The organism is Sphingobacterium sp. UBA3519 (assembly GCF_002377215.1).
Classification (GTDB): domain Bacteria; phylum Bacteroidota; class Bacteroidia; order Sphingobacteriales; family Sphingobacteriaceae; genus Sphingobacterium; species Sphingobacterium multivorum.
The window spans coordinates 97607-328292 of sequence record NZ_DFPI01000037.1 but is presented as its reverse complement, the minus strand read 5'-3'; the positions used below and the strand labels follow the sequence as shown (position 1 = coordinate 328292).

At 41.1% G+C, this 230686-nt stretch carries 191 protein-coding genes and 4 pseudogenes (1 of these 195 only partly in view); 71 read left to right on the top strand and 124 right to left on the bottom strand.

Annotated features, from left to right (window positions below):
- On the bottom strand, positions 1 to 875 hold the 5' end (the start) of the coding sequence (katG, locus tag B3297_RS24190; RefSeq protein WP_112376560.1) for a catalase/peroxidase HPI. It extends 1405 nt beyond the left edge of the window; the window shows 875 of its 2280 coding nt (coding positions 1-875); its start codon is at positions 873 to 875; its stop codon lies beyond the left edge, outside the window.
- Positions 876 to 1141: 266 nt separating this feature from the next.
- Between katG and B3297_RS24185 the strand changes: the two genes are divergently transcribed.
- Positions 1142 to 1726, top strand: coding sequence for a DUF4126 domain-containing protein (locus tag B3297_RS24185; protein WP_112376080.1), 585 nt, complete (start codon positions 1142 to 1144; stop codon positions 1724 to 1726).
- A gap of 647 nt (positions 1727 to 2373) precedes the next feature.
- On the opposite strand, the gene B3297_RS24180 is transcribed toward B3297_RS24185, so the two are convergent.
- The 8 genes from B3297_RS24180 to B3297_RS24145 all read right to left on the bottom strand — a co-directional run bounded on the left by B3297_RS24180 (position 2374) and on the right by B3297_RS24145 (position 10059).
- On the bottom strand, positions 2374 to 2829 hold the full coding sequence (locus B3297_RS24180; RefSeq protein ID WP_286779644.1) for an Hsp20/alpha crystallin family protein: 456 nt from the start codon (positions 2827 to 2829) through the stop codon (positions 2374 to 2376).
- Positions 2830 to 2904: 75 nt separating this feature from the next.
- Complete coding sequence (locus tag B3297_RS24175) at positions 2905 to 3198, bottom strand: hypothetical protein (protein ID WP_070567901.1); 294 nt, start codon at positions 3196 to 3198, stop codon at positions 2905 to 2907.
- A 238-nt stretch (positions 3199 to 3436) separates the two neighbouring features.
- Positions 3437 to 3775, bottom strand: a complete 339-nt coding sequence (locus tag B3297_RS24170; protein ID WP_046675405.1) for a hypothetical protein — start codon at positions 3773 to 3775, stop codon at positions 3437 to 3439.
- 12 nt (positions 3776 to 3787) lie between these two features.
- Positions 3788 to 4345: an RNA polymerase sigma factor gene (locus tag B3297_RS24165; RefSeq protein ID WP_201303555.1), complete on the bottom strand. Its 558-nt coding sequence runs from the start codon at positions 4343 to 4345 to the stop codon at positions 3788 to 3790.
- Positions 4346 to 4671: 326 nt separating this feature from the next.
- Positions 4672 to 5652 (bottom strand): FAD:protein FMN transferase, encoded by a 981-nt coding sequence (locus B3297_RS24160; protein ID WP_286779643.1) that lies wholly within the window; start codon positions 5650 to 5652, stop codon positions 4672 to 4674.
- Positions 5653 to 5737: 85 nt separating this feature from the next.
- Positions 5738 to 7936: a PepSY domain-containing protein gene (locus tag B3297_RS24155; RefSeq protein WP_286779642.1), complete on the bottom strand. Its 2199-nt coding sequence runs from the start codon at positions 7934 to 7936 to the stop codon at positions 5738 to 5740.
- A 13-nt stretch (positions 7937 to 7949) separates the two neighbouring features.
- Positions 7950 to 8435, bottom strand: a complete 486-nt coding sequence (locus B3297_RS24150) for a DUF2271 domain-containing protein (RefSeq protein WP_070567915.1) — start codon at positions 8433 to 8435, stop codon at positions 7950 to 7952.
- A gap of 118 nt (positions 8436 to 8553) precedes the next feature.
- Positions 8554 to 10059 (bottom strand): ankyrin repeat domain-containing protein, encoded by a 1506-nt coding sequence (locus B3297_RS24145; RefSeq protein WP_070568301.1) that lies wholly within the window; start codon positions 10057 to 10059, stop codon positions 8554 to 8556.
- Between the two features lie 424 nt (positions 10060 to 10483).
- Between B3297_RS24145 and B3297_RS24140 the strand changes: the two genes are divergently transcribed.
- The gene (locus B3297_RS24140) at positions 10484 to 11428 is read left to right on the top strand and encodes an alpha/beta fold hydrolase (RefSeq protein ID WP_070567917.1); all 945 of its coding nucleotides are present in this window, start codon (positions 10484 to 10486) and stop codon (positions 11426 to 11428) included.
- On the opposite strand, the gene B3297_RS24135 is transcribed toward B3297_RS24140, so the two are convergent.
- The 9 genes from B3297_RS24135 to B3297_RS24095 all read right to left on the bottom strand — a co-directional run bounded on the left by B3297_RS24135 (position 11420) and on the right by B3297_RS24095 (position 27220).
- Positions 11420 to 12481, bottom strand: coding sequence for an acyltransferase family protein (locus tag B3297_RS24135; RefSeq protein WP_070567918.1), 1062 nt, complete (start codon positions 12479 to 12481; stop codon positions 11420 to 11422). The genes B3297_RS24140 and B3297_RS24135 overlap by 9 nt on opposite strands.
- A 67-nt stretch (positions 12482 to 12548) precedes the next feature.
- On the bottom strand, positions 12549 to 13649 hold the full coding sequence (locus tag B3297_RS24130) for a family 43 glycosylhydrolase (RefSeq protein ID WP_286779641.1): 1101 nt from the start codon (positions 13647 to 13649) through the stop codon (positions 12549 to 12551).
- A 42-nt stretch (positions 13650 to 13691) separates the two neighbouring features.
- Complete coding sequence (locus tag B3297_RS24125; RefSeq protein WP_286753715.1) at positions 13692 to 16166, bottom strand: glutaminase family protein; 2475 nt, start codon at positions 16164 to 16166, stop codon at positions 13692 to 13694.
- 90 nt (positions 16167 to 16256) lie between these two features.
- Positions 16257 to 18101, bottom strand: coding sequence for a glycoside hydrolase family 2 protein (locus B3297_RS24120; protein WP_239468833.1), 1845 nt, complete (start codon positions 18099 to 18101; stop codon positions 16257 to 16259).
- Between the two features lie 38 nt (positions 18102 to 18139).
- Positions 18140 to 20185: a beta-L-arabinofuranosidase domain-containing protein gene (locus B3297_RS24115; protein WP_286779640.1), complete on the bottom strand. Its 2046-nt coding sequence runs from the start codon at positions 20183 to 20185 to the stop codon at positions 18140 to 18142.
- A 2-nt stretch (positions 20186 to 20187) separates the two neighbouring features.
- A complete protein-coding gene (locus B3297_RS24110) occupies positions 20188 to 20862 on the bottom strand; it encodes a DUF3823 domain-containing protein (protein ID WP_286774706.1) in 675 nt (224 codons plus the stop codon).
- A 10-nt stretch (positions 20863 to 20872) separates the two neighbouring features.
- On the bottom strand, positions 20873 to 22693 hold the full coding sequence (locus tag B3297_RS24105) for a RagB/SusD family nutrient uptake outer membrane protein (RefSeq protein WP_286779639.1): 1821 nt from the start codon (positions 22691 to 22693) through the stop codon (positions 20873 to 20875).
- 4 nt (positions 22694 to 22697) lie between these two features.
- Positions 22698 to 25859, bottom strand: coding sequence for a SusC/RagA family TonB-linked outer membrane protein (locus tag B3297_RS24100; RefSeq protein WP_286779638.1), 3162 nt, complete (start codon positions 25857 to 25859; stop codon positions 22698 to 22700).
- A 200-nt stretch (positions 25860 to 26059) separates the two neighbouring features.
- Entirely contained in the window at positions 26060 to 27220 is a 1161-nt protein-coding gene (locus B3297_RS24095; protein WP_286779637.1) for an aldose epimerase family protein, read from the bottom strand.
- Positions 27221 to 27396: 176 nt separating this feature from the next.
- Between B3297_RS24095 and B3297_RS24090 the strand changes: the two genes are divergently transcribed.
- Positions 27397 to 30552: a sensor histidine kinase gene (locus tag B3297_RS24090; RefSeq protein ID WP_204991036.1), complete on the top strand. Its 3156-nt coding sequence runs from the start codon at positions 27397 to 27399 to the stop codon at positions 30550 to 30552.
- A gap of 2 nt (positions 30553 to 30554) precedes the next feature.
- Positions 30555 to 31334 carry a response regulator transcription factor gene (locus tag B3297_RS24085; protein ID WP_112376066.1) on the top strand — a complete coding sequence of 260 codons (780 nt, stop codon included), beginning with the start codon at positions 30555 to 30557 and terminating at the stop codon, positions 31332 to 31334.
- 52 nt (positions 31335 to 31386) lie between these two features.
- Here B3297_RS24085 and B3297_RS24080 read toward each other — a convergent pair whose 3' ends face one another.
- From B3297_RS24080 to B3297_RS24005, 16 genes are all read right to left on the bottom strand, one after another.
- Complete coding sequence (locus B3297_RS24080; RefSeq protein WP_286779636.1) at positions 31387 to 32850, bottom strand: glycoside hydrolase family 76 protein; 1464 nt, start codon at positions 32848 to 32850, stop codon at positions 31387 to 31389.
- A 162-nt stretch (positions 32851 to 33012) separates the two neighbouring features.
- On the bottom strand, positions 33013 to 33762 hold the full coding sequence (locus tag B3297_RS24075; RefSeq protein WP_046675390.1) for a YoaK family protein: 750 nt from the start codon (positions 33760 to 33762) through the stop codon (positions 33013 to 33015).
- The gene (locus B3297_RS24070) at positions 33746 to 34246 is read right to left on the bottom strand and encodes a hypothetical protein (RefSeq protein ID WP_046675389.1); all 501 of its coding nucleotides are present in this window, start codon (positions 34244 to 34246) and stop codon (positions 33746 to 33748) included. The genes B3297_RS24075 and B3297_RS24070 overlap by 17 nt, the downstream gene beginning before the upstream one ends.
- The gene (locus tag B3297_RS24065) at positions 34233 to 34751 is read right to left on the bottom strand and encodes a hypothetical protein (protein WP_112376064.1); all 519 of its coding nucleotides are present in this window, start codon (positions 34749 to 34751) and stop codon (positions 34233 to 34235) included. Before B3297_RS24065 ends, B3297_RS24070 begins: the two co-directional genes overlap by 14 nt.
- A 129-nt stretch (positions 34752 to 34880) precedes the next feature.
- Complete coding sequence (locus B3297_RS24060) at positions 34881 to 36311, bottom strand: TolC family protein (protein WP_046675387.1); 1431 nt, start codon at positions 36309 to 36311, stop codon at positions 34881 to 34883.
- Between the two features lie 7 nt (positions 36312 to 36318).
- On the bottom strand, positions 36319 to 37680 hold the full coding sequence (locus B3297_RS24055; RefSeq protein WP_286779635.1) for an HlyD family secretion protein: 1362 nt from the start codon (positions 37678 to 37680) through the stop codon (positions 36319 to 36321).
- Complete coding sequence (locus tag B3297_RS24050; RefSeq protein WP_286709888.1) at positions 37670 to 38671, bottom strand: ABC transporter transmembrane domain-containing protein; 1002 nt, start codon at positions 38669 to 38671, stop codon at positions 37670 to 37672. Before B3297_RS24050 ends, B3297_RS24055 begins: the two co-directional genes overlap by 11 nt.
- A 68-nt stretch (positions 38672 to 38739) precedes the next feature.
- Positions 38740 to 39222 (bottom strand): hypothetical protein, encoded by a 483-nt coding sequence (locus B3297_RS24045; RefSeq protein ID WP_286709889.1) that lies wholly within the window; start codon positions 39220 to 39222, stop codon positions 38740 to 38742.
- A 124-nt stretch (positions 39223 to 39346) separates the two neighbouring features.
- Positions 39347 to 40705: a HAMP domain-containing sensor histidine kinase gene (locus B3297_RS24040; protein WP_286709890.1), complete on the bottom strand. Its 1359-nt coding sequence runs from the start codon at positions 40703 to 40705 to the stop codon at positions 39347 to 39349.
- 10 nt (positions 40706 to 40715) lie between these two features.
- Positions 40716 to 41432, bottom strand: a complete 717-nt coding sequence (locus B3297_RS24035; protein WP_286709891.1) for a response regulator transcription factor — start codon at positions 41430 to 41432, stop codon at positions 40716 to 40718.
- Positions 41433 to 41604: 172 nt separating this feature from the next.
- Positions 41605 to 42444 carry a glycine betaine ABC transporter substrate-binding protein gene (locus B3297_RS24030; RefSeq protein WP_159333095.1) on the bottom strand — a complete coding sequence of 280 codons (840 nt, stop codon included), beginning with the start codon at positions 42442 to 42444 and terminating at the stop codon, positions 41605 to 41607.
- 1 nt (position 42445) lies between these two features.
- Positions 42446 to 43273 (bottom strand): ABC transporter permease, encoded by an 828-nt coding sequence (locus B3297_RS24025; protein WP_159333096.1) that lies wholly within the window; start codon positions 43271 to 43273, stop codon positions 42446 to 42448.
- A gap of 2 nt (positions 43274 to 43275) precedes the next feature.
- Positions 43276 to 44517: a quaternary amine ABC transporter ATP-binding protein gene (locus B3297_RS24020; protein WP_046675375.1), complete on the bottom strand. Its 1242-nt coding sequence runs from the start codon at positions 44515 to 44517 to the stop codon at positions 43276 to 43278.
- Between the two features lie 481 nt (positions 44518 to 44998).
- Positions 44999 to 46741, bottom strand: coding sequence for a RagB/SusD family nutrient uptake outer membrane protein (locus tag B3297_RS24015; RefSeq protein ID WP_286779634.1), 1743 nt, complete (start codon positions 46739 to 46741; stop codon positions 44999 to 45001).
- A gap of 4 nt (positions 46742 to 46745) precedes the next feature.
- Positions 46746 to 50012 carry a SusC/RagA family TonB-linked outer membrane protein gene (locus B3297_RS24010; RefSeq protein ID WP_286779633.1) on the bottom strand — a complete coding sequence of 1089 codons (3267 nt, stop codon included), beginning with the start codon at positions 50010 to 50012 and terminating at the stop codon, positions 46746 to 46748.
- Between the two features lie 662 nt (positions 50013 to 50674).
- Positions 50675 to 51574, bottom strand: coding sequence for an SPL family radical SAM protein (locus tag B3297_RS24005; RefSeq protein ID WP_286779632.1), 900 nt, complete (start codon positions 51572 to 51574; stop codon positions 50675 to 50677).
- A 321-nt stretch (positions 51575 to 51895) separates the two neighbouring features.
- On the opposite strand from B3297_RS24005, the gene B3297_RS24000 reads away from it, so the two are divergent.
- A complete protein-coding gene (locus B3297_RS24000; RefSeq protein WP_286779631.1) occupies positions 51896 to 52741 on the top strand; it encodes a cold-shock protein in 846 nt (281 codons plus the stop codon).
- A gap of 115 nt (positions 52742 to 52856) precedes the next feature.
- Here the strand turns inward: B3297_RS24000 and B3297_RS23995 are convergent, their stop codons facing one another.
- Both B3297_RS23995 and B3297_RS23990 read right to left on the bottom strand, forming a co-directional pair.
- On the bottom strand, positions 52857 to 54617 hold the full coding sequence (locus B3297_RS23995) for an alpha-L-fucosidase (protein WP_286779630.1): 1761 nt from the start codon (positions 54615 to 54617) through the stop codon (positions 52857 to 52859).
- 12 nt (positions 54618 to 54629) lie between these two features.
- Complete coding sequence (locus B3297_RS23990) at positions 54630 to 55913, bottom strand: Gfo/Idh/MocA family protein (RefSeq protein WP_201638954.1); 1284 nt, start codon at positions 55911 to 55913, stop codon at positions 54630 to 54632.
- Between the two features lie 348 nt (positions 55914 to 56261).
- On the opposite strand from B3297_RS23990, the gene B3297_RS23985 reads away from it, so the two are divergent.
- Positions 56262 to 57131 carry a DMT family transporter gene (locus tag B3297_RS23985; protein WP_070567973.1) on the top strand — a complete coding sequence of 290 codons (870 nt, stop codon included), beginning with the start codon at positions 56262 to 56264 and terminating at the stop codon, positions 57129 to 57131.
- 162 nt (positions 57132 to 57293) lie between these two features.
- Here B3297_RS23985 and B3297_RS23980 read toward each other — a convergent pair whose 3' ends face one another.
- Positions 57294 to 58976 carry an FAD-binding dehydrogenase gene (locus B3297_RS23980; RefSeq protein ID WP_083296043.1) on the bottom strand — a complete coding sequence of 561 codons (1683 nt, stop codon included), beginning with the start codon at positions 58974 to 58976 and terminating at the stop codon, positions 57294 to 57296.
- Between the two features lie 332 nt (positions 58977 to 59308).
- On the opposite strand from B3297_RS23980, the gene B3297_RS23975 reads away from it, so the two are divergent.
- From B3297_RS23975 to B3297_RS23965, 3 genes are read left to right on the top strand one after another with little or no spacing between them, the layout of a single operon-like run.
- Positions 59309 to 59575, top strand: coding sequence for an aldo/keto reductase (locus tag B3297_RS23975; protein ID WP_286779629.1), 267 nt, complete (start codon positions 59309 to 59311; stop codon positions 59573 to 59575).
- On the top strand, positions 59559 to 60287 hold the full coding sequence (locus B3297_RS23970; RefSeq protein ID WP_254667743.1) for an aldo/keto reductase: 729 nt from the start codon (positions 59559 to 59561) through the stop codon (positions 60285 to 60287). Before B3297_RS23975 ends, B3297_RS23970 begins: the two co-directional genes overlap by 17 nt.
- Before the next feature lie 9 nt (positions 60288 to 60296).
- Positions 60297 to 61274: a cyclase family protein gene (locus B3297_RS23965; RefSeq protein ID WP_083296044.1), complete on the top strand. Its 978-nt coding sequence runs from the start codon at positions 60297 to 60299 to the stop codon at positions 61272 to 61274.
- Positions 61275 to 61558: 284 nt separating this feature from the next.
- Here B3297_RS23965 and B3297_RS23960 read toward each other — a convergent pair whose 3' ends face one another.
- From B3297_RS23960 to B3297_RS23950, 3 genes are all read right to left on the bottom strand, one after another.
- Positions 61559 to 62545, bottom strand: a complete 987-nt coding sequence (locus tag B3297_RS23960) for a Gfo/Idh/MocA family protein (protein WP_070567977.1) — start codon at positions 62543 to 62545, stop codon at positions 61559 to 61561.
- A gap of 92 nt (positions 62546 to 62637) precedes the next feature.
- Positions 62638 to 63120 carry a YdeI/OmpD-associated family protein gene (locus B3297_RS23955; protein ID WP_070567979.1) on the bottom strand — a complete coding sequence of 161 codons (483 nt, stop codon included), beginning with the start codon at positions 63118 to 63120 and terminating at the stop codon, positions 62638 to 62640.
- A 19-nt stretch (positions 63121 to 63139) separates the two neighbouring features.
- Positions 63140 to 64096 carry an aldo/keto reductase gene (locus B3297_RS23950; RefSeq protein WP_070567982.1) on the bottom strand — a complete coding sequence of 319 codons (957 nt, stop codon included), beginning with the start codon at positions 64094 to 64096 and terminating at the stop codon, positions 63140 to 63142.
- A gap of 308 nt (positions 64097 to 64404) precedes the next feature.
- On the opposite strand from B3297_RS23950, the gene B3297_RS23945 reads away from it, so the two are divergent.
- From B3297_RS23945 to B3297_RS23935, 3 genes are all read left to right on the top strand, one after another.
- Positions 64405 to 65445 carry a sensor histidine kinase gene (locus B3297_RS23945; protein WP_070567984.1) on the top strand — a complete coding sequence of 347 codons (1041 nt, stop codon included), beginning with the start codon at positions 64405 to 64407 and terminating at the stop codon, positions 65443 to 65445.
- The gene (locus tag B3297_RS23940; protein WP_046675364.1) at positions 65435 to 66124 is read left to right on the top strand and encodes a LytR/AlgR family response regulator transcription factor; all 690 of its coding nucleotides are present in this window, start codon (positions 65435 to 65437) and stop codon (positions 66122 to 66124) included. Before B3297_RS23945 ends, B3297_RS23940 begins: the two co-directional genes overlap by 11 nt.
- 154 nt (positions 66125 to 66278) lie before the next feature.
- The gene (locus tag B3297_RS23935; protein ID WP_286779628.1) at positions 66279 to 68807 is read left to right on the top strand and encodes a TonB-dependent receptor domain-containing protein; all 2529 of its coding nucleotides are present in this window, start codon (positions 66279 to 66281) and stop codon (positions 68805 to 68807) included.
- A gap of 78 nt (positions 68808 to 68885) precedes the next feature.
- Here the strand turns inward: B3297_RS23935 and B3297_RS23930 are convergent, their stop codons facing one another.
- The 3 genes from B3297_RS23930 to B3297_RS23920 all read right to left on the bottom strand — a co-directional run bounded on the left by B3297_RS23930 (position 68886) and on the right by B3297_RS23920 (position 70764).
- Entirely contained in the window at positions 68886 to 69596 is a 711-nt protein-coding gene (locus tag B3297_RS23930; protein WP_070567988.1) for an HAD family hydrolase, read from the bottom strand.
- Between the two features lie 99 nt (positions 69597 to 69695).
- Positions 69696 to 70145 carry a DoxX family protein gene (locus tag B3297_RS23925; protein ID WP_070567990.1) on the bottom strand — a complete coding sequence of 150 codons (450 nt, stop codon included), beginning with the start codon at positions 70143 to 70145 and terminating at the stop codon, positions 69696 to 69698.
- Between the two features lie 52 nt (positions 70146 to 70197).
- Complete coding sequence (locus tag B3297_RS23920; RefSeq protein ID WP_070567992.1) at positions 70198 to 70764, bottom strand: Crp/Fnr family transcriptional regulator; 567 nt, start codon at positions 70762 to 70764, stop codon at positions 70198 to 70200.
- A gap of 144 nt (positions 70765 to 70908) precedes the next feature.
- On the opposite strand from B3297_RS23920, the gene B3297_RS23915 reads away from it, so the two are divergent.
- Both B3297_RS23915 and B3297_RS23910 read left to right on the top strand, forming a co-directional pair.
- A complete protein-coding gene (locus tag B3297_RS23915; RefSeq protein ID WP_070567995.1) occupies positions 70909 to 72165 on the top strand; it encodes a hypothetical protein in 1257 nt (418 codons plus the stop codon).
- A gap of 62 nt (positions 72166 to 72227) precedes the next feature.
- Positions 72228 to 73079 carry a helix-turn-helix domain-containing protein gene (locus B3297_RS23910; protein WP_083296045.1) on the top strand — a complete coding sequence of 284 codons (852 nt, stop codon included), beginning with the start codon at positions 72228 to 72230 and terminating at the stop codon, positions 73077 to 73079.
- Between the two features lie 58 nt (positions 73080 to 73137).
- On the opposite strand, the gene B3297_RS23905 is transcribed toward B3297_RS23910, so the two are convergent.
- Positions 73138 to 74724: a glycoside hydrolase family 16 protein gene (locus B3297_RS23905; RefSeq protein WP_286779627.1), complete on the bottom strand. Its 1587-nt coding sequence runs from the start codon at positions 74722 to 74724 to the stop codon at positions 73138 to 73140.
- A 263-nt stretch (positions 74725 to 74987) separates the two neighbouring features.
- Here B3297_RS23905 and B3297_RS23900 point away from each other — a divergent pair, with 263 nt between their 5' ends.
- A complete protein-coding gene (locus tag B3297_RS23900; protein ID WP_070568001.1) occupies positions 74988 to 75359 on the top strand; it encodes a nuclear transport factor 2 family protein in 372 nt (123 codons plus the stop codon).
- A 181-nt stretch (positions 75360 to 75540) separates the two neighbouring features.
- Here the strand turns inward: B3297_RS23900 and B3297_RS23895 are convergent, their stop codons facing one another.
- Together B3297_RS23895 and B3297_RS23890 are read right to left on the bottom strand one after the other, a co-directional pair.
- Positions 75541 to 76374 carry a universal stress protein gene (locus B3297_RS23895; RefSeq protein ID WP_046675350.1) on the bottom strand — a complete coding sequence of 278 codons (834 nt, stop codon included), beginning with the start codon at positions 76372 to 76374 and terminating at the stop codon, positions 75541 to 75543.
- Between the two features lie 80 nt (positions 76375 to 76454).
- Positions 76455 to 77855, bottom strand: a complete 1401-nt coding sequence (locus B3297_RS23890) for an inorganic phosphate transporter (RefSeq protein WP_286726658.1) — start codon at positions 77853 to 77855, stop codon at positions 76455 to 76457.
- 677 nt (positions 77856 to 78532) lie between these two features.
- Here B3297_RS23890 and B3297_RS23885 point away from each other — a divergent pair.
- Positions 78533 to 79480 (top strand): alpha/beta hydrolase family protein, encoded by a 948-nt coding sequence (locus B3297_RS23885; RefSeq protein ID WP_083296047.1) that lies wholly within the window; start codon positions 78533 to 78535, stop codon positions 79478 to 79480.
- Positions 79481 to 79574: 94 nt separating this feature from the next.
- Here the strand turns inward: B3297_RS23885 and B3297_RS23880 are convergent, their stop codons facing one another.
- From B3297_RS23880 to B3297_RS24965, 6 genes are all read right to left on the bottom strand, one after another.
- Positions 79575 to 80240, bottom strand: coding sequence for a hypothetical protein (locus B3297_RS23880; protein WP_201638943.1), 666 nt, complete (start codon positions 80238 to 80240; stop codon positions 79575 to 79577).
- A gap of 170 nt (positions 80241 to 80410) precedes the next feature.
- Entirely contained in the window at positions 80411 to 81403 is a 993-nt protein-coding gene (locus B3297_RS23875; RefSeq protein ID WP_070568012.1) for a hypothetical protein, read from the bottom strand.
- An 18-nt stretch (positions 81404 to 81421) separates the two neighbouring features.
- Positions 81422 to 82096: a hypothetical protein gene (locus B3297_RS23870; RefSeq protein ID WP_070568014.1), complete on the bottom strand. Its 675-nt coding sequence runs from the start codon at positions 82094 to 82096 to the stop codon at positions 81422 to 81424.
- Positions 82093 to 82431, bottom strand: a complete 339-nt coding sequence (locus tag B3297_RS23865) for a PadR family transcriptional regulator (protein WP_046675346.1) — start codon at positions 82429 to 82431, stop codon at positions 82093 to 82095. The genes B3297_RS23870 and B3297_RS23865 overlap by 4 nt, the downstream gene beginning before the upstream one ends.
- Positions 82432 to 82808: 377 nt before the next feature.
- On the bottom strand, positions 82809 to 83306 hold the full coding sequence (locus B3297_RS23860) for a hypothetical protein (protein WP_070568016.1): 498 nt from the start codon (positions 83304 to 83306) through the stop codon (positions 82809 to 82811).
- Positions 83278 to 83571, bottom strand: a complete 294-nt coding sequence (locus B3297_RS24965; RefSeq protein WP_070568018.1) for a pentapeptide repeat-containing protein — start codon at positions 83569 to 83571, stop codon at positions 83278 to 83280. The genes B3297_RS23860 and B3297_RS24965 overlap by 29 nt, the downstream gene beginning before the upstream one ends.
- Before the next feature lie 706 nt (positions 83572 to 84277).
- Here B3297_RS24965 and B3297_RS23855 point away from each other — a divergent pair.
- Positions 84278 to 84826: a hypothetical protein gene (locus B3297_RS23855; RefSeq protein WP_159333120.1), complete on the top strand. Its 549-nt coding sequence runs from the start codon at positions 84278 to 84280 to the stop codon at positions 84824 to 84826.
- Positions 84827 to 85047: 221 nt separating this feature from the next.
- Here B3297_RS23855 and B3297_RS23850 read toward each other — a convergent pair whose 3' ends face one another.
- The 3 genes from B3297_RS23850 to B3297_RS23840 all read right to left on the bottom strand — a co-directional run bounded on the left by B3297_RS23850 (position 85048) and on the right by B3297_RS23840 (position 89500).
- Entirely contained in the window at positions 85048 to 87486 is a 2439-nt protein-coding gene (locus tag B3297_RS23850) for a hypothetical protein (RefSeq protein ID WP_286779626.1), read from the bottom strand.
- A gap of 54 nt (positions 87487 to 87540) precedes the next feature.
- Entirely contained in the window at positions 87541 to 87891 is a 351-nt protein-coding gene (locus B3297_RS23845) for a hypothetical protein (protein ID WP_139145042.1), read from the bottom strand.
- A gap of 256 nt (positions 87892 to 88147) precedes the next feature.
- Positions 88148 to 89500, bottom strand: a complete 1353-nt coding sequence (locus B3297_RS23840; protein ID WP_159333122.1) for a MutS-related protein — start codon at positions 89498 to 89500, stop codon at positions 88148 to 88150.
- A 663-nt stretch (positions 89501 to 90163) separates the two neighbouring features.
- Here B3297_RS23840 and B3297_RS23835 point away from each other — a divergent pair.
- Together B3297_RS23835 and B3297_RS23830 are read left to right on the top strand one after the other, a co-directional pair.
- Positions 90164 to 90739, top strand: a complete 576-nt coding sequence (locus tag B3297_RS23835) for a Crp/Fnr family transcriptional regulator (RefSeq protein ID WP_075993518.1) — start codon at positions 90164 to 90166, stop codon at positions 90737 to 90739.
- A gap of 132 nt (positions 90740 to 90871) precedes the next feature.
- Positions 90872 to 91570 carry a type 1 glutamine amidotransferase domain-containing protein gene (locus B3297_RS23830; protein WP_286734725.1) on the top strand — a complete coding sequence of 233 codons (699 nt, stop codon included), beginning with the start codon at positions 90872 to 90874 and terminating at the stop codon, positions 91568 to 91570.
- Between the two features lie 241 nt (positions 91571 to 91811).
- On the opposite strand, the gene B3297_RS23825 is transcribed toward B3297_RS23830, so the two are convergent.
- The 6 genes from B3297_RS23825 to B3297_RS23800 form a co-directional block, all read right to left on the bottom strand.
- The gene (locus tag B3297_RS23825) at positions 91812 to 94310 is read right to left on the bottom strand and encodes a sugar-binding domain-containing protein (protein WP_286766632.1); all 2499 of its coding nucleotides are present in this window, start codon (positions 94308 to 94310) and stop codon (positions 91812 to 91814) included.
- 28 nt (positions 94311 to 94338) lie between these two features.
- Entirely contained in the window at positions 94339 to 96252 is a 1914-nt protein-coding gene (locus tag B3297_RS23820) for a family 43 glycosylhydrolase (RefSeq protein ID WP_286779625.1), read from the bottom strand.
- Positions 96253 to 96375: 123 nt separating this feature from the next.
- Positions 96376 to 97053 (bottom strand): DUF3823 domain-containing protein, encoded by a 678-nt coding sequence (locus B3297_RS23815; protein WP_286779624.1) that lies wholly within the window; start codon positions 97051 to 97053, stop codon positions 96376 to 96378.
- Positions 97054 to 97065: 12 nt separating this feature from the next.
- Entirely contained in the window at positions 97066 to 98916 is a 1851-nt protein-coding gene (locus B3297_RS23810; protein ID WP_286779623.1) for a RagB/SusD family nutrient uptake outer membrane protein, read from the bottom strand.
- Position 98917: 1 nt separating this feature from the next.
- Positions 98918 to 102040, bottom strand: coding sequence for a SusC/RagA family TonB-linked outer membrane protein (locus B3297_RS23805; protein ID WP_286779622.1), 3123 nt, complete (start codon positions 102038 to 102040; stop codon positions 98918 to 98920).
- Positions 102041 to 102400: 360 nt separating this feature from the next.
- Entirely contained in the window at positions 102401 to 106396 is a 3996-nt protein-coding gene (locus B3297_RS23800; protein ID WP_286779621.1) for a hybrid sensor histidine kinase/response regulator transcription factor, read from the bottom strand.
- Positions 106397 to 106765: 369 nt separating this feature from the next.
- Between B3297_RS23800 and B3297_RS23795 the strand changes: the two genes are divergently transcribed.
- Positions 106766 to 109057: a family 20 glycosylhydrolase gene (locus tag B3297_RS23795; RefSeq protein WP_286779620.1), complete on the top strand. Its 2292-nt coding sequence runs from the start codon at positions 106766 to 106768 to the stop codon at positions 109055 to 109057.
- 134 nt (positions 109058 to 109191) lie between these two features.
- The gene (locus tag B3297_RS23790) at positions 109192 to 109959 is read left to right on the top strand and encodes a DUF4382 domain-containing protein (RefSeq protein ID WP_286779619.1); all 768 of its coding nucleotides are present in this window, start codon (positions 109192 to 109194) and stop codon (positions 109957 to 109959) included.
- Between the two features lie 164 nt (positions 109960 to 110123).
- Here the strand turns inward: B3297_RS23790 and B3297_RS23785 are convergent, their stop codons facing one another.
- Together B3297_RS23785 and B3297_RS23780 are read right to left on the bottom strand one after the other, a co-directional pair.
- Positions 110124 to 112580 (bottom strand): PIG-L family deacetylase, encoded by a 2457-nt coding sequence (locus B3297_RS23785; protein ID WP_286779618.1) that lies wholly within the window; start codon positions 112578 to 112580, stop codon positions 110124 to 110126.
- A gap of 136 nt (positions 112581 to 112716) precedes the next feature.
- Positions 112717 to 113745, bottom strand: a complete 1029-nt coding sequence (locus tag B3297_RS23780) for a sulfite exporter TauE/SafE family protein (RefSeq protein WP_159333130.1) — start codon at positions 113743 to 113745, stop codon at positions 112717 to 112719.
- Positions 113746 to 114006: 261 nt separating this feature from the next.
- On the opposite strand from B3297_RS23780, the gene B3297_RS23775 reads away from it, so the two are divergent.
- A complete protein-coding gene (locus B3297_RS23775; protein WP_286753615.1) occupies positions 114007 to 114246 on the top strand; it encodes a hypothetical protein in 240 nt (79 codons plus the stop codon).
- A gap of 12 nt (positions 114247 to 114258) precedes the next feature.
- Here the strand turns inward: B3297_RS23775 and B3297_RS23770 are convergent, their stop codons facing one another.
- Together B3297_RS23770 and B3297_RS23765 are read right to left on the bottom strand one after the other, a co-directional pair.
- On the bottom strand, positions 114259 to 114972 hold the full coding sequence (locus B3297_RS23770; RefSeq protein ID WP_286779617.1) for a LytR/AlgR family response regulator transcription factor: 714 nt from the start codon (positions 114970 to 114972) through the stop codon (positions 114259 to 114261).
- A complete protein-coding gene (locus tag B3297_RS23765) occupies positions 114969 to 116024 on the bottom strand; it encodes a sensor histidine kinase (RefSeq protein ID WP_286779616.1) in 1056 nt (351 codons plus the stop codon). The genes B3297_RS23770 and B3297_RS23765 overlap by 4 nt, the downstream gene beginning before the upstream one ends.
- A 234-nt stretch (positions 116025 to 116258) precedes the next feature.
- Here B3297_RS23765 and B3297_RS23760 point away from each other — a divergent pair, with 234 nt between their 5' ends.
- On the top strand, positions 116259 to 117236 hold the full coding sequence (locus B3297_RS23760) for a hypothetical protein (protein ID WP_286779615.1): 978 nt from the start codon (positions 116259 to 116261) through the stop codon (positions 117234 to 117236).
- Here B3297_RS23760 and B3297_RS23755 read toward each other — a convergent pair.
- The 5 genes from B3297_RS23755 to B3297_RS23735 all read right to left on the bottom strand — a co-directional run bounded on the left by B3297_RS23755 (position 117220) and on the right by B3297_RS23735 (position 121710).
- Positions 117220 to 117906 carry a class I SAM-dependent methyltransferase gene (locus B3297_RS23755; RefSeq protein ID WP_112376012.1) on the bottom strand — a complete coding sequence of 229 codons (687 nt, stop codon included), beginning with the start codon at positions 117904 to 117906 and terminating at the stop codon, positions 117220 to 117222. The genes B3297_RS23760 and B3297_RS23755 overlap by 17 nt on opposite strands.
- A 689-nt stretch (positions 117907 to 118595) precedes the next feature.
- Positions 118596 to 119807: a GTP-binding protein gene (locus B3297_RS23750; protein WP_286753611.1), complete on the bottom strand. Its 1212-nt coding sequence runs from the start codon at positions 119805 to 119807 to the stop codon at positions 118596 to 118598.
- 444 nt (positions 119808 to 120251) lie between these two features.
- Positions 120252 to 120848, bottom strand: coding sequence for an outer membrane beta-barrel protein (locus B3297_RS23745; RefSeq protein ID WP_286779614.1), 597 nt, complete (start codon positions 120846 to 120848; stop codon positions 120252 to 120254).
- Positions 120849 to 120873: 25 nt separating this feature from the next.
- Entirely contained in the window at positions 120874 to 121065 is a 192-nt protein-coding gene (locus B3297_RS23740; protein ID WP_201638914.1) for a hypothetical protein, read from the bottom strand.
- 195 nt (positions 121066 to 121260) lie between these two features.
- Positions 121261 to 121710, bottom strand: a complete 450-nt coding sequence (locus tag B3297_RS23735) for a protein-disulfide reductase DsbD domain-containing protein (RefSeq protein ID WP_286710075.1) — start codon at positions 121708 to 121710, stop codon at positions 121261 to 121263.
- Between the two features lie 366 nt (positions 121711 to 122076).
- Between B3297_RS23735 and B3297_RS23730 the strand changes: the two genes are divergently transcribed.
- Together B3297_RS23730 and B3297_RS23725 are read left to right on the top strand one after the other, a co-directional pair.
- The gene (locus B3297_RS23730; protein WP_201638913.1) at positions 122077 to 122586 is read left to right on the top strand and encodes a ClbS/DfsB family four-helix bundle protein; all 510 of its coding nucleotides are present in this window, start codon (positions 122077 to 122079) and stop codon (positions 122584 to 122586) included.
- A gap of 52 nt (positions 122587 to 122638) precedes the next feature.
- Positions 122639 to 122791 (top strand): lmo0937 family membrane protein, encoded by a 153-nt coding sequence (locus B3297_RS23725; protein WP_112376008.1) that lies wholly within the window; start codon positions 122639 to 122641, stop codon positions 122789 to 122791.
- Between the two features lie 106 nt (positions 122792 to 122897).
- Here the strand turns inward: B3297_RS23725 and B3297_RS23720 are convergent, their stop codons facing one another.
- A complete protein-coding gene (locus tag B3297_RS23720) occupies positions 122898 to 123404 on the bottom strand; it encodes a pyridoxamine 5'-phosphate oxidase family protein (protein ID WP_201638912.1) in 507 nt (168 codons plus the stop codon).
- Between the two features lie 182 nt (positions 123405 to 123586).
- On the opposite strand from B3297_RS23720, the gene B3297_RS23715 reads away from it, so the two are divergent.
- Positions 123587 to 124840, top strand: coding sequence for a putative DNA modification/repair radical SAM protein (locus B3297_RS23715; protein WP_115050405.1), 1254 nt, complete (start codon positions 123587 to 123589; stop codon positions 124838 to 124840).
- Positions 124840 to 125598, top strand: a complete 759-nt coding sequence (locus B3297_RS23710; RefSeq protein ID WP_201638911.1) for a TIGR03915 family putative DNA repair protein — start codon at positions 124840 to 124842, stop codon at positions 125596 to 125598. The genes B3297_RS23715 and B3297_RS23710 overlap by 1 nt, the downstream gene beginning before the upstream one ends.
- A gap of 49 nt (positions 125599 to 125647) precedes the next feature.
- On the opposite strand, the gene B3297_RS23705 is transcribed toward B3297_RS23710, so the two are convergent.
- From B3297_RS23705 to B3297_RS23680, 6 genes are all read right to left on the bottom strand, one after another.
- Complete coding sequence (locus B3297_RS23705) at positions 125648 to 125821, bottom strand: hypothetical protein (protein WP_167450493.1); 174 nt, start codon at positions 125819 to 125821, stop codon at positions 125648 to 125650.
- A gap of 487 nt (positions 125822 to 126308) precedes the next feature.
- Positions 126309 to 127175, bottom strand: a complete 867-nt coding sequence (locus B3297_RS23700) for a helix-turn-helix domain-containing protein (RefSeq protein WP_286779613.1) — start codon at positions 127173 to 127175, stop codon at positions 126309 to 126311.
- A gap of 40 nt (positions 127176 to 127215) precedes the next feature.
- Entirely contained in the window at positions 127216 to 127563 is a 348-nt protein-coding gene (locus B3297_RS23695; protein ID WP_286779612.1) for a hypothetical protein, read from the bottom strand.
- Positions 127564 to 127611: 48 nt separating this feature from the next.
- Positions 127612 to 128103, bottom strand: coding sequence for a c-type cytochrome (locus tag B3297_RS23690; protein ID WP_286779611.1), 492 nt, complete (start codon positions 128101 to 128103; stop codon positions 127612 to 127614).
- A gap of 42 nt (positions 128104 to 128145) precedes the next feature.
- On the bottom strand, positions 128146 to 129000 hold the full coding sequence (locus B3297_RS23685) for a FixH family protein (protein WP_286779610.1): 855 nt from the start codon (positions 128998 to 129000) through the stop codon (positions 128146 to 128148).
- Between the two features lie 83 nt (positions 129001 to 129083).
- Positions 129084 to 129461, bottom strand: coding sequence for a hypothetical protein (locus B3297_RS23680; RefSeq protein ID WP_115050395.1), 378 nt, complete (start codon positions 129459 to 129461; stop codon positions 129084 to 129086).
- Positions 129462 to 129595: 134 nt separating this feature from the next.
- Between B3297_RS23680 and B3297_RS23675 the strand changes: the two genes are divergently transcribed.
- Positions 129596 to 130300 carry a hypothetical protein gene (locus B3297_RS23675; protein ID WP_286779609.1) on the top strand — a complete coding sequence of 235 codons (705 nt, stop codon included), beginning with the start codon at positions 129596 to 129598 and terminating at the stop codon, positions 130298 to 130300.
- A gap of 221 nt (positions 130301 to 130521) precedes the next feature.
- The gene (locus B3297_RS23670) at positions 130522 to 131208 is read left to right on the top strand and encodes a class I SAM-dependent methyltransferase (RefSeq protein ID WP_167450492.1); all 687 of its coding nucleotides are present in this window, start codon (positions 130522 to 130524) and stop codon (positions 131206 to 131208) included.
- 167 nt (positions 131209 to 131375) lie between these two features.
- Here B3297_RS23670 and B3297_RS23665 read toward each other — a convergent pair whose 3' ends face one another.
- Complete coding sequence (locus tag B3297_RS23665; RefSeq protein WP_070568121.1) at positions 131376 to 132269, bottom strand: sensor histidine kinase; 894 nt, start codon at positions 132267 to 132269, stop codon at positions 131376 to 131378.
- A 202-nt stretch (positions 132270 to 132471) separates the two neighbouring features.
- Between B3297_RS23665 and B3297_RS23660 the strand changes: the two genes are divergently transcribed.
- The 3 genes from B3297_RS23660 to B3297_RS23650 are packed head-to-tail and all read left to right on the top strand — an operon-like array spanning position 132472 to position 134848.
- The gene (locus tag B3297_RS23660; protein WP_286779608.1) at positions 132472 to 133566 is read left to right on the top strand and encodes a zinc-binding dehydrogenase; all 1095 of its coding nucleotides are present in this window, start codon (positions 132472 to 132474) and stop codon (positions 133564 to 133566) included.
- On the top strand, positions 133566 to 134279 hold the full coding sequence (locus B3297_RS23655; protein ID WP_115050389.1) for an MFS transporter: 714 nt from the start codon (positions 133566 to 133568) through the stop codon (positions 134277 to 134279). The genes B3297_RS23660 and B3297_RS23655 overlap by 1 nt, the downstream gene beginning before the upstream one ends.
- Positions 134276 to 134848, top strand: a complete 573-nt coding sequence (locus B3297_RS23650) for an MFS transporter (RefSeq protein ID WP_376745385.1) — start codon at positions 134276 to 134278, stop codon at positions 134846 to 134848. Before B3297_RS23655 ends, B3297_RS23650 begins: the two co-directional genes overlap by 4 nt.
- 344 nt (positions 134849 to 135192) lie before the next feature.
- Here B3297_RS23650 and B3297_RS23645 read toward each other — a convergent pair whose 3' ends face one another.
- Complete coding sequence (locus tag B3297_RS23645) at positions 135193 to 135537, bottom strand: mechanosensitive ion channel (protein ID WP_172462489.1); 345 nt, start codon at positions 135535 to 135537, stop codon at positions 135193 to 135195.
- A gap of 525 nt (positions 135538 to 136062) precedes the next feature.
- Here B3297_RS23645 and B3297_RS23640 point away from each other — a divergent pair.
- Positions 136063 to 136278: a hypothetical protein gene (locus B3297_RS23640; RefSeq protein WP_115050329.1), complete on the top strand. Its 216-nt coding sequence runs from the start codon at positions 136063 to 136065 to the stop codon at positions 136276 to 136278.
- A gap of 44 nt (positions 136279 to 136322) precedes the next feature.
- Here the strand turns inward: B3297_RS23640 and B3297_RS23635 are convergent, their stop codons facing one another.
- Positions 136323 to 136820 (bottom strand): transposase, encoded by a 498-nt coding sequence (locus B3297_RS23635; RefSeq protein WP_286766644.1) that lies wholly within the window; start codon positions 136818 to 136820, stop codon positions 136323 to 136325.
- 95 nt (positions 136821 to 136915) lie between these two features.
- Here B3297_RS23635 and B3297_RS23630 point away from each other — a divergent pair, with 95 nt between their 5' ends.
- On the top strand, positions 136916 to 137887 hold the full coding sequence (locus B3297_RS23630) for a helix-turn-helix domain-containing protein (RefSeq protein WP_286779607.1): 972 nt from the start codon (positions 136916 to 136918) through the stop codon (positions 137885 to 137887).
- Between the two features lie 190 nt (positions 137888 to 138077).
- Positions 138078 to 139538: a tagaturonate reductase gene (locus tag B3297_RS23625; RefSeq protein ID WP_286779606.1), complete on the top strand. Its 1461-nt coding sequence runs from the start codon at positions 138078 to 138080 to the stop codon at positions 139536 to 139538.
- 51 nt (positions 139539 to 139589) lie between these two features.
- Here B3297_RS23625 and B3297_RS23620 read toward each other — a convergent pair whose 3' ends face one another.
- Positions 139590 to 140513: a hypothetical protein gene (locus B3297_RS23620; RefSeq protein ID WP_286766647.1), complete on the bottom strand. Its 924-nt coding sequence runs from the start codon at positions 140511 to 140513 to the stop codon at positions 139590 to 139592.
- A 189-nt stretch (positions 140514 to 140702) separates the two neighbouring features.
- Here B3297_RS23620 and B3297_RS23615 point away from each other — a divergent pair, with 189 nt between their 5' ends.
- Complete coding sequence (locus B3297_RS23615; protein ID WP_286766648.1) at positions 140703 to 141182, top strand: hypothetical protein; 480 nt, start codon at positions 140703 to 140705, stop codon at positions 141180 to 141182.
- A 77-nt stretch (positions 141183 to 141259) separates the two neighbouring features.
- On the opposite strand, the gene B3297_RS23610 is transcribed toward B3297_RS23615, so the two are convergent.
- On the bottom strand, positions 141260 to 144661 hold the full coding sequence (locus tag B3297_RS23610; RefSeq protein WP_286779605.1) for a family 43 glycosylhydrolase: 3402 nt from the start codon (positions 144659 to 144661) through the stop codon (positions 141260 to 141262).
- A 273-nt stretch (positions 144662 to 144934) separates the two neighbouring features.
- Between B3297_RS23610 and B3297_RS23605 the strand changes: the two genes are divergently transcribed.
- Positions 144935 to 147664 carry a DUF5695 domain-containing protein gene (locus B3297_RS23605; RefSeq protein ID WP_286779604.1) on the top strand — a complete coding sequence of 910 codons (2730 nt, stop codon included), beginning with the start codon at positions 144935 to 144937 and terminating at the stop codon, positions 147662 to 147664.
- A gap of 194 nt (positions 147665 to 147858) precedes the next feature.
- On the opposite strand, the gene B3297_RS23600 is transcribed toward B3297_RS23605, so the two are convergent.
- The 5 genes from B3297_RS23600 to B3297_RS23580 form a co-directional block, all read right to left on the bottom strand.
- The gene (locus tag B3297_RS23600) at positions 147859 to 148515 is read right to left on the bottom strand and encodes a response regulator transcription factor (RefSeq protein WP_286766651.1); all 657 of its coding nucleotides are present in this window, start codon (positions 148513 to 148515) and stop codon (positions 147859 to 147861) included.
- 84 nt (positions 148516 to 148599) lie between these two features.
- Positions 148600 to 149427, bottom strand: coding sequence for a CheR family methyltransferase (locus B3297_RS23595; protein ID WP_286779603.1), 828 nt, complete (start codon positions 149425 to 149427; stop codon positions 148600 to 148602).
- Positions 149424 to 149798, bottom strand: coding sequence for a response regulator (locus tag B3297_RS23590; RefSeq protein ID WP_159333172.1), 375 nt, complete (start codon positions 149796 to 149798; stop codon positions 149424 to 149426). Before B3297_RS23590 ends, B3297_RS23595 begins: the two co-directional genes overlap by 4 nt.
- 73 nt (positions 149799 to 149871) lie before the next feature.
- On the bottom strand, positions 149872 to 153486 hold the full coding sequence (locus B3297_RS23585; RefSeq protein WP_286779602.1) for a response regulator: 3615 nt from the start codon (positions 153484 to 153486) through the stop codon (positions 149872 to 149874).
- A 138-nt stretch (positions 153487 to 153624) separates the two neighbouring features.
- Positions 153625 to 155340, bottom strand: a complete 1716-nt coding sequence (locus B3297_RS23580) for an FAD/NAD(P)-binding protein (RefSeq protein WP_286779601.1) — start codon at positions 155338 to 155340, stop codon at positions 153625 to 153627.
- 206 nt (positions 155341 to 155546) lie between these two features.
- Here B3297_RS23580 and B3297_RS23575 point away from each other — a divergent pair, with 206 nt between their 5' ends.
- Positions 155547 to 156014 carry a PA2169 family four-helix-bundle protein gene (locus B3297_RS23575; protein ID WP_075994905.1) on the top strand — a complete coding sequence of 156 codons (468 nt, stop codon included), beginning with the start codon at positions 155547 to 155549 and terminating at the stop codon, positions 156012 to 156014.
- Between the two features lie 70 nt (positions 156015 to 156084).
- On the opposite strand, the gene B3297_RS24960 is transcribed toward B3297_RS23575, so the two are convergent.
- From B3297_RS24960 to B3297_RS23560, 3 genes and pseudogenes are all read right to left on the bottom strand, one after another.
- Positions 156085 to 156330: a glycoside hydrolase family 95-like protein gene (locus B3297_RS24960; protein ID WP_376778160.1), complete on the bottom strand. Its 246-nt coding sequence runs from the start codon at positions 156328 to 156330 to the stop codon at positions 156085 to 156087.
- Positions 156331 to 156384: 54 nt separating this feature from the next.
- Positions 156385 to 158511, bottom strand: a pseudogene (locus B3297_RS23565) (glycosyl hydrolase family 95 catalytic domain-containing protein); the annotation flags it as partial.
- A 206-nt stretch (positions 158512 to 158717) separates the two neighbouring features.
- Positions 158718 to 159320, bottom strand: coding sequence for a Crp/Fnr family transcriptional regulator (locus B3297_RS23560; RefSeq protein WP_070568150.1), 603 nt, complete (start codon positions 159318 to 159320; stop codon positions 158718 to 158720).
- A 290-nt stretch (positions 159321 to 159610) separates the two neighbouring features.
- On the opposite strand from B3297_RS23560, the gene B3297_RS23555 reads away from it, so the two are divergent.
- From B3297_RS23555 to B3297_RS23545, 3 genes are all read left to right on the top strand, one after another.
- A complete protein-coding gene (locus B3297_RS23555) occupies positions 159611 to 160483 on the top strand; it encodes an AraC family transcriptional regulator (protein ID WP_286779600.1) in 873 nt (290 codons plus the stop codon).
- 219 nt (positions 160484 to 160702) lie between these two features.
- Positions 160703 to 160978 carry a helix-turn-helix domain-containing protein gene (locus B3297_RS23550; RefSeq protein WP_083296057.1) on the top strand — a complete coding sequence of 92 codons (276 nt, stop codon included), beginning with the start codon at positions 160703 to 160705 and terminating at the stop codon, positions 160976 to 160978.
- A gap of 169 nt (positions 160979 to 161147) precedes the next feature.
- Complete coding sequence (locus tag B3297_RS23545) at positions 161148 to 161498, top strand: lipocalin-like domain-containing protein (protein WP_070568159.1); 351 nt, start codon at positions 161148 to 161150, stop codon at positions 161496 to 161498.
- Between the two features lie 126 nt (positions 161499 to 161624).
- Here B3297_RS23545 and B3297_RS23540 read toward each other — a convergent pair whose 3' ends face one another.
- Positions 161625 to 162179, bottom strand: a complete 555-nt coding sequence (locus tag B3297_RS23540; RefSeq protein WP_070568161.1) for a TlpA family protein disulfide reductase — start codon at positions 162177 to 162179, stop codon at positions 161625 to 161627.
- Positions 162172 to 163047 carry a hypothetical protein gene (locus B3297_RS23535; RefSeq protein WP_070568164.1) on the bottom strand — a complete coding sequence of 292 codons (876 nt, stop codon included), beginning with the start codon at positions 163045 to 163047 and terminating at the stop codon, positions 162172 to 162174. Before B3297_RS23535 ends, B3297_RS23540 begins: the two co-directional genes overlap by 8 nt.
- A 590-nt stretch (positions 163048 to 163637) precedes the next feature.
- Between B3297_RS23535 and B3297_RS23530 the strand changes: the two genes are divergently transcribed.
- From B3297_RS23530 to B3297_RS23505, 6 genes are all read left to right on the top strand, one after another.
- The gene (locus tag B3297_RS23530; RefSeq protein ID WP_139145048.1) at positions 163638 to 163820 is read left to right on the top strand and encodes a hypothetical protein; all 183 of its coding nucleotides are present in this window, start codon (positions 163638 to 163640) and stop codon (positions 163818 to 163820) included.
- A 45-nt stretch (positions 163821 to 163865) separates the two neighbouring features.
- Positions 163866 to 164594, top strand: a complete 729-nt coding sequence (locus B3297_RS23525) for a PRC-barrel domain-containing protein (protein ID WP_070568170.1) — start codon at positions 163866 to 163868, stop codon at positions 164592 to 164594.
- Positions 164595 to 164895: 301 nt separating this feature from the next.
- A complete protein-coding gene (locus tag B3297_RS23520) occupies positions 164896 to 165054 on the top strand; it encodes a hypothetical protein (RefSeq protein ID WP_156167705.1) in 159 nt (52 codons plus the stop codon).
- 93 nt (positions 165055 to 165147) lie between these two features.
- Complete coding sequence (locus B3297_RS23515; protein WP_070568174.1) at positions 165148 to 170547, top strand: translocation/assembly module TamB domain-containing protein; 5400 nt, start codon at positions 165148 to 165150, stop codon at positions 170545 to 170547.
- Positions 170513 to 172843: a BamA/TamA family outer membrane protein gene (locus B3297_RS23510; RefSeq protein WP_070568177.1), complete on the top strand. Its 2331-nt coding sequence runs from the start codon at positions 170513 to 170515 to the stop codon at positions 172841 to 172843. Before B3297_RS23515 ends, B3297_RS23510 begins: the two co-directional genes overlap by 35 nt.
- A gap of 43 nt (positions 172844 to 172886) precedes the next feature.
- Positions 172887 to 173150 (top strand): SemiSWEET transporter, encoded by a 264-nt coding sequence (locus B3297_RS23505; RefSeq protein ID WP_070568180.1) that lies wholly within the window; start codon positions 172887 to 172889, stop codon positions 173148 to 173150.
- A gap of 52 nt (positions 173151 to 173202) precedes the next feature.
- Here B3297_RS23505 and B3297_RS23500 read toward each other — a convergent pair whose 3' ends face one another.
- Both B3297_RS23500 and B3297_RS23495 read right to left on the bottom strand, forming a co-directional pair.
- Positions 173203 to 173388, bottom strand: a complete 186-nt coding sequence (locus B3297_RS23500) for a CsbD family protein (protein ID WP_046675215.1) — start codon at positions 173386 to 173388, stop codon at positions 173203 to 173205.
- Between the two features lie 96 nt (positions 173389 to 173484).
- Positions 173485 to 174468 carry a YihY/virulence factor BrkB family protein gene (locus tag B3297_RS23495; RefSeq protein WP_070568183.1) on the bottom strand — a complete coding sequence of 328 codons (984 nt, stop codon included), beginning with the start codon at positions 174466 to 174468 and terminating at the stop codon, positions 173485 to 173487.
- 273 nt (positions 174469 to 174741) lie between these two features.
- Between B3297_RS23495 and B3297_RS23490 the strand changes: the two genes are divergently transcribed.
- From B3297_RS23490 to B3297_RS23460, 7 genes are all read left to right on the top strand, one after another.
- Entirely contained in the window at positions 174742 to 175197 is a 456-nt protein-coding gene (locus B3297_RS23490) for a PA2169 family four-helix-bundle protein (RefSeq protein WP_070568185.1), read from the top strand.
- Between the two features lie 139 nt (positions 175198 to 175336).
- Positions 175337 to 175951: an RNA polymerase sigma factor gene (locus B3297_RS23485; RefSeq protein WP_286779599.1), complete on the top strand. Its 615-nt coding sequence runs from the start codon at positions 175337 to 175339 to the stop codon at positions 175949 to 175951.
- A 73-nt stretch (positions 175952 to 176024) separates the two neighbouring features.
- Positions 176025 to 177122: a FecR family protein gene (locus B3297_RS23480; RefSeq protein WP_286779598.1), complete on the top strand. Its 1098-nt coding sequence runs from the start codon at positions 176025 to 176027 to the stop codon at positions 177120 to 177122.
- 53 nt (positions 177123 to 177175) lie between these two features.
- Complete coding sequence (locus B3297_RS23475) at positions 177176 to 180385, top strand: SusC/RagA family TonB-linked outer membrane protein (protein ID WP_286779597.1); 3210 nt, start codon at positions 177176 to 177178, stop codon at positions 180383 to 180385.
- 18 nt (positions 180386 to 180403) lie between these two features.
- The gene (locus tag B3297_RS23470; protein ID WP_286779596.1) at positions 180404 to 181783 is read left to right on the top strand and encodes a RagB/SusD family nutrient uptake outer membrane protein; all 1380 of its coding nucleotides are present in this window, start codon (positions 180404 to 180406) and stop codon (positions 181781 to 181783) included.
- A gap of 12 nt (positions 181784 to 181795) precedes the next feature.
- Positions 181796 to 182929, top strand: coding sequence for a TlpA disulfide reductase family protein (locus B3297_RS23465; protein ID WP_286779595.1), 1134 nt, complete (start codon positions 181796 to 181798; stop codon positions 182927 to 182929).
- A gap of 22 nt (positions 182930 to 182951) precedes the next feature.
- Positions 182952 to 185798, top strand: coding sequence for a M16 family metallopeptidase (locus tag B3297_RS23460; protein ID WP_286779594.1), 2847 nt, complete (start codon positions 182952 to 182954; stop codon positions 185796 to 185798).
- Positions 185799 to 185980: 182 nt separating this feature from the next.
- Here the strand turns inward: B3297_RS23460 and B3297_RS23455 are convergent, their stop codons facing one another.
- The 9 genes from B3297_RS23455 to B3297_RS23415 form a co-directional block, all read right to left on the bottom strand.
- Positions 185981 to 186376: a hypothetical protein gene (locus tag B3297_RS23455; RefSeq protein ID WP_286779593.1), complete on the bottom strand. Its 396-nt coding sequence runs from the start codon at positions 186374 to 186376 to the stop codon at positions 185981 to 185983.
- A 56-nt stretch (positions 186377 to 186432) separates the two neighbouring features.
- On the bottom strand, positions 186433 to 187047 hold the full coding sequence (locus B3297_RS23450) for a CHAP domain-containing protein (protein WP_286779592.1): 615 nt from the start codon (positions 187045 to 187047) through the stop codon (positions 186433 to 186435).
- Positions 186966 to 187352 carry a hypothetical protein gene (locus B3297_RS23445; protein ID WP_286779591.1) on the bottom strand — a complete coding sequence of 129 codons (387 nt, stop codon included), beginning with the start codon at positions 187350 to 187352 and terminating at the stop codon, positions 186966 to 186968. The genes B3297_RS23450 and B3297_RS23445 overlap by 82 nt, the downstream gene beginning before the upstream one ends.
- A gap of 90 nt (positions 187353 to 187442) precedes the next feature.
- Positions 187443 to 188084 carry a DUF6266 family protein gene (locus B3297_RS23440; RefSeq protein WP_286779590.1) on the bottom strand — a complete coding sequence of 214 codons (642 nt, stop codon included), beginning with the start codon at positions 188082 to 188084 and terminating at the stop codon, positions 187443 to 187445.
- Between the two features lie 544 nt (positions 188085 to 188628).
- Positions 188629 to 188910, bottom strand: coding sequence for a helix-turn-helix transcriptional regulator (locus B3297_RS23435; RefSeq protein WP_286779589.1), 282 nt, complete (start codon positions 188908 to 188910; stop codon positions 188629 to 188631).
- Positions 188911 to 188956: 46 nt separating this feature from the next.
- Positions 188957 to 189700, bottom strand: coding sequence for a LytR/AlgR family response regulator transcription factor (locus B3297_RS23430; RefSeq protein WP_286779588.1), 744 nt, complete (start codon positions 189698 to 189700; stop codon positions 188957 to 188959).
- Complete coding sequence (locus tag B3297_RS23425; RefSeq protein ID WP_286779587.1) at positions 189697 to 190728, bottom strand: hypothetical protein; 1032 nt, start codon at positions 190726 to 190728, stop codon at positions 189697 to 189699. The genes B3297_RS23430 and B3297_RS23425 overlap by 4 nt, the downstream gene beginning before the upstream one ends.
- Before the next feature lie 46 nt (positions 190729 to 190774).
- Entirely contained in the window at positions 190775 to 191659 is an 885-nt protein-coding gene (locus tag B3297_RS23420; RefSeq protein WP_286779586.1) for a hypothetical protein, read from the bottom strand.
- A 76-nt stretch (positions 191660 to 191735) separates the two neighbouring features.
- Positions 191736 to 191876, bottom strand: a complete 141-nt coding sequence (locus B3297_RS23415) for a hypothetical protein (RefSeq protein ID WP_153847820.1) — start codon at positions 191874 to 191876, stop codon at positions 191736 to 191738.
- A gap of 316 nt (positions 191877 to 192192) precedes the next feature.
- Between B3297_RS23415 and B3297_RS23410 the strand changes: the two genes are divergently transcribed.
- From B3297_RS23410 to B3297_RS23395, 4 genes are all read left to right on the top strand, one after another.
- Positions 192193 to 193185: a helix-turn-helix domain-containing protein gene (locus B3297_RS23410; RefSeq protein WP_286779585.1), complete on the top strand. Its 993-nt coding sequence runs from the start codon at positions 192193 to 192195 to the stop codon at positions 193183 to 193185.
- A 20-nt stretch (positions 193186 to 193205) separates the two neighbouring features.
- A complete protein-coding gene (locus B3297_RS23405; RefSeq protein WP_286779584.1) occupies positions 193206 to 194078 on the top strand; it encodes a hypothetical protein in 873 nt (290 codons plus the stop codon).
- Positions 194079 to 194174: 96 nt separating this feature from the next.
- Positions 194175 to 194684: a MauE/DoxX family redox-associated membrane protein gene (locus B3297_RS23400; protein WP_286779583.1), complete on the top strand. Its 510-nt coding sequence runs from the start codon at positions 194175 to 194177 to the stop codon at positions 194682 to 194684.
- Between the two features lie 141 nt (positions 194685 to 194825).
- Positions 194826 to 195098, top strand: a complete 273-nt coding sequence (locus B3297_RS23395; protein ID WP_286779582.1) for a DUF6520 family protein — start codon at positions 194826 to 194828, stop codon at positions 195096 to 195098.
- Positions 195099 to 195152: 54 nt separating this feature from the next.
- Here the strand turns inward: B3297_RS23395 and B3297_RS23390 are convergent, their stop codons facing one another.
- From B3297_RS23390 to B3297_RS23375, 4 genes are read right to left on the bottom strand one after another with little or no spacing between them, the layout of a single operon-like run.
- A complete protein-coding gene (locus tag B3297_RS23390; RefSeq protein ID WP_286779581.1) occupies positions 195153 to 196517 on the bottom strand; it encodes a RagB/SusD family nutrient uptake outer membrane protein in 1365 nt (454 codons plus the stop codon).
- Between the two features lie 16 nt (positions 196518 to 196533).
- Positions 196534 to 199695, bottom strand: coding sequence for a SusC/RagA family TonB-linked outer membrane protein (locus tag B3297_RS23385; RefSeq protein WP_286779580.1), 3162 nt, complete (start codon positions 199693 to 199695; stop codon positions 196534 to 196536).
- A gap of 35 nt (positions 199696 to 199730) precedes the next feature.
- Positions 199731 to 201119, bottom strand: a complete 1389-nt coding sequence (locus B3297_RS23380; RefSeq protein ID WP_286779579.1) for a TlpA family protein disulfide reductase — start codon at positions 201117 to 201119, stop codon at positions 199731 to 199733.
- Position 201120: 1 nt separating this feature from the next.
- Positions 201121 to 201474, bottom strand: a complete 354-nt coding sequence (locus B3297_RS23375; protein ID WP_286779578.1) for a hypothetical protein — start codon at positions 201472 to 201474, stop codon at positions 201121 to 201123.
- 617 nt (positions 201475 to 202091) lie between these two features.
- On the opposite strand from B3297_RS23375, the gene B3297_RS23370 reads away from it, so the two are divergent.
- Positions 202092 to 202538: a hypothetical protein gene (locus tag B3297_RS23370; protein WP_286779577.1), complete on the top strand. Its 447-nt coding sequence runs from the start codon at positions 202092 to 202094 to the stop codon at positions 202536 to 202538.
- Positions 202539 to 202850: 312 nt separating this feature from the next.
- Positions 202851 to 203141, top strand: a complete 291-nt coding sequence (locus B3297_RS23365; protein WP_286779576.1) for a helix-turn-helix domain-containing protein — start codon at positions 202851 to 202853, stop codon at positions 203139 to 203141.
- A gap of 493 nt (positions 203142 to 203634) precedes the next feature.
- On the opposite strand, the gene B3297_RS23360 is transcribed toward B3297_RS23365, so the two are convergent.
- Positions 203635 to 204354, bottom strand: coding sequence for an IS4 family transposase (locus B3297_RS23360; RefSeq protein ID WP_286779575.1), 720 nt, complete (start codon positions 204352 to 204354; stop codon positions 203635 to 203637).
- The gene (locus B3297_RS23355) at positions 204303 to 204809 is read right to left on the bottom strand and encodes a DUF4372 domain-containing protein (protein WP_286779574.1); all 507 of its coding nucleotides are present in this window, start codon (positions 204807 to 204809) and stop codon (positions 204303 to 204305) included. Before B3297_RS23355 ends, B3297_RS23360 begins: the two co-directional genes overlap by 52 nt.
- A gap of 116 nt (positions 204810 to 204925) precedes the next feature.
- Here B3297_RS23355 and B3297_RS23350 point away from each other — a divergent pair, with 116 nt between their 5' ends.
- The 4 genes and pseudogenes from B3297_RS23350 to B3297_RS23340 all read left to right on the top strand — a co-directional run.
- On the top strand, positions 204926 to 206356 hold the full coding sequence (locus B3297_RS23350; protein ID WP_286779573.1) for an AAA family ATPase: 1431 nt from the start codon (positions 204926 to 204928) through the stop codon (positions 206354 to 206356).
- 12 nt (positions 206357 to 206368) lie between these two features.
- Positions 206369 to 207298 carry a DUF4435 domain-containing protein gene (locus tag B3297_RS23345; RefSeq protein WP_286779572.1) on the top strand — a complete coding sequence of 310 codons (930 nt, stop codon included), beginning with the start codon at positions 206369 to 206371 and terminating at the stop codon, positions 207296 to 207298.
- Between the two features lie 805 nt (positions 207299 to 208103).
- Positions 208104 to 208463 (top strand): IS66 family insertion sequence element accessory protein TnpB, encoded by a 360-nt coding sequence (gene tnpB / locus B3297_RS24955; RefSeq protein ID WP_369012147.1) that lies wholly within the window; start codon positions 208104 to 208106, stop codon positions 208461 to 208463.
- Between the two features lie 57 nt (positions 208464 to 208520).
- Positions 208521 to 208688 (top strand): annotated as a pseudogene (locus tag B3297_RS23340) (IS66 family transposase); the annotation flags it as partial.
- 333 nt (positions 208689 to 209021) lie between these two features.
- On the opposite strand, the gene B3297_RS24950 reads toward B3297_RS23340, so the two are convergent.
- The 12 genes from B3297_RS24950 to B3297_RS23280 all read right to left on the bottom strand — a co-directional run bounded on the left by B3297_RS24950 (position 209022) and on the right by B3297_RS23280 (position 222417).
- The gene (locus tag B3297_RS24950; RefSeq protein ID WP_376778159.1) at positions 209022 to 209354 is read right to left on the bottom strand and encodes a hypothetical protein; all 333 of its coding nucleotides are present in this window, start codon (positions 209352 to 209354) and stop codon (positions 209022 to 209024) included.
- 110 nt (positions 209355 to 209464) lie between these two features.
- Positions 209465 to 210424: a bifunctional helix-turn-helix transcriptional regulator/GNAT family N-acetyltransferase gene (locus tag B3297_RS23330; protein ID WP_286779570.1), complete on the bottom strand. Its 960-nt coding sequence runs from the start codon at positions 210422 to 210424 to the stop codon at positions 209465 to 209467.
- Positions 210425 to 210438: 14 nt separating this feature from the next.
- On the bottom strand, positions 210439 to 210858 hold the full coding sequence (locus tag B3297_RS23325) for a hypothetical protein (RefSeq protein ID WP_286779569.1): 420 nt from the start codon (positions 210856 to 210858) through the stop codon (positions 210439 to 210441).
- 41 nt (positions 210859 to 210899) lie between these two features.
- On the bottom strand, positions 210900 to 211664 hold the full coding sequence (panB, locus tag B3297_RS23320; RefSeq protein WP_376778158.1) for a 3-methyl-2-oxobutanoate hydroxymethyltransferase: 765 nt from the start codon (positions 211662 to 211664) through the stop codon (positions 210900 to 210902).
- A gap of 61 nt (positions 211665 to 211725) precedes the next feature.
- Positions 211726 to 212235, bottom strand: a complete 510-nt coding sequence (locus tag B3297_RS23315) for a DinB family protein (RefSeq protein WP_286779567.1) — start codon at positions 212233 to 212235, stop codon at positions 211726 to 211728.
- A gap of 1 nt (position 212236) precedes the next feature.
- The gene (locus B3297_RS23310) at positions 212237 to 212548 is read right to left on the bottom strand and encodes a PaaI family thioesterase (protein WP_286779566.1); all 312 of its coding nucleotides are present in this window, start codon (positions 212546 to 212548) and stop codon (positions 212237 to 212239) included.
- Positions 212549 to 213123: 575 nt separating this feature from the next.
- On the bottom strand, positions 213124 to 214917 hold the full coding sequence (locus B3297_RS23305; protein ID WP_286779565.1) for a heavy metal translocating P-type ATPase: 1794 nt from the start codon (positions 214915 to 214917) through the stop codon (positions 213124 to 213126).
- 10 nt (positions 214918 to 214927) lie between these two features.
- Entirely contained in the window at positions 214928 to 215689 is a 762-nt protein-coding gene (locus tag B3297_RS23300; RefSeq protein ID WP_093099842.1) for a phosphatase PAP2 family protein, read from the bottom strand.
- Between the two features lie 11 nt (positions 215690 to 215700).
- On the bottom strand, positions 215701 to 216270 hold the full coding sequence (locus tag B3297_RS23295; protein WP_045754281.1) for a cytochrome b/b6 domain-containing protein: 570 nt from the start codon (positions 216268 to 216270) through the stop codon (positions 215701 to 215703).
- A 35-nt stretch (positions 216271 to 216305) separates the two neighbouring features.
- Positions 216306 to 217463, bottom strand: coding sequence for an efflux RND transporter periplasmic adaptor subunit (locus tag B3297_RS23290; RefSeq protein WP_286779564.1), 1158 nt, complete (start codon positions 217461 to 217463; stop codon positions 216306 to 216308).
- Positions 217464 to 217529: 66 nt separating this feature from the next.
- Positions 217530 to 221870: a CusA/CzcA family heavy metal efflux RND transporter gene (locus tag B3297_RS23285; protein ID WP_286779563.1), complete on the bottom strand. Its 4341-nt coding sequence runs from the start codon at positions 221868 to 221870 to the stop codon at positions 217530 to 217532.
- 160 nt (positions 221871 to 222030) lie between these two features.
- Positions 222031 to 222417 carry a hypothetical protein gene (locus B3297_RS23280; RefSeq protein ID WP_045754278.1) on the bottom strand — a complete coding sequence of 129 codons (387 nt, stop codon included), beginning with the start codon at positions 222415 to 222417 and terminating at the stop codon, positions 222031 to 222033.
- Between the two features lie 319 nt (positions 222418 to 222736).
- Here B3297_RS23280 and B3297_RS23275 point away from each other — a divergent pair, with 319 nt between their 5' ends.
- The 3 genes from B3297_RS23275 to B3297_RS23265 all read left to right on the top strand — a co-directional run bounded on the left by B3297_RS23275 (position 222737) and on the right by B3297_RS23265 (position 224109).
- Entirely contained in the window at positions 222737 to 223078 is a 342-nt protein-coding gene (locus B3297_RS23275; protein ID WP_286779562.1) for a cupin domain-containing protein, read from the top strand.
- Positions 223056 to 223595, top strand: a complete 540-nt coding sequence (locus tag B3297_RS23270; protein WP_286779561.1) for a hypothetical protein — start codon at positions 223056 to 223058, stop codon at positions 223593 to 223595. Before B3297_RS23275 ends, B3297_RS23270 begins: the two co-directional genes overlap by 23 nt.
- Before the next feature lie 103 nt (positions 223596 to 223698).
- The gene (locus B3297_RS23265; protein ID WP_286779560.1) at positions 223699 to 224109 is read left to right on the top strand and encodes a hypothetical protein; all 411 of its coding nucleotides are present in this window, start codon (positions 223699 to 223701) and stop codon (positions 224107 to 224109) included.
- A 63-nt stretch (positions 224110 to 224172) separates the two neighbouring features.
- Here B3297_RS23265 and B3297_RS24945 read toward each other — a convergent pair.
- The 3 genes and pseudogenes from B3297_RS24945 to B3297_RS23255 form a co-directional block, all read right to left on the bottom strand.
- Positions 224173 to 224352, bottom strand: a pseudogene (locus B3297_RS24945) (colicin immunity domain-containing protein); the annotation flags it as partial.
- Positions 224353 to 224420: 68 nt separating this feature from the next.
- Positions 224421 to 224777: a hypothetical protein gene (locus B3297_RS23260; RefSeq protein ID WP_286779559.1), complete on the bottom strand. Its 357-nt coding sequence runs from the start codon at positions 224775 to 224777 to the stop codon at positions 224421 to 224423.
- 48 nt (positions 224778 to 224825) lie between these two features.
- Positions 224826 to 225209, bottom strand: coding sequence for a DUF7674 family protein (locus tag B3297_RS23255; RefSeq protein ID WP_286779558.1), 384 nt, complete (start codon positions 225207 to 225209; stop codon positions 224826 to 224828).
- A gap of 271 nt (positions 225210 to 225480) precedes the next feature.
- Between B3297_RS23255 and B3297_RS23250 the strand changes: the two genes are divergently transcribed.
- The 4 genes and pseudogenes from B3297_RS23250 to B3297_RS23235 all read left to right on the top strand — a co-directional run bounded on the left by B3297_RS23250 (position 225481) and on the right by B3297_RS23235 (position 229815).
- Positions 225481 to 226008 (top strand): hypothetical protein, encoded by a 528-nt coding sequence (locus B3297_RS23250; protein WP_286779557.1) that lies wholly within the window; start codon positions 225481 to 225483, stop codon positions 226006 to 226008.
- 510 nt (positions 226009 to 226518) lie between these two features.
- Positions 226519 to 227082, top strand: coding sequence for a helix-turn-helix domain-containing protein (locus B3297_RS23245; protein WP_286710011.1), 564 nt, complete (start codon positions 226519 to 226521; stop codon positions 227080 to 227082).
- Positions 227083 to 227170: 88 nt separating this feature from the next.
- Positions 227171 to 229494 (top strand): annotated as a pseudogene (locus tag B3297_RS23240) (heavy metal translocating P-type ATPase).
- A 99-nt stretch (positions 229495 to 229593) separates the two neighbouring features.
- On the top strand, positions 229594 to 229815 hold the full coding sequence (locus tag B3297_RS23235) for a heavy-metal-associated domain-containing protein (protein WP_002981097.1): 222 nt from the start codon (positions 229594 to 229596) through the stop codon (positions 229813 to 229815).
- The last annotated feature ends 871 nt before the right edge of the window (positions 229816 to 230686 follow it).

The following is a 230686-nucleotide window of genomic DNA, read 5'->3' as shown; positions in this document are numbered from 1 at the left end:
CCAAACGTATGCCCTCCAGCAATCAAAGCGACAGTTTCCTCATCGTCCATCGCCATCCGACCAAAAGTATCCCGTATATCTTTTGCAGCCGCGATAGGATCTGGATTTCCATCTGGTCCTTCCGGATTAACATAAATTAATCCCATCTGTACCGCTGCCAACGGTTTTTCAAGATTGCGCGAATGTTGTTTACCATCTGCATCATCATCGGCAGATAATACACCGTGTGATTCCACTACGCCTTCTGAACCATGAGCATAGCGTACATCACCGCCCAACCATGTTTTTTCAGAACCCCAATAGACATCCAATTCAGGTTCAAAAGCATCCACACGTCCACCAGAATAACCAAAAGTCTTGAAGCCCATAGACTCTAAAGCAACATTCCCTGTTAAAATCAATAAATCTGCCCAGGAGATATTTTTACCATATTTTTGTTTGATAGGCCACAACAGGCGACGTGCTTTATCCAAACTCACATTATCAGGCCAGCTATTCAGTGGTGCAAAACGTTGTTGCCCAGACCCAGCTCCGCCTCGACCATCGCTTACCCGATAGGTTCCTGCACTATGCCAAGCCATCCGGATGAATAATGGTCCATAATGTCCAAAGTCAGCAGGCCACCAGTCCTGCGAATCGGTCATCAAGGCATGCAAATCTCTTTTTACGGCTTCTAAATCCAATTGTTTAAATGCTTCCGCATAATCAAAGCCCTCGTCCATCGGATTTGACTTGCTCGCGTGTTGTCTCAACAGATCTACACGAAGTCTATTTGGCCACCAGTCCTGATTTTGAGTTCCCCCTCCCGCAACGGCGTTGCGCATCGTACCATTATGAAATGGGCATTTGCTAATGTCTTTTTCGTTGTTGTCCATAAGAAAAGAAAGTTTATTTATATAATATCTTAAGTGATCAAATTGTTTGACTCCCACTTTCATAAAATTACACAAATGAGATCCCACTTGTACATCGAATGATTCGATACACTATAATCAAAATCTATATACACAATATATAATTATATAAAATGCTAAAAATCATCTTTTAATGAGCAGCTAGAATATGACGATTTTTGGAAGTCTGAAAAACAAAAGCGATTCTTTTACTATTCTATAATTAGGTTGTATCAAAAATATTGACCATGAGTGAGCTATCCACATTTTTGGTAAGTGCTTTTATAGGCTTGAGTCTGGCTGCAGCTACCGGCTTCCGGGTTTTCATGCCGCTATTCTTATTGAGCCTTGGCTGTCGGCTTGAATTGTTCCAGGTTGGCAATGAATTGGCCTGGGCGGGCTCACCTATTGTTTTGGCAGCTACAAGCCTAGCCATGATCCTGGAAATAGCAGGATATTACATTCCTTTTATTGACAATATATTGGACAGCCTTTCAATTCCTCTCGCGACGATAGCCGGCACCTTACTTTTTGCCATACAGTTTACAGATATTTCACCCTTTTTCCGCTGGGCTATGGCAATCATCGCTGGTGGCGGTACCGCGGCGACCATCAGCACAGCGCTAGCTGGTACCCGTGCAGTCTCGTCTGTTGGGACGGCAGGTTTTGGCAATTTTATGATCTCGACCATGGAAACCATCGGTTCAACCATTTTGACCATACTCGCCATATTTGTGCCCTTTATGGCAATTATAGTTGTTATAGGCTTATTCTATTTCTTTTGGCGATTTGGCAAAGAGCAACTCAATAAAAAACTTAAAAGAACGGAGTAGCTTTCACAACATAACATCTAAATAAACTTCACACAGTGCCATACGAGCTACAATAAAGCCAAGCCTCACCAGCACAGATAGAAGCCAGTTTAGCATGCACAAACCAACTAGGGATATTGTAACCATCTTATAGCCCTAGCTGATCTATAGCTGCGTAAACTCCAAATCCCTAACCTTTATACCTTTCAATCAAGCGAATATCTGGCAGGTATCATGTTATGCCTTTTGACAGTGCTCGCTCAGTTCTTGTTCAGTGATCGCTCAGTGCATACTGAATAAACAATGATTGAATACTGTTTAAAAATTGATTAAAAATTGTTGTTACCTATAATCTGGTGTTAGTACATTTCCGTTTTGAGATTATCTTGATCTAAGACCAAATAGGTTATTATGGCAATGATCAACAATCGAGACAAATTCTGGGAATACTTAGAAAAACAGTACGGATATAAGGACCATAGTGCCAAACAGCTATTCGAAATTCGTTTACTGTTCACTGCTTTTGGGCACCGGTTGGCGGTAAATTAAGAGACAGAAAAAGGACAGCAAAATTCGATGCTGTCCTTTTTCAACATCAGCTCTTACGCTGATTTAAGGCTACGCACATCAGCAGCCTTGATGTGCGCCCAGATCAAAACTGGTTTTTACTAATCAATAACAACCTCTTGTGGCCGTTTTACTTTTTCAAGATCTTTTGGAAGAATAACCGTCAATACCCCATCCTCGAAACTTGCATGCACATTATCTGTAAGTACTTGTTCATTTAATTGGAATTCACGTTCAAATGCCAATCCATCCTGCTCTTTATAGATATAATCTATGGCATTGTCCTGGGTGTTTTCTGTACATGAAATCTTCAGTATCCCGTCATTTATGCTGACTTGGAATTGTTCTTTCTTACGTCCAGCGGCAAAAAGCTGCACTTCATAGAATTCTTGATTTTCGGCAATATTTACAGGAACAGCTTGCTGTACGCCAGCATTGTGCCCGGCTTCACCATCAAAAAACTGTTGTTGGAATTTTTGAAAGCGGTCTTTGAAATGTTGTCCGCAAAATTTATTATGATTTGAATATCCGTTGGTATAATGATTTCTTTTAAACATGTCTTTAATTTTTAATATTGAATAATACGTGTAAACTGATGTGGGATGAATTTCCTCGTCTTGCAATTTTTAACCTTAGTAAACTGGAACTATTGTTGCTTTCTTAGCACGTTTTTGCCCTTGTAATGGAACAATTGCAACCACAGTGTTATAATGACGGTGAACGTTCGGATATACCGGAGCCCTATCCATTTTGAATGCTTGTCTATCTCTTCTACGCATTCTTGCCGCGGCAAAGCTTCCTATACCAAAGAGAATTGTCCCAAACAACAAGAGCTTAAAGATCGTCCCAATAATCAATGTTGCTAATCCTGCTATTGCCGTAAGCACAATAAGGCGTGGCAATATAAATCGAAGTTTATTTTTCATTTGAATACATTTTTTTAAAAATGATTGCGGATTATATCTATTTTCAGCACATTGCACATAGAATTTTCCTAGATCATTTGTATGTTTTAATTAACTATTTGTTTTATCCAACATCCCTGCTGACAGATCCTCGCGTTCTGTTACTTGTTTACCATTAGGATATCGGCATAAAAAAAGGCGCCTTTATAGAAGAAGACGCCCAACAACAGTTTTTACTTTAAAATTTTTATTCTTTTTTTCAGAACCCGCATCGTCCTCCAAAACGACGCTTCCATTCTTCGCGCAAACGTTCCCTTTCCTCATCGGAAAGATCTTCTCCTTTTTCCATCTGAGGCGGAAAATCCCGTCGGAATCGGCCACCTCCCGGTTTACCGAAGCCCCTGCCGAACAAGATTTTCGACAAGACAAAGAGTCCCAGCGCCTGCCAATAGGTAATTGCTTTCAGATTGAAAATATCAACCATTAATGTATTCCACAAATATTGTAGTAATGCTACCAACAAAAAAACACCAACGATGATAGCGACAACCATAAAAGCGAATTTACCCTTCCGCTGTCTTTTCATTCTTCCATTCATAGCTTAATCCTTTTAAAATTTTAATTCTTCATACAAACTTCGCAAACGTATTCTCAGGTGCTTCACTGCATACCCTTTTCGGCTGATAATCGTCTTTAGGTTCTCATTTTCCATGACTGCAATTTCCTGAAGAGTTTTCTCTTCCAGTTCATTGAGCACAAAAACCCGACGTTGTTTTTCCGGCAATTCCTCCAATGCTTTCATCAGCTCATCCCAAAAAATATCCTTAAATAATTTTAGCTCAGGATTATTGGAGTCGTCAGCTAAAAGGAGCTGACGAATAGGAAACGTACTTTCGCTATCCTCGTCACCCGCTATAAGCTCATCAAGCGATTCACTTTTCTTTTTCCGGTAGCTGTCTGTAATCTTATTTCGTGTGACAGCATAGAGCCATGCTCCCGCATTCTCCAATTCGTCCATATTGGTCAAACGGCTAAATTGATACCAGACTTCCTGTAAGATATCTTCTGCATCCTCCGTTTTCTTTACCCTTCCCTTAACAAAACGTAGCAGCTGACTTCCATAAGTCTTAACGATATCCGTAAATGATCTGGAATTTTTTTCTGCCATATGATTTTGGTATGCAATGTCCATAGCAGCATAGACGAACTAGTCAAACTTTTACTTTAAATTATTTTCATGAATCTTTCTTCTTGCTGACTTCAACTTTCTGACCAATAAGCACACGTTCTCTACCGTCTTCTTTCGTATACGCTTTGTTAGGATAAAGATACGAGATAATCAGCTAATAGCTGATGCATTCAACCTACTTTATCGGGAATAAAACAAAACCTTCATGACTTCGCAGACACCAACAGCAATGAAAGCAAACTGAAGGTTCTTTCTGGCCAATAAGATCAGACACTTTCAGAAAAAAAATGATGCTGTGTGGTCTATTACTTCCACCGCTGCTGAATGACTTTACCTTTATCGGTAATAAAAATATAACGGTATGCAGGGAAACGCTGAATTAATTTTTTTCCTTCTTTCTCACCAAGTACCATAATTGAGGTACTGAGGGCATTTGCAATCTCGGCGGAAGGTCCATAAATCGTCACTGAAGTTAATCCCGTAGCTGGATAACCTGTCACTGGATTTATAATATGTGAATACCGTTTCCCATTGATCTCCGCGTATTTCTCATAGCTGCCTGAAGTTGCTACGGCCATTTCATTCAAATGAAGAACTTTGACCATTTGATGGGGTTTGAACGGATTGTTTACACCCACTTTCCAGGCGTCCCCCCGGGGTGGGTTTCCCCAAGCCGAAAGATCTCCGGAAGCATTAACTATACCTGCTTCAATTCCCTTTGCCTTCATTATGTCCCTGCCACGATCAGCAGCATAGCCCTTCCCGATCGAGCCGAAACCGATCTTCATACCGGGCAATTCCAGAAAAATTGTCGAAGATGCACTGTCGAGACGGATGTGTTGATAGCCCACCTTGGCGACAGACCTTTTAACCAGATCTTCCGTAGGCATCGTGGTCATACTACCATCAAATACCCAAACTTTATCCAAGGCAACAATACTAATATCAAAGGCTCCGCCTGAATTTTGAGCATACTGGATCGCTCGCTTTGTTAATTCAAAAACTTCCCGATCCACCTTAACGGGCTTAATCCCTGCATTGCGGTTCACCGCTGCTATTTGGGTTTGCGGACGCCATTCTGAAATCAGGTTTTCTATTCGATCTATTTCGGAGATGACTTCATCGATATGCTGATTTGCAATCGCGCTATCCCGATCTACCAAGCTGATTTCAAAAACAGAGCCCATAAGGGTAACCTGCCGCTTGACCAAGACCTGCGCAATCCCCGAAGTAATGGACACAAAGCAGAGCATTAAAAGCAGGACACATTGTTTATTGTTCTTCATGAGATTGATCCAAAAAGGAATTATAAAGTCGATCTATACCAAAAGTAGTCTTCGTGACGGGATTTACCATTGTACCATCAATTTACTAATAACAATCCGTTAAGATTTGTCCACTTTCTTTGTAGTCGGCAATAGTTTTGCCGACATGCGCCAGGAGAAGTTCATTTAAAGTATGTTCAACATCATGCTGCATACGCAATGCACCACAAAGCAATACACAACCTCCTTTTTCAAGCAATTCGACAAAATATAGCGCATCCCGACGGATCAGGTCCATGACATATTGTGGATTTTCCTCGCGCGAAAAAGCCAGTTCAAGCTGCTTCAGATGTCCCAGCTTTATCTGCTCATCAGCAAAATCCACATAGTGCGCAGTCATTTCATTTCGATGGCGAAAACCAGCATACAGACGCAAAGGCGTCCTACTTTCATTTTCTGAAATCATGCCAAGAAAGGGTGCTACCCCTGTACCATTCGCAATTAAAGCGACTGCATTTGCTGCTTTCGGGAAATGAAAACTTGGATTAACCATGACACGTGCCTGGAGGGTTTGATTAGTTTCCAATCGATAGAGGAAGCTAGAACCAAATCCATCAGGAAACAATTTCACCACGAGCTGCACCATTCCATCTTTGTAGCCGATCGAATAAAAACGTTCACGTTGATCTTGCGCGGGATAGATTGCCAATAAATCGCCCGATTGCATGTTAATTTTACTTGCAGGCTTCAGCACTAAAGTAAAGGTCGTGTTAGTCGCTGAAACAGCAGACTTCGCTACCACCTTAAATTTCGTCAGTCCGACAACTTTAGCACTATAAATAGCTGGTGCAGAAGCGAGTGCAATAGTGGCCTGCGAAGACCAGTCATGTATCCATGAAATAAGTTCATCAACATCCTTATCATTAACGGTATGTAAGTCTGTTAAACGCGAAGCCCAACCTTGTTTTTCTAGTAAACAATCAATTTCGCGCGCATAAGCACAAAAATCGGGATAGGCTTTTGAACCAAAGCCGAGAACCGAAAATTGTACATCTTGTTTTTGTGGATGGCTATTGAGCTTTTGTTCAAATTGAAGTGCATTGGAGGGTGCTGTTCCTAGCCCGTATGTCGAAGTAAACACAAGCAAGTGTTTTGCCTTTGGAAAGCATTGATATTGATTCATTCCGAGCAGCAACGATTTTTGCCCATCCGCCAAGAGCTGTTTATGGATCTGATTGGCGAAAAACAGCGTACTTCCATTTTCCGTTCCGAAAAGAATAACAATCTCCGCTTCTTCAGGTTTATATTTATTCTTGATTTTTGTACGCGTGCGCTTGAATGTAATGACGAACCCTGTATAAATAAAGAACACAATATTCAACGATGCGAGCCCCAGTACAATAGCCCATATAATATTGGTCTTACCCGTATGAAGGTCCAAAGACAACTCTTCGGCCAATGCAGTAAAGGGGTACTTGACTTCTTTATGCAAGCTTCCATTCAACTGGTTGATGGTCAATTCCCGATCGCGAAGCTTCAATACAAAATATTCGTCAGGATCGCCTTCCATAAACGGAAACTCCAAGGTCTTCAAATCAACAAGTTTTGTATTTTGGAATATTGAAAATTTTGCCACCTCCAATTCGATATCTTCCTTCATCTTATTGGGATATTCGATGGTTTGATTCGGCTTCTTTAAGATTTCAATACGTACCAGGAATAAATAGGTACCAGTTAGGGCCAATATCAAAATTGGTATCAAAAATAAACGTCCTGAAACAACGTGGAAATACTGAGCAAAAAAGTCCCGATTGATTTTGGCAAAGAAGTGTCGAACGCCCTGTTGACGCTTAACAATCAGAACAATTCCTGAAATAGTAATAAGAAACAACAGAAATGAAACCACACCAATAATCACCCGGCCGGTCACTTTCAGAAAGAGCGAGCGGTGTAAAGCTGTAACCCATTGAATAAATTGGGACTTATTCAATTGGGGACCAAGCAGACGCCCGGTATTCGGATCAATATAACCCTTCACGCTATTGCCATCAGCGTCTATGGCATCAATACTCACAAATTGATTGTGATCTATCGAAATCGCTATGATTTCGGGATAAACCTTGCGCAAGGCTGTTACGGACTGCGCAAGGTTTAAAGTTTCAATATGTTCAACCCGATAAGGTGGAATTTTTTCGTTGACAGCGTCAACGGCCAATATTACGCCAGTTATCGATAATAAAAGTAAAAAGACAGAAGAAACAATAGCTAAGGCTAAATGTGCATACCTCCAAATAGATACCAGCATTTTTACCCCTCTTTTATTGTATTTTATTTAACTTGACAAGTTTGATGTATCCCTTGCCGTTCGCTTTTTCGGTAATGGCTTCTTTTGTTAAAGGGATTTCAACATCGGCAGTATGATATTTTTGTTCCTCTACAGCAGATTCAAAACGGAGTTTATACCCTTTGTTGAACTTCGATTCGTCAATATCCAATGTACGCATGGCACGGTCACCGCCACCAACTGACGCACCCGTCACCGCATTTAGCTTCTCTTTGGTCTTATTTTGAAACTTGTACCATTCCTTGATCGTATTATACCATTGCTTATCAGATCCCAATACGGCGAGTGTTTTTTCGTAAGCTCCACTAGGATTAATCAGTGAAATCACGACGTAGGCTTTCTCACCTTCGTAGGCATTCATTTGGATCATGCACTTATATTTAGCTGCCTGTGCGAAAGAGCTTAGGGCTGCCATTGAAAATAAAAGAGTGGCTATCGTTGTTTTAAATATGTTATTCATCTTCAATTGTATCTAATTTTAAGGTATCCGTAGTCCGTTCAGCGTTACCAATATTTCTATTATTTATCGGGATATTTCATCGATATGATTAGAAATACCACTGAAATACGATGTTGTCTTATTTCAAAAAGTCAAGCTGCACATTGGACTTAGCTAAGAAATCGTTCTCTTTCGCCAGGTCATAAGCTGTTTCATCGAATTCTGTTTTCAATTCCTTTTTTGCACCAAGCGAAACCAATGTTTTTAATATGGAATCGTCTTTAGCTAGGAGAGCTGCCTTATGTAGTGCCGTCGTTCCTTCTTTATCTTGTGCGTTAATGTCTACTCCAAGTTCGCTAGCTTTCTGGATAAGCTTCACATTCTCTTTGGCTACTGCCAAATGATACAATGTACTACCATTTTTTTGCGGAGCATTAACGTCCAATCCGTTCGTCTTAAGGATCGCTAATTTTTCTTTAAACTCATCCCCTTGTGACACATTTCCCTGACCACCTGGTCTTCCCCCCTGTGGCAATTCCTTGTAAGAATTAAACCAATAGAACGCTAAGTTATTGCCCTCCTTATCCAATACCTTGGTATCGGCTCCATTTTTAACCAATGCCGCAGCTACTTCAGGAGTTCCATTTGCTATTGCTTTAGTCAATGCAGATTCTCCTTTTTCATTTACAGCATTCACATTTTTCGCTTTAGTAAGCAGCAACTCGACCAATTTAGCATCTTTACCACTAGCAGCCACCATAAGTGCCGTATTTCCTTCGTTGTCAGCTTTTGCGACATCTACACCTTTATCCAAAAAATAATTGATCACATCCATATCTGGCCTACGAACCAAAGCATGCAGTACCGTAGCACCTTCCTTATTTACCGCCTTAGGATCCAATTTGAACTTTTCAACCAAATAGGTATAAACCGCCAAACCGTTAGAAGCTTGTCTAGAACCTTGAGTCGCAAAAAACAACGCATTGTTGGTTGGCTTTACACCACGGGCGATGAATTTCTCCATAAGCGCGGTATTTCCAAGTTTAGCAGCATAATCCGTTACCGTACGGCCCGACTCATCTTTATCTTGAATAGATAATCCTTTTTTTATGAAATAATCCGTCAATGCCAGGTCCTTGTCTGCAGACGCTGCAAGCATCATCAAAGTTGCACCACCTTCATATTTCTGTTTGGGATTCACACCTGCTTTAAACAAGGCATCATACACAGCAGTATTTGTATTTCCTGTTGAAGCTGCATAAGCGACAATTGGGTAACCATGGCTATCTTGGTAATTGACATCAGATCCCTTCGCTATTAAAAAATCGACCAATTCAGCATTTCCACTTGACGCTGCCCAGTGTAAATAACTACGGCTGTGATGTGTCTTCTTGGTTACACTATTCCCTTCTTGTTCGATCATGAATTTGACGACATCAGTCGGAGCACCATTTAATATAGCCATAGTGACCGGATCAAAGGATGCCGCATTCGGCTGAGAAGGGCTATTTCCTTTGCTGATTTCTGCTTTAACAACGGTCAATGTAGGTTTGCCCTTCCAGAACTCGCCGTTCATCAACGAGTTTGTCTGCGCCTGTGCATAAGATGCAGCGAATAATAAAGCTGCCAAAAGTGTCTTTTTCATTCTTTTATTTGTCTTTTGAAGGTGATGGAGCAACATAACCTATTCATTCCCTACTCAATTATTCTGCAAATTGAGCTTTAATTATTCGATAACACGGGTCGGAATATATCGTGTTGGTTTCATCAGAATATGTGTAAACGCGTATATTTTTAGAACATGGATGCTTTCCGAATTCGATGTTTGCAACAATTTCTGCATACAGCCAAGCCCATGTTTAAAATAGATCAACTACTTTATTTAAATTAATTCTAAATTAATGCAAATCTAAAAAATATTCCCAAACCACAAAAATTAATCGTGCTAATTTTTATTGATCAATTGCCCTGAAAGGCTTTCGGCTTCATCCGAACAACATCTGAAAGAAGATTGTTAAACTTGCAAATGCACTAAAATTATCTTACTTTACTTAAAATAAAGTGGTATAATGAGCAAGGTAGTTTCCAATTTTTATACAATCAGCGCAACGACTGAACCTGAGCATAAAATTTTCTATCGTCTGTATGTACCCGACGATAATCAAATAGTGGCAACATTACTCTTGGTTCATGGCATGCAGGAACATAGTGGTCGGTACGAAGAATTGGCCAGTTATCTGACTACAAAGAATTTTGCGGTTTTAAGCTACGATCAATTAGGCCATGGAAAAACGGCGCTACAGGTCGATCAATTGGGTTATTTTAAAAAGCATGGGGCTAAAGAACAACTTATTGATGACGCCATTACAATGAGTAACTTCTTACGTGAAACCTATCCGCAACTGCCTCAATTTATTTTAGGGCATTCCATGGGATCCTTTGTCACACGCTGTGTTTTGCAAAAAATTGGCTGGCAATTTAAGGGGGCCATTATCGTGGGGACAGGCCAACGTCAAAAAGGATCCATGGCCTTTCGCCTTTTACTCACTCTTCTCAATAGTATTGCCCCTAAAGGAAGAAGTAAATTGATCAATCGCATTTTTGACAGACGTAATAATGCTCGATTTAAGAACGAGCCTAACCAAAATAACAGCAATTGGTTAAGCGTAAGCAAGACAAACCGTATTTCATTTTTGGAAGATCCACTTTGTGGGGGATTGTTTACCAACAATGGGTTTCATACCGTATTAGACCTTTCTTTGCAAGCGACAGCTATCGAGGCTACCAAGAATATCCCAAAAAACCTACCAATTGTATTTATCAGCGGACAGGATGATCCAATTGGAGATTTTGGAATAGGCGTTGAAAAAAGTGCGGCACAGTTAAGGGCACAGGGACAGACCGATATAACCCTTAAATTATATGCAGGCATGCGGCATGAAATTCTTAATGAAGACTGCAAAATGGAGGTATTCCAGTTCATCAGTAGCTGGCTTCATCGCCATTTACTTTAATTTCCGACTGTAATATTTCCGAATAGGCTCATCTAAATAGTTAAAGACTAATAAAGATAAAAAAATCAACAACAGCATTCCAATAACAATAATCACAGCCATTTGCTTATTCGATGGGTGATTAAGTTCTACATAGCTCATAAAAATCCAGATAAATGGATAATGAATGATATAGAGCGGATAGGAGATATCACCTAAAAACTTGCATAACTTCTTGACCCCTCCAAACACAGGCTGCCCTCCTATCCCCAGTAAGAGTAATAAAGGAAAATAGAAGATAACGACAATAGGATCAATGTATTTACCATAAGCTTCAGAAAATGGAATAAAAAATACGGCGGCAAGTAGACCTAGAACACCGAAAAAAGGAAGCTTGTTGGAAATGGTCCAGTTCGATCTAAAAATAAGTAGTCCCATTGAAAATGAAAACCATAAACGAATTCCACCAGCCCAAAAGTTGTCTGCTCCAAAACCGACAGCTAAATAGCCCGAACGAAATGATTCGGCACATAGCGCTGCTGCACCAAGGAGCACTATCCCCCAAAGAAACTTTTTTGGAATCCGTACCAGTACCAAAGCATAGGCTATATTGGCGATATACTCCCAAAATAGCGACCATGTAGGTGGGTTTAAATGAAAAAGATTAAAATAGCGTTCTGGTACAACCGGGTATGGAATCAACGTTATCCCACTAATAAACATCCCCATCTTTTGCAAAACAGAAAATGAGCCAGCCAAACTGCTGAATGGATCGTAAATAAATGCGAATAAACCAATCAACGTACCGATGATAACCAATGGGTGCAATCGCAGCAAACGCAAGAGAAAGAATCGTTTTAGACCGATTGTGGCCAGCTTCTGATCGTAGGCATAGGCAATGACAAAACCCGATAAACAAAAGAAAAAATCAACGGCTAAATAGCTATGTGGAATAAAACTATTGCGATAATCCGGTTGTGCAATTTCCATAAAGTGAAACAGGACGACTGCGATTGCGGCTACCCCACGCATGGCGTCAAGAAGTTCAAAATGTTTCTTCGTTTGATGTACCATATTTTTTATCGGCAGCGAAAATTAAGACCGACGAAGATCGAAGATCCGCTGCTAGCTATTGCAAATGCTATTTAAAATTAAACGTTGGTGCTGGTTGTGGCGCAACACTGCTGGTTGTCCCTTCAATTTTTGGCCAGTCCTTATCCCAGACGATCTGATCCAACAATAGCATCCGGCGATTTCCCCCCGTAGCAACACGAGGCTGTTTTGGATCGATACCATGATAGAGTATCCAATCTTTTCCCTTGTCGTCTGTAATAATGCGCGAAGTATGGCCCGTCCCCACAAATTGATCATTTCCTTTTAACAACAGTGTTCCACTCCCCCGCTGTGTAAGGTTGCGGCCTTCTTGATCCACATAGGGTCCTTTCAGATGGCGAGAGCGCCCCACAAGAACATGATAACTGCTTTTTTCTCCTTCACAACAGGAGCCTTTGGACCCGACAAAGTAATAGTACCCTTTCCGTTTATGAATCACAACGGCTTCAAAATCTCCTGCGGCAACTTTAAATTTTTTATTTAAATCGAGTACCACTGTCCCATTTTTATCCAGTTCAACACCATATGTACCCTGCGTGCTCGCATCGCTAAAACTGCCCCAGAATAGATAGTTCTGCCCATTTTCCGTAAAAAAATAAGGGTCTATTGAATTCGGCACATCGATCTCCTTGCTATCAAAAAGTTTACCTTGATCGATAAAGGGGCCTTCCGGTCTAGCTGCTAGGGCTACACCGATGCCGGGATTGGGATCACCCCATGTGGAATAGGCATAATATAAGAGATACTTATCACTTAACCTCACCACATCGGGGGCCCAGATTCCGCCTTCTGCTTTCCAACCCGGTTTAGTTGGGAAGGCGGTTCCGATCCATGTCCAGTTTACAAGATCGGTGGATTGTAGAATAGACACCAGACGTTGTCCCTTTCCGTCGCCCCAATTGTCGGCTGTCCCATATGCATAGAACATTTTGCGCTGTGGATCTCTAACGACTGTAGGATCAGCAAGTATGGGCTCAAAAACCGGATTGCTATAGGTTTTATGCTGAGCCGTGGCATTTGCTATTTGTTCCGACGGCTTCACTGAACCTGTAGCGCTTCCACAGGAGCTCAACAGGTTCAGTACGACAACTCCGCCAATCCAATATCTGAACAACATTGCATTCAACATCTTATTATTCTATTTATATTATTTTCTATATCATAGGAAAAGCTATTTTGCTTTTCCCAATTTCTCTTCCAACATTTTGATAAAATACCCGCCAACAACAGATCGTGCTTTAAATCCTGCTCTTTTAGGACGGTCTGTATAAGTCCAATCCGACATGGGAACGCGATCGGTTGTTTCGTTCATAAAACGGTAGACTGGCTTCAAAAATGCCTCAAAGGTAGGCTTATCATCTGCCATAGTCGCCGTCCAAATAATCCAATCGGTTTTGGTATAAGGCTGACGGTTGTCCAGGGGAAGTCCGTATTTATTTTGTTTGCCGAGATAGTATTTAATTTCAGTTTCACGGATAGAAGGGTCGAAAATATCCATCTTAAGCAATTTATCCCAGACCATATTATACTTTTGACTCCAGGTTCCACTTTTATCAAAAGTTAACTTGTAGTGATCCCCATCTTCGGCCATCTTTTTCCATTTCATCGCCATTGCTTTTGCTTCGGTCAAATACTTTTTCGCCGTAGCCTCTTCACCAAGCATTTGGGCCAGATAACCGTAAGATGCAATACCCAAAATAGCTTTAATGGATAAATTGGCATTATGCGCAAAATGGCCTGCAAAATCATCTGTACACAACTGATTTTCGGGGTCAAGACCTTTATCGACTAGATAATCTACCCAGGTAGACAACACTTTCCAATGTTTTTTGGCATAAGCGGCATTGCCTTCCACCTTCGCTAAAGCATAAGTTAATAGCAGCATATTTCCCGATTCTTCGACAGGCATATCTCCACCGTAAGTTTGGCCATTCGCTAAAGGATAGGTCCCAACATCATGCGCAGCAAAAGGTTTTGTCCACTTATTGCTTTCACTATAATAAAAAATGGCGTTCATTAGTGCTTTTGCCAGTTCTGGATTATAGTAAAGGAAAATCGGAGCCGAAGGATAGGTTACATCAACAGTTCCTATTGACCCATTGCTATCATTTTCCTTGGACAGTAAAAGCAGATCGCCATTGGGTGCTTTTACAAGTTTATGCGCGGCGATTGCCTGTCTATAGGCCAAGGCACATAATGCAGCATAGTCCTCACCGCCGTTGCGCAAAGCTGTACCCCATAATTCGGCATCAAATTTATCAGCAGCCTTTTTGAGAACAGTATACTCTTTGTCGGCCAGTTCAAATTGTTTCTCAATGGAACTATTTCCATTGGTATTCCAATAAGGTCGTAAATTTTGTCCAAAATATTGGATCGAGTACAGGTCATCATAGCCCAACAAGATCTTATCCTGGTAGCTTGATGAGACATCAAAAGTTTGCATCAGTGCCAATTGTTGCCCTCCATTTGGAGAAGAGCTATTTTCACTCTTCAGAAAATTAGAGCGTAATTGATGGCTACTTCCGACCGCTGACTTTGTCTTTGATTTTGCACCTGCCATATAGAAATACCCCCAATCTATCCGTAGGTCGTCACCTTTCTTTCCTAGAACCTGCTGGCTTTTGCTTCCTGTCTTTACAAATTGGAGATTTCCGGAAATAAAGGAACTGCTTGTCGCATCTTGAAGAGGAGAATTCAGTGCCCAATTTGGTGCCGCCTCCAAATAAAGTTGTACCTGGTGTTTCTTGCCATCCTTCGCATGGACTGTATAGGAAAGATAATTTACGGGTCTAGCCATTAAGTCCAATTTATCCAAAAACATCGGCGCAGTAAATGTAATATTTAAGTCCACGGGCCCGCAGTTAAACGAATAATGTGTTTGTGTTGCCTGCACATTGGAAGTGATCTGATTCGCTTCATTGTCGAATTGAATACTACCTTCTTTTTCTGTAAAGAGTCCAAAATCAAAATATCCATTCGCTACCCTATTATAGCAATAACCCGCGAGTATATTTTTTCCTTTCTTCAATGTTTTTACGACATGTTCGGGCAGCTTGACCCGACTATTTTTACCTGTCGAATTGCCTGTATTAGCAACCTCAATACCGTTGACGTACAAAATAGCGTCATCGTCATGTGTAAATTCGATATATACGGATTTGCCCGTAAGATCCTCAGTCAGTTCAACTTCCCTTCTAACCCAAATTTTAGGTTCCTGCCAATCAGTCTCCACATTGGGTTCTTTGTCCTTGGTACCGAATGGCGCTGCCCCCATTTTCCATTGCCGTGCATCAAATGAAGGTTTCATCCAGTCTGAGGCAGGTTCGCTGACAACGTAACTTCCCGTCCAAGCCGCATGTTCGCCCATCCGGGCCAAAGGCAAGAGTTCAGCCTCTTCTTTGCCCAGGAAGCGATAGGGTTTTCCATCCACTTTAAGGACGCCCAATAAGGGAAAGGATTTTCCGGTCCAATGGCGTACAACATCTGCATTCAATTCGTTGCTATAGGACCAGGCACTTGTATTCGGGTCAATTGTTACTAAAGGATAGGCAGGCGCGCGAAGATCATTCTTAAGGACTTGTTTTTGTGCAAACGACGATACCGATTGACATACAATAGCCGTTGCAATTAGTAATTTTAATTTCATTGATTTCGTATAAAATAGGTTTAGGTTGACAGGTATACTTTCAGCTATAAATTTAGGCCGCAACCCGTGTTGCGGCCATATCGCTATCAATTATTTGGTAGGTGCATTATAAAGCGCCTGATGTGCAGCCTTCAATTCTGCTTCAGGCATTTTTACAACTTTACGATCATAAGTCATCAAACCATTTGTTTCTACTTCCACATCTGTTGTCTGTGTATAAACAGCGGCCGACAATCCCATCGGAATTAGACGTGTCAAATCATGGATAAGACGTTTGTAACGCTCCAATAATTCCGTTTTATTCTTGAAACTTTGGTATCCCCAGTTGTCTTTCTGTTGCCAAGAATGTCCGTCTATCGGTAATCCCAGACCACCGAATTCACCCAATGCAAGCACTTGTTTAGCACCAAACAAATTTGGATCAGGCATGGCTGCATCCGGATAATTATGGATATCCAAGATATGTCCAGTTTCCATAAAGTTACCACCACTGGCGCTATTTACGAGTCTTGACGGGTCATTAGCCACGGTCCATTCCGTAATTTCCTTCGTTTTGAATTGCCCCCAAGCCTCATTGAAAGGCACCCAGATGACAATACTTGGATAGTTGTGCAACACCTCCATAATGGTTTTCCACTCTTTCCGGTAGTAATTCTCAGATTCCTGTGAACGTACTTTATCCCGATTGCCACCTGAAATCTTTCCCGGTTGCATATCCCAATGATTTCCACCAAGATCGCCGCTAGGCATATCTTGCCAGACAAGCATACCTATACTATCACAGTACCGATACCAACGTGCCGGTTCTACCTTGATATGCTTACGGATCATATTGAATCCCATTTCCTTTGTTTTGACGACATCAAACTTCAGCGCTTCATCCGTTGGCGCGGTATGTAGACCATCCGGCCACCAGCCTTGATCCAATGGACCATATTGGAAAGTAAACTTATTGTTTAACATTAAACGTTGAACGCCGTTTTCATCTTTCTGCATGGCTATCTTCCGCATGGCGAAGTAGCTTTTCGCCTGGTCTACGATTTTTCCTTTTCGAATCAGCTGAATTTCCAGATCATAGAGTTTAGGGTTACTCGGCGACCAGGGCTCCAGATTGGGTACCGAAAGATCAAAAGATGTATTGGGTTGTCCTATTTGTTCTTTAATAAGCTTTCCGCCATCCAATGCACGCACCTTTATTTCGTCACCGGCTTGGCTTCCCTCTACGGAAGCTTGAAAGGCCAAGACAGCATCGTCCAATCGCGGTGTCTGTTTGGTACTTACAATGTAAGTTTGTGGAACACTTTCTAACCAAACGGTCTGCCAAATTCCCGTCACTGGTGTATACCATATACCATTCGGCTTGTTCACCTGTTTACCCCGTGGTTGTGGACCATCATCAGTCGGATCCCATACCCGAATGGCTATTTCCTGTTTCGCTCCTTTCTTTAGGAAGCTTGTCACATCCATCGAAAATGGATCAAAACCACCTTCATGTCTTCCCACCAATTGATTATTTACATACACATCACATTGCCAATCTACGGCACCGAAATGCAACAGGACCTTATTTTTATGGACAGACTTGTCCAATGTTATGGTATTGTTATACCATAAGGCTTTATCTTTTCCAACCTCTTTACCAACACCGGACAATGCCGATTCAATAGCAAAAGGAACAAGGATGTTGCCGTCCCATTGCCGAGGAATCTCTTTAGTACCTACCGGAGTGACAGCATATTTCCATAGTCCATTTAAATTCTGCCAGTTATTGGTTCTGATTAATTGTGGCCTAGGGTATTCAGGATGTGGCTTTTGGGCCGTTACTTTCTCGCCCCAGGGGGTTAATATATGTGATCCGGCGGGTTTCCAATCCTGAGCAAAGTTCAATTGTGCTGCCATCATCAAACTGGCAAAAAATAAGGTTTTCTTCATCATAAAAAATCGTTAAGTCATTTATTTATATCGTATTTATATTATTTCACCGTGGGAAAAGCAGCAATGCGCAAACGTGCTGCTCCCATTGGAATTAGTTCAACTTCCTGTACCTCGCTTTTGCTTTCCACGGGGCTCAGAGGCAATACCCCCGTTAATCCGTTTTCATCAATTTTCCACCCATCGATACGTTTCGCTTTCACAAGAATCGAAATAGGTACTGCTTCTGCGTCGAAAGGAAATGCATCTTTAGGCCATGGTCGTTTGACCACTTTTAGGTGGTTAACAGCTTGCAATTGATTTTGTACAAGTCCGTAATTCCAATCACTTGCAGGAAGGATTTCATAGGATGGCCACTTGGATGGATCTGCAGTCTCCTGCCATTTGGAATCTCCTATTGCCGAAGCCTTACTATCTTTTTTCACATAATTCTCTTTGATTTTAAGGGCATAGGTCAATGGTCCACGCTGGATACTCACTGAATTTTTATTGGCTGTCCATGTTTTCAGATCTATGGTCATTGGTAAGGAAAGTTCGACCTTGTCGCCGTCTTTCCACTGCCGTTGAATCCGAATATATTTTGCACCAGCTTCCACAGCTTGGCTTTTACCATTAACCGTTACTTTCGCTTGTTTCGCCCAGGCTGGAATACGGAGATAAAAGGGAAAATCAACCGTTTTACCATGTGTTCCTATTTCAAATCGTAGCGATTCTTCAAAAGGATAATTGGACTCTTGCCGGATCTGAATAGCCTGCTTGTTTCCGACGTTGATTTCAGCCTTTGATGCGGCATATAGTACTGCCGCAACACCGTTATCATTCGTTGCCATATACAAATGCTCAGCATAATATGGCCAGCCCTGACTGTGATTATGCTGACAACAGCGTGAACTGAAGGGATTCATCATTAAAAATGGCCCGTTATTATCAATTCCAGGAGCATGATTATGGCTGTCGCTGATGGTCATATTTGGACTTGTAATATACCTTAAGGCCTTGAAATCTGCTGTTACGGCTGCTGGATAGGTATTGAAAGCGACTTCCTCCGCATGATCTGCCCAAAATGGGTCGCCTGTTATCCCAAGAAGGATTTCATTGGACGCCATCTGTTCGACCATACCACAGGTTTCCACCCCTTGACGGGGATCGGTATATCCTGGACGTGCATTTTCATCGGCACCGAACATACCGCCTGGAACCTGACCAAATACCTGCCTGACAAAATGAAAATTAGCGTAGGTCGCATTCAGGTCTTCACTCGATTGGCTTTTCAGATAATAGGTTGCCGGCTCTCTGAAACACTGCGCTACATTAACATTATGCCAATTCGGCAAATCATCTTTCTGGCGCCAATTGGCGGTATTCCGATGGATTTTATCTGCTAAATCCATCAGCCATTCATTCCCCTGTGTTCTATTATAGAGCCAATAAACCGAGAGCAGATTGTCACCACCCCGACTATTTTCCCAATAGTCTTTAAGAAAAAAACTATCCGGCAAATTGGCCTGCCATTTAAAATAATTGGTCATCAAGGTTAAGACACGTTGGTCACCGCTATATTCATAATAAGATTGCAGGCACCACAACATCAACATATTCCCCCAAAGATCTGGTTTGTTGTTACGCAGAATCAATGGCCCAAAGTATCCATCAGGACGCTGGCTTTTTAGTGCGGCTTCCAACCATATCTTTGACTCCGCTAGGATTGTAGGATCTTTTAAGATGTAGCCCAGATTAGCATAACCTTTTAGCCAATAAGGAACTTCTTCCCAGCCATAATCTCCTTTCCCATCCGTACTTAACCAAGCATTATTTTTTTTGGATAGCCAAGCGCTAATTTCGCCCAAATGACCTGTGAGACCATCTTTTTGCAACGCTAGGTACTTCCCTAACCAGCCTTCAGGCACTATACTGCCTACCGGCAATTTCAGCAAGGCATTTTGTCTCAGTGGAGCCCTATTGTTCACGTATTGTGTATTCTTACCTGTCAACGGCAATTGGTTTACGGAAGTTGCTATTCTTGATTGAGCCGACGTAGCTAAGCCAAACCCCAACAATAAGCTTAAAAAGCCAATTCTTTTAATCATTTTTATTTTAGTTTCTTTGGTTCACTATCGTACAGCGCCTCGGTAATCCCATTTACCCGTAACCCTACGCGCACATACACCGCTGCGCTCTTGGTCAAAATATCTTTGATATCCAGTTCCAATTCGACATGGCCGGCATTTAATCCAGTTTTTTCCATCTTATATGTATATTGGCCCAAATCCACAAATTTTGTATCATTGACCAATAAGGTGACTAAATCAATCGTTCTTGAAGCATCTATCGTTTCGATATCAAAAGATGCTTTAAGGATATTTCCTTGTGTGTTATAGGTTATATTACTCATCATGTAGTAGGGTTTCACCTGATAATCCACTGTGGTATTGCCCTTCACATCAACTAGCAACGTATCGGCGCTGCTCACCCATGGTCCATTTCCACTGGTTGTCACCAATTTGTACTTTCCATCGAAAAGTTTCGTAGAAAACGAACCATCTTGAGTTAAATAAACATTAATAGGAGACCGAAATTGATAACCATCCTGCCAGAGTTGAAGATAGACCGATTGATTGGATCCTCTCAGCCCCAAAGGTTTGGAATTATAGGTTACATGTCCGCTTAATGTGCTTTGTGGTGCATCATAATTATCTTTGCCACAAGCAAAAACACCCAAGAGTAAACACAAACCGACTATTAATTTACAAAAAAAAGTTTTCATAAGAATAATGCTATTGATAAGGATTTCGGACTAGCTTCGGATTGTTGTTAATCCAATTTTGGTCAATGAAATTATAATAGTTCTGATATTTAAAATTTCGCGGATAGAGCGTATGGCTAGATTTCTGTTTCTCGAAAACCCACTTGCCATTGTTAGGATCCCCAGGAGCATATATTTTATACGGAAATAGGGCATAGTGCACCGCATTGTAATTATCAGCACTTCCGTTCCAAATTTCGTGTGCAATGCGTAAACGCTTGAGATCCCAGTAGCGATGATCTTCGAATGCAAATTCAACGCGACGTTCCTGAATGATATCATTTAAAGAAATAGTCGTCAATGCTTGTATTCCCGCGCGCTCCCTGATCTTATTGATATATCCAGTCAACTCAGCTTGCGGTTTACCAAGTTCAAGCCCCGACTCTGCAGCGATCAACAGAAATTCAGCATAACGAAAACGGACAAACCAAATATCCGAACCGCGCCCGCGTGTAGAGGCATCTTTATTTTCGTCAATAAACTTCCGGATATTAAATCCAGTTTTATTGACATACATATCGTTGGAAGTCGTAGGGCCATCCTCACTCGTAACAAGTCCGCCAAATTTATCATTTGAGGAACCAGGCGAACCTGTTACTGTCTTCCATGTATCATTTTCTTTATACCGAACCCCCGCCTGATAAGTTATTTTCGTTCCAGCAAAATCTGCTCCGGAGTAAATTACCGTACCATACAAGCGTGCATCCTTATTGGCAAAAAGATCTTCGGGATTTGTATAATAAACATAGTCACCAGCAGCAGTCTTCGTTTTCAGATCCCCTTTTCGATCATTTGTATATTCAAATGCTTCCACCAAATTGAGTACTGGAGTTACGAAATTGGCATCAATATCACCGCGGACAGATGAGGCTATATTATTATTGGTAAAAGAATGGGTCTCACCAGGATAAGCATAGTCTTTTGCCCAAATTACTTCATTGCTTGATTTTGAGGTTACGGCAAGATAAAAGTTCTTGCCCTTATCCGGATTTGCATTATACAGCGCATAAGGACTATTATTTATAATATCCAAAGCAGTTTCATAAGCTGTCTGATAATATTTAATTGCTTCAGATGCAGGGATGCCCACCTCATTTCCTGCAGTCTTCACGTCTGGAGTTTTATAGTTATACTTGGCTATGGAAGCAGCATATAAACTTGCGCGGGCTTTTAACGCCAAAGCTGTCCATTTATTGGCTCTCGCCGAATTGATGGTTTTCTCTGTACCGAGCATTTTAGCCGCTTCAGTACATTCACTGATGACATAATTATAACTTTCAGCCTCGGTTGCACGCGACAACTGTAATTCTGCTGGATCCATTCCACTTGTATAATCATATACTTTATCACCCACCATTGGCACTCCCCCCAAACGCTTGATCATATTAAAATAAGTCCAGGCACGGATAAAGCGGGCCTCACCTTCAATGCTCTTTTTATTGTTGTCATCTAATGTTGATTGTCGGACACCTACAATAAATTGGTTTAGATTTCGGATCAATTCATAATCATACATCCGCCAAAAATCATTTGGAAACTCCTGCATATTGTTGGGAGAACCACTGGAAAATCCTGCTTCATCTAGCATCGCAAAGGAGCCGTTGTCGCCAAATTGCTGGCCCCAGCTGACTCTTCCGTAATAATTGGCCAACACTGACTTCACCATATTTTGATCTGAAAATATCTGATCATCGGTAAAAATTGCCTGTGATTCCCGGTCCAAGAACTTATTACAGCTTGAAAATGTACATACTAGACATACACTCCATAAAATAACCTTCCTCTTTATCATGTTATTAAAAAGTTAAATTAACACCCACATTTATAACCCGGTTTGTTGGGTATTGAACACCTGAATCACTTGTGATTTCCGGATCGATCTTCATATCACCCAAATTATCTATACTGAAGAGATTCTGCATCATCGTATATATTCGTAATTTTTGGATTCCACGAGCTTTCATCCACTTATCTGGCAAGGTATATCCAATCTGAAGATTTCTTAGTTTTATATAATTGACATTGGTGAGCCAAAAATCGCTATGCCAATAATTACTATGGTTTTGATTTCCGCGAATCAATGTTGGATACTTGCCGGGAATCAATGTACTATTCGGGTTGGTAATATCACTGAGCATCCATTGATTCTCCATGTAATATTGCGGATTATTTCCACCATCGTGGAAAGGGTTCATCGCTTCGTAATTGGGACGATAGGATGCAAATGCTGCTCCTGTCAAATCCATGGCCAGATCAAATCCCTTGAATTGTCCGCCCAGATTAATTCCAAAATTGAAATATGGAAGTCCGCCTTGCCGATATCCTATTGGCCGCTGATCCAGCTCATTGATCACTTTATCCCCATTGATGTCTTCATATTTTATATCTCCTGGTCTCAAGGTAGAATTACCTTGACGGTCATTGTCTACATCGTAATTGGCAATTTCTTCCCAGGACTGAAACTGTCCAGTAGCATGTAAGCCCCAATTTAGATAGGCGTAGCGGTCAAAAATGGAGTTCCGATATTGATCCCAGGAATTCCCAAACCGGGGTTTATATTGTTCACCATCAATCTGACGGGCAAATGTAAAATTACCACCGACAAAGTAATTGAAATCGCCAGCCTTACTCCGCCACATAATTGAGCCATCGATACCCTTATGCATATCGGAGTTTAGGTTTTCATAAGGCAGACTAAAACCAACCTCATTTGGTATCAATACATCATTTCTGGAGGCCGGTAGACCGCTTCTTTTCCGTCGAAAGAAATCCAAGCTACCAGTCAATCTTCCCTTTAATGTGCTAAAATCAAGCCCCACATTCAACATGTGCGCCTCAATCCAGGAAAGCGTTTTGACAGGAAGTCCACGGGGTTGGGTGCCAATAACATATTTTCCGTCAATCGTCGAACCTTTGGAATTATAGGTATATCCGCTCAGGTAACCAAAAGCATAATATTTCCAATCATCCAAATTGTCATCCCCCAATATCCCGTAAGATCCCCGAAGCTTAACATCATCAAGTACCTTCCGCATGCCATCTGTCCAAAACTTTTCAGAAGAGATCCGCCATCCCGCGGATGCTGAAGGAAAAAATCCCCATCGACTTCCAGGAGCAAACTTCCAGGATCCATCATAACGCGATGAAAGTTCTAAAAGATATTTTTGATCGTAGTCATAATTGACCCGACCTGCAAAGCCGGCTCTTGCTTGCGTATTTACTCCAGTATCATTATAGGTATCCATCGTTTGAAAATAGATCAAACTCAATGCATTTGATGCTGGTCTGTCGTGGACATAAATATCGGGGTTATCTCGTTTTATTGACTCCGCGGCTAATACAGCATTCACACCATGCTTTCCAAAACGTTTGTTATAATTTAAAGTGAATTGTGTTGAAATTTCTTCGATTTGAGCGATAGACCGCTCCCGCCAAGGGTTATCCATGCTAAATATAACTGGATAGGTATCCGTTTTTTCATCATAGCCATACAATTTGTAAGTGAACTCCTGATTATCCATCCATTTATTTGCCAGATAATAGCCTACTGTACCCTTAGCGATCAGATCATCCGTGATCTTATATTCTGCATTAAAATTTAGTTGCATCACCCGCCATTTTTCCTGATACGTACCAGACAGGTCATAATTCAACATCGCAAAATTCGTCTCGGTGTTGGCTGCAGTTTGTGTTGGATAGAGCGGATTGTCGTTAGCAAATGGCCGCGCAGTAGGTAAGTTGCGATAAATGGCAAATAATGCTTGCCAGGTATCATCCGCTCCTGGTACGCCGGGTTGTTTACGTTGTTCAATACGGCCGTTTAAATTGGCTCCTATCTTTAATCGTTTAGATACGCTCGCGTCAATGTTCATCTGTACATTTGTACGATTGAAACCACCATAGTTACGGATAATGGATTGTTGGTCGAGGTGCCCGGCACTTATGTAATAATTGATTTTTTCAGACCCTCCACTCACATTTCCAGAAATATAGGTTTGCGGACTAGTTTTTAAGATATAATCGTACCAATCAAAAGGACGGTAACCTTTTTCTGTCCCCTGCTGCCATTTTTCAAGGTCACTTATTGTGTATTTTGGATCCTTCACACCAAGAATGGCATCCGATTGAATGTAGCTCTTCACATAGGTACTTGCATCTGCAGGTTTAGGAAAACGAAACATACTTTGCCAGCCGTAATAGGAATTGATATTAAAGGTATTGTTATCACCCCGCTTTCCTTTCTTTGTCGTTACAACCACAACACCGTTGGCCGCACGTACACCATAAATAGCAGCCGACGCATCCTTCAAAACCGAAACAGATTCGATGTCATTGAAGTCCAAATTATTGAATTGGCCTTCATCTTTTTGAACACCGTCGATCACATACAAGGGAGTTCCCATATTCCGGATGCTGATCCCCGTCCATGCGCCAGGGCGTCCATCTGACATACGGCTATTGACCCCGGCAATCTTCCCGACCAAGGCTCCTGAGGTTGTAGTCGCAACAGATCTGGAAATATCCTGCGAAGAAATTGCCGTGATTGCACCAGTAACAGATTCCTTCTTTTGTGTACCGTACCCTACCACAACCACTTCGCCGATACGTGAATTTTCATCGTCCAATGTAATGACTAAATCAGCACTCGCTACGACTTCTTTGGAGAGGTAGCCTACAGATCTTACGGTCAAAAGTTCACCGGCATTGACACCCGTCAGATTAAAATTACCTTTCGCATCTGTTGAGACTGCGAGACTGGGTTTGGATTTCAATGCGACTGTCGCTCCCACGATCGGATTGCCCTCTTTATCCTTAACAACCCCTTTAATTGCTTTTTGCAACTCGATCCCATCAGAAGAAACTGGGAATAAATTTGCTCCCTTTGCTAAAGGAATAAAACTGCTCGCACAGCAGAGCAAAGTAGCAGAAATTGGCAGACATTTAAGACCCTTAAACATACCTAGATTGATTAGTTTGTATAATTGATTTGTCCAAAATTAAGGTATATTCAATCGGACAGGCTTTCGTTTTTTCTCAAAAAACTGCCTATTTGTATCAAATAATTAAAACAACCTAAAACGTTTTAAAGTCTTTTAAACGGAGAAAGTACACCTCTTTTCAGTGATGTACTTTCAAACCAATCATTATTAAATATGTATTATTTTACCGAAAAACGATACAGGGATTTCGTTTGATATACTTGTCCGGGGTTCAAGACTGTTGTTGGGAAAGCGGGCTGATTCGGAGCGTCTGGAAAATGCTGCGGTTCGAGGCAAAAAGCCGTACGAAAGGAGTCTTTTTTACCGTTCTTCAACTGTACCTGTTCATTCATAAAGTTGCCGCTATAAAATTGAATACCAGGTTCGGTCGTCAGAATATCCATGACCACTCCTGATTTATCACCGATCACATGTGCCGCTTTAAACCAGTCGCCATCTTTCTCTTTACTTAAGACAAAATTGTGGTCATAGCCCTTTCCAAAACTAAGCTGCTGGTCATTGGCATTAATATCTTTTCCTATCGGTTTCAAGGTTGTAAAATCAAAAGCTGTTCCCTTTACCGGTGCTAATTGCCCTGTGGGTATTAGTGTACTATCTACTGGTGTGTATTCATTGGCAAACAATTGAAGTTGATGATCCAGAATGGTACCACTTCCTTCACCGTTTAAATTAAAGTAAGCATGGTTGGTCAAATTGATCACCGTCTTTTTATCGGAAGTAGCACGATAAGCTATCATCAATTCATTATTATCGTTCAGCGTATAAGTCACCTCCATTTGGATGTTTCCTGGAAAACCCTCGTGTCCGTCAGGTAAGGTGTAAGCAAATGTAAGGGATGATTTATCTGACGATTTTAATGTCCAATTGGCAAAATGCACACCTTTAAAACCGCCATGCAGCGTATTAGGACCGTTATTTACCGCCAATGTATAGGTTTTATCATCCAACTTAAATTTGCCTTTGGCGATCCGATTACCAAAAGGCCCTACAATAGTACCAAAAAATGGTTCTTTGGGATTATTATAATCAGCCGCTTTAGAAAAACCCAAAACCACATCGCATAACTCACCCTTATTGTCAGGCACCCATAATCCCACTAAACGTGCACCAAAATTGGTAAAATAAGCTTGTACGCCATTTTTATTGCTCAGTTCATATAGATACGCCTGTTTTTGATCAATAGTTCCGCTGAACTGCGCGGTATCTATGAAGGCCGATAAAGAATCTGCTTTGGGAGTTTTAGAACCAGTCGGCTGCTGGCAAGACACACTAAAAGCAAGTATTGCAGAAAGACCCAGCAAGGTCAATTTTCCTCTCATTCGTAATATTTTAAAGGGTTTATAATCTTTGTTTAGATAGAACTTACGTCCTTTTCTAGATTTTTTATAATTTTAACGATTACAATCTATAAGCTAAAGTCTTAAATTTTTTAGAAATTTTAAGATTAAATTGTTTCATTTTAGCTCTATTTTGTATCAATAACCAAAAAATGATCATGATCAACCTGAAGCCTTTACGATTGCTATTTATCCTGTTACTCCCTTCCTTGCTATATGCGCAGCCCTACTATTTCAATCATTATCAAATCAATGAAGGTTTGTCAAACAATGCTGTCATTTGTAGCATGCAAGATAGTCAGGGTTTTCTTTGGTTCGGTACAAAGGATGGATTAAATCGCTTTGACGGTAACAATTTCAAACATTTTGATGCCACCCAATCTGGGAAAAACAGCTTGGGTGGTAATAATATCATCTCCTTGAAAGAGGACTTTCGAAAAAGAATTTGGATTGGAACAGATCAGGGAATCTATTGCTACGACCCCGTCGACGAGCAATTTAGATTACTGAGCAAACAATTTGAAAATGCGGACGTACCCGTCATTGTTACCGATCAACGCAAAAGGATCTGGTTTATATCCAATGGAATGCTCTATTGCCATGATTTGGTTAGTCACGCAATTCAACAATTTACAAAATCGGACCTCTATATTACGTCTATCAGCTGCACAAAAAATGGAACTGTATTTTTTGGAACTCCTGAAGGTAAGATCTTCCAGATAGGTTCTTCTGGAAAACCCGCACTCATGCTTGACTTTCAAGCAAAATATGGTCCTAAAGACTGGTTTAGTATTGAGAAAATAATGGAAAACCGCGATGGAGACTTATTGATTGGCACGTCGAAAACTGGGGTTTATAGCTACAATTTTAAAAACAAGTCCCTCAAGTCAATTCTTGGTCCGGACAAGCTGCATCAATTTCTCTATGTAAGAGATATTATACAGCCAAACGATCATGAATATTGGTTTGCAACCGAATCTGGCCTCTTCATTTACCAAATAGCGAGCGGAAATTACATCAACATTCAGAAAGAACAAGAAAACCCTTGGGGGATATCTGACAATGCCATTTATAATATCCTACAAGATAAGGATGAGGGTATTTGGCTGGGAACCTACTTTGGTGGGATTAACTATTATCACAAGAATAATAGTATAATCGAAAAATTCCTCCCACAAGATCGCCCCGGGAGCTTAAAAGGCTCTGTCGTTCGGATTATCAAAAAAGACATCAACCACGATATATGGATAGGCACCGAAAACGGAGGTCTATCTAAATTGGATCCTAAGTCGGGTTATATCCAGAACTTCTCCGATAAACAGGGGAATCTGGCAAATAACAATATTCACGGTATTCTCCCTATTGGCGACAAACTATTGATTGGTACTTTCGTCAATGGTCTGGACATTTTTTCGCCAAAGCTTCAAAAAGTTATCTATCACATCGATCGTAACAGCAATGTATCAACATCCGATCTCCAAAGTAATTTTCTTTTTTATCTCTATAAAACTCGAAAAGGAGAAATCATGGCTGCATCCACACGCGGCCTATACCGCTTTGATCTAGAAAAAAAATCTTTCCACCTTATTGATAATGTCCCAGAATACATGTTTTATACAAGCATTTTGGAAGATAAAAAGGGGAATATCTGGGTCGGAACGTGGCGTGATGGACTATTCTGTTATCATCCGACCACACGTTATTTCAAACACTATACGCATCATCAGAACGATCTCAATTCCTTGCCCAACAATAGGGTCAACAGTATATTTGAGGACTCAAAAAATCAAATTTGGATAGCTACCGAAGGTGGGATGGCTAAAAAGAAATCAAATCAGGATGGCTTTGAAAACATTGGCCTGGAAGAAGGAATGCCCAGTAATGTGACACTCGCCTTTTTAGAAGATAAACAAAATAACCTTTGGGTGAGTACTTCCAAGGGCCTGGTACGCTACCATCTTCCCAGTGGAAAAAAACGCATCTTCAACTTGGAGTCTGGCCTACCGACTATTCAGTTCAATTACAATTCATCCTTTAATGATGACAATGGAAACTTTTATTTCGGCACCATCAATGGACTGATACGTTTCAATCCCGAAAGGCTCAACCAAATCAACTACAAGAATCAAATTCCGATTTACATCACTAATTTTTACATCAACAATAGGGCGATCAATCAGTACACCGATACAAATATTCTGTCCAAATCAATTCTGTTCACGGATAAAATCAAACTGAAACACGACGAGTCATCCTTCAGTCTTGATTTTGCGGCATTACACTACCAAGCCCCCCATTCCATTCACTATAGCTACAAAATGGATGGTCTCGACGACAATTGGATAGACATTACAAGCAATCAACGAGCTTACTTCACCAAGCTAGCGCCCGGAAACTATGTTTTTACTGTAAAAGCAGAAGATCCAAATGGCAATACAATCCCCACTTTTGCTAGTCTTAAAATCACTATTCTTCCTCCGATCTGGGCAAGTATACCGGCCTTTGTTTGCTATGCTCTAATCCTTGTGGGGCTGATTATATTTGTTATTCATCATTTCAATGAAAAGATCAAACAACGCAATCGACAACATCTTTTAACCGTACAAAATCTACGCGAGCAAGAACTCTATCGCTCAAAAATCAATTTTTACACCGATGTTGCTCACGAGATACGCACACCATTAACATTGATCAAGGCCCCCTTAGAGAAGCTTATGGACAAAGTAGATCATAATCCTGTAACAGACAAGCTACTATTGACCATGCAAAACAACACGGAGAAGTTGATTGCCCTTAGCAATCAGCTATTGGATTTTAGACAGGTCGAAACGGAAGGATTCAAATTACACTTTGAATCAGAAAACATAAGCCAAACGGTCCAGGAAATTATCAACAATTTTACAGTCACACTGCAGGCGCAGGACAAGCAGATGGTATCGCACATTATGCCAGATATCATAGGTCAAGTCGATATCGACGCATTCGACAAGATATGTTACAACCTCTTGAATAATGCCCTGAAATATTCTTCATCCTATATTGAAGTGAATTTGAATATGGATAAACAGAAAAATATCTTTATATTGACCGTGAAAAACGACGGAGCTTTAATTCCTTCAGAAGAAAGGGAAAGAATTTTTGAACCATTCAATCGCTTAAAACAAAATAAGAATGTTCCTGGAAGCGGCCTAGGCTTGGCATTGACAAGGTCCTTAACGTTAAAACACCAAGGTACCCTGTTATACAGTACAAACGACCTCCAATTGAACGTATTTAGTTTGACATTGCCTTTGAATCACAATACAAACCCATAATTATGAATGCCAAATCCAATTTATTATTAGTAGATGATCATACTGAACTACTTGAATTCATTGCGGATGATCTCAATGAGGATTATCAGATAACAACGAGTTCCAATGGTAGGGAAGCGCTGGATGTATTAGCCACTGAATATTTTGATCTGATCGTCAGCGATGTGATGATGCCAGAAATGGATGGTTTTGAACTCTGTCAAAAAATTAAAGAAGATATCGCATATGCACACATTCCAGTTATACTCTTAACGGCAAAAAATAGTATTGAATCAAAAATTCAGGGTTTGGAGTATGGTGCCGACGCTTATATTGAAAAACCTTTTTCACCTGCCTTTTTAAGAGCACAAATCGCGAGTTTATTAAAGAATAGAGTTAAAGTCAAGGAATTTTTTATTAAAAATCCGATGTCGCAAATACAGCAAATCGGTCAAAATCAAAGTGAACAAGAGTTTTTGTTGAAGATTGAAGAAATCATCATGCAACACCTCGATGATCCACAGTTTAATGTCGATCGAATGGCCGATATTCTCTGCATGAGTAGACCTACCCTCTATCGCAAAATTAATGTGGTATCGAGCCTATCGCCCAATGAACTGATTAATTTAACGCGGCTCCGAAAAGCAGCAGAACTGCTCATCCAAAAGCAGCATAAAGTCTACGAAATTTCTAATTTACTAGGCTATAGCTCCGCGACTCATTTCTCTCGTAATTTTCAGAAGCAGTTTGGACAGAGCCCTACTGAATTTCAAGACGCCCAAACTGCTTTATCTAAATCATAACGATGCAGACAATTCTATCCCAACCAAAATAAGTGCCTCATTAGGGGAGCATCTATTTTGGTTGTTCAACTTGCGCAAGTGTAGCATACTGTGCCGCAAAAGTGAACATAAACATTCCCTCCAGATCATTCTTGCTTTTATCTTTTGCCCAACCTCCGAGCAAATCATTTGGCAAAAATCCTTCGCTCAAGAAATGCGTATAGCCATAATCCAAGTTTTCCTGAAAAGACTTCACATACCTCCCAGCCTTACTATAATTCGGTAATATAGTGGTATAGCCTCTTAACAAAACACCGTTAAACCAGTTATTAAAACCGTCTGTCGCATACGTATAATGCTCAGGAATCTGCTGCCCTAACTTTCCAAAATAAGTAAAAGTCGCATCGGCCAGTTTCTTGCCATCTTCTAAATAGCTTTTAGCTTTCGTAACACGATATAAGTCTGCTGCTCCGGAAATCATCGTTCCACTATTATAGGAAAATGCAGTTCCGACGGCTTTTCTGAGTTCGGTATTTTTTCGGTATCGCACACCGTTGACCGTTTCATAAGCTATCGAACAATCTGGATAACAATCACCCATCATATCCGCATAGACACCTTTTTCATTAAGAAGATTTGCCTTTTGCCAGTCGTAAATCCTTTTAGCAAAACGGAGATAAAAATCGGCCTTCCGCTCTTTTTTAGCAATACGGGTTAGTTTATCTTTCTGATCGATCGAATGTGCAATTATTTGGTCTCCTTTGTTTTTATAGATTTCATACAATGTAACAAGCGGACTAATGATCGGTGCATTACTACAGGCATGCTTCGTTACATATCCTGGTCCCCATGGAATTCCGCCATGCTCTTTCCCTTTCTCATCCAAAGTACAATCCCAACCATCAAGAACATAAGCCGTAAGGTACTCCGCTTCTTGCAAATAGCGATCTTGCCCGGTCAAATGATAAGCTTCCAATAATTCCCGTACCAACCACATCTGATCATCATAGACGTTCAATACGCCCGTTACATTTGCTTTTCCTTTTTCTCGAACGCGATCGACAGCATACACCGTCCATTCTTTATGCTTCGTAAACGACGTTAGCGTAAAGGTCCCTAAATAATAGGCTGCATTTGCATGAAGCTTAGCCAATAAATCTACATAGCGGGAATAATACATTTTATAAAGCTTGCCGTTATCTACCTTCTGTTGCTTTTTCAAGCCACTCAACACAGCGTTTACAGCTTCTATGGAAACAGAATACATCCATACACTAGCTGTTTCTTCGGATCGAACCTTCGTAAATGGGTTATAAAAACGATGCATTTTGAAATCTTCACCGGAAAAATAGACGTCCATTGATCGATCAATCAATTGGATTGCCCGTAAAAGATTCTGCTGGCTTTTATTTTGATCATGTACTGATCTTTGGGTGTGCAATTCTTGCGCATAAGCCTGTTTTACGCAGAGGGGTGATACTGACAGCGAAATTAGAGAAAGTGCCCAAAAAGGCCGGTTGGAAAAGAATTTGATCATGATACGGTTTTAAATTGATTAAGTAGTCTTTCATTCGCTTCGGTAGAGCGTGATAACTGTGTATGAAGATAAGCATTTTTTGGACAAAAAAAATCGCATTTTTTGAAATGCGATTAAACTATTTGCCCTTTTGCTTAGCTAACCAAGAACTTGCTCAGTCAACTAAGCTGCCACTGGTTGACGATGACGATTCACAAATTGCTTTTTCAACAGATACAATTTGTAGTGATCGTATAAACCGATGACTAAAAGAACAAAACAAACCACGTAAAATGTTTTATTTGATAGGTAAGTGAATGAAATACCGCTCACAAGTCCGCCAACGACATACGCGCTCACGATGCTCAATAGCAAATGGAATTTGTCGACCAATGCCTTATTGCTCCGGTTAGACTCCTTGGTGAACATCGAAATCAATATGGCCAAATCTGTCGTTAGCCCGGTCAAATGTGTTGTTTTCACAACAGAATTCGATATGCTCGCAGTCAAACCGTTTTGTAGCCCCATCGCAAAGAGCAATGCACCGACAAGTATCTCAGTTTCTTTCAAAGAATCCTCATAAAATACATCAAGATATATCCCAACAAATAATATACTCAATATTTCCAATACCAAGGGAATGGAATGTGTCAAATAGGAGCTAAAACGTCCTTTACCATGAATGATGATCAGATTAGAAAGCATACTCCCTACTAGAAAAAGTAAAATCCAAAAAAGCACCACAGCACCTTGGTACCAATTCCCTTTCGCTATCTCCTGTGCAAAAACAGCATAATAACCCGTTACATTCGAGGTAAACGAGAAAAAGACAATGACAGATGCGACATTGACCATTCCTGCAGAAAACGCGGTAATTCCCCCCAGCCTAATGTTATCTTGAATCGTCCTATGGTTACTATATTTTCTCAGCATACTTTTCCTTTCCTCCTTTTTTCAGCACGATACGTGCAATTCCTTTCGTCTGCATATCCAAATTAAGATGCAGCACCAACTGGTTTTTATTCAACTTTTGGATAACGAAACTCTCTATTAGCTCGTCATTCTTACGAAGCTCAAGAATATGGCCTCGTCCCTTCAAAAACCAATTGTATTGTTTGTCCTCATGATGGGCAATAAAATTTTTATCACCCATTTTTTCAAAATGCCATAATCCATCCTGCAGGGGTGGAAGGTGCGCGATTGCAGCATCTTTTATTCCTTCATGGATAACCGCCTGTTTTTTGAATGTTGGAGACTTCTCCACTTTCTCAAAGTACCAACCCTGCTCTTCCCACTCCCCTTCTAAAAGCCGCTCAGGGTTTTCATAAAACATAACCATTGAACTAGCCCCTAAAAGCAAAAAGGACAACAAGACAAAGTTGAATTGTGCCAATATTTTTCTCTTAATAATTAACATCCCATTTCTTGTTAAAAAATAAATCCGCCAAGACATTTCTGCCGGTTTTGTTTGTCCCGGGTTTTTCTACGATCGAGACATTCTTCTGCTTACTTTTACTCAAGTGAAGCAAAGCCCGTCCGACGTCAAAAAAATGCCTTGTTCTTTTTTCAAATTCATAATCTGTGGGAACCTTGACTTCATCAATCCGAGCTCCGCGCAAATAATGTTGTAAATAATTGAGATTGTCAGAGCCGATAATATCTGTATAGATATTTAGCTTACGATTTTCATAACGATGACAGATCATCTGGCAGGCTTTCAAAAAATCTTCTGATTGCAGCTTATTAAGCTGATCTTCCAGTGTAATCCCTAATAACTCACTAATCGAAGTACTGCTCTTATTGCCATAGACCAAAATAATGTCTAGCTCTTCAGCTGACGATTGTTCTATACTATGAATCACAAAAAAGAGCGAATCAATCGTAAAATCACTTGGAATCAATACACGCGTTGCCTTTGCCATATCCAATTATTTTTATACAAAATTAACAGGTCATCATGGCAACCGAATGAATCTGAAATTAACTTTCTATTAGAATTTTAGGACTTGTATTAAAATGAGATTAAAAATAAAATGTAGATTAAAATGGGATTAAAATTTAGTTCCGGCCTTGTAGTATAACTCTGCCAGTGCCTTCCGATAGTCCGTAAAAAGCTTCTCTTGCTTGATACGCATTTCAATCAGCTTGTTTTCCCTGCTATTGACAACAAACAAAGTTGATTCACCCAGCTCAAACTTATTTAATTCACCCTTAAGGAGCAATTCCTGGTTACTTATATTGATCGATTGAAGTTCAATCTGTTTACTGTAAGCATTTAAATCATTGTACTTTTTAACGACGTCATTGTAAATATTTCTTTCAGTCGCTACCTGCTCAAATCGTAGTTGATCTTGCTTAATCCGTACCTCTTTGAGCTTCCCACGTTCGGCGCGAATAAAAAGTGGAAATGCAAATTCAAAACCTAGCTTATAGTTCTGCCAATTAAAATCATACTGCGGTGGTACAAAATCATTTAAACCGCGACGGCTAGAAATGAGCGTACCCGACACATTCAATTTAGGTTTAAGCATTTCTTTTCGATAACGTTCTTCAAATAGCAGTTGCTGATTTTTACTAGCCAACTTGATCATTTCGGGATGAGCAATTTTTGCCGAATCCAGTAGTGCCTCGATCACACGATTATCCGGCAAAATAACTTGGTCTTCGAGCTTATGTGGTATGGCGTGATCGGGAAGTTCAACCGGAAATTGTTGATCATTCCACAAATGATTGGACAATACAATTTTCGCATTTTTAAGTTCTACTTCATACTTTGAAAGTTCTATCCGACGTTCTTTTACAACGACCGAGGCTTCTATGGAATCGATTACAGGTTTATCACCCAGCATAGTCTGCTCACTGATTGCGCTAAACCGCTGATCCGCTAATTTAACGCCCTCTAATAAAAGTTGGTATTGCTGGTAAGCAAAATACCAGTTCCAATAATCTGAAAGTGCCTGAAACCAAATGGCATTAATTTGCTTGATCTTTTCGCCTTCCAGATAGCTGATCATCGCCTTTGCCTGCTGTAACGTATTCCTTCGGCTATCGACGATTAAACCTTGCCCCAAAGGAATACTTAAACCGATTGCAGAGAGCCCCGCATTATTCGTTCGGGATTGTGGGTTTGTATAATCCCCTACATTTCGATCATAAGCTATTTTCAGATCTGCTCCTGCTAACCAAAGTGGGATTTTCAACTCGCTATTCCACTCATTGTAATAATCCGTATGACCGAAATGCTTATTTTTAAAGCTCGAATTTAGTGTTGGATCAAACTTCCCTAACGCTTGTGTTACTTGGGCTTTTGCAGTTTCACTCAGTAGATTTACTTGTTTAACAATGGGATGATTAGCCATTAAAAGCTCTTCCATGTCATCAACTGTAAAAGTCTTCGGTGCTCCATATTCCTTTTCCTGAGCCAAAAGATGAGAATAGAAAAAAAAGCAGAACACAATAAAAATAAAATTCAATTTATTCATATAACAATTACTTTTTCTCACTTTCTTTTGGTTCTCGTTCCAAACTCGGGGGAAAACCATTCAACTGTCGCCATATCTCATACCACAAAGGAACTTTGTTTAAAATAACCCTTCCATAAGCACCTGAACCTTGGTTTAACTGGATTGGCCAAGGCTCGTCACCCTCAGGAACCGGATCGGTCGCGCGTATTAAAATCCTAAATCGACCATTCGTACTGCTCACTTTATCGATGACTGAAACTTTTCCGGCAAAGGTACCCACCGCGACAGAAGGCCATCCGGAAAATTGGATTGATGGCCAGCCATCAAATTGCAGCCTTACATCACTCTCCGGCGCTATCAATGGTACATCCATTGCATTTACATAAAGCTCTACGGCCAGCAGTGGTTTTTTAGGTTGCAATGTCGCAACGGACTCCCCTTCCTTCATATTTTCACCGATTCCAGCTTTAAAGGTTTTTACAATAAAACCATCTTGTGGAGCCCTTACGACATATAGTCCTCGACGGACATCGATATTGGATATCTCATTTCTCAGTTTGGCGATATCCCCTTGTACAGAAGCCTTGGAGGAAAAAGCCGAACTTAAATCAGACTGCGCTTTCGCTAATGATTCATTATACTTTGCACGGATGTTGTTCAATTCGATACTGGCATTTGTTAGTGATTGTCTTGAATTTGACAATTTATTATCCGCACTGACTACTTTAGCGCGATCATTTTGTAGGTTTAAGCGCCTGGTTTCAATATCCGTCAACGAAAATAAGCCGTCACGATAGCCCTCTTCATACCGTTTAAGTCGCTTTTCACTAGTCTCAAAAAAGCTCATGATAGCGACCAATTCTGCACTATCTATTTTCACCATATTTTGTGCTTGAACCACCTTATTTTTAGCTGACGCAAGCTGAAAATCCAGCCCATTTTTCAATGCTTCAATCTGTGCTTCGGTGGCTCGCATCTTTTGATTAGCGGCATCTTCCCCACTTCTTTTGGCATGCAATTGTTCTTCTAGTCTCAAAGGTAGCATTGGATCAAAATAGGACTGTGCGGTCTCTGAAAGGACCAAAATTGTATCACCTTTCTTTACTTCCTGCCCCTCAGTAACGGCCCAATATTCAATGCGACCACCAATCTGATTTTGGATAGTCTGCGGTCTATCTTGTGGACGTAAAGCAGTAACCGTTCCTACGCCAGGAATTGTCTGCCTCCATGGGAGAAAAAGTGCTAGTACAAAAACAATCCCAGATAACACAAGGATTCGCCCCAAAACTAAGGATCCCCGCTCTTTCAATAAGCTATCAACAGCATCATGAGAAAGATCTCTCCAAGAGAGCGTTGTCCGATTCGAATGATCCTTATTAATCAACATAAACCGCAGCGTCCTCCTCCAACGCAAGATCGGTTACAGCAGCCAGTTTGACAACTCCCGTAAGCATATCAAAAATCGTATTTAAGTTAGTCATCAGTTTTTCAATGGCATAACCAATTTGAACGATCACAACTTCAGCAGCTACAAATTGACCAAAAGTCATTTGCCGCTCGACAACAAAATAGGATCCAAGCAAGAGCATCGCGCCAAACAATAGGGTGCGAAGCAGGACAGAACCAATAAAAAAACGCTTTAAAACCTTAAAATGATCGTTCCTAGCTCCTAAATATTTACTGACAATATAATCTGTTGTTTTTGTCACTTCGTTCATTTTCATCTCATCACCGCGGTAATGGTCAATTTGTCCGGCAACAGCTTCCAAATAGGCTACCGTCTCATATTTGTATTCAGACTCTTCAATACTTGTTTTCAACCCTCTTTTATAGTATAGAACAAGTATCGTAATAACCGAAAAAATGACAATAAGGCCAAAGGCAAGAAATACAGGATGATAAAAAGATAATAAGACTACACTAAAGAAAATTGTCACAACCGCGGCGATGATATCAATCAAAAGTTTGATAATTCCCTTTTGAATAATGATAACATCAAAAAATCGGTTGACCAACTCCACAAGGTTTTTTCCAAGTAACTCTTTAGGTTTAATTCTTGGCAAGCGATACGAAAATTCAATTGCCGATTTTAGAAAGATTTTCTGCTCCAAATACTCTACTAAGGTCAATTGTCCGATCAATAATACACCACCCATAATCACGCCAAATAACACAAAAGCAATTAAGATATAGGTAGAGCTATACATCGCTCCATTGCTTAAAAAATTAAATATTGCTGTTATCCCTATTGGAATAGTCAAACTAAAAATACCGATCACAATAGCATAAATAAATATATAATTGATTGTTTTTCGTTCAGTATGCAATAGGTTTGCCAAGCGTTGTAAAGGTGATGGTCCACCTGGTATATGCCCCATAAAAATAGATAGAAGATAAGTTAGAAATGATGATTTTCAGCTAAAACAATGGTAAAAATTCCGAGTGATCATTCTATTAGTCCGATTTCTCTTTTTCCAATATTTGATTGCTCTTTAAACGAGACCGTAGAACGAGTTTGGCGCTCAACTTTACGGAGTGCATTAGCGACATTAAAAAAATTGCGAGTTTTCTTTTTATAGGTATAATCTCGTGGTATTATGACCTCATTTACAGACTGTCCTCTGAGATAATGCTGCAAATAATGACTATTATCGGTACCCAAGATATCTGCAAAAATACTGAGCCTACGATTTTTATAGCGCTGATAAATTCCGCTACAGGCTTTTAAAAAAGATTCAGATTGAAGTGTTTCCAGTTGATCTTCCAATCCAATTCCGAGTAATTCACTCGCAGAAGTGCTGCTTTTGTTGCCATACACAAGGATGATATCAATAGAATCAGCCGTTGACTCTTCAATACTTTGACGCACAAAATGGAGTGAGTCAACTGTAAAATCACTAGGTATTAATATACGCGTTGTTTTAGCCATGCTTTTTTTTAGCAAAGTTAAAACGCACATATGGCAACGGAATGAATCTAAAATTAGCTTTCCATTAGAAAGCTCGCAACAGTATTAAAAGGAGATTAGAAATACGATCAAAATTAAAATTACATTAGAATCGAAGGTAAGTGGGTAATTCAATTTCTACAGTGGTGCCTTCACTCACAACAGAATTGACCTTCAATGTCCCACCATGCAACTTAATAATATTTCTGGCCAAAGGAAGTCCAATACCATAACCGTCAATGCCACTCGTATTGGACGCTCTAAAATAGGGATCGTAAATATGGTCCAATTCACGGGAAGGTATTCCGATACCCTTGTCTTTTATTAGAATAAAGACTTTATTATCCAATGCACCCAAAGCAATATAAGCGGTTCTATCGGATGAATATTTACAGGCATTGCTGATAATATTGGATAGCGCCAGCTGTAACAATATGGCATTTCCATTCACCTTGAGTCGCATACTATCATCTGGTAGTAGACTGAAATCTGTAATAATCTTAAATTTGTCATTGATGGCCTTAACAGTCAGCTCGGCATCCATCACAATCTGATCAATACGAACGGGGCTAAATGCGGTTGCATTATTAACAAAACCTGTCCGCGCCAATAGTAAAAGTGCTTTTGTTTTCTTTTCCAAATGCTCTGCCGACTCAATGATCTTAAATAATGTTCGTTGGTACTCCGCTGTTGTTCGCTCTTTGGATAAAGCAAGATCCGCCTGTCCAATGATGGATGTCAATGGCGTATTGAGTTCATGTGATGCATTGCTGATAAAGTTTTTTTGTGTCTCGAAAGAGGTTTCCAAACGCGTTAACATCCGATTAAAGGTGAGCGCCAGACCATGAAGCTCACCTTTATATTTATCCTCATCCAATCGCTTATAGAGATTTTCCGAACCAATCTCTTGCACCTCCTTCATCATGGTCAATATTGGCTTTAAGAACGAACGTTTCATAAAAACTGAAACGACGAATATAAAGAGAATTCCCAAAATCAAACTGATAATCAGCAGATTCCGAAGATAGGCCAAATGATGTGTATAAAAATAATTTTCAGCAGAGGCTCCAACAATATAGTGCCGACCATTTTGGGAGAAATATTTAGTCGAATAAAATTGATTGCCCGACTTGAAATTCGAACTGCCTTTTCTGTTAATCTTATCCCATAGCTCATTGTGGAATCCCTGACTTCTTAAAATGTTGCCTTTGCTGTCAAACTCCACTAAAAACTCATGCTGATTATTGAGGTTCTCAATAAAATCAAGGCTCCACTGATCCGTTTGGGTAGCAGATTTACTGTTCAGGAACTTTTCAGCAGCAATATTTCGCCGCAGATCCAGCCGTTTATAAAAATCTGTAAAGGCAAAATTCGTTATGGAATAAAAGATAAATCCTACAAAACAACTTACATAGACGACAAGGATCGTAATGAGATAAATAAGCTTTCGGTTATAATTATGCATTTTTAACTATTCAGTCTTCAATCTTTAAAACGTATCCCATACCAATTACCGTATGAATCGCTTTTTTATTTGTTACTTTTTCGATCTTCTTTCTTAAATAATTGACATACACATCAACCACATTTGATCCAATATCAAAATTTATCCCCCAGATCTTATCCAGCAATTCAGTTCTTTCAAACACTTTTTTGGGACTTTGGATAAACAACAAAAGCAAACGATACTCTGTACTTGTCAAATTGAGTTCCTGCCCTTCACAATAAGCCACTTTTTTATAATCATCTATACTTAGAAAACCGTAACTAAAGATATCTTTCGATGGCTGTATCTCGCGTTGAGTTGCCTGTACAATGGACTGTTGCCTGCGAATCAAGGAACGTATCCTAGCTTTCAGTTCAATCAACTTAAAGGGTTTGGAAAGATAATCGTCTGCACCATTATCGAGCCCAAGCACCACATTCTCAGGAGTACCAAGTGCGGTCAACATCATAACAGGTAAATCTGTATAGCCCCATTGCCGGATCTGCTTACAGATATCCAGCCCGTTAGTACCTGGCAAAAGAATATCCAGCAGCACAAGGGAGACATCTTGCTTCGCCAAAAGCTGCTCCAAACCTTCCGAACGGCTCATATGAATGACCCTATACCCATCCTCGCCCAAGCCTTGCACGATCAGATCAGCAACGTCCTGTTCGTCCTCTACCAAAATAATTTTTTGCTCCTCCATATTCGTTATGATGTGTAGCCTCTTTTGTGTGCTACGATCCAAACCATAAAAATAACGTTTTGACTCAAGAGACACAAATCCCATTTTTGCCAAAATCCACACGAAAAGGATCTTGCGCTATTTTGCAAAAGCAAAAGCGCTGTGTTCATCCATAACTATGAATTGCCGCAGTTTACTCTAACCAGCCCTTTACGAGATCGTTATGTTTCTTGATCCATTCTTTTGCCGTATCTGTTTTGTTTTGGCTTCCTTGCATTTGTGACAACAAATCAGCCATTGTCGATTCATCAAAGTAGACTTTGGAAAAAAATTGGGCAAGCTCCGGTTGCTCCATGCGAAAGTCTCCTCGTGCAAAAATTTTGATTTGCTCGGCATCACCCAATGTCTTTTTAGGATCCTCCAAAAACTTCAATTTCATTTTAGCAAACATCCAATGTGGTTGCCAGCCAGCTACCACAATCCATCGTTTTGCTTTAATCGCGTTTTGCAATTCCGTAATCATGGCAACCGTAGATGAATTCACATGTTTATAATCGAGTTCATATTCTTTGATCACTTGATCTACAGCACGTGTTATTCCAGCACCCTTTTCTATACCGATAATCCTTTTATCAAATTCTCGTTCATGTTTTCTCAACTCTTCAATCCGATCAATTGTTACATAATCTGGCACAACAAGTCCATTTCGCGCATGGCTATAACTCGTTCCGAGCTCTTCAATATTTGGAAATTTAGCCACTTTACTTCCATGGGTCAATGGCAGCCAAACATCCATATATAGATCTGTATCGCCATTGTTCATAGAGGCTAAGATCATATCGGGCGTAGCTCGTTGGATAACGACATGATACCCCTTTTCTTCCATAATTACTTTTGCGACCTCTGTCATTGCAACTCCTTCTGCCCAGCCATCGACCATGCCGATATGAATAATATTTTTATTCCGGCCCTTGCTGCATGCCCCAAGTAATAACACCATCAGGCACAATACCATACTTTTTATTTTCCTCATACTATGCTTTCTTTTTTACAAAGCCCTGTGTGATCCGATCCAAAATAATAGCGAGAATCACAACGGACAAACCGCTTTCAAAACCAAGACCAATATCCAAGTTGTTTATACCTTCAAGTACTTTTTCTCCCAAACCACCGGCAGCAATCATTCCGGCAATAACAACCATCGATAAAGACAGTAATATGGTTTGATTGATCCCTGCTAAAATTGTTTTGGTAGCCAAGGGCAATTCTACTTTAAATAAGATCTGGCTATTGGTTGCTCCAAATGAACGTGCAGCTTCCACGATATCTTTTGGAACCGCATCAATCCCTAGGGTCGTCAAACGTACAGCAGGTGGCATAGCAAAAATAATGGTCGCAAAAGCTCCTGGGACTTTACCAATACTAAAAAATAACACTGCCGGAATCAAATAGACAAAGGCCGGCATTGTCTGCATCAAGTCAAGCAAGGGACGAATGATCTTGGCCGCTAGCTTATTTTTTGCAGCCCACACACCCAAAGGAACTGATATAACCAAGGCTGTCAAGGTAGCGACCAATACCAGCGCCAAAGTCTCCATTGTTGCAATCCAAAATCCCATCAGATAGATCAATGTTAATCCCAACAATGTCGTCAGTGCGACCCCTTTCCCAGATTTCCACCAGGCTAATGCTGTAAATAATGCGATGATAATAAAAAAAGGTATCGTTGTTAACACCCATTCCAGTCCAATAATGGATGCATTCCCTGTATTTTTTATCAGGTTAAAAAATGGCTCTAAATGATCTGTCAGCCAATTGACGGCTACAGTGATGTATTGTCCTATATCGATTACTTTATTCATTTCTACTGATTATTTGCTTTCTCTTTTAATTCAATAATTTCCTCTTCATTATACTTTGTCGCTTCAATAATCAACGACGTCTGTGTTACGATCCCCAATAAACGATTATGTTCGTTCACCACAGCGATTGGCGACCGGATCTCCGATATCAGGGGCAACATTTCTTCAACGGTCACCTCTTTTGATACGGTTGGAACGTTGGCATGTATAATGGATTCTACGGTGGGTTCCCTACGCTTTGCCGATTGAATGACTTCACTCATATGAACAAAACCAAGGAAAGTATCATGCGCATCGACTACAGGGAGAATTTCAATTCCTGTCGCCCGCATTTTCCGCAGCGCCCCCTCAGGGCCATCTTTTTTGAAACGTACAACAGTAGGTTTCTCAAACATCAGTGAACCTGCCGAAATGATCGACTTGCGATCCACTTTTTCAACAAAGGCTTTAACATACTCACTTGCTGGATTTGTCAAGATATCTTCCGCAGTACCGATCTGTTCGATGACACCATCTTTCATAATAGCAATACGATCGCCCAATTTGATCGCTTCATCGAGATCATGGGTAATAAATACGATTGTTTTTTGTAGATTATCCTGCAACTCCAGTAACTGATCTTGCATTTCTGTTTTAATCAGGGGATCCAGAGCTGAAAATGCCTCATCCATCAGTAGTACTTCAGGATCATTTGCAAGTGCCCGAGCCAGTCCAACCCGCTGTTGCATACCACCCGATAACTGAGAAGGTAGCTGTTGTTCAAATCCACTGAGCCCGACGACATCAAGCGCTTGCTGCGCTTTAGATTCCCGTTTGTCCCGTTCTTCCCCTCGTAGTTCTAAACCGAAAGCAGCATTGCTCAACACGGTATGATGTGGCAACAGACCAAACTTTTGAAAGACCATACTCATTTCTGTTCGACGGACTTCAAGAAGATCTTTATTATTTTTCCCTGTTATATCCTCACCATTGATATAAACCTTTCCTGATGTCGGTTCGTTCAATCGATTCAGACAACGGAGCAGGGTAGATTTCCCACTTCCCGAAAGCCCCATTATAACGAAAAATTCCCCCTCGAAGATTTCAAAATTAGCTTTGTTAATCCCAATAGTACAGCCCGTTTTCGCTAAAATATCCTTCTTCGAGAAACCCTCGTTCAGTAAGTGCAGAGCTTGTTTCTTTTGCTTTCCGAAAACAAGTACCAAGTCTTCAACTTTTACTTTTACCTTGCTTGTTTTATCCATTCTTTAATTTTTTTAAACATAAATAAACCAAAAGGGCATAAGTGATCCACTAAGGCCATACGCCTACGCTATTTTCTTACAAATAAAAAATATCCCTACAGTTGAGTCCGTTTGATCGAAATCTTACTCGTACAGTTCAATCAACTTATTAACTAACATACTTTACTCTCGGTTCGGTAAGAGCAATGATGAAAAAGAAACTAATCTTTTAAAGACGAAATGCTCCATTTATAAAGCATCTCCAAAATATACTTCAACAAGTATAACGAACAACCTACGCTGTGCCAAAGGCACAAAGCCATAGCGGAATAAACTCACGCCATTCTGTCTTTTGACGATACAAAGGTACGAAAAATAAATTAAACGCATTTTTCACAACCTATATAGTTAAAATACAGCTAGTTAAAAAAATATATCGTAATATTAAAAATACGATCAGCGGGAGAAGCACTCGACCACTGATCGCATTTTTTAAGGTGTATTATTCTCCCCAGTTTGGATTTTGGGTAAGGTTAGGATTTAATTGTCGTTCTTGAATAGGAATTGGATATAAATAGTCTTTCTTTTCATCGAAAACTTTTTTGATATGCGCATTAATAATCACATTTCCTTTATTCCCATTTTCCAATAAGATTTCCGAGCCCAATTTCAATAGCTGAATTCCCGAGGCACTCGGCTTGTCACCTTCATAAATCCAAACGTCATCTTTACCATCATTATCTAAATCAAACTTGCCTGTACCCGGAAAATACATCCCTTTAAATTGTCTCGTGACCAACTGGCCGCTTTTCCATCTTAAGATATCATCCCAACGAAAAGATTCCATCACCAATTCAATACGGCGTTCTCTTCTTATTTCCAATAGTACCCCCTTCATATCACCAACTACATTCGGATAGTCTTTCGCTAAAAATGCATCTGGATTTGATTTAGCCGCCTGCAGATTTAGATTTGGCATGCCTACACGATCGCGCAATAACTTAATTGATTTGTCCAAATCGGCCTGGCTCAATGTGCCTAACTCTGCTTTCGCTTCAGCATAATTTAATAAAACCTCGGCATACCTAAAAATCGGCATATCATTTTCAGAACGATTGAAGTTATCATACTTTACATCTCCCACAAATTTGATCAATTGATATCCCGTCACTGAATTCCCAAAGTTCGGAGCAACAGCAGCGGCACCTCCAATACGCTTATAGCCCGGCGTACGAATCGTCTGGCTTAGACGTGGATCGCGATTTAGGACCTCCTCCTTAAACGTCATTGTTTGGTAATTTGATTTATCGGTAAACCTCGTTCCATCTTTCATCAGGTAAGAATCCACCAAATTTTTATCCAATCCGGGTTTTCCGTAGGAAGCTGTAATCGTATAATAATTTACATTGTGCCAGATTTGCAAAGCATCCGAGAATTTCCGCGCTAAAATAACCTCTTGTGACAAACTATTAACACTATAAAACAATGCACCATAAGAGTCTGTTCCCGCGGCATTGTATACGCTGTATTGCGCTCCCTCCATAAGCTTGCTGGCTGCATCGGCCGCCTTCTCCAACAGGCCGTTTGCATCGGGTAAATTAAATTCTGTATGATATTTACGAAATGTTCCTTCAAAAAGTGCGACCCGGGACTTTAAGGCCAATGCAGTCCATTTGGTCACTTTTTCATCACTTTTGGTAGCCGGTAGATTGGCAATCGCATAGTCCAGATCAGCGAGAATGTTTGATACAACCAAAGTTCTCGGATCCCTCGCCTTCTTAAGTTGTTCTTCGTCATTTTGATCAATGACCTTGTCATACCAGGGCACATCTCCAAAACGTTTCAGTTTATCGAAATAAAAATATGCCCTAAAAAAGCGCGCCTCGGCAGCATAGGGCGCAGCAGTCGTTTCTGAAACTGTATTAAAGCAATTCGCCAAAAAGTAATTGATATTACGAAGATTTGCCCAAGTCCATCCACCGCCACTTATCGGAACCTGTCTTTTTCCGGTCAATTCATCATCCAATGTTGTCTTAACGATATTATCGACCGATTCGTTATAAACTCCTTCGGCCGAAGGTAGTGCGGCATCGTAAAATGACTTTGTAAATAACGCCAAATCCTTTTCTGTTTTAAAGGAAGCCTCAGGAGTAACTGACGATTCAGGCAAACGTTCCAAATAATCTTTGCTACAAGCCATCATGCCACAGCTCAACAATGCATATATATATACTATCTTTTTCATACTATTAAAATGTTAAATCTAGACCAAATGAAAATGTTTTAGAGATTGGATATGATCTTCCGTTGACCTCTTGAGCCGACTGTTCGGGATCAATATATTTGGAACGGAGCTTAGTCGCAGTCCAAATATTTTCACCAGACACATAAATCCGCGCATTGGCCAATTTCACGCGCTTTAGCCAGGCCTGAGGAACCGTATAGCCTACGGTTAGATTTTTTAGTCGTATATAGGCCAAATCCTGTAAGTAACGATCCGATTTGACGTTCAAAGATCCACGATCATTCAAGGCAATATAGCCTCTTAACAATGGATAATAGGCATCTGTATTTTCAGGCGTCCAAATATCCTGTTCAAAATCCTTCGGCACAAACGAATAGTACGGTCTTGAGTATGGTCCCCAAAACTTATCTGCATTTGCTCCAGGCCACCAATGTTGTCGACCTATCCCCTGAAAGAAGGCCGAAATATCGAATCCTTGCCAATTTGCCCCCAAATTAAAACCAAATGTATAACGGGCTCTGTTGTTCCCAATGATCACTTGATCCCCAGGGTTCATCAATGTATTGTCTCCAGCATCAACCTTTCCATCCGGAACGCCATCCTTTCCACCAATATCAACAAATTTCAAATCTCCAGGATGAAGCTTGGACCAGTCTCCCGGTGCTGCCAATCGTTGTTTATCCACATAATCCTGGTTAACTTTCCAATTGTCGATTTCCGCCTGAGACTGAAAAAAACCATCAGCCTTATACCCCCAAATTTCGCCCAAAGTCTGGCCGACATAATAGTTACTTAGCAGCATTTCCTTATTGTCAAAACGTGTGATCTTCGCTTTAGAATCTGACAATCCCAGCCCAATATTATAGCCAAAAGATTTTCCATCCAAGTCAAATTGATCACGCCAAGCCACAGAAACCTCCCAGCCTTTATTTCTTAGGTCTCCAGCGTTTGTCCGAGGCGACGCCGAACCAAAAACCGCTGGCAATGTTTTGCCCGGGATCAACATATCGAGCGTATTTCGAATAAAATAGTCAGCAGATACACTCAGTCGAGTTCTAAAAAATTCGAGATCCGTTCCGAAATTTAATGTATTCGTTCTCTCCCAGGTTAAATCAGCCGAAATTGGAGTTGGTGCACTCAGATATTGTGTTTTTGTACCATTGGTTATGTAATTGGACAATCCTGCATTCAACAATTGGATGTAACCATACTCAGCAGCTTCCTGTGCGTTACCCAACGCCCCATAGGAGACTCTAAATTTAGCTTCATTCAAAACAGGTTTCAGATTAGTCATAAACGACTCTTCCGAAATCCGCCATCCGCCCGAGAAAGAGGGAAAAAAACCATATCGCTGACTGGATGGAAATTTAGACGTTCCATCGTAGCGACCATTCACCTCCAACAGGTACTTCCCTTTATAATTGTAATTCAACCTTCCAAAATAGCCTCGTAATGCCCAGGTATTTGCATTCCCGAGTAACTGCATTTGACCAGTCCCCAGCGCAAAATCATTCAAATCCTCCGACAGCAAATTAGTATGCGTACCGCCGATTCGTTTGTATCCTGTGGTTTCCTGGTTAAAGCCTACCGTGGCGGCAAACTGATGATCTCCAAATTGCTTGCTATAATTGGCGAATAGGTTGAGTGAATGTTTTGGCCTATTGATGATCGTTTCGGTATATGTATCATTTCCCAAGTAATTGATCACACCAGGAAAAACAGACCAAGGAGCGGCCGTTCTTCTATTCCAGTTATGGATCGGATTATAAGTAAAGGTATAATTACCCGTTAAGGTCAAGTTTGGCGCCAACTGAAATACAGTCTCAAACATATTGATAAACTCATATTTATCCTCGCCACCTTTTGACTTTCCATGCAACAAATCTGCATATATACCATCGCCAATATTATAATTGTTCAGTTCCGTCCTATAGGTTGCGGTACCATCGGGATTCATGGGCACATAAGATGGTAAAGCGTGTACCGTTGTTGAAATAAAATTATTGTTATTATCTGGACTTGTCGCCCATCCTGGATAGGTGTAGTTTTGGTAATTCAGCTGGGTATTTGCACTTACCTTCAACCAAGGGGTCACCTGCGCATTTATGCGCGATCGAACATTATAAGCATCGAATTTATCTTGGTTAATTTTCATTAGCCCCCCTTTTTCATAAAGTCGCCCCGACACATAGTAATCAATTTTTTCACTACCGCCAGAGAAATTTAACGAATGTTCCATTGAGGTCTGTGTTTTTCGATACATCTCATTCCACCAATCTGTATTGCCATAATATACATATTGATCTTTTCCATTTCTATTCTGAACCACTACGGAAGGCAGACTAGGATCTGTTTTTCGTTTCAATAGTTGAGCATAGTCATCTTCTGTATATCCCGTATAACTATTACCGGTGGCACGAATAAAAGCTTCATCATTTAGTTTAGCAGCATCATAACCGCTCGTCATAAAATCTGTCCGCACCGTCAGTCCAGACCAACCAAAATTATTACTATAATTAATGTTCATTTTTCCGGCCTTTCCTTTTTTAGTTGTTACGAGCATAACACCAAATGCCCCCCGAGCGCCATAAATCGCTGCTGCCGAAGCATCCTTTAAAACGGATATCGATTCAATATCACGGGGATTGATCGTATTGATATTTCCTGGAACTCCATCTATGAGAATAAGAGGTTGAGCATTAGCTGAGTTTATCGAAGCGAAACCCCGGATATTAACGTTTCCTTCCCCTCCTGGCCTGCCATTGGTAAAAGTAATATTCAAATTTGGTATTGCTCCCTGCAAAGCTTGAGTTGCATTGGCAACTGGGCGATTTTCAAGTATCTTCGCATCAATCTGAGTAACAGCACCTGTTAAGTTTACCTTTTTTTGCTTACCATACCCGACAACAATTACTTCATCAAGGGATTGATCTGTCGAAACCAGCTGAATGGTTAAAGGTATTGCCTCTACTTTTACGTGCTGTGTTTCAAAACCGATCATCGACAAGCGCAATGTATGCCCAGTTTTCCCTTCGATGACAAAAGCACCTTCTTGGTCAGTTTGCGTAGTTTTGCCAGTAGTTGAATTAAAAATTGACACACCCGAGATAGGTTCACCGCTTGCTGTTTTTACAATGCCTCGAATAGGCCCCTGAAATTTGGCGGAAATTTCAACATCCGGAATAGATGTCAGAAAGACAGGTTTACTCTTGGCCCACGCGCCGAGAGACATCCCGATCATTACAGGAAGTAATACGTGTTTCGTTTTCAAGAATTTGGTTTTGTTTTTCTTCGGTTACAAAGAAAGGTTATTTAATATTTGTAAATTATTAACAAAGCATTACTAAACAATTAAACGACAATTGGTTAAATCAATATTAAGATAATACAATTTTAACACGAAACAGAATGTCTTTTTTAATTTTTTAATAAAACAAAGAACCAATCAGTTTGACATAATGAATCAAAACACTATCAATCAACATGTTAAATAATATTAAACAAATAATATTCACAAAAACCTTATACGAAATAAAATGTAACATATTTGAAACAATACAATACAAAAAACAACAAAGCGAGGGATCACTTATTTCATAAAACACTTAAACAATTAGGTTAATTATTTTCTTCGTTTTAACGTAAAACTTCGTCATAAAAAATCCTTTATCCAATACATCTGTTTTCTATCGGTTTTAGTCAGGGCGAAAACATACAATTAAAAGCTAAAATTCAAACAGTTAGCATACCTAAAAACCTGTATTTACTACGGAATAAGATTGCTTATTAAAAAGATTAGAATCAAGACCGTCACATTCAACTTAAATGGCCTATCAATAAGGAAAAAATGCAAAAGGCTCAACTTAACACACATCACAGAGAAGGAGAAAAAGCTACTTTGGTATTGATCAACCGCCAAAAATACCCAGGAATTTATAAGGGATCATTATTCGTCAGCCGGTCCCTAAGTCCATATTGCAGACATAGTCCCTTAACCTTTTCCGCAAATGCCTGTCGATAATAGCTAGGAAGTTTGCCGTCCGCACCAAACAATCGTTGATATTTTTCCACGAGTTGTGGATAGTGTTTTTCAACCGCACGCATAACCAACGTCCGATTGTCACCAGGATCAGAACCATACAAGGCCAAGGTTGCTGGAAAAATATAATTTGCATCAATGGATCGAAAAGTCCCAAACATCTGATCAAGATGAGTTCCGGTATCCGAAATAAAGGGCAACAAAGGCATTAAACTTACGCCACTACACAATCCCATCTTACGTGCTTCACTCAATGTATTCAAACGAAGCTCAGGCGATGGTGCACCTGGTTCAAATATGCTGGCAATTTCCATATCGATGGTTGAAAAGGAAAAAGTAATAAAAGCGCGATGTGTCAATTTACCCTGCAGATCCAATGGGAGTATCGCTTCAGCATTGATCTGCTTCAACAAATCAAAATCCCGACTTACTAGATCCGATTTGGTGATAATATGCACTGGGAAGCGATAATGTACTATAATTTCCAATAATTGGCGCGTCAGTAGCTCCGTTTGCTCAAATTGCAAATAAGGATCCGTTGCAGACGACAATACAATTATTCCATATTGTTTTTTACGGGCACGGAGCGCTAAGGCTCGGTCCAACAAATCCACCGCATTGCGCTTCACACCTATCTTTTCGGCCATATTAATACCATATTTACTACCTCTGATATAACAATATAAACAATTGAACGAGCATCCGCTGTAAGGATTGACGGTGTAATCGTCAAGAAACCAAGGATCTCTTTGTTTTGTTTTATTGAGAATAGATTTGACAATTACAGACTGCATAGGGTACGTTATATTAATGAACGATTTTATAGAACAGATTTCAACAGACTAAGTTAACTCAAAATTACGCCTAGGCGACAAAAAATGCTATGAAATTATTCTCTCAATCGATTTTTCAAAACGCCTTTTGACTCCTGTCCAATTCCGTCCCACTAATTTGATTGTCGCTTTCTATTGAAATTACGAACATTTTGGCTGTTTAGAAAGCGTTCTTAACCATGTAGACTAAGAATCCATCGGATCCGTTAAAAGTCTTTCACGGCAAATAATTACAAATATTTCATTTTCAATGCATAATAAATGCATTTATTCATTACCTTTATGCTATTGAAACAAAACTCAACTCCAGCCATGTTTATCGGCGCTGTCAAATGGTTCGACAATAACAAAGGATTTGGTACTCTTGCGTTACCTTCCGGAGAAGAACTCTTTGTGCATATACGCAGGTTTAAAGTTCCTCCAGAACATGTTATTCAACCTGGAGAAGTTATTGTCGGAGACAAGAAACCTGACCCAAAAAGAAGCGGTTATCTCGCTCAGAACTGCAGGATTCTCAAAAGGCCCGAAGACTGGAAATTCGTCATCTCGCTCCTCGACAAAGAACACACCGTGCTCCTCCCCGATAGCCACGGTCGAGAACAAAAGCACAACTTAACCTCATTAACAGCAAGACAACTTCTAAGAATCCAGCCCAAAGAACATATATTGGCTATGCTTACCGCTAATTTTGATGTTCATTTCGATAGCTCGATTTTCATTCCTTATGCTGAATTGATAGACAAAAGCATTACCGGTGTTTTTGAGAAGGAGGCAGCTTGCGATCTACTTTCCAAGGTGTTCGAATACTTTGGAAAACATGTCTCGCATCAAATTCTATTTCGTGTATGGAAGGAAAGCATGTTTAGGTATATCGGCTATCCGGCAGAAGGCGACTACGAAATACCTGAACTTGTATTTAATCTGAATGCCACGGAAATCGATTGTGATGATCTTGCGAGAATCATCACGTATAGCTTTGGCAAATCTTTTTGCAGTGATTTTGTAAATGCTTTATTTGAAGACATAGAAACAATGGACAAAAAAGATATCGAACCTTTGTTACCGTATCTTGAGTTTTTGGAGAATGAGGATTCTATTGAGAAAATACAGACTCTTATGCAAGACTAGCTGAATCGAATGCCTGCCTAAAAATTCCTGTTTGATTTTTTTGGGAATATCATCAATTAAGGCAGAAAGCACAGAAATTGATGACTGAAAAACCTGTAAAATAGACAGCAACAGCCTATTCTACAGGTTTAAATCGAAGTGCACTGAGACTGACCTTGTCACCATCACCTTCAAGAAATGAAACAGTAACGCTGTATCTTCCTGGGGCTTTAAATTTCATCCATCCCCATGGGTACCAATTATACCCAGAAGCGGCGGCTTGTTGATTCTGCACGATCTCTCCAGTCGAGTTTTCAATCTTCCACACCACTCTCCCCTGCCCCGTATAATTTAGATCAACTTGATAATAGCCTGGCTTAACAATGTCTATAGCATACGTTAGTTTACTTTGACCAGTCCATTGCCCTACTTGAACGACATGTTTCCATTCACCGAATTTCTCCATCCAGGATTTCCCGGTTTTATGGCATCCTTCAACTTCGGCAAAGTCTACAGGAAGAATTGTCTCCATCGCCGGATCGACCCCCAACATTTTATCAATAACAGGTATCCCCTGCATAACGACCTCAATCACAGAAACCAGTGGATCTGGAGCTATCGATGGGATATTGATCTCCAACCATTTTCCATCGGTCGTATAATTTAACTTTTTCTTCCCATCTGCGTTTAAAAGATTGATCGACGTTATCCCCTTTGTTAGGCCCGGAACAAACAACTTTCCATTAGTTGGCCAGTGATAGACCAATAATGAAATTTTACGTCCTTGTACAGTAGCATCCCCCCAAGGCAAAGCGTGCCCCCAAGGTGAAGCTTGCGCACCATAAACGGCCGCTGGATACTTTCGGATCCACGCACCAGCACCACGCAAAGCTAAGCTCGCTGGCTCAGGAATAGTCCCATCTGGTTTAGGCCCAACATTTAACATGTAAGTCCCGCCCCGGCTAATAGTCGACAATGTACGAGACAAGATTTCACGGGCACTCTTCCAATTATTGTCGTACCAAGCATACCCCCAAGAGTCATTGGTTACATCGACTGCCTCCCAAAGACCTGGAACATTCTGCCGTGGTACTTCCATATCCCCCAAAGTAGAATAATCACCAAGTCCGTGTCCAACACGTCCCGACACGTAAGCCCCAGGTTGATTTTTATGAACCAATTCGACAAGTTTTTGGGCGTATTTCTTATCCATCCCACCAGGCGTATCGAACCAGACCAATTCTATCGGCCCATACTGCGTCGTAATCTGGTTCACCTCAGGATAGCATTTCTCCCAAAAATAATCGTCAAATGTTTTCGAATGACCGGCTGCGTCCACCTTGGGACCTCCATTTCCGCCGGGATAAGTCCAATCCTGATTTTGCGAATAATAGAAGCCAAAACCGATCCCCGCTTCCTTACAGGCTTTCGCGAGCTCAATCATCGGATCACGTTTAAAATCGGTCGCCTCAACAATATTAAACGAATTCACTTTCGAATGAAACATCGAAAATCCATCGTGATGTTTGCTTGTAATCACGATATAGCGCATCCCCGCATCTTTTGCAAGCTGTACAATCGCCTTAGCGTCAAAATGATCTGGATGAAATGACGCCGCCGCGGCCATGTAGTCAGCGACGGGGATATTGGCCATGCTCTTGTTCATGAGCCATTCCCCTATGCCATAAAACGTTTTCCCCTTCCAGGTATTTGCCAGCTGCGAATAGATTCCCCAATGGATAAACATCGCATATTTGCCGTCACGGAACAATTTCCCTCTATTTTGGGAAATGGAATTTTTTCCTCCTTGACCATCCCACATTTTTTCCATCTGTTGCGCCGAAACTTGCTTTGCAGACAATGTCGCCAGAGCGAGCCCCAATACGATACCTTTCATACCCATATTTCCTTAGACTTTGGGCAGATTATAGCCATTATGATAAACTTTCGCTAAGTACCCGTCCGCATCTTTATCATTGAAACTGCGCTTTTGTTTATCCCAAAACAATTTCTTTTTAGAACGGTACGCAATATTTCCCATCTGTGAGAATATCGCAATATGAGCCCCCGCTTCTATCGGAGCATAAAGACCTTCTACTGATTTCTTTCTAACAGCTTCAACGAAATTAACCATATGCTTGTCCAGTCCATTGTCCTGTGAACGTTGGAAAGAGACAGCGTCCATTCGTCCTTTCTCGGGAATAACTTCCCAGCCTTCACGATTAACGACCAAGGTACCATTATTACCAATGAAAGCAACGCCGTGAGTCTTCTGATAAGGGCCCAAATCTATACCTGTCGCCTGCTCCCATTGAACATTAAATCCATCAAACTCATACACCGTTGTTAGACTATCTGGTGTTTCAGCGGCGTCGTCGGGATAAGCAAATTTACCACCAGCAGCCATTACCGAAACAGGATCTGACACTTTCATTCCGATCAGCGCATAATCCAACATATGTACACCCCAATCGGTCATTAGGCCACCCGCATAATCCCAATACCACCTGAAATTGAAGTGAAAACGATTGGGATTAAATGCACGTTTTGGGGCTGGCCCCAACCATTTATCATAATGTACTCCAGTAGGAACAGGAGCGTCTGCCTGAACCGGAATACTCTTCATCCAACCTTGATAAGCCCAAGCCTTAACAAGGCGTATCTTTCCCAATTTTCCGCTATGAACAAAATCCATCGCATCTCTAAAATGTTGTTGGCTTCGTTGCCACTGCCCTACCTGTACAACACGTTTATACTTTTTAGCAGCTGCAACCATAATTTCACATTCCCGAATGGAGTTGCCAATTGGTTTTTCGACATATACATCTTTTCCTGCCGCAACAGCATCAACCATTTGCATGCAATGCCAATGATCGGGCGTAGCGACAATAACAACATCAACGTCATTTGCTTTCAGAAGATCTTTATAATCGATGTAAGTCTTCACATCAATATTGCGTTTCTTTAGTTCCTCAGCGCGATTCTTCAAAACATTTTCATCGACATCACATAATGCCGTACACTGCACGCCTGGTACTTTCAAGATAGCGTTCAGATTAGACCAACCCATACCGTTGGTACCGATCAGCCCCACACGGACCGTATCAGCTTGAAAACCGAATACTTTCGTCTGTGCAAAAAGTGCCGATGCCGCCAACAGACTCGTATTTCGAATAAATTCTTTCCTCTTCATTGTTTAGTTTGGTTTATATTGATATTGCATATTCAATACTAGGAAGACGATTATCTTGGGCATCCCCCTAGTGAGATCACTAATATAAGATTTAGTCTTTAGGATGAAGAATATTAATCCAACAAAATGGCTGAAATAAAGGACTTTGAATACCGTAGATAATTTCTATATTTGTTAAAAACTAGCATAAAACCATGGACCGAAGAACTTGTCTTTCTCCACCAGCAAAATAACATAGCGCAATGTCAAACGAATAATGATATCTGATCAGGAGCAAATTCGGATGATACAAGGATTAACTATTTATTTAGCTTTTAAATTTCCCTTTATGGGAAAGACATTTTTTTTATGAAAAAATCATATTTAGTACTTCATACCGCGGTACTGCTCGCAGGCTTCACCGGAGTTTTCGGCAAACTCATTACCCTCAATCAGATACCACTCGTGTGGTTTAGGGTTTTACTTTCAACACTTATTCTTTTCGTTGTCCTCAAATTATTCAAGATTGAGCGATTAAAATCGACAAAAGATATACTGAATATTGCAAGAGGTGGATTATTGCTCACCATCCATTGGATATTTTTCTATGGAAGTATCAAGTTTTCCAATATTTCCATTGGCGTAGTGTGCTATTGCCTGACCAGTTTTTTCACAGCCATTCTAGAACCTATCATCAACAAAAAAAGATTTAGTGCGGCGCAGCTGATGTTAAGCATGTTGACCTTGATCGGAATCAGTTTAATCTTTCATTTTGATAGCTCTTATCAAGTGGGCATTATTTTGGGTGTAATTTCAACTATTTTCGCGGCCCTATATACCATCTACAATGAGCGATTGGTCAAACAATATGATAGTAAATTACTCAACTATTATCAAATGCTTAGTGGAACCATTGTATTGGGACTTGGACTGCCTATTTTCTATTATTTATTTCCCACCGAACGTTTTATACCAAGCTTTTCTGATAGGATCTATTTAATCTTGCTGTCTTTATTTTGTACGGTTGGTCTTTATGTTCTTTTTGCCGAATCACTCAAGAAGCTATCTGCATTTACGGTCAATTTGAGTTTCAATCTTGAGCCCATCTATTCGATTATCATTGCTTTTTTATTCTTCAACGAAGGCAAACAAGTCAATGCTTCTTTCTATGTGGGGCTCGCTTTTGTACTTGTTTCTGTTCTTCTTCAAACGCTGCGCTCTATCCGGAATAAAACTTAATAATTTCTTTTTCAATAGGCAAACATCGCATTGATTGCCTACTAGAAATGTTGTTTTAACGTTAAATGTAACCACCGATGGCTTGAGCCGACGCTATCCGGCAACAACATCGGGTGGAAAAACTGGCATTATAAAGAAAAGAATCGTCTTTCATAACATTTTTTAGGTAGATGCTGCCTTTGCCAAACGCGCAATATGTTGTCCGGCTTTCATGCCTGAGAATATACAACCGCCCAAGAAAGTACCTTCTAACGCTCGATAACCATGCATGCCGCCACCACCAAATCCAGCCACCTCACCCGCTGCATACAAACCCGCTACCACCTTGTTATCCTTTGTTAGTACTTGCGAATGGAGATTCGTTTTGAGACCGCCTAAGGTTTTACGCGTCAACACATGGAGACGTACCGCAATGAGTGGTCCATTTTCCGGCGCCAGGATTTTATGGAGGGCTGCCACTCGACCTAATTTATCACCAAGGTAGTTTCGTGTATTTCGAATGTAATTTACTTGCGTGTCCTTTGAAAACTTATTATCGACCTCCCGGTCACGCGCTTCAATTTGCGTTTTAATCGTTTCATAATCCAAAAGATCTTCGCCTGTCAAACGATTCATACGAGCGACCAGATCCTTTAGATTGTCCGAAACAATAAAATCAGGTCCCTTTTCCTTAAAAGCCTCAACTGGTCCAGGTGCATTTTTCCCAAAAATGCGTTTCAAAAATAACCTATAATCCTTGTTGGTGATATCCGGATTCTGTTCTGAACCTGAAAGAGCAAACTCCTTTTTGATAATCTTCTGTGTCAGGATAAACCAGGAATAAGAAAAGCCTGTCTCTTGCAGGTGCCTGAGTGTACCCAAGGTATCAAATCCAGGTAAATAAGGAGCTGGAAGCCTATTACCGCGGGCATCAAACCACAATGAAGACGGCCCAGGTAAAATACGGATGCCGTGCATAGGCCATATTGGATTCCAATTTTCAATCCCTTCCGTATAATGCCACATGCGATCGCGGTTTATCATATGAGCCCCAACCTCTTCGGCAATTCCAATCATTTTTCCATCGACATAGGCGGGAACACCTGAAATCATTTGCACTGGTGCTTTCCCTAATCGTTCAGGCCAATTTTCGCGTACCAATTGATGATTTGCTCCAATCCCTCCCGAAGCAATAACGACCTGATCTGCATAATATTCAAACGCTGCAAGAATATTTCTGTTGGTAGCAACACCCCTTGCTTTGTTATCATCTTCCAAAACATCGCCCGCAATTCCGAAGACCGCGCCATCTTGCGTTAGCAATTTTGTCACGCGATGTCGAAAGCAAAACCGCAGCAGACCTTTTTCCTGCGCAGCAAAAGCTTTATCCACAAAAGGTTTCACAACGCCAGTTCCAGTCCCCCAACTAACATGAAATCTAGGAACGGAATTACCATGCCCCGAGGCCGATCCGTCACCGCGCTCAGCCCAACCGACCATAAACATCAGCTTAATACCGAGCTGAGCGACGTAAGCAGCCTTCTCTTCCGTCGCAAATTTCAGGTAGGCCTCTGCCCATTGTCGCGGCCAATAATCCTCCTCGCGGTCAAATCCTGCAGTTCCCATCCAGTCCTGCCGAGCCAGTTCAAAAGAATCCTTGATGCCCATACGACGTTGTTGAGATGAATTGACAAGAAAAAGCCCACCAAAGGACCAATAGGCCTGACCACCAAGATTTTCAGCTGTCTCCTGATCCACAAGAAGCACTTTCTTACCAGCATTGGTAACCTCCATTGCTGCTGTAAGCCCTGCTAAACCCGCTCCGATAATAATCACATCAGGTTTAAATTGTTCAACTGTTTGCATAGATATTCTTTTACTGAACGGTTATCCCAATAAAAATGTAAGTACTAACAAGACCTACCACACTATATAAATCTACTAGTTTGTGTAGGAATGTACAAGAAAAAGTTAACAGAAATCTGCTGGCGCTTTTCAAAAAAAGACGCTAGTGTTATATCACAAAAATAATAGAATAACCTAATTTAAATTAATTTTAATAATAAAAAATAGCGTTATAACTTTGTGCCATCAATCATTCAGATAATAGTAAGCATCCTTTCGAACAGATTTATTTAGTAAAAAAAGGTGCATCAGAACGACAAATAAAATTTAACAAGAGACATAAAAAATAAAAAATGGAATACAGAAAATTAGGAAAAACAGATTTAGAATTATCAGCAATTACGTACGGAGCTTTTGCAATTGGCGGCAACATGTGGGGCGACAATGAAAAGAAAGATTCTTTTGATTCTGTGAAAGCATCGATCGACAACGGTGTCACTACATTAGATACAGCCCCGTTTTATGGCTTTGGTTTGAGTGAAGAAATGATCGGTGCGGCAATTCAAGGTTATGATCGGACCAAAATACAAGTATTGACCAAATTTGGTATGGGACGGTAGTAACCAAGGAAAAGGTGAATTTTTCTTTGACGCAGAAGAAGCTGGTAAAACTATTCCAGTTTATAAATATGCATCAAAAGCTAGTGTAATTCAGGAAGTAGAGAATAGCCTAAAACGCTTACGCACCGACTATATCGATCTACTACAGATTCACTGGCCAGATAGTACAACTCCGATTTCCGAAACGATGGAAGCCTTGGATCTTCTTTTACAACAAGGTAAGATCCGTGCTGCCGGCGTCAGCAATTATAGCGTTGATCAAGTTTCAGAAGCACGAAAAACCCTCAATATAGCGAGTAATCAAGTTGGTTACAGCATGCTGAACCGAGGTATCGAACAGGACCTTGTTCCTTACGCAAAGGAAAATGATCTGGGTATCATTGTATATAGCCCTATGGAGCGTGGTTTGTTAACCGGTAAATATTTCAATACGGGTAAATTAAAAGAAAACGATCACCGCAATGGTTATTTCCAACAATTTGATCTGGCCAAGGTAAAGACCTTCTTGGATACCATCAGTCCAATTGCCGCAAACAAAGGTGTCACGCTTTCCCAATTGGTATTACGCTGGACTAGTTTGCAGCCGGCGATCACTGTGGTCTTGGCAGGTGCCCGAAATGCAGAGCAGGCCATCGCAAATGCGCAGGCCATCGACATCACGCTTACCGCAGAAGAACTATCCTTTATCAATCTTGCATTAGCAAAAATTTAATATTCAACGATGAAAAAATTCAATCAGTTGACAGTACTCCTCATGGGGGTACTGTCACTCACAGCATTGCAAAGCAATGCGCAAAATAAAACACTGTTGGTAGACCCAACAGATAGTACATGGCATCATGCTGCTTATGGTAAGAACGACGAGATCGGAGCTGCCAATTTAATATCACCAAAATTGGTGCTACAGTCATTAAAACTTGTCAAAAAGGGAAAAACTGTCCCTCTTGCTGTCCCTGTAAACAAACAGCTCCCAGCTTTCCGCCACCGTAGTTTTAACTTGTATAATATACAACCCGGAGAACAGGCTGGTGCAACACTTGGTCCCAATAAATTCACTTTCAACGACGAATTGGTAAATGCCTGGACCGGTGTCGGCACCCAATTGAACGGTATTGGACATATCGGAATCAACAATATCTACTACAATGGCAACAAAGCGCAGGATTTCGTTACGGTAGAAGGCGTTAAAAAACTTGGAATAGAAAAAGTCCCACCACTGGTAACCCGTGCTATTGTCTTGGATATGACAGCCTATTATGGAAAAGATATCGTTCCCGGTGGTACAGAATTTACCGTTGAAGCCATTCAATCGGTGTTAAAAAAACAAGGGATCACGATCAAAAAAGGTGACATCGTCTTATTCAACACGGGCTGGTTGGAATTGATCGGCAACAACAACCAACAGTTCCTGGAAACTGAACCAGGTATCGGCATGGATGCAGCAAAATGGCTAGCAGATCAAGGTATCGTTGCTTTTGGTGGTGACACGTGGGCATCCGAAGTATATCCAAACCCCAATACCAACGAGGAATTTCCAATCAATCAGTTTTTATTGGCCAAACGTGGCATATACAATCTTGAATTAATCGATACACGCCCCTTGGTAAAAGAAAAAGTCTGGGAATTTCTATTTGTCCTTGGACAGCCCTTATATGTAGGATCCACACAGGTCAATGTCAATCCAGTAGCGATCTATTAATTGCTTTTAAGATCAGTTCGGTGCACCTCTTTATGGCACCAACTTAGAACTCATTGCTCCAATGGGTCCATTCAAAAGAAAGAATACTTAATAAAACCTTCTTAACTTCGCCGACACCAACAGCAATGAAAGCAAACTGAAGGTTCTTTGTGGCTAATAAGATCAGACACTGTCAGAAAAATTAAGCCTATTTGGAAGACCGAAATCATACCTATCTTCCAAATAGGCTTTCCATTGTACCTGCTTCATCCTTAAAGACTACAGCTTATCAGCAAAGCAAAATATTATTGCCTTATTGTCGAAAAGTTATCGATGATCTGCATCAGGACCAAGGCTTCCTCAATCGGAGATGGATTTGGCCCAATGCCGCTGAAATACTCTACCGCACGCGAAATCATCGGCAATTGAATATTTTCGGGATGGTCAAATCTGAATTCCTGCTCTCCATCCCCTGTTTCGATAACAACTGAATTTCCAAAAATGGAAAAACAAATACGACCAAGGCTTCCAACAATTTCACAACTGTCTACCTGATTTTCTTTGGCAACATTAAAACACCAACTTCCATGAAAAACAAGCTGATTATTAAATAAAATGGTCCCTGTGGTTTGATCGGCAACAGCACTGTCCCTATCCTGAATTAAGCTAAAACCATCGTATGAAATCGGCATTCCAAAAAAGTAAAGCATCAAATCCAATTGATGAGGGGCTAAATCAAAAAAGTAGCCGCCGCCCGAAACAGCAGGATCAGTACGCCAATCTCCGCCACTTTTAGTTACCAGGTCGGGCGTTCTTCTTTGCCATAAACGGAGTTGCACCGTCCTTAGCTGGCCAATTTCACCGTTTTCAACAAGCTCTTTAACCTTTAGAAACAAAGGCAATTGTCTACGGTAATGCGCAACAACCAATTTCCCGTTACTGCTTTTTACTTCCGCCAATAATGATTCAGCCTCTATCGCATTTAACGTAACGGGCTTTTCAACGTAAACAGATTTCCCTTTACGAAGGGCTGATAGTGCATACGCGAGATGAGAGGACGGTGGCGTTGCGACATAAATCGAATTGAGATCGATATTATCAAGTAAATCGTCAGCGTCTGAATACCATAGGGGTACCTGATGTCGCTTAGCATAATCAGCAGCTTTCGCCGCATCCCTTCGCATGACAGCCATTAGCTGACTATTATTTATCCGATTAAACGCAGGTCCACTTTTTTTTTCTGTGACATCACCACAGCCGATGATACCCCATACTATTTTAGGATTGTCCATAAGTATATTCAAATTATCACTAAAATTCTAACCAATCCTCCCTATATCTGGCCGTAATTACAGGACATACATGGAAGTACTCGTCTGAGTTCTTAGGGCTTTTCACGCCCCACAAATCGATTTTTACCCAATAGAAAACCGATCGCCCTTTGGATGTTTTTTCTTCGACTATCCGCAGTTTTTAAGTTAGAAATATAACGGATAATTTCCTTTTGCTTTGATGAAGACAATCCATCAAACACCTTTAGTGCATCCTTATTTAGCGCAAATGCTGCTTCGAGTTCTGGATGAGGCAAAATAGTCCGGTCTTCCGGATCAAAAGCGATTGTTATGGTTAACGTCTCGCCGATTCGTTTCGGCGAGTTCGCCAATATAACCGTGTTAATGTACAGTCTCCACTCCCCCTGAAATCGCAGCAAGGTCTGAACATAATCTTTTTCATTAACTTTTCCCTTCACAGGAATATAACCTTTGTTCATTCCCGCATCCTTAAATAGGTTTTCCAGAATATCAGCAGGAACAAAAACAAAAGGATTGATACCGATAATTTCCAATTGTGCTTCAAAGGCAAACATGACACGATCAATTAGGTGATTAATTATACTTCAGAATAGCATCAATAAGTGCCAATTCATCCGCCGTAAAGTCCAGCCTGTCCAGGACCTTGAGTGAATCAACCAGTTGCTCACTATTTCTCGCCCCTACCAAAACGGAGCTTACACGTTCATCTTTCAACAACCATGCAATTGCCATTTGAGCCAATGTTTGGCCTCTTTGTATCGCCAGATTATTCAACCGGTCTATTTTCTCCATCAATTCAGCAGTGATCATGTCACTTTTCAAAAAATGCTCTTTCGAAGCGCGCGAATCTGCCGGAATGCCACCTAAGTATTTATTGGTCAACAGTCCCTGTGCCAAAGGAGAGAAAGCGATCGCTCCGATTCCTTCTGCCTGCAGCACATCCAAAAGCCCCTCCTCAGGTGTCCGCACCAACATCGAATATTTAGGCTGATGAATAAGGCATGGTGTCCCCATTGCACGCAATAACGCAGCAGCTTTCTGAGCAAGATCAGGAGGATAATTGGACAAACCCACATAGCAGGCCTTTCCTTGATGAACAATATCTCGCAATGCGACCATCGTCTCTTCCAACGGTGTATTCGGATCCGGTCGATGATGGTAAAATATATCCACATAATCGAGCTTCATCCGTTTTAAGCTCTGATGTAAGCTGGCCATCAAATATTTACGACTTCCCCAGTCACCATACGGACCCGGCCACATGGTATATCCCGCTTTAGTGGAAATTAAAAGTTCATCACGATAGCCCACAAAATCGCTACGCAATATATGTCCAAAGTTCTCTTCTGCACTTCCCGGAGGCGGACCATAATTATTGGCAAGGTCAAAATGGGTAATCCCGTGATCAAAAGCGGTCACCAAAGTTTTGCGGAACACCGCTTGAATATCGGTTTCACCAAAATTTTGCCAAAGCCCCAATGAAATGGCTGGCAAGAGAATGCCACTCTTCCCACAGCGTCTGTAGGGCATATGCTGATATCGGTTTGGATTGAACGTCACGTTACAAAGTTTATACCTGCAAAATACAAAACTATTTCCAACAGTCCAGCCTATTTCCCGTTTTCGTGTTCTTTCCTGAACCTCTTTTTAACATCATTTCATTTAATAGCTGCTCATGTTTATAACACCATATCGATTGACAACAGACCATGATAAGCATCGGAGAACAGCTTTGATGAAGAATTGTTTTTACCTATAAACGTATTTATATTGCATATAAAAAGCAATTTATCTAAGTTTGGTCTTATCCAAAAGTAAGGGGATTAATTAGATATAACATGATTGGCAGATTCTTCAGAAAATTCTATTTACATATTGTCATCTGGACCATATTACTGCTTTTGCCCTTTATTACGTACCTCTACCAGCCGGATAAAATCGCTGATTTCAAGCCTTATTCGGCATTATCGCATTTAGTAAATATTGTATTCCTGGCTACTCATTTCTACTTGCACTGCTACGTTGTTGCACCCACCTATTTTTTTGGTCGCAGAAAGATCTTTGTACTATTAATGGCACTTGGATTTGCCACCTATGTAGCACTGAACTACTGTATAGTCTATTTTAATCCAGATGGGGAGCTAGCTCATCTGACCAAGGAAAATATTCTTTTCGTACGATTAGTTATCGGCCCGGGCATTATTTACTCACTCTGTATGATCACCTCTTCGATGATCTTTCTCTACAATGAGCAAGCCCGACAAAAGGAGCTCAACAAACAGATTGCGCTTGAAAAAACAACGGCAGAACTAACGATGTTAAAACTTCAGATCAGCCCACATTTCCTATTCAATACGCTCAATAATATCCGTTGGCTCATTCGTAAACAATCATCAGATTCCGAAGACACTATTGTTAAGTTGTCCGAAATGCTACGCTACATACTTTACGAAGTAGACGGCCCCAAAGTCGAACTTTTTAAAGAGATCGACCATATGCGCAATTTTATCGCCTTACAGACCCTTCGTCTTCCTATTCAAGGAAATGTAGCACTGGATATCGAAGACAGAGTCAAAAACAGAATGATCCCCCCATTACTCTTCATCCATTTTGTGGAAAATGCATTCAAGTATGGTGTGGATAGCAAAACTGAACCACAGATACAGTTTCAATTTCAGGATACTCCAGGTGGCATTATCTTTATATCCCGAAATAGCATTTTACAACATACGGAACCGCGTCCAAACGAAGGGATAGGACTGACCAATGTACGCAGACGATTACAATTATTGTATCCCAACCGACATGACCTCAGGATCGGAAAAACCGATGCTGGAGATTTCGAAGTGACTTTAAAACTGATGACCGATGAAGATTAAATGTATACTAATCGATGATGAACCCTTCGCGCTCAACATTTTAGAAGACGACTTATTGAATTTTGAGCAAATCGAAGTCGCCCGTAAATTTAATGCGACGGCCGAAGCTGAAGACTATTTAAAAGATCACGCTATCGATCTGATTTTTCTGGATATTGAAATGCCCGATCAATTGGGTACGCAGTTTATTCGCGAACTCACTCCACGCCCCTTAGTTATCTTCACCACGGCCTATCACCAATATGCTGTTGAAGGTTTCGAGCTAAATGCCGTAGATTATCTGCTTAAACCCATTTCAAAAGAACGACTCGCAGCCGCAGTCCGAAAAGTGGAAGAAAGTATGCTGCTCCGTGCAAAACAGCTACCCGAACAGGATCATATTATCGTCAATGTAGAATACAAAAAGACGAAAATTTTTCTCCATGAAATCAGCTACATCGAAGGCTTGAAAGACTATGTGAAAATATACCTGGTCGACCGTGAATCGCCACTTCTTACGCGCAGCAACCTCCGAGGGATGGAAAAAATATTACCTACAGTCGATTTTCTACGCATACATAATTCCTTTATTGTCAACAAAAATCGTATTGAACAGGTCGGTCAAAGCAAACTCACCTTACCCGAAACTGCCCTTCCTATCGGTAAAAAATATATTAAAAATATCGAACAGTTTATCTAATGCTACAGGTACAAATTGAATCGATACAATTATCCGTTCGTCTACACATTCGCCGCTTCGGTCTACAGATGATTGCATAGCTAAAAAATCCTTTTCAAATTTGCGTACTATCGAACAGCCTAATCCGCGTAGCCGATAGCATAGCAAAGAAAAAATGAAAAGATTTATAGCAATAGCACTAATGGCAACTGCGGTTGCTTCTGTACACGCTCAAGCCCCTGCAGGCGGTCGTCCTACTTTCGCCATGTCCGAAGGCCAGCTCTCCGGCCAAATTGTGGACAACACCGGGAAACCGATCGCGCAAGCTTCCGTGAATTTATTGAAGGTCATCAAGGATCAAGCTACTGGTAAAGAAAGGGAAATTCTCGTAAAAAGTACCAGTTCTTCAGAAAATGGAAAATTCAATTTCGCAGCCATTTCACCAAAAGAAAAATGGAAGCTAAAAATTAGCTCTGTAGGCTATGCACCGATTGATCTAGCTGTAGACTATACCGATGGAAAAACAACCAAAGATATCGGCGCGATCAAACTGGAAAATGACAACCGTAAGCTCGATGAAGTCACCGTGACTGGCCGTAAGGCATTACTCGAAATGGACATCGACAAAAAGGTCTTCAACGTAGAGAAAAATATCGTCGCGGCTGGCGGTACAGCAATCGATGTACTCCGCAATATGCCTTCTGTACAAGTAGATATCGACGGTAATGTAAAATTGAGAAATGCAGCGCCAACGATTTTTGTTGACGGAAAACCGACCACGCTTACACCGGATCAAATTCCGGCTGATGTCATTGATAAAATCGAGATCATCACAAATCCATCTGCCAAATACGACGCTTCTGGAAGTATGGCCGGTATCCTCAATATTATTCTGAAAAAAAATAAGAAAGCTGGATACAATGGTATGGTCACCTTAGGAGCTGACCGCTTTGGCGGGACCAACTTTATGGGTAGTTTAAATCTGCGTCAGAATAAATTCAACATCTCACTGACGGGAATGAATATGCGCATGCGGACCAACACCGAGGGCGACAGCCACCGTACCAGTACAATTAATGGCATAGAATCGACAGTAGATCAAGATATCGAGGGCAAAACAAAAGGTATGATTACCTTTGGCCGGCTTGGCGTAGATTACGACTTAAGTCCCAAAACAACGCTATCTGTCGCCGGAGTGTTGGTTCAGGGTAAATTTAAGCCTAATGAAAATTCAGCAATTTCCACCACTTCAGGGGGCAATACTTCAATGAGCGATCGCATTTCCGAATCTGAAAGAAGCTTTAAACCACGTGGCCTGCAAGCTGGTCTCGTCCAAAAATTCAAAACTGAAGGCGAAGAATTGTCTGTCGATTTCAATTACTTTGGCGGTAATAACACCTCAAATGGTCTATATACGACCAATTATCGCAATGCCAGCGATGAGGTCAGCGGAACGCAGATCCAAAAAAACAACGGCTCCGGCAACAATAAATTTATGACTGTGCAGGCAGATTATGTCAAACCGTTCAAAAATGGCATGAAACTCGAGACCGGTGTGCGTGCCCAGATCAATAAACTCAAAAACCTCAACACGAATTCCTTAAAAGCAGTGGATAAGGAGGATTTTGAAAATATCACCGCAGCTTCAGCAAACTATAATAACAAAAACAGCGTCTATGCAGCTTATGCCTCACTTGGAGGAAATCTCAAAGACTGGGTATCCTATAAAGTTGGGTTGCGCGCAGAAAGCTCAACGTACGACGGCGAACTTTTGAATACAAATGAAAAGTTTCACAACAAGTACCCCCTTAGCTTATTTCCTTCTTTGTTCCTGAGCAAAAAGCTAACCGAAAAAGACCAAATACAGATGAGCGTAACCCGTCGTGTCAACCGTCCGAACTTCTTTCAGCTTATCCCTTTTGTTGACTACACAGACAGCTTAAATATTACACGTGGAAACCCCGATCTTGTACCAGAATTCACCACTTCGGGCGAACTTTCTTACAGTCGTACACATGGAAAAGGTACATTTTTGGCAACGGTATACTATAAATCTACAAACAACCTAATTACACGTTACCTGACACAGGAACTCAATCCGGTGACGAACAAAATGGACTTCATTAATACCTATATCAATGCCAATTCCAGCAAAAATTATGGGGCCGAATTCACGTATACCAATAATCTCAAAAAATGGTGGGATCTGACAGCAGACCTCAACTTCTACAATTCTAAAATTGAAGTTGATGAGAAAACACCGTCGGAAGGTATGTGGACAGTATTTGGAAAATTGAACAATACATTCAACTTACAGAAAAACTGGAACCTACAGCTTGCTTTTGAATATCAAGGCAAAACAAATATGCCAGTTACACAGGGCCAGACATTCGGCCCACCAATGAACCAGGCACAAAGCTCTTCCCAAGGCTATATCAAACCATTCTATGGTATCGACTTTGCCATCAAGAAAAGCTTCTTGAAAAATCAGGCTGCCTCCGCAACATTGGCCATCAATGATATCTTCAGAACACGTGGCAATACCATTGTTTCATCGGGTGACGGATTCTCTCAAACCTATTATCGACTTTCCAATCCGCAGTTGATCAAATTGAATCTTTCCTACCGTTTCGGAAAAATGGATATGAACATGTTTAAGAAAAACAAAAACCAGAATTCAATGGAAGGCATACAAATGCAATAGCATGTGGATCATATCGCAATCAAAAGCGGGTATTTCCTACAAGAAATACCCGCTTTTTTATTCAACAGTGTCAAAGAACTAGACAACTGTATTGGAGATATTCTTCTTTTCAAGTATTGGAACAATTTCCAGTAGATCATCAATCACATAATCGGGATTTGCGGATTTGAGTTGAGCCACATTATGTGCACCGGTTGTGATACCGATACTTAAACCACAGCCTGCTTGCTGCCCCTCTTGTATATCGATAATAGAATCTCCAATCTTTAAGACAACACCTGGATCAGCAATTTCAAATTTTTGCATCGCTAATTCAATCATATCTGGATAAGGTCTGTTTCGAGGCACATCAGACGCTGTAATTAATGCATCTACATCCTTTCCTACTTTCCAGTTAAGCTTTTCTAAAAGCGACTCCGCAGTTTTTCGGTCATATCCCGTATTCAACACACGTAAGATATCACGGTCTTTCAATATGGCAAAAAGCTCCTCAGCATTCGTATTTGGATAAATTTCTTCCACTTCATAAGCATGCTCCAGCTCCCCTAAAAACAACGTAAACATGCGTTGTGCCAATTCATCATCAACAAGATTCAGGCTATTTTTAAGTACTGTTTTGATCGCTTGTAACTTTTCCTTACCTGCGCCATGCGCCAATACTTCCGTTAATGTAAGTTCATAGCCTCCTACCGTATTTATTGCATTTCTAAGCGTCTTATACACAATATTATTTTCGTTCACTGTCGTACCTGCCATGTCAAATACGATCATCTTAATTGCTTCTTTCATTTGATTAAACCTAAAAGTTTAGCAAAAATAAAAAATTGTTAAATAAAACTAAACAAACCCATATTAATTTAATGCTATATTTTAGTTAAGAAACTTGATTTAACGAATCGCAAAATAATAAGTCCAAGCGATAAGCAAGATTTGAAACGGAATACGAAACCACAAATAGTTTGGACCAGGTCCATCGAAAGTAGCCGTCTCATAATTAATATGCTTCAAGTTTGCCCGGATATTTGTGGGTAATACCAGTAGAAAGAAGACAATTAAAAGGATTCCCGTTATGCGGCTCATCTGCGGGACAAATAGCCCAATAGCAGCAAGGGCTTCCAACAGTCCGGTTGCATAGATCATTTCCTTTTTAAATGGAATAAATTCGGGTAGCATCAAGGTCATTCCCTCCGTATATAATAAATGCCCCAATGATGTAAACAGCAACATAACGGCTAGTGCTATTTTGCCCGAAAAAAAATAATCCACCGTGCCTTTCAACAACAGGGTACTTAAATTGGAGACAACAAAGACAACGATCAATACAAAAAATGGTTTCATCTTTTTTATAACAAAAATAGGTACCCTTCTTTTTGTTATCAATGAACATTTGTTAATAAATTCCTTTTCTGATCCGGCTCAATGATTGCGGCCTAATACCAATATAAGAAGCCAGATATTTTAAGGGAATATTGCGAATCAACTCGGGTTGCTCACGCAACAAATTGATATACCTGGTTTTTGCCGAATCTTCGAGTAGCGTCAGTTCCCGTTTCATTTTTTTTAGAAAAATGTCCTCAACCGCTTTCCGACCAATTAGGTTCCCAACCGTTGTTGTTTGATATACCGCATGGAGATCCTCAAACGATATCCGCCATAAAATACAATCTGTTATTGCCTCGAGATGATACGATGAAGGCTGCTGTGTCAAGAAGGAATCGTACCCACTTACAAAAGAGTTTTCAAAAGCGAATCCAAAAGTAAAATCATAGTCCAGTTTTGGGATATTGAAACGTACAATTCCTTTTTCAATAAAAGATAAATACTGTTCAGTTTTTCCGATTTCCAAAATCAGTGATTTTTTTGGAAACTCCATCTTAACAAGCTTAGCGGAAAATACTTCCCAGTCCGTATCATTCATGACAACGAGCGATTCGAAATATTCTCTGATCTTGTCCATGATTCTTATTTTTTAGGAGCAAGATAAAAACTTCTGTCCAAATATAGCGTAATGATTATTTACTATTTAATCGATTATTTATTTCAACAAACATACGGTCTATTTTACCAAAAAATATTAACTTAAATACTATAAACTTTAATCATGCTTATTCTTAACGAAAACGGTCCAGAACGTTGGCCTGCCTTTAGAAAATTAGGTTTTCGATTTTCTTTTATTTTCATTTTGTCGTTTATTCTTGTTTTCAACAACGGCACTTATCCATTATATGGCTATATCAGCTCTCCCCTCAACCATTTTATGCAAAAGTTGACTCCCTGGTTTGCAGAAAATATATTGGGCTATTCTTACGACCACAGCATCTTCATCAACGGAAGTGGGGATACCTCCTATGCCTGGATATCCTTATTGATCTTATTCCTACTAGCATTAGTCGGGGCAGCTTTATGGTCCATATTAGATCGAAAAAGAGCGAACTATAGGATCCTTTTTTACTGGTTAACCACAGCAATACGTTATTATGTTGCTTTTATGCTCATCAACTATGGTCTCATCAAAGTCTTCTATATGCAAATGCAGCCGCCGAGGTTAACACAACTCCTGCAGCCATTGGGCGAGTATTCCCCCATGGGCCTCGCATGGACTTATATCGGTTATTCTCAAGGCTACAATATACTCATCGGTTCAATTGAAATATTATCGGGCCTATTGCTTTTCAGAAAAATGATGGTTTTGGGTGCACTTATTACGGTTGCGACAAGTATCAATATTATGGCTGTTAATTATTTTTATGATGTTCCTGTCAAAATGGTCTCCACAGCACTCCTGCTATTTTCCATATTTCTACTGCTTCCCTACTTAAAAGCATTGTGCGAAATTTTTATTTCAGGAAAACCTGTACAGTTACTTCCTATTCAACAACTCCTATTCAATAAAAGCTGGAAAAGAAAAAGTTTGTTTATCATCAAATTGGCCGTGTTACTTCTCTTTATAGTGCAACAGGGCATGGGCATATTAAGTACAAAAAAAATGATCGCTGAGTACCTAACGACGTCACCACTATATGGAATCTACCGTATTGATCAAGCGGGAACACCACGCAAAACAATCTCCGAAAATTGGCGACTTATTGTTTTCGAAATTGATAACAATAAGGTCTTAATACGCAACACAGACTATAGCCCGCAAAGAGAGAGCGTTGTAATTGATGCTGCGGGGAAGAAAATCACCTTAAACAATTATCAATTTGATTATCAAATCAACCAAGATGGAAATATTCTTCTGACAAAAGCCTTCGATGACCATACAGCGCAAATTAAACTGATTAAACAAGACGTGCAAACTTTCGAATTAAAGCAGCGCAAGTTCCATTGGGTACAGGAATATCCCTATAATCGTTAGATAAGAATCGCAAAATTGAATAAACAAATCGTGCATTTAACGCCTCTCAGACCAAAATAACTATGTTTAATACTGCAAACATAACAACATGCGACGAACAGGTAGAGCATTTCGGTTTTTTATATCGAATGCGGAATATCAGAGTACACACCTGCCATATGCTCAAAAGCAAAGAGGTGCTGACCCTTATCTTAATACACTCGGGAGGAGGTATCCGTCAGATTGATCAGGGGCAACATAATATAATGGGTTATCAAATTCATTTAATGTTCCCTGGTCAGTCAAGTTCTTTCTATTTTTTCAAAGAAACCGCTGTTTATCATTTTAGAATTCCCTGGCAAAATTTTGAAAAATTATGTCATACGCTTTCAATCAACATAAAACTTCTTAAAGATTATCCGATACTTCAGATCGCAGCATATGAATTTGAGAGGCTTCGCTATGAATTCGATAAGATCCGTGAGGAACTCTCTCGTTATCAGCCACTATTATCACTCATTTTATCACGTTTGGGAACTAGCTTACTAGAGATTAACCGCTCCTTAACCAAACACATCGATAATTTAGCACCATATACTTATCCAGCCATCCTGAATCGCTTTCTTGAATTAATAGAACTTCATTATAAAAAAGAACACCATGTCGCTTATTACGCAAATTTATTGAATATAACTGCAACAACTCTTTGGATACAAACACAGCAATACATGGAGACTACCCCCCTCAAACTGATTCATAATCGTTTGTTAAAGGAAGCTATACACCTGCTGAGTTTGGGGGCCAATCCAATCAAGACTACGCTAATTGAATTGGGTTTTGAGGACTCCGCTACGTTCTCTCATTTCTTCAAAAAACAGACAAATATGTCACCTTCAGCATATCAAAAGAAACATTTACCACATAAAAAAACATAAAAATGGCTCCTACGTGATATACATAGAGCCGTTATTTACTAAGAAAACAACACTATAACTATCTTTTTTTCAACGTGATATTATCCAATAATGCCTTTTCCGTTCCTATATTGATAAATCCGATCCGAACTATTTTTTTATTCGGATTGATCTCCTTGCCAGTAACAAAATCAACGGCCTGTTTTCCACCTCTCTTTCCTGAATCAGCTATTAAAGTCTTTAAAGTCGATAACTTTCCTGTTACGACAGCAACATCATCCACTTCCGCCTGAACTTTACCTCCTTTACTCCAATAGCCAAGCTTGAAGTCTTGTTGAGGATTCAAATAAACATATTGCTCTATTTTTTGACCCGGCGCAAGTACGACCGCTTTACTGCCTTTTTCTCCACGCCCTTCTTCGATGACCGCTGCTCCTTCCCAAGGTGCAAGGCCAGCCTTGCCCTCAAAATCCGGATTCGGCAGTTCATTACCATCCTTTAAAGGCCAATTATAAGCCCGAATATAATCGACCTCCATATTGACTCCGCCTTCAGAACCATAGGCTCCAAGAAATACATTCAAAAAGTGGTTGGGTGAATAAATCTGATTTTTATTCTTATACTCCTTGATCAGGTCTCCATTGATATAATGTTTAATACTGGTAGGTGTCCATAATACCCCATGTGTTACCCATTGTCCCACATGTTCATACCCCTCCGCAATATGTGTAGCAAGATTACGTTGAAATACCCCTTTTTGATCGACATGTCCATGTATCACAAATTGAGCTGTAATATACTCGAAAACGTCTATTTCAAAAAGCTGTCCCTTGGGACGAATGCCTTTAATTCCGTCCACTTCAGATCCTTCTTGAAGATAATAACGAATATCTGGTCCTGGTGAATCAAACCAAAAAGCTGTATTTGTTCCCTTTGGATTACCCTGGCGGTTGCGTCTCACCTTAACTTCAAAGTACCCACCTTTGCTGTTGTCCAATAGATTTTCATTGGACTTCCAATCGTAGGTTTGGATGGATGAAATCTTTTGGTTGCCACCCTCCGTAAAAATCCGCTTGGGAATGGTATCATTGACATACAGATTGATCGCTGATCCATTTAAAGTATAAGCGGGTTGTGGCAAACGATCATGCAACATTTCATCCTTGGATTTTTCATTCAGATAGTTCAGGGACGAGAAATAGTTGGTCTTCCATTTATTCCGATTAAGTAACTGATCGTTAAATTCATCCTGCCAATAGACTTCCATACCAATAGGAACAGCTCTTGAGCTTGGATTCTTTTGCTCCTCATCGAGTTCAGTATCATCCAGCTGCCACTTCTTGCTCGTATACACTTTTCCATTCGCCAAGGATTTTCCTGTAGCAGATTCTATCCAGATATAATAGGTCGTTTCAGGCTCCACCTGCTGAATATAATAACGTTTGGCACCTTCTGCTAATATCGCATTGGCTGTTTGCGGTTTCTTATTCGTTTTTGCCCAAAAGACTTTCGCTCCGGACATGCTCGGTTGATTATCCTTCGTGTCTACACGGATCCAACTCCGGGTACCCAATAGCTGTAATGGCACAGTTGACCTTGTCGTTTGGGCTGATAACCCTAGCACTGACATTACCTGAATACCCGCAAGAAATAGATATTTTTTCACAATTTTCTTATTTTATAAACGAACAAACTATAGTCAATCTGCTTACGAACAGACTATAACCTTACGATAATAACGAGAATTATCAGCATTGACAACTCTGATCAAAACGCAACCGTTTGTTCAATTTAGCGATTCCAACAAATTGTGGGTCAATAACGGTTTATCCATCCTTACGGCAGATAAAACAGTTAAATTATGTATATTGCTTTAAGCGGTTTGGTTTGACAATTCCGTCAGATACATCGATTAATTTTTAATACAACATGAATACACTAGATAATTTTAATCAGCCTGCAGATCTTGCGCAACATTGGGTTGATGCCTGGAACCAACACGATCTAGATACAATTATGCGACACTATAGTGAAGACATTGACTTTCGCTCCCCCATTATTCAGAAAATGGGTGTGAATACGGCGGGAAATATAAAGAACAAAGAAGAATTAAAAGCTTATTTTAAAAGCGCACTGGAAAAATATCCAGAACTTCATTTTGAGCTTTACCACATACTTACGGGCGTAAACTCCATGGTACTTTTCTATAAAAGCGTCAACGATTCGCTTTCCGCGGAATATATGGAATTAGACGTACATGGAAAAATATGCAAAGTTTCAGCGCACTATAAGGGACTATAGTGAAAAATCTCCACAGGACGATGACTTGTGGAGATTTTTAGGTTAATTTAAGGTGATACTGATTGCCTGCTGGCTCAAAATTGGTTTCTGAATTATCAATCCATCATTTTGTCATTGAAAAAAAGCCGCTTGGAAAATCCAAAACGGCTTGATATATAGCGTAAAAAAGTTTCAACATAGACTATTCATGCAACACCAAAATCGCTTTAACCGATCGGTTCAGAACTTCATTCACCGTACTACTTGCAAATAAACGATAAATCATATTATGGTTGCGTTTGACCAAACATAGAATATCGGTCTGATTGTTTTCCACAAAATCAACGATCGCATACGATGGGCGTGTATCATCCTCATCCACATAGTTAAAGTTGATAGTTACGTTAGGAAGCAACTGACGCATTTTTTTCTCCCCATTACGCACCAGCTTTTCGTCCAAATCCCTTTCTGAAACATGTAGAATTTCCAACTTCTTGGGGTCCGAAAGTTTTAAAATACGATTGAGCGCTTTGACATCACGCACAGACAATTTTGTGGTTTTGTAATCCGTTGCCAATGTAATGACCGGAATAGCGGACAGATTACTTTCAGGAGGTACAATCAAGGTCGGAATACGCAATTTTGTCACAGCCATACTTGCATTACTACCGACAATTTCCTTAATGCCCGTCGCCCCAGTGATTCCCATTACCAAAAAAGAAACATCGGTATATTCAACATACTTTGTGACTACATTACGCAGATAACCTACTTCGACAACAGATCTCACTTTAAGGCCATTGTATTTATTTTCCTGAACCACCTGATCAGTCCATTCTTGCAAAGCAGCTCGTTTTCTAGCGTAATAATCTTCTATAAAGATCGCGTTATAAGTACTGTTGTTGATCCCTTCTGTCGGGTGTATGGCGTGTACAACAGCAATTTCCATATGCAAACGAGAAGCCAAAGACAAGGCATAACGCAAAGCATGACTTGCATTGATTGAAAAATCAGAGGCAACGAGAATTTGTTTCATTTTTTAAGTTTTAATATTAAACTGCCAATAGCCATGTGTACAAAGTCAATGGATGACAAAAACATTCAGATAACAATCAACTAAATAAAAAGATGGAAGAATACAAATAGTAATAAAGCCAAGCCAATCGACACAGGTAAAGTAAGTACCCAAGCAAGACCGATACTTTTGAGTGTTCCTTTATTTAAATTGCTCTTTCCTCCAGAAGCTACCATTGAACCAGCAATACCACTTGAGAGCACATGCGTTGTGCTAACGGGCAAACCCAATACGGTACTGATACCAATTGTCGAAGCTGCGACAATCTCGCTTGAGGCCCCCTGAGCATAACTCAAATGTTCATTTCCTATTTTTTCACCAATCGTTACGACAATACGTTTCCAACCGATCATTGTTCCCAAACCTAGTGCTACCGAAATCGTTAAGATCACCCAAATCGGTGCAAAGTCCGTAAGATGTTTCAATTCACCCAACTTACGATTGAGCTCCAATCTATTTTCAGCATTGATATTGATCTGTTTATTACGCTCCAATGTAGCGATGGATTTGACTAAACCTTCAACCTCTTTTCTGAATTTAAACGTCCCGGCTTTATCCGTTACACTTTTATCCATCAAATGTAGCTTGACTAGCTCAATCTCCTGATTGACTTGCGCAAACATCATTCCCTGAGTTACATTACTGGAAGCAATTGTCTGTAACACAATCTCCGTTTGATCGAGCGTTTTAATGACAGCCGCATCTGGTACGGAATGGTTTATTGCAAAACGGGCAGGAAGAAATGCAATTAAGATCAACATAAACAGCCCTACTCCTTTTTGTCCATCATTGCTACCGTGAAAAAAACTGACCAATGTACAGGTCAGTATAAGAATACCCCGTACTAGAAATGGAGGCCTGTCATCTTCCCCTTGTGGGATGTGAAAAAGTGCTTTATAACGGACGACATGCTTCAAAAAGAGCATCAATATCACCGCTAGACCAAAGCCAATCAAAGGTGACAGAATCAAAGAAAGACCAATTTCCTCAGCCTTATGCCAATTGACACCGCTGCCACCGTAATACCAGGTGAAGCCTATACCAGCCCCGATAAGGGCACCGATCAAGGTATGTGAACTCGAACAAGGAATACCAAAATACCAAGTCCCCAAATTCCAGATAATAGCAGCCAATAATACAGAAAGGACCAGACAAGCGCCTACGGAAACCGGGAGTGCCATTAAGGTATCCAGAGGCACCAATTTAAGGATTCCCATAGCCACGGCTATTCCGCCTGCAAAAACACCTAGAAAATTCCAAAAACCAGACCAAGGAATGGCTACAATTGGTTTAAGTGCTTTGGTATAAATGACCGTTGCAACAGCATTCGCGGTATCATGAAAGCCATTGACAAATTCAAAGGCCACAACGGCAAATAAACAAAGGGCAAAAACAATAAGGAGTCCAGTACTAAGATCGGTTTCCCCTAAGAGAGGAATCATGTTGCAGAAAATGTGCATAGTATTCTTTCATAAGATTTATGGTTGTCCTTGCTTAGTTTTTCTTACTTGCTGAGTTTTCCTTAAGGAAAACTACCGCAGGAACAATCGCTTCATTCAGCTCAAAAATAATTTTCAGATGTTAACTTTTGATAAAGGATATATTACGTTATACAACAAGAAAGAAAAACTTAAAACACTGTTAACGAATCTTATTCCGTCGCTATTTTATTTCTTACAAATTTCTTAATTTTCAGGGAGCTAATACGGACTTTATAGGGACCTCATTCGGACTTCATTCGGATGAAAGCGAATAAAGACCAAATAAGTTCCGTAGAAATAACGATTATAAAACGGAATAAAATCAAATTTGACCACTAGTTTTTACCCAAATAAATATAGACAAATCAAAACCCCGTAAAAGACCAGCTGTGAAGTAAGAGTCGTATTAGACCAACCGTAAAGTAAAAGCCGTGTTAAACCTTTTGTAAACCTTTTTCAAGAATGGACATTGCTATCTGCAAAGAACCAAGCAGACGATTCAAGGGAATTTTGATCCGCCATTTACAGCAAAAACAGGACGATTTACCGATTCAAACCTACAGTCCACCGAAAAGCACAAACTTTTTAAATTTAAACTCGTTACTTTAGACAAAAATAAATTTAACACCGAATTAATTATGCCTAAATCCTCCTCATTAAACTGTTCCCTGACGAACTATGCTCCCTTACAGCGGATTACACTTCGTACGCTACCTTTTCTCGTCGCCATGTATTGCCTGCTCTTCGCGCAACATGCAAAAGCCCAATCTTTAGACTGGTCTACAAAAGATATTGTATTTAAAAGTAAGAGTATTAAGTTAACAGGAACCATACTTCAGCCTCGCCGTGCCCATGCGGCCATTGTCCTTATCCATGGTTCTGGACAAGAGAAAAGGATGATGGAGTTTGCCTCATATTTGGCTCAAAACGGTATTGCTGTATTTACTTATGACAAGCGCGGAGTTGGTAAATCTGAGGGAACCTACGCTGGCCCTGAGGTCGGTACAAATAATATCGACTCTGCCAACCTCCACCTGCTGGCCAAAGATGCACAAGCAGCGGTAAAAGCATTCCATCAGCAACTAGGGAAGACGAACATTCCAATGGGACTACTTGGATTCAGCCAAGCAGGATGGATCATTCCCTTAGCTACCAACCAAAATCCTTTGGTCGACTTTTTTGTCTTGTACAGTGGAGCAGTCATCCCTGCCCGTGAGCAGCTTCGCTTCCAGTTCTTTACGAATGGGAAAAAAGATTTTTGGGATAAACATACGGAAGCCGATGCTAGACAACATGTGGCAAATGATCCGGATCGCTATCAATTTACAAATACCGATCCCATGACACCACTTAAAACAATAACAACTCCAGGACTCTGGCTTTTTGGATCCAAAGATATCCAAATACCTGTAGGTTTATCCATTGAACATCTCAATGCACTTAAAGCACAAGGAAAGCCTTTCGAATATTGCCTATTTCCTTTATTAGATCACAATACAAGCCTTTCGGCATCTAGCGAACCTAGCACTATTGCATTGAACTGGATCAAAAGTAGGAGTAAAAAAAAGGCACAAAGAACCTCTTGACAAGGTTTCATGAGCATAAGATCAAGCATTAAAAAAGGCCTAAATAAAAAACTTAGGCCTTTCTTCAATCAATTCAAATGTTTAACTCGCTGGATTAATGCAAATCCGCACGAAGCACTTTATTTTTATTCAATGCTCTATTGGAATAGATGATATACAAGGTGCCGATGATGGTTGGCGTAATCCAAACCAGCGTTGAACCAAGCTGAATCCCGGCAACTAAAAAGGCAGTCACCGACGCAATCAATGCGCCTACCATACGACCCAAATGACTGACCAGCCAGCCATTTTTCTTTTCTTTGAAACTTTTAAACAGCTGAAAATCTCGAATACTCATAAATGCACCAAAACCACCAAAAAAGACATATAAAACAGAATTTGCCACCTGCTGTATTAATCCAATTAAACCAAGACATAACATACCAACCGATGCAAGCAGCATCGTAGCCGAAATAAGTTTGTCTTTCCAATCGGCCTGTTGTTTAATCTTACTGCGTAAAGTCAACGCGCGATTACCCGCCAGAATGAGATAGATGGTAAAGATACCGATCAAAAATAAAAATGTGTTTTCGTGGCCCGGCATTCTCGCAATAACAAGTGAAATTAAAGAACTAATCACCATCGCATAGGAAAATATGATCCCCATTTTCTTATGCGCTGCTCCTCCCTTTTTTACAGCCACACTGATCAGGCCGGTAATCAATCCTACCCCACCAAAAAACGCGTGAATGTAGATCAATGTCTTAATTGTTTCTTCCATAGTTCTTCTTTAATTGTTTTTAGCTAATAATGGTATTGAAGCAAAAAGGCTAATTAATGGTTATGCCATGTTTAAAATAGATAGACAGGAAACTGCGCTATGATGCCGTTTGCGACAATAGCCCAAATGTAAAAAATATCCTTTTAATTATCCAAATGTTTAAATAAAAATCATTCTTTTTCCTCACGGACGAGAAAATCATAAGAGTACCAGAATTTAAGGTCCCCATAGGAATTAAGGTTTCCTAGACTATAGCTAATGGGGTAGTCAAAGCTATTCTGTTGCAGTTCAAGTTCATTTTTATAATCAATGACAAGTTTTTTAATAGCGTCCAAACCTGTAGCGCGTCTAATAAAACTAGTTTGACGTCCACCACGCAAATAAACCAGCACATCGGAACGATTTAACACCGTTTCGTCGGTTTTTGTCAGAAATTGATTGTACAGCAATTTTTCCAATACGTTTTTAAGATCACCACGTGGAAAATCACTTTCTCCCATCATAATCGAGTGGGTACCATAGTTGACTGACGAAACATAGTAGGGATTATATCCTGATTTTTTTAACTTCCCTAGTGCATCCTTACTAAAAGCCTGTTCATAGTCTTTCAGATCTGCATGGAGACTAAATGTAATATGTTCTCGACGCAATAACAGGCTATTAGCTCTTTTTATCGTGGTAGAATCATGGTGACGGACCAATTTGAGTACACTATCTACGTCAGGGCTATTATTAAGATGGTAGCGTATCGCTCTATAATCGAAAAATGCCCCTACAGACGACTGCCTCAAAACAGCCGGTTCCCCCTTGCTTTTCTTAGCGAAAGCTCGCACAGCATCAAATCCAGGAATGATACGGATTGGAGCTAAAGTTGGCTGTGTAGAAGAAATTGTGCTCTTGAAAGGTTTATAATTGCGAAGGGAAGTTAGTTTTAGTTGCGGCGTAGTATCTTTTAATCCCCAAACTGTCCCCAAATAGAAGTTTTTATCTGTAGTGCCATCCACGTAGATCTGGCTAACCGAAAACCCGACGGAACGCCCTACAAATTGATACCTTTTAGCCATTGTTCCATCACCGATCTCCCTAGCGTCAAAATCACTATCTTCTTTGTCACAACTGGACAAAAAACAAATGCTTAATAACAACAGGAAAAGATATTTCATAATTTAAAAAATTAATCGTCAGCTCTGGTGCAGCACTTCGATCTCATCTACCCGTCGGACAATGGCCTTTAGATTCTTCTCAAAGATAGACAAAATTCCTAATCCAATATACATAAAAATAAGAATAACAACACGATACAAAGCTAAAGGAACATAATTAACGATCCATTCCGAAGAAACCAACCCGATGATCAAAACCATAATCGGTATTGTTAAACCAAGATAATTGCGATAAACGCAGTATTTGTTCCCTCGAGGCCGATGCCGCAATAGGTATACTGGAATATAAAAAACTAGTGTACCAATCATCCCTAATTTTAATCCCGTCCAAAAAGCATCTGCATCGAGCGGCACAAAATAATAGAACAATGTGAAGTACACGATATAAATTGCACTATGCCAATGCTTGACGAACTGTAAAAAATCAGCAGGAAATTTATTGATCTGTTTTCTTTGCAGATTCAATTCATAACTAGCTGCAATGCTTCCAAACCCTGCCTCTCCAAAACTGGCATAAGCGAGATCAATGGCTCGATTGAAATACATGCCGGCATCTGAAGACATCAGTTCCTCTACCTTACAGGCGAAGTGATCCAAAATTTCAAGTTGAACATCAACATAATGATATCCTTTAGAACGGATAAAATCCATCAGAATACCTAACTCCGCTTTGGTCAATTTCTTTTCTGTCATGATACAATTGGTTTCGTGTTCAAAATAACCTGCAACTTCTCCACAAAGGTCAACGCATCTTTCATTTTACTTATCTGCGCTTTTTTTCCCTTCACTGTCAGGGAGTAATACTTTCTTGCTCTTCCATCGACAACTTCTATTGCTGTATCCAGAAGCCCTTCCGCTTCTAGCTTATGTAATGCAGGATAGAGCGCTCCCTCAGTGAGGATAAACTCCCCATCTGTTAAGAGTTTTACCTGCTGGGTCATTTCATAGCCATACATTCTTTCCGTTCCAGACAATAGCTTCAGAATAATCGTTTGTAAAGTGCCTTTTAATAACTTCGTATCTTTCATTCGTTCATCTTAAAAAAGTAATTAAATATACCTAATTTTCTTATATATACAAAAACATAAAAAAACTATGATACAGCAGGTTGCATTTTAACTTCAATCATCAGATTTGGTCTTTGCACGGCCTTTTGACTGCACTGCTTCTACCCTGCTTTTGCCTTGCTTTTGGAATTCACCTAGCAAATCCCTATGAATCGCCCAGTCTTAACCTAGTTCACTAGGTAAACACAAGGTTTCAGCTAAGTGTTTACTAGGGACAAGAGCGAACAAAGGTAATGACAGGAGCGAATAAAGGCATAAGCAGGTCGGGAGCGAAAAAGCCGCTAGAGCTGGGAACTCCAAACGGCTTTGCATTAACAATTATATATAGAATGATATGATTATCCTGCTTTTAATAGATCAACAATAAGACGATCTCTATTTTCATTCAATGAGGGGTAAAACTGATTTAGATCGACCAATATAATTGGCATCCCCCTATTTTCGGGCTTATACAAGACATTATCCACCAAGTCCCGACAGAAAACCAACGATTCATTATCCGTAAACACTTCTCTTGACCTTTTGAGGAAACTATCAAAAAAACGTCTGGGATTATTGATGATTTTAAGATGCTCTTGGTTTGGAAAAACTGTACTGGAGAGATCTAGCCCTCGAGAAAATATAACGTCCTTTAATTCTGCATGACCAAAATTTACCAAGGGAGTCTTTAATGGTTTGGCTTTTTTGAGAATAAAAAGATTGGTGGAATATAAATCTTCTGTAAAAGGAATTCCATAAAACCATGAAGAACTGATCTTTCCCTTAAATACCACATGAATCAAATTCGTCCCGTCGAAAGTTGTTTTGTCAAATGTAAAGGAAGGACGATTTTTCAATTTTTAGATTTCCAATGATGGCTTTCGAAAAATCATTCGCTTCGAATGTACTTTCCATCCAAAGCCCAGATTCCTGAAAAACAACAGACTGAAAGTTACAGTCTACAAAGGTACAGCGAATGAACTTACAATCACGAAACATGGAGTTCATGAAGCTTTTCCCTTTTATCTTGCAATCGATAAAAGAACAGTTTTTTAAGACTTTGTGATTGAATTCAAAACTTTCAATCTCACTTTGCTGGAATATTTTATTAGTCAGTGCCATGCTAAAAATGATTAATAGGCTAAAATTTCATAGTAGTTGCATTTCAAATGGATATTTAACGGCCAAAATCTCCATTTATACAATGATGACAACGGGAAAGACAAAACGTCCTAAAGGAATTTTGACTTTTTTTATTTTTTTTATCCCAGCCTAAAACAGCCAAGACATATAACATGTCGTTGCAAACTAATTATAGGAATATGTCAGCCATTCTTCAACTGACCAATAGGCACAAAAAAGCCGCAAGGACGGGAGTCCTTTACGGCTTACTACCTATGAAAAACATTTACCTTACGTGTAAGGCACTATCTACTATGACAATTAAAATTAAAATGTCGCACATAAATCTGCAGCACAATAAATTAACAAATTAAGATTGGCTCATTTTTTACTCTACAAAAGCGTCAGAATTTGTTTCGGCATTTCTTGTATCCAAATATAAAGTGCTCGGTCAGCGATTCAAGCCACCGTTTACAATTCGCCAAAAATGATTTACGATTCGTTTATTGTATTATTTTAATCGGCTGGTTAATTAGCCCTTTACTGCTATAAGAAAAAAAAGTATATCGGTGGACGCAATTAAAACTGTTTATGAAATTGATAAAAAATATCTTGGTAGTGCTTGTACCGCTTACCTTATTCAGCGGCATAACCTTTTCCCAAAGCAAAGAGGAGCTTAAAAAAAAATATGAAAACAGCAGTATAGATGAAGAGCTCAAGAAGAAGATGGCTACGGAATATGTCTTTCCCGATAGCCTCATCTTATCCCCTTTACACTATACCAATTCCTATTAAGCCTAAAGAAACCTATTTCAGCTGGGGCGATTATGAACATTCCTGGGTCACTATGTATGTCGAAGATTTAAGCACAAAAAAAGTGGTCAATGTAGGCTCACTGGCCTTCCCGGGTAAAAAGATTCAGATGAAAGGGCATATCACATCGTTCTTAGAGCAATACAAGTATTTCATCGATTTTGCACAAAGGCCGAGGGATCTTGAAGGATTAAATGTCATCCGATACGACAAATTACCTAAAGTAACCATTGTTCAAAAAAATCTACGCATTAATGGTAAATTGGTCAAGTTTGAAAAAGTGCCGACTTACCATAACCGTACACACAACCCCGAACAAAGTAAAGTTGCCGGTGAAATTCCTATTCTATCCAAGGATATTTATAACCCTACGACCGGTGAACTGACACTCGAAACGGGCGTGTCTGTAAAATGCCCCCCCAAGAAAGAGGACGGCAAATAGCCGGCAATGAATTATGATAAAATGCGATCATCGTCTACGACGACAACTTTGATGCCCGCAGTTTCAACAGCGATTAGGATTACTATTTTTAGGTGGAGGATTTTAATGAAAATGGTCGTTCGAAACAGAGCAAAAAATTGCTCCATATTGAATAACGTATAGAATGCCCTATCCCATCGGGTAAAAAAAGAGTCTTCTCATCACAATGATGAGAAGACTCTTTACTTAATCACAAACCAAGTTTGACTTTTTGCTGGTATATTGACCTCAAAGATCCCTTCCGAGGCTGCATTTAATGGCATTGTCCTACTGTTCTGATCTTGCTCAACCACTTGCACATTTCCTTTCAGTCCGGTATAGTATAAGTTGACCTTAATTTTTCGTGTTATCGCTTCGTCCAATGGATTATAGATCATTAGTAATCCCTTTTCTTTTCCCGCTGGATTTACGTGCAAAATAGCATCATAATCCATCCCGTCAGGACGTCTCACATGGATGATATCACTGTCCAAAACTTCACGGTGTTTCTTGTAAAAATTCACCCATTTGGTTACTACATTTTTCGTCTCTGGGGAGTCATAAAGCTGTGGTCCACGATAACAAGCCTGTACACCTGCGCCAAATAGATTGGCCAAGCGTTGTTCATAATGAGGCAGGTGATCCTTCAAAGGCTCTATCGTTGCCTCTTTGCCGCCACCTTGATATTCTACCAATGGAACAAACATCCACCCCATCGATGGTGCCTTCGCCCAGGTACCATCGAAGATATTCTGTCTTTCCACAATTTCCTGTTGTGCCCTCGGTAATGACCAATTCGCTTCGCGGTAGCCCATTCCTACTTTGTTGCCGCCGTTCAAGAAATACATATCCGGAATATTCAGGTAGATTCCCTTTTCACGGCACCATTTGTAAAAATCAGTAATCCGTTTAAACTGATTCCATTGCGAGTCTTTTTCATTATGATGCCCGGGGTGATCGGTGGAATAGCACCAATCTCCAGGATAAGAGCCATCGTGCTCAAATACACCCAGTCCCGAACTTTCGTACAGGTTATACAGCTTTTTGAAGTAAGCCTGGCCCCATTCACTCTCAATACAGGGTGAACTTCCAAAGCGAGGATGCATGCCTTCAGGTAGCACAACGTCATTTTTAGCATCAATATGCCGACTGGCCAGGAGCGAATAGCCTCCAAGTTCAATTCCTTTGCTATGCGCATAGTCAGCAAGCTCTTTCATACGCTTGAGATTTTCGGGAGAATCATCTTCGGCATTGAATCCAGACCAAAAGGTCATAATCACCATTTCAAAACCAACCTCCGCTGCTTGATCAATTGCCTTTTTTACCGACTCGTTGTCCGAACTCCGTACATGCATCAATATTGGATTTTCAGTTGCCCATGGCGCCATGGAGCGCAGCATTTTTCGATATCCAAGGCTCTTACGTTCGCGTTCCCAGCTATCGTTCAACAGCTCCCAAACCCGATAGCTTGCAAATTCTCCACCGGCAGCAACCTGTTGTTCGGGTCCCATTTTAGGTGCAACTTCCAACAGACAGGGTGTCTCCCGGTCGTAGTGGACCTGTGTGGTATATAGCGGGTCTTTTTTCCACTCCAGACTCGAGGAATAAACGACTTCCTCGCTCATACCGCCAAATGTATAATCTGTTTCCACGGTGATATTAGGGTATAACCAACGGCTTCTATGATCTACCGAACTTTCGGGCTCAAATACAGCCAATTGCTCACTCTTAAAGCTATTAACCACAATTTCCCGGTCCGACTGATTCTTCACAGTAATCCACTTACTAAAGATCGGCATGTCATCATAAAGATCATAATGAACCTGTACCGTAACGTTTTTCATATAAGCAAGTTTACTGGACAGATCGCCTGCAAATTGGGATGAAAAATCACCGTATGCCCAAAAACCTTCTATTTTGGAGCGACCTTCCTTTGTAGAAGCCTTTCCATCTTTGTTCTCGCCGTTTGGATCCATTTTTCCGACACGAACCAACTGTATCTTGTCACCTGACTTTAGCGAAAGATGACCGACAGTATGCCATTGTTGTCCATCCAAAGAGGCTTGTGCCAATAATTCTTTATCCGCTATTTCATATCTAAACCATAGCTGATCTGCTTTACCAACTTCGAAGGTTCCGTTATCGCGTTTGCCATCAAAAAAGACTACTTTGCCTTCGCTTGCTCGCCAATAAAGTCTGGGGCTACTATTCGTTAGTGTTAGCCCAAAACCCAATCCCCAATCGTTGGATTGATCAGTACCTTTATTCATCTTGGCGACGAGTACCTTTGCGTCTTGAGGAACCGCTCTTTCAGCAAATACTGCCGCATTCTCCAGTGCCATAATCTCGCCCACTTTTTCTTCATTGACAAAGGAATTACGTGCATGTGATTTTGACACTATCAACTTCCAGTCGGACGCTAAACGCTGAAATTTATCTTCCAACAGCAATGATCTGTTTTGGTCACTTTTGCTCTTTGCGGCAAGAGCATCGATCGCCTGTTGATCCAATGTATAGTTAAATGTCAGCTCTTTGCCCGGCACTGGCCAAGGCATCTCTTTAGGCATCCAGTTTGGCCTCTTTTTCCAGCCAAAACGGGGTTTTGTATCTTCAATTTTATAATCATGGAACTTAAAAGCCATGGGATTAGCCTTTAAACTCGGTATCCATTCTTTTAGTAAGTAATTATGTACTTTTTATCCTTCCAATCCACCGACATCAAAGGTAAACCCATCGATTGTTACACTGGCTTCAGATCGGATCGACCTTAGAAATGCTGTATTTCCAGTCAATTCGTCCAAACCAATACTGGCTACATTTGGAAAAGTCGTAAATGTACGGCTGACCAAGCCATTGGAAAATACCAAATGACCTTCTTTCGTCTTGAAGAGCCCTGCTTTCGCATGGGGAGTTCCTATTAGCCAGTCTCCAGACAGGCTGTTGCTTTCTTTGTTAAATAGCGGCAGCTGCTGACTATAGCTCTGCTTTGCCTGGCCCAACACGCCTAGTAGACACAGGATATAGAGTTGTTTTTTAAAGTAATTCATCTTTTTAGTTTGCCAATACATTTACTGACGCGACTTTCAGATACTTGCTTAAAACTTTGATTTTATTTGCTTTCAACAGTATTACCGAGCCCCATTGTTTATTTGGTTCGTTCCCCATTACTTCGTCAAGTCTACTGGATCCAAAGATATCTGCAATTTTACCACCTAAAAAAATGCTTAAACAATTGATTCGATTTGACCAAAAGTTTACCATAGACTATAAAACTGAAACAAGATAATCAATATCACAATAATCTCATTCTTTTTGTATTCCCAAATCAAATTCCCTTAAAATCTCAAATACCCGTTCTTTGCGCAATAACCACATGCCTAACTTTTCTTCGGCAACACCATCCAAAAGTCGGTATGTAAAGATAATACCCTTCTGTTCATCCAACTGAACCCCCAAATATTTCAGTGCAATACCATCTTTATACAGTATGGGGCAAATTTCCGTAATATGTGAGGACAATAAGAATACACTGTTCTTGTATCCTTTCAAACAGTTGACTAACTCCAGGGTTGCTTCACTGGCATCACTATGGTTTGTCCCCTTGAATAGCTCATCCATGAGAATAAACATTTGTTTACCGGATGCCAATAATTCCGCCAAATGTTTAACCCGTAATACTTCGTTAAAAAAGTGACTTGCACCTGCATTTATATTATCACCTAAATTTATGGTCGCCGATATTCCGTCAAAAAGTACTGTTTTCATCGCATCTGCTGAAACCGGAAAACCAAGATGTGCCAGATAAACGCAGCTTCCAATTGTCTTCAACAAGGTAGATTTGCCCGTCATATTTGCTCCGGTCAGATACCAAAGGTTGTTTTCTTTTTTTATTTCTACATCATTTTTAATGGCATCTTCAATAAATAAATTATAAGCTCCACGTATGGTGATCATATCCTCTCCCCCTGTCTTTTCCTCAATTTGAGGAAAAACAAGATTCTTTCCTTTGATACTTTTTGCTACACTGAACAAAGCATCCAAATGATACAAAACATCGAAAATCTCACGTATTGCATTTCGTTTTATATTTCTAAAAAGATAATCGTATTTGATCATCAGCTCCTTAGAAAATTTGTTATTCAGCAACTGCTTAAACTCATCCCGATCGATATCTTCCAAAACACAATCTACGTGCTTACGATATTCTTTGAGAATAGCTAAACTATGACCTTCTGATTTTGCAGATGCTAAAAAAATAGCAAGACCATCTGTAATCTTAGCGATCTCGTGAATAGATCGCTTAATAAGTATCTCGCGTTTTTTAAAATCCAAAGACAAAAAATTCGTTGACACCATTTCGAGATAATAAGTAGCCCTGGAAGATGAATAGGGTTCTTGCGGCAGAGACAAATATTGCTCCAGATCCTGCATCATATACTTATCCAATAGATCCGAAATCTCAACTTTTTGCATAAAAAGAATTAGATGCTGTCTGCTTTCTATTTCCAATTTAGAGGAAAGAGGTTTAAGAAAATAACTATACAACATATCCCGCCCACCTAGCGTAACTGTACAATCGAAAAAATCGACCATATCCTTATACCTACTGTTGGTAACATTTAAATCCGCTAAGGTTTGCTTGTCAACGATCGACATAATTTATTTATTGTGGCTCTTTCCTTAAACTTACTCAAAGTCATTATAATTAGCAACACTGTAGCAGAATCGTTATACAGCGAAATAAGTTTTCATAATCATGAGATTACTAGCGATTATTCTAGAATATTAAAACGGAAATATTTAACTAATGAGCCAATCAGGCAAGACATAGGTTCTTAAGCATTTAAATTTATAGGACATATCCAAGGAAATAACGCAAGGGTAAAAAACAAAAAAACACCCGAAAGCATGGGGTACTCCGGGTGTTTTAGCCATATTATTAACCTATTTTATGAAAAGTGCCCTTGAATGGGCAACACTAAAATAGAAAATAACTTTGTATAAACAAAATAAAATTTAAAAAAATCATTTTTTATAAATCACTAAACCGGTTAAACATGGAAATTTAGCAGCGCGGCTAAAGGATTTCAAGTTGCGTTTTTGTCTAGGAACAAGTTAAAATCAAATTAATATTATCTTAATATATTACAGGGGGTAACAAGGGGTTAGTAGGGTATATACCCTACTAACCCCTTGTTACCCCCTGTAAAAGTAGTGTTATTCCCTTCTTAATTTTGAATCTGAGGAGAACTTGATGCAGCCCTTCGCTATCATTGTGAGATTTTGTTTAATTTTAAATCGATCAAGTAACTGTTAGCTATGACCGAGCGTGAAATTCTGAGACAACATATCGACAAAACCGTCCAGTTAAACGACGAACAATTCGACTACTTCTTTTCTTTTTTTAAACCGATCTCCTTTAAAAAGAAACAAATGATTATCCGTCAAGGAGACCTTGTGGAACAAGAGTATTTTGTGCTAAATGGCTGTTTAAAGACCTATTTCACCAACGATGAACAAAAGATGCATATCTTACAGTTCGCCACAAAAACCTGGTGGGCTTCCGATTATAATGCATTGCATAACCAAGGCCCAGCTACGGTCAATTTAGATTGTGTCAGCGATGCAGACACTCTTTGCTTATCGAACGAAGACCGTGAAAAAGTATGTAAGGAAATTCACGAAGTTGAAACCTTTTTTAGATGGCGTTCCAATAAAGGATATATTGGGCTGCAAAAAAGAATAATGTCACTGCTGAACAACGATGCTCGAAGCCGCTACGAGGAACTCATGCAGCAATATCCTGAACTCTATAATCTCATTCCCAAACATTTGATTGCAGCATATCTGGGTGTTTCCCGCGAAACACTGAGCAGGCTATACCAAGCCAAATAATGTGATCTATATCACAAAAGCAAAACCATTCGCTAAATTGTGATGTATATCACATAGGGCTCTGGCAACTTATCCCCTACTTTGTACTATCGTTTTAAACATATAATTTTTTAACAGACTTGGTTATTTAATATGAAAAAAGACAAATTAAAAGTATTGGTTGTATTGACATCACATGACCAATTGGGAGATACGGGAGAAAAAACAGGTTTTTGGATTGAGGAATTTGCAGCACCTTACTATGTTTTACAAGATGCAGGAGTGGACGTCACAATCGCATCGCCTAAAGGTGGTCAGCCACCGATAGACCCTAAAAGTGCACTCCCGGATTTTCAAACCGAAGCAACCAAACGTTTTGATGCCGATAAGGAGCTTCAAACAAAATTGGCAAATAGCATTCCTTTGGATCATATCAATGAGCAGGATTATGATGCTGTTTTCTATCCTGGGGGCCATGGCCCTTTGTGGGATTTAACCAATGATAAGACATCCATTGCATTGATCGAATCATTTTGGGCCCACAACAAACCTGTCGCTGCCGTATGCCATGCCCCAGCTGTATTTCGCTATGTCAAGGATAGTAATGGTCAGCCACTGATCAAAGGCAAAAAAGTTACCGGATTTTCAAATAGCGAGGAAGAAGCGGTTCAACTAACGGATGTTGTTCCCTTTTTAGTGGAAGATGAACTCGTAAAATTGGGTGGTCAGTACAGCAAAGGGGAAGATTGGCATAGTTATGTAGTCAAAGATGGTCATCTCATTACCGGGCAAAACCCTGGGTCTTCGGAAGAAACTGCTAAAGCTTTGTTTGCTCTATTGAGCAAGATATAATAAACAATTAGCTAAAATCAACAAGGTTATTTCCTNNAGGAAATAACCTTGTTGATTTTTATATAGGTAGCAGCAAAGTACAAACTGGCTTTGGCCGATTTATATTTTTTGTGAGCAATATATAAAACCGTAATTTTTCCAATAGTGGAATGGACATCCTATAAGATTTTGGCATAAAAAAAGCACCGGAGTTTTCCGGTGCTTTTTTAGTTCAGAAGTTCAATAAAGACAAGTGAGTTAATTATTTTATGCTATAGGTTACGTTTGCCATTGTCAACCAAGACGAGGTAAATCGTATATTAATTGTATCGCCCGATTTGCCCAAAGCCTGAACATACACGATCATTTTTCCATGATAAACGCGCTGTTTATTATCGGTATAGTCGCCCATATCTGCATTGTTCCCCGCTTCCATACCCAGTAATCGCGCATGTCCAGCAATATCACAGGTGATTTCATCTTCCGAAAGGACCACAGGAAGTCCCTTGTTATCCACCACTTGCAAGGCAACCTGCAAAATGCCACCGCTCTCAATCGCTTTCCCTCCTATCACCGTCGCCTGAATCGCCGCCGGACGTTCACTGGATTCGATAGTGTGCCGAACTACTTCTTTTTTATTCGTGTCCAGACCAACAACCTCTAGTTTACCAGCTGCATAGGGAATATCCCAAAAGATGATACCTGTCTTCTCATCGTAATTTTTCTCTTCGCCAACAACCTTACCATTAAGCTCCAATCGCGCCTGAGGGCTATTGGTGTAACAGACCACCCTGATTTGCTGCCCCTCCTGATAGTTCCAAATTGGCCAGGCATCCATGGAGGGCGCTTCATTTTTCCGTTGCCCCTGTTCGGATTCCAATGCAGACCAGACATCGGTAGTCGTTGCTCCGCCCTTCAATGGATAGGTTCCCAAATAAGCCATTGGTTTATCGGACCACAGCGATTGGCGGTAATAACCCCTCGGTTTAATAAAACCTGCGAAATCCAGCAGTCCCGAATAAAATCCACGTGAAGGCCAACGCCCCGACTCTCCGAGATAGTCAATACCCGTCCACAAGAACTGGCCAAATATATGCTTGTTGTCGCGTACGGCAAGCCATGCCGGAAGATCGTGCCGATTCTCACTTCCGAAAATCACGCGTGCTGGATAGCGCTGATGATCCAGTTGATAACGACTTTCGGTATAATTGTACCCTGCAATGTCGAGTGCCCCCGGATAGGCCGTTTCGTTGGACATAGCCACACCTGCAAGCCCTGCTGTAACAGCTCTGCTTTTATCATATTTTTTCACAACCGCAACCAAGCGTTTCGCTATATCACCCAATCGCATCGCATCTGGTGCATCCTTTTTGTATCCGCCATACGAAGCCTGTGTAAAACCACCCTCCTTCTTCTCGCCGTTAAGGACAGGATGTGAATAAGGGTCATTTGGATAATCCACTTCATTCCCTATACTCCAGGCGAAAATCGAGAGGTGATTGCGATCCCGTTTGACCATATCTGCAAGATCTTGCTCGCCCCAGCTTTCAAAAAAGTCATACGATCCCTCAAAACCGGGGGTCCCGACATTCCAGCCCTGCAGCCATTTCCGTTTTGGAAATTCCCATTCATCAAATGCCTCATCCATAACCAACAGCCCCAACTCGTCACATAAGGTGTAAAGCGAGGATGCTTGCGGATTATGACTGGTTCGAATGGCATTGACACCCAAAGATTTTAATGTCTGCAGCCGTCGACGCCATACCTCGGTATACATTTCAGCACCTAGCACACCGGCATCGTGATGTAGGCACACGCCTTTGACTTTCATCCATTCGCCGTTTAAAGCAAAGCCCTTGTTTGGATCAAATGTAAAAGTTCGGAAGCCCGTTTTGATTGCCGACTGATCAATTTGCTTTCCATTTTGCAATACGCTTGTCCGCAAGGTGTATTGATTGGGTTGATCCAAGCTCCACAATTTAGGGTTTGCAACCGTCAATTGCTGCTGTATCGTCGCTTTAGCGGCAGCATTAACCTTCACTTTCTCCGATTTATTAGCGACAACCTTCCCTGCGGCATCAATCAACTCCTGCACAACGGTAACCGCACTGCCGTTGGACGTACTATTGACAACGGTCACTTCGGTATTTAACATTCCTTTCCCTTGCTTTAGCTCGGGATAGGCATATACTCCCCATTGATCAATATGCAAGGGATTGGCCTTTACAAGCCAAACGTCACGATAAATGCCCGATCCCGTGTACCATCTTGAATCGGCACTTTTACTGTGGTCGACCTTAACAGCGATGGTATTTTCTTTTCCAAACTCAATATATGACGTGATATCATAAGAAAAGGATATATAGCCGTTGGGGCGTTTTCCAACAGATTTGCCATTGACAAACACCTCGCTTCGGTTGTATACCCCCTCAAAATAGATAAATATTTTTTTGCCCTGATCTGCCATAGGTATCAGGAGCTGTTTTTGATACCAGCCAATACCGCCGGGTAAATAGCCTGTCGCGCTGGCTAAACTTGGACTGAGGGGGTATTTTACGCCCCAATCATGGGGCAAACGGACCTGCTGCCAGGCTCCACGCTTCGTTTCTGCGCTGGCCTGCCACTGGATATCACCCAAATGGAAACGCCAGTCTGAATTGATCGCTTCGGCCTCACCAAATCCAGCCTGTGCGTATAGGCCACTGATGCCCATACCAATAGAAACAGCTAAGACGGATAGTTTTTTTATGAGATTATTCATTTTACTTTTTTGCATTAGGTTCAAGTGATTAAAGCGTTGGAACAACAGGCAAGACATGGCCCTGATCATCAAAATACAAACGATCCATACATACCTCCCGGTTAAATCCTGCTGCGTCGCCCATATCAATACCTTTGGGATAATTGAATCGATGGTAAACAATATACCATTCGTCTTTACCGGGAATCTGCAAAATCGAATTATGCCCAGTGCCATAGATCCCTTCCGCAGAATCTTTTTGTAAGACTAAATTATTAGCCGGAACAGTGATCGGTCCATCAGGGGAAGTTGCAGTTCCATAGCGTACCCGATAATTTTCACTCCGGGTATCATCTTCTGACCAAAAGAAATAATAGCGTCCTTTGCGGTAGACAACATAGGCACCTTCGCGGAATGTCTTATCGGGAGTGAGTACCTTTACTGTATTTTTTTTGATGGAAACCATATCTTTGTTGAGTTCAGCAACAGCCAGATAGCCATTTCCCCAATACAGATAGCTTTTTCCAGATTTGGGATCGTTAAACACCGCCGGATCAATCTCCTGCCCGCCATTGACACCCTCAGGCTTAAAATCGATCAGCGGTTTTCCCGCGTCCTTAAAGGGTCCGGTAGGCAAATCGGCCACCGCAACACCGATCTTTTGCGCTGCTGTAAAATAATAATAGTACTTATAATCGTTCTTGACTTTCTTTTCCGTGATTGTAGGTGCCCATGCATGTCGAGGCCCCCAAGCAACATCTTTTTTCAGATCCAAAATCACACCCTCATCTTTCCAATGACTTAGATCTGTGGAAGAAAAAGTTTTAAAATAATAACCACCCCAACCGTCAAAGCCATCACTCGTTGGATAGATATAGTATTTCTTTGTTTTGTTGGAATAGAGGACATCCGGATCGGCATAAAAGCCATCCAATACTGGATTCTTTCTGAATGTGAATTCCATATCTTTGGGTTTCCCCCATTTGGTGGTCAAATCCAGAATTTCTTGTCTTGAAATAGGAATGATGGTCCCATGCCGTGGATGAAAATCCATGTCAATTTGATGGTCGATTACTTTAAAACGATCAAGGTCTTCAGAGGTGCAGAATTGATACTTCCCCTTACCATAGACATCATACATCAGGATATATTTGTCCGACTGATTGAGTTTAAAGACACTGGATCCTTCCACAGCATCATTGGTCTGCTGTTTATAGCCCGGTTGTTCAATCCACTTACCCGAAGTCAGGGAATCAGTTATCGCCAGCTTAATACCATTTCCATGTCCTTCGGTCTTGTAAAAAAGGTAGAACAAACCATTCTTTGCAATAATATCGCCATCGATACAGGATTTACCATTTTTTGGAAGAAACAGCACGTTAGGTTCGGTTTCAAAATCTGTAAAGTCCTTGTTTGCATAAGCATAGTAGATGATATCTGGACCATTTCCGTGCTGCATGGACCAGTACACCATGTATTTACCGACCGAAGGGTCAAATATAGTCTGGGGCGCCCATACTCTTTTCAACGCTTCCTGACCTTTGAAACGCTGCTGTATATCGATTGCCTGATGGGACCAATGCACAAGGTCTTCGGATTTTAGCAGGATCAAACCCCGATTAGAATCCCAGCCTTTGGAGGAAGTCATGTCGGTGAGCACCATATAAAATGTTTTTCCATCTTCGCCACGGAGAATATGCGGATCCCGAACACCGCCGGTTTTACTGATTATCTTCGAATCCAGGATAGGTTGATTATCATTCAACGCGCGATAGGTATAGCCATCTGTGCTGATCGCAAAACAAACAGCTTCGTCTACAACAGCATTCCCTTTGAAATAGGCAAATAAGTAACCTGCAAAATCTTTGTCGGTAGGTCCGCTGCGATAAGCCTGTGCAAAAACACCGCACGTAGCATGTATTAAAAATAAGGTAATTATGATTGAAATTCTGTTTTTTTTCATGAAGATTTAGTTGAAGAAATAAGCATTGGCATATTTTTGCGTCTATACATTTTTGCATCTCTAAAAGCCACGGGATTTGATCCCGTGGCTTCGTAATCTGACCATTTAACTTGTCGTCAGTACCTATTTTAAAGCTATTTTTTGAACGGCAGTATAGTAGTACTCTCCCGATACCGTAGCTTTCACCCCTATTCGGGCAAACACATAATCGAGGTTTTTCAAATTGTCCGGCAACTCTCCGACAATCCTCGTCGGTTGACCAAAAGCAACGTTAGCCAAATTGGCGTCCACACGTAGCTCGCGTTGTACCTGATCTGTCAAGACAGATTTACCGAGGTAAAGACGCACAAACTCCAAATTTGCCGTACCTACTATTCTGTTCACCGTAAAGTTAGCCGAAATACTGTTATTATTTTTTTGAAAAGACTCGTTTGTCACCGTAAAATAGGGTGTTACAGGTACATCAATGGTCGTATTGCCCTTCACTTGTACCAAAACCGTATCAGTTGCCTGTTGCAGCCATGGTGAATCTCCTTTCCGCACCAATTTGTATTCGCCATCAAAAAGACTAACAGAAAAAGAGCCATCCTGATCAAAATATACGGGTATTGCTGAGCGAAGCGGGTGCCCATCCTGCCATAATTCCAATTGAGGGCCGTTATTCCGAACGCCAATCGCCTTCCCCTCATAAACAACGCGTCCTGAAAGGGTTGATTTTGGAGCTTCAAAATTATCATATTCGCAACCTACAACGAGTAGACTTGCAAAAGCTATCAATAAGCTTAAAAATTTTATTTTCATGGTTCAATTAGATTAATGAAATGGATTTCTAACTATTTTAGGATTTTTATTGATGACATCCTGACTAATGGACGCATAATAATTGGCCATACGGAAAAAGCGTGCCTTTCTGAAACGCGCAGGTCTTACCCGTTCATAGATATACTTACCGTCATCGGCATGCCCTGGACGCACGACACGATAAGCATATAGTCCATATACAACCGCGTTGGGATCATTTTCAGATCCGTCCCACACCAAATGTGCAATACGCCACCTTTTAAGATCATAGTAACGATGATCTTCGAAGGCAAGTTCGACACGGCGTTCATTACGGATGATATCCATCGTTAGGTTACTGATGCTATTGGCCGGAAATCCTGCTCTTTCCCGCAACTTATTGACATAAGTTCTTGCATCTACAGTCTGCCCCAGCTCAAATGCAGCTTCTGACGCGTTGAGATAAATTTCACCCAGACGAAACCACGGCCACCAGTTAGCAGCTGATGTACCACGTGTGCTGGCCGCCGGCGCATCACTGACAAATTTCCGGATATAGAAACCGGTGTTGCTGACGTCCTGTGCATCATAAAGCGGTCCATCAAAGCCGGTCCACAAACCACCACTCGCATAATTCTGTCCCAGTTGTGGTGCTGCAGTAAACTGGTAGGCTCCATTTGCCCCCCAAGTTGCCACTCCAGCCTGAATACTTACAGCACGTCCGCGGAATGAAGTTCCCGGATAAATCACCGTTCCAAACAAACGGGCATCTTTATTTGCAAAAATATCGTTGATATTTTGGTAGGCTACGTAATTTCCTGCGCCGTTTTTATCATGTAATGTACCTTTGCTACCGTCTAGATAATCAAAACTTTCTACAAGGCTCAATGAAGGCGAAATCGTCGATGACGACTCATTGTCTTCGGTCAGACTTCTGACGATATTGTCATAAGCAAAGCGGTGAACTTTTAAACTCGTTACAAAATCCTTTGCAAAGATGACCTCAGCACCAGTTTTCTTATTGAGCATATCATAAAAATTGGCACCTTTATCGGCATTCTCATTGTAAAGCGCATAGGGACCGTTCATAATTTCCTTGGAGGCAGCCAGCGACTTGGTATAATACCCAGTAGCCATATTGGCAGGAATTCCCACTTCTCCCCCTGCAGTCGTTATCGGTGAGGCCATCAGATTATTATATTTCGCGATGGATGCCGCATAAAGCATTGCCCGACTTTCCAAAGCTAATGCCGTATACTTGTTGGCTCTGGTCTTACTGGCATTATAGACGGCGAGATCTTCCTTAATCTCTTCCAGTTCTTTGTAAATAAAATCGTAGACTTCATACTCTTTGGCACGTGCCACCTGCAATGGTGTTGGATCGCCGCTAAAGTCATAGATAAGTTGCGTAGTGACAATCGGAACCCCTCCCATGCGTTTGACGAGTTCGAAGTAAACAAAAGCGCGGATGAAGCGTAATTCGGCTTTATACTGCTTGCGTTGTGCATCAGACAATTGTGTACTGAACTGATCGATATTTTCTAGGGAAAGATTCAGATCCCGAATAAGTCCATAGTCCCAATAGCGACCGTAATCGTCACCAAATTGGTAATCGTTACGCCAGTTTTGATCGCGATGTCCCGACCACATCGCATCATCCAATTCGGTCATTCCTCCTGTATTGAAAACACCATGTAACGTTGGCATTCTATCGTAATAATTGGCGACGAGTGAAGTCAATAGTTTCGGATCATTCCAAAGCTGTGCATCGGTAATCAATGATTTTGATTCCCGGTCAAACCAATCGTCGTGATTGCAGCTGCTCAACGAGGACAAGGTCAATAAAGCAACGCCTATGTAGGTAAGTTTAAATCGTAGTTTCATGTTAAAAAGTCATATTAAATCCAACCATAAATACCCTTTGCTGTGGATATACTACTGCTGCTCTCGCTTCGATCTCGGGATCAATCTGGTAGTCTTTGACATTGTCAAACGAAATCAAGTTTGAAGCATTGATATAGAACCGTATTTTTTCGGCCCTAATCTTTTGAATCCATGCTTTTGGCAGATTGTATCCAACCTCCAGGTTGCGGACTCGGAGGTAACGCACATTGGTCAACCAAAAATCACTGTTTCGACTATTGGGACCTGAGTTGCCGTTACGAATCGCAGGGTAGCGTCCCGGAATCCATTCGCTGTTTGGATCATAAGGGTCTTTGCGATGCCATCTATCTTCCAGCAGGTAGGCTGGAGAATTACCACCACCATGGAAGGCATTACGTAACTCATAATCCTGAAACCAGGATTGCACCGCACCACCGGCCAAATCAATATTTAAGTTGATACCCTTCCAGTCAAGTCCTATCCGGCCACCGAAGCTCATCATCGGTGCCCAACCTGTCGGATAACCGATCGGACGCTGATCCATATCATTGATAACACCGTCGCCGTTTACATCTTTATAAATCAGATCACCAGGAAGTTGTGTCCTATTGTTCTGACCATCATTATTGATCGGATGGTTACGGATCTCTTCTTCCGACTGAAATCTTCCGACAACTTGGTATCCCCACCATACGCCACCCCAGCGATCTTCAATCGAGTTACGGTATTCATTCCACGAATTACTGAAACGAGGCTTATAGGTTTCTAGGTCACGATAACGTGAAAAAGTCATATTCCCACTGACAACATAGTTAAGTTCACCGACCTTATCGGTATAAGTAATTATACCTTCCGCACCATAATAGCCGTTCTTACCGAGGTTTTCATTGGGAAGGTCATAACCGATTTCAGCTGGTAATAGGACATCGTATCGTTTTCCAGGATATCCAGTACGGATAATTTTAAAGATATCCGCCGTCAATGTCAGCTTATTATTCAACAAGGTTGCATCGACCCCCATATTATAATTGGTATTTTTAACCCAGGAGAGGTTGCGCACTGGTAAACCTCTTGGCTGTACCCCGGGCACATAGGCTCCGTCTAAGACAGCACTTCCAGCCGCCCAATTATATCCGGCAAGGTAATCATGCATTCCCACACCCTCTTCAAGTCCGGTTTGCCCGATCGAAGCACGGATTTTAAGGTCACTCACGACGGATTTCAAAGGCTTGAAGAACCCCTCATCCGAAATACGCCAACCTACTGATGCTCCTGGAAACAATCCCCAGCGTTTACCCTCATAATATTTAAAGGACCCGTCATAACGGCCCAGAACTTCCAGAAGATACTTGCCCTTGTAGTTGTAATTGATACGGCCAATATATCCAGCCCGAGCCTCGTAAGCCCATTCATCGGCCAAACTATTGAGCTCCGACAGTCTCAACAACGGGATATAATTGTTCGAAGGATTTGCGCCCAACGCTTTATACGTCCGGTCCCAGTCTGAGCGCTCATAGCCTAACATTCCTGCGAAAGTGTGATCGCCGATCTGCTTGTTATAATCGATCTGGAACTGCGCAAACCGAGAAACAATCTCCCTCGTGGTATCGTAACGCCAGCCAGCATCACTTCCACCAGTTCGCTTATAGGCATTATTTTCGTATCGATATACATCATAGGTATATTGGAAGCCATCAAATTTATTATTGGTATAATTGTAAGAAACAGTTCCCTTTGCCGACAAACCAAAATTTGTCTTATAGGCCGCAAAGAGATTCACGTTTCCAGCAAGGTATTTATTGTCTTTATAGCCGGCGATATCGCGACTAAAGAGCGCCGGGTTATAGGGAAAATCATTGGTATGATTGATATACTCTGGATTGTCATTTGCATAAGGGCCTACCGTCGGTCTATTTTTCATAATAGCCAAAATCGAGGAGAAGTAGCCATCTCCACCTGGTAAGCCAACATCCTGGGTTCCCTCATGTCTTCCTGAAATCTGTGTACCCACTGTAAGTCCTTTGAGTACCTCAGCTTCCATATTGGCCTGAAAATTGGTTCGCTTATAATTGAAATCCTTGATCATTGCATCCTGATTGAGGTGGCCCAATGACAGGAAATAATTTGATTTTTCACTTCCACCGGTGACATTGGCATTGATGTATCGCTGTGGGATATTCTTACGGATCACCATATCATAATAATCATAGCCTTGGTAGCCAGGCTCTGTTCCAGCCTGCCATTTAGCCAACTCCTCGGGCGTATAAACCGTCTTCGGATCGCGGTTTTCATTCTGCGCAGCCTCAACCAATCCACGCGTGTATTGTTTCGCGTTTGCCATGGTCGGAAAACGTGTCAAATTCTGCCAGCCTTGGTAGCCATTAATATTGATTTTTGCACTTTCTCCTTTTGCTCCTTTTTTGGTGGTAATAAGTACAACACCTCTAGAAGCACGGAATCCATATACTGCCGCTGCGGCATCTTTCAAAATAGAGATACTCTCAATATCTTCGAGATTTAGCGAGTTGAAGATATCTGCTCCGGAGCCATTCTGTGTACCGACCCAGTCCGTACCTTCCTGACCTCCGTAGGCAACCCCATCAATTACATATAATGGCGAGCCCATATTCCGGATTTCAATCGCTGCACCACGACCGGGACGCGCGTCTTTGGCACGCACGGAGATCCCCTGCACCTTTCCTGCCAAAGCCCCAGCAGTTGTCGTCGATGATGACCGTACAATATCCTCTGATTTAATATTGCTTACTGCCCCCGTAATATTACGTTTGGACTGTTTACCATAACCAACAACGACGACATCCTCCAAAACATTTTCATCTGCCTCGAGCTGGATTTTTAAATTTGTTGTTCCATCCAATGGAACTCGGCGAGTCTTATATCCAACAAATGACACAACGAGCGTTCCTTTGTTGGCATTCAGCTCAAATTTCCCCGATTTGTCTGTTGAGGTTCCCTTTCCCCCTTCTAGAAGGAGTACACTCGCACCAACGATAGGCTCGTTTGCTTTGTTGAAAACTTGTCCCGTAACCTTCTCCTGCGCATACAGCAATGTTGGCATCACACTCAACATGGTGTAAAAAGAAGCAATCTTTAAGTTTTTCATAAATTTAAATACGAATTAAACAGTAAATAATACAATCTAGCCGGACAAGACAATATGATGGTAAACTATGGTCTACTTTGGTTATTTCTTTTGCATCGTTGCCACCCCTACCTAGATTTTATAATTGGATAATACCTCAAACTTAGCCCATTTTGCAGCATTACATCATATACAAATCCGTCAAAAATCATATAATTTTCAGTCAAAAACAGCTTTTATAATATATTTAAGGCATATTTCCTGTTTGATGAAACCTGAGCCTGCTTTATCGGTCTGCCATGAGGAGGCTGTTTTATGCGAAAAAAAATGCCCCTCGCCACGGAGGAGTAGCAGGGGCATTACGAGCGTTTGTGTATTCTTTTAATACGTTACCCGGATCTTATTGTCGGCTCGTTGGTATTCGGAAGGTAGCTGGCCAAACTCTTCCTTAAAACACTGCCGAAAATAAATTGCACTATTGATTCCGACCATAAACGACACTTCAGTCACATTATATTTCCCCGTCCGAAGTAGATCCGCAGCCTTATGGATACGTATCTTGCGAACCAGCTGATTGATATTTTTACCTGTGATCCCCTTCAACTTGCGGTATAAGGTAGACTGACTCATATTCATTCGGTCAGCAAGGGCAGCAGCGTCCAATACTTCATCCTGCATATGCTGCTCGACAATCTGCATAAAATCCTGAACAAATTCATTTTCCCGCCACAGCTCCTCAGGAGGTTTTTGCTCGGTATAATCATCTGAATAGGGTGATTTGCTGTTTAAACTTTCCAAAATCAGTTCATTGATCTGTTTCTGTCGGCTCAATAGGTTGTCGATACGTTTGAAGAGTAAAGCTGCCGTAACAGGTTTGATCAGATAGGAGTCTATCCCCAGATCATAGCCCCGTTGCCGGTCTGCATCGGTGTTTTTCGCCGTCAATAGTAGCAGTGGAATATGACTTGTACTGCGTTCCTGTTTGAGCTGCTGTACCAGCTCAAAGCCATCCATATCGGGCATCATAATATCACTGATCACCAGATCAGGTATTCGTGCCATCGCCGTTTTATAGCCCGCAGCTCCATTTTCAGCAAGTACCACATCATAATGCCTTTGCAGGGTAGTTCCCAGATACTCCCTGAGCTCCGAATCGTCCTCGACCAGTAGAATCAGGGGGCGCTGCGAAGCCGTGGGCGGTTCGCTTTCTTGTGCGACAACTTGATCTACTTTTAGCTTGACCGTAAATGTAGTGCCTAGCCCAAACGTACTACTTACCTCTACCTTTCCATGATGTATTGCAACTAGTTCCTTGACCAAAGCAAGGCCAATTCCTGTACCTTGCGTACCTGTGCCTGGAATCTGATAATACTTTTTGAAAATCCGCTCAATATCTTCTTCGGCAATACCAACCCCCGTGTCTTCTACAGACAATATGGCCCAATGATTTAGATCTGCACCTTCGTAGCGCAGACTTAGTTTAATATAGCCCGAAGCTGTGTATTTATACGCATTCGACAATAAATTATCGACAATCAATTGCACAATTTCTGCATCAAACAACGTACGTATATCCGCTGTAGGGAGTTCGCACAACACGCGAAGACCAGGCTTGTGATTCAATGTTTTATATTTATGTGTCAGATCGGCGAGCATTTCGCCCAAGGATCCTGCTTCGGGAACAAAGGGTTTAAATTGCGATTCTACCTTCCGAAACTCCAAAAGCTGGTTGACCAATGTGAAAAGTCTATTGGCACTTTTCTGAACCGTCTGAACCAACGCACGGTGTTTCTCAGCAAGCTGCTTTTCTTGCGACAGATCCTCAAGGGGCCCCAGGATCAACGTCAGGGGTGTACGTAATTCATGGGTAATATGCGTATAGAAGTTCATCCGCTCGGCATGCAGCTGTTCGTCTTGTAGATGTTGCCGTTCTTTAAGTTTGAGTTCCGATTCGGCTTTCATCCTTTTGAAATAAAAGGATATAATCACATATCCAATCAGAAGCACGAGTAGCATATAAAATGCCTTAGCAGGTAAGCTCAAATAAAAAGGTGGCGCGATGCTAATCAGCAGCCGTTGATACTCTTGCGACCACTGACCGTTTTTCATTCGCGTACGAATGAGCAGCTCGTGCTCACCATAGGGAATATTACGAAAATCGAGGTTTGTCTCATTGCCCAAAAAAATCCAGTCATTATTGAGTCCTTCCAATTGATACCCAAATTCGACCAATCCATCCAAAGCAAAATCCATGACAGCAAGTTCGATGCGAAAACTATTTTCATCATAATTGAGCTTAATCGTCTTTGTATCCGACGGATATTTATCAACCTGCGCATTGGATTCGCTCGATTGAAAAACAATAAATCGGCTCAGGCTTACAGGCGAAGTAGGTAAATCGGACGGAATATTAGCAGGATTGAAATAACACATTCCTTCCTGCATGCCAAAATACAGTCGCCCTTCGCGGTCTTTTCCTACACTAGCATTGATAAATCCGCCCAAGGGTAAACCAAAGGATTGGTCGTAGTGGAGAAAATGCCTCTCTTGCGAGACATAGCGTAACATCCCCGATTTGGTTGCGCACCAAATATTTCCGGTATGATCCTCCGCAAGTCCATTGACAAACAACCAAGCATTACCTCCCGGCGGCAACAATAAAGCGAGATCACCGATCTTCTTACCTGCATCCTGCATAGCCAATCCGTGGTTTGTAGCGATCCAAATATTATTATCCCTATCGCGTAGCAAATGATTGATTGTATTATTACGTAATCCACTCTTATTGTCCATCTTACGAAGCAGTTTACGGTCGGAATTATATACATAGAGTCCTTGCCCATAAGTTCCTACCCACATATTGTGCTGACCATCTTCCACTAGCGTTCGCGGTGCATAATCACCAAGCATAGGCTTATTGATCAGAAGCTTTTGAACATGGTGTGCCACTCCATCGTATATAAAAAGACCTTGATTGGCAGCAATCCAAATGTGCCCCAAATGATCCTCATATATCGCACGAACTTCGGTCACCGACTCCCCTAAATCGATCATATGCCAATCGGAAGATCCAGCATATTGGACAGCAATCCCGCCCTTCCGCAATCCCATCCATACATGCTGATGCCGATCCTTAAATGCCGTAAGTATAAAATCGTCGGGCAATCCGTTTTTTTGGGTAATTTGTCCCAACAAACGGCCTCCAGCATTCATTTCTACTATACCCGAGCCCTCAGTTACCAGTCGAGTCCGATTTTCACCAGTTAATACATTACTCACTGTTGCCAATCGGTCAGGTAACATATTGTCTGAAGGAAAAACACTAAAAAAAGGAGCCATATGCGAAACAACCCCTACACCTCCACCATATAACGCCAGCCAAATATTTCCGAACCGATCCAGAGTGATATGCTGGACCATGGTATTATTACCTTTGCCAAGATCAAAAAGCTGTATGTGCTGGACGCCTTCAAAACGTTTATCAAACGTATATTTCGGCTGCAACAAAAATAGTTGCGACGACTCGCCTCCTATCCATAAGGTATTGCCAATTTCCTTGATTGCGTAGACAAAAGGTTCATTCCCATTTTTTGCTAATCCTGCCAAAGGGACTTGCTGTAATTGACCTGAAGCCGGATGATATACAGCCAACCCTTTACGGGTTCCAATCCACACATTCCCCCCCTGATCGCAAAACAACACTTTAATTTCATTATCAGGAAGTTTACCCAATGTATTCTGATTAGTCAATCGTTTCAGTGACCGACGGGCGGGATCCAAAATTGTCAGGCCTTCATTTACATGCCCAATGTAAAGCATGTTACTGCGATCTTCAGCTAAGGACCAAACACTATTCTCGGGAAGTCCGGGACAATTTTTCTTATTGAAATGATTAAACTCTTTGGTTATTGGATCGAAATGCTGTACACCTTGATGATAGGTGGCCAGCCACAGTTTTCCATCTTTCCCTTCAATCATATCGGTTATATCATTTGTCGCGATGGATTTCGGATTAGTACCGTCATGTGTGTAATAGCTAAATTTATTTGTACGTAAGTCAAGTACATTCAGGCCATTGGACCGCGTTCCGATATACACTTTCTTGTCGGTATAAAGCAAGGTATTGATTTCATTACTATTGACCGATCGCCCATCCGGCTTGTCTGTTGCATAAAATGATTTAAAAGACTTCCCTGCATACCGGTTCAATCCCAGCTCGCTGGCTATCCACATAAATCCGTCATCATCGTGCACAATATCCAGCACCTGCTGATTGGTCAGACCATCTTGAAGGGAGAAAAAATGGACGCGATTAGGCTGTCCATAAACGTAGGCCAACTGCCAAAAGAAAACAATGCTAATAAGAAAATTTTTCATAGCTCTACCACCACCAATAAATTAACAACACCAACCTACTTTATTGAAAGGCTTCTCTGCAAAATATCAAAGCAGTCAATCCACAGGCAACTTTTTACGATCTTGTTTAAAACAGCAGTAAAATAATTATGCAATGAAAATATTCAAGATATAAACATACTATAGGCCTATTCAAATACAGGTTATTTTCAAGTTAAAGATAAGAATAAATATATAAATGTCAAACAAACATTTATAACAATATTAGGAGAAATGCTTTGCTTAAAATGCTAAGAAGTACAGATCAACCAAAATTGCCGGCCGATACCTGAAATATTGGTATATTGCAGCAAAATCTAAAACTACTTGTGAATCACAAAAAACACATTTATGAATAAAATCTTCTCAACCTTACTTGTATCCTGTGCCCTGTACCTGCCGACATTAAGTTTTGCGCAACAAAAAAACATACTTCCTCAACTTATTCCGTTTCCTCAACAGCTGGAAGCCGGGCCGGGCCTTTTTCAGCTAAATGGTCAAGAATTGGGCTACGCTATTGATCCAGCATTTTCTTCTACGTCACTGCCGGCATGGATCAACCAATCGCTATTCGGTCAACTGAACAAAAAAAGCGTGAAGAAGACAAACGCCACGCTGCAATTGATCAAAGTCCAGGGCCTCTCAAATGAAGCGTATGAATTGAAGATAGATCAAAAAGGTATACAAATCATCGCTTCTTCAGAAAAGGGCGCATTTTATGGTTTACAGACAGTCCAGCAATTGTATCTACTTTCGGGAACAACAGGCAAGCTTGCCCTTCCCTATGTGACCGTAAAAGATCAGCCTGCTTTCAAATGGCGCGGTGTCGAGCTCGATGTAGCCCGCCACTTCTTTCCAAAAGATTATATCTATAAATTCATTGATCTGCTTGCAACCTACAAATTTAACAAATTTCACCTGCACTTAACGGACGATCAAGGCTGGCGCATAGAAATCAAGAAATACCCTAAACTAACCGAACAGGGGGCTTGGCGTACTTATAACAACCAAGATTCGGCCTGCTTTGTGAAAGCCAAAGAGAATCCCGACTTTAATCTACCGAAGGAATTGATCCGCACAACAAACGGAAAGGAAGAATATGGTGGTTTCTATACACAACAAGATATCAAGGACATTGTTGCTTATGCGGCCAGTCGCCAGATAGAAATTATTCCTGAAATAGACATGCCCGGACATATGATGGTGGCTACCAAGGCCTATCCTGAACTCCTATTGGACAGCCAATCCGCGGGCTGGGGAAAGCAATTTTCTGTCCCCATCAGCCCCTGGAAAGAGAGCAGCTATACCTTTGTTGAGAACGTACTAGGCGAAATTATTGACTTATTCCCTTCGCATTATATTCACATCGGAGCGGATGAGGTCGAAAAAGACTCCTGGTCAAAATCAGCAGCGGCTCAAGCTTTTATGAAAGAAAAGCAAATAGCGAACTTACATGATCTTCAAAGTTATTTCGTCAAACGAGTAAACAGTTTTATTCGTTCAAAAAATAAACAGAGCATTGGTTGGGATGAAATATTAGACGGTAGTTCGGACACGAGCATGATGGTGATGTACTGGCGTGGTTGGGTAAAAAATGCACCGATAGAAGCTGTAAACCGTGGTCACCGGGTCGTTATGACCCCTACCAACCCGCTTTATTTTGATTATTTACCCAATAGCATCAGCCTGGATGCCGTGTACAATATGAATGTCGTACCTACGGATATTTCCAGCCAAAAAGCACCGCTGATCCAAGGTGCACAGGCCAATATCTGGACAGAAATGATTCCTTCCACCGCCCGGTTGGAGTTTATGATTCTCCCGCGGTTAAGCGCTTTATCAGAACGTGTATGGACCAACAAACCGCTGTATGATAGCTATAGAAATCGAGTAATTGCGCACTTTGGACTTTGGAACAAAATGGGTTTACGCTATCGTATGCCAGACCTCACAGGATTCGCCGAAACACAGGTTATTGTTGACGGACAATCTGTTCTAAAGGTTGTAAATGAACTTCCACAGAATCAAATACACTATACAACGGATGGTAGCCTTCCAACACAGCAGAGCCCAGTATTGAACGGTTCGCTCGTGGTTAAAAAAGAAGGGCCAATTCGTTTTGCAACAATCTCCTCTTCCGGTGCAAAAAGTGAACTTTATCAGGTTGATTTTAAAAATGATACCTGGAAAAAGAGCGTAAAACCCAATGAAAATAGCATAGCCCCAGGGCTTATGGCAACACTTTTCAATGGAACTTTTGCCAACACTTCGGCCATTACAGGGCCTGAAGTACGCCGGGAAGTAATCAGCAATGTGGCGCTGAGCGATACCATCAAAATGCCTTCTTTTGGCGCAAAAATTAGAGGCTATCTCTATGTGAGAGAAAAGGGAATCTATAATTTCTACTTCACCTGCGATGATGGTGGTGTCTTGCGAATCCATGATCAGCTCGTCGTCAATAATGACGGACAGCATGCACCGATTATGAAAAGTGGACAGATTGCTTTAGAACCAGGCTACCATCCAATTGCTGTAGATTTCCTTGAAGCTGGAGGCGGATTTACCCTAAAACTTCAATACAGTCTCAATGATTCAAAGGTAATTGATATTCCCAAAGAGTCCTTTTTCCATAAAAAGGATTAATAATCATTATGAAGTATAGAAACAACCCCAGTATGGTCAATTCCATCTGGGGTTATTTTTTCGGGCCTAGGGACTTTGTTTTATTTATAGAATGGCATAAGTTTTGCCCAGCTGTAACCATAATGTTACTAACTATGAAAAAGAACTTTATTATCCTTGCTCTAGCGACCCTAGTGTTCTTAAGCAGCTGCAGCAAAAATGATGGTCCCTCCTCACAAAAAACACCTGTCACAGTAAAAATTACGGATGCTCCAGGTTACTATGACGCGATCAATCTTCACATCGATGCGATCGAGATCCGAACTACTTCGGGTAGCACAACGATAGATGTCGCCGCCGATCCATTTAATATTTTGAATTATACAATGGGAAAAGATACCGTCATAGCCGGACAGGATGTTCCTTCTGGTATGATCCAAGAAATTCGGCTCAAACTTAATGACTCAGGAAATGAAATTTGGGTCAATGGCGTTGTACATCCGCTAAAAACACCTAGCGGACAGTCCTCTGGCGTTAAACTCAAAGTACAAGATGAATTAATTCCGGATGTAGCGTACACACTTCTTTTGGATTTTGATGCGTCAAAATCGATTGTAAAGACGGGCAACGATCAATATCTTCTTAAACCCGTTATTCGCGCCATCCCAGTGGCCACATCTGGAGCAATCACTGGCACAATTAGTCCTGCGGAATCACAAGCCAATGTATTTGCTATTACCGGTGTAGATACTGTAGGTACGTTGGCAAACTCAGCCGGAAAGTTTTACTTTCCTGGGATGCCTGAAGGCACTTACAAGATTGTTGTCGAACCTTCGGTAGCTGGTTACATGAACAAAAACATTGAAGGCGTGCAAGTAGCCAAAGCAAGTGTGAAAGATTTAGGAATTATTTCTGTACAATAACGTACGATCGGATTAAAGTATCTGATAAGAAACCTATTGTAAAATTGGACATGCCCCAAATAGTTGCCACTATTTGGGGCATTTTAATTGTAGCGGTCTTCTAATCCATCCACGAAAATGTGTTGATTCAATTTTTAGATCATCTCGCCTACAACACTTATTGATCAATAAGTATCTGAGACTGATGAAAGTGAAAGCATATTGGCAAAAAGACGATATGCTCCCGCTACTCCTGCAGGCAGTTGTCTAAATAGAGACAAACTATTGTAGATATAATAACCTTTTCCTGTTTTGCGAAGCAGCAACAAACCATCTTCATGCTGATTATTTGCGTTTTGCCCCCGTAGTATTGGTTCAAAGTCTGCACTCCATTTTTGCGGTAAAAAAAGTGCCCTGTCCTGCACCCAATTTTGAAAATCATGCTGCCCAATTACATTGGGGTAGTTCAATATACGATGGGATGGGTCCAAAAATGAAATGCGGGTTTCTGTATTTGTAATTCTTTCCTGAGAAACAGCTAGAGGATAAGTCCCAACCTCAGTCAAATGCAAATCATATGGCGTATTATACTGCCCTATCAATACACCGCCCTGCTCCACATAGTCACGGAAAAGCTGATGAAATTCCGCAATTAAGGGATGGGTATTGTAAATCCGTACTCCCAAGACCACTGCATCAAAATCGAAGAGATTTATTTCACCAATGGACTCAAACGGAATAATATCCAATTGCTCAACAAGTTGGCACAAGCTCCCTCCAAGTTCATCATTCATCCCCGAAATATAAGCAACTTTCCGGGCCGTAATATCCACTGGCAAGTTCAGCACCCGTAGTATTCCCTTGGGAAAGTAAGTTACTTTGTTAATATGCGGATAAACAATACTTTTAGCTGTGAACGGATATATACCTGAACTGGTCTCAATCTCAAATCCAATCTCTTGAATCTCTTCCTGTGATGCTGATGAACTCAAATCAAAATAAAGTTTTTCCGCTGCATTACCTGCGATGTTGAGATCAATTTCTGTCGGAAATGCGCTCAATCCGTCCGGAAGCGTTAACCTCACTTTAATAGGTAAGGATTCGGCTATATTGGATTGCAGCTCCAAAGCAACTAAACGTTGGGTCGCTTTAGACAGCACAACGATATCCGAATCAAATGCTGCTGTTACCGGGGGAGCTACGACAACGAGACTACCTGCATGTCTTACAGGAAGCTTAATCGCGATCGGTAAGCCGGCAAATTGCAGTTCCAGATGAACCAACAATTCGGTCCCATATTGTGTCAATACAACATCAGCAGACGATTCTGGTGTATAATTATGTGCGTCACCATTAGCATTAAGCCAAGTTGGAAAAGAAGGTAAAATTGTATCAAGAAGCTGACCATTCAAATGGATCATTTTCGATGGAGACGAGGGAAGATCTATTTGCCTTGCCCCCCTTATAAAAGGAACATTTACCGCTGTCAACTGCAAATTAGACTCCACTGGAATATGCGCATGCAAGATCATATTAACCTCGGTTCCCGGCACCCATAGGGCGTTAGAAGCCTGTACTTCTAAGGAGACACCAGCAAAATCAAGTAGCAGACGTTCTACCTCAGCTCGTTTTTTATGAATAATATTATCTTCGGGAACGATCTTCATCCAAAATAAAATCGAAGCAAGCTCCAATGTAAGCTCTGCCGTATCAGACTCACATTTTGCGATAAGGTCATCCACCAACCGATTGAATACATTTGCATAAGAATCTTGCACTGAACAATGCGTAAAAATAGTATTCACAGCCTCTGAATTGATCGATGCACTTTTTAATACTTCAAAATACTCGATACTAGAGTGATGCTGCGCCAAACTTCCCATGGCCTGAGAACGATGTCGATTACGACTTTCTGCTGCAATTTCACCATAATGTAAGTCAAAAGAGCCATGTCTTATAGGAATATCCAAAGAAATATATGCTGGCAAAGGTGTTACTTCTCCGCCAATATCTTTAACACCACTCTCCTGATATACATTCCACAGCAATTGCTGAGCTTGCCAAGGTGCTAGTTCTGCTAACTGTTCGCTGTAAGCTGTTGGATCAGCGGCCAGATCAAAAGCTTTCGCCATTAGGATTGCTGAGGCCTGATGGTGCCCATGCGAGTCAGGGACATTCGGCGAAAATCGCGTTGCAATTACAGTGGGACGAAAATAACGGATAGTCCATACCATATCTGCCAGTACACCATTTTCATCCCATCGCGCCAACGTCTCATCGACTGATTTTGCAAAGCCGAAATCCTTTGCCCGTGTAAAGAACTGTTTTGTTCCCTCAATTTCACGTGCCGCAAGTGACTCCTGCACCCGAAGTACCCCCAGATCCAATCCCTTTTCTCTACCTATAAAATTCTGTCCTCCCTCACCTCGCGTAACAGAAAGGTAGGCAGTATCGACCACCTGATCCTGCGCTAGAAATGTCAATAATTTATTGTTTTCATCGTCTGGATGGGCACCGGTATATAAAACACGATCCGAAATTTTAAGCATAGATAGCCCGCGCATCATCATTTGTTTTTTACCTGAAAAAGCTTGATTTAAATGCTGCGTTTGTGCCTGTTGTGCTAAAAATTCCATTGCCATATCCTTCCTGCTAAATAATTCTTCGGTTCAAATATAGGAATATTTTTCAATAATCTACTAAATAGATAGATTATATATCAATACACTTTAAAACCAGTAGAAATAAGCATTTAAAAATAAAAAGGCAAGAGACAATTTAATCCAATCGTGTTAACACACCTTCTTTATGACAGTAAAATTCATAACTAGCCTTCCTTCTAAAACGTATAACCTTTTCGATATAGATACTATTATGTTTTTTGCTAAGGGCAAAATACTTTTGCTGAAGTTTGAGTGGTAAACCAGTCCAGTGAATAGATCGTTCGAGTTCTAAGCCATGCGTCTGACTAAATTCCAAGACAAAATTTGTGTCTCGCCAGCTCAATGCAATTTCAGTTTTATTCTTCGAGCGATCTAAGGCTATCAGCACGTCATTCTGATCGACAATCTTACGCGAACTACCTGTCAGCAATATCGCCCCTGAAACCACCATAGCACCATAACCTATTTTTTTAAATACCTGGTCGCTGAGGTAGGGTAATATAAACTGAACAGTAAATGATGAGACTATTGTTGCAACGGCAATTGCCAGGCCCAGTCCCAGCGCTGCCTTAGAATACAGACCTAAAATAATATAAATAATAAGTTTTACGAGATGTAAAAACACTTCATTTGCAGCACGGGTGGCAATAATCTCCTCTTTGGAAAGCCCCATTTTCAAATAAAACCGATTGAACAACAAGCCGATTGCACCTGTAATTCCTGAAATAAAGCCCGAAAGAAAACCTATAATTGCCAAAAAAGATTTCGAGCACTTACTTTCCGAAGATAACGCTGCATTTTTTGATTTAAACAATTGAGGGATATTTCCCATGAGGAAAAAAGCAACAATCAACTGCAAATAGGAAGGTTCTATATATTTAATCAGATATCCACCTAATAGTACAGCCGGAATTGAAAACGGTACAAACCACAGAAAGATCTTCCAGTTGATATGCCGCTTAAAAACAATTATTCTCGATACTGAGCTGGTAAACGTACCAATCGTCAACGAAAATGGAATTAACGATGAAGGCAACATAAAATTCAATAAAGGAATAAGAATAAGGCTTGCTCCCCCTCCACATATGGCGCTGATCCAAAAAGCGACTATGGTACTTAAAAACAGGACAACTAAATTTATCATAGGATTTCAACAAAAAAACTACTTCACTGTAGCCTCTGACAAAAATGCACCGACTTTCTGTAGAAATTTAGAATTGATATCCCTAGCCTCTCCATATAATCTACACCATTCATCTGCCCAATGCTCAACCTTGTTTTTGTATAAAAACTAAATGCTTTCGTATAATATAGGTTGCGTGAAGCAATGAAGAATATAGATTTGTAACGATATCCCATACGTTAAGGGTATCAAATAATTTTGAACACATATAAATTAGTCGGGATGAAAGTTAGGCAAGTGTTGATTTTTAAAAGTTCTGTAAAGACCAAAAGCAAGAAAGAGTTTTTGATGCAATTGGTCAAAACTCATCTTCCACAAGTACAAGATGCTACTGTCGATCTAGATGATGAGGATGCCATATTCAGGTTCGAAACAGAAGAGTGCTCCATCGACTACCTGACGAAGTTCCTACATGGTTATGGTATCCAAGTTGATTTCCTGGATCGCTTTGTAGTTGCCTAAGCCGCCAGTAGATTACAGCAGTCCTCCCGTGTATTGTTTAAAGAAAGCTTCTCGATAGATTTCACCGATCGGAATTTCAAATTTGTCGATGTAAACAGTATGGTTGTCAAATGAATCAATAAAGGACAAATTAATCAGATAGGATTTACTGGTGCGTGCAAAGAGGCTCACCGGAAGTTTCTGGTGAATTGTCTTCAAATTCATCTCAGTAATCAGTTTATTGTTCCGCGTATAGATGACCACGTAATCTTTGAGTGCTTCTATAAAGCGAATATCAGTAAATGCAATTTTATAGTATTTCCTATCCGATTTAATAAAAAGTGCATCCTCACTGGCCTTCTCAACCGTACTTTGATTTTCTTTTAACGCTAGTAATTTTTTATAGGCTATTGCTTTATCGATCGCTTTGGCTAAGCGGTCTTTATTGATCGGCTTCAACAGATAATCTATTGCATCCAATTCGTAACTTTTCAGTGCATATTGCGCATAGGCAGTCGTCAGGATAACCAGCTTGTCATTGGGAAGAGACTGTGCAAAATCGAGTCCATTAACCGTTGGCATCTCAATATCCAGAAAAAGTAAATCCACCGAATTTGTTTTAATACATTCTAATGCCGATATCGCGTTGGAAAATGTACCGACTATCTGAATGGACGAAATTTCTTCGATTAAATTTTTCATTTCTTCCCTAGCCAGGGGTTCATCGTCTACAATAATGCAATTCATAATGGAATGGTAAGTTTAACGCTATACAATGTTTCAGTCGTTGACACCGACAGTTCATAATCATTTCTATATAGGAGATCCAGTCGTCTTTTGGCATTAGCCAATCCCAGTCCGCTGTATTTGCTTCGGACAAATAAGCTGTCGGGATCTTTCGAATTTTCACATTCAAAACAAAGCTGCTGATTAGCTTCAGAAAAATGAATTGTAATAAAGGTATCACCGGCGCTGAGACTATGTTTAATTGCGTTTTCAACAAAGGCTGTAAAAAGATGTGGTGGTAGGAATATACCTTTCTTTTCCAATTCTGCTGGGCAGGATATACCCGTTGTGAGGTTATCACGGCGTATTTCCTCCAATTTTAGAAAATTGGAGATAAAGTTGATTTCAGACCTCAAAAGCGTCCTATCATCATTATTTTCATAGAGCTGATATCTTAGAAAGTCTGATAGTTTCATGATGACCTCCGTAGCCATATTCGGATCTTTTCGAATTAAAGCCTTAACATTGTTCAGCATATTGAATAAAAAATGTGGCTGAATCTGGTTCTTCAAGGATATAAGCTCTGTGGTCAGCGCCAAATTTTTCAGTTCAGAAATGCGCTTATTGTCTTCCAACCAACGCTTAAAAAGCTTAAAAGTCGTCGTCGTCAGAATAATCGGAATACAGATAAATAATGCGGCGATTAGCCCCATAGAGTCCGACTCCGGTTTTTTTATAGCGGGAATATGAATGGAATAGATGTAATTTGCAATGTACATGACCACCAGCAAACTGGCCGTTACCAGCAGTATCAATGCTAAGACATATAACTCATATTTAGCCTTAAAGAAAAACTTGGGTATCAGTACATACATATTGGCGTAAAACATGCATACGAATACAAACCATAGGATAATAGAAAAATAAAACCGATAACTACCCTGAAAATGAGAACTCGAATTTGCATTTGCAAAAAGTAAAAGTAAACCGATCAGAAAAAACACATGTCGCAGTGGCCTGAATTTATTTTCTGTAAAATACCTTAAAACAACGCTATTATTGAAGTCCTGCATGCTTTAGAACAATTTTTAACCTGAATAACAAAAATAGCGCTTTTCTTGGCAAGTACCCGATCTCTTATACGAAGGCCTGTTTTTTTTATACCAAAACTAATGGATGATTTTTAACTTTTCTTTCCGCTGTTCCCCCAAAATGGACTTTTGTATAAAAAGAAGACCTGTTGGTCTAAAAAAAGAATCCCACCTACAAATTTCGGCTATTCTTACAATGATTTTAATCATATATTTATGCAAAAAATACTTTCAATGTTTGTGCTGTTACTTAGCCTATCCACGTCCATCGCACAGACTAAAGATAGCGTGCAGCAAAAAGTTAGGGCTGTGGTTACCGACAAATTTCCCATAACACGGGTCCTCAATTTGACCTATGAATCCAATACAGGATACCGTTATTCATCAAAGCTCCAAGGTCAGGTTTTACCTAAAACAAAAGTAGAATTGATGTACCAAGCCGGAGGTAGTATCAACATTAATTTTTTAAAGAGCAGAACCTGGAACTTGGGTACCAATATTGGCTATCAGTTCACTTCTGTAAACTCCAATCGTTTAGACCCCATCGCACAATCCACCATACAGTCAACCCATCAATATCATTATCATTACGAATCACTTAATCTTACCCGTTATTCACGTTTGTGGGGCAAGGTAGCATTTTATACCGCAACGGTTGCTGCCAATGGGAGTGAAAAAGCAATAGAACGCATTAATGGGATATTATCTGCTACTGTGGTACTAAAAGCTACGCGGGAGATTCAAATGGCGGTGGGCCTCATCGGCTTTATAGATCCGGCAGCAATTATTCCGGTTTTACCAACCTTTGCCTACAAGCAACAATTTGCCAATGGGATGATACTTGATGTCATCTTACCTAAAGGAGCCTACCTTCGAAAAGAGGTCTTGCAGAATGGCCGCGTTTCAATAGGTTCCGATTTAAATAGTACGATCTTTTACCTCTATAACTTTCAGGGCGCTGAAAAAGTATATACCTTCAGTCAGATGGAGATCAATTCGGGTCTGACTTATGAACATAACCTGGGCCGATCTTTTATTGCCACCCTTAAATCAGGACTAAAAACCATACCCCGTGCACGCGTATTTGAAAAAAACAAAACCCAGCGCGATTATGTATGGGAAGCAAATCCCGATCCTTCGTTTTATATTAATGCGGGGCTTTCCTTCAATCCCTTTGCTAAGAAAAGGAAATAATATCTTTTTTTCGGGTTATCCACCCCATATAAATCGATGATTGAAAGAATCGAACAGGAGGTTCAAATCCGGCTTCTTCACAGAGCTCGACTAATCGTTCTTCCGAGACATGCAACAATTCGTGCTCGATTCTTCGCAATCTTTGAGCGACCTGTGTTTCATCTATCCCCTTGGGCAGAAGAAGCCGCAACAACTGCAAGTTTTGTTGAATCTGCTCCTTATTGCCCGTAATATCTAATAATAACAAGGGTGCTTGCGACATCATTCTCTTGGAAATATCTTGGAGCATAACCAATTTTTCGCCATTGTCTTCTAAAAAGTGTAATACAAGCAAAAGCGTCGCAGCACCAAATTGTTTCTCTTCGTCCAAATCACCTACCACACCTTCGACAAGATGAACATTCTCATCCGCTTCAAATTTTTCCAGGGCCTGGCTAATCATCTCAGGCGACGGATCTACCCCGGTTATTGTCCAAGATTCTGCTGTGTCGACAAAACGTTCTATTTCATTTCCAGTACCACATCCTACCACCAGTAAATCCTTGTTTTCAGTTTCTCGGAGGAGCTTTGGCAACTGATCTAAAAAATAATGGTAATTGGGAATCCAGCTCTCAACAAATTGATCATAGCCACTTGCACGCTCATTTTCAAACAGTTCTACTTTATTCATTTATATAACAATAATCATTCAATATAAAATTTGCATTCAATTGAAAGGGTGCCCTTCTGTATTTCAAATATACATGGAAAACCAGTAATTTAAAACATAAATAACATACTGATATTCTGACAATCCCGTTACTAATTTCACCTCTTTGATGCGTGAGCGAGTTTTATCTTTAGACTATCAGTGCTGTTTTTTGAAAGTCTATCAATTACTTTTTCAGATCAATTCCTTTCACCACCCCAGGTTTAAAGATATTACCCAGCGTATGCATGCGTTCAATTGCATTCAAGTTAAGCCTACTCTTTTTTGATGCTTTTTCAGTATTGATTTCGGTATAAAATTAAACCTTTTAGGTATTATTAAAATCAAGCAGTCTGGCTCATTGTTAATTATATCATGCATAGTGACTATGATTGTTCCTCAACTATACTGTTCTTTTACCATGACATCTTTGCTATGACTCTTTGAAATTTTCGGAATCATAAAGATGATCTTCGACCATCATGATTAAGCGTTTTAGGGATAGATTTCTATATTTTTAATAGCGCGATTGATGAAGGCTGATAACCGTATCTTGATAACATCTGGCAAATCAGTATAAAAAAGGCCAGAAAATTAATTCTGGCCTTCGAAAAATACAATATCTAACCTACATTACTTACTTTTTTAACCGATGCCGATCACAAATGGTTTTAAATATTTTTAGGAAATTCGTCTTTCCACCAAGTAAAACGCCAGTCATCGCCTTCTTCTTCGGTCAATAGGCATTCTTCAAGCTCCGACAGATATTTTTCTTTATCTAGATGCTGACCTATAAATACCAATTCATTTTTTCGATCTTCCCACTCCGGGTGCCAACGTTTAAGAAGTTCAGCGCTGATTTCGGCATAACTGGGATACTGATAACGCTGCTCTTCGGGCATGCTACTCCACCATGAGCCTGCACTTTCCAATCTTACGCTGCCACCTGCCTGACTAAAACTAATCGCAAGATTCGGCCGGGATGCCAACCAGAGGAGACCTTTAGCGCGTATGATATTATGTGGGTACCGCTCATTGAGATAACTGTGCAGTCGCTGGGGATGGAAAGGCCGTTGCGATCGAAAGACAAAAGATGAAATACCATACTCCTCTGTTTCAGGGCTATGTTCATTTTCAAGTTCTCTGATCCATCCAGCCGAAGAGGAAGCTTCATCAAAGTCAAACGAGCTCGTACCCATAATTTCCTTTGGATCAACACGTCCAAATTGTGTACGGATTAATTTGGCTCCAGGATTGAGCCGCCCAATAGCAGACTCGAGAGTGCCCAAAGTTTCCTCAGATACCAGATCGGCCTTATTCAAAAGGATAACATTGGCAAATTCGATCTGATCAGTCAACAGATTTACAATTGCCCTATTGTCATAGTCGTCATCCGTCAGTTTCCGATCTAATAGGGTATCGGCGCTTCCAAAATCTTTAGCAAAATTGAAACAGTCCACCACAGTTACCATAGTATCAATGTAACTGAACGTAGACAGATCAATCCCATTGTCAGCACTACTATAACTGAATGTCTGCGCTACTGGAATAGGCTCCGAAATACCAGTACTCTCGATAAGAAGATAATCAAAGCGATTTTCTTTCGCTAGTCGCTCCACCTCCACCATCAAATCCTCCCTTAAGGTACAACAAATACATCCGTTGCTCATCTCCACTAACTTTTCTTCTGTTCGCGAAAGCACATTTTCACGTTCAACAGCTTGTGCATCAATGTTCACTTCACTCATATCATTAACAATAACAGCAACTTTCTTGCCTTCCTTATTGTGTAGAATATGATTCAATAGTGTGGTTTTTCCCGCACCTAAAAATCCACTTAAAACAGTGACAGGTAATTTAACTTTTTTGGAAATGCTGCTCATAGTAATTTCGTTTAAACAAATGTAAAAACAAAACAACACAAATGCAACATTGTTGCTATATAAAGATATACGCTAAAACAATAACAGGTGAACTTCCTTAAAAACTTTCGCATGATGAAGTACAAACCTCGTTTAACATGATCAGCATCCCCTTGTCGTAACGTACGTTCACGATCAGCATCCCGGTATTTGCAGTCTAGTTTGATAAACGGGGAAAATCCTTCAGCCCTATAGGAGCTCCATCCTCCATCAGCCCGTTACAAGTACATCGATTGGTGTGTCGAGCTAGTCCTGCAAATATCCATGATATCCAGCAATAAACATCTCCACAACAAATCGTAAATCATTAATAAAATTAAAGCCGCCTGATGTAGCAAAATCAGAGCGGCTCAGCTTACAGCACAGGAAAGTCTGCAAAGGTTACCTACCAGTGAAACTATTAGCTTAAAACAAACGCACTTTAAATCCCAGTTGATACTGGTCAATATGTGCATCCCAATTGTCTACAATTTTATTATTCTTTTTGAATTGTCGGTATCTAAAATACAGCGCGCCAAGATCTATCCCTAATGCGTAACCTATCCGTGTACGACTGTTGAACGCTGGTTTTCCATCATTAAGTTTATACCTGTCGTCGTTGAGCAACATATTCAAGTCTAGGCCACCCAAGATTGAAAATTTTCTCGTAAAATTAATTTTTAGGTATAGGGGTGTATTGAGATATTTCAGCGAACGGGTCCCCTTGGATAAGCCTCCAGCAAGAGATGCCGTGTTACCATTGACACGAATTCTGGTTAAGTTGTAACTAGGCTCAACTTGAATATCCATCTTGCTATTAAGTCCAAAAATCAAATCCCTTCCCAATTGATATCCCATTCTATTGGCGCCAAATGCATTGCCACTTGCACGCGAAATATTACCACCCACCCGAAGTCCAAACCCCATTTGTCCGTAACATGCGGTCTCGAAACATAACAATCCCATGATCAAAAAACTAACTAGTGTACAATGCTTCAACTTTAATCGATCTATCTTTATCATTTTTATCATAAAACACACCATTACATTAGACCGATGACTGTTTTCCTGCAATTCTATCCTCGGCCGTCAAGGCATATTTTTCACTTAGGGTCATTACTGCGTTTACAATATCTCGAACCCTTTCAATGGTGTGAAAATATAACTGTGGGTTGTGGTTCTTGCGGTAACTATGCACTAAAAAAAGATCTGCCTGCTCAAGTAAGTTTGTGTAATCCATTTAAACAAAGCTAAAATTTCGTAAAAAATAGATTTAACATATTATACCAAAGGGCTTATTTTTTATACCAAAAGCCCCCTTTAAACAAAAAAGGCTAGGTGTGATTACCTAGCCTTTATCCTTAATTTTCCTTTTTCTATCAATTATCCTAAGCACCAAATCGCTTTAGATCGTTAATTGCTTTTATTTATTAGACTATTTGATCGTTACAGCAAAAGCATATTCATCTGGAGGAAGACATTGTGAAGCGTCACAAGCTTGCCATTCTACGGTACCTTTTACTGTTGCTGTTCCTTTCTTGAGCGAAACCTTTTGCTGAAAGATCACTTCATTGGTGAAGTATCCCACATCCATTTTGAAAACCTCTTCGTGTTTGATCTTCGGTTTTGGTTCAGCTGTCTTACCGACCAAAACGTAGTCAGCAGCTTTACCGAAATTGAAAGATGTTGGAATTGGGCCACCGTCTTTTACATTTTGGGAGTAAATGTGCCAACCATTTTGAATAGTAGCCTTCACATAGACCATAGCTTCTTTGTTGTTCAATTTTTTGCTGGCCACAGTCCATTTAACAGGCTTATGAATCTGAGCGAATGCGCCCGAAACGACGAACATAACCACGGTTAGTAACAATAAAATCTTTTTCATCTTTGTATCAATTTTTCAGTTTATTATTTCATTGGCAGTACATCTTAGACAGTATTTCCCGTATGAAAGATCCTGTCTAAATACTTACAACAATATTCGTTATAAACAGAATAAAATACAACACCACTTTAATAAAACAATAAATTTTACCAAAAAACACACATAAAACCATATTTTTTACAATTTAAAGTTGATTGTTTTTTCAATTACAATAATATATTCAAAAACCTTATCAGACTAAAACAAAAGGCATTGTCAAACATTGTCTGCTGTGGGCTTGTGAACACGTTCTGCTCTACAACTCCATCCCAAGCTAATCAATTATACATAATTATTTGTATCTTATGTATAATTCACATTTATGCCATGGCTATACCAACCACAAAAGACGAACTACTTCAAGCTATCCGTATAAATTACAGCAAGCTTGTCTGTGAACTTTCCGATATTCCGAACGATCAAACTAATCTTCTTATACTCCAGGGTCATGCTAAAGGAACAGTAATGAGTATAAATAACCTAATTTCCTATTTAATTGGCTGGGGTGAGCTGGTTCTCAAATGGAATAAGAAAAGTGAAGATGGCAAAGAGGTTGATTTTCCGGAGACTGGTTTTAAATGGAATGAGCTAGGCAAACTGGCTCAAAAATTTTATCAGGATTATAACAATCTAGATTTTAATACTTTGTGCGCAAAACTAGACCAAACTGTTTTAAAAATTGTGGAACTCATTGAGCAAAAGACAGACATGCAGCTTTATGGTGTATCGTGGTATGAAAAATGGACCTTAGGCAGAATGATTCAATTTAACACCGCTTCACCTTATCAAAATGCAGTCGGGAGGATCCGTAAGTGGAAAAAAGAGAAAAAATACTAAACCATCGCTGGATAAGTATTGTTATTCAATAAACACATATATATTCATTACTATGGGAAATCTATTATATACTATCGCTGTTATTTTGGTCCTGATATGGGCAATCAGTTTTTTTGGAGGCTTTGTTGGCGGAGGGCTAATTCATATTCTTTTGGTAATTGCAATCATCGCAGTACTTTTACGTGTGATCAAAGGAAACGCGTAACAGATTTTTTCGATAAAAGTTTGGTTAGAAAAAAGGTCCTCATTTTGGAAAAGAGGACCTTTTTAGGGTGCTAATTACTGTGTTGATATTATAGATTCCGTTTATATTAAATATTAAGATCTCCTTCTTTACCTATATCTTGTGTATTGCCTGTAACAGCCGCTTTCAACAGTTTAAACAAGTTGATGACCATATTTGAGTTTGAATCCCAATAATGCGCTTCTTCAGGTGTGATCTGTAGCAATTGGATATTGGGATCTTCTTTTCCTTTCTTAAACCAGCCTTCCATCATTTTGTTCCAATAACGGTCTATCCTTTCCTGATCCCGCGAAAGACTTGCTTTACCGTTTATACTCAAAAAGGTGTAGGTTTTGGGATCGGCATAAAATAGGGAAACTTTGGGATCCTGTGAGATATTTTTAAACGTCTCACTTTCTGCCGAACAGATGTACCAAATGTCACCATTTGCATCCACTTCCTGTCTGCTCATCGGAACACCATGGGGATAGTCAGAATCCGATGGAAATGAACAGACTGTTCCCACATCAATTTGATCGACGATCCCTTTTAGCTTTTCTAGCGCTTCTTTATTATTCAAATTATTCTCTGCCATAATATGTAGTTTATTCATGAACAAAATCCCGTCACAAATCGTTTATTTTTTTAGCAAATTTGGGCATCCTCTCGCAGTTGAAGATGAATAGTACGAACCTAAAAAAGCAAATCAAGTAATTTTACGGGTATTTATTACTAATAATATTAGTAATTTTACAGCAAATTATTGGAGAACATATCATGTTTGGTTTTGATGATAAATTGCAAATATTAGCTGATGCCGCTAAATACGACGTAAGTTGCAGTTCAAGTGGAAGTAAACGAAAAAATAGTGGTGGAATAGGCGATTCATCGGCTAGTGGCATTTGTCATACCTACACCGAAGATGGCCGTTGCGTCTCTCTACTAAAAATTTTAATGACCAATTACTGCATCTACAACTGTTCCTTTTGTGTTAGCCGACGTAGCAACGACGTGCAACGCGCAGCATTTTCGGTGAAGGAAGTTGTCGAATTGACCATGAATTTCTACCGTCGAAATTACATCGAAGGTCTTTTTTTAAGTTCGGGTATTTTCAAATCTGCAGACTACACCATGGAACGCTTAATGTTAGTTGTCAAGAAACTTCGGACGGAAGAACGTTTTAATGGTTATATCCACCTCAAAGCCATCCCCGGAGCAAGTGAATCATTATTAAAAGAAGCAGGTTTATATGTTGACCGAATGAGTGTAAACCTCGAAATTCCTACTGAGGAGGGACTCAAACTTGTTGCTCCGGAAAAGGATCATCAGTCCGTTCGCGAGCCTCTGGGGATTATTAAAAATGAAATTCTCAATCTTCGTCAGGATCGAAAAAAAGACAAGAAAGCACCCTTATTTGTACCAGCAGGCCAAAGTACGCAGCTGGTTATTGGAGCAACTCCAGAGAGCGACCTACAGATTATGCAGGCGGCCAATACATTCTATAAAGATTACAATCTCAAACGGGTGTATTATTCGGGTTATATTCCCATCAACGCGACCGATTCCAACCTTCCCCAAATTGGAACAACACCGCCTCTTGTACGTGAAAACAGACTTTATCAGACAGATTGGCTACTTCGATTTTATGGTTTTTCGCTTCATGAAATACTCAACAGCACGCATCAACATCTCGATCTAGAAATAGACCCTAAGCTTGCTTGGGCGCTACGCAACCCGCAATTCTTTCCTATCGACATCAACAGCGCTACTTATGAGTGGATTATCCGAATCCCGGGTATTGGCAGGCAATCTGCCAACAAAATTGTACAGTCGCGCAAATATGGAAAATTAAAGGAATATCAACTTCGAAAAATGGGAATTGCCTATAATCGCGCCAAATATTTTATGGTTTGCCAGGATACACTCATCGCTGGAGGCTTCCACTATCCCGAAAACATCAGAAAGTCTATTCTTGAAAGTAATCCTCGTACACAAGCCAAGGCTTCCAATACACAGCTAACACTTTTCTAATGGACTATATTTTTGACGGAAGTTATTCCGGTTACCTCTGTTGTGTATTTGAAGCTTTTGAACGGAAAGAATTTGATAGCATTCCCACAGCAGAAAAGTCTATGGCAATTAGTATTTTTTCGGAAAAGCGAAAGGTTCATACTGAGGTTAAAAAAGCCATGCGCATTTTAGTGGGAATGGAAAAAATACTTGGAGCACAAGAAACAAAAATCTTTTATCATAATTTTTTGTCCGATAATCAATCTGAATGGCTCAATGGATTTCAATTGATTGTTGAACTTTTTCGAAGGGGAAAATTAGATATACGCAATTATGGATACCCACCCATACTCCGTATCCATCAGACAGTCAAAAAGATCAGCCGCGAACGACACCGCATGAAAGCTTTTATCCGATTTGTCAAGTCTAACGATAATCTCTACACAGCCATCGTTGAACCCGATTTCAATGTGATTCCCCTGGTTGTAGACTTCTTTAAAAACCGATTCGCCGACCAGTGCTGGTTAATTTATGATATACGGCGAAACTATGGCTTCCATTATGATGGCAAAAATATCTTGGAGGTATACAACAACAATAAAGACGAGGTTCAAGATCCATATCAACTAGAAGTGGATCTCGATCCTCAAGAAAAAGATTATCAGCATCTCTGGAAGACTTATTTTAAAAGTACCTCTATTGAATCACGCAAAAACCTGAAGCTTCATTTAAGACATGTTCCCAAACGTTACTGGAAATATCTCGTCGAAAAACAATAAGTACCTAAATACTATAAGTCCCAAAATAGCGAAAATCCCGTTCATAAAATCATTTTGATCCACCAAACAACTTGCTGATCAACCAAATGACAATTGCGACTACGACAACAACCAATAGGATACCCGACCATACGCCTGCTTTAAATATACCTTCAATTGCTGCACAACTCGACACGAGCATCAATAAACTCGACATGAGCGCAAATGGAATTATCTTTTTCATAAATACCTGTTTTTATTATTAATCGTAAGTATGACAATGCTGGCATAGAAAATGTTTTACAGCAAAGACGTTCATGTACTTTTTACTTCTCATTGTCGATTCATCTGATATTTTCACTGTATTAAATACCTGAGCAGTCCGTATTTTTTTGTCAAATAATGAACGCTCTACGTTATTTATGCCCTAAAAATACGGTTAGCGAGCCTAGGGAAAGTTTTGGGTACAGCATTTGATTCTGTTTACACAAATAGCAAAATAAAATTTAAACAACAATTGACTAAAGATATGGATACGATACACCAAAAAGCACAAAAAATGGGATTGGAAAAAGGTTATTATCTATTACTAATGGCTATATTGGATTTACCTGTTGATGGTAAGGAAAAATCGGAAAAGAAAAAATAAGGTTGCGTAGGCTACAGGACATTTTTTTTGAAAAGTAAAGCCTTTTTCAACTACATGAAAAAGGCTTTTAATCATATTTACATCAACAATTTTTCCTAAACTCCTCAGGACTCATTCCTTTATTTGCTTTAAAAAAAGTACTGAAATATGGTACATTTTCAAAACCGAGTTCAAAGGCAATTTCTTTTACCGTTTTAAAGGTATGATAAAGCAATCGCTCGGCCTCCAATAGTATCCGTCCGCGGATAATAGTACCGCAGCTCGTCGATCTGTTTTTTCGACAAATCCGATTAAGATAGTTGATCGATATATTCAATTGCTCTGCGTAAAATGACGGATAACGCTGCTGCGCATAATGACTATCAACCAAAGATTCGAAACTCCGGATTTTATCGTCATCTTCCTCCTGCTTTGCAGCCACATGATCGACCACGATTTGCCTTCCCAAAATCTGGAGCAGCATGGTTAAGTAGCGGCTCAATACACCGTGAGCACTCAATTTAACTGAATTATAAGCTGTTTCCATCAAACTTACTATATGTAGACAACTGATGATATCTTCTTTCGATAGCACAAAAGCGTGTTTACATCTACTCCTTAAAAAATGAAAGAAGTTTCTTACAGCAGTGTTCTTACTTTCCATGAGAAAGGATGCTGTAAATAAGACACTGTATCCTTCTACAGACGAACCTGCATGAAAACTACACACACAATTTGAATTTATGCTGATTATATCATGGGCAGCAATAATCTGTACGCTCTGATCCGCTACCATAGACAGTTCACCACTATTGACAAACAAAAGGGTATAAAAAGACCTTAGGTGGAGCGTATTTTGATTTGCTTTAGCTTGTAAAAAAGCTGCTATAGGCATAATAACGATTCCCTGCGAAGTGGAATCAATATCTTCTAATTTTAGAAAATCTAGTTTCTCTTTTCGTATTACCATTTCTTTATGATTATTCTGTGAAAAAATATTTGTGGAATAATCAAATGATTGGCGGTCTAAAAACTTCAGGCAGTATACCTCCGAAGGTATCGGAGACAAAGTCTTTCGGATAGACAGTTTTCACAGCAGGTACTATTGGAGAGTACAGCAAGACTTCCTTCACATACTGCACAAAGACCAATATTTCAATCCCCTTCATTTTGGCGAGCACATTGTTCACATCCTTTTGTTCAACCGTCTTTTCGCTAAGGAAACAGAAGCCTTTACAGCTCACTGCCGGTTCAAAACGATTGACACAGAGGTTTTGCTCGATATAGGTACGATTGCACTCAAATTCAATAAATGCCCACAACAGATTGGTTGCCTGCACACATATTGCCCAAGCCATTGTCATTCAAAACCACCATCTACAGTGTTGAGACTTCATTGATCCGATCTATTTTGTAGTGCTATTACGTTCGCGCAAATATTCTAAAATAGCACGTGCCTCTTCTTGCTTCAAGCCCAAACTAATCATTGGCGACCCATACTCCTTACTCAGTGCTTTCGCGTCAGCATCTTTCTCCAGCATGGATGCCGGATCTAGCATCATGTTCATAATCCACTCCGGGGTACGACGTTTGATGACAGCGTCCAACGATGGACCTACCAATGTACGATCAAAACTATGGCACATTGCACATTTCGACACAAATAGTTCTACGCCCCTATTTGCAAGCTGCGCATCAAAAGGTTTGTGTTCGAAGGAAGAAATAGTTCCCACCCCTTTGGGCCCCTCGGTTTTATAATCGAGCATGGTCCCAGACTCAACTGCGGAAGGTTGCTGGGCACTATTTTCCTTCTTGACTTTTGTCGCCTCATTTCCGCTACACGCCAGTATAGCTACAAAACCGAAACAGCCTAGGATTACGTTGATTCTCTTTTTCATTTTTATTTTTTAAGTATATTGGTAAAATAAATTCTGTTTGTATTAAGTGACCTGCACTAGATATTTTATATCATCCTGATTTGATTTTTTGCCCGCTTTCCATAGTTCGACAATGACTTCCCAACGACCAGGCATAGAAAAATTAACAGTGCCTTCATAGTAACCATTACCTGTACTTTCAGCAGCAAAATTTTCCGAAGACCCCGTTTCCGTAGTAGGCCTATTGGTCTTTAGTTTAATGACATAATGATCTAATACCGGAAAATGATGACCATCCATTTTATTCATTAAAAATCGGATGGGATGCCTTCCCTGCTTTACGCTATCAGGCAATAGGCAGGAAATAAATACGCGGCTATCGTCTCTGGTTCCAGAGCTCATTGTTCGCATGGTTGCTGCTGCAGTAACCGGAATCTTGATGGCAAGTGTATCTTTTATGCGATTGTGACTACGTATCGTATGTAATTGCCAGCCCTTCCCCATCTGCGGGATATCCGCCATAATAAAAACCATTGGGCTGCTATACCAGCCTTCGCCGAGCGCGACGGGATGCTCAAAGGGGCCTCCATGCTTCATACGTCCCATACTCATTTCTGGATAGAAATCAAGGGATTTGTCATTGATCGGAATTCCCGAGGTATCTCTTAAACGCAGATAAATGGTATGGTATTTATTGTTGAGTTTGGCATCCGCATATATGGTATAATTGGTAACATCCCAAACAGTATCCGCTATACGGACCAGATCGGATTCCTTAGGCAAGATAAAATCCGTAGCTTTCTTACCGTTCTTTTTTGAATGATCGGCAGTACAGGGTGAAGTTGAAAAAGCAACTGAAAATGCGAGTAGCAGTAAGATTACGCCCCCGACAGTCCCGACACGGGAATATAAATTCATATGTATTAATTTAAATCTTTTGAAAATAGACAGTACCTGCCATCAGTCAATATGCCGACAGCCCGTACGAAAAGCAAAATGACTTAAACCAAAGGTGGATGAAAAATAGTAAAGATTGGTCTATAGCTATAGTTTGCCTGATATGCTGGAAGTAAGGTTTCCGCAGCCGCTTCTTCAAAAAAAGCGATATCAAGGTTAAAACGTTGCTGATTATTGATAAATACAACGTCGATTATACGAGATTCCAGGTTCTTTTGTTCCTTCTCCTCATGTTCACGCATTTTCTTCATCAAGATACATTGTCCTCTACAGGAAAGTGCCTTTTCGTTGAATCGATTGATACACTCATTCTTAGCAATATAATCTCTGTTAAATTCAAAAACAGTCCATAGCCATACCGACGAGAAGCTCTGCAGGAGCATCAGCGGCAGTAGAATCCATATCAATTGTTTCGCTTTCATGTATCGCTAGTGCAGCAAATATACTAATTATTGACATACCAGCAACGAACTGCCTCTTTTCAAAACGCTCAAATGTTTTCTAAAACATCAAGAAGTTTTAGTACATTTAGCTAAAAATCACGCGCTTTGAACAAATGAAGTTTAATCCTCTTTTAGTCATTAAATTATTACTTGGGCTGTTTATCTGTATCGGAATAGCTTTGACAATATTCATGATGGTTCATGGCAGCAAAATTGTGGGGGCTTATGTCGTTTCTGTACTTTTCATACTATTCCCCGGTATTATCCTGTACGGTATGACCCTTGGATTTCGAGTATCCGAGAAAACCATAACACGACAGATTGCCCAACAGGAAAGTGTAACATCCGATCATAAAGGCATATCCTATCAAATCCCCTTGCTAAAAACAACCCAATTTATCTCCTGGGAAATTATCGAGACCATTATCTACTGCAACTACCACAGCGACGATCAGGCGGAGTTCAGCTTTTATCTGACACAACCGGCAATTCAAATCGCGTCAGAAAAGCCAGGATGGATAGCGAAAGTTCTCTTACCCTTGATAAAAAGAAGTAAAAAGGTCGTTATTTACGAAAATTGCATCAATTTTCGCGAAATCCCGAAAATGCTAGAAAAAAATTTTTCCTCCATCAACCCTGTTGACATAAACGAAGTCCATGGAAAAGGTACATTACTGAGATCAAAGACCACCTTAAGGGAAAATACGATTCAGATCGAAGAATATTGGAAACCTAATCCAAATTTTGAACCTGAAAAAGTTATTTATGATCGATACAACCGGACGATTGATGAACTAAAACAATCAAAAAACAGCTAAAATTTGTTTTCCTGGGCAAATTCACCCACGTCGTCGTGCAACATTCAACAGGTATTGCTTATTATTTAATATTACGTTTGTGGATTGGCTGGGTGATATTTATGTCCGCAGCTGAGGCAAGCAGAATAAAAATCCAAAACAAACTGATCGGAGATATGACATAAATTCCAGCAATTGTTGCTGATAAAATGGATAAATTTGTACCTGTTAACACTATTGCGATGATTAAAAGAATAACAGCATATTGGAATGACCGTAGTAGCTCCTGGCGCAAGGAAAGGGATGAAGCTTGGTCCAGGCCGGAGACCGAACGCTGGCTAGCGTTTTTCAAGTCCGTCCGTAGCCAGGCTTCGGGCAATAAGGTACTTGAAGTCGGTACTGCTACGGGATATTTCGCCAACATTATGACCCTTGCGGGTTTTGAGGTTACTGCCGTTGACCTCTCCCCGCAGATGATTGAATATGCAAAACTCGTCAGCCAAGAACTAGAACTTCGCGTAGACTATCGGGTCATGGATGCGCAAGTACTACAGTTTGAAGCCAACACCTTTGACTTCGTCTTCACCAGGTTGATGACGTGGACCATCCCCGATCTCGAAAAATGCTACCGCGAGATGGAACGTGTGCTCAAGCCGGGCGGAAAAATGATCAACCTAGATGCCGATTTTGGGAAAACGGTCTTTAGTACCGAAAGGCACGATGAATGTCCATCGGGCGCTATAGATCAGATCAATGACATCAAATCGGCATTAGACATCAGTGCACATCAACGTCCTGCCAAAGACATCGAACTATTGGAAGCAGTTGGATTTGGTTCTATTAAAGTCGATATGGATGCCCAAAATCGTATTCTTGAACTCCCTTTCGAAACTGAAGGACTTTTTATGCTAGAAGCTCTAAAGAAGTAAAACTTTTTTAAGACCTTTGAGGTGTTTTTCGTCTGGAAAAGACTCAAAATGATTGGTTTACGGATCTTTCATACCAACTGATCATTCATAAAAAACTAAGTTTGTCATTTAATTCTTCATAAAAAAAGCCCGATATAGATCGGGCTTTTATAGTAGATTGATTGTTATCAAGAGACAGCCTGATAAGCCTTCCGCGGAAACGAGATCCGAACAGAAACGCCTATACCATGCTGATTCTCGAACTGCATTTTTCCATCAATCCGTTTGATCAAATCCTTACAGAGGGAGATACCCAACCCTGCACCATTTTTGTTTTCAGATCTTTTACGGTCCCAGCTATTAACAAAATTTAAATTGTGGAGGACTTCTGATGAAAGTTCTTCCCCATCATTGCTAACGGTAAGCTCCCATCGATCGCTTTGGTCATCGATCAATTGCAGCACGATGCTACCGCCGACTCGTCCATATTTAATGGCGTTGCTAATCACATTTCTTAGCACAAAAGCGAGAGTTCCTTTATGTGTATGCGCGCAAAAATCTGGATTCACCGAATTTATGATCTGTATATTGAAACGTTGGATTTCTAGCGCATAGATTCCCAATACCGCATCAATTTGATCGCGAATATTACAGTTCTCTGTATTTTCAAGCTTATCTCGAAGTTGTGATTCTGTCCAAAGTAAAACCTCTTCCAACATCGTCCGCGATCTGGCCACCTGACCTTTTAGATTTAAAAAAATGAGTTTAAGATCCTCCTTATCAACGAGAGAAATATCATCAATCGCCAGCAAAATTTCGACCGATGCAAATGGTGCCCTGAGATCATGCGATGCAATGGATAGGACTTTAGTCTTGAAACTCTCAGCAATTTTTAACTCCTCATTATAATGATGAATACAAATTGCCTGTTCACTGAGGATACTGTTGGCAGTCGTTAATTTGAGCTGTTCGACCTTTAGCAACTGGTTCTTTCGGATTAAAAAGTAGATCAGTACACCTATCAGCGTTTTACTGATGACTATTCCAACAATAAGTAAAGTAATAATAGTTTGGCTTTGCACAATTTTTAGGTAATAAATTAATAATAATGACTAATGGAATATCAAAGCTAAACAATCACGTGCTAATTAAAAAATTTACCTTAAAACGAATCTCATTAATTTTGATCAATCGTTGACCTTATTCACAAAAACTTAATCATTTGAAAATATAGTATAAATAAACTTTGTTTAGTATCGCATAACTTATGTATTTTTATGCAAAATGAAACAACTAGCAACATATTACGTTTTTGATCAAGCTAATACGACGCTCGCTAAAGTGAGCAAACCTATTCCACCTTTGAAAGATGGCGAAATTTTGGTCAACATACGCTATACCACTCTTTGTGGTAGTGATCTTCATACCTATTGTGGGTTGCGAAACGAACCATGTCCTACGATTTTAGGTCATGAGATTGTGGGCGTTATCGCAGCGATTTCTTCTGATCATAGCGGACTTGATGCACGAGGCAATCAGCTACAGATTGGCGACCTAATTACCTGGACTGTTTTTTCCAGTGATCCCAATAGTGCCAATTATCAGCCGGAGATTCCGCAGGAAAACGATAAGATCTACAAATATGGTCACCGTCAGATAACCGAAATGGATGACCTTCATGGTGGATTGGCAACCCATATCATCTTACGGCCAAATACCTGCATACGAGTACTTCCAAAAGATATCTCTCCTGCAGTAGCTGCCACCATCAATTGTGCTGTTGCTACTTCGGCAGGAGCCCTTCGCCTGGCAGAGACCATTACGAAAAAAAACATTCATGTTGCAGGCATTGGATTATTGGGACTGGTTAGCATTGCCATGTGCAAGGAAATGGGTGCTAAAAGTATCATCGCTTCTGACACTAATCCTGCACGTTTAGAACTCGCTAAAAAATTTGGCGCGACAGCTACAATAGATCTACGTGAAACCACATCCAGCACAGCATTAGAAGCTACAGTTATAGACCGATTTATCGACATGAGCGGCTCGCCAGAGGCGATGGAGCTTGGCATCGATACATTGGTGCTCCATGGGAATGATGTTCTCGTAGGTGCCGTGTTTAAGCAGCGCTCTACTGGGATAGACGCCGAAAAAGTAATTCGAAAGATGCTCACGATCAAAGGACTGCATAATTACAACTATACCGATTTCTCTGTCGCTGTAGACTTTATCATTGAAAACTGGCAAAAGTATCCCTTTGAATCATTGATCGAACGTGAATTCCCACTTGCTGAAGTCAATGATGCAATAAGCTATGCGTTAACGCACAAACCAATACGAGCAGGTTTATTCGTCCACCCCTCAACGGAGCAGCTTTAATGGAAAGAAAATTTAGAAAAGATCAGTGGAAAATGTTGTTTGTAACCATGTTTTGTTACTTATTCTTTTACACAGGTCGACACAATTTTGGATGGGCAGCAAGAGGTATTGCCAAAGAGCTAGACATCAGTTTTCAGCAAGTAGGCTGGATCAGTTTTGCAATGTTAATGGGCTATGCGATCGGCCAGCTCATCAATGGAAATCTAGCCGATCGATGGAGTCCCAAAATGATGATTGTCGCTGGAGGAGGCTTGTCCATTCTCTGTAATCTCGCCATCAGTTTCGCTGGTTCTTATACAGCTATTTTGGTTCTTTGGACGCTGAACGGTTATTTCCAATCCATGGCATGGGGCTCAGGAGGTAAGCTTATTTCCAATTGGTGGAGCAGCTCCGAACGTGGCAAGGCTTTTGGCTTTTATACCATGGCTGCCGGAAGCTCCTCCGTTTTGACCTTTCTGATGGCTTTGGTACTCGTCCAACAGGAACAAAGCTGGCGTACCCTATTTCGCTATCCTATCCTATTTCTCGCCGGCGCATTATTGGTCTTTCTTTTTGTCGCATACAGCGACCCTAAAAAAAAGGCTATACTCCTGCTGACAAAAAAGAAGGAATCACGGATCAGGAAGACACATCAGAACAAGTTGCAGCATCAGAAAAACAAGAAAACTGGAAGCAGTCCTATCTGCATGTATTTCAGCATCGCAACTTTATGATCGCTTCGCTCGCCATCGGTTTTCAAAGTATGGCACGGTATGGTTTAATCTTTTGGGTACCGATCCACTTTTTAGGCAACAACTACAAAGAATCTTCAGGCAATATGTGGTTAACCTTACTCATCCCCATTGGGATGGCCCTTGGTGCTGTTTCTTTCGGATACATTTCAGACCTCGTCTTTAACAAAAACAGAAGTAAATCGATCGCTGCGGGTATGATGATCAGCTGCATTATTGCCCTTCTCATTTATTTGGTACCTATTCACAATCACCTCCTGATGGGCATACTCATGTTTACCTCAGGATTCTTTGTGTATGGTCCGCAAGCCAATTTCTGGACCCTGAGCCCAGATCTGCTTGGAACCAAACTTGTTGGAACAGGTATCGGCGTGATGAACATGTTTGCGTATGTATTTGCGGCCGTTGGTGAACCTTTGTTTGGTAAGCTGATAGATTACACAGGCAACACGGCCAATATATTTCTTTTTGTTGCATTGATATGTGCGATATGTGCAACAATCATTGGTTTTGTCCGAAGTCCAAAATCAATATCAAATAAAAAGCCATGATAAACCGAAAAAAATTCTTAAAAACTTGCAAAAATGCGTACCGACTTTGACACAGCTCCAACCGAGAAGTTGATGTTAGACATCAGAACTTAAAATTCGGTGTTATCACCGATCTACATTACGATCTGATGCAGGATGGGGACCGCCGTGCTCAAAGCTTTATCGATGCAATGAACCACGAACAACCCGACTTTATTATTTCCTTAAGTGATTTCTGTCTTCCCAAAGGAGGACATTCTACCCCATTTCTTCAAAAGTTGACTCTCGTAAACTAATGTGCTGATGCGACCATCAGTCAATAACATGGTAAAATAATCTTCTCTATTTGATCAGGCAGAGCAACTTTAATGATTGGGTTTCACTTTTGTTTCGCTATTGGTTTGATTGAGCATTACCTGTTGAATCGGCAAAGCCATATCGATACCTTCATCAGCAAACGCGTTATAAATCTTGGTTAATAGTCCGCTCTTGACACTACCACCGTCTTTAGATATTCTGACCCAAAAATAGAGTTCGACCACCACTGCCTGTGAGGTTACCTGTGCAAACTGCACAGCAGTACCCCCAGAAGAGAGAATCTGCTCGTCCTCATCCATTATTTTTTTGAGCAACTGAGTTACCCTTTCAAGATCTACCCCATATTTTACCTCAAGCCGAATGCAGAGACGTTTTTTTGCCCCGAGAGGCAAGTACTTGGTTATTTTTTTTTGGTGCCCGCCTATTTAAGCAGGTCCATACTTAATAACTTTGCATCCATACGATGCATCATTAGAATTTTATTTTTGATTTTACCGATCCTTGATTAAAAAATGGACCGGCTATTCGCCAATTGGTTACAAAGCAAAACTATGGCTTTCCGCAAAAAGGCTTTGCAACGAATAATTAAAAGAAGGGTAAAAATGTTTAAAACCTGTTATCAAGGACATCTCTAATTGATTTTAGCTAAAGATTCAAAGCCAACCTTTCGAACGAAAACAGCAAGTCTATGGGAAAAGCCTTTCGGGAAGGCCTATACAATGCAGCGATCAGCACGCTACGAAAAACAATTTAACGGAAAAAAATAATTTCTTATAATTTTTCATCTTTTGAAGAAATATCAACAATATTTCACATCTTTGAGTTGATTTATGCAATCGTTTAAATTAACCATTTAACGCATATTTTGGGTAATCTTACCCAACCTATTTTTTAAAGAAAAAAACGAACCAAACTTAATGGAATATTTTTCACTATTGAAACATCGTTCTGATGAAATCATTAAATTCATCGCTAATTGCGGTATATTTTCTTTACTTCTTAAAAATGGTCAGGTAATCCATTTTATACCGGACAATCCCGATCATTTTATGGAATGGCTGGGGAGTAAAGGCATCAAAGATATTAAAAGACAACAAACTAATCGGTTACAGGAAGAGGAGGCTGCTGTCTGATATTTTTCAGCGGTATCGCTCCGACACGGATAATATTTGTATTTTTATTCATCGTCTTTTTCTTTTATTTTCAATACGCAGATCAATAAAAAGTTGAGCATAAAAAATAGGACCACACGCACAATATTGAGATTGCGCCACTGCATGGCTTTCTCTTTCAGGATCAGGTCCACGGTATCGCTGTAGGGCAATCGCTGAAATTCCATCAGGGTGGGCGCAAAGTAGATCAAGGTCCAAATCCGAACGCTCAGATGGGCCAAAAACACGGCGACCATCAAATTCCGGCGCTTTTTTATTTTCCAATTATAACATAAAGCGACGATAAAGATAATTTCATGTAGGCTGTGCATGACAATCCAGAAAACCTTAAAATCCAGGGCATATGGCTTCTGAAAAACAATCAGAGAAGAAGGCGGCGCTACTGTCCACGCAGGCACCATGAGCGCTGTCTCCCAAAGCTGGGCGCCATTCATCAGAAAGTATGCACAAATTGAATAAAATAGCCAATGGGTAGCTTTGGAGAATGTAAAAGTATTTTGCATGTTGAGGAATTATCGTTAATTTTCTATACAAAACTACCTCGCTTCCATCGCATCAACTTGCAAAAAAAGGAGTAAAACTAGTAAATTAGGGAACCATGGGATTTGAATTCACCAACGAAGGAAAGCCATTTAAAATGGCCTTTGACGAAGAAAGCTTTAAGGGCAGTGATTTTAAAGATGAGGTCTTTAAAATCAAGCTATCTAATGGTGAGCTCTCGTCAAAACAGTGGATTTTTGATGGGATCAAAATCCTGTATACTGAAGCCGACCTCGACAGGCCCGTTGAACTTGACTGGACAGGCGATACCGAACTGGTAAGCATGCATTTTAACCTACAAGGGAGCACATCGATCCAACAGGATGGGATGAATGGTGCTTTTGAACTGAAAAAAAATCAGCACAACTTGTTTTACGGCACACAGGCTTCCGGTAAAATGAGGTTTGATGAACTAAAAATGAAATCCTTTATGATCCAATTACAGAAGGATGCTTTTTTGGATATATCAAAAAATGGAAACGAATCTCTTAAACGATTTGCCGATAGCATTGTAGCAGGGAAGCCCATCCTATTTTCCAAAGCCAATTTGAACATCGATCTATCCCAACTGAACTGCATTCATTCGATTTTGAACTGTAATTACACTGCCGATCTCAAAAAGTTATTTTTTCTTTCGAAGACCATTGAATTACTTGTCCTGCAAGCAGAGTCCTTCAATACTATCCAACATTCAAACTCCGCCTACCTCAAATATGACCACGATAAAGAACGGATTATATTCGCACGCGATTATCTAGTCAAAAATATGGAATCACCACCTTCGCTGATCGAACTGGCAAAGATAGCCGGTCTAAATGAATATAAACTCAAACGGGGATTTAAAGAAGTATTCCATCAAACTGCATTTTCTTATCTTTCCGACCTGCGTCTAGAGCTTGCTAAAAACCAGCTCCTCGAGGGTAAAAAACCGGTTACTGAAATCGCATTTGAAATGGGCTATTGTTCGCTGCAGCATTTCAGTACTGCATTTAAGAAAAAGTTTGCGGTAAGTCCCATCCAGGTCAAGTAGCATACTATTCCTTTCGAAGACAGGATGCTTATCGACCAAAAATAGTACAATATCGACCAATAAAGGCTGCTAGATTATTTTCATTTGTAAATAAGATAAAGATCCGTTAGACTTGTACTTAGATAAATATGCGCGCGTCATAAATAGTTGCGTCATCATTTTTGATTTTTAGAATCTAATCTTACGCCACATGAAGCTGTCTAAAGAAAATTTGATTAATATAGCTGTTCACAATATAGATCTACCCCACTCCTCCATTTTCGATTTACCCGAAAAAGTGATTCAGTTTGGGACAGGTTCCCTTTTGAGAGGACTACCCGATGATTTTATCCATCGGGCGAATCAGGCAGGGCTATTTAATGGACGAATTTTGGTTGTAAAATCAACTACCCAAGGTGACAGTTCAGCTTTCAATACACAGGATGCGCTATATACCCTCTGCGTGCAGGGTTATTCAAATGGAAAGATTGTCGATCGTCAGCAAGTAAATGCCTCCATTTCCAGGGTATTGTCGGCACAGCAAAGCTGGTCAGAAATTTTGGAAACTGCTACAAATCCGCAGATGGAAATCTTGCTATCCAATACCACAGAAGCAGGTCTGGTCGAAGATAAAGGTGACATCGGAGGTAATCCTCCGGCAAGCTTTGCCGCTAAAGTAACTGCATATCTCTATACCAGATTCCGTCATTTTAACGGCGATCCAAGCAAAGGACTTATTATTATTCCGACGGAACTCGTTCCCGACAATGCACAGGTACTTAAAAGAGTCATCCTTAAGATAGCTGAACGGCAAAATCTTAATTCCGAATTTGTCAGCTGGATTAAAGAGGCCAATCACTTTTGCAATTCACTCGTCGACCGTATCGTCCCAGGGAGTATCTCGAGCAGCAAGTTCCCCTATGAAGACCTACTCGCTATTATGGCCGAACCATATTGTCTCTGGGCAATAGAAACAGACAGTGAAACCGTAAAGAAACAACTTTCATTTGCAGCAATTGATTCTGCAGTTAAACTTGTAGCCAACATCGAGCAGTACAAAGAGATCAAACTACGTTTATTAAACGCAACCCATACCCTATGCTGCGGCATCGCGCTTTTGTCTTCTGTAGAATATGTGAAGGACTTTTTTCAGGTTCCTGCGTTTGAACGGTATATCCGCCATATTCTTTTCAACGAAATCGGCCCCACACTACAGCATTATGCCCATATTGAGCAAGCAGCATGGGAAGAGTTTGGCAGGGCGGTGATCGACCGTTTTAAAAATCCCTTTCTTGCCCACCGCTGGCATGCTATTGTTTTACAGTATACCACCAAGATGAAAATGCGTGTGTTTCCGCTGATCGCCCCATGGTATTCTTTTCAGGGCAAACCACCAGTGGGTCTAGCCATTGGTGTTGCGGCTTATCTGTTGGTCATTCGTGAAGCCGCCAGTGGAAGGCTTGTTTTTCAGGACGACCTCCAACCCAAGCTGAGCCAGTATATCAATGGTTTAAAGTCCACTCACGACTTACTGTCCGATAAGGATATCTGGGAGCTATCATTCGCGGACTATCCTGAATTTTCTAACCTGGTACAGGAATTAGTTGAATTTATCGAGGCCAACAGTATCGGGCAAGCAATTGAAAAATATCTAAAGATCAATGCCCACTAGAACCAAAATTAGATATGTGACTAGTCATTTCAGTAATGAAAGGACTTAACCTCATTCCAGTGTATGAATAGCCAGTATTAAACTTCGCATATCTTGCTGGATGGAACGAATGGTCGCCTGCAATTCATTGTGCATATTGGCTAGATCATGTAGTTCCTCGGCTGAAAAAGTTCCACCATCCTTAAAATAAAGCTGCTGCCGGGGACTATCCGGTTCATCATCCAAACCGTATTGCAACCAGCGCTGCCGCATTGTTTCAATCAAAGAAAAATTTTCAGCGTTGCTAAATTTTTTCTCGGACAGAATTCCCCAAACTGAGCTTGGGTAGATCTGCTGCTTATTATTTTGATACCAAATACTTTCAAGCATATTTCGCTGCAGCTGCATCTTGATCCTTTTACCTTTGGGGTTTAGTGTCATAAACCCCAATACGGCGGTGCCGCCCCCGCCAGCGATACTCAACCCATTGTTGAGACCATCATTTTTGACCGTGGTTGCAGTCACGGCTGTAACGGCTCCCAGTAGTATAGAAGCCACAGTCAGACGGGTCTGCGTTTTCGCATTCAGTTCGTCTATATAACCTGCGAGCTTATCGATACGCTCACCGTTACAATCCAACTCTGCTGCGATGGCATTCAGCTCTGTCTCAAACAGCATGTACCTTTCAATCATCTTTTGCTTGGCCGCCAATTTCAGCGTAGCATTATTCGCAGTCCCCAAAAACTGGATGATAGGTTCTGCCAGATTGAGATATCTGATCAGCACAAAATCATGGTAAGAAAAGATTTTCCTTAACTGAATACTGTCCGAGGCAGTGATTTCCTGTATTGGAATTGATCTATAGGCCACATTTGGCGCGCAGTAATTTGTTGTCAACGTATGTACCTGAACATTGTTGATCAAGGTCGAACAGGCTGTCAACAGCAATACGGACAAAAAGAGAAAGGATCTAAGCGTTAGAAGAATTATTTTCATTACCTGAGGTTATACCTTATTTTTTACAACAATAACCTTTTCATAATGTTTTTGATCGCCCTAATTTTACTTTAGAAGCGCCTCACTCCATATTTTTTAATATATTTAAAATGAAAACAGGAAATCCATTGTAGACAGATACAATGAAGGTGCACAATATACGAGCCTAGCAACATCAAAAGACCACTTATGAAGAAGACCACTTTTCGGAATCTATTTGTCGTACTATCTTTTATTGCTATTCTATTGCCCATTTATCCTTCCATCCGGTCGTATTTCAGCAAAACCTGTATCACCGAAAAATATGGCGTTCATTACAATGAACAGCGTAAGAAACTGGGCCTGTATCCCATTCCCGATAGCTGGGGCAGAAGAAATCTCGATTCTTCCATCATCTGGTATAATCCCATCGGCAATTTAGGACATCGTTGGAAAAATGTTTATTTTAAAGGCTGCAACATCAAGGAAGAACTGGATCTTTTCGCTTTCGGGTACGATGCCGAAAAGAGGCAATATACCAAAGTGCTGAAAGTGATGACTCGCTATAATATACAAGCGAAAGTGGTGGATCTCCGCTATAAATTGCAAACCGGGTCATACAGCAAACAAATAACGAAAATTGAAGCTGACTCATTAATCAGCACTTTAACGCTAAATGACTCCAAGTGATCCTTCATCAGTAAACTTTCCATAAAAAAACGGCATTGCACATTGTTCAATGCTGTTTTTTTATGGACATATCATATTTATTTCCAGATACAAAGTCTTTCAAATTCGCCATAGCCCAACTGGTTGTTACCGGCAATCTGGTAAAGGCCGACGCGCAGTCTTTTGCCGTTCAGATCGGGACGTAGAAACGGTGTTCCAGGCAGATCTTTCCAATCCACACCATCTATCGAACAACGCAAAAAGAAATAACTACCGACCTTTTGGACCTGAAGGTAAGGCAAAAAATCAAGGCCCGTTCCTGTATTCTCTTCCTGAAAAATCTGTGGACCGATGCTCCGCGAAAGATTGCCCAGGTTCCATCCCGTCAAAATACAATTGCTGATGTAGGCATCCTTACGATCCATGCTTTGAATCATGACACCAGCTTCACTTGATGTACGTACTTTACGGCCCAGGCCTACCACATCACTTACCTTAACCTCTAGCGTGAAATCGCCCTCCAGCTCTTTAAAAACAAACGGGGCTAGAAGATCTGCATCGCCCCATTTGGTATTTTTGGACTGGATTTTCCAGGTTCCAGCTAGGTAGGAAAGCGCTGTCTGCGTACTATCGGTTTTTTCACTGTAGTGATAACCATCCCAGAAAGGAATTTTCTGATCCTTGGCTGAATAGCTTTCATCCTGTGCTGGCTGCACCAATTGCGGCTTTTGCGCCGAAATCGCTTCCACTACCGGCTCACTGGCATGGCCAAAGGCATCCTTCGCAAGAACTTCGATAGATTTTCCGGGTCCGGATGATTTAAAAAGGTGGTAAGACTGCTGCTTCCAGCCTGAGCTCTCACCATCAGAACGGAATAAATACCACATTCCTGGCTTTTTCTCTACCTGTGCAAATACCTGATCGGCATTGATCAGGTGCGGCGGAGAAAGCACCTGCGGAACATACCCGTCCAGTCCCTTTGCCAGGCCCTCTTTCCACTGACTGAACTTTGCGTCTATTTCATCCGATGTTAAGGTACCAGCATAGGCGCGAAAGAAATGAAATGGATAAGCCAGTTCGAGGGTATTTTTACTTACCTGCAGCAGTTTGTCAGAAAACACGCGCTTTTCAATCTTCCCATTGCGATAAAAGCTCTTCTTTCCTTTATCATTGACAAGCACAGCATGCTGCCAGGTACCATCGTCATACCAATCAAAATAAAGCGTATACCGCTGCTGCTGAAGAATCTCCTTTAGCGCCGCACTTTCAAAAGCTTTACCTTTCAGTGCCAATCTATTTCCCGCTACCGTGACCACCGCATCGTCAACCGTCACTAAAGTATCCTTTGCTGTTCCATGGTTCCGCAAGGTACTGAGCTTTCCGAGGTTTAAATCGTCAGTTTGCAGCGCAAAGAAATTCGATTTAGGCACTTCATTGGCCAACCTAACCACTTCCTCCTCATCCAAGCTTGTATTATATACCTGCAAACTGGATACATAGCCCGAAAAATGCTGGTCCAGTACATCCGAAGCTCCCAGGACAAAAACATCCCCGGGCTTGACAAACAGCATCCTATTTTCCCTGCGCTGCAGCTTTCCGTCCACATAGACAGACTCCTGATAGCCGTCAAAAGAAAATACAATATGATGCCACACATTTGAGTCCGGAACCGATGCATATCCCAAATCAGGCCAAGAGCCATGCGTGATGGCCCCACGCCCGGCATCAGTACCATAACCAAAAATCGCTTTACTGAGATCCTGCTGGCCCGACGACCAGGCAACCAGCTGTTCAAACCGCGCTATGTCCGGATTATTGACCCATAGTCCTATACTATAGGAGCCATTTGCAGCCAACGACTGTGGCACGGCGAATGTCGATCGCAGCGCAGTTCCACCATCAAAGAAGAATGCCTTTTTACCCTGATAATTTTTAACAGCCAGGGCCTGTTCCGTGCTGAACATGCCCCCGAGTAGCCCTTTATTCTGAATACTTTTTACGTATTGTCCTTCCTGGTAATTGGCCGCATCGATATGGATCAAATTACCCACTGCGACTTCCTGCACAGGCATCTTTTGTGCTGCAGACCATAGCGTCTGTTGTGGAAGCTTTTGTGCATACACCTTCATGTTCCAAACGCCACGAGGAAGTCCATTCAATTGGCTGTTCAATACATTTAGCCTAACATATCTCGTCCTAGCTTTGCCATGTTCTACAATAGGACTCGCCCAGCGGTCGTTATCCGAGCGATCCACAAAATTTTCCCAGACGATACCATCCATAGAGGTTTCGAGTCGGTATCGATAGGCATACGTCGGGTATTCAAACTGAATAGATATGGTCTGTATATCCATTGTTTTACCTAAGTCGATAGCTACCCAGGCGGGTCCCTGATTATTTTTGGCCCGCCATAGCGTTCCATTGTTGTTGTCTACTAAAAAAGAAGGCCTAAAGTCGGTATTGTACCAGGAAGAGGCCGTCACGGTTTTACCAAAAGCCAAATCGACTGGCTCTACTACTGCTGGAAACAAATCCGGTACACCAGCATGTGTGGCACGCACCGGCTCAATATCGCCGTCAGCCGTAAAGAATAGCTCGTCCATGGCAACCTGACGATGGAAGCCACCCCCAGCGTGTGGATTGTTGTGCCTGTGATAGACAATGAAATAACGATTATCCTGTTCAAGAATACTATGATGTCCTGGACCGTCTATACTGCCATCCTCGTTTGTAATCAATATGGGATTGGTCGATGGGTATTCAAAAGGCCCCATGGGACCGGTTTTACTTTTAACGTACTGAACACGATACGTACCATCTTCGCAATGCCCCGAGGAGTACATCAGGTAATAGATGCCCTTACGCTTAAACATATAAGGAGCCTCAAAAAAGTCCTTTGCCACCGTATTGGGGATCAATGCTGTCTTGTCGAAGGTTTTCATATCCCTGTTGAGTATCCCCACCCCACATCCATGATCGGGGTAGATTCCCCAGGTCCCCCAAAATAGATAAATGCGGCCATCATCATCCCGAAAGGTTTGCCCGTCCAGGGTGATTACACCTGGAATCATATAATTAGGGATCATCGATTTGCCTTCGGCTACCAAAGGTTCCCAAGGTCCCGTTGGGCTGTCGGCCACTGCCCCAAAAATTTCTACAGGCTGACTATAATAGAGGTAATATCGTCCGTCGTATCCCTGCGTCATATCAGGCGCCCAGTACCAATGTGTATTGGGCCAGTTCATGGGTTGAATGGTCCAGTTTTTCAGATCCCTGGAACTCCACACCTGCGAAGGGCCTGCGCCCCAACCGTTCCCATCCGTAGTCGCATAGATATAATACGTATCGGCAATTTTCTTGATGCTCGGGTCCGCAAAATATCCGGGCAGCAGTGGATTCAATACATTAGGCTGTTGGTACGGTTTCAATGGCTGAGCCACCAGCCCTGTTAGCGACATAACCATTGCTGCCAAAATAGGGAAAGAAAAATGATGTTTCATGATAACACAAGGTTTACAAGTACATAAGAGTTTACAGGTACATAAGAAACGATATTGCCATTTAACAGATTTTACAACAAATAAAATCTACGATAAATGTCTATTTAACATTAAATTTATAACTTCAGTCATCACATTACAAATTTTGAGGGCTAACTGGTTAAAAATGGGCTATTGAAGGTTAAAATCTACCCATAAATACAGGGTACAATCCTTCATCTTTGTAAGAGCATTGACCTTAGCTGTCTTATAATGAGTATTAAAATATCTAAAATGAATCTTAAAAAATGCTATTGGATCCTATTTACGCTCGTATGCACACAGTTGCCAAGCAGCGTATATAGCCAGCAGGACGAACACCCCGTATGGAAAGCAGTCAAAGCGCAGCAAGCCACCTTAGGCGTAGAAGAGGGCGCCAAAAGCTTTACCCTCAAAAACCTCAATGTAGCCATTCTCAATGCGTCGCAGACGCTATCTTCTTTTCGTCCCAACGGAAGCGAAAAAGACTTTGACTATACACCTGTTGAACTCCTGCGCAAAAGAGACCGTAATCAATTTTTTCATATCGGTGATATCACGATCAGTTTGCGTCGTCAGGGCGATAGCTCCTGGAGCGCCTATTCATCGGCTACAGCGCGTAAGCACGTAAAGGCGCTAAGTCCTACAAAAAACAACCTGGCCAGCGCGGATATTAGTCCTACGCTCAACAACATCCCCTTAAAGGTCATCCGCAACTGGCAAGATGACCATGGCGACCTGATCCTTAGCTTTGAGATTTCAAATCCAACTGATTATACCATCGAAATTGGCGCGCTGGGCATCCCCCTTCCATTCAATAACAACATGGACTGGAAAAATCTCGATCAGGCGCATGCACAGAATGTGTTTTTCGATCCCTATATCGGCCAAGATGCGGGTTATCTACAGGTCAACCGTCTACATGGCAATGGACCTAGTCTATTGGTATTGCCCTATAAAAATGCAGGCTTTGAAGCCTACAATCCGCTCAATACCGACCCGACCCCCCGAAGTATTACCTTTGAGGGATTTCATGAATGGCTGATCCACAGTAAGGCCCATGCTGAGACTGACTGGAAAGGCGTAGAACAATGGAATACACCGACTTCTACCCTCTTGAAGCCACAGGAATCAAAGACCTTTGCCTTAAAATTCGTTCTCGCACCAAGTATCCGACAAATTGAATCGGAGTTACTGAAAAATAATAGGCCTGTTGCTGTTGGGCTTCCCGGATATGTTGTCCCCATGGACAATCCCGCCAAACTTTTTGTTAAGCATAGCAAAGCGGTCAAAAATGTCAGTGTCTATCCTGAAGGTGCTTTGACCCTGACAAAAAAAGGAAGTACAGCACAGCACTGGACCGAATACGAAGTGAAGGGCAATCGTTGGGGACGTGCGCGGCTTACCATCAACTACCGGGATGGCATTACACAGACGATACACTATAAAGTGATCAAATCTGAAAAAGAAGTCGTCCAAGATCTGGGCCATTTCCTCACTACCAAGCAGTGGTATGAAAATGATAAAGATATTTTTGGCCGATCACCATCTGTTATATCCTACGACTATGAAGAACAGCAGCCCATCACCCAAAATAAGAGTGCCTGGTTTGCGGGTCTAAGCGATGAAGCCGGTGCCGCAAGCTGGCTTGCCGCCCTGATGAAACAGGTACTACAGCCCAATCAGCAGGAAATAGCCAAATTGAAACGTTTTGTCAATGAGACGCTATATGGCCATATCCAGCATAAAGAAGGCGACAAGAAATATGGCGTTGTCAAAAGCCTCTTTTATTATGAACCCGACTCGATGCCCGCAGGAACCTACCGCTCGGACATCAACTGGAAGACCTGGGCTGCTTGGCCTAAAAAAGAAGCCGACGACATTGGGCGGTCCTACAATTACCCACACGTGGCGGCAGCACACTGGGTGATGTACAGGCTTGCTCGCAACTACAACAATCTGGTCAACGAGGAAACCTGGGACAAGTACCTCGAACGGGCGTACCAGACCAGTATCGCCATGGTCGAAAAAGCGCCTTATTACGCACAGTTCGGTCAAATGGAAGGCAGTATTTTCCTTATCGTCCTCAATGACCTCCGAAAGGAAGGATTAACCACCATGGCCGATAAGCTTGAAGCTGCCATGCGCAAGCGAGCAGAGCATTGGAAAACCCTCAATTATCCATTCGGAAGCGAGATGCCCTGGGACTCTACCGGTCAGGAAGAGGTATACCTCTGGTCACGCTTTTTTGGTTTCGATGAAAAGGCTCAAGTCACCCTAAATGCCATCATCGCCTACATGCCAACCGTTCCGCACTGGGGTTACAATGGCAGTGCGCGCCGTTACTGGGATTTTGTCTATGGCGGCAAGCTCTCCCGTATCGAGCGGCAGCTGCATCATTATGGTTCGGCCCTCAATGCCATTCCCGTCCTGACTGCCTACCGCGATCATCCGGACGACTTCTACCTACTCCGTATCGGACATGCCGGCATGATGGGTGCATTGGCCAATGTCACCCAAGACGGCTTTGGCCCGGGAGCATTCCACTCTTACCCGTCCACACTGGCCAATGATGGTATCTCGGGCGATTATGGAACCGGTTTTTATGGCTATGCCGTCAATTCGGGAACCTATATTGTCGACCATCCCGAATTTGGCTGGCTGGCTTTCAGTGGTAATCTAAAAACCGAAAAACAGCTGGTTAAGGTTGCCCTGACTACAGCTTCCAAAGGGAGTGTCTTTCTGGCAAAAGAAAATCTTTGGCTGACCACCGACGCCGGAGAAATTGCCGAATTACAGTACGATCAAAAAGACCGAAGCGTCACCCTGATCTTCAATACGGAGGCGAACCAATATAGCACGAATATGCTGCTCAATGTAAATCCAGAAAGCCATTATGAAGTGGAAGGAATAAACAAAGATGCGATGAATCGCTATGTAATACCCCTATCAACAAAAACGGTAAAATTGAAAAAGCTGAAGTAGCAAAAAATCCAGGCAACGTTCGACTTAAACATGGGCTATATCTACGCTAGCATTCACGCTAGAAACAAAAGAGATCGTAAGACGCCCAAAAATCGGGCTTCCATTTAGATGGAAGCCCGATTCTTAATAACTCACTTTAGCAAAATATTTCCTGATACCTTTCCTAAGGTCTTCGCCATTCGAAAAATCCTGCGCTAACTCAAAAGCTTCTGCTGAAAAGCGAAACGGATCAAATCCGCCGTATTCTTACTTTTTGTCTTATCCATCAAGTTCTGGCGATGTCCTTCAACGGTTCGTTTGCTTAGAAAAATTTTATCCGCAATCTCCATTGCCGTGAAACCCTGGGCAATCAGTTCCAGCACAGCAAACTCCCGATCGGAAATCTCATACTGTGCCAGGCGCGAACCTACATCGACCGTAGCACTGCTCTCAACATTATAATCTTCCATAAAGCGCAAACCGAAATTAGTCATCAGATACTTGTGACCTTGCGCCAAGCGCAATAAGCCAAACAAGATCTCATCATAATCGCCACCCTTGGACAGATAGCCGTCCGCTCCGCTCCGAAAAGCTTCGGCTACCTGAGCGGGCTCTTCAATCATGGATAATATGGCAAACTTAACATCCGGATAGATTTTTTTGGCCATACGGATAAAACTTATGCCATCCATCCCCAGCATATTCACATCAGTTAAAACCAGATCCGGCAATGTATTTTGTTCGAGGTAGATCAGTGCATCCTCCGCACTATCTACTTCATCTACCACCGTAAGCTTGTCGTGGGTATCAATTATCAAGCGTATCCCATTGCGTACAAGCCGGTGGTCATCAACTAAAAGAATTTTAGTCATTTTTCCTCCAATCCTACTAAGATACTTTATTTTTTTAAATAAGTTAATTTTTTAATACTATCCAGTTAAAAATAGTATTCGATTCTACTTGACCTTACGCCATATTTTTTCGTGTCCCACCTGATCATAGTTGGGTGCCAGCGCAGAGAAGCGCAGCGTCTCTTGACTGCCTAAGGCAAGGTAACCAAATGCCTCAAGGCTTTCATCAAAGAGCGATAATACCCTGGCCTGCAGCTCTGTGTCAAAATAGATCAGCACATTGCGACATAGAATGAGCTGAAAAGCATTAAAAGAAGCATCATTCACCAGATTATGCGAAGCGAATACAATTCGTTCCCGCAAGGTTGGATTGAATTTCACCCAGTTATAATTCGCGGTATAGTACGATGAAAAATCAGCTTTACCGCCTGAAAGCTGATAATTTTCAACATAGGATTTTAGATTTGCCATCGGGATGACAGCCTTCTTTGCCTGCTCGAGCACCGAGGGATTGATATCGGTGCCGTAGATCAGCGATTTGTGCAGCAGATTATGTTCCTGCAATAGAATGGCCAGTGAATACGCTTCTTCACCTGTTGCACAGCCAGCTATCCATATACGGATAAAGGCGTAGGTGCGCAATTTGGGTAGGATTTCCTGGCGAAGATGTGCAAAAAAGCTAGGGTCACGAAACATTTCGGTCACATTGACCGTCATCTTTTCGACAAATCGCTGCAGGTATTCCGGATCGTGGACAACACGGTAACGCAGTTCGGCAAAGCTCGCAAAATTATCCAGCAGGCAAAGTTGGTTGATTCGCCGCGATAAGGAGGCTTTCGTATAATGGGTAAAATCGTAACCATAAAGACGCTCCACATCCTCCATCAGCATCATCACCTGCTCTTGGCTGACAATTTTTTTTCCCGTAATCATCCTTTTATTTCCCCTATTAGCTGCACCAGAAGTTCAATGTCTATCGGTTTCGAAATGTAGCCATTTGCTCCTGCAGCCAGACATTTTTCACGGTCGCCGGTCATGGCTTGTGCCGTCACAGCGATGATAGGCAATTCACAGGCATTCTTTGTTTTCCGAATCAGCTGAGTGGCTTCATAACCGTCAATCTCGGGCATCATCATATCCATGAGGACAAGGCCTATGCCGGCATGATCCCGTAACTGAGCAAGTCCCTCTTCAGCAGACAGGCAGCCTATCGCTTGAAAACCTCTTGACTTCAGGGCCAATTTCAATGCAAATATATTGTTCTGATCATCGTCGATAATCAATATGATTTTGTTCTTATCCATGCAGTTTTAGTATCCCCCTATTGTCTATATTTAATACCTTACTAATAATCAATCCATCATCCTTATATACCTATTATCCATACATCCATACGCGAAGTAGGGACAAAAGCTGATCAATATCCACCGGTTTGGATATATAATCAGACGCTCCTGCGGCAATACATTTTTCCCTATCCCCCATCATTGATTTGGCTGTAACAGCAATAATGGGCATGTTTTCGTATCGCTGATCTTGTCGGATCGAAGCTATCGTTTCGTAACCATCCATTTCGGGCATCATCATATCCATCAGGATCACCGCTACATCCGGATTATCTTCCAGCTGTTTCAGGGCATCTTTTCCGTCCGTTGCCGGGACCACGGTCATCTGATATTTTTCGAGCGCCTTAGTAAGCGAGAAGATATTTCGGATGTCGTCATCCGCTACAAGTACCTTTTTACCCTGCAGAACGTCCCGCAAAAAGCCAAGTCTACCCGGAGATTTGGTAGTGGAACCATTATTTTCCTCTACGAGATGCAGAAATAAACCCACTTCGTCCAAAATACGCTGATAGGAATTAGCCGTTTTTACAATGATAGAATCGGCATACCGTTTTAATTTCATTTCCTCTACCTGCGAAAGGTTCTTACCGGTAAAAACAATAATCGGCAGATTTTCAAGACCCTGATTCCGTTTTACAGCTTCCAATGTCTCATAGCCAACACGGTCTGGAACCCCCATATCAAGTATCACACAGTCGGCAGTGTCTGAGCTCAGCGCCACAATGCTATCTTCTACATTGCTCTTGATCTCCGAGGCGATGTCAAAACTTCCGAGGAAGAGCGATAGCGCTGCCGCATGTTTAGGATTTTCTTCAACAATAAGTACTTTTTTTGGATGCCGCGTAAGGGCATCTTCTATTTTACGGAACATATCCCCCATCTGCTCCAATGCCATCGGTTTATTGATAAAGTCTATGGCGCCCTGCAGCAGACTTTCCCTCTTAACCTGTAAAGAAGACATAATATGCACCGGTATGTGTCGAGTCTTGGGGTTTTCCTTGATCTCAGCCATTACCTGCCAGCCATCTTTGAGCGGAAGCTGAATATCCAGCAGAACGGCTAACGGCATATAACGTGCCACCATCTCAGCCGCGATATCACCACGGACGACCACGATACCCTTGTAGTTTTGCTGGCGCGTATATTTCAGCAGAATCTTTGCAAATTCAATATCATCCTCAACAATCAAAATAAAGCGGTCGCCGGCGACGATACTATCGCGATCATCAGGAATATCGGCTGGAATAGGTATCTCCAGTGTCTTATCGGCAGGCAGGTTCACTGTTTGCGAAGTCTGCACTCCAGCTGTAGATGCTTCTTCAGCGAAGTCTAGCTCTATCGGCAACAATTGCACCGTGCCGAAAGCAGCTGGCGCGGCATCCGAAGTCTTCGCTGGAAGGATCAGCCGGAATACACTGCCTTTGTTTTCTTCGCTATCCAGCAAGATTTCGCCTCCGAGCAGACGCGCCAGTTCCCGACTGATGGAGAGCCCCAGCCCAGTACCGCCAAATTTGCGGCGTGTAGAACCGTCTGCTTGTTGAAATGCTTCAAATATCAGATGCTGCTTGTCTTTCGGTATCCCGATTCCGGTATCGCGCACTTCAAATACGATACCGTTTCTCTGCGATTGTTCGCGGTCAATATGCAAGGTAACCTTACCCGAAGCTGTAAATTTGATGGCATTCGACAATAGGTTACGTAAAATCTGATCCAGGCGCTGCTTGTCTGTTTCGAGCTGCAGCGGCATTCCTTCCGCAACGCTCATTTCTAATCCGAGTTGCTTGTCGGCGGCGATTGGTGCGAACATAGCCGTCAGCCCGTTCACTATATCGGCAAAAAATACAGGCTGTACATCCAGATCCATTTTTCCGGATTCTATTTTGGAAAGATCCAGAATCTCGTCTATCAAGGTCAGCAGGCTCTTTCCCGAACTTTGAATCACAGCTGCCGATTCCATCTGTTCATCATTCAGGTTACCATCCGAATTTTCGGCCATCAAGCGTGAAAGTAACAGAATTGAATTGAGCGGTGTACGCAGTTCATGCGACATATTGGCCAAAAATTCAGACTTATAGCGTGTACTCTGTTCAAGCTCCGCCGCCTTTTTCTGTATTTCCTGATTGCGTTCGGCAATCTCCACATTTTTATCCTCCAGCAATTTGGAGCGCTCTTCCAATTCACGGTTAGACTGCACCAATTCTTCCTGCTGTACGCGGAGTTCCTCTTCCGAAGCCTGCAGCTTATGGGTATGCATCTCGAGGCTCGAATTGAGCGATTCCAGTTCGGTATGCTGTGCCTGCAATTCTTCGGTCTGTGCCTGGGTTTCTTCCAATAAATTCTGTACCACCAGTCTGGCTTGGGCCGCCGCAAGTGTCGTACCCACCTTTTGCACCGCATCCCTAAAAAATGCCAGCTGAATGCTCGAAAAAGGTTGTAGTGAGCCCAGCTCCATTACACCGATACATTCGTTACCATCGAAAACAGGCAGTATAAAAAGGTTGTTCACCAGTACCTTCCCAGCAGCAAAGCTGATGACATAATCGGTATCTTCGAGGTTTTCGAATAACTTTTCTTTCTTGTCTTTAAAGACCTGGCCGACCATGCCCTCACCTGGGGCGAAGCGTTTACGTTCGGGATCTTCAAGTCCATAGGATCCCCTTAAGACAAGCTCATCTTGTTCCATCAGGTATATGGCGCCGTTGACACAGTTGCCATATTTTGTCAGATGGCCCAGCGTGACAGCCGTAAGCTCTTCCTGCTGTTTATTACCCATCAACAGGTTACCCAACTGGGTTAGACCAGCTTGATGCCAGTTGTTATTATTGAGTTCTTCAAAAGATGTTTTGAGCGAACGCGCCATTTCATTGAGGGATCCCGTCAGGCTGCCCAGATCGTCCTGTTCGCCATCCTGAATCTGCATATCATAATGTCCGGCCGCTATCTCCCTTGCGATGCGCTGGGTGATGCTCAGCCGCCGCTGGATCTCTTCATCTTTACGTTTCAGGTCATTCTGCAGCTGCTCCCGTTGAAAGAAATCCGCTCGCAGGCGGAAGTAAAAGAAGAGGGTAATCAATAAGGATACAGCAGCGGCCAACAAAACAAAGATGGAGGTATAGCCCGAAGAGCGGCTCAGTTCTTCCGAACGCTTATTGAGCAAAAGTTCTTCACGATCGATAATTTTGCTGATGAGCAAACGGCAGCTGTCCATATAAGTCTTGCCCTCCTCAAGCTGCGAAACGGTGACCATTCCACCACGCTTTTTGATATTGACCAGGTTTTCAAGCTTTGCCAGTCGGGATTGCACGAGTGTGGATAGCGTATCGATTATCTGCTGCTGTTCAGGATTGTCGGACGTAAGATCGTGCGCACGACTCAACGATTGGGGCAGCGACTGGAGGCCGGTTTTGTAAGGATCCAGAAACTTGTCTATACCTGTAAGCAGGAAGCCGCGCTGGCCAGTTTCGGCATTCTGCAGATCCTGCAGAATTTTGTTGACGCGGCTCATGACCCGCCGGCTGTGGTCGACCATCGCACTATTATGGCTCTGCTTACGAATACTAATATAAGAAGCCGTTGAGCTCGCTAACAGGATCAACAAGGATATTCCGAAACCTATCTGCAGATTTCTTAAAATAGTTTTAGGCATGCTTTTTCATCAATTGAGTTAAGACTATGCCAACCGATGGTCTAGATGGCGGCCAAATATAGCAATAGGACGTCTAAATTAAATCGTGCGCCGCCTGCCCTCAACCATCTTACCGTATTTTAACAAAAAGTTGCGTATTTATCCGCTCTCCGCAATCTTCCCAGCAATGATAGCCGATGTCGCAGCACAAAAATCAAGGCCTGAATAATCCGGATTGTACCCCCCCATATAAGGTACGGCCATCATAAAAAGACGTTGGCTAGCGATACCACTGTGATCCACCAAGCGGAAGCTGTCATCTATCTTTACACCGGGTACCTGCAAAAAAATAGCGCCATCCGGTGCCACAAACATGTGGTCATTGCCTGCCAGCATTTGTTCCTTGGCCTGTTCCACGGAGCGAAACCGTAAGTAGGCTGGGCTGACATGGCCATTGTCGACCAAACTCTTGAATGGAAATTCTTCAAAGTTCAACGGTCGCTGTCCCACACAATCCACAAATGTCTTATAATGCGATTTTATTTCGATTCCTGATTCATCGGTATAAAAATAATTGGCGCCGCGATCGCTCGCTGGTTCAACCCGGCTTTCGTTGCCTACATTGACCACTTCCAGGCGGCCGGCATCGTACAGCGCGAGTAGCTCACGACTGGAACTCTGCGGCACAAAAGCGATGACAATAGAAATCAGCGGCATGAGTACTTTTTTTAAACGCAGCATATCTTCGGCAGACATGTACTTGGCGGGATAATTTAAGGTGAAACTCAAGGCAGAAAGCACTTCCTTCCAATAGATGGATTGGCGCCTTTTAATAGATTTCAGCGCTTGTTCGTGCTCCTGGCGAAATCCCTCGAAGGCATCTTTCTGTTCCCTTAAATGGAGTACTGCCTCTACAAAGTCTTCCAGGCTGAGCTTTTCCACGATCGCATAAAAGTCGGGATCTCTTTCCTTGAACTGCGCTTTAAAATTGCGCTCAAACAGAAAATCCAGCGAGACGAAACCCTCATTCTCTAGCCTGTTAAGTATCAGCTCCTCTTCGGAGATCACCAGGTTATTGGCCAAGAAAGGTTCTTCCTGATGGAAGCGGATCGCAGGAAGCAGCCCACTGCGGGTATGCATCAATATCTTAAAATTTTCGCTTCCCGGGTCGATCTGATACCTTAGCTCTCCTGTCTCCAGGGTTTCAAAAGAACCATTGTGGCGAGCCAGCGTACGGATAGCGTCGATTGCTGTGAGCGAAGCACCGCGTATGCCGACGGCGTGATTGGTTTTTAAGGCCAACTTGGACGGTGGATAGGGCGATTCGAAATAATGTTCGACATTGCCCTCATACTTGGTTGGCCACTTATGTCCGGTACAGATGACTACCTTGTCTACGATATAGGTATCGGTGCTGCCCACCGTAATTTTAACCTGCGCCTGGCCTTCGAGGTCAATAATATCCGTAACCTGGCTAGCGAGGTGAACCTGTGTTTCAATGCCCTGTTCATCCGCCATCCGCTTCAATAACATAAACTGCTCCGAAAGGTAGCGGCCGAGGAGCAGCCGTGGAACCACTTTGTAGCGATTAAAATCGTCCACATCGATTCCATAAGTACGGAGCGTGGCCTCCGATAGGGATTGAACATAATCCTCAATCGTCGTGACCAATGTGGGGATTTCATGATCCGATACATTCGTCAAGTGCTCCGGTGTGGCACCTTCGTAGCTGTAAGGCATTCCTGCCCCCAATTGTTTTCGGGATTCGAAAATAGATACCTTGAGACCGGCGATATTCTTTTCGATCAATCTTTTGTACATAAACAGGCCACTGGGTCCACCCCCGATAATGGCTACATGAATGTTTTGTTGCATAGTTTTCGTTGCGCTGCCTAATGGACAGTATTCGGTTTTAAGAACAAGGGCAAATTGCAGAAAGTTTTAGACAGATTTATTCCCGTGCAATAAAAAATGGGATAAATACGGGCTACGATTTAAATACCTGAATCTCGAATTCTGCAAACGATCATGCAATGCCTGCTGTTTTTCGAATAAACAAAATGATAACAAATAACAATATTATGGAAAACAACATCAACAATCCGGAGATCATCAATGACATTATTAAGATCAACAACGACCGCATCGAGGGTTATAAAAAAGCTATTGATCTGGCGACAAGTCATGGTTTAGATAAACTTATACCAACATTTCAAAAATTTATCGGACAATCGGAAGAATTTATTGCCGAGTTGACACCTTATGTTGAGCTTGAAGGCAAAGAGGCGACGGATAGCACCATGCTGAGCGGCAAGCTTTTCCGCGCCTGGATGGGGATAAAAGTGAATATTACGGGAGATGACGAAAGAAGCCTGCTCGAAACCTGTGAGCAGGGAGAAGATGCCTTCAAATCAACTTATCAAACAGCTTTGGCTGAAGGATCGGAAGAACTTTCGCAAAATGTTCATAGCTTAATCAATACACAGCTCAGCAAACAGCTTGAAGCGCATAATATCATTAAAATGCTGCGCGATAGCAAAACCCTCTAAGATTGAAATAGTAATTTTTCTTTTTCACGAAAAATACCGAAGGAATTTATCCTTCGGTATTTTTTTGAAATTATATTTTCAGATTGACTTTTTCACCCGCCGGTAGTTCAAGCTCGAGCAATTTCCCCGCATACTTCACCCGACATTTCTGTTTCTTTTTGGCTTTTGCTGCAGCGCTGACCAATTGACCATTTGTCCATTTCAGATCAATTTCGATCGCTCCCCTAGCCACCAGTCCCTTTATCTCACCATCTTTCCAATTGGCGGGAAGCGCCGGAAGCAGCTCGATAAAATCTTCATGGCTTTGCAGGAGCATTTCGGCCATTCCGGCAATCACGCCAAAGTTGCCATCGATCTGAAATGGGGGACAAGCATCAAACATATTGTAATAAGTCCCGCCCCCACCGTCATATTTGGTATCCATATCCGATGTAGGGCGCAGTTGTTTATTGAGCAACTTCAATGGCCGATCGCCCTGCTGCAATCGTGCCCAAAGCGCAATTTTCCAGGCGTAGGTCCAGCCTACCCCATCATCGCCACGTCTTTCCAACGACTGCTGCACAGCTTTTGCCAATGCGGGCGTACGATCCAACGTGATTTCATTACCCGGGTATAGCGCAAACAGATGGGACAGATGACGATGAGCAGGTTCTACCTCTTCAAACTCTTCGGCCTATTCCATCAGGCGCCCGTCATGACCAATTTTTGGACGGGCCAGCTTGTTTTTTGCGGCCTGCAAGCCCTTTAAGAAATCGTCTTCTTTTACACCTAGTATTTCCGACGCAGCCAGGGTGTGCTCAAATAGATTGAAAATAACCTGCTGGTCATGCGATGGCCCCATACTGATCTGTGCAACAGAGCCATCGGGCGCTTTAAAGGAATTTTCCGGCGAAGGTGAAGGCCCCGAAACCAGCAGCCCTGTTTTAGGATCCGTTGTCAGCCAATCTTGGTAAAAAGTCGAAGCCTCTTTTAGAATCGGATAAGCTTTTCTTAAAAAGTCTTTATCCTGTGTAAAGGCATAATGTTCCCAGATATGTTGGGCAATCCAGGCTCCGGCCCCAATATGCATCCCCCAGCTTGCACTTTCCCCCGGAGAAGTGTAGCCCCAAACATTCGTTATCGGATGCAGCGCCCATCCCCGCATCCCATATTGTATCTGGGCTGTTTTGCTACCTGGTGCCACAAGCGATGCGATTAGATCCATCAGGGGACGATGCGATTCGGATAGATTGGCTACCTCCGCAGGCCAGTAGTTCATCTGTACATTGATATCGGTATGGTAATCGCCATTCCATGGTGTTTGTATCTTATTGGCCCAGATTCCCTGCAGATTGGCAGGAAGACCGCCCGCTCTCGAGGAAGAAAGCAATAGGTATCTGCCGTACTGAAAATACAGGGGATATAAGGCCTGTTCATTTCCGCTACGCAGATTATTGGCCATCAACACATTGGTAGGCATATTATTGGTACTATTTCCCAGCTGAAAACTCACCCGTCCCATAAACGAAGAAAAGTCTTTGATATGACGATCCCGAAGCGTCTGGTACGATTTGCCCGTAGCCGCTTTCCGTATTTCGAGATGTTCTTTTTGATAATTGGCATTAATATAGTCTGGATAACGCTGTTTATAATTTGTTTTTGCAGTTACAATAAGCGTCAACGCATTGGCACCTGTAACCTGAATACCGGTTTTGGTCTGGCTGCTGATTTTGCCGCCTTCCAGGACCGGTGTCACCTCAGCTTCATACAGCATACCATTTCCACCCCGCCCATTATCGAGCACGCCAAACATGCGCAGTCCGTGCTTTGCCGTAACCGCTGTCGCAAACCTTTCCGGCCGATCCAAACTGAAGAGCACATTGATCGCCCCGGCTTTGTCTGCAGTGAGCCGGATAATGATCGCCTGATCGGGGTGACTAGCGAAAACTTCCCGTGTAAACTTGACGCCATTTTGGACAAAAGAACTGGAAGCAATTCCTTTCATCAGATCCAATTCACGGCGATAATTCTGATAAGTGGCATCCGTACCAAAGTCAAGCCGTAAATCGCCCAAGGTCTGGAAGCAACCAAAGGGAACATTGGCACCATTACCACTCCCCGATCCTTTTCCCTTTGTAATCTGCGTTTTATTGGTCAGTTCGGTTGCTTCTTTATAGTTGCCCTGAAACAGCAATTCACGAATCTTTTGCAGGGACTGTGAAGCCGCAGAATTGTCGCCTGCGTCGAAGCTTCCACTCCATAAGGTCATTTCGTTCAGCTGAATCCGCTCGTGGTTGACATCGCCAAAAACCATAGCCCCAAGGTTTCCATTACCAATGGGTAGGGCTTTCAGCCACTCGGGGTCACTCTCCCAGCCGTTTTTGGAATCTACGGCTAAGGCATTCGCAGGTTGTTCAAACCAGATACAGTTTTCTTTCTTGGCTCCAGTCTGCGCAACAGCAATTTTCACCGACAGGAGAAAACAGAGTGCAAGACCAGTACATATACGGTTTAGCATTGATGTGTTCAATTTCATTGAGGTTTACGATTCGATTTAGGGATGCAATGCCAACTGTTCGCAATAGAAAAGCAATGAATCCTCGCCATATCATCAAAAATAAGGATAGCTATTGGCAAACACATACACTTTATTGCTCTTTTTAGATGCCCTATTAACACATTGTGTTGCTTCCTTATAAAAAAGTTCAGGATTCTGTGGGCATGTTAAACTTTTGCTCTTATGCGGCTCAATGTAGATTGCGTTATCCCCAAATACGAGGCAACGATACCCAACGGTGTGCGTTTTAAAATTTCAGGATAACGTTCAACGAGATTTCTATATCGGTCCACCGCGGGCAACATTCGCAGTTCATTGGCTTTCTCTTCACTTTTGATATAATAACGTTCGGTCAATACCCTACCGATAAAATTAAGTTCGGGGAATTTATGGTACAGCTCATTCAGTTTCTCGGAGCTCAGAACCAATAGACGGCAGGGCTCCAGTGTTTCAATTGCTTCGAAGCTCGGTTTTTGACTAAAAAAGCTATAGACCGCAATAGCGAGCTCCCCTTCATACAGCAGCCAGGAGCTGATCTCGTTACCCGCCGGATCAATATAATAAGTATGTACACCGCCCTGGAGAATGAAGTAGATCTGCTTTTGCACCTGTCCGATATCAGTCAGGCGAACCCCGGCTTTCACATCGATCACATAGCTATGCGTTTCGATCAGCTGTTTTAAATCGTCCGACAGCGGATGAATGCTTTCAAACAGCTTTACAATAAGATCTGTGGCCGATTGGCTATATCTATTGGTCTTTTTTTGCATACAATGAATCTATCGCACTAATGGCGTGCCAACAATATCCTAAATATACACGATAAGCATGCTATATTTTTTGCTTTTTGGCAAAAAATATAGGCAACGGGTTGCTAAACTTTGATTAATATAGTTTGATTGCCGTCCGACGAACTGGAAAAAAGTAATATTTTACATGATTTTAAGCGTTTAATACATGCCTTTTAACCGTTAAAAAACGTTTTTTGAGTGATCACTTTCAATCGATTATGGAGATTGGTGTACGTTCCCATTTATTTCATTAAAAATGTTAAGAATCTATGCGGCCAATTTACGCGAAAGCACGTTCAAATTCAGGAAAAAGGATTTTTGAAATCCGACATGAAAATTGCCCTAAACTTCTTTCCGAGTATCATTTTCATCGTGAATGCCAGCTTACATACATCATGAAGGGTAAAGGCCAACGCTGCACTGGCGATCAGCTGGAAGACTTTGAAAGCGATGAGCTAACTTTTATTGGTCCCAGTTTGCCACACGTCTGGTACAACTCGCCTACAGAAACCGATCAGGAGCAAAATGTACAATTCATCACCTTGTATTTCGACCCGGAAGCTCTGCTGTCTTTTTGCTCCTTATTATTTGAAACAAGCCAGCTAAAAGATTTTCTTGAGCGATCGCGACAGGGAATGCTGTTTTATGGAGAAACAAAAAATAAACTCAAAAAAATACTGTACAAGATGTTCGCTGTGCCTGAAGTACAAAAAACAGCCTATCTCTTCGAGTCTTTAGGGATTCTGTTGCATACTCAGGAATACAGTAAACTATCCAATAAGCCCTATATTGATGGCCTGGCGGGTAAGGATGGAGAAATTATCTTCAGTATTTACACGTATGTTTTTGAAAATTTCAGTGATGACATTTCCCTGGACGAGGCAGCCAAATTGGCCAACTTGACCAAGCCGTCTTTCTGTCGTTTTTTTAAAGCACGTACAAGGAAAACATTTTCAAAATTCGTCAATGAAGTTCGAATCAATGAAGCCTGCAGGCTTTTGGTTCAGGAAGAAAACCCAATAACCCATATCGCTTACGCTTGTGGTTTCAACTCTTTGCCCAACTTCAACAAGTTCTTTAAATCGATTAAAGGGGTTACACCTTCCGATTATAAAAACAAGCTTCTGATTAACAAAGAATAGCGAACAATATTCCGATCATTTTGCGCCGTGTGTGTCTGCAAATAAAAGATAGTTATCAGCTTTCGCTGATAACTATCCCACTACATATATTCTCCAAAAATAGTTAACGGAAATTATTTGCTTCGCATACAGCGTATACCCACGGCATTGTTTTGATGGATAGGCATTACACTGTCTTATCTGGACACACATATTGACGATGTTATAACTGGACGTACCATGGAGTTTATGGAGCTTAACAAGATCGCCCGAGAAATTGCGGTTTCTCCAAAACATCTTTGTTATACCATTCAAAAAGAGAAAGGTTACCATCCCGGTTATTTCTACAATCTCAAAATTATCAGTAGCGCCAAAGAACTACTGATTAATTCACCCCTGTCCATCGCAAAAATTGCACTTCACTTGACATACGACGCTTCAAACTTTTCGAAATTCTTTAAAAAATGGACTGGGGAGACACCAGGAAGTTTTAGAAAAAAACAACCTCGGAGCTAGCAAGCATTAATTTTCTACAGTTATTTTCCGAAACAATAAAAAGCGTTTCCTACTTCCTCCAGCCACCCACCCGATCTACTTGATTGATTATATTTATGTAAAAACTGTCTAAAAAAGCGCTAATACTCATTATATTTAAGATATCCTTTACACCGCAATCAAACACAACATGAAAACACTCGTAACACTTATTTTGGTCCTTTGTTCCTTTGCAGGATATAGCCAGACCGCCAAAGAACTTATTGGGAAATGGAAATTGGTCAAACAGACAAACGTCGATGGCGTTGTGTCTACACCTAAGGACACTTATCAGGTGTTTATGGAGGACGGAAAATTTCAGGGTATCCACAATGGTGATTCCCGTAATGGAAAATGGAAACTATCCGAAGACAATAAAACACTTACCGTAAAAATAAGCATCATCTCCGTCAAATTTAAGGTAGAATCGTTTGACGAGAAGAAACGTGTCATCAGCAGCGACAAAACCGGTACGCTGGAATATGAAAAAGTGCAGAAATAACAGCTTAAAACAATTCCTATCAAGAGCAATGCATTGAAAAGCCCGGCATGGATTTCCATCGCCGGGCTTTTGTCTACTTTATCCTGAGCCATCGTCCATTCAGTTACAACTGTATAACCTTCTTCCCTAATTATTCAGGGCCTTTTCTATCCAGGATTTGGCGACCACAGCCTGATTCTCCGGAGCTGTGGCACGGTCGGATAAGTTACCTGTTTTATCGAAAACGAGGTAACTGGGGATAGCGTTATTAAACTGTTTGATGATTGTTGCAAATTGTTTTTTATAGAGGTAATAGTGATCGCCTTTGAGCAGATCTGTAAATTCCTGAAATTTTTTGCGATCAGAGCTTTCATCCGTCACATATACAAATACGACATCATCCCGATTGCTATATTGATTCTTGACCTTTTCCATTTCCGAAAAAGATGCGATGCAGGGGCCACACCAGGTCGCCCAAAGATCGATTACAACTACTTTTCCCCGATAGGGCTTGATCAGTTCTTCAAGGACATCTTCCTTATCGGTGGCAAAAGGAAACATAACGACCTTTGCCGTGGACCTTTGTTTTCGGAGTGCATTTTGCTCATCCTGATAAAGAAGGTATTCGACCAGATCTTTTATGGTAAAACTATGTGTAATGTCGTACTTATTTTGCACGCTTAATTGATAGCCCTTATTCATTTTTTGGACCCAGGCGATGTTGCAGCTGCTCTCTGAAAGCCATGGGGCCAACCTCGGTAATATCCGGAAGATGCAACAGAGAATCCTGCAGGATGGCCGCCTGAATGGCAGCATAAGCAGCAGAAAAAAGACTCAGGGTATCCTGATATCTGGGGCTAAGGATTTCCTTGTAAAACGAAATATCCCGCTTTGGCACCAATGGAAACTGCGTGGAATCCAGTCCTGCCTTTTTATTGTGCTCGTAAATATCCGCATAATTTAAAAGAAAACTTGGTATCCGAAAACCTTCGACAATTTTGGTATAGTATTCCCTCAGAAATCCTGAAGTTGAGTCTGGAATCAGCTTTTTAGTCATTTCTTCTACCTTACCCAACTGATATATTATAAAATCATTTGCCGATTTAAAGGGTATTTTTTCATTTTTTTTATCCGCAGGATAGCTAAACAGCCCCATCAGCAATTTTTCCTGCTTCGCCGAATTGTCGAAAACCTGCTTAAATGGTCCCTGATAATGCAAGCTGCTGTTTCCGTCATTCGACATCGCAACAGTTAATGTGCCCACTTGCTTTGGTACAAGCAAAAAAGCAAGGTATTGGCCATTTAGCCTTAAATAAACCGACGAAGAGCCAAAGGAATAGGCCGATGCCATCCATGTAGAATCATTTACTTGTGTAAATGGCAGTGGCTTATCCTGCTGGAAAGGATTACTCATAAAAGGAATGCTCAAGTCAAGTTCTTTTACATTCGTATTACCTTTTAGCTTAATAACCAAAGATACAAAGCCGCTTGATAGCGATTGTCCCTGTGCAAAAGTATAACTCAGCAATACAAGGCACAGTACGATGACAAGATTAATTTTTTTGAGCATAAATCAGTATTTATAACGTACATTAGGTTATTTATCTTTAAAAATAAATAATTTTTATAAATTATCAAATAGGATTATTTTATACGGGGATATTCAGTCGACGGAAATCAATGACCGTTGGAGGACCTAAAATCATCAGCTGATCGAAAATTTAACCGAGACAGCTCTTGGATGATTAGACTATAGCCGACAACAGAAAAAGGCTAGGTCAACCACGAACCTAGCCTTTACAAAAAACAATCCTTTAACCTCTGTTTATTTAACTAATTAATACATTTCCGACCAAAGAACAATGTCAGCGGTAAATCGTTTGAATTATTTTTCTTTTTTGATATAGGGCGACCAAAAGCTGTGAAAGGAGTCCGGCCATCCACCGCCCATTCATCCCGCATGAACGCTGCTCCTCGTGCTTGTTAGGCTCTACCGAAGCCCTCACCGTGGTCATGGCCGTTTCCGCCCTTAACTATTTCCTTGTAATGTTGGCATGCAATCCCCTGAAAACAGAACAACAAGAACTACTGCGAGGAAAACGTCTGAAAAATTTTTCAAACGAAGCCATTCAGGGGTTGTTCTTTTTAAAAAAAGAATTTATGGCACATTTAGAAGTAAAACCTAGAAACGGAGCGCCCAAGTGGCTGTGGATCCTGCTTTCATTGATTGCATTGGGATTGGTAGTGTATTTTGTAAACCGCAACAACAGCGACGACAGGCTACCTGAATCTACGCCCGACACAAGCATCAATAGTACAGCACCGCAACGGGATACCCTTTAAATCACTGTCACACCTACGAATTGATAACGCAAAACATTTGAAAACATGGCATTAGAAGAAAAAAACTATAATCATTTGATTGAACTCGGTGGAAGCGATTTTGAAATTGTCGATGGCGAACCTGATATCCGCGGCTGGAAAGTAAAAAATGAGGCCGGTCAGCTGATCGGCAAGGTCGATGATCTGCTCTTTGATCCCGAAAGCCAACAGGTCCGTTATATCATCGTTGATCTCAATGATGCCGAATTTGTAGTGGAAGACGATAAGAAAGTACTTGTACCAATTGGCCTTGCTTCGCTCTACGATGGCACAAAGATTCAGGCGAGCAATGATGAAGCCTATCCCACCCCGCCGGTCGAACCCATCAATCATAGCGTGATCTTTACCGTAGATGAAATTCCTACGGAAGAGCCCGCTACAGATTATCTGTATAATCCTGCCGATGATGGCGAAGTGGTGGTCATCTCCATTAGCGAAGACCAGGCCATCCGACTGCCTGCTTACCTTACTGATCAGCTCGACCCCGAAACAGAACTTAGCGTCCGCCATGTGTTTGAAGGTACCGGCGATGTGGGCTTTATCGTGAGCGCCAACAATTACGATCCTACCGAATTTTACAAACATTATCACTTTAGTGAAGATACGTTCTACAGCCGGGGACAACAGACCGAAACTCTTCCTTCGGATCAGACGCAGCGTACACGAAGAGTAGCCGCGCGATATGACCAAAACACGGGGCATGAACCCGGCACAATCGACAACAACGAACTGTAGAAAACAATCCTATAGGAAAGATATCGAAGATAACACGCATGCCGAACGAAGCAATCAGGCTTAGCTATTCAAGCTAAGCCTGATTATTGTCCGGAAAATGCCAAATTTCTTTCTGCAAACAGCAAACAGTAATCGACATGTATCTTTCCCGAACGTATTTGGCAAAGTATCGTGTTAAAAATACCCCTTTAGCCTGTATTTTATAACCAATAGTACCACATAAACTACCTAAATTCGCTTGCCTGCACCTAAAACTGCATTAAAATTGCATGTTCTTCCATGACATCAATATAAATCGGTTATGAAAACAAGCTATAAAATCGTCATTGAAAAGAACAGACAGACCATCCGGAAGTATTATGAAAAATATAGCTGGTATAAACTGGACCGCGAGGAGCTCACACAGGAATTACTCATCCGTGGCGGCTTTCTAGCGATTCTAACTTGGTTGTTATGGTAAGCTAAACATACATCGGCAGAGATATCAATTCACGATATCCAAACCATTTGCAGTTCTGTGTTGTTATATCTGTAAACTTAAATCAACAACACCTTGAACAGATTTACACGAATTGCTTTAAAAACAATACTGTGGATTATTGGCGGCATCATTGCGCTTTTTATGCTGATCCTTTTTTTATTGCGCCTGCCCAGTATACAGAATTATATCGCCGGAAAAGTAACGCATTATGTCGAAGGCAAGATCGGCACACCCGTTAGCATTGGCTACATTAATATTGATTTCCCCAAAAAATTGGTCCTCGAAAACATCTACCTCGAAGACCAAAGTAAGGATACCCTGGTTGCGGGAAAAAGCATTGCCGTCGATATCAATATGCTCAAGCTTTTGAAAAATACGGTAGAGATCCAAAGCCTGGAAGCCCGCGGAATTACCGCCAAAATACGACGTACTCTTCCCGACAGCGCCTTCAACTTTGATTATATCGTTAAGGCCTTTGCTTCTGAAAAAGAAAGTGAACCTACTGCTGACACCACTTCTGCCCTGCTGTTTAACCTCGATAAAATACAGTTTGAAAAAATACATGTGGTTTATGCCGATGCTGTGATTGGTACCAGTGCCGACGTCTATCTCGGTCGTTTAAATACCAACATAAAGAAATTTGACCTGACCAAAAACATGGCCTTTGAGCTACCTAAAATCAATATCGACGGACTAAATGCCACGGTCAAGCAGTGGAAGCCCGCCATAGAAGGCGCAGGACCATCGGTAGAAGATTTTGGTATCACCGATAAAACGGCACAAACGACTTCGCTCCTTCCTGACGTGGGTATACAGGTGGCCGACCTCAATAATATTTTGGTGCGCTATGAGGACCAGTCAAGCGCACTGAAGTCGCAGTTTATCCTAAAAAAATTCCATGCCGACATCAATAAGATCGATCTGAACAAACAGGTTGTCGACATCAATAAGCTCGATCTCGACGGCTCGGACAACAATGTCCTGCTGGGAAAAATTCAACAGGCTGCTGCCAAGGTGACAAAAACCAATGCAGTGACAGCGCAAGCAGACGCTGCAACAACCAACGCAAAAAACAAGGAAGCAAAAACTGAGAAATCGAACCCCCAGGCAGAAAAGAACGACATTGCAAAAACAGATACCAGTTCGGCCACAAAAATGAATTGGGTCGTCTCAGCCAAAGACATCATCATCAACAATACCAGTATCCGTTTTAAAGACGACAATCAGCCGCGCATCAAAGGTTTCGATTATTTTAATATCCAAATGCCCGGTCTTAAAACCAGGTTAACCGATCTGTACTACAGCGCCGACTCCATGAGCGGATCATTGAAAGAACTCGTGGCAGCCGACCACTCCGGCTTTGTCATCAAGCAACTAAAGGCCGATTTTAATTATACCAATACCGGTGCCGAAATCAAAAATCTCTATGCGGAAACACCACGCACGCTGATTCGCGATTACGTTAAGCTAAGTTATCCTTCCCTGGATATCATCGCTAAAAGACCAGAACTGATCACGGTCAATGCAAACATCACAAAAAGCCATATTGATATGCGCGATATCCGATTTCTCGCGCCCTTTCTGGACACCATGCAGGTGATGAAGCCCCTATTGGACAAGAAATTTTATATCGACACCCGCGTGACCGGCCGTGTCGATGACCTGTATATTCCGAATATCGACTTCAGGACACTTTCCAATACCCGATTGATTGCCAGCCTGCATCTGAAAGGACTACCCGATATGAATAAATTGTCGGTAGACCTCAACCTGAAAAAACTGACGACAGGCCGTTCGGATATCGAAAAACTGGTTTCCAAATCGATGCTGCCTGCCGGAATCGAATTACCCAATACCATCGGTCTGAGCGGAACTTTTAAAGGTGGAATGACTGCCTTCAATACGAAACTTGCATTGGTAACCGAAAAAGGCACTGCCAAAGTCGATGGAACGGTCCAAATGACCAAGCGCGATACCTTATACGATGCGGCAGTCAACGTTCGTGACCTCAATATTGGTCAAATCATGAAAATGGACAGTACCCTGGGCATCCTTTCGTTCGAAGGAAAAATTAAAGGCAAGGGTACCGATCCTAAAAAACTGGTGGCCAATTTTGACGGTAAAGTGAACCGGCTGGATGCCATGGGCTACCGTTACCATGATATCGACATGGATATATCGGCCGATAAGGGTGCGATGAAGGCATCCATTCTAAGTCCCGATCCGAATATCAAACTTAAGCTGAATGCCAGCGCCAATATGAAATCGACTTATCCCAAGGTAGCATTCGAACTGCTGGTCGACAGCATCAACTTGCAAAAGTTACACCTGATGCAGGATGCGCTTAGCTACCGGGGCAAACTGAGCGGTAACTTCAGCACGGCAGATCCGAACTTTTTGAATGGTGAAGCGCATATTACCAATTCGTTGATACGATATAACTCCGATCGTTACGCACTGGATACTGTTTCACTCTTGGCCAAGGCCGATACCAGCCGCAATCAGCTGGTGCTGCGTTCTGATTTTCTGAATGCCCACCTGGTCGGCAAATACAAAATTCTGGAGCTGCAAAGTGCCGTCCAAGATTTGCTTCAGGTTTATTACAAACCCGAAAAGCCGGTCAAGATTCCGGCCTACTCACCGCAGATCATCGAATTTTCGGCACAGCTGAGCCGCAATAGACTGATTCAAGATTTTCTGCCACAGCTGACAGAAATGAAAGCCATTACCCTGGACGGTCTCTTTAACAGTACATCCAAAAACCTCTCGGCCAAACTGGATGCCCCACGCATTGTGTATGCGGGTACGGCGATTGACAATGTAACCCTGGATATCAACAGTCTGGATAGCGCCCTCTATTATTCGGCCTTAATCAACAAAGTTAAAATGAGCAGCATTGAGCTGACCAATACGGTTTTCAGTGGTAAGGTTGCTCAGAACATCGTCAACATGGGGCTTTGGATCAAGGATAAACAGGATAAAGAACAGTACCACCTGGGGGCCAACATGGAGGCCAAAAATGGCCTATTTGAATTCAGCCTGCTGCAGGACGGCCTCATGCTCAACTACGATAAGTGGGATGTGGCGCCCAACAACACCTTAAAATTTGGCAGCGCAGGACTGCTGGCGAACAATTTTGTCCTCAGCAACAAGGGACAGGAACTGCGCATCGCTTCCAAGGACAGCATCCTGAACTCACCGCTTGATGTGGCGTTTAAAAATTTCCGTATCGAGACACTGAGCAAGATGGTCATGAGTGACAGCCTGGATGTCGGCGGCGGCATCAACGGACAAACCACGCTCTCCCGCTTGGAAAGCAGTCCTGTTTTTGTTGCCGATCTTGTCGTCGACAAGTTTTACTTCGGAAAAGATACCGTGGGCAATATCAATATCAAAGTCAATAATGAACGCGAAAACACCTACAATGCCAACGTAAGCATTACCGAAAACGGAAATAACCTCGTCCTGAGCGGAGACTTTATCAATCCACCGCAAGGCGATGCAGCGCTTGACTTCACCCTGGATATTGCGCCACTGACAATGAAGACGGTACAGGCTTTCAGCATGGGGAATCTCAAAGATTCCAAGGGCAACGTCGAAGGGCAACTAAAAATAGCAGGCTCTCCTTCCAAACCACAGATCCGGGGTGATCTCAATTTCAGAGACGCTGAATTCAATGTTGCCATGCTCAATGCCCTGTTTAAAGCAAAAGATGAACAGATCCGTTTTGACCAAAATGGTATTTCGTTTCCCAAATTTGAACTCGAAGACAGCAAAGGCAATTTTGCCCAGGTCAGCGGTTCTATCAAGACACAGACCTACACCGATTTTGAATTTGACCTCGGCATCGCCATGGACAATTTTGAAGTCCTAAATTCCACTCAAGCAGACAACGATCTATTTTATGGAAAAATGTTTCTGGGTACCGATCTGCAGATCGGTGGAAATCTAGACAAACCTGTTGTGGACGGTACCATCAAAGTACTTGACAGTACCGATTTTACCATGGTAATGCCCAACAATGATCCCGGTATGGCCGATCGGAAGGGTGTAGTCGAATTTGTAGACAAACGCGATACGGCAACCGCAAATGCCCTTGCCCGATTAGATTCCATGACCGTCACCAAACTGACGGGCATAGATGTCGACCTGAACCTGCAGACCGATAAGGATGCCAAGTTTAAGATTCTGCTTGATGCAGGCTCGCAGGATGCCCTAAACATTCAGGGCGAGGCCGAATTAAATGCGGGCGTAGATGCCAGCGGTAAAATAACCATGTCGGGCACTTTTACCGTGGAGCGGGGAAGTTATTCGTTCAGCTTTGGTCCCGTCAGCAGAGACTTCAAATTTCAGAAAGGAAGTACAATTACCTGGAATGGCGATCCATTGGACGCGCAGTTGAATATTACGGCAGTATATACCTTAAAAGCCCCTACGCTAGAACTGGTAGCGCCACAGCTTGGCACGCAGAACGCAAACTTGTATAAGCAAAAGATACCTTTCGACGTGCTGCTGAAAATTTCAGACCAACTGTTTCAGCCACAGCTCAATTTTGATATCGACCTGAATGCCAACAATGCCATCGTATCGCAGGATGTGATCAGTAAGGTAGACAATGCACTGACCACCTTACGTGATAATCCTTCCGACCTCAATAAACAAGTCTTTTCACTGATTGTGTTGGGGCGCTTTATGTCGGCCAATCCATTTGAAAGCCTTTCCGGTGGCGGAGGTACAGAGGCACTGGTACGAAATAGCGTCAGTTCGTTTTTGAGTTCGCAGCTCAACCGCCTGGCCTCCGATTTAATTACGGGAGTTGAACTTGATTTCAACCTGACCTCAGCAGACGATTACAGCACTGGAACTGCCCAGACGCGTACCGACCTGAACATCGGGGTGTCCAAAATGCTGCTCAACGACCGACTGAAAGTAAATATCGGATCCAATTTTGAAGTAGAGGGAAATTCACGACCAGGAGAAACTGCCAATAATATTGCCGGTGATATACAGCTGGATTATCAGCTTTCCCAAGATGGGCGCTACTTTGCGCGATTCTACCGCAAAAACCAATACCAGGTCACTTTGCAAGGACAGTTTGTTGAAACCGGTATCGGTTTTATCATTACTATGGATTACAACCGATTTAAGGAGATCTTTATGCGCTCCAAAAAACTCAAGGAATATTACAATACGGGCAGCAAGAAGTTTAGGAAACGTTTTGATGTCGAGCGTATGGAACAGGATTCGGCTTATCGGGACAGCGTCCGCACCGTCATCCGCGACAGCCTGATGCTCCATAGCCCCGAATACCGCAAACGCATGGAAGAACAGGAAAAAGAACAGCAGCGCCGCCAGCAGGTGGACAGCACGGCAAACAGCGCAGGGAAAAAGAGTACGCCGAAGCAGTTAGATACGATCAAAACCACAGCAATTAAAAATGAAGACGAGGAAAGGGCTTACCATGCAAATTAAACTACAGGGGCTGATTGGCCTATTTATAATAAGCGGCATCATTGCGGCCTGTTCGTCGACCAAAAACCTGCCCGAAGGCGAGAGCCTTTACGTGAAAGGAAACGTGAACATCGCATCCGATACCATTTCGAAGAAAAACAAGGAGAAACTGGCGACCTACCTAGCCGAATCGCTGCGCCCCAAACCCAATAAGCGGGTGCTGGGCATGCCCTATAAGCTTTATTTTAACAATATGGCGGGCGATACCGCCAACAGCAACTTTATAAAACGTTTCCTCAAAAAAATTGGCGAGGAACCTGTACTACTGAGCGATGTAAACCGGGAGTACAATGAAAATCTGCTGCGCAACCGGCTGGAGAATATCGGATTTTTCAATGCCGAAGTCACCTCCGATACCACAGTTGAAAATAAAAAAGCAACGGTAGACTATACCGCTAAGCCCAATCTGATCTACCGCATTAAATCAGTCACCTTTGATGTGGACAGTACGACCCAACTCGGCCGCGATATCCAGGGGACTTCCGGCGAGAGCCTGCTACGGCCAAACAACAACTATAGCCTGGATGTGGTACTCAATGAACGGGACCGGATAGACAATGTCCTTAAAAATAAGGGCTACTATTATTTTAGCCCCGACTATATCCTGGTACAGGTAGACAGCACCATCGGGGATCATAAAGTCAACCTCTATGTGACCGTAAAAAAGGAAACGCCCGAACAGGCAAGAACTGCGTCCAAAATCAATAAGATATATATTTTCCCAAACTATACCGAAACCGGAGCTGGCTACCAGCAGTCACCGCGGCATGCCGAACTATTTGACAGCAGTTATTATTTTATTGACCCAAATCATACCTTCCGCAAACCAGTAATTGCCAATCATATCTTTTTCAAGGAGGGCGATCTGTATAACCGCGATGCCCACAACCGGACCATCAGCCACTTGGTGAATCTCAACAGCTGGAAATTTGTCAAAAATAACTTTGTGGACAGCAAGGAAGTACCCAATGCGCTGGATGTATACTATTACCTCACTCCCCTGCCGAAGAAATCCATCCGTGTAGAACTGCTGGGAAAAATGGCTTCCGTCTACAACGGGACCGAAGTGAATGTCAACTGGACTCTTCGGAATGCCTTTAAGGGCGCCGAGAAGCTCAATATCAACGTATTTGGTGGTTACGAAATACAAACGGGTGGTAATGCCGATCTGAACTCCAGCTATTTCCGCTACGGTACCGAGGCAACCTTGACCTTCCCGAGGATACTGACACCATTTGGCACCATTAATCCTTCCCGTCAATATATTCCGAATACCTATATCAAGGCACGCTATGAATTTTTAAACCGGCGCAAAGCCTATACGCTCAATTCGATGGCGCTGAGCTACGGTTATACCTGGCAAGAGAACGAAGAGAAACAGCATGATCTGGCGCTGATGGAAATCACCTATGTACAGCCGAGAGGTATTTCGGAAAGCTACAAGATGCAGATGGATACCATTCCGGCGCTGCGGCATGTAATTGATCCCCAATTCACAATTGGGCCCAATTATAACTTCACCTTTCAGAATACCATGAAAAAGCACCTGCGCAATACGTTTTATTTCAAGGGAAACCTGGACCTTTCGGGCAATATTCTGGGACTGATCAAAGGTGCAGACTTTAATAAGGGCAAGACTTTTAAACTTTTTGACGCCTACTTCTCGCAGTATATCAAAGCCAGTGTGGATGGCAGGCATTATTTCAAGCTCAGCGAAAATTCACAGATCGCATCACGGGTGAGTATAGGGATGAGCTACTCCTATGGCAATTCGCGTTCCCTGCCCTATCTTAAGCAATATTATGTGGGCGGACCAAATAGTATCCGTGCCTTTGGCGCACGTGCGATCGGACCGGGTACAGTAGCTCCGGAAAGGCTGGGCAATGGACTTTTCTATGCCGATCAGACAGGCGATATCAAGCTGGAGCTGAATACCGAATACCGGGCAAAAATTGCTGGTCCTGTCCATTGGGCCGCCTTTATCGATGCTGGGAATGTATGGCTGCAGCGGGACGATGAGACCAAGCCAGGCGGTAAATTCAGCAAGGATTTCCTGCAGGAACTAGCCGTCGGCGGCGGCTTGGGATTACGGTTTGATTTTACCTTTCTGATCCTGCGTACCGACTTTTCCATCCCGTTCCGTATCCCCTATTTACCGAAGGGCGAGCGTTGGGTATTTAAGGATATCGACTTTGGAAGTTCAAGATGGCGAAAAGATAATCTGATGTTTAATCTTGCGATCGGTTATCCATTTTGATCTAGTCATGTCAACGTAATGATCACATAAAACCGAAGTCCTTATGATCAATGAAAACTTTCTGGGTATTATTGCGGGTATCCTCACATCTATTTCTATGCTGCCGCAGCTCATCAAAGTGCTAAAGGAAAAGAATGTGGATGACCTTTCTCCGGTTATGCTACTAACATTAATCATAGGACTTTCCCTATGGGTATGGTACGGCATAATGAAAAGCGAAGTACCGATTATCTATTCAAATAGCTTTGCTGTTCTCGTGAACCTTTGCCTGCTGATCAGTTATTTGATTTATAGAAAAAAGACCTAAAAAAAAGGCGGATAACATTGCTGCTATCCGCCTTTAACACGAAAACACTATTCTACAAACCGTTCAACCAACTATTCACCTCATCTTGTGTTTTACCTGTTTTCTTTTGAAGTTTACCTACTAACTCATCTTCCTTGCCTTCTGCATATAGTAAATCATCATCTGTAAGATCCGCATATTGCTGTTTTACTTTACCTTTAATTTCGTTCCAACGACCTTTCCATGTTAATTCGCTCATAATAATTTTCCTTTCGTTTTTTATTAATAGAACAGCCTGCAGCTGGAATCGTTTAAAAAAAATGTTATCAAATGTTAAAAAATATTTACGGTGATTTTACTCCGTTTTATCAATGGTCGTTTCTTCTTCATCGAGCGGCGCCGGCGGGATTTTATCGACATTGCGTTCGATTTCCTGTGTCTCTACATGGACCGCAAATTCAGAAGGTTCGATCGGAATAGCCATTTCTGTCGCGTACTCCCGCGTGAAAATAGCTCCAAAATAAAGAATTGCCGCGGTGTAATACACCCAGAGCAAAATAAGCACAAAAGAACCTGCTGCTCCATAAGTATCCTGTGTTGCCGAACGTTCTAAATAGATTCCGATCAAGTAACGGCCAATCACAAAAAGAATGGCTGTAAATAGAGCTCCGGCGCGAACAGTCTTCCATTGAATGTTGACATCGGGTAAAGTCTTAAAGATCACGCTAAAGAGGATCACAATGACCACAAAGGAACTGACAAAATTGATGAGATTCATGAGCACCACAGTAATATCGGGAAAGTAGCGCTGCAGCTGACCTGTCAAGGCCAGGATCACACCATTTATAATTAACGTAACCACCAATAAAAAACCCAGACCAATAACGAGCGACGACGACAGCAACCGGTCCTGGATTAACTTCAGCCAGCCCTTTTTTGGTTTTGGGCGCACATGCCAGATCTTGTTGATGGAGTTTTGCATATCGCCAAAAACCGTGGTTGCCCCAAGGATCAAGGTCACCAAACTGATCACCAATGCCATATTGGATTTGCCGGATAACTGGAGGTTTTGAATGACCTCTTCAATCTGTTTGGCGGCACTATTGCCTACCAAGCCATTCAGTTCGGTAAAAACCTTACCCTGAATAGCATCGGCCCCATAAAATATGCCGGCCAGTGCGATCATTAAAACTAGTATGGGGCCGATGGAAAAAACGGTATAGTACGACAGTGAAGCACTATATTTCATGGAGTCTTCATTTATAAATCCCGATACGGTATTTTTAAGTATCGTCCAATACGTTTGCAGCTTGTTTGTATTTTTCTTTTTTACATCCATTTCGTTCTTGTTTTTTGAGGAATTATTTTTTTAAAAGTTGTTATCGTTTTAAAAAAAGAAACTCCTTAAAGAGCCATAAGGTTTGTTTTTAAAAAAAATTAGGCCTAATCTGTACTCATCTGCTCTTACCCTTAAACGGGTCACAGACGCTATTAACCAACCTAAACACCCTAAAAATCAAGCTGTAAGACAAATATTATTATCATAAAAGAAATAAAGCTAAACTATTGATTAATCTAAGTTGTTCCTCCTAAAAACAACTATTAAGAGCATATGAAAAGTAATCAGAATGACCCCAATATTTTAAATGACCTTATTAAAATCAATAATGACCGCATCGAAGGATACGAGCTGGCTATTGATCTGGCCAACGAGCAGGGCGAAGGTGCCCGGGAAGCTGTGTTCAGAAAGATGATCGGGCAGTCTGAAAAGTTTATTGCCGAACTCAGTCCACTGGTTGAGCTTGCTGGCCAATACGCGACTGACCGGACCAAATTAAGCGGTGAGCTTTTTCGGCTGTGGATGGTGATCAAATCAAAATTATCGGGCGGTAATATGCAAGATTTACTGGAGCATTGTGAACGGGGCGAGACGGCTTTCCGTGAGGTTTACAACAAGGCGCTGGCAGAGGAAAATAAGCTCTCCATAGGAGCCAAAAACCTGATCCAGATTCAGCTGAGCCAGCAGCGGGAAGCCCACGAAAATATTAAAATCCTGCGCGACATCTAATCGATATCCGTTATAACTTAACGTTAGGTACAACGTTAAATAGGTCTCTGACTTACATGCAGAGACCTATACTGAAGTTCCTTGGGAATAAGACCGGTGACAAAATCCATATTGCAAATAATCAAAAATTTATCTAAGTTTGTCGGCACCTACTACAAATGCCGTGAATCTTAAAAATGAGATCGAATCTAAATACATCCTTCAGCGTCTAGAGCAGGGTGACAGGCAGGTGTTCGACCTTGTTTTTAAATCCTATTGGGATCCCCTACTCATCTACCTGTCCAAACTGGTGAAAGACCAGACCGATGCAGAAGATCTCTTGCAGAATATTTTCGTCAATCTCTGGAACAAAACTCAATCGTCCGAAATACAGGATATCCACGGCTGGTTATATGGGGCTGCCCGCAAGAGCGCTCTTTTCTATCACCGGACACAAGGCAACCAAAAAAAGCTGATTGCGTCTATTTTGGAATATATCGACGTAACCGGATTTTCTTTGAGCGAACAGCAGCAAGGTAAAGAGCTCCAGCAGATTATTGATCGTGAAATTGAACGGCTCCCAGCAAAAATGAAAGAGGTATTTCTATTGAGCCGACAGGAACAACTTAGTTATAAGGAAATTGCAGAACGTCTGGACATCTCTGACCAAACGGTCAAAAAACAGATCAGCAACGCACTGAACATTCTGAGAAACAACCTCAAGAAACAGGGGCTCTATTCGCTACTGCTCCTCCTTCTCATCGACTTAAAATAAATTTCATTATTTTTTAATGTTTATCTACCACCAAATACGTTTTGGTGCAACTATACTATAAACAATGGCGCCCATGGAACCGAACAACATTGCAAAAATCTTATTGAAGTACGAACTCGGTATCAGTTCAGCGGAAGAAAACCAGCTGATAGAATCGTGGTACGAAGCGCAGCAAGCTGTGGAATGGGAACTGGATAGCGCCACAAAGGAAGATCGTAAAAATGCCATACTCCTTCAAATCCAACAGCAGCTTGATGCAAAGCCAGCCTCGCGCAGGCCATTGTACCAAAGGGCCGCTTGGATCAGCGCTGCAGCTGCCGTCCTGCTGATTGCTTTTGCTTTACTTTTTATCCCGCGTGGACAATCGCATCACGATACCCTAGCCGCGATAGATCAATTCAAACCCGGACAAGAAAAGGCCATCCTGAAATTGGAAGACGGGTCAAGCATCGCACTCAAAGGAGGCAAATCGGGTGTTAAAATCGTCAACGGAACAGCCGTCTATTTAGATGGATCCCCTATCAGCGCTATGGAATTGCAATCGCGCAAATTAACCGTTGAAGTTCCCAAAGGGGGGCAATATCAGGTCAACCTGCCCGATGGCAGTAAAGTATGGCTGAATGCTGCTTCGACAATCAGCTATCCAATGCAATTTGCTGACGACAAACGGGAAGTCTTGTTAACAGGAGAAGCTTATTTTGAAGTAAGCAAAAACCCACATAAACCCTTTATCGTGAAATCCAGAAACCAGGAAGTGAAGGTATTGGGCACCATATTCAACATCAACAGTTATTACAACCGCGAGTTTGTGGAAACTACGCTGCTTGAAGGTTCGGTCGATGTAAATCAACGCCTGCTTGTACCTGGACAGCGATCGCTCATCTCCAAGACATCGATCCAGATTCTACCGGCCAATATCGAAGCAGCGACGGCCTGGAAGAAAGGATATTTCCTATTTGACAACGAACGGCTCGATGCGATTTTGGCTACACTTTCAAGATGGTACAATGTAGACTTTGAATACGAAGACTCAGCTACCAAACAGCTTGTCTTTTGGGGATCTATCGACAAAAATCAATCATTGACCAAAACGCTTACCTTTTTGGAAAGCACCGGTCAATTAAACTTTAACTATCGTGACGGCAAAATAGTTGTCCAAAAAAATAAATAACGAAGCCTTTTTAATACAGAAATCTAAACATATTAACCTAAATCACAGACCCGATGAATCGTCTAAAAAACTTGCTCTTGGTCACGTCGCTTCTTGCTGGTAGCACAGTCGTTGGTCAACAGCTCAATTATCAGGGCAAACCAACACTCAAAGAACTTTTTTCAACCATCCGACAACAGACAGGCTATAACATCATTGCCTCTGGCAATCAGATAAACCTTAATACCGTCGTTAAAGTTCAGGCAAAGGATAAGGCTTTGCGTGATGTTCTTGAAGAAGCCTTTAAGGATTTACCGTTCACTTTTAAAATCGTTGGAAAAGAGATCACCATTCTTCCACGGGAGAAAAGCGGCCAACAGCATCAAAAACAACAGCAACCTGCCAAACAGCTTTTTGTGGACGGCACCGTAAGGGACAAATCCGGCCCCGTAGAATTGGTAACCGTTTACAACAAAAGCAACGACAAAGTCACTTTCACCAATGATAAAGGCGCTTTTAAAATCGAGCGGACCAGCCATACGGATACCTTAGTATTCAGTTCCGTTGGTTACGAAGAAAGGCAGCTTGCTGTGTCAACTAGCCAAAACACCGTTGCCATGCAACTGTTGCAGACGCAGAACCTGCTTGATGAAGTCAGCGTACTGTCGTATGGGCAAGAGGTATCCAAACGGCTCAATACAGGCTCTACTTCTAGCGTCACTGCAGCCACCATTGAGAAAACACCAACAGCAGACCCGCTCATTGCACTCCAAAACCGGGTTCCCGGTATGATGATCAATACCTTAAACGGCCTTCCCGGCATACAGACTCAGGTGCAAATACGGGGTATTAATACCGTCAACCAGGATGGTGAAGCGCGACAACCCTTGTACATTGTTGATGGTATTCCTTTTAATAGCAGTTCACTCGCCTATATCGGTGCGAATGGCCTCACCTCCTCCTATTTAGGTGAAAGCCCTTTTAAAAGTATCGACCCCAGCACGATTGCCAGCATTGAAGTACTTAAAGATGCTGATGCTACTGCGATCTATGGTGCCCGGGGTGCCAATGGTGTGATCCTGATCACCACCAAACGCGGTAAGGCAGGTCGCCCCACCATTAGTGCTGATTATTACCATAGTTTTGGTTCTATCGCTAACTATGTAAAAATGCTCAATACCGCCCAATATCTGGAGATGCGTCGTGAAGCTGCAAATAACGATGGTATTGAGCTTACGCCCAATGATTACCCTGACCTGCTGAAATGGAGCCAAACGGAAGATCACGACTGGCAAAAAGAATATTTTGGCAATGTCGCCCATACGTCCAATGCTGAATTATCCTTATCGGGTGGATCATCGGGATTCAACTACCTCCTTGGCGGTGGCTTTAGGCGTGAAAACACTGTATATCAAAAGAAAAATGGTCTTACCGTCGGCAACTTCCGAAGCAACCTCGACTACCACAGTAAAGACGGCAAATTTAAAGCTTCCCTTTCGGCGAGCTATGCAACGGATAAAAACGAAGTCATCCCACTATCGTTTACCAACTTTCAGACCCTGCCTCCAAATTTCTCCCTTTACGATGCTGATGGAGATTTAAATTGGACGATAGATAACCCTATTGCTGCGCTGGAGCGTACAGTTGAAAATAGAACTAAAAATTTAATCAGCAATATCGCGCTGAGCTATGAGTTGTTACCTAATCTTGTGGCCAAAATCAATACCGGTTATACGCGCATGAAAATGGACCAGCTCGCCATCAATCCACGGAGATCATTCAGGCCGTCCGAAAACATCTTAGGCAACAACACTTTTACCAAGGCCAGCGCAGCTACCTTTAATTTTGAGCCTCAGCTGAATTATGATCTGATCGTGGGGCGCAGTTCATTTCGTGCCCTTCTCGGGGGTACTTATATCCATCGCGGTAACTCAGCAATTACCACAAGTGGAAACGGCTATACAGACGATAGTCAGATTAGGGACATCCATGCCGCACCAATCATCAATATTGAACCTAAGGACACTCAGTACCGTTTCCTTTCGGGATTTGCCCGCGTGGGATGGACGTTTGACCAAAAATATGTCATCAATGCAACTGTCAGACGTGACGGCTCTTCCCGTTTTGGTCCAGGGAAAAAATATGGTAACTTTTGGTCTGTCGGTACAGCGTGGATCCTCAGCGAAGAGAACTGGTTAAAGGATAATCAGTTTGGCTTGAGTTTTGCCAAATTGCGCGGCAGCTACGGTCTGACGGGTAATGATAATATTGGCGACTACTCCTATTTCGTGAATTACGAACGTATATTCGACAATTACCAAGGGCAGGGCTATCTTCCCAAGAACCCATTCAATGCAAATTATCAGTGGGAAGTCAACAAAAAGCTTGACCTTGCTGCTGAAATGGGCTTCTTGAAAGACCGCATCATCTTTGAAGCAAACTATTACCGCAATCGGTCGGGCAATCAATTAGTTGGCTACGGATTACCTACACAGGTGGGTTTTAGTTCGGTCAACCAAAACCTGGATGCCAATGTACAGAATAGCGGCTGGGAATTTAGCCTGCAGACCACACCGATCAACACCTTGGCCTTCACCTGGAAGACCAACTTTACCATGAGCATCAACCGCAACAAACTCCTGTCTTATCCCAATCTTGCAAGCTCCTCCAACAGCCTCACCTATCAGATCGGTAAACCATTAAATCTGATCTGGGGGTATGAATATCTAGGAATCAACGCTGCAGATGGGCAACCGCAATTCCGCGATGTGAATGGCGACGGTTTTATCAGTTTTCCAGATGACTATGTCCCGTTGGCAAACAATATTCCGACCTTCTTTGGTGGTCTCGGCAACTCGTTCAATTATAAAAACTTTGATCTCGACGTATTTTTTAGTTTCAAAAAGAACAAGCATATCTACAATTATCCATTTACGAGTGCCGGAAGTGTCATCAATGCCCCCGCAATTGTCTTGGACAGATGGCAACATCCGGGTGCGGAAGCTAAATTTCCGGCCTACACCACCAATTCTAGTACCATGTCGGACTACAATTCATCGAGTGCCAATTTTGTGGACGGGTCGTACATCCGCTTAAGCAATATTACCCTAAGCTACTCGGTACCGGGTAAAATGCTTGAGAAGCTAAAACTTAAAAACCTACGCGCCTATGCCACTGGAGCCAATCTACTGACCATCACCAGTTATAAGGGTACCGATCCAGAGACCGGCGTGGATATGCCCATGCTTAGGACATTTACACTGGGGATACGGACTTCATTTTAAACCATTTAGACTACGGACATGAAAACCAACTATATCAAATTATTGAGCTTCCTTTTACCTGTTGCCTTAGGTATGAGCAGTTGCAACAAACTGCTGGAGGTGACGCCAAAATATATCTACACAACGGATCAAATTTATGCGAATGACACCATGGCCGACAGTGTTGTCGTCGGGATGTATGGCCGATTTGCTGCTTATCAAAATGATCTTTCACTGAACACGGGATTATCTTCCGACGAGCTGATACCCGGTATCAATAGCTTTAACCCCGGGTATAGCTTTATGTACAGCTACAACCTCAATCCCTTTTCGGCGCAGACGAATGACTTTTGGGGAAATCTATATTCCATCATTGGGGTTAGCAATGCAATCATTGAAGGCGTTGGGCAATCCAAGGGCATGACGCAAGCTGGCAAGGATGAAGCCATCGGCCAAGCTAAATTTATGCGGGCCCTCAATTACTATTTTTTGGTCAATCTCTATGGCGATGTTCCTTTGGTGCTGACGACTAATTATCCGGAAGAACGGCTCAAACCGCGCGCAGCGGTAGCGGCAGTGTATACGCAGATCATTCAGGATCTGGAAGATGCCAGCCAGCTTTTAGGCTCGGATTATCCGGGCGAGCGCGTGAAGGCCAATAAGTGGGCTGCATTGGCCCTGTTGTCGCGCGTATACCTATTTACCAAAGACTGGACAAAAGCTGAGCAGGCCGCCAGTCAGGTGATCGCACAGTCGCAGTTGTTCCAACTGGGCCATTTTGATCGTGCAGACGGGGGCGAGCCAATGGATATCTTTACCAAAAACAATCCCGAGCAGATATTGCAGCTATGGAACAGTATGGGCGCCTCCATTGGTATCGGCATAAAAGGAGAGTTTGCCAGCTTTGGCGTAACTGAAGATGCAACGGGTCTATTGCCAGCATTTGAGGAGAACGATAAACGAAAAGAAAACTTCGTCCGTTTTGAAGAAACAGTAAACGGCTATCAGATCAACAAATACCGTTCGGACGGCGAAGCCGGATCTGCAAACAATGAGTATACCTCGGTGTTGCGCCTGGGCGAACAATACCTCAACCGTGCCGAGGCACGCCTGGAACTTGGTCTCTCAACGGCTGTTGATGATATCAATATCCTACGCAGGCGTGCGGGACTTACGGATTTATCCAGTGGATTATCTAAATCACAGGCGAGAGCAGCCATCGTGCAGGAGCGTCGCGTTGAACTCTGTTTCGAATGGGGCGACCGTTGGTTTACTCTCAAACGCTTGGGGCTAGCCGATAACGTGATGAAAAAAGCAAAACCGACCACCTGGAAGACGTTTGCCCAACTCTACCCTTTACCGACCGTTGAGCTTCAAAATAACAGAGAATTAACGCAAAATCCGGGATATAACAACTAAACACGATATACAATGAGAATTACGCTATTAGCTTTTGCCTTTCTTTATTCCCTATGCTTCGTCAAGGCGCAGGAAAAAGCAACCTACCAGCTTCAGGGAACGCTTGCGGGCGCACCAAAAAATCACCAGGGAAAACTATTTCTGCAACGCTTTGGCTCCGATCTCCCGCTTGATTCTGCCCGGCTGGAACAAGGCCATTTTCGCTTTAAAGGTACTTCCGAAGGACCTGAAATCGCGAATCTATTTTACATGGATGCTACGGGGGAACGATCGGAAACACTCGATTTCTATTTGCACCCTGGCAAGATAACGATTCGGGCCAAATTCGGTCAACTTAATCAAGCGGAGATAGCGGGCTCAACATTGAATACTGAAGCTAGAAGCTTTGACAAAACGCATCAGACGATATTGGACAGCATCAGTACACTAATGGCTGCCTATTTCGAGGCAGAGAATGCTTTTTCCCAAGATAGTTTTCGCATGGATTCGCCGGCACGGGCTACCATCAACACGATTGACTCGAGCCTCAACAAATGGTCTGCGGCACTACAGAAAGCACAGATCAACTATGTGCAGCAGCATACGGATCATCTACTCAGCCTTTTTAAACTACAGGCACTCCTGAAAGATCCCAGCAATCAGCAACTGGTATCGGAGCTGTTTGACAAACTTACACCATCCCTTCAAGATTCGCCGTTGGGCCAGGAGGTCCGAGAGCAGCTTGCCAATCTTAAAAATCTAAAGGTCGGTGATATCGCACCAGAATTTTTATTAGCGGATACTGCCGGACGTCAGGTGAAGCTGACCGACTTTCGGGGCAAATATGTACTCGTTGATTTCTGGGCCAGTTGGTGTGTACCCTGCCGCGTGGAAAATGAACACGTAGCAAAAGCCTACGATGCTTTTAAAGTTAACGGGTTTGAAGTATTGGGTGTCTCCACAGATTTTGCGCTCAGCAGCTGGAAAAAAGCCGTTTCGGACGATGGTATGACCTGGACCAATGTGGTTGATCCGGATGGTCAGGTGAGCGCAGCATATCATATCAAAAGTATTCCCTCCAATTACCTCTTGGATCCCACAGGGAAAATCATCGGCATCAACCTACGCGGCGACGCCCTTTATGAAACACTAAAAAACATATTCTAATTCGCAATTTTATCACAATTATATGCATTTAAAAAAACTGCTCTACCTTTCCCTGTTAGGTTTTAGTCCGGTGCTTGCCCATAGCAGTAGCACCCCCGGGGCGACGGAAATCGTATGGGCAAAATACGAAGCCGATACCACCGCTTTACCTTTTGACAAAAGCGTCCGTTATGGTAAACTGGCCAATGGACTCACCTATTATATCCGTAAGAATACCGAACCCCAAGAACGTGTTTATATGTATCTGGTCAACAAGGTGGGATCTATCCTGGAGAACGAAAAGCAGCGTGGGCTGGCGCATTTTCTGGAGCATATGGCCTTCAATGGCACGACGCACTATCCCGACAACAGCCTGGTTGACTACCTGCAAAAAAATGGGATCAGCTTTGGTGCCGATATCAACGCGTATACCAGCTTCAACGAAACCGTTTATCAACTGCAGCTGCCGTCCAATGATGGCAAACTTGTTGGCAACGGCTTTCAGATTCTTCAAGACTGGGCACAGGGTATCAGTCTGACCCATCGCGAAATCGACAAAGAGCGTGGCGTGATATTGGAAGAAAAGCGTGCCGGCAAGAGCCTGGGCGAGCGCATCCAGGACAAGACTTTACCTGTCGCGCTCAATCATTCCCTATACGCACAGCGCATTCCAATTGGTACCGAAGAAGTCATTCAACATTTCCCTTATGAGGAAATTGAGCATTTTTATAAAAGCTGGTACCGCCCCAACCTCCAAGCCGTTATTGTCGTCGGTGATATCGATGTCGACCAGACCGAGCGAACGCTGAAAAAACAGTTTTCGTCGCTCAAAAATCCTTTGCAGCCAACAGCTCGAAAAACATACCACATTCCACTGCAGGGCAAAAATCAATTTATGGTGGTGACGGATCCTGAAATTACCGCAACCTCCATTGCGATCAGCATCAAACACCCCGAGCGTAAATTAGAGAACCTCGCCGACTATAAGCACAACCTGATCAAGACCTTGTTTAACACCATGATGGCAGGGCGATATAGTCCATTATTTCGCATAGCGAATCCGCCCTTTTTGAGCGGTGGCGCATCATTGGGTGGCTTTATGGGTGGACTAGATGTATTTCAGATCGAACTCACGGCCAAACCAGGTCGTCTGAAAGAAGGTTTTGACGCTGTATGGCGTGAACTTTTGCGGGCGAAACAGTATGGCTTTACGGCCGCAGAACTGCAACGCGCCAAGGATACCTATATGAACCAAATGGAAAATATGCTCGAAGAAAAGGACAAGATTGCCTCCGAACAATATGTACAGGAATATATTCAGCATTTTCTGAACGGGGTAGCCTCTCCGGGTATCGATCATGAGATGAAACTGACGCGCGAAATGCTTCCGGCGGTCAGCCTTTCGGACATCCAGCAGCTCTTGCAACAGTATCTAACCGATAGCAACCGCGACATCATTATTTCAGCTCCTGAAGGCGATCAGGCAAATGTGCCGAAAGAGGCCGACATCAACAGTTGGATCGCTACGTTGTCTAAAGAGAAACAGACGGCATTTACAGAAGAAACAAGCGATCTGCCACTGCTCAAACGGGAAGCTCAGTCCGGTACGATTGTTAAAGAAGAAAAAGACAGCAGGTTAGGAACCACGACCTTGACGTTGAGCAACGACGTCCGGGTAATCTTAAAACCAACCAACTACCAAAACAATCAGATCACCTTTCAGGGATATTCCTATGGCGGAACATCACTTTACGATGATCGAGATTTTCAGAGCGCGACCAATGCCGTTGGCCTTATTGCTGCCAGCGGGCTGGGCAACTATACTGCCGACCAATTTGAAAAATCATTAGCCGGACGAACGGCCTCGGCATCACCCTTTATCAGTGAGACTGCCCAGGGCGTAAGCGGCTATGCCAACAACAAAGACCTTGAACTTGCCCTGCAAATGATGTACGGGTACTTTACACAACCTCGCCTGGACACCGCTATTGTTGCGGGTATCTTGGCCAATGCCAAAGACGGGCTTAAAGACCGCGACAAGAATGGCGACGCTGTATTCCAAGACTCGGTCATGGCCATCCTGTCGGGCAATAATGTTCGTCGCACGGGTTTAACGATGGAAAAGATCAATCAGATCAATCCTCAGCGTGCTTTGGACATCTACAAAGAACGTTTTGCCAATGCTTCGGGGTTCAATTTTACTTTTGTGGGTAGCTTTGACATTGAAAAAATAAAGCCATTACTTGCTAAATACATTGGTGGACTACCCAACATATCATCCAAGGCACCTGCTTACCGCAATTTAAACATCCACATTCCTGCAGGAAAGATCGAGAAAAAGCTGGCGCTGAGCAAAGAAGACAAAGCGATGGTCTATCTCGTGCTCTCGGGCCCGTATGACTATAGTGAGGCAAATAACATGGCATTGCAGGCCTTTCGGGAAGTATTGGACATCCGCTTGTTGGAAAGATTGCGTGAGGAAGAGGGCGGTGTGTATTCGCCATCTATACAAATGGACTATAGTAAGCTGCCCGATGCACGGTATACGCTTACTGTAGCTTTCAGCTGTTCGGTGGCCAATGCGGACAAACTCGCGAAGTATTCACTTGAAGAAATTGAGCAATTAAAAACAGCAGGGCCTTCTGTTGCCAATCTCGACAAATTCAAAGCGAATGACAAGCTAAACTACGAATCCGCGCTGAAAACAAATGATTTTTGGTCGAACTACCTGTACAGCAATCTGTATAATGGCGATGATATGTACCTTATTTTTGAACGTGCATCGTTACGCGATCAGCTGACCCCAGCGCTAGTTAAAGCTGTTGCTAAACGCTATATCAGTGACCAAAACGTTATTAAGATCGTGCAGCTTCCAGAAGTAAAAAAATAAATACAGAAGGGCTATTGACATCGCATTATTTTCATAAGCACTGAACACAAGAAAGCCGTAAAGAAATATATTCTTTGCGGCTTTCTTGTTTACTGACCAAACCTCCTGATTGACCGAAAAAGGAAATTGTCTATCACTGGAATTTATGGTTGCCCATCTATGATTGCGAGCAACATCATGTTTTAAAAAAAGCTTCGAAATTTCCAAGCCAGTGCAAATGCCACTAACAGCAATCCGATGAGCCAAAGATTGGGGACTACCCATGCACTCCATTTTTCTGTGCTTTGCTGCTGCAGCGTTTTTACGCGGCTAGCGCTGCTGTTTGTAGAAGCCTCCTGTTTATTACTGATCTTTAACTGAGATTCCAGCATGGCAAACTGCCCCTTTTGACCGATCAAACCACTATCGGGGTGAAAGCGAAAACTGCTATCCGTCAAAAAAAGCCAATGCCGCGATTGGCTGTCTCTCTGTCCGCTGTACCAAATATCGAGTTGCTGCTTGTATTTTGACTGCGTTTGTTCTTCCCGCAGAGCTTCTTTCCGCTCGCTTTGATAAAGTTTACAGGAACAAAATAACAAGAAGACTATTAAAAAAACTGACCGCTTGTACATATACCTTACCATATCCCCTCCCCTCAATCCAGCCAATTTGAAAAAGCATAAATAGTAGCCAAAGGACGCCGCTTGCACAACACACGATTGTCCACATTCCCTTCGACGGTCAGTATCCATCTCCCCTCCTTTTTGCGCACAATCCCTACATGGTTGATACGCTGGAGATTGGAGCTATAGATGGCGAAGAGATCTGCCTGGCGGACAGTCCCCTGACTAATCTGCTGTGCCGTATACCGACGCGCCAACGGAAACAGTGCCGGACTCCAGGCATTGCGCGGAGCTGCAAGGCCCGCCTGGCCATAACACCAGGAGACAAAAGCGGCACACCAGGCATGGCCCTTTCCAAGACCAGTATACGCGAGGTATTCTTCGACCCGCTTGCCATCGTTATTACCTGTGGCTTCCTGCACGCCAATCTCCTGTACAGCGATATCGACAATGCGTTCGCGTACACCCGAACTGGCGTAGCGTTTCTCTGATGGGTCATCCACCTGCCCCAGGCCAGGGTTTGTACTTGGAAGCTCAGCATAACTGTCTAAGCTGTTCTGGTCGATTACAGTAGCATCGCCAGCACGGCCAAGAACGAGAACAGCGACAGAAAGAAAACCGAAAAATAAATAATGCATTGTTGCCATGAGGTCAATTGATTAAAGTGAACACTAAATTGCTGACGAAAGAGCTTAAAAGGCTGCCACAGGATCTCCTGTAGCCAGTAGCAGCAGTAGATGATCAATAGGGCCGCCAATACGGCAAAGAACAATACCGAAAGAATACCGATATCCACGACCCCAGCCGTGGGATCTATCGCTTGCAGCAGAAAGCCTGCAGCAATAAAAAATACCATAAGACAGGCCAGACTGATGCCCAGTACCCATCTCCCTGTCAAAGGCCAATAGATATCCTCGATATCCGCGACCAATTGTTGTTGTATTATTTTCATTTGTTTGATTTTAAATTTTACCTAATCGAATCAATTCATTTTAAAAAAAGGAGCTGCTCCCGAAAGAGCAGTCTCCATAAATCCGCTCAGCTAGGTGAGCACAAATTCCCCCAAATACTGGCTGCTTGATGTAATTACTCCGTCCCGATGGATGTTAAATGTCCAGCCGACTATTGTCTTACCGGTATAGCTGTCTGGCAGCGTAATATCCATTGCGGCATCAAGTCGTGTTGCACCTTCAAATGCAAAAAAGAGGTTTTCTATTACGTCGTACAGAATCACAAGGACCTGATCATCATCAAACGCATTGAAGCGGTTTCCGATCGGATCCCAGGTCAAAGACAATACCTTCGGAAAAGATTCAACTGTCTGCAACCCTACCAGAGCGGCCAAACCACCGCTTGCAATTTTCACGACACTATAGTCGACCGTAAAATTGGGATAAGTCCCCTGAAACGCATTATTGATAAATTGTTGGAAAGCTACATTGTAGCCCGTTTTGTTTCTTTGTTTGCTGTCCGAAAAACCCAGCATCAGGATATCTTTAATGGATTTGAGAAAACTGGTTGTTATCCCAAACTTCATGCGCTGTGCCAGCTGATCTTCCGATGCGGCTTTTGAACTTTTCTTTGGAAGCGAGCGTACATAGTCTATACCCCGCCACGACGAACCTACGATGTTACCCACTTTACCTTGGTAGGCCCCGTGAATTCCTTTTATAAATCTTGCCATGTTATTAATTTTTAAAATGTTAAACCATAAGGTGGCGCTGCAGGCAGCCACGATATCGATATCATGACACTAAGGTAAAGTGGTTTGTCAGCGCCGTAGGCCTAATGGCGCCATCTTGCGCCATTTGTCTGAAGATGCCATTTTTGGCGACATACAAACCGAACTATAGGTTGGAAAACACCGTATTTTCGAGCGGTTTCGATACAGTCTCGCCCGCTTCTGGATTAGTCATTCTTCGTCAGTTTGAGGCTATTTTTAGGCCGTCCAAAGGCTGATACATTGCCAATATGACAAGGTCTAAGCAGAGAAACACCAAAGAAACACCAAAGAACAGGCAGAGAAACACCAAAGAAATACCAACGGATAAGCAATGAAGTAGCCTAGTGTAGGTAATCAAACAGTAAGGAAATGGCAAGCCAGTATACTAGCAATACCAAACCAATACGCCACAACAAGTAAAGAATTGGGCATAAATCGGCAATGAAAACAGGGAATAAAAAAGGCCAACCTTTTCATAAAAGATCAGCCTACTAAACACCAGAACTCAAATTAGTCCCTTAGCGATACTCCGCTTGATTGCATCCTGTAGGTCCTCTTCGCGGTAGTAATGTTTGTTACCCAGATAAATGGGCTTAAGGACACCCGATTTCACCCAGCGGTTGTAGGTTCGTTCGGAGATGCCTAATCTTGACACCACAGCCATGCGGGTCATCAATTCATCAATGTTCCACTTTGTCATTTGTCCAGACTCTGAAAGGAGGTGGTGTGCTGATAGTTTTGCATTGATTTCTCGCAACAATTGTACGATTTCATCCAATTGTGACATAAAATATTCCATTGGTCGATACCATGAAATGAGGGCAGCCTACCCTTTACTTATTATTTTGTTTATATACTTCATATTGGTGTTTAAAATTCGCTTTATAAGATCTCGTCATCAAAATAGGAAAAGTATTTCTTGGTTTCATCAAGTATAATTCATCCGTGCGTACTAGATCGACCTTCGCTAAATTAACCAAGGTATTACGTCGTGGACGCGCAAACTTAGCGACCGGAAGCTCGGATTGTAATGCTCTAAGGTTTCCACCAAATCGATAGGCCTCTTCTGCCATGAAAATATCTATTTTGTTATCGTCGACAAAAGCATAGTAAATTTGATCAACTTCTATTTCTATCATTTTGTTTTCGAGACTTTTCATCCTTAGGCTTTTTACATCACGCGTTTTCATATCCAATCTTTTGTCGACCATCTCGACTACATCTTCCATTTTCGCCTTTAAAGCGTTAAAACTAATCTTTTTACTGAAATAAGTATAGATACCTGCCTCATTGGCTTTAAAGACGTAATCTGTATGCGCAGAACAGGCTACCATCAATGGCGGATTAGGGATCAATTTAGCCAGTTTTATTCCATCAATATCGGCATCGCCAAGGTCCATATCCAGTATCACAATATCCACTTCATTTTCTTTCAAATATTCAATGGCTTGCACGGGATTATTCACAATCTCGATATCCTCATTGATAAAAGGAAGCTCTTTTAAGGACATCAGCACATATACCAACGAACCGGGTTCATCGTCCACGATCAATACCCTATAATTTAGCTTATTCATTTCTTTTCAAAAAATTTTAGTTTAATATGTATAGAAAAGATCCCATTTTGTTGCTGTGTCTCCAGTGTGGTCTGATAATCTACTTGTTCCAGTTTCGCGCGCAGTAATCCAAAGCCAGTTTCAGTGCTGATTTTATCACTTTTGGGCGCCCAATGGTTTGTGCAACACCAAGACATTTCAACCCCGTTGCCAAGGAGCGTAAATACGATTGGATAATCTGCCGATATAAGCGCATGTTTTAAACAGTTTTCCAGCGGGAAGAATAATATGCCTGTTGGTATTGCCGGATAAGTAGCCTTTCCTGTTAGAGGCTCATAGCGAACAGCTCTTTCTCCATAGTAATCCTGTAGCAGCCGAATGAAACAATTGAGCTCGTCAAGCTCTTCCTCAAAAGGTTTGAGTTCACCATTTTTCTCGATTTCCAGCAAATAAGCCAAAAACTGGATGATATCCCGTTTGGTACGTTTATCGGATGGCTCCCCATCAATCAACATTTTACCAAAGCTTGTCAGAAATATCGTTGTCAGGAAATGCGAGGTGTATTGAATTCCCAAAGCCCTTTCCCTAAATTGTTTCAGGTCCTCATTCAGGTCATTTCTTTCCTTTCTTAGCAGCGATGCTCTATAACGAAAGAAAACTCCTGCCGCTAGTAAATTAGCGACCAGATATCCACTGATAATCCTAAAATAAAACTTTGGCAGATTGGCGGATTGCACATGACGAGAGAAACGTATATTAACCGTCGGAAGTATCGTGTAAATTAAGCTATGGATGCAGGGAATAACCGTCAAGGAAATAAGGATATACAGCGCTACACTTATTATTCTTCGTTTATTTCCTTCTTTCCAGATATATAAGTACAGTACAGTTATCATATAACTGTATACCGTATACAAAGATGCAGCAATTACAATCTGGATAACGGGAATAGCTTCTTCACTCCATAACAAATTTGCCAACCCTACTAAAGTCAACATAAAAGCAAAAACAAGCATATTCTGATACGCCAAATGAAGTATGTTTCGCATGGTAACCCGTCAGTTTACTTAAGCAATTTAAGTTAAAAAAATATTTTTATACAAATTGGTAACAAAAATATTTCCTATTAAATATCCCCTTCCTTTCTTCGAGTTGAACATGAATATTTTCTGCTAGTTTCAAACTAAAGTTAGGCGTTATATATGATTTGATTTTATAACAATTGAGAACATGTAAATATGCCCAGCATTCCCAACGCCAGGGTTCATCCTTGATTTGATTGGCTAAGAATTGAAACAGCAATTGCATACTGCGCATTAGATAATCTTCCCTATTTTCGTGGTTCAATCGATAAATCGCTGGCCCCATAAACAGGTAATAGCGGTCATTTTTGACGGTATGGGATAGTGGGACAATCGGCATTTGATGTAAAAAGCTCAGTACAGCAATACCTTTGCGTACATAGATGGAGCTTTCCAAAAAACTAACTTTCAGTTTTCTCTCCAGCGTGTCCGTGGTTCCGCTATTTCCATCGCCAAATATCAGCAAGTGTCTCCCCGCACGCATCGTCGTCCTAGCCTTCAATAGTACACTTGGATCGTCGCTCATCAAAAAGCTGTGTGATGTCCCCTTTTCATGACATAGATCACGAAGTGCTGACATTTCTTGCTGATGCTTTGCAAATACTTTTCTATCCAATAAGATATCGAACTGGATGTTATTTTCAGCTAGTACCTGAGGGATATAGGCATGCATCCCCAAGTGATACAGTACCAAAATACTGGGTTCGGCTTCAAGTAGCAATTTTATTGCGTCAGTATTCCAAATCAGATTAGAATGCAAGGGTTTGGGCAAATGATAATTGCACCATTGTTGGTAAATAAATTGGTGTTGCTCCCATTTCAATCGGGGCATGTAGCGGTGCAGATGCGCCGAAAATAGCGCATAGCTCCAGCTGTGGTTGTCTTCTGAATATATCATTTAAGGCGATTTATAGAAGGGAGGAAGAAAGCACTATCGTTTTCATTCCTCCCTGAAGGGTATTTGGCTGCGCGAATTAGAAAGTTAAGATGGGACAACTTTCCTCATCTTTGACCTCACCGGAAATAAAAGATTGCAGCTCATCCCATTGTAAAATAGGCTGCGCTTCCATTGCCTGATCTATGCCATTGAATACCTGATCTTTCAAGATTTTCATTTCATACTATCTTTGATTTACAATTGGTTCTTCAAAGGATTGTACCTTCCCTCTGTTGAACACTTGACTACTCCATATCGGATCCGACGGTGGCAAATATGTTAGAACAAATAAATCCTTTCAAAAAAAATTGTACATATACGGGTTATTGTCATCTACAATTCAAATACAGCTTAGATCTGTCATCTACAATTAAAAAATGTCAACTAAAATTTAATTCCGTCAACTGCATTAAAAAACTGGTCATGTACAATTTTATTTGGCTCCCTCTAAATAAACTTCATAAAATCATCTTTTAACTAATTATATAATTAAGATGAAAAGATCTTACCAATTTTCGTTAAATGAGGATTTTAGTGTTGTTACGCATCCTCAGCAAACATTCAGTTACCCTATTCGCAATGCAGAGCAAATGCACTGGCAGTCTACCCACAATCAGATCAGCGAGCAGACCTTCGATGGGCGGTATGCTTACCTCTATTACTATGAGTATTGGATCAACGAGGCAATGGATCTCGAGGTGGAGATCACGATGAACGACCTGCATCTCATTTATCCCCAGTTAAGTGCAGGCCATATTTACGGCAAACGTATGGATCAATCCTTTACCTTTGAGTTATCCGAAGCAAAGGGTGCCTATTTTTACCTAGCTAAAGGCATTTACAACTTACACCTGCCGGTCGGCCATCACATACTCATTGGCTTTATTGTGGATGCCGGTATGTTCAGACCGCCTGTCCTACAGCAATTCTCTTTTATCAGACATCTTATTCAAGCTAAGAAGGAACAGTCGGCGGCAACACTTAAAAGTGCAGACTTTAGGGTAGGCCCGCTGACCATCAAATATCTGCGCATCCTATTTAGCAAGCTTAACCCCAATACGCTCAACAACGAGCATATCCTGCTCAGATATTTAATTTTCTTGGTTCATCTCAGCCGTTTTAAGCTCATCGAGGTAGAGGATCCGATCCTGCCACTCCCACAGAAAGCGAAAGAACTGCTCGAAGTGATCGTCTTTCATGAAGGCGCGAAGACGCGCATCCATGAAATTGCTCAGGTTCTGGCTGTCGATCCAGCGAGTCTAAGCCGCCAATATCATCAATTTTACGGTATCAGCATGCGAGACGAACGTAATATATGCTTGCTGTCCTTCGTGCAACTAACCATCGTGGAGCATGATAAACTGGGTGCTACTGCAGATGAGACCGGATTTAGCGGTCCGAGTGAACTGAACAGGTTTATAAAAAAGTTGACCGGCAAAACTGCATCGCAGTTTAAAGCAGAAATTGAAAACAACTCCAAAGATTAAAATAACCGATAAACTTAAACATGAAATTTAACAACAATAAAATACTAGGCAATAAAATCACCCAAGCGATTCTTCAGGATACTTATGACGCTGTACCGCAACTGATGAACTTGTTGGCTCCACAAGGCTGGCGAGAAAGTTCATTCCATCAGGAGCTCATGGCCTGCCGTTATGAGTTATACCATGAATTTCTCCACGTGGATGATCATCTGTCCACAGAGATCGACATCAGGCGAACCGATACGGATCAGAAAATCAGCTGTGAACCACCGCTCAGTTTTGATGAATACCTCTACCTCACCTTTCCACCAATTGGCAATGATCATCTGGAGCTCTTCTATATCCTATCCAACATTTTGATTGAAATTACCTTTACTTCTGCTCTCTACCGAGACCATGAGTTCGATGCTTACTATTTTTACGAAGTGCAATGTGAAGGCATCATGATCCAGTTGGCGTATGTCAATAATCAGGTCGACAAAGAATGGGCTAATATCGCTTTCACTGCCATTCCGCCACCCTATCTCGATGAGATGGACGTACATCACTGTCTGGAACTTTTATTTTCAATTCTAAAAAAGCATGGCTTTAAGCTGGATTATTGGCATGGTGAATTACTCTACATTGTAGAGTTGCAAGATATGTATTGGGCTATTTTGTATGGAGATCTAGACTACGAAGAAAAAGACAGTCGGCGAGAGCGGATTAAATCCGATATCAGCGAAATTCTCCAGCGTTATGACCGCACCTACATTGATCCGCTTGATCTATCGTCAATTGTCGACCTATTCAACCGGCGCTGGGTATGCCCTTTTGTATTGGCCTACCTCCATGTCTATGATGAGTTCCCTAAAGGCTACCCCTATTTATTTTCAGATTATGACGGCTACTAAGGAGCCCGATCAAAGTTGGCATATCGACAGATCAAATTTGGCCTAACGCATGCCCTTTACAACAGTGTAACTTAGCTTCAAATAAAAAACGGTGATATGAAAGATTCTAAATCGATAATAAATACAGGTATAAAATCTGTAAATAAAAATAACAGATTTATGCAATGGGTCAAATTTAACTTGACAGTTTCAAATGTATCAGCGGCTATGCTCATTCTATTATTTGTGTATACTGTACTCTCAAAAATAGCGGATCTCAATTTTTTCCAATATCAATTGGATAATCAGGTGTTTTCCTCGACTGTTTCAAAGATGCTATTTTATCTTTTACCAATTTCACTGATTCTAGCTGTAGCACTTCTATATATCGAACGATACAGAATGATTGGTTTTATATATTCCTTTGGCCTACTCGGTATTTTTACCATATACATTCTATTGATTATACGTGATTATTTTGATCGTATTCCTTGCATTTGCGGTGGTGTCATCACTACGATCAGCTGGAAGGGGCATTTTGTATTTAATCTATTTTTTCTCGGAATAGCAGTTTTAGGGTTTGTGTATTTAATTAAAGAAAGGAGGTCGAACAAGAAGTATGATTAAGTCCCGATCACTTTACGTAAGAAGATCATTATCGGAAAGGGGAAGCGTAGAGCAGCTAGTCGATCCCCATCAACAATTCGGCAGACAAACAAATTATAAATTTAAAGTTTTGTGTTTTTTAGCAAAAAGGCACCAATCATCATGAAAACAAAAAAATTAAACCTTGCATTGATCGCAGTACTTTTAGGTACAGGCTATGTATTCGCAACTAACAATCCCTTGAAACAATCGCAACGCTATTATTTTTACGATAGCGAATGGCATGACACACCACCAGCTCCGGGAACTGCACAATGTCAAACAAATCTCAACAAAATCTGTTCCGCTGAATTTGAAACAATGCCAGAAACATCGACAAACGATGTTGCCTCTAACCCAGTGGCAACACTCATCGTACGTGGAAACTATCAATAGTTAAACCACAACGTAGTCAAACAGAAGAAGGCGTTTACAATACGCCTTCTTTTTTTATCTGATATTTTGTGTAATTCCGGTCATCTGGACTTCTTGAAATGGGATCAGAAAAACATACCTATCATCATTGGGAGGTAAGCGATAGTCTAGACCATTGACTTTCCTTGTCAAGGTCACCGCCCTTTCCGGCTCCAAATTCAGACGTCTAAGATCCGAAAATCTTAAACCTTGTCCTATCAGCTCTTTCCGCCTTTCTTGAAGAATCATTGACAAAGCTTCCTCTTTGGATCTAGCCTTTAGATTGACAAAACGATCATCCCACCTCGTTACCAACAATGCATTCAAATCGGCCATCGCCAAATCCACATTTCCTGACCTCGCATAGCATTCAGCTCGAATTAAAAATTGTTCTCTCGTAGTCAAACCCGCAAAATATTCCGAATCCCCGGTATAGCTCCCTTTAAAATTGTAAAATCCCAATCCGCTATCTTCAAAATATAAATCCTTCCTGAGATCCCCATCGCGATATTCCCCAAATAATTTAGGGTCTACTCCAGTTAAGGTTGATTGAAGAAAAATACTACGCGTCATACATGTATACAGTAGGATTTCGGGATTATCACCACTCAAACCTAGCGGAAAAGGTCTTGGCGCATGGGGGTTCAAAGTACGATAATTCAATAATGCATGATTTTCCTTTAGGCTTAGATCGGCGTACTCTCCTGCATTCGTATAATCACCCATGAGTAAGTATACACGCGCCAATAATGCTAATGCACTATTCCGCGTTGGTCGGCTCTTATGTTTCTCTACATTAGGCAAAAGATCTACGGCCTGCTTCAGATCGGTAACAATTTTTTCAAATCCTTTCTGCACAGTTTCACGATCAAATTTTGCATTGACATCCGAAGTTGTCCGCAAAGGAATACCAAGATCATGATTGGCTGTACTGCTATTGAAAGGTTTTGCAAATCCTTCCAGCAGATTTAAAAAAGCAAATGATCTCCAAAAAAGCGCTGTGCCTTGCAGATTACGATAGGCTACATTCCTAGTGTCCTCTCCTTTTAATTTTGCTAATCCGTCCAAAACTAAATTTGAATTAAAAACCTGCTGATAGCCATAGTACCAGTCATTATCATTTCCATCCATAGCTTTTTCCCAGAGATATGCACCCCGTTCTGCTGTTGACAATATCCCAATAATATCATCGGATGCAACAAAATCATCGGATGATATCGTCCCCAACATGGGAACACCATAATAGATGAAAATATAGGGATCATCCATTAACGCCCTAAAGTCTGAAATTTTTGTCGGAACGATAACCGATAAACTCGGTTTCTTATCCAAAAATTCTTTTTTGCAGCCACAAAAAAAGAAGCTAGATATAATGCTAAAGGTTATTATATAATTTTTCATGTGATCTATTTTTGATTTACAAACCTATTTTAATACCCAAGGACAGTGTCAAGGGCAAGGGCATATTACGATAATCCGGATCTATATGTTGCTTGTTGGCTTTCCAGATCAACCCAATATTATTGGCATAAGCATACAACCCTATTGTACGAAATGGCAGATTATGTTTATTGGAAAACATATAATCCAATCGGATATCCTGAAATCGAATATGATCCCCTTTCTCCACCAATACCTCTGAATATTTGTAGAAATCATCTCTTCCACTAACATTGCTCAAGGGTACGGACGGCACCTGCGTATGGAGTTCATCACCTATTGCCTTCCATCGTTTGCCGTAGTCGCCATGGGTAGGTGTCCCACCTGTAGTAGACCCCAGTCCAAAGTTATTACCGTAAATTACTGATTCACGATGGTAGAAATAGCCCAATCGATAGCTAATCAAAAAGGATAGCGAGAAATTCCTATAGGCAAACGTGTTTCTCAGCGAGCCATAATAAAGTGGTATTGCCGACCCATTAAAAACAATATTCTCTAATGTCGCAGTACTTATGATCTTACTGTAACTTTTGCTCTCCAAGCCGTTTAAATAACCTATAGGATCTCCATTTGATGGATCCAAACCCGCCCAGCGATAGCTAGAAATGCCATAGAGAGGCTTACCCTTGATCGGCACTAGATTGCCATCAAGAAAACCCGAGGAAATGGACTGTTCTGGGACATCCACTACAATATCCTTTGTCCAAGATAATAGGCCTGTCGCCGACCATTTAATATTTCTCTCTAATATTTTAGCATTTATAGTCAGATCCAAACCGTTTCCCTTTGTACTGGCTACATTTCCCTTAAAAAACATTACACCCGTAGAGTACGGATAAGGTACCGATCCATAGAGATCGTGGTTACGTTTTGTATAGTATTCAATGCTTCCTGTTATGCGATTAGCCTTCATTCCAAAATCCATTCCGATATTAAACATGGCCATTTTCTCCCAACGTAAGCTAGGATTTGGCGGATTTTCAACAACGGCGTACGGCTCACCTATCGGTGAAGATGAAGCGTTGGCAAGAGAAGTTATGATATTAGCCGAATAGAAGTTGGACGTGTTACCACTCCTTCCATAGGTCGCCCTCAACTTAAGGTAAGGGAGAAAATCAAGTGAATAGAATGGTTCAGAACTCAAAGTCCAGGCAGCACCAACGGAAAACAATGGAACACCTTTCTCATTGGTCTTTACTCCATACAGATTACTTTGATCGAAGCGTGTACTGGCAGAAAGACTGTATCTATTTTGGTAAGAATAGCCAGCGTTCATATAATAAGATAAAAATCGATCAGAATTCCCTTTATGGTCATCAATATTAGGTATCTGGGAGGAGCTTGCCGGATTAATGTATTGCGGAATACGCGTTAGATAATCTACTAAAATTCCGTTACCTGTATCTTCTTGATATCCATACGATCTATTGATCCAATTCTCCGAGTTAATTGCCCTTACCTCTATCCCTCCGATTGCACTTAGAACATGTGCGGCACCAAACTTATGTTGAAAATCAAGCTGCCACCTGAAATTATGAGCATCCATTTTTGATAAATAGCCATCTACAACCGAACCTATGGGAACCGCCCGATTCAGACTGCCATCTTTGTTGATTGTCGTGTACCGGTTGATCAGATCCCGAGTGAAATAAGATTCCTCATGCTGATTATTGATTCGATTACTTCTGCTACCTGTATAGTTATATAGAAATTGGGTTGACAATCCGTTCCAAATTTTATATTTCAGGGAGGTATTGATCCGATAATCAGACACATTCGTATTATCATCATTCAAAGCTAGTTCGTCCAAAGGTCTATATTGCCAGTCCAGTAAACCATTTGTTGGCTGTTCCAATATATAGGGCTGTCGCAATTTACTGGAAGACATATTATTTCCACTGTCATCCTTTAATCTGCCATACGGATAAAAGGGAACAAAATTAACATTATTATTTTCAGCTAGAGTTTTAACAAAGTTGACACCTAGTCCCAGCTCCAACCGAGAATTTATCTGATAAACATTGTTAAGGCCTACCGTATATCGATCATGTTCTTGTCCACGCTGATTTTCGAGCGCACGGTCGTACCCAGCAGAGGCACGATAAGAATACCCCTTAGTTCCACCGGAGATATCGAAAGCAACCTGACTGGCGAGACTGTTGCGTTCAAAATATTTAAATTGATCATCGCGGATATCCTGTTGCCGGTATTGCGCTATGGCCGAGATGGCATCGTCCTCAGAAAGTTTACCATCTCGAGCGAGTATTAACATTTCTACTACAGGACTAAGTGCCAATTTATTTTTATTGGTTTCTGTGTTTTTGAAAAAGCCTTTCTTAAAAAGCTCTTGTTCTAGATCGATGTAATCATCTACGCTGATACGTGATCTATAAAATAGATCGCGCTTACCCCCGATCATCAAGTTGCTGTTTATATTAATTTCTACAGGGCGATCATTATTACCTTTTTTGGTCGTAATTACCAGTACACCATTCCCCGCTCTAGCTCCCCAGATAGATGCTGCTGAAGCATCTTTTAAAAGAGTGACACTTTCGACATCATTTGGATTGATTGCGTTTAAGTCACCATCGTAAGGAAAGTTGTCCACGATAATAAGCGGTTTACTACCACCAAAAAGGGTATTTTGTCCCCTAATATTAAACTGGCTTTTAGTAGTAGACGTTCTATTGATTGACAATCCGGCACTCATATCCCCCAATCTACTGAGCACATTTTCACCAGGCCTGCGATTTAATTCCTTATTGTCAATCGTCGCAAATGAGCCTGTAGCTCTTTCTCTCGGTAGTTTTTGGTAGCCCGTCGATACCACCTGAACCTCATCGATTCTACGATCCGAAGGAAGAAGTTCAACAACGAGATTTTTATCAGCCTTTAGAAGCGTAAAACTCTTGCTTTCAAAGCCCGTAAAGCTTACACTAATATAATCGCCCGACTTGCTCTCAAAACTAAAATACCCATCCTTGTCGGTTGCAATCACTAACTTTGTAGCCTTTGATTTTACTGTTGCACCTGATAAAGGTTGTTTATTTTCTTGTGAAATAACCTGACCACGAATCATTAGGTTTTCCTGTGCTTTTATCGGGTCAACATGTATAACCAATATACTCATAAGTATCATGGCACAGCATTTTATTATTTGTTTCATTGCTTTAGCTATCTGTCTTTAAAAACCAATACCTCTATTTCCTTATGCTTTTTTTGGAGTGCCAAGCCATATTTTGCCAGCGCCTGATTGAGACTGCCGACATCAGACATCTTTGCTTCTATTTTGATATCCACTGCTTTTGCATATCCGGTATCGTCTACGATTGGTAAGGGATGATTTTGCAGGTATATCATCCCAAGCTGTTGAGAGATCCATTTGATCGAAGCATTTCTCAACTCAAATCCAACGCCTGAGAATGCGGCTATTTCCTTTCCGCCGCCAGTCTCAATCCGATCTATGGTATCTAATCTGACGAGTGCTAAAACCTCAGAAAGTTCCTTTTGGATATAGACTTCATACTGGGGGAAAAATCGGTTAAGTTCATCCTTCATGATCGCATATTTCTCAGCTTTACGCGATTTAGGTAAGATCAATTCATAACAATAGGTGTTCTTTTTGGCCCACTCCACCATATCTCCGATAGGCAAAAGTTTTGTCGTATCCTTTACCAAAAAGCGCATATTTTTTTTACTAAATTCACCCCGATTGCCACCAAATGCACCACCAAAAAGATGTGGAATAATGTCATTGGTAAACGTCAAGCGTATTAGCGTGCTATCTTTAAGGGGAGCTTTGGTGAAAATAGAACTCAGGCCACTTTGATATCCCGTCAGTACTGAATAGAAATTGAGGCTAGTGGGAATACCGCCATTGCTTCCTATAAAAAGAGGGTCGGAATAATCATATTCGATCTTATAATCATGCTTTCTTTTGAGATTTGTATTACCATCTTTTTCCAGCACTTGAATAATATTGTCGCGAGAAATTTCCTCTGCACCGGTAAAGGCAATCACTTTGCCCCCAGCATCTATCCAGACATAATGAGGTAAATAGACATGAGGGAAATAGCTAGATAGCAGTTTATCATCTGTAACCACAGGAATATCACCCCGACATTTGGCATCTAGTTTAGAGATAAAAGCAAGTACATCTTTTGCTTTCTGATCGGTGATCGATATAAATTGTACTTTGTTTTTAAACTCTTTCTGGAGCTCTTCCATCTTGGGAATCATGGCAACGCAGGGGCTACACCATGTTGCCCAAAAATCAAGAATCAGCAACTTGCCTTTAAAATCTGATAGCTTTGCGGATTTAGATTTGTAATTGTGAATTGGCGTAATGGACAGATCAGGGACATAGTCTCCGATATGCAGGCCGTTTTCAGTGATATCTTTTGCTTTCATTTGCCCATCAGCCCCGCTATCCTTGCGGGGCGTCTGAGCTGATAAACTAAACATAGAAACTAGAACGTATAAGATCACAAGTACCGTAATCTTCAGTATTTGAATATGCAGCAATGCACTGCTATTGGATTGTAGTTTTAATTTTTTCATCATTTTAGGAATTGGTATTGGATGGTGATACCCGCTGAAAGAAATCCGAGATTTCCTGGGTTGCCTTTAACTCTTCTTTGCTTGTTTCGAAAACTTCCGAAAGAGATAGTGGAACCAAATCCAAATTGCTTAAATGTGCCTTTAGATAAGCAACAAAAGCTCTCAATATGTCTAGTGAGAATCCAGAGAGCGCCTCTGATTTTACTTTTGATTGAAGTTCAATAAGATTGTCTCTGATTAGACCAATTGGATATTGCTTCCAAAAAGCTTCAATGTCTTTTAATGGGTCATAATTAGATTCATGAACGTGATAAAGCGTTCTTTCTAAAGCGAGAATGTAATTGCATTTGGGTTTCATTTTTTAAGTTTTGAATCTGACCTGAATGCATAGCAGTTCCTGTCCGAAAGAAATCAGTTATTTTTCAGGCCGTGGGCCACAGTTAAAATTTTATTAATAGTGAAGCTAGAGGTGTGTGAATGGAATTTTACAAGGCATCAATATTGGCGAAACACTCTCCATAGCTAGTGAAGTCAGAATAATCTGAAGAACTAAATTAATTATTCCGGATTTCGGATGACATTTTTGAATAGTTGTTTTCTCATCATTGCTCAGTTTATAATCTCTGGCGATTGAGCAATGAAATCTATATGAAAGGTATAACCAAAAAGAGGTGGAACTTACCTTATTCCCTAAAGAAGGCCCTAGGAAGCCTATAGACGAGAACAAAGAGTAAGCCCACCTCTCCTTCCTACAAAGGTAGAGATTGGGCTTTGAACTCTTCATCTTGCGTCTATTGAAAATTTCCTAGGTTTTCTTTAGCAAGATCAAGCTTCAAAAGCCGTATAAATGCACGAGTAACACATTATTTAAGCATTACCCATAATACAAATGTAAGCATAATTTCGATTTTTACAAAATTTCTTATACAATCAAAATTGAATGATTACAGTTTATTGCCACTTAATCTAGAATAAATGGCAAAAATTAATAAGCATTCACTCTATATAATTAATTCAACTAAGTTTTATCGACTGATCGAAGGTCTATCGACTCGTGATTTTTCCGAAAAAATAGATAAATCGGAAGGCTATGTTGGTCTTTGCGAAGGACAAGCTACTGATCACAAATATAATAGTGCAGACTATCCATTAATTGCTGAGAAATTAAATCGAGATCTTGATGATATCACACCTCCTGATAATTGGGCTGTAAGTGATTCTCACGAAAAGGTGGATAAGGAAGTTGTTTCTTTATCTGATCCGGTTTTTGTAAAAAAAGTATTGAAGGGAATAAAAGCTTCGAGACATGCTGAGAAACTTCGTGATTTGAACGAATTGTATCAGCATCTTTCAACAAAAGACACTAAAGACAAAGAAGTTATAAAAAGTGTTTGGGAGGAGTTCTATAAAACAAATCTTTAAAAATTTGACAAAAAGTAACTTTTAAATTACCTTTGTAATATGAGAGTTCGAGAGGTCATCGCTTTTAAAAATTATTTTGAAGTCTACCTTTTGGATCACCCCAAAAAGGTACAGGACAAAATTTTTTAAATAATTGAAGCAATAGAAACTCTCGAACGGGTTCCGAGTAATTATTTAAAACATTTAACTGGAACCGACGGATTATATGAAGCTAGGATTCAGCTTGGCTCCAATATATGGCGTGTATTTTGAATCAGATCAAAAAAGCATTAAGTATCATGGCTGAATATTACGAACAAAAAGGTAGAGAAGATGGAAACTAAGAACTGGAAAAATATTAAAGATGATGTTTACGGAAAAGTAGGCACCCAAAGAAGAGATGAATTAGATAGAGATTTTGAATCTTTTAAAATTGGGCTGCTCCTTAAAAAAGCACGCGAAGAAAGAAATATTACCCAATCCGAGCTAGCAGAACTCATCGATAAAAAGCGTGAATATATTTCGAAAATTGAAAATAACGGAAGTAACATTACATTAAAAACATTGTTTGATGTTGTTGAAAAGGGATTAGGGGGCAAAGTCAAAATATCATTTGGGTTCTAATCTCGTCAATTTTTATACCCTTGATTGAAATTATTCAGAGGCCATCTATCCGGAATGCGGACAAGCCAGACGTAATTATGTCCAGAATGGACTATGTAATCATCTGCCAAGTGATCGAACGATTGAATGAAATAGACATGCGCGATGATGAACTTTCCTTTCTCCTAGGCAAACCCAATAATTACGTCTTTAGTTTCATTATAAAACCAAGCGACAAAAATCGCTTCAATGAAGATCAGTTAGATCTTCTCCCCTTTCTTCTCGATTGCCCCTTTTCAAAAATTATAGTTAATGGGACCAAAGCAGGAAATATTCAATTGTACCACACCAAAGCTATTGACGAAGATGGTTATAAAGGATTTTCCCATATCATTTATTCTGAAAAAGGAGAAGGTACTCGTATTATTTGGAAAAAGAAAAATGCGCCGAAAGGTAGCACCCGAAAAACTAACAAACCTCTGCTCGAACTTCTTAAAGTTTGGATAGAACAAGGCTATTTTGACCGACAAATTAGTTCACTAGAAATTTTCAAAAGGCTTAAAGCAGAATCAGCTATTGGATTCCGTGTTAGCGATATTGAAAAGTGTATCAAAATTCTATGCGGGAGCCGACAAGCTTTATTGCAGAAGGATTCTATTGGTGGGGTGCTGAGGTATTGGAAGGATAATCCTACAAAACTGGTGACCTTCAACCGCTGCTTGAGGTGTTTAAAGAACGTCTCGATCTCCCAGCGCTCTTTGTAAAGTGCAGCTACCGTTGCCGCCTTCCACTGAAAATGATTGGTCAGGAACTCGTATTCCACATTTTTGATGCTGTCCCAAACCCGGACAAGACGCATCTTCTTATCTCCGTACCGAGTTGCTGAGACGCCATCTAAGGCAATAACTTGATCTTCAATCACCCCTGCTTCTTTCAGTTCATCGCTTTTCCAAGACTTCAATACCGTATATTTCATATTGGATTTGCTCCTTGTTACGAAAAAGCAGCCAGTGCTGTCCAAAACGTTCATCCAGGCGTAATCGACATAACCTCGATCCACCACTACCACACATCCTTTGGGAAAGGATAGGGTCTTTGCCAGGGTGGATTCATGTGTTTTGCCATCGGTAATATGCACGAAGCTGGGCATACAACCATCGTAATCCAGTATCGTATGCAGCTTCACAGCACCTTTGGCACTTCGGAACTTTGCCCAATCAATACTGACAGGCAAAGCGGGATCACAGTGGCATCCATCAACAGCACTTTGCGTTTCAGCACCCGAAGTTCTGAGCGAAGATGCGTCTGCTTCTGCCAGAGTTTGTTCAATAACTCCACATACAGGTCTCGAAACAACACGTGGTCACGATGCGCATTCATGTAGGACAGATTGGACTTGCTGGGCACCCTGCTGACACCCATGTGGCGCATGTTGCCCGTTGTACTCCGCAAACCGTTACTGATGTCTCTAACCGAATCTGCAGACGATAAATGGCAGAAAAGCATGCTTACCAAATGTGTCCAGCTGTTGATACCTTTGTGGTGCTTGTCTGAATTATGCTTGCGCACCAAAAAATTGAAACGCTCGCGGTCGATAAGCGAGAGAATCTGAGAAAATACGTTTATATTTACCATGGTGGTGATCTGTTTTAGCGAACTAAATATAGCATTCCCTGCTATATCATTCACCACCCTTTTTAAATCACATTTAGGACGCTACTGAACGAAATAAAAATAAAACACACTAAAATAACAAAAAAATCACGTATATTGACAGCAAAGAAAAAGATATTACCTATATTTTTATGAAATCAATTAAATTTTTCAAAATATTCGGATTATTTGGAAATCAGGATATTGAAATACCATTTGAAGACCAAATAAAAATAATAATTGGAGAAAATGGATTGGGGAAAACAACAGTTTTAAACTGTATTTATTACGTTTTAAAACAAAAATGGGAAAAGTTATTGCAAATTGATTTTTACTCCATCGAAATCGAATTTACTTCTAATAATATATTATTTTTTAGAAAAGCAGATTTAGAATCATATATATTTAGATCAAGTAATGCAAGAAAAAACATACGCTATCGTAATATAACGAAACAATTATTAAAATTGTTACCTGATGTGTACACGTTAAAACAAGAACTTGGTTTTCAAAATGAACTTGCCTCAACTTATTTCGATAAAGTTGTTTCTTATCTATTAGAATCGGGAATTCGAGATAAACTCCGGCAAGTTCCAATGCATGATTTGGTGGAATCGACTGTGAGTATAATAATGGATGATTTTATTGTCCTTTTTGAAGATGTTATCAAAGTGCTTGATCAAGAGATCACCTCAGATGTAATATATTTTCCAACATATCGAAGAGTCGAGCAGGAGTTAAAAAACTTGGATTCTAGATTAGTTCATATTGATGATGACGACGATGATGACGATGATGATGATGATTATACATTATTTAGTCCCCATAGGCAATCTCTAAAAAGTGAAATAATAGAAAACGATGATAATATCATCCATTTTGGGATGAAAGATGTAGAGCAAAGAATTAATCACGTTATAAGTCAGATTAATGAATTATCTCTATCTGGATTTACAGAAGTTACAGGACTGATACTCAGCCAAATGTTAAAAGGATTCCCAGAAGTTTCTGACGAAATATATAGTCAACTTAAGCATAATGAAATAGAAATTATATTAAATAGATTGAGAAGAAACCTCTCTGAACAAGATCGAAATAATATTCTAGGTATTTTAAGTTCAAAAAGTTTAAAAGATAAAAAAGATCTCGTTTTTTTTCTATTAAAGCTTTCAGATATTTACAACAAACAAAAAGAAATAGATTTAAGAATAAAGACATTTGTAGAAATATGTAACAATTATCTTGAAAATAAGCATTTCATATTCAACGAAAGCTTAGTAAGCGTTACTTTAGAGAGAACGTTTCCCAAGCAAGACGTCATGCCTTTGAGCTCACTATCTTCAGGAGAAAAACAAATTGTCTCAATATTTTCTAAAATTTATTTACAAGATTTTAAAAATTGTATTCTGTTGTTTGATGAGCCCGAGCTATCATTGACATTAGGATGGCAAAGAAATTTACTTCCGGACATATTAAAATCCGAAAAATGTGATTTCATGATTGCAGTGACGCATTCACCATTTATTTTCGATAATGAATTAGATATTCATGCAGTGAGTATGCGCCAATATATGATTAGATAAGGAGGAGCAAGAATGAGTTTATTACATGAAATGCGTACTGCTCGCGAGTCTACTTCTGTTGCTCTTACCGACTTTATTATTGAGCTTGGCAAAAACAAAGATCCTAAAAATTCGAATTTTTGTTTTTATGAAGGGAAAGAAGATAGAATATATTATGCAAGAATTATTCGATTGAAAACCAAATCGAAACTTTACGATTATGTAGCGGGAGGAAGAGATGAGGTGATCAAAATACATCAAATAATAAAAAACAATAAAAACTACAATAATGTCAAAATTGGCTATTTTATAGATAATGATTTCCATCTTTCAGCAGTTTCAGAGGACATCTATGTCACGCCTTGTTATAGTATTGAAAATCTATATTGCTCTTCGGAATGTATTGAGTCAATATTAATAACAGAATTTAGTTTCGAAAGAAGTAGTAATGATTTAAGTTTAGCATTAAATCTATATAAAAAGCTTAGAAGTGACTTTCTAAATCAAATTACCATACTAAACTATTGGCTATTTTATTATCAGAATAATATATATAAAAATGGAAAAGACAGACTTTTTATCGATAGGACTCTCAGAAATATTTTTGAAAATTGCATAGATTTAAATTTAGAATTAAAGCAGTTAGAAGAAATCAATACTTTAGAAAAAATAGAAAAATTGTTCAAAATAGAATTAGGAATTATTGAAGAGGATCTAATCTCCATTTGTAATAAATCTTTTCAAGTAGAAAGATATAAAAAGTATCGCGGCAAATTTATGTTAAGTTTTATGGTAAGTTTCTTTGATAGAATTCAAAAAATTATGGGTACTAACAATAATCCCTTTGAAAAAAAGTATTCCTGTAAATTAAGAGTCGAAATCGGAACAGCTTGTTCTACTTTCAGTCAATATTCGCATGTACCCGATTGCCTTGATGTTTATATATCGCATTATTTAAATTAATATTTTGTTTTTATTAGAAATTAAAAAAACGAAGCAAATAATTGGAAATTATACTAAACAAATTGAAAAGCAACCTGTTGCATAATTGATATTAATTAATATCAATTATAAACATTAAAAATGCTTAGTTTGCGCCTATTTTATTGTTTGGAAGACTTACCAAAATGGTAAGTCTTCATTTTGCGGGGGGAGGTCACGATTACAAGCCCCCAAAAAAGTGAAACATTTTTGGAGCATTTTCTCCTAGCAAATTATATCTTAAGTTTCTCAAACAAAATTTTATTTCGCTTTCTTGCATCATCTAAAACTTTTTCGAATGGCAGAACTTCAAAATAAGCGGAATAAAACTTACTTTTCACTTTAAACCATCCCCTACCATCAGGCGTTTTATCAAACTCTCGGCGCTCTAAGATCTTTAACAAAGACGGACGAATATCGCAAATGATATATACATAGAACGGAGTGCGTTTATCCACTTCCACAACCTTACCATTACGTCCACGGACTTTTCCATCGAGTAACAGTTCAATATATTTTTCGGATTGTTCTATAGGATTCTTATTATCGTCATAGTCTTTGTAATCGTCTCGCTCAGGTTTTTTAAATTCTACTATCGTAAAAGCATTATGGGGAGCAGCCTTTGAATCTGAAAAAGCAAGTGCTTCATTATAAATAAGCAGATCGGTTCTATCTGCATCGGCAGAAGTAACCTCTTTTATACTATTAAATGTTTTGTCAGAAGATAAGAAAGAATGAAGGTCGAAAATGATCTTGCCCTTGTATCACAGCTGATCCGTCTGTACTGATGTTTGCACTGGGGTCATCGCACCGCTTTTATCTTTACGATGGGTTTTGCGATATGAGAAAGTCATTCGACGGGCTCTGTGGACTGATCAGTTCGGGGATGGGTCGTCAGGCTACCAATGGTGAGGTTTTCGTATTTCTGAACCGTAGCCGTACGCATATGAAACTGCTGCACTGGGAACAAGGAGGCTTTGTCCTTTATTATAAGCGTCTGGAGAGCGGAACATTCATGCCGCCGAAGGTAAAAAACGGAGAATTGTCCTGGAGCGATCTGGTACTGGATATAATGTCGATGTTGACCCCTCCGCTGGACATATTGACCCCTCTATCAAGGCTTTCTTCAGTCCAACTGATGACCTGACAATATTACTTCTTTTTTCTTAGACTTTCACCTAGGTTATGTAAAACTTTACATAACCTGGGACGCAAAAACTGGCTGTTCGCCGGAAGCCATGAGGCAGCACAGCGATCAGCAATGATCTACTCTTTCTTCGCTATCTGCAAAAAGCATGAGGTGAACCCATTTCTGTGGTTAAAACATACGCTAATGAATATAGCGTCAATAAACCACAAGAATATAAAATAGCTTTACCCACAGAACTTCAAAAAATCAACTGATATGTAGTTCATAGGCCGGATACCGTTGAACCATTACAATAATGAAGATCTGGGCATTATATTGATTAAACACTATCCCTTCAAAAAATATAAGGTAGGCTCAGCTCCTCTTACCGAAAATAGAAATAATAATCTTGAAGAGGTTATTAGAATTCGAGATTGTAAAGTGTTACCTAAAACTAGAGCTGAACTCGCTCGGGACTTATATATGTTCTCATTCTATTTGTGCGGGATGAATGCTGTTGATTTATTTAAAATATCTACTGACGATATTCGAAATGGCCGGGTTGACTACAATCGATCAAAAACTAAGGGGAAACGAAAAGACAGAGCATTTATTAGTATAAAGATAATTGATGAAGCAAAACCTTTGTACAAAATCGTGATAGGACGGCAGGGAACGGTTGAGCGAAAACATAAAGGATATGATATGTTCTACTACCGAGTTGGTACACCAATCTTTGACATTGCAAACCGTTATCCCAAATTCTCTGCAAGCTGTTATGTCTATTCTTTCATATCCTGTACTATTTACAGAAATCATTTTAAGCTTGGGTAACTGTCGTATGGTTTCTCTGTCAAAAACAACTCCGTGTGTCAATACAATATCGGCATCTTGCAACCGTGATAGCATTTTATCTTTTGGTGTGCTGTCGTATTCTTCCCATTCAACACCTAATTCGTTTACGGGAAATTCTGACAGGAAATATTTCTTATCTAAAAGGACTACTTTCATATTTAGTTTTACTTTGTTAAATCAAGTTCCATTTGAATATTGGCACGTTTGTAAGGCGAGATACGTCCCGTGATTTTTTGAAACCCCAATTTCTGATATAGGTTTATTGCACGTTTCAAAGAGGTGTTGCTTTCTAAAAACAGTTTTGTCGCTCCCAATTCTTTGGCTGTGCTGATAATTTTTTCGGCTAATAAATAGCCCATATTCTTACCCTGTGCTTTTGGAGAAACTGCCATTTTAGCTAATTCAAAATCATAATCGGGGTCGTCCATTTTCATCAAGGCACAAACCCCCAAAGGCTCGCCTTTGTATAGTGCGACATATATTTTTCCGCCTTTGTCTAAAATATATGTCTTGGGGTCAGCTAATGAAATACGGTCGCTATCTTCTATCTCAAAATAGGTAGTAAGCCATTCTTCGTTTAATGCTTTGAATGCAGAATGGTATTGCGGTTCATATTCTACAATCTGAACATTTTTACTTTCACGCAATTTCTTTTGTTCTTCTACTCGTTTGTAGATTGATTTTTGTTCCAATAAAAACTCCCATTCTGCCAATGCTTCCCAAAGGTTATGTGTGGCTTCTGCAATAATTCCGTCTATGGCAATATCAATATCGGCACATTGTACGTTTATCATTTTATCGGCAACTACTGCACCTTGCTCTGTCAATCCTACAACATTTCTGCGTTTGTCGTTTGACTTAAGGTTATCTTTTACCAATCCTGCATTTGCCATTTCTTTTACAATCTTGGTAACGGACGGTTGAGAATGTCCGATTTGTTCGGCTATTTCTGTAATGGTTTTTGCTCCCTCGTCATACAACACAAAAAATACAGGAAACCATTTTGGCGAAAAATCCACATCGTACAGTTCGTAAATTCTTGCTGCATCATCGGTTACTTTTGCAGTTAGCAAACGCAACCTGCTACCTAATGCCATTTTACCTGTTTTGTTGAAGATGTCCATTGTAATACGTTTATTTAGTTTTCCAATTTTATTTTTAATGGGGCATATTCATTTGATTTATCTACTTCTAAAACGTAAGTAAATGAACCTGCTCCCAATTCTTTTTCCCCTACATAATCAATCGGGGTTAATTCGTATTCTTTACCCTCAATCGTTACTTTGACATAAGCATATCTATACGCTTTTTCAAATGAGTGGTAACAAGAGTATGTGCCTTTTTCCAACTTACCGAAATTGATTTTTTGTTCGGAAGGCGTAACAGTAACATTTTCCAAAGTGTACTGACTGTTATTTTTTATTCTGATATTGGTTTTACCCGAAATTTCTTTACAATCTGCCTTAACAGTATTCGTTTGGGCTGATTTGTTGATGCCGCACGAAACTAAAAGAACTGCGGACATTGCTAACAGAAATGCTAATTTAATCTTAAACATAGCTTTGAATATCTTTAAATTGATTTTTAATTTTTTACGGTTTAATAACTCTCATTTTCGTTCGGGAAAGTCTGTGACTTTACATCACTGATATAATGCTGTGTTGCTTCGGTCATTATGGTTTGCAGGTCTGCATAACATCTTAAAAATTTAGGCGAAAAATCTTTGTTCATTCCCATTACGTCCTGTATAACCAATACTTGTCCGTCTGTTCTGACACCTGCACCGATACCGATTGTAGGGATTGCTATTTTTTCGGAAATCTCGGTTGCAAGTTTTGCAGGGATTTTTTCAAGCAATATGCCGAATGCTCCCAATTCTTCCATTAAAAGGCAATTTTCAATGAGTTTCTTTGCTTCGGCTTCTTCTTTACCACGAATGGCATACGTTCCGTATTTGTTTATGGATTGTGGCATTAAGCCCAAATGTGCCATAACGGGAATACCTGCATCAATTATTTTTTTGACATCTTCTTTTATTTCTGCTCCACCCTCTACTTTGATTGCATCAACTCCTATTTCCTGCATCATACGGATTGAGGCTTCGAGGGATTTTATAGGATTGCCGGATACCGTACCAAATGGCATATCGGCAATAACCAATGCTTTCTTTGTTCCGTTTACTACTGATTTGGAATAGTAAATCATTTGGTCAAGCGTAATGCCTACTGTTGTGGGATTGCCTACCATTGTATTAGACGCACTATCGCCTACAAGTATCACATCAATACCTGCTCCGTCTAAAATCCTTGCCGTAGTGTAATCATAAGCCGTTAATACGCTTATTTTTTCGCTGTTCTGCTTCATCTTTTTTAGCTGAAGCGTGGTCACTTTTTTCTATCTTCTGTATGGATTGACATAATATTTTCTATTTAGGTAATTGTACACTAACTTCCTGTACCGTTTCTGCTGTAAATCTGTAAAGTGGTTTTGTTTCCACTCCAAGCAAATTGAGGTAAATGTATAATTCGCCTCTGTGTTGTATTTCGTGTTCCACCATTGCCCGAAGCCATTTCCAAATAGTGATTTCAGAATTGGCAGGTGTTAAAGATTTTCGGTTTAAATCTTCATCGGAAAACTGACTAATGATGTCTATTGTTTCTTTGTGTAAACGGTTAAAAAAATCTATAATATTTTCGTAGCCGTCGGCAAGTTCTTTTCCACAACCTTGATAAGCACTTTTTCTGCCCGAAATGGTTTCGGCATACATATACCTTTCAATGGTGGCTATGTGACGTATTTGGTCGCCTATGGTGTATTTTCCCTGCTTGTAAGCAAAGTCAATATGTTCGGGCAGTACGATTGCTATTATACGATTGGTACGCTCTCTAATTTTTTCGTAGTAATCAATAAATGATTTTACAGATGTGATTTCCATATTATTTTCTTTTTGTCTGCATTAAAGTAACAAGGGAAGTACAAGCTAATTTTCTTTCATTGCCTGTAACTATATAAATATCAGATTTACAGATAATCAATGTTTTACCATTTTTCACTACTTCCCCCGTGGCAAAAACTTTTTCGCCTATTGCAGGGTTTAGATAGTTTATTTTGAGTTCTACGGTAAGGAAGTAAGCATCTGCATCGTGTAATGATGCAGCCGAAAAATAGGCGGCTGTATCTGCCAATGCTGATAGTACACCACTGTAAAAAATTCTGCCTTTTCTTACCAAACTTTCATGATGTGGCACGGCAATTTGGACTTAGCCCTCTGCAACGCTTTCAGCACTTGTATTGTACATTTTCATTAGTACCTGTTTTGGAATACCTACCCTTATTCTTTGTTCGTGTTCTGGTGTTAGTTTCCTCCTTTCAATTTGTTGCATATCATAAACGGATTAAATAACTATTTACATAATTAGTTATGTAAAATTAAAGAATAAAATTTATCCGGCAAACAGAAATGGAAATAAATCTTTCACAGCTTGGGTTTTACCTGTGAAAAGTTCTCATTTGATAGTAGGAATTTTATACTTGGATTAGTGGATGCCGTTTGTAACAGTGGTATTCCGATAAAACTGTAAGGCTATGAAAACAGCACGCTAAACCAAAACAAAAGGGGCTGTCCTTGTGAGACAATCCCCTTTTAAAATTGCTTAATTAGAAGCGATTCTTTTTAACAACCCTTTATGCCTTTCAACAGGTCATTATCGACGCTGATGTAACCCAGATAATAGATGTTCTGCCCTTAGGTCTTTATGGACGTTTTTATTTTACTTGAACAGCGACCTTTGAAGGTTTTCCTGACAATTAACAAATGTTGTGGTTACGTTCTGTCCTTCAAAGCCCTTAATGCCGAGGTAATGGAAATCAGATCCACCACTTCCTGCAATCCTGCACCAATCAATGCCGGTAAAACACCGAAGGCTGCAATCAGCATCAGCACGGTACAAACGGCAATGCCAATGAAAACGGATTGACGGGCAATCTTCATCGTTTCTTTGGAAATGAGAATAGTATCACTCACTTTTTGCAGATTGTCTCTTAAAATCACCACATCAGCCGAATCGTTGGCGGCACTCGATCCTTTAGCACCCATCGCAATGCCTACATCGGCAACGGTTAACGACGGTGCATCGTTCACGCCATCACCCACCATTACAACCGGGCGAAATTCGTCGGGCATACTTTTCAGGATTTTTAGTTTGTCTTGAGGCAAACAGCCACCGTGCACTTCCGTAATGCCAATTTCTTTGGCAATGTTTTCAGAAATACTTTGTTTATCGCCGGAAATCATCATAATTTTTTGGATACCCATTTTTAGTAATTGGGCAATGGTTTGCCGGGCTTCGGGACGCACCTCATCGATAAAGGTGATTTCCCCAACATATTTGTCATTCACCGAAACAAATAACGAGGTTTTTTCCGTTTTAATTTGAATGGGTTCAGCCGTTACAAAACTCAGTTTACCCACTTTCACCAGTTTGCCGTTTACTTTTCCTTCAATACCATTTCCTTCTATTTCCTTTAAATCTGTTGCCAGAGGAATCGGTTTATCCCCGATATATTTCATCACCGAAACCGCCAAAACGTGGGAAGACTGCTGTTCTACGCTGGCTACAAAATCAATCAGTTCGTCTTGCGAATAAGAATTTTCCGGGATGATGTCGTCCACAGTAAGATCGCCTTTGGTTAAGGTTCCGGTTTTATCGAAGGCGATGGCTTTCATTCTGTCCAGTTTTTCGATGACAGTCCCGGATTTTATCACCACCCCATTTCTGCTGGAACGGCTCATTCCGGCTATCAGGGCAATGGGAGCCGCCAGAATCAGCGGGCAGGGCGAAGCCACCACCAACACTTCGGCAATGCGGTTGGGATCTTTGGTAATCAAATAAGCAATTCCGGCAATTAAAAAAGCAACGATGGTAAAAGGCAAAGCGTACCGATCCGCCATTCGCACAAAATGTGCCGGCTCTTTTTCGGAATTATGCACCAATTGCACGAGTTGCTGGTACTGGCTGTCTTTGGCGAGTTTGGAAACCTGAATGGTAATGGCTCCCGAACCATTCACCGAACCCGACCATAAGCTGTTGCCTTTGGTTTTGTTGACGGGTTTGGATTCGCCCGTGAGCGAAGATTCGTCCAGCAGCACCTCTGCACTCAGTAAAATTCCGTCCACGGGAATAATTTCCTTGGGTTTTACGATGATGATGTCACCGATTTTAATATCCTCCACAGGAACATCATGTAAATCGTTTCCTGTTTTTTTATGAGCAATTCGGGGTGTATTATCAAGCAATGATTTTAAATCTTTCCGGGCTTTTTTCTGGGCATAATCTTCCAACGAATCACCTCCGGTAATCATAATGAGGATAATGAGTGCCGCCCAATAATTACCAACAGCTAAGGTTGCAGCAATGGCAGAAATCGCCAAAATATCCACGCCAAAATTCCCGGAACGAAGCACGTCGATCATTCCTTTCAGAAGAACAATGGACATCAAAATGCCGGTTGCCGTAATTAAGATTTTAGCATAATGCGGTTCTTTCAGGATAAATTCCAGAACAAGTGCCACTAAGGCAATGCTGAGAACGATAATGAATTTATATATATTTTTCATTTTTATAAATTTAAAAGTTTAAAGACAAACCTAATCCCATTGTTTTATTTTGATAAAACGGATATACAAGAGCACTATTTTTGCTATGATCTTTTGAAAATAATTGACTGACTTTTGGGAACAACCAATAGGCAACTTCTGTGGAGAGAATTCCAATACCGGCACCTGCAACCACATCACCCACCCAATGTTTATCATTCAAAATGCGATAAACTCCCGTAAAAACAGCAATTGGATAACCAGACAAACTTAACCAAATATTTTCATCCTGATATTCACGGAACATAAAATGTGCTGTTGTAAAAGCAGTTGTAGTATGTCCCGAAGGAAACGACAAATTATTAGAACCATCTGGTCGTTCTTCTCTCACCAAATGCTTGGTAGGTAATACGACAGCACTTGAAATCAGCAACGATGTGCCTAAAATAATACTTCGGTCTTTCAAATTATGTTTTCCTTTAAGTCCAATAGCATTTAATCCATAAACCAATATTGCAGGTACGTATTGGGTATAATTATCCAGTTTTATTTTATCCGGCTGATGCTCCCCAATTTCATATTGGGTGGAACGGTTCAGCTGTTTCAGATCATCAGACGTCAGGCTCAGGATTCCGTATCCGATAAAAACAGAAGGTACAATCAGCTTTTTATATTTAAATTGATAGGCGTGGTCAAATGATTGATCCATCTTTTGACCTGTTACCAAACTATCCGTTTGTGCTATTCCCAATTGATAAACGCACAATATGAGTATCAATAATAAATGTCTCATTCTTAAATTTATTAATCATCTCCGCCAATCATTTTGGAAGCAATTCCCTTTTGAGCTGTTTTTTCTGCCAGCCAAATCCCGCCAAAATGCAAAATAATAAAAATCGGAAACCAGTAAATTGCCCATTTATGAATGGTTTCCATTGTATCTTTCAGGTCTCCATTCCACCATTTCAGGTAGGCTCCGGTGATGGATGAAACAATCACAAACAAGTAAAATAGCAGATAAATAAATCCCTGAAATTTTTCTTTTGCTGATGTATTTGCCGAAAAAGGATTTGGAAAACGAATGCCCTTTACCAACATATAAATGATGCGAACCGCAATGATTACAAAGAAAACATACGCTGCATATACGTGCCATTGCCACATAGGGTCCAGAATGCTTTTTACTGTTACGATGGTTTGTTCATTGGTTAAATCAATGCCTTGCATATTTTTTTCAATAGCTCCCAGAATGGCTTTTTTACCCATCCAGTTGATCCGAAGAAATCCGGTGATAAACAAAACCGTCATTAGTAGAGCTGTGCCCCAGTGTAAACCACGATGAAGCGGGGTAAATATTTTTGTTGAATTTCTCATTATTTTAAATTTTTATATCAGATTTTATCTGACTGTTATTCTTCATCTTCACTGGTATTTTTCAACTTCATCAATATGGTATAGGCGTTTTTGACCACGATTTTCTTACCTTGAAAATCAGCAAAGTTGAGGATTTCAACAAAGCCATTTTCGGAAATTCCCAATGTGACCGGGACCATCTTCCAGGTCTGTTTCCCGGTTTCTGTAAAGACATAACTTTTCCCTTCAAAATCCACCACGCTTTCTTCCGGAATAGCATTGGCAAAAGAATTTTCTGTTTTCACTTCGGCATTCATATACATTCCGGGAATGAGTGCAGGATCGTATTTTTCAAAATGACAATTAACCTCAGCCATGCCGCTTCCGTCCACGTGTTTACTCGTCAGCAAAATTTCACCGGCATATTTTTTTGAAGGATCTACATTGGTATAAGCCACAATCTGTTGCCCGGTTTTCAGCATTTCCAAATCCTTTTCATACACTTTTAAATTGAGGTGAATATCAGAAGGATTGATGAGTTTAAACAGCACATCCGAAGACGTTACATATTTGCCTACATTCACATTCACCTTGCTCACAAAACCGTTGATGGTACTATAGACAGGTACGCTCTGCTGAATATTTCCGGCAGATATCTTAGCCGGATTTATGTTGACCAACTTCAGTTGCTGGGCAATGGAATTCATCAGAATTTGCTGATCGCTCATAATGGATTGCGCCTGCTGCATCACTTTATCACTACTTGCCTGGCTTTGGTTGAGCTTAGTTTGTCGGTTATAATCCAGTTGGGCAAAGTGGTATTTGGATTTTGCCATCAGATAATCCTGCTGCAACTGTACAAACTGCGGATTTTCAATAACGGCAATTACCTGACCTTTAACTACTTTCATCCCTGGCAAAAGGCGGGTGCTTTTCAGATAGCCGCCCAGCGGTGTACTTACGGAAACCAGATTTTGCGGTGGTACATCAATTTTACCGTTGAGTTTCAATACGGTGGAAATATGCTGCATCGACAGTTCCGCGGTTTCAATGGGGGTATTGTGTAACTGTGCATCGGTGAAAATAACCGTGTTTTCGTCTTTCGGATTTGCAGTTTTGGTGGCGGTGGTTTCTTGTTTTTGTTGACATTGAACTGCGGAAAGCAGTACTATCAAGACCAAAAAATAAGAACCGTATAATTTTAATATTTTCATTTTCTTGTCTAATTATATATTGATTTGAAAAATTCTGTTTACTGTTTAAAATATCCTGTTCATCAACTACTGAATCGTGATATAATTCAGTTCAACCACGCTTTCGTTTAGTTTCAATAGGGCATCTGCATAATTGCTTTTGAGCAAAACTGCCTGATTGACGAGCATTACAAATTCCAGATAATTGATTTCTCCGTTAATGAATTGTTGCTGTGCTGTTTTGGTAATGATGTCTGCATTTTTCAGTTCATCAGTTTCGTAACGGTTGATGATTTCGAGATTCGTTTGATACATTTGCTTGAGCTGTTTCTGTTTTTTCTCTAATGCAAATTCCGTATTATGCCAATCGTTTTCCGCAATGCTTTCCGCCACTTTAGAAGCGTGAATTCTTGCCTTTTGTCCGCCTGAAAATATTGGAATGCCAACACCTACCATCACCGAATGAAACTGTGGTGTAGCAGAATACAGTTTATCATCAGGTCCCATACCTTTGAACGAATTGAGATTATAACCGATTTGCAAACCCGGAAGAAGTCTGGATTTTTCCACTTCGGTTTGTTTGCCGGCAACCGTTTTTTGCTGTTCCAATACATGTAACAAGGGATGCGAAGCATTTTCCTGAAGCAAAAGAACCGGTCTGGAATTTTCCAAAGGAAGATATTCCGTTTCGGAATTGAGCAACCAACTGAACTGCAACTGCAAGGTTTTTATTTCCTGCTGCACTTGTTTCAACTGAATCTCAATCGCCGATTTTTGGTTGGAAGCCGTTGTTTTTTCCAGAATATTGCTTTCTCCAGCTTTTAAACGCAAACTGGCTTTGTCTAAAAATTGGGTGTACAGTTGCAACGTTTCATTCAGCAATTTTTCCTTATCTTTCCAATACACCATCTGGAAATAACTTTGGCTGACGGCTTTTTTCAGTTCAAATTCTTTAAGCGAAACATTCAACTGGCTTTTTTTCCATTCTTCGGAATGCAAATTTTTCTGTTTCTGATACACAGTTGGAAAAGCGATGCTCTGCGAAATCCCGAATTTCATATCGTTGTATGCACTATTTATTTGTCCGTAATCTGCTGTAACTGCGGTTTGCGGAATATCGGCATTAGAAGTTTTAATCAATGCTTTGGCATAATCCGAACGCAGTTTTTCATTTTTCAGGTTGCGATTGTTTTGCAACGCTGTTTGCACGGCTTCATCTAAAGAAATTATGGTTTGTGCCTTCATTTTTATTCCTGAAAACAGCATAAAAATCAACAGAACAGAGGCGACATGTTTGGATTTTGGTTTTTTCATTTTAAATCCATTTTCGATATTGACATATAAAAGCGGTAGGACAAAAAGGGTGAGCAAAGTGGCCAATATCAGTCCGCCAATTACCACGGTCGCCAAAGGTCGCTGCACTTCTGCTCCAGCACCTGTGCTTATTGCCATCGGGATAAAGCCGAGGGAGGCAACGGCTGCGGTCATCAATACCGGACGCAATCGGCTTTCGCCGCCATCAATCACAATTCTGACGATATTTCTAATGCCGTTTTTATGCAGTCGGTTAAATTCTGAAATCAATACAATACCGTTCAAAACCGCTACGCCAAAAAGAGCGATAAAACCAACGGCAGCACTGATGCTGAAAGGCATTCCGCGTAAATTCAACATAAATACACCTCCGATGACCGACAACGGAATGGCGGTGTAAATCAGAAGACTTTCTTTAATCGACTTGAACGCCATAAACAACAGGACAAATATCAATGCCAATGCCAGCGGAACGGCAATCATCAACCGTTGTTTGGCGTTGTTCAGATTTTCAAAAGAACCGCCATACGTAATAGAATAGCCGGCCGGAAGTTTAATCTGTTTGTCCACTTTACCCTGCAATTCTTCCACAATGCTTTGCACATCACGGTCTTTGATGTTGAAGCCGACGACAATACGGCGTTGTGCATTTTCACGTTGAATTTGATTGGGACCTTCCACCACATCTACGGTTGCCAGCTGATTGAGCGGGATCTGATTGCCTGCAGGTGTTGGAACCAATAGATTTTGAATATCATTGATGTTTTTTCGGTCACTGGCATTCAGGCGTACTACCATATCAAAGCGTTTTTCGCCTTCAAAAACCAAACCTGTACTCTGTCCGGCAAATGCGGTATTAATCACCCGATTGACATCTGCAACAGAAAGATGATACTGAGCAATCACGGGACGATTGTATTTTACCACCACCTGCGGAAGCCCGGAAACCGGTTCTATATAAAGGTTTTGTGTACCTTTTACCGTTTCAATGATTTTACCGAGTTGGTTGGCATTTTGCACCAAAGAATCCAGATTATCGCCAAAGATTTTGATGACCACATCCTGTCTTGCACCAGTCATCAGTTCATTAAAACGCATCGCTACCGGATACTGAAAACCAACTGTAATACCGGGCACATCTTCCAGTGCTTTGCTCATTTTTTCTGATAATTCGGAAAACGTTTTGGCGGAAGTCCATTCTTTTTTGTCTTTCAGAATGACCATCATATCCGAAGCATCCATTGGCATCGGATCGGTAGGCACTTCTCCACTTCCTATCTTGGTGACCACTTTTTCCACTTCGGGGAAACGGGTTTTTAAGATATGGGCTGCTTTTTGCGTACTTTCAATCGTGGTGGTAAGGTTGCTGCCCGGTAAAACGCGGGTATCCACCGCAAAATCACCTTCTTCCAAAGACGGAATAAATTCGCCGCCCATTCTGCTTAGCAGAATTATTGCCGTGATGAACAATATCCCGATTATGGTAAAAATGGTTTTCGGAATGCGTAAAACTTTCAGCAAGGTTTTCAAATAAAGCGCTTCTACTTTCTTCATTACCCTGTCCGACCACGAAGGTTTTAAACTTCTTTTCTTCAACAAAACCGAACTCATCATCGGAATGTAGGTTAGGGAAAGCAGAAATGCACCTAATAATGCAAACGCCACCGTTTCTGCCATCGGGCGGAACATTTTCCCTTCAATCCCCTGCAATGTTAGGATCGGAATGTACACAATGAAGATGATAATTTGTCCGAAAACTGCACTGTTCATCATTCTTCCGGCAGATTCTGTAACTACACTATCCATATCATTGGACGGAATTTTCAGCAGGCCCTTGAACTTAGGATTGAGGGATAACTGATGCAGGACGGCTTCTACAATAATGACCGCTCCGTCGATGATTAATCCAAAATCCAGTGCACCCAAACTCATCAGATTGCCGCTCACCCCGAAAAAGTTCATCATACAAATGGCAAAAAGCATTGCTAGTGGAATCACCGAAGCCACGAGTAAGCCGGCTCTGAAATTTCCGAGAAATAAAACGAGGACAAATACCACGATTAAAGCACCTTCCAGAAGGTTTCTCTCTACCGTGCTGATGGCATTATTCACCATTTTGGTACGGTCAAGAAAGGGTTCTATCACCACGCCTTCGGGCAGGGTTTTCTGGATTTGAGCCACTTTGGCTTTTACATCTTTGATGACCTGACTACTGTTGGCACCTTTCAGCATCATCACCACCGCACCCGAAACTTCGCCCTGATCGTTGTAAGTCATCGCTCCGTAACGGGTGGCAAAACCAATTTTGACATCAGCTACATCTTGGATAAACAGCGGTACATCGTTGTTTTTATTGGTAATGGAAATGTTTTGAATATCCTCAATATTGCCCACCAAACCTTCGCTCCGAATGTAGAGAACGGTTGGCCCTTTTTCGATATAAGCACCGCCGGTGTTCTGGTTATTGGCATTCAGTGCATCAAAAACATCATTGATGGTAATGCCGTAAGCATTGAGTCGGTCGGGATTCACGGCAATCTCGTATTGCTTCAATTTACCGCCAAAACTGCTGACTTCCGCTACGCCTTTGACCTGAAGTAGCTGTCGACGCACAATCCAATCCTGAATGGTACGGAGTTCCGTAACGTCGTATTTTTGTTCAAAACCTTCTTTAGGACGAACGACATATTGATAGATTTCGCCCAAACCGGTAGAAATCGGCCCTAATTGCGGTGTTCCGATACCTTGCGGAATTTCATTCTGAACCTGTTGCAGCCGCTCTGCCACTTGTTGTCTTGCCCAATACACATCAATACCATCATCAAAAACAATGGTAACCAAGGACAATCCGAAACGGGAGAAACTGCGGATTTCTTTGAGTCCGGAAATATTGGAGTTCGCCTGTTCAATTGGGAAAGTAACCAGACGTTCGATATCGGTTGCCCCAAAAGACGGAGCGATTGTAATAACCTGCACCTGATTATTGGTAATGTCCGGCACAGCATCAATCGGTAATTTGCTTACCTGATAAGAGCCAATGCCGATTAAACCAAGAATCAATAATACTATAATGAGTTTGTTCTTTACAGAAAACTCAATGATTTTTGTAAGCATAATTTATTCTGTTAATCGTAAATGATAAATAAAGAGATTTGACGTTTTCAATACATAATCAATCCTACAGGCGGACACAAAATACACCGACTGCCCGAATGAAAGTATTATCAAACAGCAAATGCACGATGAAAGGATTCATCGTGGAAATCAAAAAAGATTAACAGAATTTCGGAGGTTGCCAGATGGCAGAACGGTAATTGTTATCAGAAAATGTATCGTCCAAAGGCAAGGTTTTGGGTTCTTTGCCTACAAGTTTTTTGGTTTCTATATCAAAACTAAAAGGGGGGACAAGTACAAAACTGATATTCAAAACATCGATATGTACGATAAACGGTAATTGTTTGTCTTGTTCATAATCGTCATCGTGTGGATGGTTTTCCAGATGGCTCCCGGCGTAATGAACTTCCAAAAATTGCAAAACAGTAACCTCCGGATTTTTTTCTTTGTGATCGAAATAATGCTCTATAAGTATAGGAAACTTCAATAACTGACCTAATTCAGTTGTCGAAATTAAATACACAGACAATAATAATATTGAAAACATTTTTTTCACTTAACAAAGTTAATAAAAAAGTCTGCTCTCTTTTATAAGACGCTGTAATTTAAAATATTTCAAAATAAATGATTTAAAAATTCAATATTATCCCTCCTGTATCAAATGCTGTAAATTCGGGTCGTTCTTTATACGCTCTGTAATCTCCCCTAAAAATAGCTACGATTACTAATGAAGTTTTAAATTAGAGACAATGAAACTGGGGTGCAATCCGATTTCTTTTTTGACCTGATTTGGCATATCTTTATACTTGTGATTCCGCATTACCATTTTTCTTTTTTGAATTTCACATAATTTTATCGAATAAGTAATGAAAGTAAAAAACACCAACAATTCTGAACATTATATTTGGGGTGAAAATTGTGATGGGTGGCACTTATTAAAGTCTGACTCTTTAAGTGTGATTCAAGAGAAAATGCCGCCAGGAACAAAAGAAAGTTTGCATTTTCATAGTAAGACACAGCAATTTTTTTACATATTAAAGGGTACTGCAACTTTCGAAGTAGATAATGAATCATATGTTGTTGAAGAAAACAATGGCTTTCATATCCAAGCAAGTGAGAAGCACAGAATTTTCAATAGAACTAATCAAGATTTAGAATTTCTTGTTATTTCACAGCCAAAATCTCATGGAGATCGAATTAATTTGTAATCGTTCATTAAAAATAAAGTTCGTTTGGCCAGCTAAGCTCTTTTTATTTTTAACACTATTAAGCTGCTCAACGCAAAAGAATCTTGATGAGTGGGTTGATATAGACCAAAACAACTGCAGCAGCTATAACCAGCGAGGTAAAGGTTATACGGATGAGGAGATATCGCCTTTAATAAGAGGTAAAGTAAAAATGTGCCATAATAATGAAAATGTTCCTTCTGCTAAAGTTTTTTTTCTTAGTTCAGAGAGTGATACAATTGGTACAGCCATCACCGATAAAAATGGAGAATTTTCGCTAACGGTCCCATCCGAGGGATTGCTCCATGGAAAAATTATTGTAGATACATTTGGAACGGGAATGACTATCGAACATGTTTACATTGCACCAAATTTTAAAGTCTACTTCTTAGACATAAAATTACCAAGGCAGCCCATGTATATTAATGAAATAGGTTCAAAAAAGGACCAGAAAAAGTTGAGGAAAGAAGTTGAAAAAGCAAATAGAAAACATAAATAGATATTGTAATTTGATCTGGGCTATTAAAATTTTTGTCTTTTTTTGGATCTTTTGTTTCTCATCCTGCGCTATCATCATACCCAAAACAGAAAACAATAAAGTATTGGGCGGGTACGAAGCTTCAAGCTATTTAGACGAGAACGATTCGCAAGATTCTGTGACGATTTCAGGCATTATTACTGAAGCTAAGACAAAAGGAAAGGTAATCAATGCCGAGATAAGATTTTTAGATTCTAAAGGAAATACGCTCAAAAAAGTATCTTCAGACGCAGATGGATCATTCAGTACAAAACTGGTAAAACTCTCAAAATTTGGAAGTATCGAAATTGATGGAAATAGTGCTGGTTTTCTCACTATAGCAAACATAGACTTTGGTATTTTTGTCAATAACACCAAGGTAAAAGCAAGACTATTCAAGTACGATTATTCTGCAACGGAGCAAGAATTTTCCAAGAAAGAAGATCGAGATCAGCTAAAGCGGGAGATAAAAGAAATGAAAAAACAAAAGAGGTAACAGCATCGTACCAGAAAGTGTATTAATTATAGAAATGTGGAGTTCGAAAGGACTTCACATTTTTTATTTGTCCATTTTTGTCATTGCGATATTCAGCAACGGATACTTCAGCGTATCTAAAATTCGGCAGGCCTTATGATCAGAACCAAATTTCATCCATTGGCTATCTTCCCGCCTAAGCTGAAGAAAACGAGTTTCAAAAACTGAAGCTGTGATCTCGTTGCTTAAAAAACCACGTATAAGATCAAGGTATTTCTGGAAATTGGCATCTTACGGATTTTTTGAACTCATCGTCATATCGATTAATAAAATTAGACAGTTCTCATAAGAGGTGTTATCCTAAAAATATCGGTTTCGTTATACAAAGACCAATAATTTATTAACTCCACAAAATGTATCCTATCCTTTGCTAACATCGCCTTAATGGCATCCCATCTGCAATCTATCTCTACGTTGTTCTCATTTAGAAAATCATCATAAGACGCAATAATCAGGGATATTAAAGCCACCCTTTCCTCAAAAGCTAAATCATATTGATGATAAAAATCAATAAATTCATTGATGCGATTGGAGTCTGCCATCTCAATATCCCAGTCCTGCTCCGTACCTGTATAAGGCAACGATAACTTCTTACTTAGTGTTGCGACTGTTTCTTTTTTGAGTATCATTTACATCTTTCAAGTGCCAACTTCAAGTATTTACCTGTAGCAAGAACATCAAAATTTATTCAAGAAGTTCTTTACCTTATCACGAGCTGGAGAATTATTATAATCTTCTATATCAGTATAGGCCTTACCTAAAAGCTGCCCTAAGCGTTTTATTAAATCGGGGTTTTCAGAAAAATCTAATTTGCCTAAAAAACTTAGATAAATGGCATTTTGAACTCGCTTATCAACTAAAGGCAAATTTTTCGTTAAAAAATTTACCATAGCATCAAACTTATCTCCATCATTTTTAGCTATCACTTCCTGCATAAATCGCTTGAAACAACCCATTTGAAAGGTAATAGACGCCCTGTAATCTTCATCTGAAAGCTCCTCTTCCAAACTCGGAAACAAATCGATCAATTCCTTAATAAATAAATTTTGGTCTTTCATCATTATTATATTGGAACAACTTCCTTACTTTCCTCCCACTTTAATCAATAGAACTTGAATACGAAGATAAAATTAACGTTTAATATAATCCCTATATTCTTCCTGAACATGGCCTAGCCACTGCTCTACAGATTTTCCCAGTCTAAGCCTTGTTCTGATTAGACCGTCTGTTAAATACTGTAGCATAAATAAAAACCTGATGTATGAATTTAGTAAATTGTACTATGGAAAAGAAATCATTTTGGCATTATCTTTTAAACCATTGGATTGATTTATGAAAGTACGCTTTTTAATACCATTTTTATTTTTCATCATAGCATGCCAAAGCAATGATCAAAAACAGGTACCAGTCAAAATCCAAAAACAAGCATTTGATTATGCAATTGTTGAAGATGATTATGCTGAAATTTTGGATGCTGTAATTGCCTATAACTCCATTGCAAATGAAGTAGCTAAAACTAATAAACCAATGGCCTATATTCACCAATGGTTCATCAAGGACTCGCTATATAATGCCTACGACAAAAACTTTATGCCTGACGGTCTGAGGATCCAAAAATTGCTGGGCTTAGTAGGCCATAGCCAGCAAGACTCTACAGGCTATCTCAATCAGGTCAAAGGAAGGGATACTATATTTATTCCATTACAAATCAAAAAGAAATATAACGTTGCATACCATAAAAAAACAGAAACGAAGGAGCAATTTCTATCAAGCTATACATTTCACTTGCCTATCATGTCGCATGATCACAATAAAGCATTTGTATCATTAGACTATGTATGCGGAGCACTTTGCGGTTAGGGTTATGATTTTATCCTGGAAAAAATTAATGGAAAGTGGAAGGTGATAAAACGTGACTTTACCTGGATAGCTTAAAAAGATAGTGTTCATTGAGTTTCTCTCCTATTTTATCAACTAAAAGCTGTTTGCTTTTCCTTTTTACTATATTTACTTAAAAAGGATCGCAACCTTGGCTAGGTTTCGGTCGGGTTATAATACAACATCCAATAGACACAAAATGACACTCGAATTAATACCTGTAATAGAAATTGGATATAACAATCAGGGCATTCCAACACCAGACAAATATCCTTATTGGGAATACAATCGTCGGGAAAGAAATGGAGCGAATTAAGAATGACCCGAACTTGCTGCATTTGGTACAACAAGAGTAATTCTAATCATTAGTATTTGTCATAAATAATCAATCATTGTAAATGAATTAAACGATGAGCAAAGCGTAGTTCAACTTAAATTGTAAATTTGTTTATTGCTTATGTATTAAATACTAAACGTAGTCAGTAAATAAATATGAATACAATCTTTATTAAAAATATGGTTTGCGACCGTTGCATTATGGTGGTACAAAACGAATTGGAAAAACTGGGATTAGATTCTAAAAATATAAAACTGGGCGAAGTTATTCTTTCCAAAGAAATAACATCTCTGGAAAAAGAGAATTTGTCCAAAACTTTAGAGCCATTAGGATTTGAAGTAATTGACGATAAAAAAGGCAGGATAATAGAAAAGATAAAGAACATTATCATTGACCTGGTACACCATCAGGATAGTGATGTAAAAACCAACCTTTCCGATGTATTGAGTGACAAATTGCATCACGATTACAATTACCTGTCCAATCTGTTTTCAGAGGTAGAGGGTACAACCATTGAAAAATACTTTATCGCCCAAAAGGTGGAGAAAGTCAAAGAATTGTTGGTGTATGATGAGTTGTCATTAAGTGAGATTGCGAACCGCCTAAATTATTCGAGCGTGGCATATTTGAGTAACCAGTTTAAAAAAGTTACCGGGCTAACACCAAGCCATTTCAAACAGATTAAAGAGGATAAAAGAAAACCGTTGGATAAAGTGTAAGTAAATCTTACAAATCAAATCCAAAATTTCACAACAGTACCCATAAATATAATAGCCAATTTTGTATTGTAAATTAAAGCAGGCAAATATGGCGACAAACAGAGAAAATATATACATTCCATTGGAGGATGTAGAAAGCGAACACTGTGCATTAATCGTTGAAAAGGGATTGGCACAGGTAAAAGGCGTAGAAACCCATAAAGTAGAGCTGAACAACCGAAGGGCAGCGATTACAGTAGATAGCAATGAAACCGTAGGCGAGGCTGTTAAGGCAATTAAAGATTTAGGTTACGGAGTTCCTACGGTTAAAAGTGCTTTTCCGGTATTGGGCATGACCTGTGCATCCTGTGCGGGCAGTGCCGAAAGCATTGTGAAATACCAACCGGGAGTAGTTAATGCTTCCGTGAACTTTGCAACGGGCAATCTTACCGTAGAATATTTGCCCAATATGACCGATGCCTCCACCCTGCAAAAAGCGGTTCAGGGAGTAGGTTACGACCTATTGATTGAAGACGAAACCAAGCAGCAGGAAACGCTCGAAGCCATCCACGAAAAGAAATTCCGAACCTTGAAAAACAAGACCATTTGGGCAATTATCCTTTCCCTGCCCGTGGTAATCATAGGAATGTTCTTTATGGATATGCCCTATGCAGACCCGATAATGTGGCTCTTTTCCACGCCCGTTGTAATATGGTTGGGCAGGGATTTTTTTGTAAACGCTTGGAAGCAGGCAAAGCACCGTTCCGCCAATATGGATACGCTGGTGGCATTGAGTACAGGTATTGCCTACCTGTTCAGTGTTTTCAATATGCTGTTTGCCGACTTTTGGCATCAACGGGGACTGCATGCTCACGTATATTTTGAAGCGGCTGCCGTTATTATCGCATTCATCCTCTTGGGAAAACTGCTGGAAGAAAGAGCCAAAGGCAACACCTCTTCAGCCATTAAGAAGCTGATGGGCTTGCAGCCAAAAACGGTCATCGTGGTACAGGCGGACGGAACGGAAAAGCAGACCGCTATCGAAGACGTAAGCGCAGGCGATGTGATACTCGTAAAGCCCGGTGAAAAGATTGCGGTAGACGGCATGGTCATATCGGGCAATTCGTATGTGGACGAAAGCATGTTAAGCGGTGAGCCTGTACCTGTATTGAAAAAAGAAAAAGAAAAAGTATTTGCAGGAACGATTAACCAAAAAGGCAGCTTCCGGTTCAGGGCGGTAAAAGTGGGCAAAGAAACCATGCTTGCCCACATCATCAAAATGGTGCAGGATGCACAGGGAAGCAAAGCACCCGTACAGAAACTGGTCGATAGGATTGCGGGCATCTTTGTTCCCACAGTGATAGGTATTGCCATCCTGACATTTACGCTATGGTTGATTTTGGGAGGCGAAAACGGGGTTGTTCAAGGTCTGTTGGCAGCCGTTACGGTATTGGTCATTGCCTGCCCCTGTGCTTTAGGCTTAGCGACACCCACCGCTATTATGGTAGGCGTTGGTAAAGGTGCTGAAAATGGCATTTTGATAAAGGATGCCGAAAGTTTGGAACTGGCCAAAAAAGTAAATGCCATCGTTTTGGACAAAACCGGAACCATCACCGAGGGAAGACCACAGGTAACGGGCATTAAATGGCTGAACAATGAGGACACTGCAAAAGAAATCCTTTTGAGCATCGAAAAGCAATCCGAGCATCCATTGGCAGAAGCCGTAGTGAAGCATCTTGGCGATGTAGCGGCCACCTCTTTATCCATGTTCGACAGCATTACGGGCAAAGGCGCAAAAGCAGACCATGACAACGAAACCTATTATGTAGGCAACAAAAAGCTATTGGCAGAAAACAACATTGCCATTGCCGGAGAATTACAAGACCAGGCCGAAGAATGGGGCAAACAGTCTAAAACCGTTATCTGGTTTGCAAACAGCAAAAAGGCTCTTGCTGTAATCGCTATCGCCGATAAGATTAAGGAAACATCGGTGCAGGCTATCNNAAGCATTACAAAGCCGAAGTTTTGCCACAGCATAAAGCCGACTTTGTGAAAGAACTGCAAAGTAAAGGAAAGGTAGTGGCAATGGTGGGCGATGGTATCAACGACAGCACCGCATTGGCAACAGCCGATGTAAGTATCGCAATGGGCAAAGGCAGCGACATCGCAATGGACGTAGCCAAGATGACCATCATTTCGTCCGACCTGACCAAGATACCGCAGGCAATACGCTTGTCCAAACAGACCGTAGCCACCATCAAGCAAAACCTGTTCTGGGCGTTTATCTACAACGTAATCGGCATTCCGGTAGCGGCAGGCATCCTTTACCCTGTTAACGGCTTCCTGCTCAACCCGATGATTGCGGGTGCGGCAATGGCATTGAGCAGCGTGAGCGTGGTCAGTAACAGCCTGCGGTTGAAGTGGAAGAAATAAAACAGTAAATCTCACAAATCAAACAAGAAATTACACAACAATAACTAACTGAATAGTACGGAAATTTGCATTATCAGATAACTCTAAAATTTGTAAACAATGGAAAATAAACAATTTCAATTCAAGACGAACATCAATTGCGGCGGCTGTATCGCATCTGTAAAGCCGCACTTGGACAAGGCAGAGGGCATCTGCCATTGGGAAGTGGACACGGCCAACAAGGACAAGGTACTTACCGTGAAGTCCGAGGGCATTACCGAGCAGGAAGTAATATCGACCGTGCAAAAGGCAGGCTTCAAAATAGAACCTTTGGATGCCTAAGCCAGCAACTTTTTGAAATGCCCTTTTTCCGACCGAATTTCCATGAGGTTGGGTTGATGAAAAAGGGCATTTTATCAATTCTGAAAAAAGGCGATAGGTTATTGCGTATATGGCATTATTTTTCCATATAGCAAAAAAAACGTAAAACGATATAAAAAAAACCAATCTAATTTGTAACTTTGTTGCGTTGAAAAATTATAGAATACATATAGGCATTTTGACATTGTTCTGTTTGGTTTTCTTTATGATGCCAAGTCAGAGCTATGCCTGTTCCAAAAATTCAACAAAGACCGAGCAGTCTTTCTGCTCAAAGGAGAAATCCAAAAAATCAGAACATAAAAAAGGTTGCAAGAGCAAATCCTGTAAAAAATGCAAAAGTGACAAATGCGGGGGCGGTTGTTCCCACAGCTCTTGCAGGTGCGGTGCTTCAACCACTTCCCTAAATGTCCCAACCGTAATCGAATTAAAGGCAAAAAATCACTTAGCAGCAGCTAAAAAGCAAAAATTCGGTTTCAAAGAAGCCTACTATTCTTCGGGCTTTTTCTCCATTTGGCTACCGCCTAAAATAAGCTAAAACTATGGCCTGATAGCCATAGGTATGTCCTGTCAGAAGCTGTTCCGGCTTTTGCAAATCCCCTATTTGTATCATTTATTTAAAATTTAAAACAGAAATGGGTTTATCAATCCCCCGTTTCTCAAAATGTAATTATTATGAAATCATTATCAAAAATAGTGATGGTAATCGCCGTATTACTATCATCAATAAACGGCTTCGCACAAATCAAGAATGCGAAAACAGAAACCGTAAAGATTTACGGCAATTGTGGTATATGCAAAACCACCATCGAAAAGGCAGGTAACGTAAAAAAGG

Excerpts from the sequence above, each read along its gene's own strand:
- B3297_RS23510 (WP_070568177.1), top strand. The coding sequence starts at position 170,513 with ATGAAGACGAGGAAAGGGCTTACCATGCAAATTAAACTACAGGGGCTG.
- B3297_RS23910 (WP_083296045.1), top strand. The coding sequence starts at position 72,228 with ATGTTTAATACTGCAAACATAACAACATGCGACGAACAGGTAGAGCAT.
- B3297_RS23660 (WP_286779608.1), top strand. The coding sequence starts at position 132,472 with ATGAAACAACTAGCAACATATTACGTTTTTGATCAAGCTAATACGACG.
- B3297_RS23430 (WP_286779588.1), bottom strand. The coding sequence starts at position 189,700 with ATGAATAAGCTAAATTATAGGGTATTGATCGTGGACGATGAACCCGGT.
- B3297_RS23375 (WP_286779578.1), bottom strand. The coding sequence starts at position 201,474 with ATGAAACCCAAATGCAATTACATTCTCGCTTTAGAAAGAACGCTTTAT.
- B3297_RS23630 (WP_286779607.1), top strand. The coding sequence starts at position 136,916 with ATGGGATTTGAATTCACCAACGAAGGAAAGCCATTTAAAATGGCCTTT.
- B3297_RS23995 (WP_286779630.1), bottom strand. The coding sequence starts at position 54,617 with ATGAAAGGTATCGTATTGGGGCTCGCTCTGGCGACATTGTCTGCAAAG.
- B3297_RS23820 (WP_286779625.1), bottom strand. The coding sequence starts at position 96,252 with ATGAAAAAAAACAGAATTTCAATCATAATTACCTTATTTTTAATACAT.
- B3297_RS23435 (WP_286779589.1), bottom strand. The coding sequence starts at position 188,910 with ATGTCACAATTGGATGAAATCGTACAATTGTTGCGAGAAATCAATGCA.
- B3297_RS23480 (WP_286779598.1), top strand. The coding sequence starts at position 176,025 with ATGGAACCGAACAACATTGCAAAAATCTTATTGAAGTACGAACTCGGT.
- B3297_RS24950 (WP_376778159.1), bottom strand. The coding sequence starts at position 209,354 with ATGCTATCACGGTTGCAAGATGCCGATATTGTATTGACACACGGAGTT.
- B3297_RS23815 (WP_286779624.1), bottom strand. The coding sequence starts at position 97,053 with ATGAAAATAAAATTTTTAAGCTTATTGATAGCTTTTGCAAGTCTACTC.
- B3297_RS24095 (WP_286779637.1), bottom strand. The coding sequence starts at position 27,220 with ATGAGAGGAAAATTGACCTTGCTGGGTCTTTCTGCAATACTTGCTTTT.
- B3297_RS23405 (WP_286779584.1), top strand. The coding sequence starts at position 193,206 with ATGAAATTTAACAACAATAAAATACTAGGCAATAAAATCACCCAAGCG.
- B3297_RS23965 (WP_083296044.1), top strand. The coding sequence starts at position 60,297 with ATGAAAAAATTCAATCAGTTGACAGTACTCCTCATGGGGGTACTGTCA.
- B3297_RS23615 (WP_286766648.1), top strand. The coding sequence starts at position 140,703 with ATGAAGAAGACCACTTTTCGGAATCTATTTGTCGTACTATCTTTTATT.
- B3297_RS23825 (WP_286766632.1), bottom strand. The coding sequence starts at position 94,310 with ATGAATAATCTCATAAAAAAACTATCCGTCTTAGCTGTTTCTATTGGT.
- B3297_RS23290 (WP_286779564.1), bottom strand. The coding sequence starts at position 217,463 with ATGAAAATATTAAAATTATACGGTTCTTATTTTTTGGTCTTGATAGTA.
- B3297_RS23830 (WP_286734725.1), top strand. The coding sequence starts at position 90,872 with ATGAAAAAAGACAAATTAAAAGTATTGGTTGTATTGACATCACATGAC.
- B3297_RS23285 (WP_286779563.1), bottom strand. The coding sequence starts at position 221,870 with ATGCTTACAAAAATCATTGAGTTTTCTGTAAAGAACAAACTCATTATA.
- B3297_RS23810 (WP_286779623.1), bottom strand. The coding sequence starts at position 98,916 with ATGAAACTACGATTTAAACTTACCTACATAGGCGTTGCTTTATTGACC.
- B3297_RS24175 (WP_070567901.1), bottom strand. The coding sequence starts at position 3,198 with ATGAAAAATAAACTTCGATTTATATTGCCACGCCTTATTGTGCTTACG.
- B3297_RS24035 (WP_286709891.1), bottom strand. The coding sequence starts at position 41,432 with ATGGAGGAGCAAAAAATTATTTTGGTAGAGGACGAACAGGACGTTGCT.
- B3297_RS23550 (WP_083296057.1), top strand. The coding sequence starts at position 160,703 with ATGGAGTTTATGGAGCTTAACAAGATCGCCCGAGAAATTGCGGTTTCT.
- B3297_RS23705 (WP_167450493.1), bottom strand. The coding sequence starts at position 125,821 with ATGAAAAAGATAATTCCATTTGCGCTCATGTCGAGTTTATTGATGCTC.
- B3297_RS23865 (WP_046675346.1), bottom strand. The coding sequence starts at position 82,431 with ATGAAAGATACGAAGTTATTAAAAGGCACTTTACAAACGATTATTCTG.
- B3297_RS24030 (WP_159333095.1), bottom strand. The coding sequence starts at position 42,444 with ATGAGGAAAATAAAAAGTATGGTATTGTGCCTGATGGTGTTATTACTT.
- B3297_RS24060 (WP_046675387.1), bottom strand. The coding sequence starts at position 36,311 with ATGAATAAATTGAATTTTATTTTTATTGTGTTCTGCTTTTTTTTCTAT.
- B3297_RS23875 (WP_070568012.1), bottom strand. The coding sequence starts at position 81,403 with ATGAAATATCTTTTCCTGTTGTTATTAAGCATTTGTTTTTTGTCCAGT.
- B3297_RS24115 (WP_286779640.1), bottom strand. The coding sequence starts at position 20,185 with ATGATTAAAAGAATTGGCTTTTTAAGCTTATTGTTGGGGTTTGGCTTA.
- B3297_RS23740 (WP_201638914.1), bottom strand. The coding sequence starts at position 121,065 with ATGGATTACACAAACTTACTTGAGCAGGCAGATCTTTTTTTAGTGCAT.
- B3297_RS23985 (WP_070567973.1), top strand. The coding sequence starts at position 56,262 with ATGAAAAAATCATATTTAGTACTTCATACCGCGGTACTGCTCGCAGGC.
- B3297_RS23920 (WP_070567992.1), bottom strand. The coding sequence starts at position 70,764 with ATGGACAAGATCAGAGAATATTTCGAATCGCTCGTTGTCATGAATGAT.
- B3297_RS23755 (WP_112376012.1), bottom strand. The coding sequence starts at position 117,906 with ATGAATAAAGTAGAACTGTTTGAAAATGAGCGTGCAAGTGGCTATGAT.
- B3297_RS23805 (WP_286779622.1), bottom strand. The coding sequence starts at position 102,040 with ATGAAAAACTTAAAGATTGCTTCTTTTTACACCATGTTGAGTGTGATG.
- B3297_RS23795 (WP_286779620.1), top strand. The coding sequence starts at position 106,766 with ATGAATAAAATCTTCTCAACCTTACTTGTATCCTGTGCCCTGTACCTG.
- B3297_RS23605 (WP_286779604.1), top strand. The coding sequence starts at position 144,935 with ATGAATCTTAAAAAATGCTATTGGATCCTATTTACGCTCGTATGCACA.
- tnpB (WP_369012147.1), top strand. The coding sequence starts at position 208,104 with ATGTTTGCACTGGGGTCATCGCACCGCTTTTATCTTTACGATGGGTTT.
- B3297_RS24120 (WP_239468833.1), bottom strand. The coding sequence starts at position 18,101 with ATGATGAAGAAAACCTTATTTTTTGCCAGTTTGATGATGGCAGCACAA.
- B3297_RS23650 (WP_376745385.1), top strand. The coding sequence starts at position 134,276 with ATGATCGCTTCGCTCGCCATCGGTTTTCAAAGTATGGCACGGTATGGT.
- B3297_RS23365 (WP_286779576.1), top strand. The coding sequence starts at position 202,851 with ATGGAAACTAAGAACTGGAAAAATATTAAAGATGATGTTTACGGAAAA.
- B3297_RS23585 (WP_286779602.1), bottom strand. The coding sequence starts at position 153,486 with ATGCCTAAAACTATTTTAAGAAATCTGCAGATAGGTTTCGGAATATCC.
- B3297_RS24145 (WP_070568301.1), bottom strand. The coding sequence starts at position 10,059 with ATGAAAAAGACACTTTTGGCAGCTTTATTATTCGCTGCATCTTATGCA.
- B3297_RS23890 (WP_286726658.1), bottom strand. The coding sequence starts at position 77,855 with ATGATTCCTCTCTTAGGGGAAACCGATCTTAGTACTGGACTCCTTATT.
- B3297_RS23900 (WP_070568001.1), top strand. The coding sequence starts at position 74,988 with ATGAATACACTAGATAATTTTAATCAGCCTGCAGATCTTGCGCAACAT.
- B3297_RS23960 (WP_070567977.1), bottom strand. The coding sequence starts at position 62,545 with ATGGACAATCCTAAAATAGTATGGGGTATCATCGGCTGTGGTGATGTC.
- B3297_RS23620 (WP_286766647.1), bottom strand. The coding sequence starts at position 140,513 with ATGAAAATAATTCTTCTAACGCTTAGATCCTTTCTCTTTTTGTCCGTA.
- B3297_RS23610 (WP_286779605.1), bottom strand. The coding sequence starts at position 144,661 with ATGAAACATCATTTTTCTTTCCCTATTTTGGCAGCAATGGTTATGTCG.
- B3297_RS23850 (WP_286779626.1), bottom strand. The coding sequence starts at position 87,486 with ATGGCTTTTAAGTTCCATGATTATAAAATTGAAGATACAAAACCCCGT.
- B3297_RS23655 (WP_115050389.1), top strand. The coding sequence starts at position 133,566 with ATGGAAAGAAAATTTAGAAAAGATCAGTGGAAAATGTTGTTTGTAACC.
- B3297_RS23260 (WP_286779559.1), bottom strand. The coding sequence starts at position 224,777 with ATGATACTCAAAAAAGAAACAGTCGCAACACTAAGTAAGAAGTTATCG.
- B3297_RS23350 (WP_286779573.1), top strand. The coding sequence starts at position 204,926 with ATGAAATCAATTAAATTTTTCAAAATATTCGGATTATTTGGAAATCAG.
- B3297_RS23560 (WP_070568150.1), bottom strand. The coding sequence starts at position 159,320 with ATGCAAAAAAAGACCAATAGATATAGCCAATCGGCCACAGATCTTATT.
- B3297_RS23760 (WP_286779615.1), top strand. The coding sequence starts at position 116,259 with ATGCAAAAAATACTTTCAATGTTTGTGCTGTTACTTAGCCTATCCACG.
- B3297_RS24170 (WP_046675405.1), bottom strand. The coding sequence starts at position 3,775 with ATGAATGGAAGAATGAAAAGACAGCGGAAGGGTAAATTCGCTTTTATG.
- B3297_RS23915 (WP_070567995.1), top strand. The coding sequence starts at position 70,909 with ATGCTTATTCTTAACGAAAACGGTCCAGAACGTTGGCCTGCCTTTAGA.
- B3297_RS23935 (WP_286779628.1), top strand. The coding sequence starts at position 66,279 with ATGAAAAGATTTATAGCAATAGCACTAATGGCAACTGCGGTTGCTTCT.
- B3297_RS23530 (WP_139145048.1), top strand. The coding sequence starts at position 163,638 with ATGGCACATTTAGAAGTAAAACCTAGAAACGGAGCGCCCAAGTGGCTG.
- B3297_RS24055 (WP_286779635.1), bottom strand. The coding sequence starts at position 37,680 with ATGTTGATTAATAAGGATCATTCGAATCGGACAACGCTCTCTTGGAGA.
- B3297_RS23270 (WP_286779561.1), top strand. The coding sequence starts at position 223,056 with ATGGAGATCGAATTAATTTGTAATCGTTCATTAAAAATAAAGTTCGTT.
- B3297_RS23710 (WP_201638911.1), top strand. The coding sequence starts at position 124,840 with ATGGACTATATTTTTGACGGAAGTTATTCCGGTTACCTCTGTTGTGTA.
- B3297_RS24000 (WP_286779631.1), top strand. The coding sequence starts at position 51,896 with ATGCTATTGAAACAAAACTCAACTCCAGCCATGTTTATCGGCGCTGTC.
- B3297_RS23785 (WP_286779618.1), bottom strand. The coding sequence starts at position 112,580 with ATGGCAATGGAATTTTTAGCACAACAGGCACAAACGCAGCATTTAAAT.
- B3297_RS23505 (WP_070568180.1), top strand. The coding sequence starts at position 172,887 with ATGATCAATGAAAACTTTCTGGGTATTATTGCGGGTATCCTCACATCT.
- B3297_RS23715 (WP_115050405.1), top strand. The coding sequence starts at position 123,587 with ATGTTTGGTTTTGATGATAAATTGCAAATATTAGCTGATGCCGCTAAA.
- B3297_RS23440 (WP_286779590.1), bottom strand. The coding sequence starts at position 188,084 with ATGGCAAGATTTATAAAAGGAATTCACGGGGCCTACCAAGGTAAAGTG.
- B3297_RS23720 (WP_201638912.1), bottom strand. The coding sequence starts at position 123,404 with ATGGCAGAGAATAATTTGAATAATAAAGAAGCGCTAGAAAAGCTAAAA.
- B3297_RS23780 (WP_159333130.1), bottom strand. The coding sequence starts at position 113,745 with ATGATAAATTTAGTTGTCCTGTTTTTAAGTACCATAGTCGCTTTTTGG.
- B3297_RS23625 (WP_286779606.1), top strand. The coding sequence starts at position 138,078 with ATGAAGCTGTCTAAAGAAAATTTGATTAATATAGCTGTTCACAATATA.
- B3297_RS23500 (WP_046675215.1), bottom strand. The coding sequence starts at position 173,388 with ATGAGCGAATTAACATGGAAAGGTCGTTGGAACGAAATTAAAGGTAAA.
- B3297_RS23245 (WP_286710011.1), top strand. The coding sequence starts at position 226,519 with ATGAATACAATCTTTATTAAAAATATGGTTTGCGACCGTTGCATTATG.
- B3297_RS23540 (WP_070568161.1), bottom strand. The coding sequence starts at position 162,179 with ATGAATAAGGGCTATCAATTAAGCGTGCAAAATAAGTACGACATTACA.
- B3297_RS23450 (WP_286779592.1), bottom strand. The coding sequence starts at position 187,047 with ATGGCAACAATGCATTATTTATTTTTCGGTTTTCTTTCTGTCGCTGTT.
- B3297_RS23495 (WP_070568183.1), bottom strand. The coding sequence starts at position 174,468 with ATGGATGTAAAAAAGAAAAATACAAACAAGCTGCAAACGTATTGGACG.
- B3297_RS23980 (WP_083296043.1), bottom strand. The coding sequence starts at position 58,976 with ATGCAAACAGTTGAACAATTTAAACCTGATGTGATTATTATCGGAGCG.
- B3297_RS23410 (WP_286779585.1), top strand. The coding sequence starts at position 192,193 with ATGAAAAGATCTTACCAATTTTCGTTAAATGAGGATTTTAGTGTTGTT.
- B3297_RS23235 (WP_002981097.1), top strand. The coding sequence starts at position 229,594 with ATGGAAAATAAACAATTTCAATTCAAGACGAACATCAATTGCGGCGGC.
- B3297_RS24050 (WP_286709888.1), bottom strand. The coding sequence starts at position 38,671 with ATGGGGCATATACCAGGTGGACCATCACCTTTACAACGCTTGGCAAAC.
- B3297_RS23295 (WP_045754281.1), bottom strand. The coding sequence starts at position 216,270 with ATGAGAAATTCAACAAAAATATTTACCCCGCTTCATCGTGGTTTACAC.
- B3297_RS23475 (WP_286779597.1), top strand. The coding sequence starts at position 177,176 with ATGAATCGTCTAAAAAACTTGCTCTTGGTCACGTCGCTTCTTGCTGGT.
- B3297_RS24070 (WP_046675389.1), bottom strand. The coding sequence starts at position 34,246 with ATGTTAATTATTAAGAGAAAAATATTGGCACAATTCAACTTTGTCTTG.
- B3297_RS23420 (WP_286779586.1), bottom strand. The coding sequence starts at position 191,659 with ATGATATATTCAGAAGACAACCACAGCTGGAGCTATGCGCTATTTTCG.
- B3297_RS24090 (WP_204991036.1), top strand. The coding sequence starts at position 27,397 with ATGATCAACCTGAAGCCTTTACGATTGCTATTTATCCTGTTACTCCCT.
- B3297_RS23460 (WP_286779594.1), top strand. The coding sequence starts at position 182,952 with ATGCATTTAAAAAAACTGCTCTACCTTTCCCTGTTAGGTTTTAGTCCG.
- B3297_RS23685 (WP_286779610.1), bottom strand. The coding sequence starts at position 129,000 with ATGAATTTATATTCCCGTGTCGGGACTGTCGGGGGCGTAATCTTACTG.
- B3297_RS23800 (WP_286779621.1), bottom strand. The coding sequence starts at position 106,396 with ATGAAAAATTTTCTTATTAGCATTGTTTTCTTTTGGCAGTTGGCCTAC.
- B3297_RS23845 (WP_139145042.1), bottom strand. The coding sequence starts at position 87,891 with ATGAATTACTTTAAAAAACAACTCTATATCCTGTGTCTACTAGGCGTG.
- B3297_RS24040 (WP_286709890.1), bottom strand. The coding sequence starts at position 40,705 with ATGCATAATTATAACCGAAAGCTTATTTATCTCATTACGATCCTTGTC.
- B3297_RS23370 (WP_286779577.1), top strand. The coding sequence starts at position 202,092 with ATGGCAAAAATTAATAAGCATTCACTCTATATAATTAATTCAACTAAG.
- B3297_RS23765 (WP_286779616.1), bottom strand. The coding sequence starts at position 116,024 with ATGCAGGACTTCAATAATAGCGTTGTTTTAAGGTATTTTACAGAAAAT.
- B3297_RS23490 (WP_070568185.1), top strand. The coding sequence starts at position 174,742 with ATGAAAAGTAATCAGAATGACCCCAATATTTTAAATGACCTTATTAAA.
- B3297_RS23250 (WP_286779557.1), top strand. The coding sequence starts at position 225,481 with ATGAAAGTACGCTTTTTAATACCATTTTTATTTTTCATCATAGCATGC.
- B3297_RS23835 (WP_075993518.1), top strand. The coding sequence starts at position 90,164 with ATGACCGAGCGTGAAATTCTGAGACAACATATCGACAAAACCGTCCAG.
- B3297_RS23925 (WP_070567990.1), bottom strand. The coding sequence starts at position 70,145 with ATGAAACCATTTTTTGTATTGATCGTTGTCTTTGTTGTCTCCAATTTA.
- B3297_RS23885 (WP_083296047.1), top strand. The coding sequence starts at position 78,533 with ATGCCTAAATCCTCCTCATTAAACTGTTCCCTGACGAACTATGCTCCC.
- B3297_RS23595 (WP_286779603.1), bottom strand. The coding sequence starts at position 149,427 with ATGATTACGGGAAAAAAAATTGTCAGCCAAGAGCAGGTGATGATGCTG.
- B3297_RS23385 (WP_286779580.1), bottom strand. The coding sequence starts at position 199,695 with ATGATACTTATGAGTATATTGGTTATACATGTTGACCCGATAAAAGCA.
- B3297_RS23255 (WP_286779558.1), bottom strand. The coding sequence starts at position 225,209 with ATGATGAAAGACCAAAATTTATTTATTAAGGAATTGATCGATTTGTTT.
- B3297_RS24100 (WP_286779638.1), bottom strand. The coding sequence starts at position 25,859 with ATGTTTAAGGGTCTTAAATGTCTGCCAATTTCTGCTACTTTGCTCTGC.
- B3297_RS23535 (WP_070568164.1), bottom strand. The coding sequence starts at position 163,047 with ATGCTCAAAAAAATTAATCTTGTCATCGTACTGTGCCTTGTATTGCTG.
- B3297_RS23275 (WP_286779562.1), top strand. The coding sequence starts at position 222,737 with ATGAAAGTAAAAAACACCAACAATTCTGAACATTATATTTGGGGTGAA.
- B3297_RS23580 (WP_286779601.1), bottom strand. The coding sequence starts at position 155,340 with ATGCAACAAAACATTCATGTAGCCATTATCGGGGGTGGACCCAGTGGC.
- B3297_RS24130 (WP_286779641.1), bottom strand. The coding sequence starts at position 13,649 with ATGTTGAATGCAATGTTGTTCAGATATTGGATTGGCGGAGTTGTCGTA.
- B3297_RS23880 (WP_201638943.1), bottom strand. The coding sequence starts at position 80,240 with ATGGAAGAAACAATTAAGACATTGATCTACATTCACGCGTTTTTTGGT.
- B3297_RS23775 (WP_286753615.1), top strand. The coding sequence starts at position 114,007 with ATGAAAGTTAGGCAAGTGTTGATTTTTAAAAGTTCTGTAAAGACCAAA.
- B3297_RS23545 (WP_070568159.1), top strand. The coding sequence starts at position 161,148 with ATGAAAACACTCGTAACACTTATTTTGGTCCTTTGTTCCTTTGCAGGA.
- B3297_RS23955 (WP_070567979.1), bottom strand. The coding sequence starts at position 63,120 with ATGTTTGCCTTTGAAGCACAATTGGAAATTATCGGTATCAATCCTTTT.
- B3297_RS23895 (WP_046675350.1), bottom strand. The coding sequence starts at position 76,374 with ATGAAACAAATTCTCGTTGCCTCTGATTTTTCAATCAATGCAAGTCAT.
- B3297_RS24015 (WP_286779634.1), bottom strand. The coding sequence starts at position 46,741 with ATGAAAAAGATAGTATATATATATGCATTGTTGAGCTGTGGCATGATG.
- B3297_RS23840 (WP_159333122.1), bottom strand. The coding sequence starts at position 89,500 with ATGTCGATCGTTGACAAGCAAACCTTAGCGGATTTAAATGTTACCAAC.
- B3297_RS23750 (WP_286753611.1), bottom strand. The coding sequence starts at position 119,807 with ATGAGCAGCATTTCCAAAAAAGTTAAATTACCTGTCACTGTTTTAAGT.
- B3297_RS23465 (WP_286779595.1), top strand. The coding sequence starts at position 181,796 with ATGAGAATTACGCTATTAGCTTTTGCCTTTCTTTATTCCCTATGCTTC.
- B3297_RS23680 (WP_115050395.1), bottom strand. The coding sequence starts at position 129,461 with ATGAAAGCGAAACAATTGATATGGATTCTACTGCCGCTGATGCTCCTG.
- B3297_RS23670 (WP_167450492.1), top strand. The coding sequence starts at position 130,522 with ATGATTAAAAGAATAACAGCATATTGGAATGACCGTAGTAGCTCCTGG.
- B3297_RS23395 (WP_286779582.1), top strand. The coding sequence starts at position 194,826 with ATGAAAACAAAAAAATTAAACCTTGCATTGATCGCAGTACTTTTAGGT.
- B3297_RS23520 (WP_156167705.1), top strand. The coding sequence starts at position 164,896 with ATGAAAACAAGCTATAAAATCGTCATTGAAAAGAACAGACAGACCATC.
- B3297_RS23695 (WP_286779612.1), bottom strand. The coding sequence starts at position 127,563 with ATGGCTTGGGCAATATGTGTGCAGGCAACCAATCTGTTGTGGGCATTT.
- B3297_RS23525 (WP_070568170.1), top strand. The coding sequence starts at position 163,866 with ATGGCATTAGAAGAAAAAAACTATAATCATTTGATTGAACTCGGTGGA.
- B3297_RS23345 (WP_286779572.1), top strand. The coding sequence starts at position 206,369 with ATGAGTTTATTACATGAAATGCGTACTGCTCGCGAGTCTACTTCTGTT.
- B3297_RS24965 (WP_070568018.1), bottom strand. The coding sequence starts at position 83,571 with ATGGCACTGACTAATAAAATATTCCAGCAAAGTGAGATTGAAAGTTTT.
- B3297_RS24105 (WP_286779639.1), bottom strand. The coding sequence starts at position 22,693 with ATGATAAAGAGGAAGGTTATTTTATGGAGTGTATGTCTAGTATGTACA.
- B3297_RS23425 (WP_286779587.1), bottom strand. The coding sequence starts at position 190,728 with ATGCGAAACATACTTCATTTGGCGTATCAGAATATGCTTGTTTTTGCT.
- panB (WP_376778158.1), bottom strand. The coding sequence starts at position 211,664 with ATGAAGCAGAACAGCGAAAAAATAAGCGTATTAACGGCTTATGATTAC.
- B3297_RS23400 (WP_286779583.1), top strand. The coding sequence starts at position 194,175 with ATGAAAGATTCTAAATCGATAATAAATACAGGTATAAAATCTGTAAAT.
- B3297_RS23575 (WP_075994905.1), top strand. The coding sequence starts at position 155,547 with ATGGAAAACAACATCAACAATCCGGAGATCATCAATGACATTATTAAG.
- B3297_RS23390 (WP_286779581.1), bottom strand. The coding sequence starts at position 196,517 with ATGAAAAATTATATAATAACCTTTAGCATTATATCTAGCTTCTTTTTT.
- B3297_RS23635 (WP_286766644.1), bottom strand. The coding sequence starts at position 136,820 with ATGCAAAATACTTTTACATTCTCCAAAGCTACCCATTGGCTATTTTAT.
- B3297_RS23690 (WP_286779611.1), bottom strand. The coding sequence starts at position 128,103 with ATGAAAAAGAGAATCAACGTAATCCTAGGCTGTTTCGGTTTTGTAGCT.
- B3297_RS23975 (WP_286779629.1), top strand. The coding sequence starts at position 59,309 with ATGGAATACAGAAAATTAGGAAAAACAGATTTAGAATTATCAGCAATT.
- B3297_RS24080 (WP_286779636.1), bottom strand. The coding sequence starts at position 32,850 with ATGATCAAATTCTTTTCCAACCGGCCTTTTTGGGCACTTTCTCTAATT.
- B3297_RS23325 (WP_286779569.1), bottom strand. The coding sequence starts at position 210,858 with ATGTTTAAGATTAAATTAGCATTTCTGTTAGCAATGTCCGCAGTTCTT.
- B3297_RS23735 (WP_286710075.1), bottom strand. The coding sequence starts at position 121,710 with ATGAAAAAGATTTTATTGTTACTAACCGTGGTTATGTTCGTCGTTTCG.
- B3297_RS24185 (WP_112376080.1), top strand. The coding sequence starts at position 1,142 with ATGAGTGAGCTATCCACATTTTTGGTAAGTGCTTTTATAGGCTTGAGT.
- B3297_RS24085 (WP_112376066.1), top strand. The coding sequence starts at position 30,555 with ATGAATGCCAAATCCAATTTATTATTAGTAGATGATCATACTGAACTA.
- B3297_RS23675 (WP_286779609.1), top strand. The coding sequence starts at position 129,596 with ATGAAGTTTAATCCTCTTTTAGTCATTAAATTATTACTTGGGCTGTTT.
- B3297_RS23305 (WP_286779565.1), bottom strand. The coding sequence starts at position 214,917 with ATGAAAAATATATATAAATTCATTATCGTTCTCAGCATTGCCTTAGTG.
- B3297_RS24125 (WP_286753715.1), bottom strand. The coding sequence starts at position 16,166 with ATGAAATTAAAATTACTAATTGCAACGGCTATTGTATGTCAATCGGTA.
- B3297_RS24025 (WP_159333096.1), bottom strand. The coding sequence starts at position 43,273 with ATGAATAAAGTAATCGATATAGGACAATACATCACTGTAGCCGTCAAT.
- B3297_RS23945 (WP_070567984.1), top strand. The coding sequence starts at position 64,405 with ATGATTGGCAGATTCTTCAGAAAATTCTATTTACATATTGTCATCTGG.
- B3297_RS23870 (WP_070568014.1), bottom strand. The coding sequence starts at position 82,096 with ATGACAGAAAAGAAATTGACCAAAGCGGAGTTAGGTATTCTGATGGAT.
- B3297_RS24150 (WP_070567915.1), bottom strand. The coding sequence starts at position 8,435 with ATGAATAACATATTTAAAACAACGATAGCCACTCTTTTATTTTCAATG.
- B3297_RS23330 (WP_286779570.1), bottom strand. The coding sequence starts at position 210,424 with ATGGACATCTTCAACAAAACAGGTAAAATGGCATTAGGTAGCAGGTTG.
- B3297_RS24045 (WP_286709889.1), bottom strand. The coding sequence starts at position 39,222 with ATGGCTAAAACAACGCGTATATTAATACCTAGTGATTTTACAGTTGAC.
- B3297_RS23745 (WP_286779614.1), bottom strand. The coding sequence starts at position 120,848 with ATGATAAAGATAGATCGATTAAAGTTGAAGCATTGTACACTAGTTAGT.
- B3297_RS24180 (WP_286779644.1), bottom strand. The coding sequence starts at position 2,829 with ATGTTTAAAAGAAATCATTATACCAACGGATATTCAAATCATAATAAA.
- B3297_RS23730 (WP_201638913.1), top strand. The coding sequence starts at position 122,077 with ATGGCTATACCAACCACAAAAGACGAACTACTTCAAGCTATCCGTATA.
- B3297_RS23470 (WP_286779596.1), top strand. The coding sequence starts at position 180,404 with ATGAAAACCAACTATATCAAATTATTGAGCTTCCTTTTACCTGTTGCC.
- B3297_RS24960 (WP_376778160.1), bottom strand. The coding sequence starts at position 156,330 with ATGCTCCTGCAAAGCCATGAAGATTTTATCGAGCTGCTTCCGGCGCTT.
- B3297_RS23855 (WP_159333120.1), top strand. The coding sequence starts at position 84,278 with ATGAAGAGCTCAAGAAGAAGATGGCTACGGAATATGTCTTTCCCGATA.
- B3297_RS24005 (WP_286779632.1), bottom strand. The coding sequence starts at position 51,574 with ATGCAGTCTGTAATTGTCAAATCTATTCTCAATAAAACAAAACAAAGA.
- B3297_RS24135 (WP_070567918.1), bottom strand. The coding sequence starts at position 12,481 with ATGGTACATCAAACGAAGAAACATTTTGAACTTCTTGACGCCATGCGT.
- B3297_RS23940 (WP_046675364.1), top strand. The coding sequence starts at position 65,435 with ATGAAGATTAAATGTATACTAATCGATGATGAACCCTTCGCGCTCAAC.
- B3297_RS23300 (WP_093099842.1), bottom strand. The coding sequence starts at position 215,689 with ATGAGACATTTATTATTGATACTCATATTGTGCGTTTATCAATTGGGA.
- B3297_RS24110 (WP_286774706.1), bottom strand. The coding sequence starts at position 20,862 with ATGAAAACTTTTTTTTGTAAATTAATAGTCGGTTTGTGTTTACTCTTG.
- B3297_RS23600 (WP_286766651.1), bottom strand. The coding sequence starts at position 148,515 with ATGACTAAAATTCTTTTAGTTGATGACCACCGGCTTGTACGCAATGGG.
- B3297_RS23380 (WP_286779579.1), bottom strand. The coding sequence starts at position 201,119 with ATGATGAAAAAATTAAAACTACAATCCAATAGCAGTGCATTGCTGCAT.
- B3297_RS23950 (WP_070567982.1), bottom strand. The coding sequence starts at position 64,096 with ATGCCCTACAGACGCTGTGGGAAGAGTGGCATTCTCTTGCCAGCCATT.
- B3297_RS23930 (WP_070567988.1), bottom strand. The coding sequence starts at position 69,596 with ATGAAAGAAGCAATTAAGATGATCGTATTTGACATGGCAGGTACGACA.
- B3297_RS23700 (WP_286779613.1), bottom strand. The coding sequence starts at position 127,175 with ATGGTAATACGAAAAGAGAAACTAGATTTTCTAAAATTAGAAGATATT.
- B3297_RS24160 (WP_286779643.1), bottom strand. The coding sequence starts at position 5,652 with ATGAAGAACAATAAACAATGTGTCCTGCTTTTAATGCTCTGCTTTGTG.
- B3297_RS24140 (WP_070567917.1), top strand. The coding sequence starts at position 10,484 with ATGAGCAAGGTAGTTTCCAATTTTTATACAATCAGCGCAACGACTGAA.
- B3297_RS23590 (WP_159333172.1), bottom strand. The coding sequence starts at position 149,798 with ATGGATAAGAACAAAATCATATTGATTATCGACGATGATCAGAACAAT.
- B3297_RS24075 (WP_046675390.1), bottom strand. The coding sequence starts at position 33,762 with ATGCTGAGAAAATATAGTAACCATAGGACGATTCAAGATAACATTAGG.
- B3297_RS24020 (WP_046675375.1), bottom strand. The coding sequence starts at position 44,517 with ATGGATAAAACAAGCAAGGTAAAAGTAAAAGTTGAAGACTTGGTACTT.
- B3297_RS24155 (WP_286779642.1), bottom strand. The coding sequence starts at position 7,936 with ATGCTGGTATCTATTTGGAGGTATGCACATTTAGCCTTAGCTATTGTT.
- B3297_RS24065 (WP_112376064.1), bottom strand. The coding sequence starts at position 34,751 with ATGGCAAAGGCAACGCGTGTATTGATTCCAAGTGATTTTACGATTGAT.
- B3297_RS24165 (WP_201303555.1), bottom strand. The coding sequence starts at position 4,345 with ATGGCAGAAAAAAATTCCAGATCATTTACGGATATCGTTAAGACTTAT.
- B3297_RS23790 (WP_286779619.1), top strand. The coding sequence starts at position 109,192 with ATGAAAAAGAACTTTATTATCCTTGCTCTAGCGACCCTAGTGTTCTTA.
- B3297_RS23280 (WP_045754278.1), bottom strand. The coding sequence starts at position 222,417 with ATGTTTTCAATATTATTATTGTCTGTGTATTTAATTTCGACAACTGAA.
- B3297_RS23640 (WP_115050329.1), top strand. The coding sequence starts at position 136,063 with ATGGAATATTTTTCACTATTGAAACATCGTTCTGATGAAATCATTAAA.
- B3297_RS23415 (WP_153847820.1), bottom strand. The coding sequence starts at position 191,876 with ATGAAAATCTTGAAAGATCAGGTATTCAATGGCATAGATCAGGCAATG.
- B3297_RS23725 (WP_112376008.1), top strand. The coding sequence starts at position 122,639 with ATGGGAAATCTATTATATACTATCGCTGTTATTTTGGTCCTGATATGG.
- B3297_RS23315 (WP_286779567.1), bottom strand. The coding sequence starts at position 212,235 with ATGGAAATCACATCTGTAAAATCATTTATTGATTACTACGAAAAAATT.
- B3297_RS23990 (WP_201638954.1), bottom strand. The coding sequence starts at position 55,913 with ATGAAGAGGAAAGAATTTATTCGAAATACGAGTCTGTTGGCGGCATCG.
- B3297_RS23555 (WP_286779600.1), top strand. The coding sequence starts at position 159,611 with ATGCGGCCAATTTACGCGAAAGCACGTTCAAATTCAGGAAAAAGGATT.
- B3297_RS23445 (WP_286779591.1), bottom strand. The coding sequence starts at position 187,352 with ATGAAAATAATACAACAACAATTGGTCGCGGATATCGAGGATATCTAT.
- B3297_RS23770 (WP_286779617.1), bottom strand. The coding sequence starts at position 114,972 with ATGAATTGCATTATTGTAGACGATGAACCCCTGGCTAGGGAAGAAATG.